The sequence below is a fragment of the Streptomyces sp. enrichment culture genome, assembly GCF_964272895.1.
Classification (GTDB): domain Bacteria; phylum Actinomycetota; class Actinomycetes; order Streptomycetales; family Streptomycetaceae; genus Streptomyces.
Genome location: NZ_OZ186832.1, coordinates 2,551,534 through 2,780,751 on the forward strand (window position 1 = coordinate 2,551,534; position 229,218 = coordinate 2,780,751).

Sequence of the window (229,218 nt, forward strand, 5' to 3'; positions counted from 1 at the left end):
CCGAACGGACATCACAGAGGCCTGAATGAAAGAAGGCTAATTGATCTCGATTATGCCATGCCGTCCTGCCGGTCCAGGACACTGGCCAGCGCCTGCTCGAATCCGGACGCCTTGCCCGCGGCCGCCGTCGGGTCCTGCTGGCGGACGTCGATGACATGCCCGGTGAGCTCGGACAACAGCACGTCGAGGGAGGTGCGGGCGACGACCTCGGAGGAGAGCAGACTCTCCGCGGGCTCCTGCCCGAAAGCCTTGGTGCGCATCGGCGTGGCGGTGCGCTCGGGGTTGATGCAGTTGACGCGGACCCCGTCGGCGGCCCACTCGTCCGCGAGCGCCTGGGTGAGATTCACCATGGCGGCCTTGGTGGAGGAGTACAGGCTGTATTCGGCGCGGCCGCGGGTGTAACTGCTGGAGGTGTAGAGCAGCAGCTGTCCTTTGGTCTCGGCGAGGTACTTGTACGCCGACCGCGCGATCTGCACGGGCGCGAGATAGTTCACCCGCAGGGCCTCCTGAATGGTGGCGTTGTCGGTCTCGGCGAGTTTTCCGATGCGCAGGACACCGGCGGTGTTGACGACGTAGTCGATGCGTCCGGTCTCCGCGTACGCCTTGGACAGCGCGTCGTCGACCTCCTCCGGGTTCTCCACGTGGGTGCCGGTCGTCGAGCGGCCCAGCGCGTACACGTTCGCGCCGTAGGACCCGGCGATCTCGGCGATGTCCTTGCCGATGCCGTAGGACCCGCCGAAGACGACGACGGTCCGGCCGGTCAGCAGCTCGTGGTAGGTCTCCTCGCCCTTCTGCTCGGGCGCGGCGGTGGAGCCGAGCTGGAAGAGCTTGTCGGCGATGAAGACGTCGACCGGCTGGGTGACCTTCATGTTGTACTCGTCACCCGCGACGACGTGGATGGGCACGTCCGGCAGGTACTTCAGTACGACGGAGCAGTCGTCGGTGGCCTGGAAGTGCGGGTCGCCCGCGGCGATCTCGTAGGCGTGGCGGATCGTGGAGAGCTTGAACGCCTGCGGGGTCTGGCCGCGGCGCAGCCGGGAGCGGTCCGGGATCTCGGTGATGAACTCGCCGTCCTCGCCGTGCGTACGGGTGACGATGATGGTGTCCGCGGACGGGATGGCGACGTCGACGGCCTGGTAGCGCTCCAGCGCGGCGACACAGTCGTCGATGACGCGCTGCGACAGCAGCGGGCGCACGGCGTCGTGGAACAGGACGTTGAGGTCCTCGCCCTCGGCCAGCCCCTCGCCCAGGGCCGCGATGGCGCGCTCGGTCGTCTCGTTCCGGGTGGAACCACCCTCGATGATCTTCCGGACCTTCTTGAATCCGGCCTTGGCGACGATCCGCTCGACGTCCGGCACATAGCCGGGCGCCATGAGCACGATGACGTCGTCGATCGAATCGGCCTTCTCGAAGGAGGTCAGGGTGTGCTCGATGACTGCCTTGCCGGCGATCTTCAGCAGCTGCTTGGGGATCGACAGACCCACGCGCTGACCGGTACCGCCGGCCAGGACGACTGCGGTCGTTCGGGGCTTGGCTAGGGGCTGGGACACAGATGACCTACCTCGGGGCGACAGAGACTTCGAAATCGTCCCACTGTCCGTCACCGCGATGCAAGGCGGGTGTCCTTCACCTCATATGCACACGCAACCTGTCATTCACCTTGCACTCCGGGTGATTGACGGGTCATTCCCTAGCAGCGTCCGCGCAATTCCCCGGAGTTGCCCGTCGGCAATGTTCGATTACCTCGTACACCTGTCGCCGCCGCGCTCTGTCGATCTTCACCTCCCGCCGGGGAGAGGTGCGACATTCTTCATATACATCACCGACTCGTTGCGTACATGCCGAGAATGCGGCACGCGTCCGGGGATTGCCGCGGAATTCGACGGCGCGATTCCGCGGCAATGCGTTCCCGCCCGGCGGCTACGGCTCACCCCACCCGCACGCCCGCCGCCACGGCTCACACCACCCGTACGCCCGGCGCCACGGCTCACACCACCCGCACGCCCGCCGCCACGGCTCACCCCACCCGTACGCCCGGCCGTCCCGCCTCCACCCGCAGCCTGGCCAGCGTCGACGCGCTCGCGGTCGGCCGCCGGACGGTGTCGACGATCCGCACCTGGGCGTCGATGCCGTCGCGGCGCACGTCGAACAGGTGGTAGCCGCGATGGGCGTCCAGCAGCTTCCAGTGCGGGTTGTCCGCCCGCCGCGGCTCCCACTCCCGCCGGAAGGCGGTCTGGTCCTGGTCGCCGTTGCTGGAGATGGAGGTGCCGACGAACTCGGCGCCCACGACCGCGGAGCCCGGGTCCGCGAAGTCCTCCTTGAGGTCGCTGACCATCGTCAGATGCCGGTCGCCGGTGAGCACGACCGGGTTGCGCACGGTACGGAACTCCCGCAGGAGGGCATTGCGTTCCGCCTGGTAGCCGTCCCAGGCGTCGTAGTACCACTGCTTGCCCTCGCCGACCAGCAGATCGGTCTCCGCCATCATGATCTGCGAGGCGATCAGGTTCCAGCGCGCCGGTGAGTCGCGCAGCCCGTCCAGCAGCCAGCGCCTCTGCTCCGCGCCGAGCATGGTCAGCGCCGGGTCCTGCGCCCCGGCCTGGCCGGTCGCCTGGTCACTGCGGTACTGCCGGGTGTCGAGCACATTGAGCCGGGCGAGGCGGCCGAAGTCCAGGCGGCGGTGCATCCGGATGTGCGGGCCGTCCGGGATCGCGCTCGCGCGCACCGGCATGTGCTCGTAGTACGCCTGGTACGCCGCGGTCAGCCGGGCCACGAACGCGTCGTGCGGCTGCTTGGCGGGGTCCTGCGGGATCTCGCCGGCGAAGTCGTTGTCCACCTCGTGGTCGTCGAAGGTCACCACGAAGGGGGCGGCCGCGTGCATCGCCGCGAGATCGGGGTCGGTGCGGTACTGCGCGTACCGGTTGCGGTACTGGGTCAGGGTGTACGGCTCCCCCGCGCCCTCGTGCCGCCGCAGCGCCGTCGCCGAGGGCGCCGACTCGTAGATGTAGTCGCCGACGAACAGGACGACGTCCGGGTCCTGGGCCAGCATGTCGGCGTACGGGGTGAAGTACCCGTGCTGCCAGTTCTGGCACGAGGCGAGCGCGAGCCGCAGACCGCCGCCGGCCGCGTACGGAGGCGGCGCGGTACGGGTGCGGCCGGCCGGCGAGAGCTGACCGCCGGCGCGAAAACGGAACCAGTACGTGCGGCCGGGGCGCAGGCCCCGTACGTCCACATGGACGCTGTGCCCGAACTCGGGCCGGGCGTACGCCGTTCCGCGCCGCGTCGGCCGGGCGAACCGTTCCTCCTCGGCGAGCTCCCACTCCACCGGCACGGCACGCTCGGGCATGCCGCCGCCGTTCAGGGGGTCGGGGGCGAGGCGGGTCCACAGCACGATGCCGTCGGGCAAGGGGTCGCCGGAGGCCACGCCGAGGCTGAACACCCCGTCGGGCAAGGGGGTTTCGACGGCTCGCGCGGCACTCTCCGGCAGCCACAGCTGGGCGGAGGCGGCGGCGCCGAGGACGGCGGCACCCGCGGTCAGAAAACGTCGTCGGTCCCGGGACTGCGGTCCGGTCACGTGCGTCATCGGCCAACTTCCCTGTCTCTGCGGTCACATCGACAGTCGGGAAGCTCCCACGGCGGCGTGGACCGACCGCTGAACGCGGAAGGTCACGGGCATGACAAACGGGGCAACACCAACAGGCGGCCCGCGAAGAACGCGGACCGCCTGCGAGGCTCGTCAGGTCCTAGAAGGGCTCGAAGTCGTCGAACTCCTGCTCCGACTCGTCCCGTTCGGCCTGCCGGTCCCGGCGACGCTGCGCGGCCGGGCGCGGGGCCTCGAAGCGGTGGTCCTCACCGCGCCGGCCCAGCATCTCCGCGCCGGCCGTGACCGAGGGCTCCCAGTCGAAGACGACCGCGTTGTCCTCGGGGCCGATGGCGACGCCGTCGCCGCCGCGGGCACCGGCCTTCATCAACTCCTCCTCGACACCGAGGCGGTTGAGGCGGTCGGCGAGGTAGCCCACGGCCTCGTCGTTGTTGAAGTCCGTCTGGCGCACCCAGCGCTCCGGCTTCTCGCCGCGCACCCGGAACAGCGGCTCGCCGCCGACCTCCTCGCGGGTGACGGTGAAACCGGCGTCGTCCACGGCCTTGGGCCGGATGACGATACGGGTCGCCTCCTCCTTGGGCTTGGCGGCACGCGCCTTGGCGACCAGCTCGGCCAGCGCGAACGACAGCTCCTTCAGCCCGATGTGCGCCACCGCGGACACCTCGAAGACGCGGTAGCCGCGCGCCTCCAGATCCGGGCGGACCATCTCGGCGAGGTCCTTGCCGTCCGGGACGTCGATCTTGTTCAGGACGACCATCCGCGGCCGGTTGTCCAGCCCGCCGTACTGCTTCAGCTCCGCCTCGATGACATCCAGGTCGGAGACCGGGTCACGGTCGGACTCCAGCGTGGCGGTGTCCAGCACATGCACCAGCACCGAGCAGCGCTCCACGTGCCGCAGGAACTCCAGGCCCAGGCCCTTGCCCTGGCTGGCGCCCGGGATCAGACCGGGCACGTCGGCGATGGTGTAGACGGTGTTGCCCGCCGTCACCACGCCGAGGTTCGGCACGAGGGTCGTGAAGGGGTAGTCGGCGATCTTCGGCTTGGCGGCCGACAGCACCGAGATCAGCGAGGACTTGCCCGCGCTCGGGTAGCCCACCAGCGCCACGTCGGCGACGGTCTTCAGCTCCAGGACGATGTCCCGCAGGTCGCCGGGCTCACCCAGCAGCGCGAAACCGGGCGCCTTGCGCCGGGCGGAGGCCAGCGCGGCGTTGCCGAGCCCGCCCCGGCCGCCCTGCGCGGCGACATAGGAGGTGCCGTGGCCGACCAGGTCGGCGAGGACATTGCCCTGCTTGTCCAGCACGACGGTGCCGTCCGGCACGGGCAGGATCAGGTCCTGGCCGTCCTTGCCGGAGCGGTTGCCGCCCTCGCCGGGCTTGCCGTTGGTGGCCTTGCGGTGCGGGGAGTGGTGGTACTCCAGCAGCGTCGTCACGGACTGGTCGACGGTCAGGATGACGTCACCGCCGCGCCCGCCGTTGCCGCCGTCCGGGCCGCCGAGCGGCTTGAACTTCTCGCGGTGGACGGAGGCACAGCCGTGACCTCCGTTACCCGCGGCGACGTGCAGTTCGACGCGGTCCACGAAGGTGGTCATGTGGGTGCCTCCAGATGCATGGGGAGATGTACTACTGCTTAACACGCGAAAGGCGGACCCGCCTTCCCGACCGGGAAGTGAGGTCCGCCTCGCGGAACGAAACGTTCGGGTCGAGCCGTGAATCAGGCGATTCAGGCGACCGGGACGATGTTCACGACCTTGCGGCCACGGTGGGTGCCGAACTGCACCGCACCGGCCTGCAGGGCGAACAGCGTGTCGTCGCCGCCACGGCCGACGCCCGCACCCGGGTGGAAGTGGGTGCCGCGCTGACGGATCAGGATCTCACCGGCGTTCACGACCTGACCGCCGAAGCGCTTCACGCCGAGCCGCTGGGCGTTGGAGTCGCGACCGTTCCGGGTGGACGATGCGCCCTTCTTGTGTGCCATTGCTCAGTCCCTCTTTACTTCGCGGCCGTCGGGATGGACGTGACCTTGATCGCCGTGTACTGCTGACGGTGACCCTGGCGACGGCGGTAGCCGGTCTTGTTCTTGTAGCGCAGAATGTCGATCTTCTGGCCCTTGTGGTGGTCCACGACCTCGGCCTGGACCTTGATGCCGGCCAGCACCCACGGGTCGCTGGTCACAGCGTCGCCGTCGACAACGAGCAGGGTCGAGAGCTCGACCGTGTCGCCAACCTTGGCAGTGGAAATCTTGTCAACCTCAACGATGTCGCCGACAGCAACCTTGTGCTGGCGACCACCGCTGCGCACGATGGCGTACACGCGGATCTCTCTTTCGCTCCAGAACGGCACCCCCGCAGGCCAGCCGTCCGGCACCGGGCGCGGACGACCTCTCCCGGCTCACGGAGTGCTCCGGGAGGAAGAGGTTTACGGGGATGTGGCGTGTTAAGTGGACACGCCGACGGTCAAGGTTACGGGGCGGTGGCCGAGGGGGTCAAACCGGGCCGGGCCCCGCGGGAGTGCGGTCGGTCACGCCGGGCGGGCGCCTGTTCCCAGGCACCCGCCCGGCCGCCGTTCGCGGTCAGTCCTCGTCGGTGGAGGCCGAGACGGTGGGCTGCGCCTGCTGCGCCGCCGCCGCGGTCTTCTTCGACGCGGTCTTCTTGGCGGCGGTGGTCTTCGCCGTCTTCTTCGCCGTCGTCTTCTTCGCCGTCGCCTTCTTGGCGGCGGTCTTCTTGGCCGCCGTCTTCTTGGTGGCGGCCTTCTTCGCCGTCTTGCGCGCGGCCGTCTTCTTGGCCGGAGCGGCCTCCTCGACGGCCTCCGGGGCCGCTACGGCGGCCTCGGCGCCGACCGCTTCGGCGCCGGCGGCCTCGGCCGCGGGGGCCTCGGCAGCCGGGGCCTCGGTCGCCGGGGCCTCGCTCGCTGGGACGACCACCACGGCCGCCTCCTCCGGCGCGGTCGGCGCGGTGGCCTTGCGCACGGCCCGGCGCCGCGGACGGGCCGGGGCGGCGGGCTCGGCGGACGCCTCGGCGGCGGGAGCGGACTCGGCGGCCACCGGCGCGGGCTCGGCGGCCACGGGGGCCTCCTGCTGCGGCTCCGGGGTCACCGGCGCCGCGGGCTCGCTGATCGTGACCACGGCGGCCTCGGCACCCGCGGGCGAACCGGCCGGCGCGGTCACCTTGCGGGTGGCGCGGCGGCGGGTACGGCCCTTGGGAGCGGCCTCCTCGGCGGGGGCCGTGTGCAGCACCGGGTCCTCGACGGCCACCGGCTCGGCGGTGACCTCGGCGGCGGGCTCCGGCTGCACCGGACGCGCCTTCTCCTCGTCGACGGTCACCTGCTGGGCGGTGGGCGCGGCGGTCTCCGCCTCCGCGGCCTCCCGCTTGGCGCGCTTGGCCTCGCTCTTCGGCGCACGCGTCTCCGCCCTGGGCGCGCCGGCCGGGGCCGAGGCCCTGCGGCCGGCCCGGCGACGGGTGCGGCCACGGCCGGCGGCGGCCTCCGCCTCGGCGACGCTGCTGTACAGCTCCTCGTCCGGCGCGAAGTCCGGCGCGGGCAGCGCGACCGGCTGGGCCGTCTCGGCGGCGACCTCGGCCGGGCTCTCGGCCTCGGCCTCCGCCTCCTGCTCGGCGGTCACCGCGGGCTCGACGGCGGCCACGGCCTCCTGCTCCGGCTCGGCACCGGCGCGGGCACGCTTGCGGCGCTTGCCGCCGCCCCCGGCCGCGGTCGCCTGGTCCATGTGCACGATGACACCGCGCCCGTTGCAGTGGACGCAGGTCTCCGAGAACGACTCCAGCAGACCCTGGCCGACCCGCTTACGGGTCATCTGCACCAGGCCCAGCGAGGTCACCTCGGCCACCTGGTGCTTCGTACGGTCACGGCCCAGGCACTCCAGCAGGCGGCGCAGCACCAGGTCGCGGTTGGACTCCAGGACCATGTCGATGAAGTCGATGACCACGATGCCGCCGAGGTCGCGCAGCCGCAGCTGGCGCACGATCTCCTCGGCCGCCTCCAGGTTGTTCCTGGTCACGGTCTCTTCGAGGTTGCCGCCCTGACCGGTGAACTTGCCGGTGTTCACATCGATCACGACCATGGCCTCGGTCTTGTCGATCACCAGCGAGCCACCGCTGGGCAGCCAGACCTTGCGGTCCAGCGCCTTGGCGAGCTGCTCGTCGATCCGGTAGGTGGCGAAGACGTCGACCTCGGAGGTCCACTTGGACAGCCGGTCGGCGAGGTCCGGCGCCACGTGCGAGACATAGCCGTGGATCGTCTGCCAGGCGTCGTCACCGCTGACGATGACCTTGGAGAAGTCCTCGTTGAAGATGTCGCGCACGACCCGGACGGTCATGTCCGGCTCGCCGTACAGAAGGGTCGGGGCGTTGCCGCTCTTCGCCTTCTTCTGGATGTCCTCCCACTGCGCCTGCAGCCGCTCGACGTCCCGGCGCAGCTCGTCCTCGCTCGCGCCCTCGGCGGCGGTGCGCACGATGACACCCGCGTCCTCGGGGACGATCTTCTTGAGGATGGTCTTCAGCCGCGCCCGCTCGGTGTCGGGCAGCTTGCGGCTGATGCCGGTCATCGAGCCCTCGGGCACGTACACCAGGTAGCGGCCCGGCAGGGAGACCTGGCTGGTCAGACGGGCGCCCTTGTGCCCGATCGGGTCCTTGGTGACCTGGACGAGCACGGACTGGCCGGACTTCAGGGCGGACTCGATGCGGCGCGGCCCGTTGGCCATGCCCAGCGCCTCGAAGTTGACCTCGCCGGCGTACAGCACGGCGTTGCGGCCCTTGCCGATGTCGATGAAGGCGGCCTCCATCGACGGCAGCACGTTCTGGACCTTGCCCAGGTAGACGTTGCCGACGTACGAGGTCGACTGCTCCTTGTTGACGTAGTGCTCGACGAGCACGTTGTCCTCGAGGACGCCGATCTGGGTGCGGTCGCCGTGCTGGCGGACGACCATCACACGCTCGACGGCCTCGCGGCGGGCGAGGAACTCGGCCTCGGTGATGATCGGCACCCGGCGGCGGCCCTGCTCACGGCCCTCGCGGCGGCGCTGCTTCTTGGCCTCCAGACGGGTCGAGCCCTTGATGGACTGCACCTCGTCGGACGGCTCGGAGGGCTTACGGGGCTCGCGGACCTTGACGACGGTGCGCTCCGGGTCGCCCTCGCCGGGCTCGGCGTCGACGGAGGTGTCACCGGCGCGGCGCCGGCGACGGCGGCGACGGCGGCTGGAGGTGCTGGACCCGCCGGGCTCCTCGCCCTGCTCCTCGGCGTCCTCTTCCTCCTGCTCGGCGGTGTCCTCGGCGTCCTGCTCGGCCTGCTCGGCGGCGAGCTCGTCGGTCTCGGTGTCGCCCTCGCCGGCCTCGGCGTCGGCGGACTCACCGCGACGACGGCGACGGCCTCCACGGCGGCGACGACGGCGCGAGCCGGTCTCCTCCGTCTCGTCCTCGGACTCGGCGGCGTCCTCGACGCCCTCCTCGCCCTCCTCCGGCTCCTCCTCGGCGGCGGGCTGCGGGGTCTCGACGGCGGCCTCGGGCTCCTCGCCGTAACCGGCGCCACGGCGGCGGCGACGGCGGCGCGGGGCGGCCGGCTCCTCGACGAACTCCTCCGGCTCGACGGCCTCGGGCTCCTCCGCGGCCTCGGCGGCGGCCTCGGCGGCGGCGCGCTCGGGCGTCTGGAACTTCGGCTCGGTGAACACGGGCGCCTGGAACACGGCGACGGCGGGCCGCGCGGGGCGACGGCGCTTGGCCGGCTCGGCCTCGGCCTTGGCCGCTTCCGGCGCGGGGGCCGCGGCGGCGGGTGCGGCGGGCGCGGTGGGCGCGGTGGCGGGCGCGGCAGGCTGCGCGGGCTCCGCGAACCCGGTCGCGGCCTTACGGACCACCCGGCGCCGGCGACGCGGCGCGGCGTCCTCCGGTGCCTGCTCGGCGGCGGCCACGGGCGCGGACGGCTCCGGGGTCTCGGCGGCCACGGGGGTCTCGGCTGTGACCGGGACCTCGGTCTTCGCGGGAGCCTCGGGGGTCACAGGGGCCTCGTCGGCCACGGGGGCGTCCGCGGTCGCGGGCGTCTCGGTGGTCTCGGCGGGCGCGGAGACACGGCGCGTGGCACGGCGGCGCGTACGACGCGGGGCGGCTTCGGCGGCCTCGGGCTCGGGGGCGGCCTCGGTCTCGACGGCCGGGGCGGGGGCCTCGGTGGGAGCTTCCGCTGCGTCCGTCTCGGCGGACTCAGCGGTCACGTCTGCCTCCGCGGTCACAGCTGCCTCCGCCGTCACGGCTTCCTCCGCCTTCGGCGCACCGGCCGGCGCGGACGCGCGGCGGGTCGCACGGCGACGCGGACGGGCCGCGGGAGCGGGTTCCTCGACGGGCGCGGACTCCTCCGCCACCGGCTCGGCGGGCTCCGTCACCACGGCCTCCTCGGCCTTCGGCGCACCGGCGGGTGCGGACGCGCGACGCGTGGCACGCCGACGCGGGCGGGCCGCAGCGGCCTCCTCGGCCGCGGGGGCGGGCGCGTCGACACCGGCGGCCAGCTCCTCGACGGCCGGCGCGGCAGCGGCTTCCCCGGCCCCTGCGGGCTCCGCGGCCTGGACGGGCTCGGCGGACCGGGTGGCCTCGTCGGCCTTCGGCGCACCGGCCGGCGCGGACGCGCGGCGGGTGGCACGGCGACGCGGGCGGGCCGGGGCGGCCTCGGACGTCACAGCCGTCTCCGCCGCGGCGGCCTGGGCTTCAGCTTCGGCTTCGGCTTCGGTCTCCGGCTCCGGGTCGGCCGGTATGGCCGGAGCGACGGTCTCCACCGGCGCCTCGGAGGTGCCGGCCGGCGGACCCGCCGGACGCGATGCGGCCCGGCGCCGGCGACGCGGCGGCAGGGTGTCGCTGGGGGTGTTGAGTTCGGAACCCTCGATGGGTTCGGTCGGCTCGAGCATGCGGGCGTATCTCCCGTCGGGCTCCCGGGCGCCGCGCGTGGTCCGGCGGGTATGCCGGTGACGTCCGCGGCTCGCGCGGTGCGCGTGTGCCGCCGTCCGGGGCGCGGGCGCCGCACGGGAGCTTTCTGTGTCCTGTCTCGCCGGTTCCGTATGCCTTGTCGCGTACGGCCTGGCGAAAGTCTTCTGGTCGGTGCGCTGCCCGACCCAGGTGGCTCCCGAGTACGAGGGCGGCGCTTCGACGTCCGTCCTTTCGCGGGACCTTCCTTACGCCGGCTCCTTCGCGGCGGCAGTCGGCGCGGCCGGTTGGGCCGCTGCTGCCTCGCGGTCGGGCGCGAGCGGGTCGGTCACCGTGCCGGTCTCTTCATCGAGCAGCCCCTGCGCCAGCCTGGTCACCGCTGCGGGGACCGGCGGCGCCAGGTCGGCCACGGCGCGGAGACCGGACAGGACGTCGTCGGGTCGCACGGCAGGCGTCACGTGCCGAACAACCAGCCGCAGTATCGCACAGGGCTGGTCGGTCGGCCTATCAGCCGTCGCACGGGGCGTTTCCGTGCCGGCGTCGCCGCTGTCCAGGCTGACGACCGCCGAACGGGCGTCGAAGGTACGCACGCCGTTCTTGGTCATCCGCTGGACCTCGACGGTCTCGGCGCCGTTGAAGGCGGCCACCGCCCGGTCCGCGTCGGCGGGGTCCACGCCGGGCAGGCGCAGCTCCCACACCGAGGCCGTGAGCCGGTCGGCGAGCCCCGATGTACGGGCCTCGACCGCGTCGACGACGTCGAGCCCGTCGGGCAGCGACTCGTCGAGCAGGACGCGCAGCGTCTCGGGGTCACGCGCTTCGGTGAGCGCGATCTCCAGGTACTCCGCCTCACTGCCCGTGCCGGTGGGTGCGGCATTGGCGTAGGACACCTTCGGGTGCGGCGTGAAGCCCGCCGAATAGGCCATGGGGACCTCGGCGCGGCGCAGCGCACGCTCGAAAGCGCGCTGGAAGTCGCGGTGGCTGGTGAACCTCAGGCGGCCGCGCTTGGTGTAACGCAGTCGGATGCGCTGCACCGCGGGTGCCGGCGGCGGGCCTTCGGGCTGTCGCTTGCCCAGTGTCCTAGTCCTTCGTGAGAACGGTCGTACTGCTACCTAGAGTACGTGTCTCCTGGCGTCCGGGTTCCCGCCGGGCCACTTCCTCCACCTTCCGGGGCTCTCCGAACAGCATCCGCCGGAAGTCGGCGCGGGCCTGCCGGGCGGTGTCACGGGCCGCGGCGAGCGCCTGCCGGGTCGCCCGTCCCACACTGCGCGCGGCCTGGGCGGCGGGCCGCCACAGCGCGTCGCGCACGGCGTGTCCGACGGGCGTGAGGACCGTGCGGTAGACCCACCGCACCGGCTCCACGAAGATCCACCGGAAGAGTTTCGCGAGGAACCGGCCGACGGCCCGCGAGAGGTGCCCGGCCACCCGCCAGGCGTGCCCGAGGGCGTCGCCGATCTCCCGTCCGACGACGGCCAGGAACCGGCCCACCGGCGCGAGCACGTACCGCCACAACCCGAGCGCGGGCAGCACAAACAGCACCCGCGTGATCCAGTACAGGGCGACCCCGATCCCGGTGACGATCGCCGCCAGCACCCACCACACGCCCTTGACGCACCAGACGGTCCCCCGCCACAGCCCCGTGGCACACCAGGCGACCGCCCGCCCGACCGGCGCGAGCACCCAGGTGTACAGCCATACGGCCGGTACGACGACCAGGTACCGCGTCAGCCAGGCGATCCCGTGCCCGACCGGCGTGAGCAGCCACGCGTAGACCCAGGCACCCACCGCCCCAATGCCCCGCCCCACCCAGGCGGCACCGGCGCCGATCCCCCGCGCCACCCACACGATCCCGGCCCACAGCCCGCGCAGCACCCAGGAGATCGCGGCGCCGGTCCCCCGTAGCGTCCAGACGATGCCGTGCCCGATCGGCGTCAGCACATGCCGGTACAGCCACACCGCCGGCACGACCAGCAGCACGTTCCCGAGCCAGGCGAGCCCCTTGCCCACCGGCACGAGGACATAGCGCCACAGCCCCACGAACGGCCACACGAACACCGCCCGCCCCAGCCACAGCAGCCCGCGCCCGACCGGCCGGAACACCGTGTCCGTCAGGAACCGCCCCGACACGACCAGGGCGTCCCACACCATCCGCACCGGCACGACCAGCACCAGCACGACGATCCGCACCGGAATGCGAATCGCGGTGACCAGACATCCTTCCGCCTGCCGGACCTCGGGCAGCGCCTTCTGCGGTTCCATACCCGCCAAGACGCCTCGGGCCCCGATCCGGATCCACCCGCGGGATTGCGATGCCGTCACAGTCGCTGCGGCGACCCCGGCCTGCGTGGTGCCGGACACGGACCCGGTGGGTCGCCGCAGCGCCTCACGCGCGCTGTGCTCGGTGTCAGCCGGTCGGAGCCGACTGCTTGACGGTGAGCGGCAGCAGCTTCTTGCCCGTCGGGCCGATCTGGATGTGGGTGTCCATGGCGGGGCAGACGCCGCAGTCGAAGCACGGGGTCCAGCGGCAGTCCTCGACCTCGGTCTCGTCGAGGGCGTCCTGCCAGTCCTCCCAGAGCCAGTCCTTGTCGAGACCGGAGTCGAGGTGGTCCCAGGGCAGGACCTCCTCGTAGGTGCGCTCGCGGGTGGTGTACCAGTCGACGTCGACGCCGTAGGGGGCCAGCGCCTTCTCCGCGCAGTTCATCCAGCGGTCGTAGGAGAAGTGCTCGCGCCAGCCGTCGAAGCGGCCGCCGTCCTCGTAGACCGCGCGGATGACGGCGCCGATGCGGCGGTCGCCGCGGGACAGGAGGCCCTCGACGATGCCGGGCTTGCCGTCGTGGTAGCGGAAGCCGATGGAGCGGCCGTACTTCTTGTCGCCGCGGATCTTGTCGCGGAGCTTTTCGAGACGGGCGTCCGTCTCCTCCGCGCTCAGCTGCGGCGCCCACTGGAACGGCGTGTGCGGCTTGGGCACGAAGCCGCCGATCGACACCGTGCAGCGGATGTCGTTGGACTTGGAGACCTCGCGGCCCTTGGCGATGACCTTGGTCGCCATGTCGGCGATCTGCAGGACGTCCTCGTCGGTCTCCGTCGGCAGACCGCACATGAAGTACAGCTTCACCTGCCGCCAGCCGTTGCCGTACGCCGTGGCGACCGTCCGGATCAGATCCTCTTCGGAGACCATCTTGTTGATGACCTTGCGCATGCGCTCCGAGCCGCCCTCGGGGGCGAAGGTCAGGCCGGAGCGGCGGCCGTTGCGGGTCAGCTCGTTGGCCAGGTCGACGTTGAAGGCGTCCACGCGGGTGGAGGGCAGCGAGAGGCCGATCTTGTCCTCTTCGTAGCGGTCCGCCAGGCCCTTGGCGATGTCGCCGATCTCGGAGTGGTCCGCCGACGACAGGGACAGCAGGCCGACCTCCTCGAAGCCGGTCGCCTTCAGGCCCTTCTCCACCATGTCGCCGATGCCGGTGATCGAGCGCTCGCGCACCGGGCGGGTGATCATGCCGGCCTGGCAGAAGCGGCAGCCGCGGGTGCAGCCGCGGAAGATCTCCACGGACATGCGCTCGTGGACCGTCTCGGCGAGCGGGACCAGCGGCTGCTTGGGGTAGGGCCACTCGTCCAGGTCCATGACCGTGTGCTTGGACACGCGCCACGGCACGCCCGACCGGTTCGGTACGACACGCGCGATACGGCCGTCGGGCAGGTACTCGACGTCGTAGAACCGCGGGATGTACACGGCGCCGGTCTTCGCCAGGCGCAGCAGGACCTCGTCGCGGCCGCCGGGGCGGCCCTCGGCCTTCCACTCGCGGATGATCTTCGTCATGTCGAGCACGGCCTGCTCGCCGTCGCCGATGACCGCCGCGTCGATGAAGTCGGCGATCGGCTCGGGGTTGAAGGCCGCGTGGCCGCCGGCCAGCACGATCGGGTCGTCGACCGTGCGGTCCTTGGACTCCAGCGGGATGCCGGCCAGGTCCAGCGCGGTGAGCATGTTGGTGTAGCCCAGCTCCGTGGAGAAGCTGAGGCCGAGCACGTCGAACGCCTTGACCGGGCGGTGGCTGTCCACCGTGAACTGCGGCACGCCGTGCTCACGCATCAGCGCCTCCAGGTCCGGCCACACGCTGTAGGTGCGCTCGGCGAGGACGCCCTCCTGCTCGTTGAGGACCTCGTAGAGGATCATGACGCCCTGGTTGGGCAGGCCGACCTCGTAGGCGTCCGGGTACATGAGCGCCCAGCGGACGTCGCACTCGTCCCACGCCTTGACCGTGGAGTTGAGCTCGCCGCCGACGTACTGGATCGGCTTCTGCACGTGCGGGAGCAGAGCTTCGAGCTGCGGGAAAACCGACTCGACAGGCATCTCGCGAACCTTCATGAGCTGACTGGGGGCATCCCCCGGCCGGAGGCTGGGGGCGGGTGACCATCAAGCGTAACCCGGCCGGGGGACTCCCCTGTACGGTCAGATGTCCGCCTTGTCCCGCATCTGCGCCCATGCGCCCGGCAACGTCTCCTCCGCCCGCGCCGCCCGCAGCTCCTCCCGCCCGTACAGCACCCCGTAGGTGAACGCGCTCTCCCCCGCCGCCTGCGCCTGTCCGGCCAGCTCGCGCAGGGCCTCGCGGGTCATCACGCTGTCCTGGTGGTCGCCGAGCAGCCCTTGCAGCGACTTCATCGACCGCACCAGCGCGGCGGCCGGGTCCCCGAGCGCCGGGACCGCCGCCTCCGCCGCGTACCGGGTGCGCTTGGCCTTCTTGCGCGCCTCGTGCAGCGCGAGGTCGCGGGCGGGGCCGGCGGGCAGGTCCAGGGCCTCCTCGACCAGGGCCGACAGCATCCCCAGATCCGTGCGGACGGCCTTGGCGATCACCTTCTGCGGTGCCGCGGCCGCCGCCTTGCGCAGCGGCGGGTCGGCGATCAGCGCGTCCAGCGTGCCGAGCAGGTCGAGGTAGCGCCGACCGTCCAGTACGGCGATCAGCCGCCGCCGCGAGCCACCGCGCCGGGCGTGCGTCCAGGTGCGCAGCCGGGTGCGCACCGGGCCGGCGACCAGGGGGCGGGGCAGTTCGTCCAGGGCGGCGGTGATCCGGGCGGTCAGCACTTCCTGGTCCCGGTCGACGCCCAGCTCCCCCGCCAGCCACTTCAGCTCCTCGCCGATCGGGTCGGTGACGGCGCGGTCGAGGACCCGGCCGAAGGAGCGGAAGGCGCTGCGCATCCGCCGGGTGGCGACCCGCATGCCGTGCACCGAGTCGTACACGTCCCGCCGCACCGCCGGGTCCAGCTCCACGATCGCGTCCCGCTGGGCCCGCAGATACGCCAGGACATGGTCACCGGCCGTCTCCGGCGCACCCGGCGTCCCGCGTCCGCCCCTGCACTTGCCCTTCCTGCCCGGTGCCGTCTCGGCGAGCGCCCGGGCCAGCTTCGACGCGGACGACGAGGGCCGCACCCCCGCCCTGCGCAACCGTTTCTCCACCGCGTCCAGGAACGCCGGGTCACCCCCCTCGGCCAGCTCCACCTCGATCTCGGTCCACTGCGCCCGCCCGCCGCCCCCGTCGAGCCGCTCGGCGTGCACGGCGTCCACCCCGACCTCGGCGAGCAGCCTGCCCTCGGCGTCGATGAGCTCCCGCAGGTCCCGGTCCGAGCGCAGCCGGACGACGGGCCGCAGCTCGGCGTCCCGCACCCGTGAGCGCACCAGCCCGGCCAGACCGCGCGGCACCGCGTCGGACAGCGGGGCGCGGATCTCGTCCCGCACCCCCGGCGCGACCGGGAACTTCAGATGCCAGCCGGCGTCGGAGCCGCCCGTGCGCCGCCGCAGCGTGATCGACGCGGCGGCCAGGCTGCCGTCCGCCGTGTCGTAGTAGGTGGCGTCCAGGTGCGCGACACCCTTGTCGATCACGGCCGCCACACCGGCGACGCCGGTCAGGTCGGGCAGCCCGCTGTCGTCGGACTCGTACTTCCGCTCGATCTCGCGCTGTATGTCCGCCATGACCTGAATCTAGTGGGGCCCGCCGCGCCAGGACAGATGCCGAACGGATACCCGCAGCGCCCCGGACTGCGGGGAAACGCGCCGTGACGGCCCCTGCCGGGCCGCCACGGCCCTGCGCTAGGCCGACAGCGGTCTCTGCACCCGGATGGACTGCAACAGCCCCACCGCGACCCACACCGCGAACATCGACGAACCTCCGTACGACACGAACGGCAGGGGCAGACCGGTGACCGGCATGATGCCGAGCGTCATCCCGATGTTCTCGAAGGACTGGAAGGCGAACCAGGCGACGATGCCCGCGGCCACGATCGTGCCGTACAGCTCGGTCGTCTCGCGGGCGATCCGGCAGGCCCGCCACAGCACCACACCGAGCAGCAGGATGATCAGGCCGCCGCCGACGAAGCCCAGTTCCTCGCCGGCGACCGTGAAGACGAAGTCGGTCTGCTGCTCGGGCACGAACTGGCCGGTGGTCTGCGAACCGTGGAAGAGGCCGGAGCCGGTCAGGCCGCCGGAGCCGATGGCGATACGGGCCTGGTTGGTGTTGTAGCCGACGCCCGCCGGGTCGAGCTCGGGATTGGCGAACGCGGCGAACCGGTTGATCTGGTACTCGTCGAGGATCCCCAGCTGCCAGACCGCCAGCGCGCCCAGCGCGCCCGAGCCCAGCAGGCCGAACACCCAGCGGTTGGAGGCGCCCGAGGCCAGCAGCACGCCCAGCACGATGATCACCATGACCATGACCGAGCCGAGGTCGGGCATCAGCAGCACGATCAGCATCGGCACGGTGGCCAGACCCAGCGCCTGGAGCACCGTGCGATGGTCCGGGTAGGGCCTGTCGCCGGCGTCGACTCTCGCGGCCAGCAGCATCGCCATGCCCAGGATGATCGTGACCTTCACGAACTCCGAGGGCTGCAGCGAGAAGCCGCCGGGCAGCTGGATCCACGAGTGGGCGCCGTTGATCGTGGAGCCGAGCGGGGTCAGCACCAGCAGGATCAGGAACACCGAGACGCCGTACAGGATCGGCACCGCGGTGCGCAGGGTGCGATGACCGAGCCAGACCGTGCCGATCATCAGCGCGAGACCGATGCCGGTGTTCAGGATGTGCCGCACCAGGAAGTAGTACGGGTCGCCCTGGTTGATGTCGGTGCGGTTGCGGGTGGCCGAGAAGACCAGCACGGAACCGATCAGCGACAGCGCGAGGGAGGCCAGCAGTATGGGCCAGTCCAGCCGGCGGGCGAGCGAGTCGCGGGCGAACAGGCGGGTCCAGCCGGCCCGCTCGGGGCCGTAGCCGGAGACCTGGAAGCTGTTGACGCCGGTCATGTGCACTTCCTCCGGCCTGCGCGGCGGGGGCGCCGCAGGCGCCGGGTCTGACGGTTGCCGGCCTCCGGGGAGGGCAGGGTCGCCCCGGTCTGCTGGGCGCCGCCCGGGTCGGGGGCGGTGCCGTCGGGGTTCACCGCGGCGTTCTCCACCGGGGTCCCGTCCGGGTTCTCGGCGGGCTTCTGGTACTTCTGCTGGTCCTTCGCCGGGTCCTTGGAGACCTTCGGACCGATGATCGAACCGTCCGGCTGGATCTTCGGCAGGTTCTTCTGCGGCGTGGGCAGCAGGGCGCGCTTCTTGTTGATGACGCCGTCGTCGGAGACGCCGTACAGGGCGTCGTAGATGTTGCGCACGGCCGGACCGGAGGCGCCGGAGCCCGTACCGCCCTGGGAGATGGTCATGACGACCGCGTAGTCCTCGGTGTACGTGGCGAACCAGGAGGTCGTCTGCTTGCCGTAGACCTCCGCGGTACCGGTCTTGGCGTGCATCTCGATCTTGTCCTGGGGCCAGCCGCCGAACCGCCAGGCGGCCGTACCGCGGGTGGCCACACCGGCGAGGGCGTCGTCCATCTGGGCCAGCGTCGCCCGGTCCACCGGCAGCCTGCCGTGCGCCTTGGGCTCGATCTCGGAGACCCGCTTGCCGTCGGCGCTGACGATCGCCTTGCCGACCGTGGGGTCGTACAGGGTGCCGCCGTTGGAGATGGCGGCGTAGATGGTGGCCATCTGGATCGGCGTCACCAGGGTGTCGCCCTGGCCGATGGAGTAGTTGATCTCGTCACCGGCGCGCATCTTGTTGCCTTCGAGGCAGTTCTCGTAGGCGATCTTCTCGACGTAGTCGCCGTCCTTCTTGCCGCTCTTGCACCAGGCGTCCTTGTTGGCCTCCCAGTAGCTCTGCTTCCACTCGCGGTCCGGGACGCGGCCGGGGACCTCGTTGGGCAGGTCGATGCCGGTCTCCTTGCCGAGGCCGAACTGGTGGGCGGCCTTGTAGAACCAGTCCTTCGGCTTGCCCTTGGGGTTGATGCCGCCGTCCTTCTTCCACTCGTTGTGCGCGAGTTGGTAGTAGACGGTGTCGCAGGAGACCTCCAGGGCGCGGCCGAGGTCGATCGCGCCGTGGTTCTGGGACTCGAAGTTCTTGAAGACCTGACCGCCGACGGAGTAGGAGCTGGAGCAGTTGTAGCGGCCGTCGAACGCGTAGCCGGCCTGGACCGCCGCGGCCGTGGAGACCACCTTGAAGATGGAGCCGGGCGCCGCCTGACCCTGTATGGCCCTGTTGAGCAGCGGGTAGTTGGAGTTCTTGCCGGTGAGCTTGGCGTAGTCCTTGGCGGAGATGCCGCCGACCCAGGCGTTGGGGTCGTAGGTCGGGTTGGACGCCATGGCGACGATCCGGCCGGTCTTCGCCTCCATCACGACGACGGCGCCCGCGTCGGCCTTGTACTTCTGCTGGGTGTTGCGGTCCCAGTTCTTGCGGGCTTCCTTCATCGCCGCGTTCAGCTCGTACTCGGCGACGCGCTGCACCCGGGCGTCGATGCTGGTGACCAGGTGGGAGCCGGGCTGGGCGGGGTCCGCCTCGGCCTGGCCGATGACCCGGCCGAGGTTGTCGACCTCGTAGCGGGTGACGCCGGCCTTGCCGCGCAGCTCCTTGTCGTACTGGCGCTCCAGGCCGGAGCGGCCGACCTGGTCGGAGCGCAGGAAGGGCGAGTCGGTGTCCTGGGCCTGCTGGATCTCCTCGTCGGTGACCGGGGAGAGATAGCCGAGGACCTGGGCGGTGTTGGCCTTGCCGGGCGCCGGGTAGCGGCGGACGGCCTGGGGCTCGGCGGTGATGCCGGGGAAGTCCTCCGCGCGCTCGCGGATCTGCAGGGCCTGGCGCGGGGTGGCCTCGTCGGTGATGGGGATCGGCTGGTACGGCGAGCCGTTCCAGCAGGGCTGGGGGGTCTCGGCGTCGCACAGCCGGACCTTCTCCTTGACCTCCTTCGGCGTCATGCCGAGGACGCCCGCGAGCTTGGTCAGGACGGCGTCTCCGTCGTCCTTCATCTTCATCAGCTCGGTGCGGGAGGCCGAGACCACCAGCCGGGTCTCGTTGTCCGCGAGGGGCACTCCGCGCGCGTCCAGGATCGAGCCGCGCACGGCGGGCTGCACGACCTGCTGGACGTGGTTGCCGGATGCCTCCTTGGCGTAGGCATCGCCCTCGCGGATCTGGAGGTACCACAGCCGGCCGCCGAGCGTGGCGAGCAGCGAGAGGACGAGGATCTGGATGACGACGAGCCGGGTCTGGACGCGTGGGGTCCGACCGGTCTCGGGAATGTTGGTCACTGCTGCCTCCCCCTCTCAGCGTGTGTGCGGGGACACGGATGTGCGGACGACCGAGGTCGGTGTGTGGACGAGCGGGACGGGTGTACGGACACCTGATGCCGATGTGCGTACGAGTGAGGAACGACCGGCCCGCGCCGCCCGGTTCCGGCCCCGTTCGCCCGTCCGGGTGAACTCCGCGCGGTTCACAGCCGCTTGACCCCCTTGATGCGCCCGGCCCGTGCCGTCCGCGCCCGGGCCGCCTTCACCTTCAGCCCGCCCAGGCCGCCGCGCTGGCCGCCGATGCGCAGGCCGGTGCCGGAGGCCAGCCAGCCGGAGGAGATGTCGGCCGCGTTCGCCGAGTTCGCCTCGGCGAGCGGGTCGTTGTCGGCGCGCCGGGCCAGCGCCATGATGCCGGGCACCACGAACGGCGCGAGCAGTAGGTCGTACAGGGCGGCCGTGAACAGCAGCCCCGGCAGGCCCACGTGACGGGCCGCCGTGTCGCCGACGAGGGCGCCGACTCCGGCGTAGAGCAGGGTGGAGCCGACGGCGGCGACGGCCACCACGACAAGCGGTCCGCTCGCCGACTTCAGCCGGCCGTTCTCCGGCTTGACCAGGCCGGCCAGATAGCCGATGACACACAGCACCAGCGCGTAGCGGCCGGCCGCGTGGTCGGCGGGCGGGGCGAGGTCGGAGAGCAGTCCGGCGCCGAAGCCGACGAGGGCGCCGCCGACATGGCCGTAGACCAGCGCGAGGCCCAGGACGGTGAGGAGCAGCAGGTCGGGCACGGCGCCCGGCAGGTGCAGCCGGGCCAGGACGCTGACCTGGAGGACCAGGGCGACGACCACCAGCGTGGCGGAGAGCAGGATCCGGTTGAAGCGCATCGAGTGTCAGCTCCCCTACTGCTGCTGCTCTTGCTGGAACTGGCCGTCGGCGGGCGCCTGGGCCGACGGGGTGACGGTGACCGTCACGGTCGGGGTCGGGGTGGGCTTCGGCTTGTCGGGGAGCACGGTGTCGCGCGGATCCTTTGCGGGGGCCTGGACGACGACGCCGACGATGTCCAGCTTGGTGAAGCTGACGTACGGCGTGACGTACAGGGTGCGGGTCAGGCCGCCGCCCGAGGGATCGACCCGCGAGACGACGCCGACGGGGACGCCGGGTACGAAGGGCCGGTCGGCCTGGGAGCCGAAGGTGACCAGACGGTCGCCCTTCTTGATCTGTGCCTTGCCGTTGAGGAGTTCGACGCGCAGCGGGCGGTCGCCCTGGCCGGAGGCGAAGCCGAGCTCGTCGCTGCCCTCCATCCGGGTGCCGACGGTGAAGTCGGGGTCACTGGCGAGCAGCACGGTGGAGGCGTTCGGGCCGACGGTGGTGACGCGGCCGACGAGGCCGTCCCCGTTGAGGACGGTCATGTCGCGCCGGATGCCGTCGTTGGCGCCGACGTCGATGGTGATGGTCCAGGAGAAGCCCTGGGCCGCCCCTATGGCGATGACCTCCGCGCCCTTGATGCCGTACTGGCCCTCGCCGGCCACCTTCAGCATCTTGTTCAGCTGCTTCAGGCGGCTGCGGTTGCGGTCGTCGCTGCCGAGTTCGGCCTTGAGGGCGGCGTTCTCCTTCTCCAGCTGGGCGATGCGGTCGTGCCGTTCGCCGGAGTCCCGGACGGCGGCGATGGCGTTGCCCACCGGGTCCACCGCGGACGCCACGCCGTTCTCGATCGGGCCGAAGACGGAGGCCGCGGCCCGGCGGGCACCGTCGACCGGTGAATCCTCCCCACCGCGGATGTCCACCGTGATCAGTGCGAACGCGATGGCGATCAGCAGCACCAGGAGCAGCCGGCTCTCTCGTGTGTCCCTCACGTGCGGCGGCCGTGCCCTTCCTTGATTGGCAAACACAATCGGAATTCGGGTAGCCCCTGGGGGAACCGAGGGGCTTGTTCGTGGCAGCTTATGCCTCTATATCAACGATCCGCCGTACGAGAGGAGATCGTCTCGTACGGCGGAATCGACGGATTACGTCATCTGCGCGGCTGGGCGTCCAGCACCTGCTGGAGCGCCTCGAACTCCTCGACGCACTTTCCGGAGCCGAGCGCCACGCTGTCCAGCGGGTCCTCGGCGATGTGGATCGGCATGCCGGTCTCCCGGCGCAGCCGCTCGTCGAGGCCGCGCAGCAGGGCGCCGCCGCCGGTGAGGACGATGCCGCGGTCCATGATGTCGCCGGAGAGTTCCGGCGGGCACTTGTCCAGCGTCGTCTTCACGGCGTCGACGATGGCGTTGACGGGCTCCTCGATCGCCTTGCGTACTTCGGCGGCGGAGATGACGACGGTCTTGGGCAGCCCGGAGACGAGGTCCCGGCCGCGGATTTCGGTGTGTTCGTCAGCATCGAGGTCGTACGCCGAACCGATCGTGATCTTGATCTGTTCGGCCGTGCGCTCACCCAGCAGAAGGGAGTACTCCTTCTTGATGTGCTGGATGATCGCGTTGTCCAGCTCGTCGCCCGCGACGCGGATGGACTGGGCGGTGACGATGCCGCCGAGGGAGATGACCGCGACCTCCGTGGTGCCGCCGCCGATGTCCACCACCATGTTGCCCGTGGCCTCGTGGACCGGCAGGCCGGAGCCGATGGCCGCGGCCATGGGCTCCTCGATGATGTGCACCTGGCGGGCGCCGGCCTGGGACGACGCCTCGATGACGGCACGGCGCTCGACGCCCGTGATCCCCGAGGGCACACAGACGACGACCCGCGGCCGGGCCAGATACCGCCGCTTGTGGATCTTCAGAATGAAGTAGCGGAGCATCCGCTCGGTGATCTCGAAGTCGGCGATCACGCCGTCCTTCAGCGGACGTACGGCGACGATGTTGCCCGGCGTGCGCCCGATCATCTTCTTCGCCTCGGCGCCGACCGCGAGAATCCCACCGGTGTTGGTGTTGATCGCGACGACGGACGGCTCGTTGAGTACGATCCCGCGACCCCTGACGTACACCAGCGTGTTGGCGGTCCCGAGGTCGACAGCCATGTCACGGCCGATGAACGACATTGAGTTCCCCATCAGGATTCGTCTGGCCTTCCTGCTCGCTTTTGAGGGCTTTTCAGGTCGGCGTGGTGGGTGCTGTGACGTGAAGGTCTCCATCGTAGACGCGCCTTCACGGACCCTGTGTGAGGGTCTCCGCCATTGTCAGCAGATGAAGTGCGGGTTCGCTTCTGGAGACGGGCGTTCGGGGAGGCTCGTTCCCTCGATCGCCGCTCACATGCCAGGAAAGTCCGGGAGGGGACCCCCGGACTTCCGTGCGGCTTGCGGCGAAGAGTAATCGGTTACGCGCGGCCGGGGAAGAAGATCTTCACCTCGCGTTCGGCGGACTCCTCCGAGTCCGAGGCGTGGATCAGGTTCTCCCGGACGATCACACCGAAGTCGCCCCGGATGGAGCCGGGCGCGGCGGCGATCGGGTCGGTCGGGCCGGCCAGCTGGCGCACGCCCTCGATGACCCGCTCGCCCTCGACGATCATGGCGACGACGGGACCGGAGGACATGAAGGCGACCAGCGGCTCGTAGAACGGCTTGCCCTTGTGCTCGCCGTAGTGCTGCTCCAGCGTGTCCTGGTCCAGCTCGCGCAGCTCCAGCGCGGTGATCGACCAGCCGGCCTTGCGCTCGATACGGCTGATGATCTCGCCGGTCAGGCCGCGACGGACGGCGTCGGGCTTGAGGAGGACGAGGGTGCGCTGGGTCACGGCAGGACTCCTTACCTACAGGTGTGCGGTGGCACGAGGCTACAGGGCGCTCACCGGCGTCCGTTACGCAGCGTCAGCCCGGAGCCCGGTGGCAGCGCTCAGGCGGGGTCGGCCTGGGACTCGTCGTTCATCGCCGCGAAGCGTGCCTTCGCCTCGTCCACCTTCCGGCCGAAGTGGACCGAGGCCCACCACAGGCCGGCGAACATCACGCCGAGGAGGAACATCAGGGGCAGCACGAACCCGGCGGCGATCAGGCCGGCCTGGAGCGCCCAGCCGAGGGCGACACCGCCCGGCCGGGTCACCAGACCGCACAGCAGCAGGCACAGGCCCATGGCGATCCCGCTGACCGTCCACACCGTCCCCATGGACAGGTCCGGTTCCTTCATCGCCACCAGCCCGGCGAAGCCGATGATGAAGAACTCGGCGATCAGGGTCGAGGAGCAGAGCGTACGCATCGTGTGAAGGTCACTTCCCCAGGAGGAGGCGGGCCTCGCCCACCGTGATGACGGAACCGGTGATCAGCACACCACCGCCCGCGAACTCGCCCTCCTCCTCGGCCAGCGTGATCGCTGCCTCGAGGGCGTCCGGCAGGCGCGGCTCGACCTGGACGCGGTCCTCGCCGAAGACCTCCACGGCGATGGCGGCCAGCTCGTCGGCGTCCATGGCGCGATGGCTGGAGTTCTGGGTGACGACGATCTCCGCGAAGACCGGTTCGAACGCCTCCAGCAGCCCGCGTACGTTCTTGTCGCCGCTCGCCCCGACCACGCCGATCAGCCGGCTGAAGTCGAACGCCTCGCCGATCGCCTCGGCGGTCACCCGCGCGCCCGCCGGGTTGTGCGCGGCGTCCAGCACGACGGTCGGCGAGCGCCGTACGACCTCCAGGCGGCCCGGCGAGGACACGGCCGCGAACGCCTTGCGCACGGTGTCGATGTCCAGCGGCTCGGCGCGCTGCGCGCCGACCCCGAAGAACGCCTCGACCGCGGCCAGCGCCACTGCGGCGTTGTGCGCCTGGTGGGCGCCGTGCAGCGGCAGATAGACCTCGGGGTACTCCCCGCCGAGCCCGCGCAGCGTGAGCAGCTGCCCGCCGACGGCCACCTGACGGGCGACGACCCCGAACTCCAGGCCCTCGCGGGCGACCGTGGCGTCCACCTCGACGGCCTTCTTCAGCAGCACCTGCGCCGCGTCCACCGGCTGCTGGGCCATGATCACGGTCGCGCCCTGCTTGATGATCCCGGACTTCTCCCCCGCGATCTCGCCGGGCGTCTCACCGAGGCGGTCGGTGTGGTCCAGGTCGATCGGCGTCACCACGGCCACGTCCGCGTCGATCACGTTCGTCGCGTCCCAGGAGCCGCCCATGCCGACCTCGACGACCGCCACGTCGACCGGCGCGTCCGCGAACGCGGCGTACGCCATGCCGGTGAGCACCTCGAAGAAGGACAGGCGGTACTCCTGCTGGGCGTCGACCATCTCGACGTACGCCTTGACGTCGTCGTACGTCTCGATGAACCGCTCGGCCGAGATCGGGGCGCCGTCCAGGCTGATGCGCTCGGTGATCGACTGCACATGCGGGGAGGTGTAGCGGCCGGTGCGCAGCTCGAAGGCGCCGAGGAGGGCCTCGATCATGCGGGCCGTCGACGTCTTGCCGTTGGTGCCGGTGATGTGGATCGAGGGGTACGTCCGCTGCGGCTCGCCCAGGACGTCCATCAGCGCGGCGATACGGCGGACCGAGGGCTCCAGCTTGGTCTCGCCCCAGCGGGTGGCGAGGTCCGCCTCGACCTCGCGCAGGGCCTTGTCGACCTCGGGGTCCTCGGGGCGCGCGGGGACGTCGGCCTGCGGGGGGCCGCCCTGGGTGCGCAGGGTGCGGCTGCCGGCCTCGATGACGGCGAGATCGGGGTCGCGGTCGGTCTCGGCCGAGATGATCTCGTCGAAGGTGTCGAGAGGGTCGGGCTGGTCGTCGCTGGGGTGGGTCACAGGGCCAGTCTACGGAGCGGGACTGACAGTGCCTAAGCAGGTGGGGCTCATACCGCCCGGCGGGCGCGGGGTCGCACGTGGTTGATCGCGCGGTTCCCCGCGCCCCTTCAGGGCGTCACTGCTGAGGCAGCTTCTCCAGCTGGCTCTGGATGCGGGCGATGTCCTCGTCGGCCTTGGCCAGGCGGGTGCGGATCTTGTCCACCACCTGGTCCGGGGCCTTGGCCAGGAACGCCTCGTTGCCGAGCTTGGCGGTGGCCTGGGCCTTCTCCTTCTCCGCCGCCGCGAGGTCCTTGGCCAGGCGCTTGCGCTCGGCCGCGACGTCGATGGTGCCGGAGAGGTCGAGGGCCACCTCGGCGCCCGCGATGGGCAGGGTCGCCGTCGCCGTGAAGCCGTCGCCCTCGGGCTGGAGGCGCAGCAGCTGGCGGATGGCGGCCTCGTGGGGCGCCAGGGCCGTGCCGTCCAGGGTGAGGCGGGCCGGGACGCGCTGGCCGGGCTGAAGGCCCTGGTCGGCGCGGAAGCGGCGGACCTCGGTGACGACCTGCTGGAGGTTCTCGATCTCGGCCTCGGCGGCGTCGTCGCGGAACCCGCTGTCCTTCGGCCAGTCGGCGATCACGATGGACTCGCGGCCGGTCAGCGTGGTCCACAGCGTCTCGGTGACGAACGGCATCACCGGGTGCAGCAGACGCATCAGCACGTCCAGGACCTCGCCGAGGACCCGGCCGGATGCCTCGGCGCCCTCGCCGCCCGCCATGAACGTGGTCTTGGACAGCTCGACGTACCAGTCGAAGACCTCGTCCCACGCGAAGTGGTACAGCGCCTCGCTGAGCTTGGCGAACTGGAAGTCGTCGTAGTACGCGTCGACCTGGGCGACCGTCTTGTTCAGCCGGGACAGGATCCAGCGGTCCGTCGCCGACAGGCGCTCGGCCGGGGGCAGCTCACCCTCGACCGTGGCGCCGTTCATCAGGGCGAAGCGGGTGGCGTTCCAGATCTTGTTGGCGAAGTTCCGGGACGCCTGGACCCAGTCCTCGCCGATGGGCACGTCGGTGCCCGGGTTGGCGCCCTTGGCGAGGGTGAAGCGGACGGCGTCGGAGCCGTACTTGTCCATCCAGTCCAGCGGGTCGACGACGTTGCCGAAGGACTTCGACATCTTCTTGCCGCGCTCGTCGCGGACCAGGCCGGTCAGGGCGATGGTCTTGAACGGGACCTCGCCGTCCATGGCGTACAGGCCGAACATCATCATCCGGGCGACCCAGAAGAAGATGATGTCGTGGCCGGTGAGCAGGACGTCGGTGGAGTAGAACTTCTCCAGGTCCGGGGTCTTCTCCGGCCAGCCGAGGGTGGAGAACGGCCACAGGCCGGAGGAGAACCAGGTGTCGAGGACGTCGGTGTCCTGGTGCCAGCCCTCGCCGGTGGGCGGCTGCTCGTCCGGGCCGACGCAGACGATCTCGCCGTCCGGGCCGTACCAGATCGGGATGCGGTGGCCCCACCACAGCTGGCGCGAGATGCACCAGTCGTTCATGTTGTCGACCCAGTCGAAGTAGCGCTTCGACATGTCGGCCGGGTGGATGGCCACGCGGCCGTCGCGGACCGCGTCACCGGCGGCCTGGGCGAGCGGGGCGACCTTGACCCACCACTGCATGGACAGGCGCGGCTCGACCGTGGTCTTGCAGCGGGAGCAGTGGCCGACCGAGTGCAGGTACGGGCGCTTCTCGGCGACGATCCTGCCCTGGGCGCGCAGGGCGCCGACGACGGCGGAGCGGGCCTCGAAGCGGTCCTGGCCGAGGAAGGGGCCGTGGACCGTGATGACGCCGTGCTCGTCCATGATCGTCATGGAGGGCAGGTTGTGGCGCTGGCCGATCGCGAAGTCGTTCGGGTCGTGCGCGGGCGTCACCTTGACGGCGCCCGTGCCGAACTCGGGGTCGACGTGGGTGTCGGCGACGACGGGGATCGTACGGTCGGTCAGCGGGAGCTTGATCTGCTTGCCGACGAGGTGCCGGTACCGCTCGTCGTCCGGGTGGACGGCGACCGCGGTGTCACCGAGCATCGTCTCCGCGCGGGTGGTGGCGACGACGAGGGAGTCCTCGCCCTCGCCGTACCGGATCGACACCAGCTCGCCGGCGTCCTCCTGGTACTCCACCTCGATGTCGGAGATGGCGGTGAGGCAGCGCGGGCACCAGTTGATGATGCGCTCGGCGCGGTAGATCAGCTCGTCGTCGTAGAGCTTCTTGAAGATGGTCTGGACGGCGCGGGACAGGCCCTCGTCCATGGTGAACCGCTCGCGCGACCAGTCGACGCCGTCGCCGAGGCGCCTCATCTGGCCGAGGATCTTGCCGCCGTACTCCTCCTTCCACCGCCAGACGCGCTCGACGAACTCCTCGCGGCCCAGGTCGTGGCGGGACTTGCCCTCCTCGGCGAGCTGCTGCTCGACCTTGTTCTGGGTGGCGATACCGGCGTGGTCCATGCCGGGCAGCCACAGCGACTCATAGCCCTGCATGCGCTTGCGGCGCGTGAGGGCGTCCATGAGCGTGTGCTGGAAGGCGTGGCCCAGGTGGAGGCTGCCGGTGACGTTCGGCGGGGGGATGACGATGGTGTACGGGGTCTTGTCGCTGGCCGCGTCGGCGGTGAAGTAACCCTTGTCTACCCAGCGCTCGTACAGCGTCCCCTCTACCTCGGCCGGCGCGTACTGGGTCGGCAGTTCGGTGATGGGCGCGTGTGGCTGCTGCTGAGTGTTCTCGGTCACGGGCTCAGTTTAGAGGTGTCACGGGCCGGTCCCGAAACTCGATTGGTTTGTAACGGTGCGGACCCCGCTGCGCTGTGCTCCCTGTGTCTGGGCCAGGATGTCTGAAACGCATAAGCATCTGGAGGGGAACCCAGTAATGAGCTACAACCAGCCGGGCCCGTACGGCGGGCAGCCCCAGCAGCCGGGCCCGTACGGCGGGCAGCCGCCGCAGCAGCCTGGTCCGTACGGCCAGCAGCCGCAGGCGCCCCAGCCCGGCTACGGCTACCCCCAGCAGCCGGCCGCGCCTCAGCCGGGCTACGGCTACCCCCAGCAGCAGCCGGTGCCCCCGCAGCAGGGCTACGGCCAGCAGCCCCCCTACGGCCAGGCCCCCTACGGCGGCGTCCCCCAGCCCCCGGCCCCGGCCGGCGGCAAGAAGAAGACGGGCCTCATCATCGGCGCGGTCGCGGTGGTCGCGGCGATCGCGGTGGGCGCGTACTTCGTCCTGGCCGGCGGCGGAAGCGGCTCGGACATCGCGGACGACGGTCCGCACAAGCTGACGACGCCGGACGTGGTGCTGACCGAGTACAAGAAGGACGAAGGCGACTCCGGCACCATGACGAAGGACGACGTCAAGGACGCCGAGAAGTGGGGCGTGAAGAACCCCACCGATGTCAGTGCCAACTACATGGCGGGCGACAAGGACAACCCGCTCTCCCAGAGGATGCTCAGTTTCGGTGGCGTCTACGGAGAGATCGAGGACCCCGAGAAGGTCGTCGACGCCTTCCTGGCCTACATGAAGTCTGAAGGCATGAAGGAAGACGACAAGGACATGAAGGTCACCATGATCGGTGAGCCGAAGTCCTACGACAACGCCGAAGGCGCGGTCATGAAGTGCCAGGACGCCAAGATGGAGCCGGAGGAGTCCGGCCAGGGCCCCAGCGAGATGCACATCACCTACTGCGCCTGGGGTGACCACAGCACGCTTGGCCTCGTGGCGCCCATCGACCTGGCCAACCTCGCCTCGGGGAAGAAGTCCGACCCTGCGGCGGCGGCCGACATCACGGCCAAGTTCCGCAAGGAAGTCCGCGTCAAGGCCTGACGCCGACGACACGCCGTGCCCTGAGGGGCAGGGGCTCCTCCCCGCGTGCGACAGCGGGAAGGGAGCCCCTGCCCCTTTCACGTCGGCTCAGGCGCGGCTGCAGGCCGCGCTAGCGTGACTTCCTCGGACGCCGAGCGCGATGAGGCTCGTGTTGCACCAGATCGTGCCCCCCATCGAGCCGTCGGTGTCGCAGGCCGCCCTGACGCGCGGTCCGATCTCGTAGCCCTTGCCCCTCAGGTATTCGACGCAGTCGATCTGGTCCGCCTGGGCAGGGGCCGCCGTCATCAGCGGGACGACTCCCGCGGCCGCGACCACGGTCAGCGCCGTGATGGCACGCCTGATCTTCATCTGTGTTCCTCCCGATTTCATGCTCGATCGCACGGTCACGCGAACTGGCGATCGATTTGGTCGGGAGTTACTCGATCATGAAGTGCGGTCGTCGCAACACAAGTCAGGGTGCGCTTGGCCGATCTGTGCTGGTTAACGGCCGGGCCAGGACACGCAGAAACCCGGCACTCAAGGTGAGTGCCGGGTCTCTGTACCAGCGACTACGCCGACTTCTGTTCGCCCGTCCCCCGGCCCCGGGCCTCCCTCGGGATGAGGGTGGGGTTGACGTTGGAGTGGACGACGTCTGCGGTGATGACGACCCTGGCGACGTCCTTGCGGGAGGGGACCTCGTACATGACCGACATGAGGACCTCCTCCATGATGGCGCGGAGGCCGCGGGCGCCGGTCTGGCGGAGGATGGCCTGGTCGGCGATGGCTTCCAGGGCCTCGCGCTCGAAGTCCAGTTCCACGCCGTCGAGTTCGAAGAGGCGCTGGTACTGCTTGACGAGGGCGTTGCGGGGTTCCACCAGGATCTGGAGGAGGGCTTCCCTGTCCAGGTTGTGGACCGAAGTGATCACCGGGAGACGGCCGATGAACTCCGGGATCATGCCGAACTTGACCAGGTCCTCGGGCATGACGTCCTCGAACTGGTCCTTGGCCTCCAGCTCGCGCTTGGAGCGGATCGTGGCGCCGAAGCCGATGCCCTTGGCGCCCGCCCGGGACTCGATGATCTTCTCCAGGCCCGCGAAGGCACCGCCCACGATGAACAGGACGTTCGTCGTGTCGATCTGGATGAACTCCTGGTGCGGGTGCTTGCGGCCGCCCTGCGGCGGGACCGAGGCCGTGGTGCCCTCGAGGATCTTCAGCAGGGCCTGCTGGACGCCCTCGCCCGACACATCGCGGGTGATGGAAGGGTTTTCACTCTTCCTCGCGACCTTGTCGATCTCGTCGATGTAGATGATCCCGGTCTCGGCCTTCTTGACGTCGTAGTCCGCCGCCTGGATCAGCTTCAGCAGGATGTTCTCGACGTCCTCGCCCACATACCCGGCCTCCGTCAGCGCGGTCGCGTCGGCGATGGCGAACGGGACGTTCAGCATGCGCGCCAGGGTCTGCGCCAGGAGCGTCTTGCCGGAGCCCGTGGGGCCGAGCAGCAGGATGTTGGACTTGGCCAGCTCGATGGCGTCCTCGCGGCTGCTGCCGCCGCCGTTCTCGCCGGCCTGGACGCGCTTGTAGTGGTTGTAGACCGCGACGGAGAGCGCCTTCTTGGCCGCCTCCTGGCCCACCACGTAGCCCTCGAGGAACTCGTAGATCTCCCGCGGCTTCGGGAGCTCCTCCCAGCGCACCTCGCTGGTCTCGGCGAGCTCTTCCTCGATGATCTCGTTGCAGAGATCGATGCACTCGTCGCAGATGTACACACCAGGGCCTGCGATGAGCTTCTTGACCTGCTTCTGGCTCTTGCCGCAGAACGAGCACTTGAGCAGATCGCCGCCGTCACCGATGCGTGCCACGGTGTGCTTCCCCTTCGCCTGGGAGACGCCTGGACGCTTTCGCCTCCAGCGGCTCCTGGTGCTGCCTTAATCCGACGGTACCTTGCCGAGCCCCCCGTTCGGGCCCCCCTTGGCACGGTTCACTTTGACGTGCACCTTGTCGCACACCGGGTGAAACCATGCCAAGGGGCGGCAGACGATACTCCTGTGTCCGCGTCAGCGGACAGCGGCGTTGTTCATCTTCCGGGTGGAGATGATCTGGTCGATCAGGCCGTAGGACAGCGCGTCCTCGGCCGTGAGGATCTTGTCGCGCTCGATGTCCTCGCGGATCTTCTCGATCGGCGTGGTGGAGTGCTTGGCCAGCATCTCCTCCAGCTGGGCACGCATCCGCAGGATCTCGTTCGCGGCGATCTCCAGGTCGGAGACCTGACCGCGGCCCGTCTCGCTGTACGGCTGGTGGATCAGCACACGGGCGTTCGGCAGCGCCATGCGCTTGCCGGGCGTACCGGCGGCGAGCAGGATCGCGGCGGCGGAGGCCGCCTGACCCATGCAGACCGTCTGGATGTCCGGCTTGACGAACTGCATCGTGTCGTAGATCGCCGTCAGCGCGGTGAAGGAACCACCGGGGCTGTTGATGTAGACCGAGATGTCCCGGTCGGGGTCCATCGACTCCAGGCACAGCAGCTGCGCCATGACGTCGTTGGCGGAGGCGTCGTCGATCTGCACGCCGAGGAAGATCACACGCTCCTCGAAGAGCTTCGCGTACGGGTCGTACTCGCGGATGCCCTGCGAGGTGCGCTCGACGAAGCGCGGGATCACGTAGCGGGACTCGGCGGCCGGACCGGTGTACTCGGCGCGCGTGCGGTCGTACAGGCCGCTGCCGGGGAAGTCGTTCACTGTCTGTCTCCTAGGGGCTTCAGGCGGTCGGCTGGGGGCTCTACGGGGTCTCAGGCCCCGGTGCCGCCGCCGCCCGGCATGCCGGCGGCCGTGGCGATGACGTCGTCGATGAGGCCGTACTCCTTGGCCTCGAAGGCGTCGAACCAGCGGTCGCGGTCAGAGTCGCGGGTGATCTGCTCGACCGACTGGCCGGTGTGCTGGGCCGTGAGCTCGGCCATGCGCTTCTTGGTGTGCAGCAGCCGCTCGGCATGGATCTTGATGTCCGAGGCCGAGCCGGCGAGGCCGGCGGAGGGCTGGTGGATCAGGATCTCGGCGTTCGGCAGCGCGAAGCGCTTGCCCGGGGTGCCGGCGCTGAGCAGGAACTGCCCCATGGAGGCGGCGAGGCCCATGGCGATCGTCACCACGTCGTTCTTGATGTACTGCATGGTGTCGTAGATCGCCATGCCGGCCGTGATCGAGCCGCCGGGGCTGTTGATGTACAGGTAGATGTCCTTGTCCGGGTCGGCGGCAAGGAGCAGCAGCTGCGCGGTGATCTTGTTCGCGATGTCGTCGTCGACCGGCTGGCCGAGGAAGATGATCCGCTCGTTGAGCAGTCGGTTGTAGACATGGTCGCCGAGGCCACCGCCGATGGAGGGCTCGCCGGCGGCGGAGGGCATCAGATTCGTCAACGTATCCACCTGCTCGTCTTGCGACGGCGCCGGGCCGTCTCACGTGTACTACGTATTCATGGACCCTAACGCCGTAGCCCGCTTGGGGAATCCCGGTAATGGGAGTGTTCGCCGGGGGCGTAGCCGGGTCCGGACCCAGGTAGCGAACGGACCCCGAGTACCAAACTACTCGGGGTCCGTCCTGGGTGATCAGAGGTGCCGTACGGAGGCTCAGGCCTCCGGCTTCTCCTCGGCCTCGGCCTCGGCGGACTCGGCGGCGGCCTCGTCCTCCTCGTCGTCCAGGTCGATGATCTCGCCGTTGGTGTCCTTGACGGTGGCGGCCTCGACGACGACGGCCAGGGCCTTGCCGCGGGCGACCTCACCGACGAGGAGCGGGACCTGGCCCTGCTCGACGACGGCCTGGGCGAACTGGTCCGGGGACATGCCGGAGGAGGCGGCGCGGCGCATCAGGTGCTCGGTGAGCTCGTCCTGGTTGACGTTGAGCTTCTCCTGCTTGACCAGCTCGTCGAGGACGAACTGGGTCTTGATGCCCTTGACCGCGGCCTCGCGGGTCTCGTTCTCGAACTCCTCGGCGGTCTTGCCCTGGATCTCCAGGTACTTGTCGAGGGTGAGGCCCATCTGGCCGAGCTGGTGGTGCTCGAGGTTGTGCTTGCGGGTGTTGATCTCGTCCTCGAGCAGCTTCTCGGGGACGGGCACCTCGACGAGCTCCAGCAGCTTCTCCAGGACGCGCTCCTGGGCCTGCGTGGCCTGGTCGAACTGCTTCATGTTCTCCAGGCGCTTGCGGCTGTCGGCCCTGAGCTCGTCCAGGGTGTCGAACTCGGACGCCATCTGCGCGAAGTCGTCGTCCAGCTCCGGCAGTTCGCGCGCGGCGACCTGGGTGACCTTGACGGTGACCTCGGCCTCCTTGCCGGCCGCGGAGCCGCCCTTGAGCTCGGAGGTGAAGGTGGCCTCGCCACCGGCCTCCAGGCCCTTCACGGCGTCGTCGATGCCCTCCAGCAGCTCACCGGAGCCGATGGTGTAGGAGACGCCGTTGGCGATGCCGTCGGCGAGGACCTCGCCGTCGACCTTGGCCTCGAGGTCGATCGTGACGACGTCGCCGTCCTCGGCGGCGCGCTCGACCGGGGAGGTGGAGGCGAAGCGCTCGCGCAGCTGCTGCACGGACTTCTCCACGTCCTCGTCGGTGACCTCGACGGCGTCGACCTCGACCTCGATGCCGGAGTAGTCCGGGATCTCGATGGCGGGGCGGATGTCGACCTCCGCGGTGAAGTTCAGCGTCTCGCCGTCCTTCAGCTCGGTGATGTCGACCTCGGGCTGGCCCAGGACGGAGAGCTCGGCCTCGTTGACGGCGGCCGTGTAGAACTTCGGAAGCGCGTCGTTGACGGCCTCCTCCAGCACGGCACCACGGCCGAACCGCTGGTCGATCACCCGGGCGGGGATCTTGCCCTTGCGGAAGCCCTTCACCGTGACCTGCTGGTTGATCTTCTTGTACGCCGCGTCGAGGCTGTCCTTGAGCTCCTCGAAGGGCACCTCGACAGTGAGCCGAACCCGGGTCGGGTTCAGGTTCTCAACGGCGCTCTTCACGGTTCGGTCTCCTTGATGGCTGACTTCTGGGTTCTGCCGGAGCCAGACGGGTCCGGCGGATTCGCCGCCCGGAGAACGTCGTGAGAGACATACGGGCGCGCAGCTTGCATAGTAACCGCAGCCGACGGACGCCCCAAAAGGCGATCACCGAGGTGATCGCGCCGGTGGGTCGTGCGGGTGGTCGGGGTGGCGGGATTTGAACCCACGGCCTTCCGCTCCCAAAGCGGACGCGCTACCAAGCTGCGCCACACCCCGTCTGGTGCGACACGTAGGGTACATGCCCGCAGGCAGCGGGGCCGCCGCATTTCCCCCACGGCTCGCGGGCGAGCGCGTCCAGGGGGAAGGGGTGTGCGGCCAGGGGGTGCGACCCGCTACGATGCCTGCAGTGCCGCGGCCCTCGGACCTGCGGCGCGTCCTGTGCGGGCGTAGCTCAATGGTAGAGCCCTAGTCTTCCAAACTAGCTACGCGGGTTCGATTCCCGTCGCCCGCTCTGTGTGCCGAAGGCCCAGGTGGAGGGTTTCCCTCACCTGGGCCTTCGGTCGTTTTCGGAGGAGGTCGTTCCCGGAGGCGGCCGGTCCGTCGGCCGGGCGGTCACAGGGTGGTGACGTCGACCGTGTAGACGGAGCGGGCGCCGTAGGGAACGTAGAGGGCGTCGCCGATGAGGAGGGGGCGGGCGCCGGGGGTGGTGAGGGAGACCGTGGCCTCGTCGAAGCCGGGGCGGGTGGCCTCGACCTCGCCGGTGCTCCGGTTCATCGCGGAGATGCGGCCGCTGGTGGAGGCGACGTAGACGTGGGTGCTGGAGACGGCCGGGGGGCCGGGGTTCTCCACGGTCGAGTTGTTCTCCCAGAGCCGGCGGCCGGTAAGGGGGGAGAAGGCGCGCAGGGTGCCGCTGCTCCAGGTCAGGTAGAGGGTGCCGTCGACGACGTACGGCGTGTAGCCGTCGGCCGGGGCGGGTGAGAGCCGGGGGCGGGAGATCTCGCGGGTGTCCGGGTCGATCAGGGTGAGGACGGGTCGCCGGGGGTCGTCGTCGGCCAGCACCAGGCGGCCGCCGGCCTCGCCCAGGATCTGCCGGCCGCCCTCGAGGTCGAGGGTCCAGCGGGCCTCGCCGGTGGCCGGATCGAGGCGGACCACGGTGGTGCGGGTGGTGTCCTCGCGGCCCTCGGAGTCATGGAGGACCAGGTAGGGCACCCCGGCCACCGACTCCAGCAGCTGGCTGTCGGTGTCCGGCGTCGGCTGCCGCCAGCGGACGTCGCCGGTGTCGGCGTCGAGCAGCGCGTAGGACTCGGCGTAGTCGCCGTAGAGCGTGATGACACCCTCGCGGACGACGGCGGTGTTCTCGGGGGCGGCGGCGAGCGAGTAGTCGCCCTCGCCGATCACGGTCCGCCAGTTCACCTTGCCGGTGGCGGCGTCCAGGGACTGGACCGTGCAGCGCTTGGGCGGACCGGTCGTGACGTCGGTGGGCTGGTCGACGCCGTAGGCGAAGACGTCGCCCCCATGGATGCCGAGGATCGCTCCCTGGTCGCCGTAGCCGCCGCCGGGGGTGGTGTTGACGTGCCGGGCCCAGGGCCTGCCGCCGTCGGACAGGTTCCAGCCCGCGGCCATCAGGTCGTCTCCGGCGCAGACAAGGTTCTTCCCGGTCGTCTCGCAGTTCCGGAAGGGCATGCCGGCCCCCCGCATCGGTCCCACCGCCGCGGCACGCCAGGGTTTCCAGCCCTCGGGCAGGTCGCTGACGCCCGCCTGGGCGCCGTAGCCGGTGGAGGAGGACGCGGTCCCGGTGCGCAGGCTGAGGATGCCCGCGGCCACGGCGACCAGCGCCACGGCGGCGGCGCCCCAGCCGAGCACCAGCCGACGCCGGCGTCGGCGGTCGCGTGCCGGTGTGAGGGCCTTGGGCGCCGGTGCCGCTCCTGGTGCGCCCGCGGGCCTGGCGGCGTCGGCCTTGCGGACCGTGTCGGCGTCGGGCCACTCCGACAGGGCCGGGGGGGCGTGCCACTGCCCCGGGGCGGACGTCCTCGCCCCGGCGGGGGCGTCCGAGGGTTCCGCCTCGGCGGAGGGTGCGCGTTCCACGCCGGACATCGTCAGCAGTTCATGGGCCGTCGGCCGGGCCTCGGGGCTCTTCTCCAGACAGGCGCGGACGAACGGGAGCAGTTCGGCCGGCACGTCGGCGAGGTCGGGCTCGCCCTCGACCACGCGGATCGCCGTCTCGTAGGGGCTGGGGCTGTCGAAGGGGCCCCGGCCGGTCGCGGCGTAGGTCAGGACCGCGCCGAGGGAGAAGACGTCGGCGGCGGGGCCGACGTCGTGGGGCGCGGAGAACTGCTCGGGGGACATGAAGGGCGGTGTGCCCATGACGCGGCCGGTCTGGGTGAGCGCGTCGGCCGGGGCGAAGTCGGCGGCGCGGGAGATGCCGAAGTCGATGACGCGGGGGCCGTCCTCGGCGAGCATCACGTTGGCGGGCTTGAGGTCGCGGTGGACGACGCCCGCGCGGTGGATGTCGCGCAGGGCCTCGGCGAGGCCGGCGGCCAGTTCGCGCAACCGCCCGAGCGGCAGCGGGCCGTGCGCGCGGACGTGGGAGCCGAGGGTCTCTCCGGGTATGTAGAGCGTGGCCATCCAGGGCCGCGGCGCGTCGGCGTCGGCGTCCACCACGGCGGCGGTGAAGGCGCCGCTGACCCGGCGGGCGGCGGCGAGTTCACGCCGGAAGCGGGTGCGGAACTCCTCGTCGTCGGCGTACTGGTCGTGCACGACCTTGACGGCCAGGCGCCGTCCGGACGCGGAGCGGGCGAGGTACACCACGCCCATTCCGCCCGACCCGAGGCGGTCCTCCACGAGGTAGCCGCCCACCTCCACCGGGTCCGAACCGCGCAGCGCCATCCCTCTGACTTCCCCCGTTCCGCTTCGCCCGGCGGGCGATCCCGGACGAGCGTAACCGGACCCGTCCGTGCGGGCGGGCCGGCGGGGTGGCGGGCGGCCGTACGCACCTCGGGAGTGGCCGTACGCACCTCGGAAGTGGCCCTACGCACCTCGGGAGTTGCCCTACGCACCTCGGAAGTGGCCCTACGCACCTCGGAAGCGGTCTTACGCGCCCCGGACGCGGCCCGACGAGCCTTTAGGGGGCCGTGCCCGCCGCGGAAGCGGCCGTCCCCGCCTCAGAAGCTGATCGCGCTGATCGATTCCGCTATCGAGTCGAGGAAGCGGTTGATCGACGGGGCCATGCCGGTCGAGGCGAGGAAGAAGCCGAAGAGGACCGCGACGACGGCGGGGCCGGCCTTGAGGGAGCCGCCTCGTACGAGCACCACCAGGATGATCGCCAACAGCAGTACCACTGACAGCGAAATGGCCACGACTGATCACACCCCTGGGTCGGTCGACTCTCCCGCCGGAGGCACTGCCCCGTGGGGCCCCGGCTGAACCATCGTGTCACCAAAGGGCCGTGGCGGCGGGGGTGACGGCGCGGCGGCGCGCACCGTCCGCCGCCGGTGATCGGCCTTGTCACGCACGGAAATTCGAGCATCTACCCGCACGGTGAATTCTCACACCTTCCCGCGCCCCTTCATCGGCGCACTGTTTGCATGCTCACATTGCGATATCCGCACATCGAGTTCACAGGTAATGCGAATTCGTCCGGGGGGTTTTACGGAGGCGCGGAAGCATCGCTAGGGTGCCTGGGATGTTCCACGCTGCCACGTCCCCCACAAGTGCAGTACCGAGCCTTCGTCCGTCGAACCCCCCACGGCGCGACGCGTTCTTCGACAACGCCAAATACCTGGCGATCGTGCTGGTGGCCATGGGTCACGCCTGGGAGCCGCTGAAGGACGGCAACCGGGTTCTGGAGGGCGCGTACATGCTGGTCTACGCGTTCCACATGCCCGCGTTCATCGTCGTCTCCGGTTACTTCTCGCGCGGCTTCGACATGAGTCCCGGCCGGGTCCGGCGGCTGGTGACGGGTGTTCTCGTGCCGTATCTCGTCTTCGAGACGGCGTACTCGCTCTTCAAGCGTTTCGCCGGTCACGATCCCGCGCAGCCGGTGTCGCTGCTCGATCCCTGGTATCTCACGTGGTTTCTGGTCGCGTTGTTCGTGTGGCGGCTCACGACCCCGCTGTGGAAACTGGTCCGGTACCCGCTCGCCGTGGCGCTCGTCGTCGCGATGCTGGCGTCCGTCACGCCGGAGATCGGTGACGACCTCGATCTCCAGCGGGTGTTGCAGTTCCTGCCGTTCTTCGTGCTGGGGCTGTGTCTGGAACCCGGGCATTTCCGGTGGGTGCGCCGGCGTTCGGTGCGGATCGCGGCGGTGCCGGTGTTCGCGGCCGCGTTCGCGGTGGCGTGGTGGAGCGTGCCGCGGATGAACTCCGGGTGGTTCTACCACCGCGACTCCGCGCAGGAGTTGGGGGCGCCGTGGTGGTGCGGGCCGGTGATGGTGCTCGCGCTGTTCGGCTGCTCGGTGCTGCTGACGGCCTGCTTCCTCGCCTGGGTGCCGGGGCGCCGGCTGTGGTGCACGGGGCTCGGCGCGGGCACGCTCTACGGCTATCTGCTGCACGGCTTCGTCACCAAGTCCGCCGAGTTCTACGGCTGGTACGACGCCGCCTGGCTGCACGGCCCGCTGGGTGCGGCCCTGGTCACGCTGCTCGCGGGCGCCGGGGTCACACTGCTGTGCACTCCGCCGGTGCGGCGGGTCTTGCGGTGCGTGATGGAGCCGCGGATGGCGTGGGCGTTCCGGCGGGACGCCGTGGAGACGGCCAGGGAGCGGGAACGGACGCGGGAGCCGGAGCGGGTGCGGGAGCCTGTCTGAGAGGCCCGTCACAGGCCGAGCAGAGACCGCATCCGCGCGTACTTCGCGGTCAGCCGCACTCGTGTCGCCTCGTCCAGGACGGCCAGCCGCGCCGGGTCCGCGTTGTGCGCCAGGTCGGCCTGCTTGACCAGCAGCGCCCCCGGCGTGGCGAGGATGCGCCCGGCGTACTCCTCGGGGCTCTCGCCGGCCCGCTTGGTGACGGCGAGCACGATGTCCTTGGTACGGCGGCTCAGGGCCGCCTCCCCGAGCCACCGCTCCGACAGCGCGTCGTCCTCGACGGCGTCGTGCAGCCAGGCCGCCGCGATCTGGTCGGCGTCGCCGCCGCGCTCGCGCACGCCCGCCGCGACGGCGGCCAGGTGCTCGGCGTAGGGCCGCCCGGCCTTGTCGGTCTGCCCCTCGTGGGCGGCGCGGGCCAGGGCCTCGACCTCGGTGAGCGTCAGCACCGTACACACACTCCTCAGGACGACTGGGCCGTCGGGCCCTCGCGGCAGATCAGCAGCAGGGCCCGGTCGTCGTTGACGTCCTTGGCGACGGCCTCGATGAGATGCCAGGCGGCGCCGCGGAAACCGGCGGCGACATAGCGGTCGGCCTCGCCGGTGAGCCGGTCGATGCCCTCGACGATGTCCCGCTCGGACGTCTCCACCAGGCCGTCGGTGAACAGCATCAGCACGTCCCCGGGGCGCAGCACGCCCTTCACGGGGTCGAACTGGGCCCCGTCGTACACCCCCAGCAGCGGGCCCTCCGCCGCCTTCTCCTCCCAGCGGCCGCTGCCCGCGCTGAGCTGGAGGCCCGGCGGGTGCCCGGCGGAGTAGAGCTCGTAGTCGCCGGAGTCGAGGTCCAGGACCAGGTGGATGGAGGTCGCGAAGCCCTCCTCCCAGTCCTGGCGCAGGAGGTAGCCGTTGGCGGCGGGGAGGAAGGCGTGCGGGGGCAGGGAGCCCAGCAGGCCGCCGAAGGCGCCGGACAGCAGCAGGGCGCGCGAGCCGGCGTCCATGCCCTTGCCGGAGACGTCGGTGAGGACGACCTCCAGGGTGCGGCCCCCGTTGGTGCGGGCCGCGACGACGAAGTCGCCGGAGAAGGACTGGCCGCCCGCGGGCCGCAGGGCCATCTCGTGGTGCCAGCCGCGTGGCAGCTTGGGCAGCCTGCTCTGGGTGCGGATGCGCTCGCGCAGGTCGAACAGCATGGTGCCGCCGCGCCGCCAGGGCACGCCGACCCGGCTGCGGAACTGGGCGATGAGCAGCCCGAAGAACCCGCAGGCGGCGACCACCAGGACCACGCCGGGGGTGACCCGCGAGCTGCCCTGGGTGTAGGGCCCGAGCTGGACCGACTCCACGATCAGCGCGGTCGCCGCGGCCGCGTACAGCCCCAGCAGGCTCGCCGGGCGCAGCAGCAGCCCGCCCGCCACGATGGGCAGCACCAGCGCGGCCGGCGAGAACCACACCGGGTTTGCCAGGGTGCCGGCGGCGATCAGCGGGACGGTCAGCAGCAGGCCGGCCAGGGCGACCCAGTCGGAGCCGTCGCCGCGGAAGTAGTCGACGGCGTTTCTGCGCAGGGCGACGCGGACCCGGTGCCACTGCATCCGCAACCGGGCCGGGACCGTCTCGGCGGCGGTGCGCCGCGTTCGTCCTGCTGCCATCAGTCCGGGACCCTATCCACCCGACCGGCCCCATGGCACGGGAGGTCCCACTTGTCCCCCGTCCGAGACCGCGCGCCGCGTCCTCCTCGTCGTGGCTCTCAGTGAACTCCACGGGCGGCGAAACCGTGGCGGGCCCACGGAAATTGGGTGGCTCGTCCCGCATTGCGCTGGTAGGGATGGCCCCATGGCGACTGACAGTGCGGGCACCGGCCCGGTGCCGGAGATGCGGGAACTGCGCGAGGGCGACTGGGATCCGTGGTATGGGAATCTGATCCGCGCCTTCGGCGGGGCCCAGGAACCGGCCGAGGAGCGGGAGCTGTGGAACGCGCTCGCCGCACCGCGCCACCGCTTCCTCGGCCTCTGGGACGGGCCGGACTGCGTGGGCACGGCCGGGGCGTTCGCGTTCCGGGTGACGGTGCCGGGCGGCGCCTCGGTGCCCGCGGCGGGCATCACCACGGTGAGCGTGGCGGCCACCCACCGCAGGCGCGGTCTGCTGACGGCGATGATGCGCCGGCAGCTGGACGACATCCGGTCCTGGGGCGAGCCGCTGGCCGTGCTGACGGCATCGGAACCGGACATCTACGGCCGCTACGGGTACGCCGCGGCCACGTTCCAGCTCGGCGCGGACATCGACACCAGCCGGGTGCGGCTGTCCGTGCCGGACGGTACGGACGACGTACGGCTCAGGTACGCGGCGCCGGGTGAGGTGCTCGACGCGTGCGAGGCGGTGTACGCCCGTCTGGTGCCGGGGCGGCCCGGAATGCTCGCCCGGCAGCCGGGCTGGGAGCGGCTGGGGGTGCTGGACCCCGAGGAGCACCGGGACGGCGGTTCGCCGCTGCAGTGCGTGGTGGCCGAGCGGGACGGCCGGATCACCGGGTACGCCCGGTTCCGCACGAAGATGGACTGGGGTCCGTCCGGGCACAACGGCACGGTCACGCTGTCGGACCTGGCGGGCGAGGACCCGGCGAGCCAGGCGGCGCTGTGGCGGTTCCTGTTCGGGATCGACCTGATGACCCGGCTGGTGGTGCGGGGGCGGCCGGTCGACGAGGCGTGGCAGTACCAGGTGTCCGACATCCGGCGCTGTCTGCTGCAGAAGCGGGACCAGCTGTATGTGCGGCTGGTGGACCTCGGCGCGGCGCTCCAGGCGCGCACGTACCAGGCGCCGGTGGATGTGGTGTTCGCGGTGGAGGACGCGTTCTGCCCCTGGAACGAGGGGCGTTGGCGGCTGTCGGGCGATCCGAAGGGTGCGGCCTGCGAGCGTACGGCGGACGCGGCCGATCTCTCCCTGTCGGTACGGGAGCTGGGGGCGGCCTACCTCGGCGGTGTGAGTCTGTCGGCGCTGGCCGCGGCCGGGCGGGTGCGCGAGCTGCGGGAGGGGGCGCTGGCGGAGGCGTCGGTGGCGTTCGGCTCGCCGGTGGCCCCGTGGCTGCCGCACGGCTTCTGAGCCGTCAGGCGCGCTGGCAGCCGGGGCACCAGAACAGGTTGCGGGCGGCGAGGTCGGCGGTGCGGACGGCCTCGCCGCAGATGTGGCAGGGCAGGTTCGCCCTGCGGTAGACGTACACCTCGCCGCCGTGGTCGTCGACGCGCGGCGGGCGGCCCATCGCCTCGGGGGTGTGCTCGGGGCGGACGGTGTCGATGCGGTTGTGGCGCACGCCCTCGCGCATCAGGGCGGCCAGGTCGGTCCAGATCGCGTCCCATTCGGCGCGGGTGATGTCCTTGCCCGCGCGGTAGGGGTCGATGCCGTGGCGGAAGAGGACCTCGGCGCGGTAGACGTTGCCGACGCCCGCGATGACCTTCTGGTCCATCAGCAGGGCGGCGATCGTGGTGCGGCTGCGGGAGATCCGCCGGTGGGCCGCGTCCGGGTCGGCGTCCTCGCGCAGCGGGTCGGGGCCGAGCCGGTCGTGTATCGCGCGCTTCTCGCCGTCGGTGATCAGGGCGCAGGTGGTGGGGCCGCGCAGATCGACGTAGGAGGTGCTGTTCGCCAGCCGCAGCCGGACCGTGTCCGTGGGCGGGGGCGCGGGCGCGTCACCGAAGGCGACCTTGCCGAACAGGCCCAGGTGGATGTGGACCCAGTCGGTGTCGCGGAAGCCCAGGAAGAGGTGCTTGCCGTGGGCGTCGGTGCGGGTGAGCTCCGAGCCGTCGAGCAGGGCGGCGGCGTCGGAGAACTTGCCCTGGGGGCTGGTGACCCGGGGGGCCGTGCCAAGGAAGCGGGCGGCGTAGTCGTACGCCAGCCGGTGGATCGTGTGCCCCTCTGGCACGGCTCGTGGTTCCTCTCAGCCCCCGAGGGCGTCGTTCCTCGTCGTCAGTCCTGCTGCGGGTGGTGCGCCGGGATGGGGGGCAGGTCGCCCGTGGTCTCGTAGGCGGAGAGCATGTCGATCCGGCGGATGTGGCGCTCGTCGCCCGAGAACGGCGTGTTCAGGAAGGTCTCGACGAACTTCGTCGCCTCCTCCTGGGTGTGCATGCGCGCACCCACCGCGACGACGTTGGCGTTGTTGTGCTGCCGCCCCAGGGCCGCCGTCTCCTCGCTCCAGGCGAGGGCCGCACGCACGCCCTCGACCTTGTTCGCGGCGATCTGCTCGCCGTTGCCGGAGCCGCCGATCACGATGCCGAGGGCGCCCTCGTCCGCGGCGGTGCGCTCCGCGGCACGGAGGCAGAAGGGCGGGTAGTCGTCCTGGGCGTCGTAGATGTGGGGGCCGCAGTCGACGGGCTCATGCCCGGCCGCCTTGAGCCACTCGACGAGGTGGTTCTTGAGTTCGAAGCCCGCATGGTCGGAGCCGAGATACACGCGCATGGGAGGAGTGTGTCATGCGCGTCCGGGGGGCGGGTTCGCAGGTGGGACGGCCGTCAGTGTGACAAAGACTACAGAACCTCAGGAAAACCTCAAATAACGATACGGAATCAAAGGTTCACGAATCTCGTTACCTCGGATTCACTGGACCGACTCGTGCACCGCTCTGTGATTGCGCACGAGAACCCGCTCCCCCGGCGCAAAGGAAATCCATCCAATGACCTCGCAGCCGAACCCGTCCAAGACCGCGAACGGCGACCCCGGTTCCGGACTCCAGGCGGGTCTCAAGAACCGGCATCTGTCGATGATCGCCATCGGCGGTGTGATCGGTGCCGGCCTGTTCGGCGGTTCCGCCGCCGGCATCAAGGCGGCCGGCCCCGGCATCCTCCTGTCCTACGCGCTCGTGGGCGCGATGGTCGTCTTCGTGATGCGCATGCTCGGCGAGATGTCCGTGGCGAACCCGACCTCCGGTTCGTTCTCCGCCCACGCCGACCGGGCGCTGGGCCGCTGGGCCGGCTTCTCGATCGGCTGGCTGTACTGGTTCTTCTGGGTCGTCGTGCTCGCCGTGGAGGCGACCATGGGCGCCGACATCCTCAACGGCTGGATCCCGGCCGTTCCGCAGTGGGCCTGGGCGCTGATCGTGATGGTCGTGCTGACCGCCACCAACCTGGGCTCGGTCGCCTCCTACGGCGAGTTCGAGTTCTGGTTCGCCGGCATCAAGGTCGTCGCCATCGCCGCCTTCATCCTGATCGGCGGGCTCGCGATCTTCGGCGTGCTGCCGGGCGCGGACAGCTCCACGGCCGGGCTGAGCAACCTCACCGAGCACGGCGGGTTCCTGCCCAACGGCTACGGCGCCATCCTCACCGGCATCCTGATGGTCGTCTTCTCCTTCATGGGCAGCGAGATCGTCACCCTCGCCGCCGGTGAGTCGCAGGACCCGCGGCGCGCGATCCGCAAGGCCACCAACAGCGTGATCTGGCGTGTCGGCACCTTCTACCTCGGCTCGATCCTGGTCGTGGTCTCGCTGCTGCCGTGGAACTCCCCCGAGCTCCAGAAGGACGGCTCCTACGTCGCGGCGCTCGACTCGATCGGCATCCCGCACGCCGGTCAGATCATGAACGTCATCATCCTGACCGCGGTGCTGTCCTGCCTCAACTCCGGCGTCTACACCGCCTCCCGCATGGCCTTCTCGCTCGGTGAGCGCGGGGACGCGCCGAAGGCGTTCGCCCGGACCAACGCCAAGGGCGTCCCGCAGGCCGCGATCATCGGCTCCGTGATCTTCGGGTTCGTCGCCGTCTTCTTCAACTACAAGTGGCCCGACACGGTCTTCCTGTTCCTGCTGAACTCCTCGGGTGCGGTCGCGCTCTTCGTCTGGCTGGTCATCTGCTTCTCGCAGCTGCGCATGCGGAAGATCATCCTGCGCGAGGCGCCGGAGAAGCTGCTCGTGAAGATGTGGCTGTTCCCGTACCTGACCTGGGCGACCATCGGCATGATCTCGTTCGTGCTGGTCTACATGCTCTTCGACGAGACCGGGCGTGACCAGGTGCTGCTGTCGCTGCTCGTCGCCGCGCTGGTGGTCACCGTCGCCGTGGTCCGGCAGAAGACGGGCGCCGGACGTCCGGCCGCCGCCGTGGAGGCCGCCGCCGAGCCGGCCGACAAGGTCACGACCGGCTGAGACCGCCTGTGACACGAACAGGCCCCGCGGCAGTGCTGCCGCGGGGCCTGTTCCGTAGGGGCTTGAGGCCGGAGCCGGTGGCTCAGCGCTTGACGAGCCTCCAGGCGGCGGGCAGCAGGCCCATCGCCAGGGCGGCCTTGAGCGCGTCGCCGATCAGGAACGGGGTCAGGCCCAGCTCGACGGCGGTCGCGGCGGGGATGTCGGCGGCCAGCGCCAGGTAGGGCACGCCGACGGCGTAGATGATCGCCTCGCCGAGCAGCATCGCGCCGGCCGTGCGCAGCATCGTGCGGTCGGCGCCGCGGCGGGCCAGGGCGCCGACGACGGTGGCGGCCAGGATCATGCCGAGGACATAGCCGAACGACGGGGCGGCGGCGCCCGAGCCGCCCTCCGCGAACCACGGCACACCGGCGATGCCGGCCAGCGCGTACAGCGCGAGGGAGAGGAAGCCGCGGCCGGCGCCGAGGGAGGTGCCGACGAGCAGCGCGGCGAAGGTCTGGCCGGTCACCGGGACCGGGGAGCCCGGCACGGGCACGGCGATCTGGGCCGCGAGCCCGGTGAGCGCGGCGCCGCCGACGACGAGCGCGATGTCGCGGACGCGGGTGGCGGCACCGCCCGCGCGGAGCGTGGGGGAAGGGAGCAGGTCGGCGAGGACCTGGCCCGGGCGGGCGGGGGCGACGGCAGCGGTGCTCATGGGGACTCCGCGGGGAGATGAGGGCAGTTCGGGACACCGTGACGCTATCCCAGCGCCGCGGAGGCGATCACCGTCAGCGCTCGACAAACGCCGGATCACGGGCTTGGTGGACTCCCGACAAAGGGACGACCCCGGCGTGACACCGGTCACTGAGGCAGCGGGTGTCCGGTCACAGGGCGGGGCTGTAGGGTCCCACCAAAAGGCGGAGGGACGGAGTCCCGGCCGAGCGGTGAGCGGACCCTCACCCTCCGCACCCGCCGCGTCCGGATGGTGGTCGGCGCTCACCGCTCAGCGGAGAGGCTGACCACACTGTGGACGTTTCGCCGTTGTCCCGTCTCACCACCTGGACGAGCCGCTCCCATGTCCCACCCCGCCACCGAGGCCACCACCGAGGCACCGCCGCAGGCGGACGCCTCCTCGCCCCTGTCCCACGGACTGAAGCAGCGCCATCTGTCGATGATCGCCCTCGGCGGTGTCATCGGCGCCGGCCTGTTCGTCGGTTCGGGCGCGGGCATCGCCGCCGCCGGCCCCTCGATCGTCCTCGCCTACACCCTCTCCGGCCTCCTGGTGATGCTGGTGATGCGGATGCTGGGCGAGATGTCGGCCGCCTATCCGTCCTCCGGTTCCTTCTCGGCGCACGCCGAGCGGGCGTTCGGCCCCTGGGCTGGCTTCACCGCCGGCTGGTCGTTCTGGGTGCTGCTGTGCACCGCCGTCGGCCTGGAGGGCATCGGCGCGGCGAAGATCGTCACGGGCTGGCTGCCGGGCACCCCGGAGTGGGCCTGGGTGGCGCTGTTCATGGTGGTCTTCTGCGGGGCGAACCTGGCGGCGGTGAAGAACTTCGGCGAGTTCGAGTTCTGGTTCGCGGCGATGAAGGTCGGCGCGATCAGCCTGTTCCTGGTGCTCGGCGGGCTCGCCATCTTCGGCCTGCTGCCCGGCACCGACTCCCCCGGCACCTCGCACCTCACCGACTTCTTCCCCGGCGGCGGCGAGGGCCTGATCATCGGCCTGCTCGCGTCCATCTTCGCCTACGGCGGACTGGAGACGGTCACCATCGCGGCGGCCGAGTCCGAGGACCCGGTCAAGGGCGTGGCCACGGCGGTCCGCACGGCGATGTGGCGCATCGCGCTGTTCTACGTCGGCTCGATGGCGGTCATCGTGACGCTGGTCCCGCGGGACTCCGCGGCCCTGGTCGAGGAGGGCAAGGGCGCCTACTTCGCCGCCCTCGACACCCTCGGCATCCCCGGCGCCGCCCAGCTGATGAACGTCGTCGTGCTGGTGGCCCTGCTGTCGGCGATGAACGCCAACATCTACGGCTCCTCGCGCATCGCCTACTCCCTGGTGCAGCGCGGGCAGGGTCCGAAGGCACTGGCGAAGGTGTCCGGCGGGGTGCCGCGGATCGCCGTGCTGGCCTCCTGCGTCTTCGGGTTCGTCTGCGTGGCGCTCAACTACTGGCGGCCCGAGGACGTGTTCCCCTGGCTGCTGAACATGATCGGCGGGGTCATCCTGGTCGTCTGGTTCTTCATCGCGGCCTCGCAGCTGAAGCTGCGCCGCCGGCTGGAGCGGGAGGCGCCGGAGAAGCTGGTCGTGCGCATGTGGGCGTTCCCGGTGCTGACCTGGGTGGCGCTGGCCGGCATGGTGGCCGTGTTCGTGCTGATGGCCCGTGAGCCGGACACGCGGGTGCAGCTGTACTACACCGGCGGCATGACGCTGTTCCTGGCGGCCGTCGGCTACGGCTGGCAGAAGACCCGCGCCAGGAGCTGACGCCCTCCGCCGCGGCCCCCGCGACACAAAAGCCCCCGTGTGATCCACACGGGGGCTTTTTGCTGCTAGCTTGTTATTGCGAACTAGTTGCAATAAGAGCGGAGGGGACCCGCCATGCCCGTCTACACGCTGCCTGAACTGCCCTACGACTACTCCGCGCTCGCGCCCGTGATCAGCCCGGAGATCATCGAGCTGCACCACGACAAGCACCACGCGGCCTATGTGAAGGGCGCCAACGACACGCTGGAGCAGCTCGCCGAGGCGCGCGACAAGGAGCAGTGGGCGGCGCTGAACGGGCTGGAGAAGAACCTGGCCTTCCATCTGTCCGGGCACATCCTGCACTCGATCTACTGGCAGAACATGACCGGTGACGGCGGCGGCGAGCCGCTGGCCGTGGACGGCGTGGGCGAGCTGGCCGACGCGATCACCGAGTCCTTCGGCTCCTTCGCCGCGTTCAAGGCCCAGCTGTCCAAGGCGGCCGCGACCACGCAGGGCTCCGGCTGGGGCGTGCTCGCCTACGAGCCGGTCAGCGGGCGGCTGATCGTCGAGCAGGTCTACGACCACCAGGGCAACGTGGGCCAGGGCTCGACCCCGATCCTGGTCTTCGACGCCTGGGAGCACGCCTTCTACCTCCAGTACAGGAACCAGAAGGTCGACTTCATCGAGGCCATGTGGCAGGTCGTCAACTGGCAGGACGTGGCCCGCCGTTACGAGGCCGCGAAGTCCCGCGCGGATGTGCTGCTGCTCGCTCCCTGAGCGACCGGGATGTCCTGCTCGTGATCGTCTTCTCACCGCTGATCGGGCAGGCTGATGAAAAGAGGAAGGGCCCCACGGGGAGGACGTGACTCCCCGTGGGGCCCTTCCGGCTCACCGGTCAGAGGTTGGAGAAGTCCGGGCCCTTGGTCCGGGTCCGCTTGATCTCGTAGAAGCCCGGCACCGAGGCCACCGCCAGGGTGCCGTCCCAGAGGCGGGCGGCCTCCTCGCCCTTGGGGGCCGGGGTGACGACGGGGCCGAAGAAGGCGAGCTGCTCGCCGTCGGGGCCGGGGACGGCGATGACCGGGGTGCCGACGTCCTGGCCGACCTTGTCGATGCCCTCCTTGTGGGAGGCGCGCAGCTCGGCGTCGAACTCGAAGTCCTTCTGCTCGGCGTAGTCGATGAGGTCGGCGGGCAGGCCGACGTCCGCGAGGGCGCCGGCGATGGCCTCCAGGGTCGGGCCCTCGCCGTTGTTGTGGAAGCGGGTGCCGAGGGCGGTGTAGAGCGGGCCGAGGACGGCGTCGCCGTGCTTCTGCCAGGCCGCGGTGACCACGCGCACCGGCTGCCACGCCTTGGTGGCGAGCATCTCGCGGTACTCCTCGGGCAGTTCGTCGAGCTTGTCCTCGTTGAGGACGGCGAGGCTCATGACATGCCAGCGCACCTCGATGTTGCGGACCTTCTCCACTTCCAGCACCCAGCGCGAGGTCATCCAGGCCCACGGGCACAGCGGGTCGAACCAGAAGTCGACGGGGGTCTTGTCCGACATGTCTCTCCTCAGGAGGGTTGCTTCACCGGTCAACGTCCAGAGGAACATCCGTCGTCGCCCCACCCATTCCCTGCTGTTGCGTGTCAGGTGCACATGGCAGGATCGGCCCTGTTCAGCATTCGAGACGCCCTGAGGGAGAACCGCCCGTGCCCGGTGAGAATCTGTCCCGCGACGAGGCCCGGGAGCGGGCCGCGCTGCTGTCCGTCGACGGCTACGACGTCTCGCTCGACCTGCGTTCCGCGGTGGGCGAGCACAGCGGGGACGGGCCGCGCACGTTCCGGTCCGTGACGACGCTCCGGTTCCGCTGCGCCGAGCCCGGCGCGAGCAGCTTCGCGGATCTGATCGCGCCGAGTGTGACGGCCGTCTCCCTCAACGGCCGGGATCTGGACCCGGGTGAGGTGTTCGACGGCTCGCGGATCCTGCTGGAGGACCTGGCCGCGGACAACGAGCTGGTCGTGGACGCCCAGTGCGCCTACTCGCGTACCGGTGAGGGCCTGCACCGCTTCGTCGACCCCGAGGACGGCGAGGTGTACCTCTACACCCAGTACGAGCCGGCCGACTCGCGCCGGGTGTTCGCGAACTTCGAGCAGCCCGACCTCAAGGCCCCCTTCCGCTTCGAGGTGCGCGCGCCCGAGGGCTGGACGGTGTGGAGCAACGGGGAGGGCCGGCAGGCGGACGGCGTGTGGCGGTTCGCGGAGACGAAGCCGATCTCGACGTACATCACCTGTGTGGTGGCGGGCCCGTACCACTACGTCACGGACTCCTACACGCGCACGTTCGAGGACGGTACGACGCTTGAGATCCCGCTGGGCGCGATGTGCCGCAAGGGTCTGGCACCGCACTTCGACGCGGACGACGTGTTCCTGGTCACCAAGCAGGGCCTGGACTTCTTCCACGACCACTTCGACTACCCGTACCCGTTCGGGAAGTACGACCAGGCGTTCGTGCCGGAGTACAACCTCGGCGCGATGGAGAACCCGGGTCTGGTGACCTTCCGCGAGGAGTACATCTTCCGCGGCAAGGTGACGAGGGCGTCCTACGAGGCGCGGGCCAACGTCGTCCTGCACGAGATGGCGCACATGTGGTTCGGCGACCTGGTCACCATGGAGTGGTGGGACGACCTGTGGCTGAAGGAGTCCTTCGCGGACTTCATGGGGTCCTTCTCGCTGGTGGGCGCGACCCGGTTCACCGACGGCTGGATCACCTTCGCCAACCGCCGCAAGGCGTGGGCCTACCGGGCCGACCAGCTGCCCTCCACGCACCCCATCACCGCGGACATCCGTGACCTCCAGGACGCCAAGCTCAACTTCGACGGCATCACGTACGCCAAGGGCGCCTCGGTGCTCAAGCAGCTGGTGGCGTACGTCGGTCAGGACGCGTTCCTGGAGGGTGCGCGGCGCTACTTCAAGCGCAACGCGTACGGCAACACGCGCCTGGGCGACCTGCTGTCGGTGCTGGAGGAGACCAGCGGGCGGGACATGGGCGCGTGGGCGCGGTCCTGGCTGCAGACGGCGGGCGTGAACTCGCTGACGCCGCAGGTGCTGCTGACGGCGGACGGCAGGATCGACGAGCTGGCGGTGGTGCAGGAGGCGCCCGAGTCCCACCCGGAGCTGCGGCCGCACCGGGTGGCGATCGGCCTGTACCGGCGGACCGAGAACGCGGAGGGCTACCCGGCGCTGGAGCGGTACGCGCGGGTGGAGACGGACGTCGACGGGGCGCGGACGGTCGTGGCGGAGCTGGCGGGGGCCGAGGCGCCGGATCTGGTGCTGGTCAACGACGACGACCTGACGTACTGCAAGACGCGGTTCGACGAGACCTCGCTGGCGGCGCTGCGGCGGAGCCTGGGGTACATGACGGACCCGCTGGCGCGGGCGCTGTGCTGGTCGGCGCTGTGGAACATGACGCGGGACGCGCTGCTGCCGGCGCGGGAGTTCATCGCGCTGGTGGTGAAGTTCGCGGGCCAGGAGACGGACATCGGCGTGCTGCAGATGCTGCACGCGTGGGCGGAGTCGGCGGCCGTGCACTACAGCGCGCCGCAGCGGCGGGAGGAGGCCGGGCGGGAGCTCTCCCAGCTGGCCTCGGTCCAGCTGTACGCCGCCGAGCCGGGCAGTGAGCACCAGCTGGCGTGGGCGCGGTTCTTCGCGCGGGTGGCCGATGTGCCGGCCGCGTTCGAGCTGCTGACCTCGCTGCTGGACGGCACGGTGACGCTGCCGGGTCTGGAGGTGGACCAGGAGCTGCGCTGGGCGTTCCTGGAGCCGCTCGCGGCGCACGAGGTGATCGGCGAGAAGGAGCTGGCCGAGGAGCTCGCGCGGGACGACACCGCCTCCGGCAAGCGGCACCAGGTGCGCCTCCTGGCCGCGCGGCCGCAGGCGGCGGTCAAGGCGCAGGCGTGGGCGCGGGTGGTGGAGTCCGACGAGCTGTCCAACGCGCTGGTGGAGGCGACGATCGCCGGGTTCGCGCAGCCGTCCCAGCGTCAGCTGACGGCGCCGTACACGGACCGGTACTTCGCGGCGATCGAGCGGGTGTGGAACGAGCGCTCGATCCAGATCGGCATGGACGTCGTCCGCGGCCTCTTCCCCTCCTACCAGGACTCGCCGGAGACCCTGGCGGCCACGGACGCCTGGCTGGAGTCCCACCCGGACGCCGCCCCGGCCCTGCGCCGCCTGGTCCTGGAGTCCCGCGACGACCTGGCACGCGCGCTGCGCGGCCAGGCGTGCGACGCGGCGGCGGCCGGGGACTGACGAGGGCGATCTCTGGCCATGGATTCGGCCGACGGTGACCGTTACCGAATCCGGGCACGGAAACCCGTAACCCCTGGTCCGCACCCGAATGGACCAGGGGTTTTCCGTGCCTACTCGGCACCCGAACACCCGTCCTTTAGTGCAGGCTTGTCCGCATTTGTCGACGAGCGTGTAACAGCGGTTAAGGGTGGGATCAGGGGCGGGAATCTCCCCGGCATGAACCACAACACCCCGCTCTCCCCCCGCCCCCTGCGCCACCTGTCCCAGGTGCACCGCCGTGTGCTGACCGCCGCGCAGCTCCGCAGCCACGGGGTCACGGCCGCAGAGGTGAGCGAGCAGTGCCGCGCCGGCGGACCCTGGCAGCAGATCCTGCCGGGGGTGTTCCTGCTCCACCCCGGCCCGCCGACCAGCGAGGAGCGGCTGCACGCGGTGCTGTTGTACACGGCGCGCGAGACGCCGAAGGCCGGTGTGCCGACGCAGCCCGGTGCCGACGAGCCGCACCGGCCCGGCTACACCGAGGCGATGATCACCGGCCTGGCGGCGCTGAACCTGCACGGCTTCTCGGCCGCCCCGCCGCTGACCGCCCTGGAGCGGATCGACGTCCTGGTGCCGCGGCTGCGCCGGCTGCGCTCGACGGGCTGCGTCAGCATCGTGCGCACGCCCGCCCTGCCCGTCCCCTGCCAGATCACCGGGCTGCCGGTGGCGCCGGTGCCGCGGGCGCTGGCCGACGCGGTGGCCCGGCTGTCGGACGCGAGCGCGGTGCGGCGGCTGCTGACGGAGGCGGTGCGCGGCGGCCACTGCGAGCCGGCGTCGGTGGTGCGCGAGCTGAACCAGGCCCGGCTGCTGGGCCGCCCGCACGTGGTGGACGCGGTGGACTCGCTGCTCGCCGAGGGCCGGGCCATCGCGGAGGACCGGCTGTACCGGATGGTCCGCGAGTACGGCCTGCCGGACCCGGTGTGGAACGTCGACCTGCGGCTGCCGGGCGGCCCGCACCTGGGCGGGGTGGACGCCTACTGGCCCGAGCAGGCGGTGGCCGTGGAGCTCGACACCCGCGCTCCGCGCCAGGACGAGGACGCCCTGTGGTCGGAGTACGCCCGTAAGCGCGAGCACCTGGAGCGGCTCGGGATCACGGTCGTGCACGTCACGCCCAAGAAGCTGCGGGACGCGATGGAGCAGCAGGCCACCGTGGTGCGTACGGCGCTGATGGCGTCCGGCGACCGCGATCCGGCCGCGTATGTCGTGGTGCTGCCCCGGTAGTGCTGCCGGGGACCGCATCAGGAGGGGAGAGGAGGGGCCGCCGGGTCGTACCGGGCGGCCCCTCCTCATGTCTCCGCGGGGGTCACGAGCCGCCGCAGAACTCCGCCTCGATCACGGCCTGGCTGTCCCCCGCCCAGTCGCCGTTGAAGTTGAAGGCGAGCGAGTGCCGGCCGTCCGCCGTGGTCACCGCCTCCGAGATCGAGCCGTGGATGCCGCCGCCGTGGCCCCAGACGTGGACGCCGCAGCTCAGTTCGCGGTCGACGAGGCCGAGGCCGTAGCGGGCGCCGGGGAACTCGTCGGCCTTCACCGTGGTCTTCATCTCCTTCAGCTGCTCCGGCGGCAGCAGCCGTCCGCCGAGCAGGGCCCGGTAGAAGCGGCCCAGGTCGGCCGAGTCCGAGATCATCTCGCCGGCCGCGTGGGCGAGGGACGGGTTGAGCTCGGTGACGTCGTACGTCGGTCCGGTCGGCTTCTCGGCGAGCTTGCCGTAGGCGCGGCTGCTGGGGGCGGGGAGGGTGACGCGGGTGCCGGGGACCGAGGTGGCCGTCAGGCGGAGGGGTTCGATGATCCGGTCGCGGACCTCGGCGCCGTAGGGGCGTCCGGTGACCTTCTCGACGACCAGGCCGGCCAGGACGTAGTTGGTGTTGGAGTAGCCCCAGTCGGTGCCGGGCGCGAAGTCGGGCCGGTGCCGCATCGCGACGGCGACGAGGCCGGCCGGGGTCTGGGTGTCGTAGCGGTGCTTGAGGAAGCCGTCCCTGAGGAAGTAGGTGCGGCCGAAGTCCTCGTCGGAGGTGTAGTCGTAGATCCCGCTGGTGTGGTTGAGGAGCTGCCGCACGGTGATCCGGGAGCCGTCGTGGCCGTTGCCGCGGACCAGGCCGGGCAGCCACCGCTCCACGGAGTCGTCGAGCGACAGGCGCCGCTCCGCCTCCAGCTGGAGCAGCACGGTGGCGACGAAGGTCTTGGTGATGCTGCCGACGCGGTACTTGTCCGCCGCCGAACGCGGCGCTCCGGTGCGCAGGTCGCCCGTGCCGACGGCCGCCCGCCAGGTGATGCGGCCGTCCCGCGCGGCGGCGGTGACGCCGGGGACGCCGTCGCGCACGGCGGCGCGCATCGCGTCGTACGTCGCCTGCTGGCGCTGGTGCCGTGCGGTGGTGGACGCGGGCGCGTGTGCGGGTGCGGCCAGGGCAGGTGCGGCCAGGGCCATGGACAGGGCGGCGGCGGTCGCCGCGACCAGGGCGATGCGCGTCCGTCGTGCTCGTACGGTCATGTCGTGCTCCCCCTTCTCGCCGGCCCCGCCCGTCGAGGCGGGCCGGAGATCGGCTCGGTCGGGGGGAATAACCCGGGAAGCGGGGTGAAGGTTGCCCTGCCTCGCCCCGGTTGAGCGCCTTTCGGCCGATCGCCGCCGGGCGTCAGCCCCTGCCCCCGGCCGGACGTTCGCGCCACAGCCGCAGGGCGATGTCGACGAGCGCGATGCGCCGCAGGTCCGGCACCGCGCCGAGGTCGTGCCAGGCGGCGAGGTCGGTGGAACCGCCGGTCTCGGGGCGCAGTTCGCCACCGGTCACGCGCCCCTCGTAGACGATCCGCACGCCGTGGTGGTCGACCGGGCGGCGCAGGCGGCGGGGCCGCTCGAGGCGGTGGGAGTGCACGCCGAGGAGGCCGGTGACCTCGATGCGGTAACCGGTCTCCTCGGCGACTTCGCGCCGGACGGTGTCGTAGGGGTCCTCGCCGTGCTCCATGCCGCCGCCGGGCAGCACCCACTCCGGGACACCGTCGTCGTTCGCCGAGCGGGCGAGCAGGAGCCGGCCGTCCCGTACGCACACGGCGTAGGCCGCCACCCTCAATCTCCTTCGCATCCTGGGACGTTAGCGCGCCGGTACGGGGTTGGCGGGCGAGTACAGCGGTGCGGACCAGCGCAGCGGTACGGCCGCGGGTGTCTCGATCACCTCCCTCGGGGTGAAGCGGACCGTGCGGGTGCCGTCCGCGGCGATGTCGGTGCGGGCCTCGCCGGTCAGGCGCAGGGCGGTGCCGTGGGTCCAGTCGAGGAACAGCAGGCCCGCGCGGGGGTCGGCGGCGAGGTTGCCGAGGGTGAGGAACATGGAGTTGCCGGGGTAGTCCCGCCAGGCCAGTTCGCGTGGGGAGACGACCTCGACGAAGCCGGGGTTGCCGCCGCGGTGACTGGCGTCGGCGCCGCCGGAGTGGACGGTGGCCAGGAAGAAGGTGTCGGCCGCCGCGACGAACGCCGCCTGGTCCCCGGTCAGTTCGGTGCCGTGCCGGGCGGGGCCGGGGGCGCGGTCGGGCACGACCTCGTAGGACTCCCGTTTCTGCAGGTACTTCGGGCAGTTGGAGAAGACCCGGTCGGCGTCGATCGCGATGCCGCGCACGGAGGGCCGGATGCGGCCGTTGAGACGCATCCGGCGGCGGGTGCGCGGATCGAGGGTGAGGGTGCCGACGGGGGTGCCGGGGGAGGTGAGGGCCGTGGCGAGCGGGTCGGCCGGGCCGGGGCGGGCCGCTACCGAGACGGTGTGCGGGCCGGTGGCGCGGGCGAAGCCGGGCTCGCCGGTCAGCGGGGAGGCCCAGACGGTGCCGGTGGCCGGGTCGGCCGCTCCGGCGATCAGCAGCGGCTGGCGCTCCAGGAAGGCCGCGGCCACCGGTTTGATGCCGGGTCCGATGGAGCGGCCGACGTGGTCGGCGAGTTCGCGCACGCCGAGCCGGTCCTGCAGGGCGCGCGAGCCCGCGTGGTAGACGGTCATGGCGTCACCGGTCGAGGCTCTAGAAGAAGCCGCAGGTGGGGGCGGACTCGGCGGGCGCGGGGGCGTCCTCGGCGCCGGTCGGCACGGAGATCTCCAGGCGGGTGCCGTCCGGGTCGTGGAAGAAGATGCCGCCGGACGCGGCGCCCTCGCGGTGGGCGACCACGCCGTCGTAGGCGAAGTCGACACCGTAGGACTTCAGGGCCCGCTCGTACTCCCGGACCCGGTCGATGGACTCCGCCTCGAAGGCCAGGTGGTGCAGTCCGGCGCGGCCGGTGTCGAAGGGCTCGCCCGCCTGCTGCCAGAGGGTGAGCAGCAGCCGGCCGTCCTGGCCGAGGAAGGCATGACGGCGGCCCTCCTCCTTGCCCTCGCCGAGCAGGGCGAAGCCGAGGACGTCCCGGTAGAAGGCGAGGGAGCGGTCGAGGTCGGTGACGTTCAGGCCGATGTGTCCGGTGTGCAGGGCGGTGCTGGTCATGGCTGTCCCCTTCGGCTGGCTCAGATGTTCTCTAACCTGTGTTCATGACATTAGTGGTTAGAATCGAGGGGTGTCAACCGGTCACGTACTCTTGAGCGGTTAGCGCGAAGGGAGCCCCACATGCCCGCAGACCCCCGCCCCCTCACCGGCGAGCCGCTCGCCCTGGACCTGCTGAACACCCGGTGGGTGCACGACGGGCAGCTCCAGGACCTGCTGACCGGCACCGACGGGCTCGCGGTGTGGCTGGCGGCGAACGGGCTCGAGGACCGGTTCGCGGCGGACGAGGCGACCCTCGGGCACACCCTGCGGGCGCGGGACGCGCTGAAGGCGGCGGTGGACGGCACGCTCGCCGAGGGCGCCGCCGCGGTGGACGCGGTGCTCGCGCACGGGCGGATCCGGCCGACCCTCGGCGCGGACGGCCCCGGCGAGCGGCCCGAGTTCGCCGACCCCGCCTGGGGGCCGGCCTGGCTGGCCGCCCGCAACTATCTGGAGCTGCTCGCCACCGCACCCGACCGCATCCGCGCCTGCGCCCACGACGCCTGTGTCCTGCACTTCTTCGACACCTCGCGCAACGGCACCCGGCGCTGGTGCTCGATGGCGGTCTGCGGCAACCGCGCGAAGGCGTCCCGGCACTACGCGCGCGGCAAGGACACCTGAGCGCAAACGGACGCCAGCGGACCAATCACCGCACACCGCATAGCGGGTTTTCCCCACACATCCATTTCGGTTCGGTCAACTCTCCCCAAAAAGCAGTCCCTTGCGTAAGGCTGAGCGGTCGTCCGGGAGCGCATTCCGGATGCTCGATCCTTTACGTCCTTTACGTGCAAGGGATGCCGATGACCAACCACCCCCAGCGCGACTCCATATCGGCCACCAGACGCACGGCTCGCATAGCCGTCGCCGCGGGTCTGGTGGCCGCTCTGTGCGCGCCGATCCCCGTCGCCTTCGCCGACGACAACGGCCCCGCCGCCGCCGACCCCGGCGTCAAGTCCGCCCAGGCCAAGCTGGGCACCGACGACGCCGACCTGCTCGCCGAGGCCAAGGCCGACGGCGAGAAGACGGTCACGATGATGGTCGCGACCGCGCCCGGCCAGACCGAGCAGGTCGCCCGGCAGCTGGACTCCGTCGAGGGCGGCCTGGTGGGCCGTACCCACGACGAGCTCGGCTACGTCCGGGCCACCGTCCCCACCGCGAAGGCGGACGCGGCCATCGCCGCCGCCGCCAAGCTCTCCTCCGTGCACGGCATCGACCTGCGCCAGGAGATCGCGCTGGACGACCCGACCCCGGCCGCCGACCGCTCCAAGGGCGCCCCGGCCGCCACGGCGGGCAGCTACCCGGCACCGGGCAAGGACACCCCGGCCGAGAACCCGTACAACCCGTCCTTCGAGACCGGTGCCGTCGAGTTCGTCGAGGACCACCCGAAGGCGGACGGCCGCGGCATCACCATCGGCATCCTGGACTCGGGTGTGGACCTCGGCCACCCCGCGCTGCAGAAGACCACCACCGGCGAGCGCAAGATCGTCGACTGGGTCACCGCGACCGACCCGGTCGCCGACGGCGACGGCACCTGGCGCCGGATGACCACCTCGGTGGCCGGTCCCACCTTCGCCATCACCACCCCGGCGCTGGGCACCGAGACGTTCAAGGCGCCCGAGGGCTCCTACCGGTTCAACTACTTCTCCGAGTCGGCCACCATCGGCGGCGACATGGACGGGGACATGAACCGCGACGGCGACAAGACGGACGTCTGGGGCGTGCTGTACGACGCCGCCGCGGGCACCGTGCGCGTCGACCTGAACGACAACCTCGACTTCACCGACGACGAGGCCATGAAGCCGTACAAGGACGGCTTCCAGGTCGGCTGGTTCGGCACGGACAACCCGGCGACCGCGATCGCCGAGCGCATCCCGTTCGTGGTCGAGATCCGCAAGGACGTCGTCTACAACGCCTCCGGCGCCAAGGCCGACTACGTCAGCATCGGTGTCATCGAGGGCTCGCACGGCACCCACGTGGCCGGCATCACCGCCGCCAACGGCCTGTTCGGCGGCGAGATGAACGGTGCCGCCCCCGGCGCCAAGCTGGTCTCCTCGCGCGCCTGCACCTGGAGCGGCGGCTGCACCAACGTCGCGCTCACCGAGGGCATGATCGACCTCGTCACCAAGCGCGGTGTCGACATCGTCAACATGTCGATCGGCGGCCTGCCGGCGCTGAACGACGGCAACAACGCGCGCGCCGAGCTCTACACCCGTCTCATCGACGAGTACGGCGTCCAGCTGGTGATCTCCGCGGGCAACTCCGGCCCCGGCACCAACACCATCGGCGACCCGAGCCTGGCGAACAAGGTCATCTCCGTCGGCGCCTCCATCTCCAAGGAGACCTGGGCCGCCAACTACGGCTCGGCCGTGGAGAAGCCGTACGCGATGATGCCGTTCTCCTCGCGCGGCCCGCGTGAGGACGGCGGGTTCACGCCGACCCTGGTCGCGCCCGGCGCCGCCATCAACACCACCCAGACCTGGTCGCCCGGCGGCCCGGTCACCGAGGCGGGCTACCAGCTGCCGCCCGGCTACTCCATGCTCCAGGGCACCTCGATGGCCTCCCCGCAGGCCGCCGGCGCCTCCGCGCTGCTGCTGTCCGCCGCCAAGCGCAAGGGCATCGAGCTGACCCCGGCCACCCTGCGCACCGCGCTGACCTCGACCGCCGACCACATCCCCGGTGTGCAGGCATACGAGGAGGGCGCCGGCCTGATCAACATCGAGGACGCCTGGGAGGCGATCCTCGACGGCGCCAAGGCCCACGAGTACACGGTCAAGGCGCCGGTCGACACCGCGATCGACCAGTTCCTGAAGACCCCGGGCCACGGCACCGGCCTCTACGACCGTGAGGGCGGCCTGAAGGCCGGCCAGAAGAAGACGTACGAGATCACGATCACCCGTACGACGGGCGCCGACCGTGCGATCCGGCACGAGCTGCACTTCGAGAACAACGCGGGCCGCACCTTCCGTATCGTCGGCTCCGACGAGGTCAGCCTGCCGCTGAACCAGCCGGTCACCGTCAAGGTCGAGGCCGCGCCGCGCTCCGCCGGTATCAAGAGCGCGATCCTGGAGGTCGACGACCCGCGCACCGAGGGCATCGACAAGCAGGTCCTGTCCACGGTCGTGGTCTCGGCGCCGCTGAACCACACCTGGTCGACGTCCTCCTCGGTCCAGCGCAACAGCCACAAGTCCTACTTCGTGACCGTGCCCGAGGGCGCGAAGTCGCTGGAGGTGGCGATCGGCGGCCTGGCCGACAAGAGCCAGACCCGCTTCATCGCCATCCACCCCTACGGTGTCCCGTCCGACCCGACCGGCACCCCGAACTGCTACAACAACTACAACAACGGCAACGGCTGCCGCCCCGACGTGCGCTCGTACGCCGACCCGCAGCCCGGCGTCTGGGAGATCGAGGTCGAGTCGCGTCGCACCTCGCCGCTGCTGGACAACCCGTTCACGCTGGACGTCGCCGTCCTCGGCGCGGCCTTCGAGCCGGAGACCGTGACCGTGCCCGAGGCCAAGGTCGGCACCCCGGCCGCCGCCTCCTGGAAGGTGACCAACAGCTTCGCCGCGATCGACGGCAAGCTGGTCGGCGGCCCGCTGGGCTCGTCGAAGACCGCCCGCCCGACCATCAAGACCGGCGAGTCCCACACCTCCACGGTCGTGGTGCCCGAGGGCGCGACCTCGCTGGACGTCGCCATCGGAGGCGTCTCGGACGCGGGGGCCGACCTGGACCTCTACGTGTACGACGCCTCCGGCAAGGAGGTCGGCAACGACGCGGACGGCGACTCGGAGGAGTCCGTCTCCCTCGCCAAGCCGGCCGCCGGTACGTACACCGTGAAGGTCGTGGGCTACGCGGTCCCCTCCGGCTCCACCGCCTACGACTACCGTGACGTGTTCTTCTCCGCCGCCCTGGGCTCCGTCTCCGTGGACGGCACCGGCGCGGTCCAGCTGGGCACGGGCGCCTCGGCGACCGTCTCCGGCAGCGTCACGGCGGCCGCCCCGGCGCCCGAGGGCCGGGAGTTCTTCGGCCAGGTGTCGCTGGTCAACGCGCGCGGCACGGTCGCGGGCGTGGGCAGTGTGAAGATCGAGAAGGTCACGCCGTGACGGCCTGACGCTTCCGTGGGGGGCGGGTGTCCGGGAGGGCGCCCGCCCCCTTTCTCGTGGGTCACCGGCAGGTGATCGCGCGGGACTTCGGCAGCGCCTCGGTGATCCAGGCGCGGGTGCGGGCGACGTCCTCGGCGCCGACGCTCCAGATGTCGGGCGCGGCGGAGCGGGCCGGGACGCCGATCAGCGTGTGGTCGCCGACGCGCAGCCGGGGATCCGCGTCCCGTGGCATGACGACGCTGATCACGGACTGGCCCCGGGCCGGCTTGAGGTACCGGGTGACGCGCAGGGTGATGCTGTCGTGCCCGGTGCCGGGGACGGGGTCCACGGCGGTGACGTCGCCCTCGACGATGAGCCGGGCGCAGGCGACGTAGCCGGGGGCGCTGTGCCCGGTGACGTCCTGCCCGCCGCCGGTGTCCGGCAGGGCCTCGCCGCCGCTCTTCTGACCGGCGGCCGAGCTGCCGCCGTCGGCCGCGCCCATCCCGTCCTCCGACCGCACGACGAGCCAGCCCAGCAGGGAGACCATGCCGACGGCGCAGGCGACGCCGACCACGCGGACCCCGAGGACGAAGGGGCGGCGCCGGCGCACGGGGACCGGGACGGGCGCGGGCCGGGGTGCGGGCCGGGGATCAGGACCCGCCAGGGCCTGTCCCAGCAGCCCCAACTGCTCGCGCAGCAGCGCCACATCGGCCTCGGCCGTGCGGTGGGCGGCCAGGAAGGCGGCGTCGGCGCGGGCCTCGTCCGGCAGCGGTTCGCCGGTGATGACGGCCATCAGCGGGTCGGGGCCGCCGCCGTCGAGGCCCTCGCCTCCGTCGAAGCTGTCGTGTTCGACGGTCACGTCACACCACCTCGTCCTCGTGCAGCCGGGCGCGCAGGGCCCGTACCGCCGTGTGCAGCCTGCTCTTGACCGTGCCCTCGGGGATGCCGAGCTCCTCGGCGATCCCGCGGACGGGCAGGTCGGCGTAGAAGCGCAGGACGAGCACCTGCCGCTGGTTGTCGGGCAGCTCGTCCAGGCCCTGCGCGACGGCGAGGGAGAGCAGGCTGGTGTCCTCGCCGGAGGGGTGCTCGTGCTGGCGCAGGGAGGCCAGCCGCTCCCCGAGCCGCTCCTGGCGGCGTTTGGCCCGGTGCCAGTCCATGGCGAGGTTGGAGGCGACCACCGCCGCCCACGCCGAGACGTCCCGCGGGGCCTCGCGGCCGCTCGCGGCCCGCTCCAGCAACCGCAGGCGGACCTGTTGCACCCCGTCCATCAGGTCCGCCTGCGGCACCCCGCCGAGCGCGAGCACCGCCCGCACCCGGCGTTCCTGCGCCGCGTCCAGCGGGTCGTCCACCCCGTGGTCCGCCCCCTGGCCGCGGCGGGCCTTTCTGCGCAGCACAGCCACCCCTCTCCTCGCCGCGTTTCCCCTATGACGCGGACGGGGGCGGAAACGTTCGGACCGATCGCGGAAAAGGGCGCCGGACGGGGAGTCGTACGTCACACCGCAGCCACCGCCGAGGTGAGGTGCCTCTCCCCGAGCGGGGGCGCGCGGCTTCAGGCGCTGGGCGAAAACCTGTCTCCCCCGGCGTGGAGTCGGCGCAACTTCCGGCCCTTACCGCATCTCGGAAGGAATTCTCCACGCCCGCGCGGTCGGCGACCGGACGACCGGGACGCACGGATCACAGGGGTGATCGTCCACCCCTCGGGCAAACGATTGGACACGAACGCCGGGGTCCCCCGCATGATGGAAGGGTCCCGGCCGTCCGGGCACGCACAGGAACGTCACGCAGAGGAGTCCCCGTGAAGGTAGGAATCGTCGGAGCCACCGGCCAGGTCGGCACGGTCATGCGCAGGATCCTCGCCGAGCGGGAGTTCCCGGTCGACGAGCTGCGCCTGTTCGCCTCGGCCCGCTCGGCGGGGACGGTCCTGGACGGCGTGACGGTGGAGGACGCGGCGACGGCCGACTACACCGGCCTGGACATCGTGCTGTTCTCGGCGGGCGGCGCCACCTCCAAGGCACTGGCCGAGAAGGTCGCCTCCCAGGGCGCGGTCGTGATCGACAACTCCTCGGCGTGGCGCAAGGACCCCGAGGTGCCGCTGGTGGTCTCCGAGGTCAACCCGCACGCGATCAAGGACCGCCCCAAGGGGATCATCGCCAACCCGAACTGCACCACGATGGCCGCGATGCCCGTGCTGCGTCCGCTGCACGAGGAGGCCGGCCTCCAGGCGCTGGTCGTCGCCACGTACCAGGCGGTCTCCGGCTCCGGTCTCGCGGGCGTCGCCGAGCTGCACGGCCAGGCGCAGAAGGTGATCGCCGACGCCGACAAGCTGACCCACGACGGCGAGGCCGTGGACTTCCCGGAGCCCGGCGTCTACAAGCGCCCCATCGCCTTCAACGTGCTCCCGCTCGCCGGCAACATCGTCGACGACGGTCTGAACGAGACCGACGAGGAGCAGAAGCTCCGCAACGAGTCCCGCAAGATCCTGGAGATCCCCGGTCTGAAGGTCTCCGGCACCTGTGTGCGCGTGCCCGTCTTCTCCGGCCACTCCCTCCAGGTCAACGCCCGCTTCGAGCGTCCGATCAGCCCCGAGCGGGCGACCGAGCTGCTCGCCGGCGCCCCCGGCGTGGTCCTCACCGACATCCCGACCCCGCTCCAGGCGGCGGGCAAGGACGCCTCCTACGTCGGCCGCATCCGCCAGGACGAGACCGTCGAGCACGGCCTCGCCCTGTTCATCTCCAACGACAACCTCCGCAAGGGCGCCGCGCTGAACGCGGTGCAGATCGCGGAGCTGGTCGCCGAGGAGCTGCGCAGCAACCGCTAGGGCCTGCGCACCTCGTAGTAGAAGCAGCCGTACTCGACGGCCCGGACGTGGACCAGCGCCACGGCCGGGTCGTCGAACGCTCTGCGCAGCCCGTCCTCGAAGCCGTCCTCCACCAGCTCCCCGCCGAGAATGTGCCCGTCGGCGGAGTAGCGCCGCAGCACCCGGTGGGCGTTGGTGAAGGGCAGGGCGCCGCCCTGCGGGCCCGGGCACTCCTGCGCGTGGATGAAGACGGGGCCCTGCTCGTCGTACGCCCCCGGACGCGCGCCCGTGCCGGCGGCCCAGCGGCGCAGCGGGGCGTAGGAGACCAGGGCGATCCGCTCCCCCGCCCGGCTGTGGCGCAGGCAGCAGCGCAGCGGGGCGCCGCCCTCCTCGTCGGTGACGGGGACCGTCTCGCGTCCCAGGTCGTCGGCGGAGCGCAGCTCCTTCAGGACCGTCGGCTCGATCGGCCGTGCGATGTACGTCGTCATGCCCTCAGGCTCGCGCGGGGGTGGGCTGCGTACCGGCGGAATACGGACATGGCGCTCCCCGTGCTTCCCCGGCAGAGGGTTTCCCCTCGGGTCGCCCGCGGCGGGCCCTCGGCCTTCCCGGATCGGACCGTCCGCATGGAAGGATGACCGGACCGACACAGACGAGGTGCACTGAGGAGATGACCGCGTGCCTGGCACAAACCTGACTCGCGAAGAGGCGCAGCAGCGGGCGGAGCTGCTCACCGTCGACTCGTACGAGATCGATCTCGACCTGTCCGGGGCGCAGGAGGGCGGCACCTACCGGTCCGTGACCACGGTGCGCTTCGACGTCGCCCGGGGCGGCGCCGAGACCTTCATCGACCTGGTGGCGCCGGCCGTCCACGAGGTGACGCTCAACGGTGACGCGCTCGACCCGGCGGAGGTCTTCAAGGACTCCCGGATCGCGCTGCCGGACCTGCTCGAGGGCCGCAACGTCCTGCGGGTGGTCGCGGACTGCGCGTACACCAACACCGGTGAGGGCCTGCACCGGTTCGTCGACCCGGTCGACGACCAGGCGTACCTCTACACCCAGTTCGAGGTGCCGGACGCCCGGCGGGTCTTCGCGTCGTTCGAGCAGCCGGACCTGAAGGCCACCTTCCAGTTCACCGTGAAGGCGCCCGAGGGCTGGACCGTCGTCTCCAACTCGCCGACCCCGGAGCCCAAGGACAACGTCTGGGTGTTCGCGCCGACGCCGCGGATCTCGACGTACATCACCGCGCTGATCGTGGGCCCGTACCACTCGGTGCACAGCGTGTACGAGAAGGACGGCCAGTCGGTGCCGCTGGGCATCTACTGCCGCCCCTCGCTCGCCGAGTTCCTGGACTCGGACGCCATCTTCGAGGTGACCCGGCAGGGCTTCGAGTGGTTCCAGGAGAAGTTCGACTACGCCTACCCGTTCGAGAAGTACGACCAGCTCTTCGTGCCGGAGTTCAACGCGGGCGCGATGGAGAACGCGGGCGCGGTGACCATCCGCGACCAGTACGTGTTCCGTTCGAAGGTGACCGACGCGGCGTACGAGGTGCGCGCGGAGACCATCCTGCACGAGCTGGCCCACATGTGGTTCGGCGACCTGGTCACCATGGAGTGGTGGAACGACCTGTGGCTGAACGAGTCGTTCGCCACCTACACGTCGATCGCCTGCCAGGCCGCCCACCCCGAGTCGCGCTGGCCGCACTCGTGGACGACGTTCGCCAACTCGATGAAGACATGGGCGTACCGGCAGGACCAGCTGCCGTCCACGCACCCGATCATGGCGGACATCCGCGACCTGGACGACGTGCTCGTCAACTTCGACGGCATCACGTACGCCAAGGGCGCGAGCGTGCTCAAGCAGCTCGTCGCGTACGTCGGCGAGGACGAGTTCTTCCGGGGCGTGCAGGCGTACTTCAAGCGCCACGCGTTCGGCAACACGCGCCTGTCCGACCTGCTGGGCGCCCTGGAGGAGACCTCCGGCCGCGACCTGAAGACCTGGTCGAAGAAGTGGCTGGAGACGGCCGGCATCAACATCCTGCGACCGGAGGTCTCCGTCGACGCCGACGGCGTCATCACCTCCTTCGCCATCCGCCAGGAGGCCCCGGCGCTCCCGGCCGGTGCCAAGGGCGAGCCGGTGCTGCGCCCGCACCGCATCGCGGTCGGCCTGTACGACCTCGACGAGGTGTCCGGCAAGCTGGTGCGCTCCGACCGCGTCGAGCTGGACGTGGACGGCGAACTGACGGCCGTCGAGCAGCTGGTGGGCCGGCGCCGCCCGGCCGTCGTGCTGCTCAACGACGACGACCTGTCGTACGCCAAGGTCCGCCTGGACGAGGAGTCGCTGGCCTTCGTCACCGAGCACCTCGGCGACTTCGACGCCTCCCTGCCGCGCGCCCTGTGCTGGGCGTCCGCCTGGGACATGACGCGGGACGCGGAGCTCGCCACCCGCGACTACCTGTCCCTGGTGCTGTCCGGCATCGGCAAGGAGTCCGACATCGGCGTGGTGCAGTCGTTGCAGCGGCAGGTGAAGCTCGCCATCGACCTGTACGCCGACCCGACCGCCCGCGAGGCGCTGCTGACCCGCTGGACGGACGCCACGCTCGCCCACCTGCGCGCGGCCGAGCCGGGCGGCGACCACCAGCTGGCGTGGGCGCGCGCCTTCGCGGCGACGGCCCGTACGCCGGAGCAGCTGGACCTGCTGGAGGGCCTGCTGGACGGTTCGCAGTCGATCGAGGGCCTGGTCGTGGACACCGAGCTGCGCTGGGCGTTCGTGCAGCGCCTCGCGGCCGTCGGCCGGTTCGACGAGGCGGAGATCGCGAGCGAGTACGAGCGGGACAGGACGGCGGCCGGTGAGCGTCACGCGGCCACCGCGCGGGCCGCGCGTCCGACGCCGGAGGCCAAGGCGGAGGCGTGGGCGTCGGTCGTGGAGTCCGACAAGCTCCCGAACGCCGTGCAGGAGGCGGTGATCGGCGGCTTCGTGCAGACCGACCAGCGGGAGCTGCTCGCCCCCTACACCGAGAAGTTCTTCGACGCGGTGAAGGGCGTGTGGGAGTCCCGCTCGCACGAGATGGCCCAGCAGATCGCGGTCGGCCTGTACCCGTCGGTGCAGGTCTCCCAGGACACCCTGGACCGCACGGACGCCTGGCTGGCGTCCGCCGAGCCGGGCGCGGCCCTGCGCCGCCTGGTCTCGGAGTCCCGCTCGGGTGTCGAGCGGGCGCTCAGGGCGCAGGCCGCGGACGCGGCGGCGGCGGCGGCGCAGCAGTAGCGGACCGGGGCCGGGGTGCCCGTCCTGTCACGGGCGCCCCTGGGTTCCACCGACTCTCGAACACCCGCTCTTGATACCGGCGTCGACTGCGGCGATGCTTGGCGGGAAGCAGCGCCACGGGGCTCCTGCTCCGTCGGATGCGCTGGTGACCGCTGTGCGAGGAGGGGAGTTCACATGGCCGAGAAGATCGTGATCCGCCCGCTGGACAAGAAGGAGACCACGGGGGACAGCAACTCCCAGGGTGCCTGAGCGGAGCGCCGGCGTGCGGACTTCGTCGTATCCGGCCGTGGCCGAACTGGAGCGGCAGGCCCGCGCGCTGGCCGCCGCCGCGCCCGGCGTGATGAGCCTGCGGGCCGTCGGCGAGAGCCGGGCCGGCCGCCCGCTGTGGCTGCTGACCGCCGGCCACGGGGACAGACACCTGCTGACCGTGGCGGGCGCGCATGCCAACGAACCCGTGGGCGGGGCGTCCGCGCTGCGGCTGGCCCGTGTGCTGGCCGGACGGCCGCAGCTGCTCCGGCGGCTCGGCTGCTCATGGCACTTCCTGCTCTGCCTCGACCCCGACGGGGCCCACCTCGCCCACGGCTGGCAGCCCGAGGAGCCGACGCCCTCCCTGGAGGAGTGCCATCTGCGGCTGTACCGGCCGGCGTTCGCCCGCCAGCCCGAGTCGCTGCCCGCGCCCGGCGAGCACCGGGCGCCGCTGCCCGAGTCCGCGGCTCTGGTCCGGCTCCTCGACGAGCTGCGTCCCGCCGCCCAGTTCACGCTGCACGGCATCGAGTTCGGCGGCGCCTTCGCCATGATGACCCGTGAGCTGCCCGGCGCCGTCGCCGCGTTCCGGCGCACCGCCGCGCTGCTGGACGTCCCGCTCGACGACCACCCCTGCGACGGCCCCGACTGGCGCCCCGAGCGGCCCGGCGTGCTGCTGCTGCCCGCCGACCGGGCCGGCAGCGAGCGCGACCCCAGCGGCTTCGTCGCCGAGAGCACCTGGCTGTACCCGCGCCGGTACGGCACCCTCACCACGCTGATCGAGGCGCCCGCCTGGGGAGTCGCCGCGGTGAGCGACCCCCGGCCGGAGCCGGTGCCGGAGCGGGCGGTCGCCCGGGTCGGCGAGGTGCTCACCGGCCGCACCCGCGAGCTGGCCGCCGTCCTGCCGCAGGCCCACGCGGTCCCGGAGGAACTGGCCCCGCTGCGGGACGCCGCGCTGGAGCTGGTCGCGGTGGCCCCCTCGGTCGCCGCCACCTGGGCCGAGGAGGAACGCGCCGGTTCCCGCGGCCACTTCTCCACCCTCGGCATCGCCGCCCGCCGCATCCCGCTGCGCGCCGCCGCCATGATGCGCCGCGCCCTCCTGCCCACCGACCCGCACACCGCCGACGCCCTGGGCGACCTGGTGCGCGAGTGGAGCCGGGAACTGGAGAAGACGTACGCGCCGCGCTGGGTGCCGCTGTCCGCGCAGACGGGACTGCATGTCCGCACGATGCTGGACATCGGCCGGAGGGTGTGCGGCGCGGAGGAGTGAGGACGGGCGCCGGGGGCGGGGCGGACGCGCTGTGAGGGCGGTCACTTTCCCGCCCCGGCCGGTGAACCCGTTCGCCGCGGATCCCCACGTACGGGTGTACTCAGCCTTTCCGCCCCGCACGCAGAGGTCACACGGCTTCCGCCCCCGACCCCGTCACGCCCGGTCCGTCGCGCGGGCCGGGTCGTCCGACGCCGTGCGCAGGGCCGCCAGCACGCGGGACAGGGCCGGGGCCTCACGGGCGCCGCGCCGCACCGCGGCGACCACGTGCCGCACGGGAGGTTCGCCGGTCAGCCGCCGCATCACCACGCCGTCGCGGCGTACGACGGCCATCCGGGGCACCAGGGCGACCCCCATCCCGGCCTCCACCATGGCCAGGATCGCGGTCCAGCCGGAGGCCGAGTGGGCCTGGGCGGGGCTGAAGCCGGCGGACTCGCAGGCGGTGCGGGTGATGTCGGACCAGGGGCCGCTGCCGCCGAAGATCCAGGGCTCGGCGGAGAGGTCGGCCAGGTGCAGGGGGTCGGCGGCGGCGAGGGGGTGGCCGGGCGGGAGGGCCACGTCGAGGGGGTCGGCGAGCAGGGGGTGCAGCAGGAAGCGGGCGTCGCGTGCGGTGGGCGCCTGGGCCGCCAGCGACAGGGCGAGGTCGACCTCGCCGGCGCCCAGCAGGTCGTACGCCTCGGCGGCCTCCGCCTCCCGGACCCGTACGGTCACGCCGGGGGCCGCCGAGCGCAGCGCCCGTACGGCCGGTACGACCAGGGCGGGTACGGCGGTGGAGAAGGCGCCGATGCGGACCTCGCCGGCCTCGCCGTGCACATAGGCCGCCAACGCCGCGTCGGCGCGCTCCAGTTGCTCGAAGACCGCCTCGGCGTGCCGCAGCACCAGCCGGGCCGCGTCGGTCAGGCGCACCCGGCGCCCCTGGGCCTCCAGCAGGGGGACGCCGAGCTGCTTGGCGAGGCCGGTGAGCTGCTGGGAGACGGCCGACGGGGTCATCCGCAGGACCTGGGCCGTGCCGGTCACCGTGCCCACCTCCCGCAGGGTGCGCAGGATGTGCAGTTTCCGGATGTCCCACTCGGCCATGGCCCGCAACCTACGTCACCGCCGTGCCGCCGCGCCCAGCACCACACCGCCCAGGATCAGCGCCATGCACAGCGCCTGGCGCGGCCCGAGGGACTCCCCGAGCACCGCCCAGGACAGCAGGGCCACGCACACGGGCTGGAGGTAGTACACGACCCCGGCGCGGGTGGGGCCGACCAGGGCGACCGCCCGGTTCCAGGCGAAGAACGCGACGGCGGAGGAGGCGATCCCGACGTACAGCAGGGGCAGCACGGTGCCGTACGACGGCGTGAAGCCGCCCTGTACGGCGAGGCTGGCCGCCTGCGCGGGCAGCAGCATCAGCGTGCCGCACAGGAAGGTGGTGAACAGGAAGGCGGTGCCGCCCAGTCCGGCGGGGCGGCGGCGCAGCAGCGCGCTGTAGGAGCCGAAGGCGAGCATCGCGGCGACCATCCACAGGTCGCCCGCGCCGAACGAGGTCCCCCCGCACAGGATCAGCACCCCCGTGCACGCCGTCAGCAGCCCGGTGACCCGGCGCGCTCCGAGGCGGACGCCGCCCGCGCGCTCGTAGAGGGCCATCAGCACCGGGGAGGCGGCCATGATCATGCCCATGGTGGCGGCGGGGGTGGTGAGCCCGGCCTGGTTGACGAGGGTGTTGTAGAGGGCGACCCCGAGGAAGGACGCCAGGAGCACGAAGCCGAGGTGACGCCGGATCAGGGCCCGCTGCCGCCATGCCTGCCGCGCACCGAAGGGGGCCACCACGGCGAGCGCCACCACCCAGCGCCAGAAGGCGTGCTGCACGGGAGGGACGCTGTCGGCGAGGCCGCGGGAGGTGACGAAGCTGCCGGACCAGACGACGGTGGCGAGCGCGGCGCACGCGAGCCCGAGGACGGGGGCGGCCGTCCTCGGGCTCGTACGGGAGGTGGTGGTGGTCTTCGGGTGGGTGGCTGTGGCCACGGAGGTCCTTTCTGCGGGGTGGGCGGCGGCGCGGTTGCCGCTGCCGGCTCGCGGCTGCCGCCGCCGGCCTTCGGCTGCCGCCGCCGTCTACCGTCGCAGCGCGGGACCTGTCACGTCCATCGAAACTTTTTGAGGCTTCCGTTCAGACTTGCTGAACGATTCTCCGGTCGTCGCGGGCTTCCCGCCGAGCTGTCCGGCGATCGTCGCCCCGAACGCCAGCGCCATGCCCGCGATCTGCACCGGCGTGAGCGCCTGGCCGAGGGCGGCCCAGCCGACCACGGCCGCGGTCAGCGGGGAGAGCGGCCCGAGGAAGGTGACCTGGGTGGCGCTGAGGCTGCCGATGCCGCGGAACCAGAGCCAGTACGACACCGCCGTGTTGCCCAGGGCGAGGTAGAGGTAGCCGCCGACCGCGGGGGCGTCGAGGGCGGGCGGGGCGCCCTCGGCCAGCAGGGCGACGGGGGCGATCAGCAGTCCGCCGGCGGTCAGCTGCCAGGCCGTCAGGGCGAGCGGGCCGACCCCGTCGGGGCGTCCCCATTTCTTGGTCAGCACGGTGCCGGTGGACATCGACGCCGTGGAGGCGACGGCCGCGAGCACGCCGACGAGGTCCAGCGCGCCGGCCGCCTTCAGCACGACCAGGCTCACCCCGAACGCCGCCGCGATCCCGGCGAGCACCGAGCGCACGGTGGCCCGCCGACCGAGCAGCACCGCCGACAGTCCGACCACGAAGAGCGGGCCGGCCGAGCCGACGACCGCGGCCATGCCGCCGGGCAGGCGGTACGCCGACAGGAACAGCAGCGGGAAGAACGCGCCGATGTTCAGGGCGCCGAGCACCGCCGCCTTCCACCACCAGGCGCCGCGCGGCAGCACCCGGGCGAGGGCCAGCAGCACCAGTCCGGCGGGCAGGGCCCGCACCAGGCCGGTGAACAGGGGGCGGTCGGGCGGGAGGAACTCGGTGGTGACCGCGTAGGTGGTGCCCCAGGAGATCGGGGCGAGGGCGGTGAGCAGCACGGTGGCGGACCGCTTCATGACCGGGTCCTTTCGGGCGTACGAGGGGTGAGGGCGAGGAGGGCCGCGGGGAGGCCGTCGGGGAGTACGGGGGTCAGGCGGCGAGGGGCGCGGGCTTCGCGGGCTCGGCGCCGCGGGCGACCGTCACCGGCAGCGGGCGGACCGCCTCGGCCGGGAGCCGGCGTTCGACGCGGATGAGCAGGGCGGCGGCGAGCGCGGAGGTGGCGATGAGCACGGCCCAGGGGGCGCGGCCGTCGAGGGCGAGGAGGAAGGTGAACAGCGAGGGCGCCACCGCCTTCGCCAGGGACCAGGAGATCTGGTAGGCCGCCATGTACCGCCCGCGCAGTTCCTCGGGCGCCGCCGACACGGCGAGCACCTCGGCGGCCGGGCTGTGGATCAGCTCGCCCAGGGTGTAGAGGACGACGACGGCGACGAGGACGGTGCCCAGCACGGTGTCGTTCTGCGGCCGCAGCGAGCCCAGCACGATGTTCGCGGCGAACGCGGCGGCGAACAGTCCCCCGCCCAGTGCCGCGGCCCGGGTGCGCCGGGCGCCCGTCCGCCGGACGCGGGAGCCGACGTAGACCCCGGCGAGGGCGCACAGCACGGTGTTGACGGTGAAGGCGGAGCCGGTGAGGACGGCCGGGCCGTCGAGCCACTGCACGATGAAGAGCGGGAAGAGCACCGACAGGGCGGAGTAGCTGAGGGCGTTGAGGAAGTTGGCGCCGGTGACGACGAGGAAGGGCCGGTCGGCGAGCACGAGGCGGTAACCGGCTCCGGCGCGGGGCGCGGTGGCCGCCCGGTCGGAGCGGACCGGCTTCAGCGGGCGCACCAGCAGCGCGGCGAGGGCGAAGGCCAGGGCGTTGCCCCAGGCGGTGTAGGTGTATCCGGCGGGGCCGGCGAAGGCGATGACGAACGTGGCGAGCAGGGCTCCGGCGCCGTTGCCGCCGTTCTGCAGCGCGCGGGTGGATGCCTGGAGCCGGTCGCGCCCCTCTCCCCTGGCCACCTCGCCGATCAGCGACTGGTTGACGGCCGGGAAGGCCCGGTCGGCGGCGGCGGTGACGAGGGCGACGGCGGCGAAGGCGGCCAGGGACTGGGCGAAGGGGTACAGGGCGAAGCCGGCGACCCGCACACCGTAGAGCGCGTACAGCACCCGCTTGGCGCCGTAGGTGTCGATCGCCGCCCCGGCGACGGGGAGCGCGCCGAGACCGGCGAGACCGGTGACCGTGAGGACCGCGCCGACGACGGCGAAGGACAGCCCCGTGACGTAGTGGAAGAACACCAGGGTGAACGGGATGTACATGCCCATCCCGATCCCGTTGACGGCGGCGGCGAGGGGCAGCGCCCACTCTCCCGCTGTCCGCTGGTCCTTCTGCCGCATGACGCCCCCTGGTGTGCCGGTGCCCGTGCCCGGCGAGACGGCTCACCGGGAAGTGACTTGGTGGAAAGTAGCTTAGCGCTAAGCAACTCATTTGCAAGAGACTTAGCTCTGATCCACTTGTCACTGATCCACTTGCCAGCGAGCCACTTTCTTGCGGCCCACCGAACCGGGACGGATACTCCTGCCATGAACCCGAACCCCGAACCCCAGGACCGCCCTCGGGACGCGGTCGACGCGATCATCGGCCAGTGGGCGGCCGTACGCCCCGACCTCGACACCAAGGCGATGGAGGTCTTCGGCCGCATCTACCGGCTCTCGCGCGCGATGGGCGACCGGATGGAGAAGCGGTACGCCCAGTTCGGGATCTCCCGCGGCGAGTTCGACGTCCTCGCCACGCTGCGCCGCTCCGGCGAGCCGTACACCCTCTCGCCGCGCCAGCTGTCCTCCACGCTGATGCTCACCACCGGCGGCATGACGGGCCGCCTGGACAAGCTGGAGCGCGCGGGCCTGCTGCGCCGCTCCCCCGACCCGCACGACCGCCGCGGCCTCCAGGTCACCCTCACCGAGGAGGGCCTGGACCTCATCGACGAGGCGGTCGGCGCCGGCCTCGCCCTCCAGAGCGACGCCCTGTCCACCCTGGACCCGGACGAGGCGGACCGCCTGGCCGACCTGCTGCGCAAACTGCTCGCCAACACCCAGACCGGCTAGGAGACCACGATGGCGGACTGGGCACTGCGCCCGGCCACGGCGACCGACGTGGAACAGATCGCCGACCTGCGCGCCGAGGTCATGCGCCCCGACCTCGAACGCCTCGGCCGCTACGACGACCACCGCGTCCGCCAGCGGCTGCGCGACGCCTTCGGCCCCACCCACACCTGGATCATCGAGGTCGCGGACACCTTCGCCGGCTGCGTGGCCCTGCGCCCGTCCCCGGACGGCTTCTGGCTGGAGCACTTCTACCTCGACCCGGTGCACCACGGCCGGGGCATCGGCACCTCCGTCCTCCGCCACCTCCTCGGCACCTGCGACCGGTGGGGCATCCGCGTCCGGCTGAACGTCCTGCAGGGCAGCGCGGCCCGCCGGCTGTACGAACGCCACGGCTTCATGACGGAGTCCGAGGACCCGGTGGACGTGTTCATGGCCCGCGAACCGGTCCGTCCCGCGCGCTGACCCGTCCGAGGGGGCCCGAGCGGGCCGGCCCCTGGAAACGCCGAGGGCGCCGCCCCGCCAGGTACGGCGGAAGCGGCGCCCTCGGAAAGAGCGGGGTGATGTCAGGTCAGGCGCGTGCCTTGGCCTTGGCCTTCAGCTTGGGCTTTTCGACCTTGTACGCCGAGCGGTCCAGGACCATCACCAGGCCGGTGATGACCGCGAACAGGGCGAGCGGGGCGATCACGAACAGGCCCAGCGTCTCGATGACGCTCAGGCCCGTGCCGGGGTCGTCACCGTCGTCACGCGTCAGCGCGAGCGCGGGGGACGACATGAGCAGCATCATCAGCGTCGTACCGGCGGCCAGGGCGCCGGCGCGCAGGGCGTTCTTCTTGTCCACGGTGCAAAAGTAGCGAACGCCGGTCGGGGCCGCGCGCCCGGGGGTCCGTATAGGCGCGCGGGGGCCCCCGGCGCCGGGCCCGCACCGCCCCGCTCCCCGCGTCACTCCGCCTCCCGCGCCCCTCCCGGCGCCGGGCCCGCACCGCCCCGCGCCCCGTGCCGTCCCCCGTCCCGCACGCCCTCGCGGCCTGCCGGTCCCACCCCCGCCCGCAGCACCTCCGCCAGCGCCCGCAGCCGCCCCGAGGACGCCACGTCCTCCAGCGTCATCGCCCGCCCCTCCGCGTCGGCGACCGGAAGCCGCCAGTTCGGGTACTGGTCCCACGTACCCGGCAGATTCTGCGGTCGCCGGTCGCCCGTGCCGTCCGGGAGCCAGAGGCCGACGAGGCGGGCCGGGGTGCGCACCAGGAAGCGGTGGACGGCCTGGACCTGGGCCTCCTCGGAGGAGACGTCGCAGCCGCCGCCGGTGCCCTCCAGCAGGCCGAGCCGGGTGAGCACCGCCAGCCACTCGGCGACGTCGGTGGCGGCCTCGGCGCGCTCCTCGGCGAGGGGGCGGGCGAGGAGGCCGAGCCGGTCGCGCAGTTCGACGTGTTCGCCGGTGAGGCGGGCGGCGGTGGGCGGGAGGTCGTGGGTGGTGGCGGTGGCGAGGCAGTCGGAGCGCCAGGACTCGGGGGGCAGCGGCAGCCCGTCGCCGTCCCAGTCGCGCTCGAACCACAGCACGGACGTGCCGAGCACACCGCGCTCGCGCAGCGCCTCGCGCACCCCGGACTCCACGGTCCCCAGGTCCTCGCCGATGACGACGGCTCCCGCCCGCGATGCCTCCAGCACGAGCACGGCGAGCATGGCCTCGGCGTCGTAGCGGACGTAGGCGCCCTGGGTGGGCGGCAGGCCCTGCGGGACCCACCAGAGCCGGAACAGCCCCATGACGTGGTCGATGCGCAGGGCGCCGGCGTAGCCGCACAGGGCGCGCAGCAGCGCCCGGAAGGGGGCGTAGCCGGACTCGGCGAGCCGGTCGGGGCGCCAGGGCGGCAGCCCCCAGTCCTGGCCGCGGGCGTTGAAGGCGTCGGGCGGGGCGCCCACCGACATGCCGGCGGCGAAGAACTCGCCGAGGGCCCAGGCGTCCGCGCCCTCGGGATGCACACCGACCGCGAGGTCGTGCACGATCCCGACGGGCATGCCCGCCTCGCGGGCGACGCGCTGGGCGGCGGCCAGTTGGCTGTCGGTGAGCCAGGCGAGCCAGGTGTGGAAGTCGACGCGGTCCATCAGGTCGCGGCGGGCGCGGGCGGTGGCGGCGGAGCGCGGGTCGCGCAGCGCCTCGGGCCACTGTCCGGTCTCGCCGCCGTACACCTCGGCGAGGGCGTTCCAGGTGGCGTGGTCCTCCAGGGCCTGGCCCTGGGCGGCGAGGAAGTCGCCGTAGGCGGCCCGGCGTCCGGGCCCGAGCGGCACCTCGCGCACCAGTTCCAGGGCCGCGCGCTTGAGTTCCCAGACGGCGTCCCGGTCGATCAGTTCGCCCTTGTCGAGCACCGACTCCCTGAGCCGGGCGGCCCGTTCGAGCAGTTCCGCGACCCGCTCGCGGTCCTGGACGTGGGCGAACTCGGGGACGTCCTCGACGCGCAGATGGACGGGGTCGGGGAAGCGGCGGGAGGAGGGCCGGTAGGGGGAGGGGTCGGTGGGGGCGCCGGGCACGGCCGCGTGCAGCGGGTTGACCTGCACGAACCCGGCACCGAGCGCTCGTCCGGCCCAGGCGGTGAGCTCGCCGAGGTCGCCGAGGTCGCCCATGCCCCAGGAGCGCCGGGACAGCAGCGAGTAGAGCTGCACCAGCAGGCCGTAGGACCGTCCGCGCGGGGTGGGCAGCCGGCGCGGGGCGACGATCAGATGGGCCTGCGCGGTCCGTCCGTCGGGCGCGGCGGCGGCCAGCCGGTGCACGCCGGGCGGGAGGCGTACGAGGGCCCCCTCGCCGTCGTAGGTCTCGCCCTGCTCGGTCTCGACCCGCAGCCGCGTCCCGGCGGGCAGTGCGCCGAGCGCGGCGGGGATGCCGCCCTCCCACAGGACGACCGTGGGCGGCAGCAGCCGCTGGGCCGACTCCCGCTCGCGGGCGGCGAGCGCCGCCCGGACCGCGTCGGGGGTGTCCGCGTCGACGCCGAGGGCGGCGAGGACGCGGACGACGGCGAGGGGGGAGGCGGTGACCGTGCGGTCGGGGGCGGGGCGGTAGGAGGTGGCGACGCCGTGCAGTTCGGCGAGTCGGGCCAGCTCCTCGTCCAGGGGCCGGTCCGGGGTGGGTTCGGTCATCTACGGCCTCGTGGAGTGGGGGTCCGGGGCGGCGAGCGGCGGCTCGCTGGTGAGGGGTTCGGCGTCGGGCAGCGGGGGTTCGCTGGTCAGCGGGGTCTGGGAGCAGGTGCTCTCGGCGGAGAACACGCGTACGGGTGCGCCGGTGGCGGACGCCCGTACGGGCTCGGCGTCGGCGGCGGAGAACACGCGCACCGGCTCGGCGCTCCGGGTGGGGAAGACGCGCACGGGCTCGGCGGTGGGCTCCGCCGGGCGTTTGGAGAGGGCCGAGAGCAGAAGGTGTGCCGAAGCGGCCACGGGGGCCTCCTTGATCTGAAGCTCCGTCCGGGACGGGACGGAGCGAGGACAGGGACTACAGCAGCCCTACCCAGCGGGCACGGCGGCAGACGTAGCTCCTGACGAATACCGCGTGTCGCCACAATCCCCGTCGAGTGCGCGCCCAGCCCCCGCGGATTTTCCCGGCTCCCGCGGAAGTTCTCGCCCGCCCACTATTCACTCAGTACATGTACGCGGTACATAATGATCTCCATGAGCACCCGCCACATCCTGCTCGGGCTGCTCGCCGCAGGTCCCAGCCACGGCTACGACCTCAAGCGACGGCACGACGAACGCTTCCCGCAGGCCCGCCCGCTGGCCTACGGGCAGGTGTACACGACCCTGCAACGGCTGGTCCGCGACGGACTGGCCGAGGTCGACGGCACCGATTCCGACGGGGGCCCGGAGCGCACGCTGTACCGGACCACCGAGGACGGCGCGCGCGAACTGGCCCGGTGGGCGGCCGAGGTCACCCCGCCCGCGCCGTTCGTCGCGAACGAGATCTTCGCCAAGGTCGTCGTCGCGATCCTCGCCGCCGGCGACCCGGAGACCTATCTGCGCGACCAGCGCGCCGCGCACATGGCCCGCATGCGCGAGCTCACGGCGGTCAAGACCGCCCCCGGAGCGGATCTGTCGACGGTCCTGTCGGCCGACTACGCCCTGACCCACCTCGACGCCGACCTGCGCTGGATGACCACCACCGGCGCCCGGCTGGCCTCCCTCACCGCGGAAGTGGACACCGTATGAGCACTAGTACCGCTACGACCCCGCTGCTCGTGGCCCGTGACCTGGTCAAGGCGCACGGGGCGACCAAGGCCCTGCGCGGCGCCCGTCTGGAGCTCGCGGCCGGCGAGATCCTCGCCGTCACCGGCCCCAGCGGCAGCGGCAAGTCCACGCTGCTGCACTGCATGGCGGGCATCGTCCGCCCGGACGCGGGCGAGGTGCGCTACGGCGGGGAACGCCTGGACCGGCTGCCCGAGGCGCGGCTGAGCGAGCTGCGGCGCACCGAGTTCGGGGTGGTGTTCCAGTTCGGGCAGCTGATCCCGGAACTGACCGCGCTGGACAACGTGGCGCTGCCGCTGCTGCTGGCCGGGCGCGGCCGCAGGGAGGCCCGGGCGGCGGGCACGGAGTGGCTGGAGCGGTTCGGGGTGCGCGGGCAGGAGGAGCTGCGGCCCGGCGAGATGAGCGGCGGACAGGCCCAGCGGGTGGCGCTGGCGCGCGCCCTGGTGACCGGCCCGCGGGTGGTCTTCGCCGACGAGCCGACCGGGGCGCTGGACTCGCTGGCCGGGGAGCAGGTGATGACCGCGCTGGCCCATACCGCCCGCGAGGCGGGCACCGCCGTCCTGCTGATCACGCATGACGCGCGGGTGGCGGCGTACGCCGACCGGGAGGTGTCGCTGAGCGACGGCACGGTGGTGGCCGAGGGCGCGGACGCGTCGGCGGTGATCCGGTGAGGGCCGTGAAGGGGCTGAGGTCCGATCTGCGGCTGGCCCGGCTGCTGGTGTCCGGTTCGGACCGGCACGAGTGGTGGCGGATCGCGCTGACCGCCTTCGGGGCGCTGCTGGCGACCGGGTTCGCGCTGGCGGCGGTGGTGCTGGCGTCGCTGGAGGGCCAGTACCGCGTGTCCGTGGGCAACGGCCTGCTCGACCGGCCCGGCGAGCGCTCGGGGGTGATCACCGCGCTGCTCCTGCTGCTGGTGCCGGTGTTCGGGTTCCTCGGGCAGTGCGCGCGCATCGGTGCCGTGCACCGCGACCGGCGGCTGGCGGGGCTGCGTCTGGCGGGGGCCTCGCCCTGGCAGGTGCGCCGGATCGCGGCGGCCGAGACGGGGCTGGCCTGCGCGGTGGGCTCGGCGGTCGCCTCGGTGTTCTCGGCGCTGATGCTGCTCACCCAGTGGCAGAACCCGCCGGCCCTGGCCTGGGCCGGGATCGCCGCGGTGGCGGTCGCGGTGCCCGTGCTGGGCGCGCTGGTGAGCGTGTCGGCGCTGCGCCGGGTGGTGGCCTCGCCGCTGGGCGAGGTGCGCCGGGTGCGCCGGCACGCCCGGCCGGGGCTGTTGTTCCTGCTGGCGGCGCTGGCGTTCGTCGCGGCGGCGGTGGGCTCGCTGGTACGGCTCGCCGGCACACCGCGGCCCGGTCCCGAGGGGCCGCTCGGGGTGCTCGCCGGGGTGGTCGTCGTCGGCATGGGCGCGGTGTGGCTGGCGGGGGCGGTCTCGGGGCTGGTGGGGCGCCGGCTGGCCGCGCGGACCGACAGCCCCGCGGTGCTGATCGCGGCGGAGCGGCTGCGGGACGATCCGTGGGCGGCGGCCCGTACGCATGCTGCGGTGCTGCTGGTGACGGTCGTCGCCACCGGGTTCGCCGGGGTCCGGCAGGTGCTCCTGGCGGTCCTGGACTCCGACAAGCACCTGGCGGAGGACCGTTCCTTCTACGAGACGGGGCTGAATCTGACCGCCGCCGCGATCGGCGTGGCCCTGCTGATCGTGCTGGGCGCGCTCGCCGTCGGCACCGCCGAGTCGCTGGCCGCCCGGCGCCGGGGGCTGGCCGCGCAGACCGCCGCCGGGGTGCCGCAGCGCGTGCTGGGGCGGGCGCTGCTGCTGGAGACCGCGCTGCCGCTGGCGCCCGCGGTGCTGCTGGCGGGGATCGGCGGCATGGTGATCGGCGCGGGGTACGCGTCGCTCAGCGACGACGGCACCTTCTCGACGCCCTGGGAGGGGCTGCTGGTCCCGGTCGCGGTGTACGGCGTCTGCCTGCTGGCCGCGGCGACCTCGCTGCCCCTGCTGCGGCGCACGCTGCGCCCGGCGGAGCTGCGCTACACCTGAGGGGGGCGTGCGCCTGAGGGCCGAGCGCGGCGGGCACACCGACGGCACCGGGGTGGACGGGGGTCTCCCCGGTGCCGCCCCGGTGTCCGTCCGGGTGGCCGTCAGGTCGCCCTCGGCTCACCGCGGGAATGCGAAGGCCCGGATCCTCAGGCGGAGATGCCGTCGATCCGGGCCAGGGCGTCGTCCGCGCCGTACGGCTGCAGGTACGGCAGCCAGCGCGGGTCCCTATGGCCGGTGCCGATGATGCGCCAGGCCAGACCGGTGGGCGGGGCGGGTTTGTGACGCAGGCGCCAGCCGATCTCGCCGAGGTGGCGGTCGGCCTTCACGTGATTGCAGCGGCGGCAGGACGCCACCACGTTGTCCCAGACGTGCTTGCCCCCGCGGCTGCGCGGGATGACGTGGTCGACGCTGGTTGCGACGCCACCGCAGTACATGCACCGGCCCCCGTCGCGCGCGAACAGCGCACGGCGGGTGAGAGGAACGGGCCCCCGATAGGGAACCCGTACGAATCGCTTGAGCCGGACCACGCTGGGTGCGGGGACGGTGACGGTTGCGCTGTGCAGAAAGGCGCCGGACTCCTCAAGGCACACGGCCTTGTTCTCCAGGACGAGGACGAGCGCGCGGCGGAGCGGTACGACGCCGAGCGGCTCGTACGACGCGTTGAGGACCAGGACATGCGGCACGGATGCCTCCTTGTACGCCGGCGGCGCGTGGCTCGCGCCGGGACGATCTGCAGTCAGTCTCCCCTCATGCCTGGTGGACGCGCCACCATGTCCCGGTAACGGGCTGGGAGTGTTTTCGACCACATCTGATTCATCCCCCGGATCGTGAACGGTTCATCCCTCCTGTTCATCCCCGGGTCTGTGCTCTTTCTCCCTCCGGCATCACGACGATCCACACGCGATGCCCCGATAGTGTGGTGACCCTGCCCTCCGGTGACCTTTTCGTGACCTCGACGTACTTGACCTTGAAGTACTCGACCTCGTAGCACCGCACTGCCGGGGGGCGGACCGTTGCACCTGGAGGTACCCGACGTGTCGTCCCTGCCCGCCCTACTGGCCGCCGTGAGCCCGTCCCCGTCACCGTCGCCGTCGCGGACGAACCCGGCGGTCCCCTCGATCCAGGACGCGCAGGAGAGCGCCACCCAGGCCGCGAGCTGGGTCGAGGAGAACTGGTCGACCTGGCTCGCGATCGGCCTGCGCGTGCTGCTGATCCTGGTGATCGCGGCGGTGCTGCGGGTGGTGGTGCGGCGGGCGATCACCAAGCTGATAGAGCGGATGAACCGCACCGCGCAGGCGGTCGACGGCACCGCGATCGGCGGTCTGCTGGTCAATGTGGAGCGCCGCCGGCAGCGTTCGCAGGCGATCGGCTCGGTGCTGCGCTCGGTGGCGAGCTTCCTGATCCTCGGCACGGCCGGCCTGATGATCCTCGGGGTCTTCAGCATCAATCTGGCCCCGCTGCTGGCCTCGGCCGGTGTCGCGGGCGTGGCGATCGGTTTCGGCGCGCGCAACCTGGTGACGGACTTCCTCTCCGGCGTCTTCATGATCCTGGAGGACCAGTACGGCGTCGGTGACCAGATCGACGTGGGCGTCGCCTCCGGCGAGGTCATCGAGGTGGGCCTGCGGGTGACGAAGCTGCGCGGGGACAACGGCGAGATCTGGTACGTGCGCAACGGCGAGGTCAAGCGGGTCGGCAATCTCTCCCAGGGCTGGGCCACGGCCGGCGTCGACGTCACCGTCCGCCCGACCGAGGACCTCGACCGGGTCAAGGCGCTGCTGGCGGAGACCGGCGAGAGGCTGAGCAAGGAAGAGCCCTGGAACGAGATGCTCTGGGGCCCGGTCGAGATCCTCGGCCTGGACAGCGTGCTGCTGGACTCCATGGTCGTGCGCGTCTCCGCCAAGACGATGCCGGGCAAGTCCCTCACCGTGGAGCGCGAGCTGCGCTGGCGCATCAAGCAGGCCCTGGACCGGGCGGGCATCCGCATCGTCGGCGGCCTCCCGGCCCAGCCGGACCTGGAGAAGGACGCCGACCCCACGGCGGGCATGTCCGCCCCGTCGGCCTTCGCCAGCACCACCTCGCCGCAGTCGACGGCGGCATCCCCGCTGAACCCGCCGAAGTAGCGGCACCCCAGCACCGAGGGAGGCGGCGCCCGGACGACACGGGCGCCGCCTCCCTCGCTTCTCGGCCCTTCGCCCACGGGCGCCGCCTCTTTTGCATCCCGGCCTTCGCCACGGGCGCCGCCTCCCTCGCATCCCGGCCCGTCACCCAACGGACGTGCGCCCCCTATTGACGCCCCCTCCCCGCCCCGCATACCGTCCTGCCATTGATAGGAAACCTTCCTAACAGTGATCTACCGCGGCGCGGCGTCCCATGAGAAGCTGGCCCCGAAAGGCAGGTGTCGAGTCCATGGCAGGAACCGCCGGTACGCCGGGTACCCCCCGCGTGCTGCGTGCCATGAACGACCGGGCGGCACTGGACCTGCTCCTGGAGCACGGCCCGCTGAGCCGCACCAGGATCGGCAAGCTGACCGGGCTCTCCAAGCCGACCGCCTCCCAGCTGCTCGCCCGCCTGGAGGCCGCCGGGCTGGTCCGGGTGACCGGCACCAGCGAGGGCCGGCCGGGCCCCAACGCCCAGCTGTACGCCGTGAACCCCGCCGCCGCCCACGCCGCCGGCCTCGACGTCACCCCCGACCGCATCCGCGCCGCCGTCGCCGACATCACCGGCGAGACCGTCGGCGAGTTCGAACTGCCCACCCCCGGCCGCCGCCCGGCCCAGCCCGTCGTCCAGCAGGTCACCACCGCCCTGGACGGCGCGGTGAAGGCCGCGGGACTGACCCGCGACGACGTCCACCGCCTGGTCATCGGCACGCCCGGCGCCTTCGACCCCTCCACCGGCCGCCTGCGCTACGCCTCCCACCTGCCCGGCTGGCACTCCCCCACGCTGCTGGACGAACTCGCCGCCGCGCTGCCGATGCCGCTGGAGTACGAGAACGACGTCAACCTCGTCGCCGTCGCCGAGCAGCGCCGCGGCGCCGCCCGCGGGCACGGCGACTTCGTGCTGCTGTGGAACGAGGAGGGCCTCGGCGCCGCCCTGGTCCTCGGCGGCCGGCTGCACCGCGGCTGGACCGGCGGCGCCGGCGAGGTCGGCTTCCTGCCGGTGCCGGGCGCGCCCCTGGTCCGCCAGGTGACCAAGGCCAACAGCGGCGGCTACCAGGAGCTCGCCGGCTCCCAGGCGGTCCCCGAACTCGCCCGCGAGCTCGGCATCGAGGACATCCCCACCGGGCGGTACGACGAGGTCGCCGCCGCCCTCATCGCCCGCGCCGCCGATCGTCCGAGCGGCCCGTACCGCCGGCTGCTGGAGACCTACGCGACCCGCCTCGCCACCGGTCTCGCCTCGCTCGTCTCCGTCCTCGACCCCGAGCTGGTGGTCCTCAGCGGCGCCTCGCTGACCTCGGGCGGCGAGGTGCTGCGCGGCCTCATCCAGGCGGAGCTGGCCGAACTGGCCGCCGCCCGGCCCCGTCTCGTCGTCGGCGATGTGACCGAACACCCGGTTCTGCGCGGCGCGTTGGAGAGCGCGCTCGCGACCACGCGCGACGAGGTCTTCGACACCTCTCGCTGAACACCACCCCCTCCGCAGGTCCCCGATTCCCCCACCCGTCCCCCTGGGAGCTTCGCCATGCCCGGAATACCCAGAAAAGCGGCGTTCGCCCTCGCCGCCTCCGTCTCCCTCGCCCTCCTCACCGCCGCCTGCACCGGCTCCTCCGGTACGGGCGCCTCCGACGACCCCTCGAAGGGGACGACCCTCACCTTCTGGCACGGCTGGAGCGCCCCCTCCGAGGTCAAGGCCGTCGAGAAGCTGGTCGCGGGCTTCGAGAAGGCGCACCCCCATATCCAGGTGAACGTCGTCGGCAACATGACGGACGACAAGATCAACCAGGCGCTGCGCGCGGGCGGCAGCAAGGCCCCGGACGTGATCTCGTCGTTCACCACCAACAACGTGGGCAAGTTCTGCTCCTCGGGCGCCCTGGTCGACCTCGACCCGTTCTTCGAGAAGTCCGGCATCGACCCGGCGAAGACCTTCCCGAAGGCGATGAACGAGTACACCCGGTTCGACGGCAACCGCTGCGCGGTCCCGCTGCTCGGCGACGCCTACGGCCTCTACTACAACAAGACGGCGTTCGAGAAGGCCGGGATCGAGGCACCGCCGAAGACCTGGTCCGAGTTCGTCCGGGTCGCCAAGAAGCTGACGATCCCGCAGGGCAGCTCCTACAAGCAGCTCGGGTTCATGCCGAACTACCACGGCTGGGAGACCACCACCGAGCACTACCTCGGGCAGTTCTCCCCCACCTACTTCACCCCGGACGGCAAGTCCAACCTCGCCGGGGACCCCGCCTTCGAGACCGGATTCAGGCTCCAGAAGAAGCTCGTCGACGAACTCGGCGGCTTCGAGAAGCTGGAGAAGTACCGGGCCGGGCTCGGCGACGAGTGGGGTCCCCAGCACCCCTTCCACACCGGCCAGGTCGCCATGCAGCTCGACGGCGAGTGGCGGCTCGGCATGGCGCTGGACGCGAAACCGGACTTCGAGATCGGCGTGGCCCCGCTGCCCGTCCCCGACGACCAGGCGGACCAGTACGGCAAGGGCTACATCACCGGCACGATCGCCGGCATCGCGGCCACCAGCGAGAAGCAGAACGCGGCCTGGGAGCTGGTGAAGTACATGACCACCGACACCGACGCGGTGGTGGGCTTCTCCAACGACATCCACAACGTGCCCTCCACCCTGGAGGCCCTGAAGTCCCCGAAGCTGAAGTACGACCCGCGCTTCAAGACCTTCCTGGACATCGCCGCACACCCGCACTCCTCCACCACGCCCGCCTCCGTCAACGGCGGCGCCTACCTGGTGACCGTCCAGCAGCTCGGCTACGACTACGAGAGCGGCCGGCTCACCGACCTCAAGGCGGGTCTGCGCAAGGCCGCCCAGCAGATCGACACGGACATCGCGCAGGCGAAGTAGCCATGAGCACGTACACGTTGCGGACGAAACGCCGCCGCGCGGCGCTGCGCACCGCCGCCTTCATGTCCCCCTGGATCATCGGGTTCTCGGTGTTCTTCGCGTACCCGATGATCTCGACCCTGTACTTCTCCTTCATGCACTACGACGGCTTCCGGCCGCCGGTCTGGAGCGGGACGAAGAACTGGGTCTACGTCTTCGAGCACTACCCGCTGTTCTGGCCCGCCCTGCGCAACACCCTGTGGCTGGTGCTGGTCACGGTGACCCTGCGGGTCGCCTTCGGGCTGGGCGTCGGCCTGCTGATCACCAGGATCAAGACGGGCACGGGCGTCTTCCGCACGCTGTTCTACCTGCCCTACCTCGCCCCGCCGGTCGCGGCCACGATGGCCTTCGCGTTCCTGCTCAACCCGGGCACGGGACCGGTCAACTCCCTCCTGGAGGGCGCCGGGCTCCCCGCGCCCGGCTGGTTCGGCGACCCCGACTGGTCCAAGCCCGCCCTCACCCTGCTCGCGCTGTGGGGCATCGGCGACCTGATGGTGATCTTCATGGCCGCGCTGCTCGACGTGCCGAAGGAGCAGTACGAGGCGGCCGAGCTGGACGGGGCCTCGGCGTGGCAGCGGTTCCGGTTCGTGACGCTGCCGAACATCTCCCCCATCGTGATGTTCGCCGTGGTCACGGGCGTGATCCAGACCATGCAGTACTACACGCAGCCGCTGATCGCCGGGAAGGTCGCCTCCGGGGTCATCCAGGGCTCGGGCACCCAGTTCGAGCCCGGCTTCCCCGACAAGTCCACCCTCACCCTCCCCCAGCTCGTCTACAACCTCGGCTTCCAGCGCTTCGACTACGGCTCGGCCTGTGTGGTCGCGCTGGTGCTGTTCGCGCTGTCGATGGCGTTCACCGCGCTGCTGATGCGCCGCCGGGGCGGGCTGATCCAGGCAGGTGAGCGATGACGCACGCACTCTCCCGCGCGGCGCAGTCGACGCCGGCCGTCGCCCGCCGCAGGGCCGCCCTGCACTGGATCGCCGTCCACTCCCTCGGGATCGCCGCCGCCCTGTTCTTCACCCTGCCCTTCGTGTTCGTGGTGCTGACCTCGCTGATGAGCGACAGCCAGGCGCTCAGCCGCGATCTCGTCCCCGACACCTGGGAGTGGGGCAACTACCGGAAGGTCTTCGACACCCCCGGCTTCCTGACCTGGTGGCGCAACACCCTGCTCTACGCCGGTCTCGGCACCGTCCTCACGGTCGTGTCGTCGGTCCCCGTCGCCTACGCGCTCGCCAAGTTCCGCTTCCGGGGCCGGAATCTGTCGCTGATGCTGGTCGTCGCGATGATGATGCTGCCCCCGCAGGTCGTCGTGATCCCGATGTACCTCTTCTGGGCGAAGCAGCTGGACCTGTCCGGCACGCTGTGGCCGCTGCTGATCCCGATGGCGTTCGGCGACGCGTTCTCCGTGTTCCTGCTGCGCCAGTTCCTGCTGACCATCCCCGACGAGTACCTGGACGCGGCCCGTGTGGACGGCTGCGGCGAACTGCGCGCGCTGCTGCGGGTCGTGCTGCCGATGGCCAGGCCCGGCATCGCGGCCGTGGCGCTGTTCCAGTTCTTCTACGCCTGGAACGACTACTTCGGCCCGCAGATCTATGCCTCCGAGAACCCCGGCGCCTGGACGCTGTCCTACGGCCTGGAGTCCTTCAAGGGCGCGCACCACACCGACTGGAACCTGACCATGGCCGCCACCGTTCTGGTCATGGCCCCCGTGATCCTCGTGTTCTTCTTCGCGCAGAAGGCGTTCGTCGAGGGTGTCACGCTCACCGGAGTGAAGGGTTAGACACACGTGAAACTCACCGTGGTCGGCGGCGGTTCGACCTACACGCCCGAACTGATCGACGGCTTCGCCCGGCTGCGCGACACCCTGCCGGTGGAGGAGCTGGTGCTGGTCGACCCGGCCGCCGAGCGCCTGGAGCTGGTCGGCGGCCTGGCCCGCCGGATCTTCGCCCGGCAGGGGCACCCCGGCCGGATCGTCACCACCGCCGACCTGGACGCGGGTGCCGAGGGCGCCGACGCCGTGCTGCTCCAGCTGCGCGTGGGCGGACAGGCGGCCCGCGAGCAGGACGAGACCTGGCCGCTGGAGTGCGGCTGCGTCGGCCAGGAGACGACCGGCGCGGGCGGCCTCGCCAAGGCGCTGCGCACGGTCCCGGTGGTGCTGGACATCGCCGAGCGGGTCCGCCGTACCAGCCCGGACGCCTGGATCATCGACTTCACCAACCCGGTCGGCATCGTCACCCGCGCCCTGCTCCAGGCCGGGCACAAGGCGGTCGGGCTGTGCAACGTGGCGATCGGGCTGCAACGCAAGTTCGCCGCACTGCTGGACACCGAGCCCGCCCAGGTCCACCTGGACCACATCGGCCTCAACCACCTCACCTGGGAGACCGGCGTCCGCCTCGGCGGCCCCGAGGGCGAGGACGTCCTGCCCAAGCTGCTCGCCGACCACGGCGAGGCCATCGCCGCCGACCTCCATCTGCCCCGCCCGCTCCTGGACCGGCTCGGGGTCGTCCCGTCGTACTACCTGCGCTACTACTACGCCCACGACGAGGTCGTACGGGAACTGCGCACCCGCCCGTCACGCGCCGCCGAAGTGGCGGCGATGGAACGGCAGTTGCTGAAGCTGTACGGCGACCCGGAGCTGGACGAGAAGCCGGAGCTGCTCGCCGGGCGGGGCGGCGCCTTCTACTCGGAGGCGGCCGTCGATCTGGCGGCGGCGCTGCTGGGCGGGGGAGGAAGCCCGTACCAGGTGGTGAACACGCTGAACCGCGGCACGCTGCCGTTCCTCCCCGACGACGCGGTGATCGAGGTGCAGGCGGCGATCGGCGCGCGGGGAGCGGTCCCGCTGCCGGTGGCCGCCGTCGACCCGCTGTACGCGGGTCTGATGGCGAACGTGACGGCGTACGAGGACCTGGCGCTGCAAGCCGCGCTGCACGGGGGCCGGGAGCGGGTGTTCCGGGCGCTGCTGGCGCATCCGCTGATCGGGCAGTACGCGTACGCCGACGCGCTCACGGACACGCTGATCGCGCACAACCGGGAGCACCTCGCGTGGGCGTGACAGCGGCCGTGCTCGCCGTCGACGCGGGCAACAGCAAGACCGATGTGGCGGTCGTGACCTCGGACGGCGAGGTGCTGGCGACCGCGCGCGGGGGCCCGTTCCGGCCGCCGGCGGTGGGGGTGCGGGCGGCCGTGGACCGTGTGGCCGAGGCGGTCGCGCGGGCGTTCGCGGACGCGGGGGTGAGCGGCGTCGAGCATGTGTCGGCGTGTCTGGCCAACGCCGACTTCCCCGTCGAGGAGGAGGAGTTGGCGGCGGCGCTGCACGCGCGCGCGTGGGGCGCGTCCGTCCAGGTGCGCAACGACACCTTCGCGATCCTGCGGGCCGGGGTGGCCGAGCCGCGCGGGGTGGCGGTGGTGTGCGGGGCCGGCATCAACTGCGTCGGCATGCGTCCCGACGGCCGCACCGCCCGTTTCCCGGCGGTCGGGCGGATCTCCGGGGACTGGGGCGGCGGCTGGGGGCTGGCGGAGGAGGCGCTGTTCCACGCCGCGCGCGCGGAGGACGGGCGCGGCGGGCCGACGGCGCTGGCCCGCGCGCTGCCCGCGCACTTCGGGCTGGACTCCATGTACGCGCTCATCGAGGCGCTGCACCTGGAGCACATCGGGCCGGCCCGGCGCCATGAGCTGACGCCGGTGCTGTTCGCCACCGCCGCCGACGGCGACCCGGTCGCCCGCTCGCTGGTCGAACGGCTCGCCGACGAGGTCGTCGGCATGGCCGCGGTCGCCCTGGGCCGGCTGGAGCTGCTGGACGAGGAGACGCCGGTGGTGCTGGGCGGGGGTGTCCTCGCCGCCCGGCACCCCCTGCTCGACGACGGCGTCCGCGAGCGCCTCGCCGCCCGCGCCCCCAAGGCCGTCCCGCAGGTCGTCACCGCCCGCCCGGTCCTCGGCGCGGCCCTGCTGGGGCTGGACCGGACGGGGGCCGGGACCGCCGCCCAGGAGAGGGTGCGCGCACACTTCGCCTGAGCGCCTCCCGCGTACGCCCCGCGCACACCGGGCAGTTCACCCCGCCTCCGGGGGAACCGAACCGGTTCGCGGGGCGTATTCATGGGCAGGCGGTGCTGTCGGAACCGCCTGCGCACCGCCGGGCCGCTCCACGGAACCGCCGTTCGAGCCGACCGGCGCCGGTGCCGCGGAGCCGCCCGCCGCACCGCGATCCGATCAAGATCCAGACAAGGCCGGTGCGAATGTCGGCGCGGGCAGCGATACTTGCGGCGACGGATGACCATGGGGGAGGTCAGCAGTGACACACCCGCCGAAGAGCAGCGCGGCACCACCCGCGCACATCGGCGCGCCCGCCGTGCCCGCGCAGCCGGGACCGGGCGGCCGCCCCGGTGCTCCCGCGCCGCCCGGTCCCGTCGCCGCGCCGCGCCGTACCGCCTTCGCCGAGGGCGTGGACCGGGTCCGCGCGGCCGCGACCACCGAGCCGGGCCGGCTGCGCATCATCGGCGCCGTCCTCGCCGCGCTGGTCGTCGCCTTCGGCGCGGTCACCGCCTGGCAGACCTCCGACCGCGCGGCCGCCGCCGACGCCGTGCTGCACGAGAGCCAGCCGCTGAGCTCCGCCGCGGCCGACATCTACCGCTCGCTCGCCGACGCCGACACCGCCGCCTCCAGCGGCTTCCTGGCCGGCGGCCAGGAGACCAGGGCCTCGCGCGAGCGGTACGAGAAGGACATCCGCCGGGCCGCGGAGGGCCTGGTGGAGGCCGCCGAGAACTCGGACCCGGACTCCCCCGCCGCCGCCACGATCGCCGAACTCAACCGGCTGCTGCCCGAGTACAAGGGCCTGATCGAGCGCGCCCGCGCCAACAATCGGCTCGGCTACCCGCTCGGCGGCGCGTATCTGCGCTACGCCAACGACACGATGCAGACCGAGATGCTCCCGGCGGCGGAGAAGCTGTACGTCTCGCAGAACCAGCGGCTGCGCGACGACTACGCGGACGCCACGCCGTACCCGTGGATCGCGATCGGCGCCGGTGTGCTCGCCCTCGGTGCGCTCGGCTGGGCGCAGCACCGCACCTATCTGCGCACCAACCGGGTCCTCAACCACGGCCTGGTCGCGGGCACGGCCGCCACCACGGTCGTGCTGCTGTGGCTGGTGATCGGCCACAGCGTGGCCCGCGCGGGGCTGAACGACTCCTACGACCACGGTGTGCGCTCGCTGAACGTCCTCAACGACGCCCGCATCGCCTCCCTGAAGGCCCGCGGCAACGAGAACCTGACGCTGGTCAGCCGCGGCGCGGAGACGGTCGAGGTGAAGCCGGGCGAGTTCCAGGACAAGTTCGACGTGGCCTTCCGGGACTCCATGAAGGACCTCGCCGACGGGCTCGCCGCGGCCGAGGACCTCGCCGACGACGCGGCGGGCACGGAGCCGGTGAAGGCGGCCGGCGGCAACATGCGGGAGTGGCAGAGCCGCCACAAGGAGGCCCGCGACGCCGACGACGCGGGCGACTACCAGACCGCGCTGAACCGGATCATCGGGACCAAGGCCGACAGACCGACCGGGGAGTGCTTCGACGCCGTCGACCGCAACCTGGACGTGGCGCTGCGGCACGAGCAGCGCGAGTTCCGGCAGGCCGCGGGAGACGGACGGGACGCGATGACCGGCCTGACGATCGGCGCGGCCGTCCTCGCGGTGCTGGGCGCGGCCGGGGCGCTGCTGGGCATCGGACGCAGGCTGTCGGAGTACCGGTGAGAGGGGGCATGACGATGCGGGCACGACGGTTGCGGGCCGGCCTGAGGGGCTGGGGCGGAGTGGGTGCGATGGCGGTCGTGTGCGCCCTCGCGGCGGTGCTGGCGCTGCTGCTGCCGCTCACCCAGCCGAGCGGCGACGGCAGCACCGGCCTGGGCGGTCCGGGGCGCGCCGAGGGCACCCTCGTACGGGCCGACGACTGCGAGGATCCCCAGGACCGCAGCCTCGCCCCGTCGGGCGCCGAGGGCGCCTCCATCGCGGCGATCAAGAAGCGCGGCTATCTCTCGGTCGGCGTCGACCAGAACAGCTACCGCTGGGGCTACCGCAACCCCAACAGCACGGCCGAGGACGTGCAGTTGGAGGGCTTCGACATCGATCTGGCCCGCCGCATCGCCACCGACCTGCTGGGCTCCCCCGACAAGATCCGCTTCAAGGCGATCCCCACCAACCAGCGCGTCCCGGCGATCCAGAGCGGCCGCGTCGACATGGTGGTGCGCACGATGACCATCACCTGCGCCCGCCTGGAGCAAGTGGCCTTCTCCGCCCCGTACTTCCTCACCGGGCAGCAGGTCCTCGCCCCGGTCGGCTCCCCCGTCGAGGGATACGACGACACGCTCGCCGGACAGCGCGTCTGCTCGGCCGCCGGGTCCACGGCGTACGACACGCTGAAGGCGGACCGCGCGAAGGGCAGGCTGGACGCCTCCACGGACATCTCCACGACCGTCCCCAACCAGCTGGACTGCCTGGTGCGGCTCCAACTCGGCGAGGTGGACGCGGTGGTGACCGACAGCGCCCTGGCCGCCAGCCAGGCCGCGCAGGACCCGACGGTGGAGCTCAAGGGCGAGCGCTTCACGACCGAGTACTACGGCGTGGCGATGAACCGGAAGGCACCCGATCTGGTCCGCCGGGTCAACCGGATACTGGAGCAGTACCGCATCGACCCGCAGGGCTGGCGGGCCTCCTACGACAAGTGGCTGCGGCCCACGCTGGGAGCGGACTCGGAGTCGGCGGTCCCGCCGGTGCCGCGGTACAGGTGAGCTGCGAGCGGCCGGACACGGGGGACGGCGGCGGACGGACCACGGAACACGACAGCGACGAGAGGTGATCGATGGGCGCGGGACCCACCGGGCCGGTGCTGGACCGGGACGAGGTGGACCGTGCGCTGGCGCGGCTCGGCGCGGAGCACGAGGCGATCGAGACCTCGCTCCTCGCCCTCCAGGACCACGCGGGCCGCAGACTCCTCGAAGGAGCCGCGCTCACCGGTGTCACGAAGGAACGCTGGGCGGCCACCGAGGCGTCGATCAGCCTGCTGTGGGCGTACTTCGACGCCTACGCGGCCGCGTTGCGCTCCGCCCGGGAGATCCGCGCCCGGCGCCGCTGGTCCAGCCGTGAGGACCTGGTCGAGCTGACCGAGCTGCTGCGCGGCGAGTCGGTCACCGTGCCCGGCGAGGGCAGGCTGAGCGAGGCGTTCTCGCTGGCGGGCCTCGTGGAGCGGATGAACGAGCTGTACGCGCAGTCGCTGGACATGGTCGTCGCCGCCGACGCGGTCTGGTCCGCGCTGCCCGCGCGCATCGATCTGCTCGCCGCCGAACTCCAGCGCACCCGGCAGCTCGCGCACTCGGTGGGCGTACGCCCCGGCGAGCATCCGGCGGGCGACGACCTGGAGCGCATCACCCGCACGCTCGCCCAGCTGCGCGAGCAGGTGGTGTCCGACCCGCTGGCGTTCTGGATACCCGCCGAGGGCAGTTCGGCACCCGGCGGCGGCCGGCCGGACACCACGGTCTACGACCGTGAGGCGCGCGCCCTGGAGGAGGTGCGCCGGGAGATCGACGCCGTGCTCACCGTGCGCCAGGACGCCGAGCAGCGCCTGATCCGGCTGCGGGACGTCCTCTCGCGCGCGGACCGCACGCTCGCCGAGGCCCGCACCGCGCGCGGCGAGGTCCTGGCGAAGATCGCGGCCACCGAGGTGCCGGTGGTCAGCGGCCCGCCGACCGTGCTCCAGGAGCAGCTCGCCACCGCCGCCGAGTACCGCCGCAACGCCCAGTGGCACCGCCTGTCCCCGCTCCTTGAGTCGCTGGAGCAGAAGGCGGAGGACGAACTGCTGCGCGCCCGCGAGTCGTTGACCGCGGTCACCGCGCCGCTCGCCGTCCGCGCGGAGCTGCGCGGACGGCTCGACGCGTACAAGGCGAAGGTCGCCCGGCACGGGCTCGCGGAGGACCCGCTGCTGATCGAGCGGTACGACGCGGCACGGCGGATGCTGTGGAGCGCGCCGTGCGATCTGCGCGTCGCCGAACAGGCCGTGCTGCGCTATCAGCAGGCGGCCGCCGAACTGCTGGGCGGCCCGCGGGTGCCCGGGCAGGGCGGTCCCGAGGACCGCAGAGGGCAGGGGTAGGGGGAGTCGTCATGAGTCAGGCACAGCAGACCTGCCAGCGGCCGGGCTGCGACGGGCGGTACGAGGACGTCGGCGGCGGCGAGCTGTACTGCGACACCTGCGGTCTCGCGCCGGTGGTGTCGGCGTCCGGGATGGTCGGGTCGGCGCCCACCGGGGTCACCGGGGGCGGCCGGGGCTCGTCGGGCAGCGGCAGCGCGCGCTCCGGCTCGCGCGCCAGCTCCCGTACGTCCTCGCAGTCGTCGAAGTCCCGGCGCTCGGTGTCGGGACGGCTGTCGCGTTCGCTGTCGGGCGCCGCGACCGGCCGTTCGGTGTCGGTGCGCAGCTCCGGCTCCTCCACCGGCTCCTCCGCGCGCGGCCGGCTGGGCGCGGGCCTGGTGCAGGTGCCGCAGATCCCGCGGCCCGACCCGCGCGCGATGGTGCTGGACAACCCCGAGGTGCCCGAGCGCAAGCGGTTCTGCTCCCGCTCGGACTGCGGGGCGCCGGTCGGCCGGGCCCGCGGCGACCGGCCCGGCCGCACCGAGGGCTTCTGCACCAAGTGCGGACACCCGTACTCCTTCGTGCCCAAGCTGAAGGCCGGCGATGTGGTGCACGGACAGTACGAGGTCGCGGGCTGCCTCGCCCACGGCGGCCTCGGCTGGGTGTACCTCGCGGTCGACCGGGCGGTCTCCGACCGCTGGGTGGTCCTCAAGGGCCTCCTCGACACCGGCGACCAGGACGCGATGGCGGCGGCGATCTCCGAGCGGCGCTTCCTCGCCGAGATCGAGCACGCCAACATCGTGCGGATCTACAACTTCGTCGAGCACCTGGACCAGCGCACGGGCTCGCTGGACGGCTACATCGTCATGGAGTACGTCGGCGGCAAGTCCCTCAAGGAGATCGCCAACGCCCGCCGCACCCCCGACGGCCGCCGCGACCCGCTGCCGGTGGAGCAGGCATGCGCGTACGGCATCGAGGCGCTGGAGGCGCTCGGCCATCTGCACAGCCGCAACCTGCTGTACTGCGACTTCAAGGTCGACAACGCCATCCAGACCGAGGACCAGCTCAAGCTGATCGACATGGGCGCGGTGCGCCGCATGGACGACGACGAGTCCGCGATCTACGGCACGGTCGGCTACCAGGCGCCGGAGGTCGCCGAGGTCGGCCCGTCCGTGGCCAGCGACCTCTACACGGTGGGCCGCACCCTCGCCGTCCTCACCTTCGACTTCCAGGGCTACACCGGCGTCTACGCCGACTCGCTGCCCGACCCCGACACGATCGAGGTCTTCCGCCGCTACGAGTCCTTCTACCGGCTCCTGGTCCGGGCCACCGACCCCGACCCGGCCCGCCGGTTCGCCTCCGCGCAGGAGATGGGCGAGCAGCTGACGGGCGTGCTGCGCGAGGTGGTCTCGCTGCAGACGGGGCGGGCACGGCCGGCCCTGTCGACGCTGTTCGGGCCGGAACTGAAGGTGACCGACACGGAGTTGGTGCCGCGGCTGGAGGGGGAGGTGTCGCGGCTGGGGGTGCGGGCGGCGCGCGGCCGCAGAGCGGCACCGGTGGCCGGGGCCGGGGGGCCGGGCGGCGGAGCCGCGGGGGCGGTGGGCGCCGGAGGGGCCGGGGGGCCGGGCGGCGCAGCCGTCCCTGCGCCGGCGGTGCCGCATCTCGTCAAGCCCGTGGACAGTCCCGCCGCCGCGCTCGCCCTGCCCGTGCCGCACGTCGACCCGGCCGATCCCAACGCCGGTTTCCTGGCGGGCCTCATGGCCACCGCGCCCGCGGAACTGCTGGGCGCCCTCGCGGCGGCTCCGGCGCCGTCGATCGAGACGCGGCTGCGGCAGATCCGGGCGTGGCTGGAGAACGGGGACGCGACGGCCGCGCTGGGCGCCCTCGGGGAGCTGGAGACGGAGCGGCCGGACGACTGGCGGGTGGTCTGGTACCGGGGCGTCGCGGCGCTGGTGACCGGCGACCACGAGGGCGCCGCGCTGGCCTTCGACGCGCTCTACGACGCCTTCCCCGGCGAGACCGCGCCGAAGCTGGCGCTCGGCCTGTGCGCCGAGGTGCTGGGCCAGTTGGACAACGCCGCCGAGTACTACCACCTGGTGTGGGCGACCGACCCCGGCGTGGTGAGCGCCGCGTTCGGGCTGGCCCGGGTGCAGCTCGCGACGGGCGACCGGCGTGCGGCCGTGGCCACGCTGGAGTCGGTGCCGGAGTCGTCCATCCACTACACGGCGGCCCGCGTCGCCGCCGTCCGGGCGCGGCTGCGGCTGCGCACGGCGACCGCCGCCGACGTGACCTTCCTGGACGATCTGACCGCCGCCGCGGTGCAGGTGCAGGCGCTCGACGCCTACGGCCTGGACCCGACGCGGCGCGAGGAGTTGTCGACGGAGGTGCTCGGCTGTGCCCTGGACTGGATACTCTCCGGTGGCCAGGGTTCCGCCCCTCCCGCCGCCGGGGGACGGACGCTGCTCGGCAGCGCACTGGACGAGCGGGGCCTCAGATTCGGCCTGGAGCGCTCGTACCGCACGCTGGCCCGGCTGGCGCAGCGCGGCGAGGAGAGGATCGACCTGGTGGAACGTGCCAACCGTTACCGCCCCCGGACGTGGGTGTAGTTGATGTCCCAGATGCCCCAGCAGACCTCGCTGTCGAGGTGCCCGAGCTGTGCGGAACCCCTGGAGTCGGGGGACCGTTTCTGCGGCGCGTGCGGATACGACCTGTCCGCCGTGCCGCAGCGGCCCGAGGCCCCGCCGGCGACGGCCGTGAACGGCTCCGCGCCGGCCACCGCCGCGGGCTGGCCACCGCCCGCCCCGGACTCCTCCGACACCCCGCCCCCGCCGCACCTCCCGACGGACCTCCCGGGCACCGACTCGGGCGGCGGCCCCCTCCCTGCGCAGGAGCCGCTTCCCGGCGGCGCGCCGGGTGTACCGGGCGCGGGAGCCGCCTCGCCCGCCGCCCACGCCCCCGCTCCGGCGTCCGGGCCGGAAGGGCGGTTCGAGCCGGCCGCCGCGCCGCAGCCGCCGTACGGCCACGCGCCGACCGCCCCGGCACCGGCGCAGGCACCGGCACCGGCACCGGCACCGGCACCGCAGCCCGCCGGACAGCCACAGCCCCCCGCACCGGCGGCTCCTGCCACTCCGGCCACCCCTCCGGCGCCCACCGCACCCCCCGCGGCGAGCGCCCCCGCCGCCCCACCGGCACCTCCCGCCCCCGCCCCTGCGGCCGCCCCCGCCGAAGGCGTCCGCTTCGACCACCGGGCCGAGCCCGACGAGTACCCCCTGCAGGCCCCCGACCCGCGGGTGGCCGACCTGGGCGGGGCGCTCGGGGACGAGCCGACGCTGTGCGTGGCCTGCCGGGCGGGCCGCGTGGACGGCGACGGGTACTGCGAGAACTGCGGGCACGCGCAGCCGCGCGAACGCGACCACATGGAGCAGGAGTGCGGCCCGATCGCCGCCGTCAGCGACCGCGGACTGCGCCACCACCGCAACGAGGACGCGTTCGCCGTAGGACACACCGCGCTGCCCGACGGCTCCCCGGCCGTGCTGGCGATCGTCTGTGACGGCGTCTCCTCGGCCACCCGCCCCGACGACGCCTCGCTGGCCGCCTCCCGCGCGGCGAGCGAGTCCCTGCTGGCCGCCCTGCCGCGCGGCACGCACCCGCAGACGGCGATGCACGAGGCGATCGTCGCCGCCTCCCACGCCGTCAACTCCCTCGCCGAGGAGCCCGAGACGGCCCGCGAGCACGCCCCGCACCAGAACGCCCCGGCCTGCACCCTGGTCGGCGCGGTGGTGACGGCCGGCCTGCTGGTGGTCGGCTGGGTCGGCGACAGCCGCGCCTACTGGGTGCCGCTGGACCGCTCCGCGCCCGCCGCCCGGCTCACCGAGGACGACTCCTGGGCCGCGCAGATGGTCGCCGCGGGCCTGATGAGCGAGGCCGAGGCGTACGCCGACGAGCGTGCCCACGCGATCACCGGCTGGCTCGGCGCCGACGCCTACGAACTGGAGCCGCACACCGCGTCGTTCAAACCGGACCGGCCCGGTGTGGTGATCGTCTGCACCGACGGTCTGTGGAACTACGCCGAGGCGGCCGAGGAGATGGCCGAGGCCGTCCCCCTCGACGCCGCCGCCCGTCCGCTGCACAGCGCCCGCGTCCTGGTCGGCCACGCGCTCGACGGCGGTGGCCACGACAACGTAACAGTGGCCGTCGTGCCGTTCCCGGCCCCGCTTCCGGGGGCAGGATCGGCCTGAGAGGCCGAGCGCCCGCGCGGAGCCGTACCGAAGCGCCACACACAACGGGGAAGCAGTGGCGGACCGGAGGGGACCGGTCCGCCCACAGTCATCGGTCCCGCCACCTCGGGGCCGTAGAGGGGGATGTTCCAGGCATGGCCAATTTCCACAAGTCGAACGTGCCGCAGTTCTCGGTGGACGTGTACCAGAACGAGTACCTGCCGGAGGGCGGCCGCGAGGTCAACGCGATCGTCACGGTCACCGCGACCGGCGGCGGCACCATCGGCAGCGCGGTCACCGCGCCCCACGTCTGGTCGCCGGGCCAGGGCCCGTCCGCGGCCGTGGCGATCATGGTCGACTGCTCGGGCTCGATGGACTACCCGCCGACCAAGATGCGCAACGCCCGTGACGCGACGGCCGCCGCGATCGACACCCTGCGCGACGGCGTGCACTTCGCGGTGGTCGGCGGCACCCATGTCGCCAAGGAGGTCTATCCGGGCGGCGGCCGCCTCGCGGTCGCCGACGCCACCACCCGCGCGCAGGCCAAGGAGGCGCTGCGGGGGCTCAGCGCGGGCGGCGGCACCGCCATCGGCACCTGGCTGCGGCTCGCCGACCGCCTGCTGGCCTCGGCCGATGTCGCCATCCGCCACGGCATCCTGCTCACCGACGGCCGCAACGAACACGAGTCACCCGAGGACCTGCGCGCCGCGCTGGACGCCTGCGCCGGCCGTTTCACCTGTGACGCGCGCGGCGTGGGCACCGACTGGGAAGTGAAAGAAGTCACAGGGATCGCCTCCGCCCTGCTCGGCACCGCCGACATCGTCGCCGACCCGGCCGCCCTCACCGCCGACTTCACGCGGATGATGGAGACGGCCATGGGCAAGGAGGTCGCGGACGTCGCGCTGAGACTGTGGACCCCGGTCGGTACGACGATCAAGTACGTGAAGCAAGTCGCGCCCACCGTCGAGGACTTGACCGACCGCCGCACCGAGGCGGGCCCCCGCGCAGGCGACTACCCCCTCGGCTCCTGGGGAGACGAGTCCCGTGACTACCACCTCTGCGTCGAGGTGCCGCCCGCCCACATCGGCCAGGAGATGCTGGCCGCCCGCGTCTCCCTGGTGATCCCCGAACCCGACGGCAGCGTGCGCAACCTGGGCGCCCAGGGTCTCGTACGGGCCGTATGGACCGACGACATGGCCGCCTCCACGTCCATCAACCCCCAGGTCGCCCACTACACCGGCCAGGCCGAACTGGCCCAGGTCATCCAGCAGGGCCTCGATGCGCGCAAAGCGGGCGATATGGACGGAGCAACGGCCAAACTGGGCCGCGCCGTTCAGCTGGCGAGTGCCTCCGGGAATGCCGATACTGCGAAACTGCTTGCGAAGGTGGTGGACGTCGTCGACGCGGCGACAGGTACTGTGCGACTGAAGGCGAAGGTCGCGGAGGCCGACGAGATGACTCTCGAGACACGGTCCACCAAGACGGTTCGCGTGAAGAAGTGACGCAGTACGACCCTTGCAGGACACCGAAGGAGAGGGGGACGCGCCGACATGCCGACCTGCCCGAACGGACACCAGTCGGGTTCCGACGACTGGTGCGAGGTCTGCGGTCACCGCATGGCCGGTGCGGTGCCACCGCCGCCCCCGCCGCCTCCGCCGACCGGCGGCTACGGCTTCCCGCCGCCGCCTCCGGCGCCCGGTGGCGGGCCCGCCCCGCACCCGTCCGCGCCGCCGAACCGCGAGCCGGAGCTGTGCCCGCAGTGCCGTACGCCCCGTGAGGGCGGTGCGCCGTTCTGCGAGGAGTGCCGCTGGAACTTCCTCACCAACACGGCGACCTCGTACACCCCGGCCGCCCCGCGTCCGCCGGCCGGCGGTCCGGGCGCGCCCTTCCAGCGTCCGCCCGCGGGACCGTCGTACGGCGGCACGGACTCCTTCGACTACCAGGGCTCCCGGCCCTCCCAGGTGAACCGTCCCGCCGAGCCCATTCCCCCGAACCAGCCCTTCGGCACCGACCCGTCCCGCCCGGTCCCCCCGCCCCCCGGCCCCACGCCGGGCACGCCGGGTGCACCGGGCATGGGTCCGGGCGGCCCCAGCGGCCCCAACGGACCTGGTGCTCCGGGCGGTCCGGGCGGTCCGAACGGACCGGGTGGTCCGGGCGCGGGTCCGGGCGGTCCCGGCGGTCCCGGCTTCCCGAACGCGGGCCCCGGCGGGCCTGGTGGGCATGGTGGTCCGGGCGGCCCCGGCGGCCCGAACGGTCCCGGTGCTCCGGGCGGACCCGGCGGCCCCGGTGGTCCGGGCGCCGGTCACGGCTTCCCGGGCGCTCCGGGCGCGGGCCCCGGTGGTCCGGGCGGCCCCGGCACACCCCCGAGCTTCCCCGGTGCCCCCGGCTCGGGTCCGGGTGGACCCGGCGGACCCGGCGCTCCGGGCGCCGGACCCGGCTTCCCCGGTTCGGGCCCGGGCGGTCCCGGTGCTCCCGGCTCCGGTCCGGGCGGTCCCGGTGCCCCCGGCGCACGCCCCGGCGCGCCCGGCGGTGGCCCCGCGCAGGCGTTCCAGCCCGGCCCGCCGCCCCCGCCCGCGTTCCCGCAGGGACCCGGCGGCCGTCCGCAGCCCGGCGGCGCCCCGGCCTCCGGCGACGACGACTGGGTGCTCTCCCCGCCGTCCTCCACCGGCCCCGGCGGCCAGGGTGGCCCCGGCGGCCAGGGCGGTGGGCCCAACGGCCCCGGCGGCGGCTACGGCTACCCGCACCCCGGCCCGTCCCAGCAGTCCGCCCCGCCCGCGCCTGCGCGCCCGGCGACCTGGACGGCGACGATCGGTCCGGACCGCGAGTACTTCATGGCGATGATGCAGCGCTCCGGCCCCGAGGCCGCGGGCCTGAACCTGCCCGCGTACTCGCCGGAGCAGCAGCGCACGCTGACCGGCAACCAGATCACCATCGGCCGGCGACGCCACTCCACCGGTGAGACCCCCGACATCGACCTGTCGGTGCCGCCGGAGGACCCGGGTGTCTCGCACCAGCACGCGGTACTGGTCCAGCAGCCGGACGGCGGCTGGGCGATCGTCGACCAGAACTCGACGAACGGCACGACGGTGAACGGCTCCGAGGAGCCGATCCAGCCGTTCGTCCCGGTACCGCTTCAGGACGGCGACCGCGTGCACGTGGGCGCGTGGACGACGATCACCGTCCGGCGCGGCTAGGAGCAGCCCCCTGGGGGCACGGCTACGACTCCGGAAGGGGCCACGCGTAAGGCCCCTCCGGGTCGTCCAGCCACGCCCACGTCCGCGCGTCGCCCACCGTCACGCCGTACCGCGCCCGCCCCGGCCTGCCCTCCCGCTCCCACAGCGCGTACGCCTCCTGCGGGTCCAGCGTTCCCCGGGTGAGCCCGAGCAGGAAGCGGAAGAGGTCGTCCTCCCGCCCCCGCCGTGGCACTCCGGCGAGGGACGCGGGGTCGGGCGCGGACCGGCCCGCCCCCCGCAACGGCACGAAATAGGCAGGCGTGTCCAGAAAACGCCCCTCGGCGTGTGTGGCATCGGTCACGTCCAGCGCGGCGATCCCCGTGGCCAGCGGCGTCAGCACCCGCCCTCCGGTCCGGCACTGCCGCAGCCACGCCCGCGGCACGCCCGGCAGCGCGCACGTGGCGATGATCCGGTCGTAGGGCGCCCGCTCGGGCACCCCGCGCGCCCCGTCCCCGGTGACCACCACCGGGTGGTACCCGGCCGCGTCCAGATGCCGCCGCGCGGACTCGGTGATCTCCGGGTCGAGATCGACCGTCGTGACGAGGGAGTCGTCGCCGAGCCGCCGGGACAGCAGCGCGGCGTTGTACCCCGTACCGGCGCCGATCTCCAGCACCCGGTCGCCGTCCCGCACCCCGAGCGCGGCCAGCATCATCGCCATCAGCGAGGGCTGGCTGCTGGAGGACACCAGTTCCCCGTCGCGCAGCCGGGTGGCCAGCGGCTCGTCGGCGTAGGCCCCGCGCAGCCAGCGCTCGCGCGCCGCCGGGTCGGGGTGCTCGCCCCAGCGCCGCTCGTAGCCGCGCGGTCCGGCGACGTAGTAGTACGGCACGAACAGATGCCGCGGGACGGCGAGGAACACCTCCCGCCACACCGGGTCGGCGGCCCAGGCCCCGCTCGCCTCGATCTCCCGCACCAGCCCCGCCCGCGCGACGGCGGCGAGCTCCTCCGGCTCCCGGCCGGCAGCCTGCGTACCCATGCCTCCACTGTCCTGCGCATCGCGCCCGCGGGCGAGTACCGCCGGTCCTAGGGCTTGAGTCCTCCGCCCACGTGTCTGAGACCATGGGGGCGTGAGAGAGATTCGGCGCGGCACGCTTCAGGAGCAGACCTTCTACGAGCAGGTCGGCGGGGAGGAGACCTTCCGCCGCCTGGTCCGCCGGTTCTACGAGGGGGTCGCCGAGGACCCGCTCCTGCGGCCGATGTATCCCGAGGAGGACCTGGGACCGGCCGAGGAGCGCCTGGCGCTGTTCCTCATGCAGTACTGGGGCGGCCCCACGACGTACAGCGAGAACCGCGGCCACCCCCGGCTGCGGATGCGTCACGCCCCGTTCGTCGTCGACCGCGCCGCCCACGACGCGTGGCTGAAGCACATGCGGGTGGCCGTCGACGAGCTCGGCCTGTCCGAGGAGCACGAGCGCACCCTGTGGAACTACCTGGAGTACGCGGCCGCGTCGATGGTGAACACCGCCGGCTGAGGCACCGGGCCACGCAGCCGCACGCTGGCGCCACCCTCGTGTCTCCGCCCCGCCCGCCCATCCGGCAACGCCAACTCGCTCCGGTGAACCCCGAATTCCGGTCGCCGCGCGCCGATTTCCGGTCACAATCCGGTCAAGCCTGATCTACAAGCGCTTACCCCTGCCGTCCCGTTTCTGACAGCATCGCCCGAAGGTCTGGACACCCGACGGACACCCGACGGGACGTCCGGACGGCGTTCACACGACGGCGGGGGGCCGGGTGACGGGGTTCACGGGGGCCGCGGGTCTCGTGCTGCTGCGCGCACGCGCGCACCGGCTGCTGCTCGCCGCCGCCCTGCTCACGGTCCTGCTGACCACCGCCGTCCTGGCCACCCTCACCGCCTACTCCGGCGCGATCGGCGACGCCGCCCTGCGCCACTCCCTGCGCGACCCGCGCAACGCCGCCGACACCGCCCTGATCGTCAAGGCGGACGTACCGCGCGAGGACCGCGCCGCCGCCGACACCGCCGTACGCGACGCTGCGCGCCGCGCCTTCGACGGCCACCCGGTGACCGTGCGCTCCCTGATCCGCTCCGGCCCCTACGCGCTGCCCGGCAAGGGCGGCACCGGCGAACCCGACCTCACGCACCTCGCGGCGCTGGACCCGAAGGCCGTACGCCTGGTGTCGGGCCGGCTGCCCCGGCCGGCCGGCGACGGCACCGTGGAGGTGGCCGTGCCGCAGCGCGCCGCCGGGCTCCTCGGCCTCGCCGCCGGCGACCGCCTCACCCTCACCGACCGCCTCGACGGCCCGGACGCCCGCGTCCACGTCACCGGCGTCTACCGGCCCGCCCGGACCACCGACCCGTACTGGCACCTCGACGACCTCGGCGGACGCGGCGTCGAACAGGGCGGCTTCACGACCTACGGCCCCCTGCTCGCCGCCCCCGCCACCCTCACCGGCGGCCGGGTCAGCGAGGGCCCCCTCGGCTGGCTGGCGTCGGCCGACTTCTCCGCCCTGACCACCGGCGGCATCGACGCGCTGCGCGAGTCCGCCCGCACCCACAGCGGTGCCCTGCGCGACGAGAGCGCCCTGCGCGGCGCCACCGCCGCCACCACCGAACTGCCCGCCGTCCTGGACCGCGTCGAACGCTCCCTGCTCGTCTCCCGCTCCACCCTGCTCGTCGTCGCCCTCCAGCTGGCGCTGCTCGCCCTGTACGCGCTGCTGCTGGTGGCCCGGCTGCTCAGCACCGAACGCGCGGGCGAGACCCGGGTGCTGCGGGCCCGCGGCGCCTCCCGCGCCCGGCTCGCGGCGCACGCCGCCGTGGAGGCGCTGGGGCTCGCCCTGCCCGCCGTGATCGTCGCGCCCCTGCTCGCCGGGCCGCTGACCCGGCTGCTGGCCGGTCAGGGGGCGCTGGACCGGATCGGGCTGCGCCTGGACCCGCCGGGACCCGGTGACCTCAGTGTCTGGCTGGTGGCGGGCGGCACCGCCCTCGGCTGCGCCCTCGCGGTGACCCTGCCCGCGCTCACCGCGCAGGGCTTCCGGCAGGGCCGGGCCCGCGCCCTGCCCGCCCCGGTGCGCGCGGGCGCCGACGTGGCGCTGCTGGTGGTGGCGGTGGTCGCGTACGGGCAGCTCCGGGGCCAGGAGTCCGGCGCGGTCACCGCGGACACCTCCGGCGCCCTCGGCGTCGACCCGCTGCTGGTGGCCGCGCCCGCCCTCGCGCTGCTCGCCGGAACGGTCCTGACGCTGCGTCTGCTGCCGCCCGCGGCCCGGCTCGCCGAGCGCCGCGCGGCCGGCGGGCGGGGCCTGGGGGCGGCCCTCGCGGGCTGGCAGCTCAGCCGCCGGCCGATGCGCGGGGCGGGCCCGGTGCTGCTGCTCGTCCTCGCCGTCGCGCTCGGCATGCTGGCGCTCGGCCAGGGCGCCTCCTGGGAGCGCTCGCAGGACGACCAGGCCGACTTCCGCGCCGGGGCGCCGGTGCGGGTGCAGGCCGCAGGGGACGCCGCCCTCGGCCGCACCGAGGAGTTCACCGCCGCCCCGCGGGTCACCGGCGTCGCCCCCGCCGTCCGCTCCGCGCAGCCCCTGTCCGGCGACCGCACGGCGACCGTGCTGGCGCTGGACACCACGCACGCCGCCGACGCGCTGCTGCTGCGCCCCGACCTCGCCACCGAGCCCGTACGGCCGCTGCTGAAGGGGCTCGGCCCGAAGGGCGCGACGGCCGGCGCGAAGGTGCCCGCGCACACCGCCCGGCTGCGCCTGACCCTGTCCCTGGCCGCCACCCCGGCCTCCGGCACGACCGCGGACGTGACGCTCACCCTGGAGGACGGCCACGGCACCCCGTACGAACTCCCGGTCGGCAGCCTCCCCTCCGACGGCCGCCCCCGCACCCTCACCGCGGACGTCCCGGCGGTGGCCGCGGAGATGACGCTCACCGACGTGCACCTGGTCATGCCGCAGCCCTTCGCCGTCGGCGAACGCCACCGCCTGTCGCTGCGGGAGCTGACCGCCGAGTCCGCGGACGGCACCCCGCGCCGGCTCGCCCTGCCCACGACCTGGCGGGCGACGGCGTCCACCGACCAGATGGACCCCCTCGACGAGGACGACCCTGGCATCCCGACCGTGCCGGAGTTCACCTCCCAGCGGCCCCCGACCCTCGTGTACGGCACCGGTCACCTCCCGGACGACGGCTACGGCTACCTCGTCCCGGCCGTGCTCACCGTCCGGCTCGGCGTCGCCCAGCCCCCCGCCCCCGACCTCACCGCCGTCGTCACCGACGACTACCTCGCCGCCACCGGCGCCCGCACCGGCGACGGCATCGACATCACCCTCGGCGGCGAGAGCCTGCCCGTGACGATCGCGGCCGCCGTACGCGCCCTGCCGACCACCCCCGAGGACCACCGGGGCGGCGCGATCCTCGTCGACCTGCGCTCGGTCAACCGGGTCCTGGCCGACCGCGGCAGCCGGATCGCCCCCACCGAGTGGTGGATCGCCACGGACGGCCCCCGCGAGACGGCGGCCGCGCTGCGGGCCCGGCCCGACATGGACCCCAGCCAGGTCCTGGTGCGCGACGAACTCGCCGACGAACTGCGGGACGACCCGTTCGGCGCCGGTCCCGGAGCCGCGTTCGCGGCGGCCGCCCTCGTCGCGGCCGCGCTGGCCGCGGTGGGGTTCGCGGTGAGCGCGGCCGGCTCGCTGCGGGAGCGGGACGCCGAGTTCGCGGTGCTGCGCGCGCTCGGCGCCGGCCGCCGCGCGCTGGCCCGCACCATCGCCGCCGAACAGGCCGTACTGGTCGGGCTCGCCCTGCTGGTCGGCGCGGCGCTGGGGGCCGTACTGACCCGCGCGGTGATCCCGCTGATCGTGCTGACCTCGCAGGCCACCCGACCGGTCCCCGACCTGCTCGTCGAGCTCCCGCCCGGCCGGGTGGCACTCCTGCTCGCCGCCGTGGCCCTCACCCCGCTGCTGGTCACCGTCGTCCTGGCCCTGCGCCGAGCGGACCCGGCTACGGCCCTGCGGCAGGGGGGCGAGTGAGCATGCGTCAGGCCGGGGAGCGGGTGCGCGGGGGCGTGCGGCAGGCCGGGGAGCGGGTGCGCGTGCGGCAGGCCGGGACGCGGGTGCGTCTGCGCAAGGACCGAGGGGGCGAGTGAGCATGCGTCGGAACACGGCCGTCCACGCGCCCTGGATCCGCACCCGGCTGCGCACCGCGCCGGGCGCCGCCTGGGCGCTGGCCGTCCTGGTGGCGCTGACCGCCTGCCTGGCCGCGGTGTTCCCGCGCGCCCTGGACCGCCACGAGGACGCCGGGCTGCGCGAGGTCTTCGCCGGCGCCCGCCCCGACCGCACCACCCTCCAGCTGTACGCGACCCGCTTCGGCCTGGGCCTGAGCCCGCAGGAGCAGATCGCGTCCATGCGGCCGGGGCGGCTGTCCACCGAGTACGCCGGCATCCTCGGCACCGTCCGCTCGCCCCTGGTCGTCGACCCCGCCCAGTCGTCCTACGGGGTGCGCACCGACTCCCCGGTCGAAGTCCCCGACCGCTTCCTCGCCCGCCCCAGCGACCTGCCCGCACGCGTCACGCTGGTCGCCCAGAACGGGCTGGCCGGCCACTCCCGGCCGACCGAGGGCCGGCTGCCGCGCGCCGCGGCCGGCTCGGTGACCCCCGGCACCGCCGAGGTGGAGGCCGCGGTGACCGCCCGTACCGCCGAGAGCCTGCGCATCCGGGTCGGTTCGGTCATCCACGTCCCCCGCGTCCAGCAGGACCCGCTCGCCGTCCGGATCACCGGCATCGTCACCCCGCGCCACGCCTCCGGCGCCTACTGGTCGACGCTGCCGATCCTGCACCAGCCCGCCCTGGTCCGCACCCCTGGCGACCCCGACCGCAGCGCCTACTGGCTCGGCGCCCTGCTGCTCGCCCCCGAGGCCGGCCCGGCGCTCCTCGCCACCCCCGGCAACCCGGTCCGCTACTGGCACCTCGCCCCCGACCCGGACGCCCTGCACAGCCACGACCTGGACCGCCTGAAGTCCGCCGTGGCCGCCCTGGAGTCCGGCCCCGCGCTGCGCGAGGTCCGCCGCCTCACCGAGGAGAACACCGAGCCCGCCACCGACCTCGACGAAGTCCTCACCTCCTTCGAGCGGCTGCGCGACGACATCACCCCGCTGACCACCGTGGCCGCGTTCGGCACGGGCACGGTCGCCCTGGTGGTGCTGGTGATGGCGGGCGGCCTCGCCGCGGACCGGCGCCGCGCCGAACTCGCCCTGCTGCGCGCCCGCGGCGCCTCCCTGCGCGGCCTGACCGCCCGGCTGCTCGGCGAGACGGCGACCGTCGCGCTCCCGGCCGCCGCGCTCGGCCTGGCCGCGGCCGTGCTCGCCGTCCCCGACGCCCGTCTCGCCCCCGCGGCCCTCGCCGCCCTCGCGGTCACCGCGGTCGCCTGCCTCGCCCTGCCGCTGCGCGCCGCGGCCGCCCACCGCGCGATCGACGTGCACAGCGTCCGGTCCGACGTGACGTCCCTACGGCCCTCCCGGCGCCGTACGGTCGCCGAACTCACCGTGCTGGTGCTGGCGGCCGGGGCGGTGGAGACCCTGCGCCGCCGCGGCACCTCCGGCGACCTGCTGATGTCGGCCGCCCCGGTGCTGGTGGCGGTCATCGCGGCCCTGCTCCTGGTCCGCCTGCACCCGCTGCCGCTGCGCCTCCTCGCCCGCCCCGCGGCGCGGCTGCGCGGTGTGGTCGGGCATCTGTCGCTGGCCCGCGCGGGCCGCGGCTCGGCCTCCGCCGTGCTGCCGCTGCTGGCCCTGTCGACCGCGCTGACCACGGCCGCGTTCGGCGGTTCGGTCCTGGCCGGCGTCCACGAGGCCCGTGACGACGCCGCCCTGCTCTCCGTCGGTGCCGACGCCCGCGTCGAGGCCGTGGAGGGGCTGCCCGCCGGCCTGCCCGACCTGGTCCGGCGCACTCCGGGTGTGGCCGGGCTGGCCGAGGTCGGCATCGCCTACCAGGCCCGCCCGCACGGACGCCAGCAGACCCTCCCCGTGGTCGGCGTCGACCCCGCCGCCTACGCCGCCCTCGCCGACCGCACCGGCCTCGGCGCCTTCCCGGCACGGGAACTGCGGCGCCCCGCCGGCAAGGACGCCCCGCTCCCGGCGCTGGCCTCGCCGGCCGCCGCCCAGAACCACGGCACCGGGCCCTTCCCGGTCCGCATGCAGGACGGCACCGTCGTCACCGTGCGCATCGCCCTGGTCCGCGACCGCACCCCGGCCCTGTCGAACACCGACTTCCTGGTCGTGGACCGCGCCGGCCTGAGCCGTGCCGCCGCCCGGCCGACCGCGCTCCTGCTGACCGGCGGTGACCTGGACGGGGCCGCGCTCCGACGGCTCGCCGGACCCCGGGCCGATGTCCAGCTGCGCTCCGAGGAGCGGGACCGCCACGCCGACTCACCTCTGCAGTCCGGTGCCGAGCGCGTCTACGCGGGCGCGGTCGCGGCGGGCGCCGGGTACGCCGTCCTCACCCTGCTGCTGTCCCTGCTGCGCACGGCACCCGAACGCCGGGCGCTGCTCGCCCGGTTGCGCACCATGGGCCTCACCCGCGCCCAGGGGCGGCGCCTGCTGATCCTGGAGTCCCTGCCGCAGGCCGCCCTCGCCGCGCTCGGCGGTGTCCTGACCGGCTGGGCCACCGTCCGCCTGCTCGCCCCCGGCGTCGACCTGACCGCCCTCGCCCTGCCCTCGGGCACGGCGGCCCCGGTCCCCGCGGAGCTGCGGACCGACCCGCTCTCCCTCGCCGTACCCGCCGTGGCGGTCCTGCTGGTGACGGTGGGCGCGGCGGCGGCCCAGGCGTGGTGGAGCGGGCGCCGCGGCTCGGTGACGGAACTGCGAGCGGGGGACGCGCGGTGAGACAGCCGTTGGAAAGCGGGGCGAGCGATGAGGCTGCCGATGTCGAGCGGGGCGGGAGCGCGCGACGAGACAGCCCATGCACAGCGGGAGCGCGCCACGAGACAGCCGACGCAGAGCGGGCAGCACGCCATAAGACAACCGGCCCAGAGCGGGCGGCACGCCATGAGACAACCGGCCCAGAGCTGGGGCACGCGATGAGACAACCGGTGGAAGGGGCACGATGACCACGGAACCGACGCTCGCCGACCTGGCCCAGCGGGTCGCGGCCGCCCGCGCCACCCCCGCCTACGGCCACGACGCGCTGATCACCTGCGATCGGCTGGTCCGCGTCTTCACCGCGGACGGCGTCGAGGTGCAGGCCCTCCAGGGTCTCGATCTGCTGGTCCGCGAGGGCGAGTTGATGGCCCTGGTCGGGGCGTCCGGCAGCGGCAAGTCCACGCTGATGAACATCCTCGCCGGTCTGGACACCCCCACCGCGGGCGCCGCCCGGGTCGCCGGACGCGATCTGCTGACCATGTCGGCCGCGGACCGCCTCGCCTACCGCCGCGAGGTCGTCGGGTTCGTCTGGCAGCAGACCTCCCGCAACCTCCTGCCGTACCTCACCGCCGCGCAGAACGTGATGCTGCCCATGCGCCTCGCCGGCACCCGCCGGCGCCGCCGCGCCCAGACCGAGCGCGCCCTGGAGCTCCTGGACCTGCTCCAGATCGCCGACTGCCAGGGCCGCCGCCCCCACCAGATGTCCGGCGGCCAGCAGCAGCGCTGCGCCATCGCGGTGGCCCTCGCCAACAACCCCTCGGTGCTGCTGGCCGACGAGCCCACCGGCGAACTGGACTCCCACACCGCCGAGCAGGTCTTCGCCGCCTTCCGCACGGCCAACGAGCAGCTCGGCACCACCGTCGTCATCGTCACCCACGACCAGGCCGTCGCCACCGAGGTGCGCCGCACCGTCGCCATCCGCGACGGCCGCACCTCCACGGAGGTGCTGCGCCGCAGCCACATCGACGAGACGACCGGCCACGAGACGGTCGTGGCCCGCGAGTACGCCATGCTCGACAGGGCCGGCCGCCTCCAGCTGCCGGCCGACTACACAAAGGCGCTGGGCATGCGTGACAGGGTGGCCCTGGAACTGGAGGAGGACCACATAGGCGTGTGGCCGGACAACGCGGGGGAGTGAAACGCCCTGAAGGGGCGCGGGGAACTGCGCGACAGGCCACGACGAACGGGAAGCCGCCACCCAACGGATCAAGGCACTCGCCGAAGCGCTTTTCAGCGCACGCTGATCCCCAACGCGCCGACACCCGCCCGCCGTACCGCGACCGACCCATAAGCCGTCCGCAACCGCAGCCAAGCCCCGGACGCCAACAACACGGGTTCGTCCCCCCGAAGGAACCCCAGAGCCTGCGCGGCATGAACGACCCGCACCGGCAACCCGGTCTCCCCGACGGTCCGCGACCAGATCTCCCGCCCGATCCGGTCCAGTTCGGCCCGCGTACGCGACTCAGGCGCCAACCCCTCGGTCCGCGCCCGGAATTCGGCGACCCCCGCCGCGACCATGGACCGCAGCGCGTCCACCGCCGGAAGCCCGGCCACCGGCGCCCAGCCACCCCGAGGCGGCAGCACCCCGGCCCAGGGCGGCCCGGTGACCGCGCCCGGCACGGAGACGGTGGCCGCGGACTCCTCGACACCGTCCAGCAGCTCACCCGCCGAGACGGTCACGTCGAGCGTGACGTCCAGCCCGTTCTCGTACGGCTTCGCCAGCCGTACCGCCCGCACCGCGAGCACCTCGAAGGACGGCGGCCGCCCGAAGACGGCCAGCGCGGTACCGGCCGCCTGCAACCGGACCGCGGCCGCACGGTCGTAGTGCAGCAACCGGGAGAGGAAGGCCGCGAGATCCGCGGCCTCCCCCTCGTCGGCGAGATGGAGCACCGTCATGCGGCGACGGCCTCCTCCTCGGCGTCGTCGGTGTACTCCTCCAGGAACTCCCGCTCCTCGGCGGTGATCCGACGGGGCCGCTGCGCCTCGAAGTCGAACGGCACGATCACCGTCGACGCGCGCACATAGACCACGTCGCCGTCCTTCACCTCGTAGGTGAGCGTGAAGGACGCCGCGCGGATCTCCGTGACCCACAGCTCGATGTCCACGGGGGTGTGCCGGTGGACGAGCTGCCGCTTGTAGTCGATCTCGTGGCGCGCCACCACGGACCCCTGCTTGAAGTCCTTCTCCGGGCGGAAGAGGAAGTCGATACGGGCTTCCTCCAGGTAGCGGAGGAACACCACGTTGTTGACGTGGCCGTACGCGTCCATGTCCGCCCAGCGCAGCGGGCAGCGGTAGAGATGCCGCAAGGTCGATCAGCCCCGGGTCAGCTTCTTGTAGGTGGCACGGTGCGGACGCGCCGCGTCCGGGCCGAGCCGCTCGATCTTGTTCTTCTCGTACGACTCGAAGTTGCCCTCGAACCAGAACCACTTGGAGTCACCCTCGTAGGCGAGGATGTGCGTGGCGACGCGGTCCAGGAACCACCGGTCGTGGGAGACGACGACGGCGCAGCCGGGGAAGTCCAGCAGCGCGTTCTCCAGGCTGCTGAGGGTCTCGACGTCGAGGTCGTTGGTCGGCTCGTCGAGGAGCAGCAGGTTGCCGCCCTGCTTGAGGGTGAGCGCGAGGTTCAGGCGGTTGCGCTCACCACCGGAGAGCACACCGGCCGGCTTCTGCTGGTCGGGGCCCTTGAAGCCGAACGCGGAGACATAGGCCCGCGAGGGCATCTCGACCTGACCGACGTTGATGTAGTCGAGCTCGTCGCTGACCACGGCCCACAGGGTCTTCTTGGGGTCGATGTTCTCGCGGCTCTGGTCGACGTAGGAGATCTTGACGGTGTCGCCGACCTTGATCGAACCGGAGTCGGGCTGCTCCAGGCCCTGGATCATCTTGAACAGCGTGGTCTTGCCGGCGCCGTTCGGCCCGATGACGCCGACGATGCCGTTGCGCGGCAGCGTGAAGGAGAGGTCGTCGATGAGGACCTTGTCACCGAACGCCTTGCTGAGGTTGTTGACCTCGACGACGATGTTGCCCAGGCGCGGGCCCGGCGGGATCTGGATCTCCTCGAAGTCCAGCTTCCGCATCTTCTCGGCCTCGGCGGCCATCTCCTCGTAGCGGGCCAGACGCGCCTTGGACTTGGCCTGCCGCCCCTTGGCGTTGGAGCGGACCCACTCGAGCTCTTCCTTCAGGCGCTTGGCGCGCTTGGCGTCCTTCTGTCCCTCGACCTTCAGACGGGTCTGCTTGGTCTCCAGGTACGTGGAGTAGTTGCCCTCGTACGGGTAGGCGCGGCCCCGGTCGAGCTCAAGGATCCACTCGGCGACGTTGTCCAGGAAGTACCGGTCGTGGGTGATCGCGACCACGGTGCCGGCGTACTTGGCCAGGTGCTGCTCCAGCCAGTTCACCGACTCGGCGTCGAGGTGGTTGGTGGGCTCGTCGAGGAGCAGCAGGTCCGGGGCCTCGAGCAGCAGCTTGCACAGCGCCACACGCCGCTTCTCACCACCCGAGAGGTTGGTGACGGGCCAGTCGCCGGGCGGGCAGCCCAGGGCGTCCATGGCCTGCTCCAGCTGGGCGTCGAGGTCCCACGCGTTGGCGTGGTCGAGCTCCTCCTGGAGCTTGCCCATCTCGTCGAGGAGCGCGTCCGAGTAGTCGGTCGCCATCAGCTCGGCGATCTCGTTGAACCGGTCGAGCTTGCCCTTGATCTCGGCGACGCCCTCCTGGACGTTCTCCAGGACCGTCTTCTCCTCGTTCAGCGGCGGCTCCTGCAGCAGGATGCCCACGCTGTACCCGGGCGACAGGAACGCGTCACCGTTCGACGGCTGCTCCAGCCCCGCCATGATCTTCAGAACGGTCGACTTACCGGCACCGTTCGGGCCGACGACGCCGATCTTCGCCCCGGGGAGGAAGTTCAGGGTGACGTCATCGAGGATCACCTTGTCGCCGTGCGCCTTGCGCGCCTTGCGCATGGTGTAAATGAACTCAGCCAAGAGAAACCGTCCGGCAGCTTGAAATCAGGCAGTGGGCAGATACACCCCATCTTGCCGGACGGCTACCCCTGGGGGGAAATACGTATGGTCGGGGGGCTGTGACCTGGGGTTTCACGCCGGTCGCCGGCGTGACGGCTGTCACTGCCGCTCGGGACCGGCCGGCCTCGGGCGCCCTGCACGACCCGGCGGCGGCCCGGGTCGGGGGTGCCGCTTCCCCGCCGCGCGGGGCTACCGTGCCGCCATGACCAGCGCTGGGGGCCGCCCTCTCCTCTTTCTCGACGTCGACGGTCCGCTCATCCCGTTCGGGTCGGTGCCCGGTCACCCATCGGCGGTCGCCGCCCCCGCCTCGCCGCCTGCCGATGGGGAGAACCCACTGCTGAGGCGCCTCGACCCTGGAACCGGAGCCCGCCTCTTGGCCCTGGGCTGCGACCTCATCTGGGCCACGACGTGGATGGACGAGGCGAACGAGGTCATCGCCCTGCGCATCGGACTGCCGAATCTGCCCGTGCTGGACTGGCCGGACGCCGCCGAGCCAGGCCCGCGCGGCCTGCACTGGAAGACCCGCCCCCTTGTCGCACGGGCCGACGGGCGGCCGTTCATCTGGGTCGACGACGAGATCGGCGCCATGGATCGGCAGTGGGTGGCTGCCGGCCACCCCGGCCCGGCGCTGCTGCATCGCGTAGATCCGACCAGGGGCCTCACAGACGCCGACTTCGCCGCGCTCGCCGGTTGGCTCCGTGGCGTCGCACGGAACGGGCCGGAGCGTCCCCCTACGGCCGCCGGCAGGCCGTAGCGTCGGCATCTGGATCCGGCGCGCTTGCGGTTCGCGCCGTCGCCGTCCGGCACTCGGTGGGGCTATCGCTTCTGCGCCCGGTAGCGCTTCATCAGCGCGGTGATCCGAGCCTGGTCCGCCTGACCGTTGAGCTCGGCCAAGAGGTCGTCGGGGCACAACTCGTAGAGATCGCCCCACCATCGACGGCCTCGGTTGTCCCAGATGCGGTAGCCGCCCGGCACCCCTCTGGCCACATAGCGTCTCCTGCTCACCGTCCCCCAGCTCCCCGCACAGCGTGTGCCGTTGTCCAGCCCCGGCCCCGGCGCAGACCATACGGAGGCGGGAGCCGTCCAGCGACGCAATATCCCTACGCGCTGGGATGAAGGCGGCCAGGTCCTTTCTGGCACGGGTGCCGGGGGTCCGGCACCCGTCGTCAGTCGCCGGACGTCGGTCGGCGGTCTCGGAGGAGGAGCAGGGCCGCGCCGCCGGTGACGAGGAGGGCGATGGCGGCGCCGCCGATGAGGGGGGTCGTGGCGGAGCCGCCGGTCTTGGCGAGGTTGACGTCGGCGGGGGTGCCGCCGACGGTGGCGGGGCTGGGCTCGGTCATGAGCTGGGTGTGCTCGTCGGCCATGGTGTCCGCCTGGGTGCGGCAGTCGAGGACGCCGGTGAAGCGCTTCTCGAATCCGCCGGGCCCGTTGATCGTGAAGTCGTATGCCTGGTCCTCCTGGAGCGGCACGGTCACCGTGCGCGAGGTGCCGGCCGGGATGCTGTGCTCAAGGCCCATCAGCTCGAAGGTGAACGGCTCGTCGCCGGGGTTGGCGACGGTGATGTCCACACCGCCCTCGGCGCAGTTCTCCCGCGCCGACAGTGCCGGTATCGCGCCGCTCTGCGCCCAGGTCGCGCTCGCCGTGGCCGACACCGTGGACTCGCTCGACCCGGCCAGGATCTGCGTCTGGCTGCGGCTCTCGGCGGCGAAGGCACGTCCGACCGGCACCGTGGTGGACGCCTGCACGGTCACCTCGGCATGCCCGTCCGCCGTGTCCTCCGGGACGTCGAAGAAGAGCCGGCTGCCGTCCCTCGCGACGGTGAGCTCCTTGCCGTCCTTGCCGACGACCCGCACCCCGTCGGCCACCGTGTCCGCGGGCGGGATCAGCGTCGCGCCCTCCGCGTTGGTCCGCACGGTCACCGGACCGAGCAGTCCGCCGGGCCGCCCGGAGACCGCGGGCGGCTCCAGGGTCAGCGAGGCCCGCGGCTCCGGCAGGACACGGGCGCTCTTCTCCAGATAGTCGGCGAGGCGCTCGGCCTGCGGGTCCACGGCCTCCACGTCCGCGCCGTCGGACCAGCGCCAGATGGCCACCTGGGTGCCGGCCGCCGCGTCCTGCTCGGTCAGCCCCGCCCCGGTACCCGCCCTCCGCGCCAGCTCCGCGAGGTTGTTCACCTGCGGATAGGAGTTCTGCAGGATCCAGCGGATCCGGCCGGCGTTCCTGTTGCCGCCCAGCGAGGTCCCGCTCCAGGACGTCTCGTGGTACTTGGCCTCCCGCTGCGTCGGGTTGTACAGGTCGACGCAGTACGTCTGGAGGGTGCCGCCGCCCTCGACGGACATCTCGAACAGGCCCGCGGGGACCTCCTGGTCGCCGTCCTCGCCGTGGATCACCGCCGTGCCGTACGTCTCCAGACCGCCCATGGTGGCGATCGCCCCGCCCTGTCCCCGCGCGGCCGCGTCGACGGCGGCGGCATGGCCCGCGCCGGCCAGCGCGCCCACGGCGAGGAGCCCGGACACCAGCGTCGCGGCGGCCAGGCGCGCCGCGCCCCGCCTGCGCACGCCCGTGACGGTCGGCACGGAGAGCGAAGACATCAGACAAATCCCCTTCTAGCAGGACCAGTTGAGCGACCCGGCGGACCGGACCCGGGTCCCACCAGCAGCAACAGAAGCCCCAAGAGCTATGTCCGGCATCCTAGGGAGGCGACGGACCGCCCTTCCCCGCCATATCGCCGCAGCGATGATCCGAATCGCAATCGTTATCGCCGGAACCGGCCCACGAGCAGGGCTTATCGACAAATCCACCGGTTCCTTCACCGTTCGTTCGCCGATGATCCACACGTCGGCCGGCCGACCGTCCCGCATCACCCTGACGTCACGTCACCGCAGCTGTCTCGCCCTCCAGTTGACGCTCGGAGGACACCGACCCGTCCTCCTCCGTCTCCCCCGCGGACGCCACCGGTGTCTCCCACTCGGGCTCGGACCGCTGCGCCCCGCCGGCGTCCGCCGCCTCCGCCCTGACACCACCCCGCCGGAAGGCCGAGGTGCCCCGCGCCAGATCGTGGCCGATCGCCACGGCGTCGATGTCGGCCGACGTCCAGCTCTGCCCCTCCCGCACGTCCTGGCGCACCTTCAGCCGCCCCTGGACGACCACGGGATCGCCGACGCTCAGCGACGCGGCGGCGTTGACGGCGAGCTGGCGGTTGGCCCACACGGTGAAGAAGTTGGTGTGCCCGTCCGTCCACACCCCTTTCTCCCGGTCCAGGTAGCGCGCGGTCACCGCCAGCCGGAACCGCGCCGACGGCCCCGCCGCCAGCTCCCGGTACACCGGTTGCGTCGCCACATTGCCCACCGCGCAGATGATCGTCTCGTTCATCGCTAACCCCTCCCGCGCCCGGCCGTCTCCCGCCGGGCGGACCTCGCGTACGGGCCGGTCCCGTACGCCTGCGACGCCAGACTGCCGCCCGCCACCCCCACCCCACCGCGCCTTGTGGACCGCCCCCACATCTGTGGAAAACCCCACCACCCACCCGAGTGAACCGCCGAGCGCCGGCCGTCACCCACAGGGGCCCGACACCCGTGCGGGGCGAGTCCGTTGCAGTCGCGGAGCAGCTTCCGCCCAGGTGAGAGCCACCACGGCGGCAACACACTCGCCACCCAACCAGCCACCCACCGAGCCACCGACCCCACACACACCCTCGACGCCCGGCCCAGCCACGCCGGCCTCGCCCCCCAGCCTCAGCCCCGGACGCTCCCCAGCCCCCGCCCCAGCCATGCCGGCCCCGCCCCCAGTCCCGGACGCTCCCCGGCCCACGCCCGGCCATGCTGGCCCCGCGCCCAGCCTCAGCCCCGGACGCTTCCCGGCCCCCACCCCCGACCTCAGCCCCGGACGCTCCCCAGCCCCCCCCTCAGCCCACCCCGGCCCCGATGACCCTCCCGTACTGCTCCCGAACCTCCCGGTACCGCAGCAGTTCCGCCGCCACCGGATCCAGCACCCGCGCCCGCCCGCACCCCGCGGCCGCCTCCCGCAACCGGCGTTCGGCCTCCTGCCCGTAGCGCCGTGCGGGCCCCCGGGCGGCGATCCGGCAGCCCCACTCGACCAGCGGACCGCCGACGATGCCGAGCACCATGAGCAGCACCGGCACCCCCAGGTTCGGCGCCATGACGCCCACGATCTGGCCCACCAGCCAGAGCCCGCCGACGACCTGGAGGAGCGTCATCGCGGCCTGGGCCAGCACGGCCACCGGCCACCAGCCGGGCCGCGGCGGCCGCCCCGGCGGCAGTCCGGCACGGTTCGCGAGCTCGTCCAGCGCCTCGGGCAGCCCGTGCGCACCACGCGCCGCCGCCTCGCGGACCGCCTGCGCCCACGGCGCGGGCAGCCCGGCCGCCGCCCGGTCGGCCACGAGCCGCACCGCCTGCTCCACCCGCTGGCGCGCGGTGGCCTCCTCGTCGGCCTGGGAGCGCAGCGGCAGCCGCCCGGTCGGGGGTTCGCGCCGGTCGTGGTACCAGCGCCACAGCCGCAGCCACGGCGTCCCGCACGCCCGGTTGGCGTTGCGCAGCCACGCCCGTTCGGCGGCCTCGCCCGCCGCGGCGGCGCCCACGGCGTCCGCGAGCCGGGCGGCGAACTCGTCGCGCGCCTCCTCGCTGAGCCCGGCCCGCCGCCCGGTGGCGTACACCGGCCGCAGGTCGGCCGCCGCCGCGTCCAGGTCGGCGGCGATACGCCGGGCAGCCGCCCCGCGCTCGGCGACGAACCGGCCGAGGGACTCCCGCAGTTCACCGAGCCCGTCCCCGGTGAGGGCGGACAGGGCGAGCACATGGGCGCCCGGTTCGCCGTACTCGCCGAGTGCGACCCCGTCCTCGTCCAGCAGCCGGCGCAGATCGTCCAGGACCTGCTCGGCGGCCTCGCCGGGCAGCCGGTCGATCTGGTTGAGGACGACGAACATGACCTCCGCGTGTCCGGCCAGGGGTCGCAGATAGCGCTCGTGGAGGACCGCGTCGGCGTACTTCTCGGGGTCCACGACCCAGATGATCGCGTCCACCAGGGCCAGCACGCGGTCCGCCTGCTCCCGGTGCTCCACGGCCGCCGAGTCGAGATCGGGCAGGTCGACCAGCACCAGACCGCGCAGCTGGTCCTCCCCCTCCGGACCCTGCACCGGCCGCCGCCGCAGCCGGCCGGGAATACCGAGCCGGTCGATGAGGGGTGCCGCGCCGTCGCTCCAGCTGCACGCGATGGGCGACGAGGTGGTGGGCCTGCGGACTCCGGTCTCCGAGATGGTGACCCCGGCGAGCGCGTTGAACAGCTGCGACTTACCGCTGCCGGTCGCGCCCGCGATGGCGACGACCGTGTGCTGCCCGGAGAGCCTGCGCCGCGCGGCCGCCTCGTCCAGCACCCGGCCCGCCTCGGCGAGCGTGCGGCTGTCGAGCCGGGTGCGGGAGAGTCCGACCAGCTCGCGCAGCGCGTCCAGCCGCGAGCGCAGCGCCCCGTCGTACGCGAGCGGAGCGGCGTCCTGCGGTACGGACACCCGGCTCTCCGCCACGGCCTGTTCCCCCTCGTTCACCCGCCGCGCGATCAGCCCGTCGTCCCACACGATCCCCGCCCCCTCTCCACGCTCACCGCGCCGCCCGTCCCCGCCGTCGCCCCGCCGGGCCTCCCCCCGCACGCGTGCACCGTCCGCACGGCGCCCCGCCCCCTCGTCGCCACGACGAGACACCCCCTCGACCTCACGCCGCGCACCCCCGGACGCACCCTGCCCCGCATCCCCCGACCGCCCTTGCTCGCCACGCCCCGCATCCCCTGGCTCCGCCAGCTCGGTACGCCGCGCAACCCCTGACTCCCCCTGCTCGATACGCCGCGCACTCCCTGTCTCCCCCTGCTCAGTACGCCGGGACAGCTCCGCCGCCCCCACGCGCGCGGACCCCGTGTCCGCCACCGCGCGAGCTCGCCCGGCGCTCGTACGCGGGGAGGCTCCCTCCGTGCCGACGCGCACGGAGCCGGTGTCCGCCACCGCACGGGCCCGCCCGCCGTCCGTACGCGGGGAGGCACCGTCCGCGGGCACGCGCGCGTGCCGCTCCTCGCCGGGCTCCTCGTCCCGCTCCTCCCGCGCGGTGGTCTCCTGCGTGGCGGTCTCCTGCACGGCAGCCTCCTCGGAGACGCTCGGCTCACTTCCCGAGGACACGCTCTGCCCGGCCTCCGCAGACGCGCTCCCCTCGGCCTCCGAAGGAGTCACCGCACCCTCCGCCTCCGCGCTTCCCTCGGACTGCGTGGCATCAACCGCCGTATCCCCGTTGGACACGTGATCCCTGCGACCACTGTCATCGATGCGATCAGCGTGATCGGTGTGATCGCTGTGGTCCTGATCGGCGAGAGCGGTCACCGGTCACCTCTCCTTCTGCAGTACGGACAGCGCGGCGATCAGCTCGGCCTGCGGCTCGGGGTGGACGTCGAGGGCGTCGAGAGGGGCGAGGCGCCGCTCGCGTTCGACGTGGAGCACGCGATCGACGTACTCGGCGAGGAGGCGCCCCGCGCGGTCGCGCAGCCGCAGCGCCCCGTGGGCGCCGAGCCGCTCGGCGAGCCCTTCGCCCGCGGACCGTGCCCGGCGCCCGCCGAGCAGCGCGGTGGCGACCAGCGCGGCGAGCAGTTCGGGGTCGGGGGCCTGGCCGCGTTCCAGGTCGCGGACCTCCTCCTCGGCGTACTCCTCCAGTTCGCGCCGCCAGCGTCGTACGGCCATCCCGATGCGGTGCTCGGCGCTGGTCGGCTCGGGGTCGCGGGCGCGCAGCTCGGGGGCGTCGGCGGCGGGTTCGCGCCGCCAGGCGTCGTCGATGCGCTCGTCGGCGGCGGTGACGGCGCACAGCAGCAGGGCGCCGAGGCTGTCCACGAGGGCGTCGAGGAGTTCCCCGGCGGTGCAGTCGAGGGGGAAGGCCCGCCACCGCTTCAGCGCGCCCCCGGCGAGGACGGCCCCCGACTGGAGCCGTCCGCGCACGCGCGTGTGTTCGCTGTCGTAGGCCGCGTCGACGGCGGCGGTGAGCCGCAGGGCGGCCGCGTACTGCGCGGCGGCGGCACCGGCCAGCTCGGGCATGCGGGACTTGAGCGAGTCGAGGACGCCGTACGCGGTACGGGCCATGGAGTGCTGCCGGGCGCCGGGGTCCTGGGCCTGGTGGACGAGCCAGGCGCGCAGCTGGGCCACGGCGGTGGCGGGCAGCAGTCCGCCGCCCCAGGCCGACTCGGGCAGCTCGGGCACGGTGAAGCGGGGCACGTCGCCGAGGCCGGCCTTGGTGAGCAGGGCGCCGTACTGGCGGGAGACCTCGGAGACGACCTGGTGGGGCACCCGGTCGAGGACGGTGACCAGGGTGGCGTCGTACTCCTTGGCGGTGCGCAGCAGGTGCCAGGGCACGGCGTCGGCGTACCGGGCGGCCGTGGTCACCATGATCCAGATGTCGGCGGCGCAGATCAGCTCGGCGGCCAGGATCCGGTTGTCGGCGACGAGGGAGTCGATGTCGGGTGCGTCCAGGAGGGCGAGGCCGCGCGGGAGGGTGTCGGCGGTCTCGATGCGCAGCACGCGCGCGGGGTGCCGGCCGGGCAGCAGCAGATCGTCCGTCGGCTCCTGCTCGGGCACCCATACGCGCGTGAGGTCGGGCAGCACGCGCATGCCGCTGAACCAGTGATGGTCCTCCGGATGGCAGACCAGCACCGGCGTCCGGGTCGTCGGCCGCAGCACTCCCGCCTCGCTGACCCTGCGGCCCACGAGCGAGTTGACCAGGGTCGACTTGCCGGCCCCGGTGGATCCGCCCACGACGGCGAGCAGCGGTGCTTCGGGGTCTCTCAGTCTGGGCACCAGGTAGTCGTCGAGCTGCGCGAGCAGCTCGTCGCGATTGGCACGCGCGCGTGGGGCCCCCGCCAGGGGCAGCGGGAAGCGTGCGGCGGCGACACGGTCGCGCAGGGCGGAGAGTGCGTCGAGCAGTTGAGGCCGTACGTCCAAGGTCACCACATGCGAAGAATGCCCAATTTTAGGGGAATTCTGAAGCATATAGACATCTCTGCGCGCCGACCGGACACAAGGGGCGGAAGGGGCGACCGGGACACCGGCCGAGGTCAGGCATAACGAGTGCACAACACCCGTGGTTCCAGACGTCAAAAGCGCTGCACGATTCGTAACTGCCTGCGATTATCAGGACCGCTTCACCGAACCTCCACATCGAGCCACGGAGGCGAGGCGACAGGGACATGGATCAGGGAGCCCTATCCTTGTCCCCGGCGACGTCAGGGACCCGCCCACACCCGGGCACCATGACGACAGGCCACCACACCGGCCCCCGTAGCTCAGTGGATAGAGCAGGCGCCTTCTAAGCGCTTGGCCGCAGGTTCGAGTCCTGCCGGGGGCGCAAGCTTCCGCCCTCCCCTTGGGAGGGCATTTTTGCTGGTCAGACCGGGTGAAGCTCGACACACGTCAGCCCCGGGTCCCCTCTCGACGATCAAGAGCAGACTCCGGGGCTGTCCGGCTGTCACCGGGTTTTCGCGGGTGGCCGTGTCGAATACGTGTCGAAGTTCTCAGCCGAGGCCAGGTGCCTCCGGCAGGTCGCCCGCAGCCTCCAGCCGCCGCTTCAGATCCGGCAGCTGCCCGTCGATGCAGCGGGCGTACGTGGCCAGAAGCACGGCCACGCTGTTCCCGGCCCACTCCGCCACCTGGGCGGGCGGAATCCCATCGTTGAGCCACTTCGTCAGGCGCGTGTTCCGGTTGTCGTAGACGCGCCGGCCGGTAGGCGACTCGGCGACGTGCGGGGGAAGCACGGCCTTACGGGCACTGCGCCACGCCCGACGGATGACGGAACCAGCGAGGAAGCCGCCACCCTCCCCCTGGAACAGCAGGTCACCCGGCTGGAGCTGTTCGTCCTCGATGTGCTGCCTCAGGATGCGAGTGAGAGCCGGATGCCCCGGCACGGTCCGCGTCTCCCCCTCCGCACGCCCCTTCAGGTCGCGTCGTTCGTGGATCTCCCCGGTGTCGGTCCACTGCTTCCCGATCTCCGGGGTTGCCGTGTGGATCAGCAGCTCGCACCACTGGTCGTCGGCGTCGGGCGCGGGCAGGGCCACGTCCTCCACCCGCATGGCCACGGCTTCCTCGGGCCGGGGACCGCAGTAGCACAGGGTGGCGAAAAAGGCGTGAAGTCGCTTACCGCCACGCGGCCGGCTCCGTATCCAGCCGAGCATCGCAGCCGCCTGCTCGGGATTCAGCAACGATCGCTTGTCGACAGCGTTCGAGGTCTTCACGGCAGCCGTCGACTCCTTGCCCTTGAGCAGAGGGTTGGCCCGCAGGATGCGCCGCCGGACGGCGTACTTCATGGCGACGTTGAGAATCCGGCGATTGCGCTTCCGCGACCAGGCCGCCGCCTGCTTGCCGTCCAGCCGGGTATCGATGGCGCGGAGAACGTCGTCAACCTTCTCGGGGTCCTCCCAGGCCGAGACGGGCAAGGAGTTCCGCTCGACCCACCGCAGGATGGCCACCACGTCCCGCGGCGCGTCCGGGCGTCGGTTGGTGTTGAACGCCCATTCGCGCAAAGCGGTGCGCACGGCCGCCGGTTCGAACTGGGTCGGCTTGGCCTTCAGCAGGGCGACGGTGGTCGCGGTCAGGGTCTTGGCCATGTTCTTACGGCTGTTGCCACCGAGCTGGGCCCACGGGCGTCCACATACTCGACCGCGAACTTGTACCAGCTCATGGCCGCCGCCTTGGAGCGGTGGGACACCGGAAGCCCCGTGGCGACGACGAAGGCCTCGCCCTTGCCCGTCGCCCTGATGAGTTCGGAGCGGAAGCCTTCCGCGAGCGCGACCGTGTCGAAGGGCTCACGCCAGCGCTTCCCCGCGACGACCCACCGCACGGTGCACGTGTTCTTCCGCGCACCCTTGTAGGTGAGGATCTTGTAGACCTTGACGTCGTACGTCGTCTCCATCAGGCGGCGTCCTCACGGTCGTCGAGCCAGTGTTCGAGGTCGCTCCGCCGGACCCGAAGGTCGCCGTTCGGGAGCTTGATGCAACGCGGAGCACGACGCTTGGCCCGCCAGTCGTAGAAGGTCGATCGAGAGATGGCCAGTTCCTCGCAGACCTCCGCGAGGGTGAGCATGCTGCGTGACCGGACGGCCGTGGTCATTCCTTGCTCCCTTCACTCAGGAGGGCTTCGCGGGCGGTCTCGCGGTTCGTCTGGAGGCCGCGGGCGATGGTCGCGGCAAGGGCAGCCTCACCCGGCGTGTGGCCGTGGCCGGCGTACTGCCAGTCCGTCAGGACGAGGACCGTGTCCGGCTCGGCGTCGTCCAGGCCGAGGGCATCGCGCTCCTGGGCGGCCCGATAGTCGGCGCGTTCCTGGCGGAGAGCGCCGAGGGTGGTGGGGTACGTACGCGACTTGGACGAGAAGTGCCCGCGGAAGCCGAGCATGTGGGCCCAGGCCCAGAGGCGGCGGTCCGGGTAGAGGCTGTCCAGGTCGCGGCGTGGCTGACACCCGACGAGGTCAGCGAGCGCATGGCCGAGGTGTTCGCCATCAGGCTCCTGGACGCGTTGGACGGCAACGGCCCCCATGTACGGAGCCACGACGGCAAGCACCTCATCCCAGCGGGATAAGACTTTCCCTACTTCATCAAGGCCCGCGCACGGCGCGGGCGCGCGCCGCCTCTGCGGCGCGGCCTGCCTCCTGTCTTCGCCCCGGCTGGCCGCGCCCGGCGGCGCGCTCGGCGGCTGCGGGCAGGGCGATGGGGAGAAACCCTATGTGGCTGGGGCGGTCGGCTCCACGGCTTTAGGCAGCCACTTTGGGGCGAGCCTCGAAGATCATGGCCCCAACGTCGTGCTTTACCGGGCAGGTCCACAGACTGCCCGACGCGCCGGAAGCTTACGGGGCCATGATCACTCGCCCCAAAGCAGCTCCCGCCCAAAGCCGCTCCACCGACCTTTCGGAAAGGGCCCCTCCAGCTCTCGCTAGGCGGCTAGTCTTCGCGCATGCCTTGGGACGAGCGATACTCATTCCGCGACTGCCCGTGGTGCGGTCTCACAAACACACGGCTGGCCACCATCAACATCGATCAGGAAGTTATTAATAAATGGGGCGAGCCGAAGTACTGGGCGACGCTCGGATGCCCAGCATGCGGAAATGCCGTCCTGGTGCGTCATGGCGCCCCCAACAGCGACGACACCAAAGCGTACGAGGTAGTACCGACCTCCTCCCACGCCAAAACAGACATCAACCACCTGCCAGATGATGTCGCGCGCTACTACAACGATGCCCTACTCGTGCTGCGTGTTGGCGTGCCAGACGCTGCTGCCGTTCAGCTCAGGCGGACACTGGAAGCCGCGTCAGCTCACTATGAGATCAAAGAAAAAATCCTCATGAAGAGCATCGAGAAGCTGATCGAGGACGGCCACGTCACGCAGTCTTTTGGGCCCCTCCTGCATCACATCAGATCCATCGGCAATGTGGGCGCCCATGCAAGCGATGAACGAGTGGATCACGACACGGCAGAGCGAGCGCTCCGCTTCACTACGCAACTTCTGCGGAACCTTTTCGAGGTGCCGGGCGAACTCGAAGAACTAGCTGAAAACGGCACGGCAGGGGGCAAGTAGACGCGACTCGACGAAGGCATAAGCATGTGCCCCTTTGTGCTTTCTGATGTCGCGCGAACCTTCATCCGTGTCGGCCATCAGCGACTTTCGGTGGTCGCGTCAGAAGAAGCTCTTGCGTTTGTCGCGTCGCTCGTCTTCTCAGCACAGAGCGGTGGCCGGGTTTGTAGCTGGCAAGCGCCGCAATCGATATCCGCTGCGGGGCCGGGCGCGGACCCGTACGTCCGGGGCATGGCTGCGCTGGACCAGGTCTTGGCTCGCGGCGGTGTTGTGGAGAATCCGGCCTAATCCGCGAAGACAAGCCAGACTCCACGAGCCGCACGCGAGTCTTGCGCCCAGAACCACACCTCCTTGACCCGCCGGCCACCTCTCGTCATCCCGCTCGCGAGCGCGTCGGACCGGGATTAGCCGGACCAGCCGTTGCACTCCAGAAGCCCAGCGGTGGTCTTCTTGACCATGTGCGGCCGCCCCCTTGGCCAGATTCGCTTCTAGCTGCCTGAACCACTCTTCACTGAGACCGGAGTGCTTGCCGACCACCCTGCCCTCTACGTCTGTCGCTATCGCTGCAGGGGCGGATGCCGACCCGCACTCCCTCACGCGGCGAACCGCTCCGCAGCCTGGAGCCGAAATCTTTCACTGAACTGCTGGCGCGCAGCGGGAAGTTCGCCCTCCTACATAGACCGCGATAGCCGTTACGACATCACGAGTTCGGCACTCAAGGAAGCAAAGGCCCCACTCGTGCAACCACGACGACCCCCAACATATGAACTATCGCCCAGTACGCGACGCGAATTCGACGAGCTTCTGGCTGACAGCCGCTACAGCCTCAGACATTTCAAGTTCTCGAAGCTGGGGTCGCGAAATACCCAACTTGGCAAACTCTGCGAGGTCGAGCAGGTACATGCTATTTCGGAGCTCCACGCAACCAATTTCTTGCAGAAAGTCCAGCGCAGTGCGTGCTCTCCGGTTCTCGCCAATAATAAGGTTGTCCACGAATGGCTGAAAGAGGGCCGCCTCCCCCTTCTTCGCGTCTTTGAACCGCAGGACGATACGCCGCAGTTCCAGGTATAGGGCTGACGCCTCACGGGCATTTGAGTGCAGCTTGGTGGGGTTCAGCCTTTTCTGATATTGCGTCCACGGATAAGACAGCTCACTACAGAGCACGTGAAGGCGTGCGGATTCGACCCGAATCTTCACGTTCTCACTTATGAGGTTCGCGACGTTCAAGAGGACCGGCGTTTCTGAGTCGTTTCCCCTACCGAACACCTGGATTTCTTTGGCCATGACGAGCAAGTCATGACAGGAAATGTAGACGTTTGGCCCGAACTTGAACGAGTTTCCTTCACCTCCGAGCATCACCTCCGGCACTTCGTAAATCTCCGCGTGGCTCAACTCCCGCGGAAACATTAAGGTCAGATTTCCCTCGTGTGAAGCAAAGCCCAGCGGTGCCATGGTAAGAGACATCTCATCTTGCCGCTTTGACGATACAGCGTAGTACGCGATCAGCCTGCTGCCACTCCTGCCTGCAGTAAAGTGCAGCGTGTCTCCTGCGCCGCACATTGATTTGAAGGATTCGTACAGGGCCCCGAAGAGCTCTGAGTGGCAAGTGCTCACATGTCTCCCCGTAACCCGTGTGAGAGCATGCGTGAAATACGCAAGCATCGGCGAATGCTTCCACTCGGAAGAGAGCAGCCGACTCCGGATTGACGCCCCAGAGTCACCCGCGGTCGTGACGCTTGCTAGCGATCGCGCCGTGACGTAATCACGAAAGATTACATTGAACCACTCGGAACCACGCAAGAACGGATGGTTCACCATCTGTGCAGCAACGGCCACTTCATAAGGTTCCCGCAGATGCTCGGGCAGGTGGGCTGGCAACTCTACCGATGTCGGAATGTTTTCCACATAATCAAGGAGGCGGGTGCACTGCTCCTCGGGGGAATATAGAGCAGGCGACAAACGGAGATTCCCGAAAGACTTAAATTCGGTAGTTTCAACAAACTGAGCTACGAATTTATCCTGTTCTCGAATCAGGAGATGATCAATAACTTGCGCAACTAGATGCCAATGTGCTGTACCCCCTGCCGCATCTGAAGACGAAAAATTTCGATGCAGTGTTGTAAAGTTGTCCACCGCCAAGAATTCCGCAGCAACATCCAAGACCGGTGCATACCCGAGGAAATCTCGAACGGAAGCATTCTCCCAAATGTCGGGCGTTCCGTTGGAAATAACGGAAGCCAGAAGCGAAAACAAGGTGTCCCGAGCTTTTTGATAGGGGGCAAGATAGCGGCGGTGTACGGCCTCTTTGCCCGAGGCTGCGTACACCTCGACCATGCGAGAATCCAGATATGTTTCGGCTTGGGTGCGCCCGAAGGGAAGAATTTCAAAATGGGAGTATTGAAGATTGCGCTCCTTGAATAGATCAGTCAAGGATCGCGCACTTTCAGCCCGAGATAGCATGATCATGGCGGGCTTACCTGACATATCTGATGCAGTCTCGGCGACATCTCGAAGAAACGCCTGGAAGTTCGCCTGACCAGATCTGATCTCCGCCTCGTCAAGGGCATCAATGATCAGTGTTGCTCGTCCGCGCTTCATCTCTTCGACGTAGTTTCCAGCTTTTCCTGGACTCATTGATTTCCACAATGCTCCTTCGAGTGCATTGCTACCTACATGGAGGGTTGAAAGGTCGACAATGGGGGCCTTCAGCGCGTGGCTCAGATAGCGTGCTGCTGTTGTTTTACCCACGGCGGCTGGTGCTGTAATTAGGATGAGTGAAGGAGTCACCGGGTCGCTGGCGTGCGTAATGCGCATCTCCGGAATGACATAGTTTTCCTTTGGTGTGTGTTCCTCGCGCACCCCCTTTGAGTCAGAAATTAGGCCGACCCAAGACTCTTGCACGCCGCAGAGCTTGACCAAATTACTAAGAAGCACGCCTTCTCCCCACCCGCAGGTCACGTGAACTTACATGCATAACATGGCAAGCGGCCCCCTGTCCTCGGATTCGTTCTTTTGTCTACCTACTAGCTATGATCGTGGCGACGTGTGGCCAAAACTGCCCCCGGTGCGGCAGGACTGTGCCGGGAACCCCTGGTAACTGCGCGTACGGGTCACGGGTGCGGCGCAGGCACTAATGCCACTCAACTGCAGGTCGGCGCAGCAACTGCCACCCGAAGGCCCAAGCCTTTAGCTGGGAAGATCGTGCCATCACGGGGGCGCCAGCGCGGCGAGACCGGTGGGAGTGCAGCACATGGCGAACGGGGGAGTCGCCCGGAATCTCGGACCCGGCAACTCCCCCGTTGAAGTGGATCGTGTGTACGCCGTCAGCCGTCGCCGCACGCAACGAGCTTTCAGGGCCGATGCGCGGTTCACTCACCGCCAGGAGGAGACCGCGGCTGGTCGCCACGCGGAGCACGTCAGCGAGAGCCCCGGTCAGTTCCGTCGCCAGCCGGCGCAGGTCTTCCGGGCCCGTGTCCTGGTCGTCGAGGGTCTCCGAGGCATGTTCCAGCAGTTCTGCCGCTGTTCCGAGCTGTACCGCCTCGATGTTGTCCGCCAGGCAGGACATGAAGCCGCCCCTGTCGTCGGTGCTCAGGTAGCAGGGTTTGCCCTCCGGTCCCGACCATGGGAGGAGGCGTAGGTCATTCGGTGGCGTCATGGTTGTGTCTGCCTCTCGTCCGTCACGCGGTGGGTGGTGAAGACCGCATCGACCCGGTCTCCTGGGAACACCAGAAGTGCGGCCTCCACCACTCGCCCGGTGGAGTCGGTCGCCACACGGGTGATCGCGAGGACTGGTGCGGTTGAATGGGTACGGAGGGTCGATACTTCGTCCGGTGTTGGTGGGCGGGCGCATGCCGTCTCCTGGACAGCCGCCGGCGGCGGGCCAAGAAAGGCGAATCTCCTGGCTGCTTCCCGGTGCGATGACTCGTCGTCGAGTACTCCGGCGGGTGCCAGGTCGCGCGGGGTGTAGACGCGGGCCAGGCCGTGCGGGGAGTCTCCCGCGTAGGTGATGCAGCGGAGTTCGGCGAGAGGGCTGCCCGTGGGCACCTTCAGTAGCGTCGTCAGGTGCCCGTGTGCCTGAACCGTGCTGCTGTGGACGGTGACACGTAGAGCCGCTTCAGCGGCCGTCCACGGGTCTAGCGTCCCCCAACCGCCGACATCTTGCGGAGTGGGCGGCGAGCGAAGTTGCCCTTGCCGTGGATCTTCTCGACGAGGCCCTCTCCCTGGAGGACTGCGAGGGCGCGCCGCAGGGTCACTGTGCTGACCTTGTAGCGGTCAGCGAGGGCTGTCTCGGACGGGAGGCGTTCGCCGGGCTTGATGTGGCCGTTCGTGATCTGGTGCCGGAGGTCGTTGGCGATGTCGTCATGGCGAGGAGGCACAGGCCGTCACCGCCTTCTCAGCATGCGCACGGCGTGGAGCCTCGTTCTCGTGTGTATGGTCAGCAGCTCGCCCGATTCGAAGAGGAGTTGCTTGGCCCCCTGAGGGAGCTGGAAGAGATCCCTCACCCGGTGGGCCCTGCCGCCGAGTTGGATGATGTCGCCGCGCTGGACGGTGGCCGCCGTGACCTCGATGTTGGTGGCCAGCGCGCTGTGAGGGGCCCGTTCGATCACCGCTGCACCTCCCTGGGCGTGGGGCAGTCGGACGCTGAGTGGCATTGGCAGTCGCACGCCTCGTAGACCACCGGGAGGTCGGTCGGCGCCGCTGCAGGGGTGGACTCTGAGCAGGCGGGGTGTGTGCCGATCCGGCATGCCGTCGATCTGTAGGGCGCTGTCGAGGCTGCCGCGATGTAGGGCTGTCGGCGGTGAGGCATCAATGTGCTCCCGCAAGGCTCGACCAGGCTTCAGCCGGTAAGTGAGGCGCGACGACCACAGAGCGCACATGCGCGCGCTTCTCACAGGCCAGCATGTACGGGCGGACGAGCGCGACCTCCTCATCTGGGAGCGAGTGCCAGTGACTCCCGCTCACGGGAGCCAGTCCCACGACGGCCGGCACTCCGTCAGCGGTCGGCGGCCCAGAAGGCGTTAAGGAGCGGCGATGCCTACCCCTCGGGAAGTACCGCGCCCTGGTGAGCGAGGCGGCACGGCGGATACGGTTGAGCATGCTGCTCAGCTCCTATCGCTGATGGCTCGGTCCCCCGACATCGCCCGTCGTGGGGGCCGCTTTGTTGACGGCCGCCCAGAGGGTGCGGCCGTTCAGGCTGTTGGCCAGGAGGCCGAAGCGGTCGGCGTCGGCCACCGCCTCCAGGACCTCCCGCCATAACTCGGCGGAAGGTGACTCCGGCAGCTCCACCTCGACCGTCGTGTAGCGGTCGTACTCCTCCAGTCGTGCCGAAAGTCCAACGGCGGACAGCCGGGCAGCGATGGCCGCCGCGCTAACTCCCGAAGCGGGCACAGGGCAGCCTCCGTCAACCGTTGATCACTTTCAGTGAAGCTAGTTAACTAGATTAGAGCTAGTGGACTAGATTTTCCATATGCCTGAGCAGCCGCCCTATCTCCGCATCGCCGACGAACTCCGGCGGCGGATCGCGGAGCACGTATGGGAGCCCGGGGATCGCCTGCCGTCCCGTGCTCAGATCGGTCAGGAGTGCGGGGTGGGCGAGAACGTCGTCCGCCGGGCGCAGGAACTGCTGATCTCGCAGGGCGTGTTGGAGGGGCGTGCCGGGTCGGGCACGTACGTTGCCGAGCCCCGGCGGCGAGTGCGCATGGTGCGGTCGTCTGCGCGCGAGCATCCCGACGGTTCACCGTTCCGTGCGGACATGAAGGCCTTGGGCAAGCAGGGGGACTGGGAGAGCCGGACCGACGCCAAGGTCCCGGCGCCAGCCGACATTGCTGCTCGGCTCGGCATCGCCGAGGGCGACCTGTGCGTCCGCACGACTTACGAGTTCCTCGCCGATGGCAGGCCTCTGCAGCTCTCCACGAGTTGGGAGCCGTACGACCTCACCGCCGGCACACTCGTCGTCCTCCCGGAAGGCGGGCCGCACGCCGGTGTCGGGGTCGTGAACCGTATGGCCGCCATCGGCATCACGGTCAGCCATGCCGTCGAACAGCCTGAACCCCGCCACGCGACCGCCGAGGAGGCCTCACTCCTTGGCATCCAGAAGTCCGCGCTCGTCACGCACATCCGGCGGACGTACTACAGCGACGAAGGGCGTCCGGTCGAGACGGCGGACATCGTCGTGGCCGCCGCTCAGTGCGAGATCGTCTACGAGATCTCGATCAACCGCTAGTTCAGCCTCAAACAAACGTGCCCATTAGGGTCCCTAGGCATGACGCCTTCCCCTGAGCACGTCGACAGCAGAGAAGACCTGGCAGCCTTCGTCCGTTCCCTGTGTCGCAGTCACGCCGAGAACGAAAGCTCATGGGAGAACGCGGACCTTCCGGGCTTCATGGAGGCTCTGGCCGCCTGGATCGACGACGCAGACGGCTGGTACCGCAACACCGCACGGGAGTTGCCGCCAGACGGCGACTGGGCGTTCTTCGCCCGCGCCCTGCAAGCAGCCACCGTGTACGAGTAGCCCGGCCCGTGTCGAATGCGTGTCGAAGCCCAGTCGAGCAGGCATGCGACACCAGTAAAAACGGCAGGTCAGCGCCCACACAGCGCCCCAACCACCTAGTTCCTTCTAAGCGCTTGGCCGCAGGTTCGAGTCCTGCCGGGGGCGCGCACACTCCTTGACCTGCTCAGACGCCCCGTCCGCTCGCCGCGGCCGGGGCTTTTTCGATCACGCGGGCTCGGGGGCTGCTCCTACGGGTGGTCGCCGGGGTTCCGGCGTGGGCGGTGAGCCGCCCCGGTGGGCCTCCCGTGTTCAGAACGAGTGATCTGTACGTTTCTTCCGTGACTCGGTCACACGCCCGGCGTTGAACGGAGAGTGCGGCGGCGAGTCCCGCTGCCGTGCCCATCGAGTCAAGAAGGAGAACGTGATGTCTCGCATCGCGAAGGCGACCGGGGTCGCGCTCGGCACGGGAGCCATGGTCCTCGGCGGGGCCGGCCTGGCCATGGCGGACGCGGGCGCCGCGGGCAAGGCCGTGGGGTCGCCCGGCGTGCTCTCGGGCAACCTCGTCCAGGTCCCCGTCCACGTGCCGGTCAACGTGTGCGGCAACACGGTCACGGTCATCGGCCTGCTCAACCCCGCCTTCGGCAACCAGTGCGCCAACGTCGACGGCGACAGCCGCAACGGCGGTGGCAACGGCGGCGGCTACGGCAACTGACCGTACGGACCACAGTCAAGAGCCCCGGCACTCCGAGCGCCGGGGCTCTCCCCTTTGCGGCCCGCCCCTCCGCGAGGCCCGAGCCTGTCCGGCCCCCCCCGGCGAGGCCGGACCCTGTTCCAGCCCCCGCGAGGCCGGCCCCTGCCCCACCCCACCCCGGCAAGGCCCGCCCCACCCCGGCAAGGTTCGCCCCTCACGCGTACCGGTAGATCGCCCCCACGTCCTCCAGCTGATCCGGCGTCATGTCCCACGGCGGCAGCTTCTCGTGCCGGGCGACGATGCGTCCGCGCTGCCGGTCGCCGGGAGCCGGTGGCCGGGCCGGCAGATAGCGGTGGACGCGGTGCCGTCGCTGCCAGCGCTGCCAGCACAGGTCGATGAAGGCGTGGTGCAGCCAGAACACCGGGTCGTTGACGGACGCGCCACCGACCATCACCCCGCCGACCCAGCGGTGCACCCGGTTGTGGTTGCGCCACGAGGCACTGCCGCTCCCGCTGCCCCAGCCCTCCAGCCGGTTGCGGAACCCCCGGCCGGAGGTGGAGTCCCAGGGCGAGACGTCGTAGACCGGGTCGCTCAGCGCCCACTCCAGCTCGCTCCGGGTGGGCAGCGCGATCGGGTCGCGGGCGCGGCCCAGGTCGCGGGTGAGGAACTCCGCGTCCGTGACGCCCTCCCTGAGCGTCCAGTTGCCCGTGCGGTACGCGAACGGGCCGGTCGTCACCTGCCGGTCCCAGCTGCGGCCGTTGCCGCCGAGGAGGTCGGCGGTCCACGGCACGGACCTGGCCGTGCGGTCGCGCGTCCAGTCCCAGTACGGCAGCGACACCGACGGGTCGACGCGGCGCAGCGACTTCTCCAGCTCGATGAGAAACTTGCGGTGCCAGGGCAGGAAGGACGGCGCCATATGGGCCGTACGCAGTCCGCCCTCGCCGTCGGAGACGTAGTACTCGATGTGCATCCGCACGAACTCGTCGTACTCGCCGCGCCGTTTGATCTCCAGCATCGCGTTGACGAACCGGCGCCGCTCGGCGCTCGTCAGAGTGCTGACGTCCTTACGGACGTACGCCATGGTGGTCCCCCTCGTGGGTGTGGGCGAAGTGGCGGGCCACCTCGCGCAGCCGCTGGGCGGGGCCGAGTTCGTCCACGGCGGCGCGGGCGGCCTCCAGCGGGGTGGCGTAGGAGGCGTAGTGGTCGACCATGGTCAGCCAGGTGCCGTCGGCGCGGCGCATCAGGTGGAGCTTGCGGCCGTCGATGGTGATGTGCCACTCGCCGTCGCCGAAGGTGCGGCCGGGCAGGCTCTTGATGCCGCGGATGTGGTGCCCGCGGTAGATCTCGTCGAACGCCTCCTCGCCGGGCCGGCCGTCGACCGGCTCGTCGGGGCGCAGGGGCCGGGAGGCGGCGACGACCGGGGCGAGCGCCAGGGCACCCGCCGAGGCGAGCAGTCCGCGCATCACCTCCCGGCGGGTCCCGCTCGCGGGCGCCGGTCCGGACGGCCCTGTGGGTCTGGTGGGTCCGTGCTCCGCCCCGACCGCCATTCCGCCGACACCAACGACCATCGCGCTCTCCTCCTCCGGCTGGGTTGCTCAGTCCGTACCGGTAACCGCCCGCCACCCCTCGCGGTCACCGTCGGTACGTCCATATGAGGAACGGCCCGGCGAAAACCGCGGGGCCCGGACGGTGCGATCCGTCCGGGCCCCGCGTGTCCCATGCATCGACCGGCCCGCGGTCCTCCGGCCCTGCCGGCCTCGCCCCCGTCGTGGCAGGGGCCTTGCGCCTCGTCCGGCAGGGGTTCTGCGCCCCGTCCGGCAGGAGTTCCGCCCTCGCCGTCACCCGTCGGAGGCGGTCCCGCGGCCGGCTGGTCCCGCGCGGTCCTACAGCCCCCCGCCGAGGCCCAGGTCGGCGCCGGGGACGGTCTGCAGGACCGGGGCGAGGACGCCCGCCTGCGGGAGCTTGGGGTGGGGCAGGCCGAAGCCGTCGGGGCTGGGCGGGGTGAGCGGCGCGTCCAGGGTCAGGCCGGGGGCCAGAGTGCGCAGGTCGGACGCGGGGGTGCCGAGGGCGACATGGTCGAAGCCGTCGCCGAGGACGTGCGGCAGCGGCGCGCGCAGGTCGGCGCCGGGCAGGCCGCCGCTGACCGGCAGCTGCGGGAGGGCGCGGTCGGGGAGCAGCCGGCCCTCGACGTACCGCGGGCCCCCGGGGTCGCCCGGCATCGGCACCGGCAGTTCGCCGCCGATCTCGGGCAGTTCCATGCCCAGGGCCTGCTCGGCCCCCTCCAGCGGCACGGGGACGGGAACCGTGCCGGCCGCGGCGGCGGGGGTCGCGGTGGCGGCCCCCACGGCGGCCGCGACGCCGGTGAGGACGGCGGCGATGGTTCCTCGGGTGGTCGACTTCATCTCAGGTACGGTCCTTTGCAGGTCGGTGGGCTGGGCGTCCGTACCTCGGTAACGAGCCCGGACGCGCCGACAGCGCGCCAATTCCCCCGGCTGCCGCAGTAGTACGAGTGGTCAGCTTGTCCAGAAGTCCCACCAACGCGTCAGCACCAGCATGCCGATCACCCCCAGGTGCAGCACCGGCAGCACCCAGGTGAACTCGTCGAGGAAGCCTCTCGCCCAGCCGGGCGCGGGCAGCAGGCCGTGGCGGACGGTGAACGAGGCGACGTACCAGAACATGACGATCGTCGCGATCCACGCCAGACAGCACCACAGGCACAGCGCGTTGATCGTGTAGAGCGACTCGTACTGCAGCCAGGAGACGAAGCCGACGCCGAAGAGGCAGCCGGCGAGGAGCGTCAGCCAGTACCAGCGGGCGAAGGCGGCGCCGGCCAGCAGGCTCATGCCGACGCACACGACGACGGCGTAGGCGACCAGGCCCAGCATCGGGTTGGGGAACCCGAACGCCTCGGCCTGGTCGCTCTCCATGACGCTGCCGCAGGACACCACCGGGTTCAGGCTGCACCCCGGTGTGAAGTCGGGGTCCTCCAGCAGCTTGAACTTGTCGAGGGTGATGACCCAGGAGGCGAGCACCCCGGCCGCCCCCGTGATCACCAGCAGCAGGGCGAGGGCGCGGCCGCTGCCGACGGCGCCCTCGGCCCGCCGCCCCGCGGTGCCGGTCACGCCGGTCAGGCGCGCAGGGCGCGGGCGGGCAGGACGACGTGCGCGGCCGCGGTGAGGGTCTCCTCGGCGCCCGCGAACGCGGCCAGTGCCTCGGGCTCGACCGGCTTGCCGGGCTCGGCCTCGGGCCAGGGGCGGGTGGTGAACACCAGGTAGGCGTAGCCGCGTTCGCCGACGGCGGTGAGCCACTCCGGCGGCGCGGGGCACTGGGCGTTCAGCGGCGGCATGGTGAGGACGGCCTGGCCGGCCTCGACGAGCAGGCTGACCGGAAGGCTGGGCTTGGTGCTGCCGTCGACCAGTTCGCCGCCGACGGGCAGTCCGTTGACCTCCAGCATCCGGCCGACGGCGGCGCTGGTCGCCTCGGGGCCGTCGGGGCCGTCGCCCAGGGAGTAGGCGAGCAGATAGGGCATGTCGCTGCCGTCGGGGGCCTCGCCGCTCCAGGTCATCACGACGAGGGTGCCGAGGTCGGCCGGGCGGAAGGGTGCGGTGGGGGTTGTGGTCACCGCGCGACCTTATCGGCGGGGCCGAGCGCCCCCGGGCGCGTTCTCACCCGCCCGGGGGACGCTTTCCGCGGGCTCCACACGAACGAGGGACGGGCGTCGAACACCAACGCCGAGAGCCGATCCCGGACCGGGAATCGGCTCTTTGGAGAGGCTGCGGGGAATGGCCCGCACAGGCCACGGGAAAGGGGCGTCAGCTCTGCAGCGGAAGGCCGCCGAGCAGACCGCCGGACGAGTTCAGGGCGGTGGTCGCGCCCTTGACCGTGTTCAGCACGGAGTCCTTGTTCTCGGTGTTCAGAGCGTCCGACTGGTTCTGCAGCGGCATCACGTCGGACGCCTTGAGGTTGCCGCTGGTGAGGTGGTTCACGGCACCGTTGGCGCTGGTGAGGGTGTTCACGGCGCCGGTGAGGCTGGTGGGCGTGAGGTCGGCGGGGGCGGCGGCGAACGCGGGGGCGGCGGCACCGGCGAGGGCCAGGGAACCTGCGACGACAGCGGCAGCCTTCAGGGACTTCATCGTGTTCCTTTCTTCGGCAACTCATGTCACCGGCGAGAATTCTGACGCCGTGCACAACGACGTGGCGGCGGGCCGGAAACCCCGTGCGCGGAGAAATTTCTGCATCGCCGATCCCTCATACGAAATACGGAACGGCCGTCGCCGCCGGCCCTGGTGGGGGCGGCGGCGACGGCCGTGCGGTGCGGTGTCAGGAGGTGGGCAGCAGTCCGCCCACGGCAGGCGGGGACGCGGGCAGGGAGGGCAGCGCGGGCAGGCCGGCCAGGTTCGGCGCGGGCAGGCCGCCGCTCAGCAGTGTCGCGGCGAGCAGGTTGACCAGGCCGGTGACGACGCCGGTGGCGGCCGCGAGGACCCCGCCGACGTTGCCCGAGGTGGCCTCCTTGAGCAGGGCGTCGACCGCCTTCTGCAGGGCGGCGAGCGCGTCGTCCTTGAGGTCGGCGGCCGGTGCTCTGCCGTCGCTTCTGGTGAGCGCGGGCAGGGCCGGCAGCGCGCTGGTCGGGGCCGAGGCGGCGGGCTGGGTCGTCGTGCCCGGAAGGTTCGCCGTGCTCGGCGTCGCCGGGGTCGCGGGGGTCGCCGGTGCCGCGGCTGTGATCTTGGCGATGGCCTCCTTCACGGCGTCGGCGTGCTCGGTCGCCTCCGCGGCCGGGAGCTGGCCGTTGTCGGCCTGCAGCACGTCCTGCAACAGCTCGGTGACCGGGTCGATGACGCCCCCGAGCCCATCGAGCGACTTGGCCTGGGCGAGGACCGCGTCCGCGCCGGGGACGGGTGCTCGGGACTCCGCCTGGACGCGCTCCTGGGCCGGGCCGCTGTCGGCCGCGGCGGCGGCCGGGCCGGCGACCGCGAGGACGAGGGTGGCGCAGAGGGCGGCGGACGCGAGACGCCGTACGGGCAGACCACGCATGACTGTTCCTTTCGATGGTGCGTCAGACCTTGTGTCCACCGTGCGAGTGACGTTCGCCGTCTGCAACCGAGCGATCACCCACAGTGCCGCACCCCTCCCCCGTCCGGGCCGCCCAGAGCCGCGTCCTGCCTGGTCGGAGGCCCCGTCAAGGGCGACACGCGGGGCCGCGGCCCGCACCCCCATTCGGCGCAAGGGCCGCACGGCCCCGTACGCGCCCGCAACGACGAACCGGCCGCTCTCCCGGTGGGGAGAGCGGCCGGCCGCGCGGGATCCGTCGTGACGTCAGTCGTTGACGCACTCGTTGCCGAACGCCGGGTTCAGCAGGCCGACGAGGTTGACGGTGTTGCCGCAGACGTTGACCGGGACGTGGACCGGGACCTGGACGACGTTGCCCGACAGCACGCCCGGGGACTTGGCCGCGGCGGCGCCCGCGTCGGCGTCGGCGGCGGCGACACCGGCGCCACCGGCTACGGCCGCGACGGCGGCGGAGGTCATGACCAGGCCCTTCGCGATACGCGACATGGAGAGGTGCTCCTTGGGGTTGACGCAAACACCCGGGCGGGGATGCCCGGCGCTGTGAAAACGCGCGGCGCACCGGGGGGTTGCGCCGCCAATGGAGTGATCCCGGCGGGGCCTTGACTTCACCATTCCGACACACTTATCCGCTTTCAACGGATTAATACGGATAGCGACTAGAGTTGCGGACCTCCTGACCCACCCCTATTGCCAGCAAATCGCACGAAAGGGAGCCGCCGGTCATGCACATCCCCCAGCCGAAACCGGCCGTCGGCGGCGCACCGGGGGCGCGCGTACCGGCGTGCGCGCGCCCCGTCGGCCACGACACGGACGTGTTCGAACGGACCGGGGGTTCGCGGTCCGGCGGTGACCAGCCCGGCTCCCGGCTCGTTTCCCCACGGAACGCGGCATGGGCCGACGGGCCCTTCGTCACCGCCGACGGCCGGCAGTGAGCGCGTTCCCGCACCTTCCCAGCGTCACCCGTGAGCGAGGACACCGCGCATGCACCAGTCAGCACACGACCCTCCGCCGCGGGTCCTCCACGTCACGCAGCCCGTGGACGGCGGAGTCGCCCGAGTGGTCGTCCAACTGGTCCGCGCCCAGCTCACCGCCGGTGCGCACCCCGTCGTCGCCTGCCCCGACGGCCCGCTGACCACCACCTTGCGCGAACTGGGCGCCGAGGTGCGGCACTGGCCGGCGACCCGTTCGCCGGGCCCGGTGCTCGCCCGTGAGACCCGCTCCCTCGCCCGTCTGATCGACGACGTACGGCCCGAACTGGTGCACGCCCACAGTGCGAAGGCCGGGCTCGCCGGGCGGCTCGCTGTGCGCGGGCGGATCCCCACCGTGTTCCAGCCGCACGCCTGGTCCTTCGAGGCGGTCGCCGGCACCACCGCCGCGCTCGCCCTCAGCTGGGAGCGGCTGGGATCCCGTTGGGCGCATCGCACGGTGTGCGTCAGCGAGGCCGAACGGGAGCGGGGAGTGCGCGCCGGGATCGCCGGACACTGGGCCGTGGTGCCCAACGGCGTCGACCCCGAGGTCTTCCGGCCGGCAGCCGTGACCACCGTACGGGCCACGCTGCCGCCCGCTGTGCAGGACACGGCGCCACTGGTGGTGTGCGTGGGGCGGCTGTGCCCGCAGAAGGGGCAGGACGTGCTGCTGCGGGCGTGGCCCGAGGTCGTGCGGCGGGTGCCGGGAGCGCGGCTGGCGCTGGTCGGCGACGGCCCCGACCGGGAGGAACTGGCCGCGGGCGCACCGGAGTCGGTGGTGTTCGCCGGTGCCGTGACCGACACCGTGCCCTGGTACCAGGCCGCCGATGTGGTGGTGCTGCCCTCGCGCTGGGAGGGCATGGCGCTGGCGCCGCTGGAGGCGATGGCCTGCGGACGGCCCGTGGTGCTGACCGACGTGGACGGCGCCCGCGAGAGCCTTCCCGCCGAGCTCGCCCCGCGTTGCCTGGTGCCTCCGGGCGACCCCGCGGCGCTCGCCGCATCCCTCAGCGACCTGCTGAGCGACCCGCCGCTGCGGGAGTCGCTCGGCCACCAGGGGCGACGGCACGTCCTCGCCGCGCACGACGTGCGGCACACCGCCGAGGCGGTCGGCGAGGTGTACCGCGAGCTGCTGGGCGACGCATGGCCTGCGGCGCGTGTCGCGCCCACCGAGTACAGGGAGTCCATCCACTCGTGACCGCGGAAAGTACCGTCCCCTCGCCCGGCGCCCAGCCGCGGGACCACGGATTCTCACCTCTGTCGGTGCTGCCGACGCGCGGCGCCGGTTTCCTCTTCCCCGCCCGCAGACCCCCGGCGCGCCCCGCCTCCCCCCTGCCGCTGCTCCTGACCGACGCCTCGGCCGCGGCCGTGGGCGCGCTGGCGCTCGCCGAACGCCGCCCGATCCTGGTGGCGCTGCTGATCGCCGCGGCGATGCTGCTGCACCCGCACCCGTCCCGGCGCGTCGACGGCGTCCTCGACGAACTGCCCGCCGTGTGCGGCCGGATCACGGTGGCCTGGCTCGGACTGGGGGCGCTCGTCGCGGCGTACTCCCCGCAGCACGCGCTGTCCGCCCGCACCCTCGCCCTCGGCATCGCCACCCAGACGACGGCGTCCTGCATCGGCCGCGCCTTCGTGCACTGGGAGCGCCGCGCGGCCCTGCTGCGCCGCCCGCGTGCCGCGCTCGTCGTCGGCCCGGCCGCCACCGCGCAACGGGTGGCCGCCGCGGTGCTGCGCCACCCCCGCAGCGGGGTCCGCCCGGTCGGGGTGGTCGCCGACCGTCCCGACGGCGAGGGCGGGCTCCCGGTGCTCACCACCGGCGCCGAGGTGCAGCGGGCGCTGATCCAGAACGCCGTGCGCGACGTCCTGGTCGTGCACCCCTCGGCGCGGGTGCAGCAGGCGCCGCTGCTGCGGGCGCTCGCCGAGTCGGGGTGCGCGGTGTGGGAGCTGGACGCCGACTCGCCGTCCCACGAGGCGCGCGAACTGCTCGCCGGGTTCTCCTGCCGGCGGCTGCGGCTGGGCTCGGGGCAGCGCGGCAGCGCCGGCAAGCGGGTGCTGGACGTGGTGGTGTCCGGGGCGCTGCTGCTCGGGGTGAGCCCGCTGCTGCTGGTGTGCGCGGTGGTGCTGCGGCTGACCGACGGGCCCGGCGTCGTCTTCCGTCAGGAGCGCATCGGCAAGGACGGGCGCCCCTTCACCCTGCTGAAGTTCCGCACCCACCGCCCCGCCGACGAGCACGAGGCCGCCACCCGCTGGAGCGTGGCCGACCAGCCCGACATGCGCTGGTTCTGCCGCTTCCTGCGCCGCACGTCCCTCGACGAACTGCTCCAGCTGTGGAACGTCTTCCGCGGTGACATGAGCCTGGTCGGCCCGCGTCCCGAACGCCCTTACTTCGTCGGCCAGTTCAGCCAGACCTACCCCGGCTACGCGGCCCGGCACCGGATGCGCACCGGCATCACCGGACTCGCCCAGATCAACGGGCTGCGCGGTGACACCTCCATCGAGGACCGGGCCCGCTTCGACAACGCCTACATCGACAACTGGTCGCTGTGGCAGGACATCTGCATCCTGCTGCGCACCGCGGCCGCGCTCGTGCGTCCGACGGGGAGCTGAGCCGATGACCCTCGCCCTGCCGCTGGCGTCCCGCCGGACACCGTCGCCGGTGTGGCCCGTGGTGGCCGTGGTCGTCCTGCTCGGTCTGCCCCTCGGTCCGGGAGGAGAGGGCGGCGCGGGACCGGCGGACGCCGTGTCGGCCCTCGTCGTCGGGTTCTGCGTGGTCCGGCTGCTGCGGCAGCGGCGGCGCCCGCTCAGCCGCGGTGCCGCGGTGGTGCTCGCGCTGCCGGTGGTGGGCCTGGCGTTCGCCGCGGTCGGCGCGGCCTCGCCGGGGGCCGCGCTGACCGGGCTCGGCCGCTACCTCCAGGTGTTCGTGCTGGTGCCGGCCGCGGTGGTGCTGCTGATCCGGGACCGGGCCGACTTCCGGCTGCTGGCCTGGGCGTTCGTGGCGCTGGCCGGCTGGGAGGGCGCGGTCGGCGTCCACCAGTACGTCACCGGCACCGGCGCCTCCTACCAGGGCCAGCAGATCCGGGCCGTGGGCACCTTCGGCGCGCAGGACGTGATGGGCATGGCGACCGTCGTGTCCTTCGGCCTGGTCTGCGCGGTCGGGCTGGCGCTCGGACGGGCCCCGCTGCGGCAGCGGGGCATCGCCACCGCCTGCGCGCTCGCGCTGCTGGTGCCGCTCGCGCTGTCCTTCAGCCGCGGCGCCTGGATCGCCACCGCCGTGACCGTCGCGGTGCTGCTGTGTCTGGCGGGGCTGCGACGGGCGCTGACGGCGGGCGCGGTCGCCCTCGCGGCGGGCGTGGTCCTGGTCGGCGGGTTCGGGATCGGCACGGCGATGCTCCAGGAGCGCATCGCCAGCATCACCCAGGTCACCGACGCGCCGGACCAGTCCGTCACCGACCGGTACACCATGTGGGCGGCGGCCGGCGACATGTGGCGCGACCGCCCGCTGACCGGCGTCGGCCTCAAGGGCTTCCCCGAGCACCGCGACGCCCACGCCTCCCTCGCGCTGTCCTCCGGCAGCGACACCGAGGGCGCGGGCACGGCCTACCGCAAGCAGCCGCTGCTGTCCCCGCACAACATGTACCTGCTGGTCCTCGCCGAACAGGGTCTCGTCGGGCTCCTCGCCCTCGCCGGGAGCTGGCTGGCCCTGCTGGTGTGCGCCCTGCACGGGCTGTGGCGGGTACGCCGCACGGGCGGCCCGGGCCTGGACTGCGCCCTTGTCTCCTGCGGGCTGCTGATCTGGCAGCTCACCGACTTTTTCTACGCCGACATCGGCGGCCCCTCCACCGTGCTGACCGCCGTCTGCCTGGGCCTTGCGGCGTGGTGGGCGCTGGTCGGCGGGCGGGAAGCCGGGGGCCCGCGGCGGCCGTCGGGCGACACGCCCGAGGCCACCGGCTCGGCGTCCCCGCTGCGCGAGCGGCACGGCCTCGCCGGTCCGGAGGGTGCGGCGCGATGACGGTGACGCCTGTCCCGCCGCCCCGGGCCGAGGACTCGGCGACGGTGCCATCGGCCCGGCCCACGACGTCGGCCGAGGAGGCGACGGCCGAACGCCCCCGTGCCGGCGCGCGGGCGGAGCCCGCCGAGCTCACGGAACCTGAAGCGGTCACCGAGCCCACCGAGCTCACCCACGCCGACCCCTCCACCCACGTCTCCGACGCCGCCCCGGACACCGAGCCCGCCCGCCCCGCTCCCCCCGGCGGCACCCCCGAACTCCCCTCCGCCTCCCGCCGCTTCCTCGCCCGCGCCGCGCTCGTCACCGCCGCCCTCTCGGTGGCCGGGGCGCTGCTCGGGCTGGTGCGGGACCAGGCGCTCGCCCGGTTGTTCGGGGCGGGCAGCGACACGGACGCGTTCCTCGTGGCCTGGACCGTGCCGGAGTTCGCGGCGACCCTGCTGATCGAGGACGGCCTGGCCTTCGCGCTGGTCCCCGCCTTCAGCGTGGCGCTGGCCCGACGGGCCCGCGGCGGCTCCGGCGATCCGGTACGGGCGCTGGTCACGAGCACCCTGCCGGGACTAGCCCTGGCCTTCGTCGCCGTAGGGGCCCTGATCGTGCTGGCCGCCCCCCAGTTGGTCGCCGTCCTCGCCCCCGGCCTGCCCGACCCCGCTCTCGCCGTGGACTGCACCCGCCTCACCGCCACCTGCGTGCTCAGCTTCGGGCTCGCCGGGTACTGCAGCGCGGCCCTGCGCGCCCACCGCCGGTTCCTGGCCCCGGCGGCGATCTACGTGGCGTACAACACCGGCATCATCACCGGGATGTTCCTGCTCGGCGGGCGCTGGGGGGTGCGTTCGGCGGCGATCGGGGTGGCGATCGGCGGGTGTCTGATGCTCGCCGTCCAACTGCCGTCGCTGCTGAGGCTGTTCCGGCGCAAGGAGCCCGCGGTCCTCGCCGAACCCCAGGAGCAGGAGCGGCCCCTCGCCCTCGCGCTGATCGCGACCGTGCTGCTGTTCGCGCTGTGCCGTCAGTCCCAGGTGCTCATCGAACGCTTCCTCGCCTCCCATCTGCCCTCCGGCGCCATCTCGCATCTCAACTACGCCCAGAAGGTGGCGCAGATGCCGATGGTGCTGTCGCTGATGCTGTGCACGGTCACCTTCCCGGTCGTCGCGCGCGCCCTGGCCGACGGTGACACCGAGCGGGCCCGCGACCGGGTGGAGCGGGACATCGCGCTGGCCGCGTGTGTGGTGCTGCTGGGCACGGCCGCGGTGGTCGCCTGCGCCCCGCAGATCGTGGAACTGCTCTTCCAGCGCGGGGCGTTCACCGCGCGGGACACCACGGCCACCGCGAACGTGATGCGGGTGTACGCCCTCGGACTGCTCGGCCAGACCCTGGTCGGCGTCCTGGTGCGCTCCTACTTCTCCGCCGCCCGCGCCAGCTGGTACCCCATCGGCGCGATGGCCCTCGGCATCGTCGCCACCACCTGGATCGGCGTGTGGACCGTCCGCCCCTGGGGCGTGCTCGGCATCGCCGCCGCCAACGCCGCCGGCATCACCCTCACCGCCGCCCTGCTGCTGGCCGGCATGCGCCGCCGGAGCATTCCCATCCGGGTCCGCCCGGTGCTGCGCGAGCTGAGCCGCCCGGTGCGCGCGGCGCTGGTCGCGGGGCTCGCCGGCGCGTTCGTCGCGAGCCGCGTCCCGGAGCCGCTGCCGGGCCTGGCCGCGGGCGGCACCACCGTCACCGTCGTCTTCGTCCTGCTGGGCTGGGCGCTGGGCGCCCAGGGCATCGCATCCGCACTCCGATCCGTACCCGCCGCGACCCGAAGGCTCCCGCATGGCCGTAACCGTTGACACCGACAGACCGACTGCGAGGACTTCGGCCCCCTGGGTGGCGATGTACCACTCGGTGGCCGACTGCACCGACGACCCCTACCGCATCACCGTCACGCCCGAACGCCTCGACGGACAGCTGGCCTGGCTGCGCCGCCGCGGCCTGACCGGCGTCTCCATGACCGATCTGCTCGCCGCCCGCGCGCGCGGCGAGAGCCGTGGCCTGGTGGGCCTGACCTTCGACGACGGCTACGCCGACTTCGTCACCGCCGCCCTGCCCGTGCTGCGCCGCCACCGCTGCAACGCCACCCTGTTCGTGCTGCCCGGCCGGCTCGGCGGCGACAACGCCTGGGACCCGCTGGGCCCGCGCAAACCGCTGCTGACCGCCGACGGCATCCGGCGGGCCGCCGAGGCCGGTGTGGAGATCGGCTCGCACGGGCTGACCCACATCGACCTGACCCGCGCCGACGACCCGCAGCTCACCGCCGAGGTCGGCGAGAGCAGGGCCCGGCTCACCGAGCTGACGGGCGCTCCGATCGCCGGGTTCTGCTACCCGTACGGGCGGGTCGACCGCCGTGCCGTGGCCGCCGTCGCCGACGCCGGGTACAGCTACGCCTGCGCCATCGACCCCGGCCCGCTGACCGGCCCGCTGGCCCTGCCGCGGGTGCACATCGGGCAGCGCGACAGGGCCGTACGCCTGTATCTCAAGCACCGGCTACACCGGCTGCGCCGCCGCCCCGTGGGAGGTCCGCGGTGAGGGCGCTGCATGTGATCACCGGGCTCGGGGTGGGCGGCGCCGAGCAGCAACTGCGGCTGCTGCTGCGGCATCTGCCGGTGGACTGCGACGTGGTGACCCTCACCAACCCGGGCGCGGTCGCCGACGGGCTGATCGCCGACGGGGTGGACGTCACCCACCTCGGGATGGGCGGCAACCGCGACCTGGGCGCACTGCCCCGGCTGACCCGGCTCATCCGCTCCGGCGGCTACGACCTCGTCCACACCCACCTCTACCGGGCGTGTGTGTACGGGCGGCTGGCGGCGCGGCTCGCCGGGGTGCGCGCGATCGTGGCCACCGAGCACTCCCTCGGCGACTCCCAGATGGAGGGCCGCCGGCTCACCCGAGGGGTGCGCGCCCTGTACCTGGCCACCGAGCGCCTGGGCCGCTCCACGGTGGCCGTCTCCCCCACGGTCGCCGAACGCCTCAGGCGCTGGGGTGTGCCCGCCCCGCGGATCGAGGTCGTCCCCAACGGCATCGACCTGGACCGCTTCCGCTTCGACCCGCTCCAGCGCCACCGCACCCGCCAGCGCCTCGGCCTGCCCGACAGCGCCTATGTCGTCGGCGGCATCGGCCGGCTCACCGCCGGCAAGCGCTTCGACGTCCTGGTGCGCGCCCTCGCCGAACTCCCCGACGACCACTGGCTGCTGCTGGTGGGCGGCGGCCCCGAGGAGAACGTGCTGCGCCGCACCGCGCACGAGGCCGGCGTCGCCGACCGGGTGCTGTTCACCGGCGAGCGGCCCTATCTGCCCGACGGCTCCCCCGGCCCCGATCTGCCGTCGCTGGCCTCCGCGATGGATCTGCTGGCCTCGCCGTCGCCCGAGGAGGCGTTCGGTCTTGCCGTCGTGGAGGGGCTCGCGTCCGGGCTGCCGGTGCTCTACGCCTCCTGCCCCGCCATCGAGGACCTGCCCCCGCACGCCGCGCCCGCCGCACGCCGGGTCACCGGCGGCCCCGACGCCTTCGCCCGCGCGATCCGCGAGGTGCGCGGCGCCGGTCCGGCCCCGCGCACCGCCCCCGAGGCGGCCCACCACTACAGCATCACCCGCAGCGCCGCCCGGCTCATGGACGTGTACGCGGCGGCGGTCGCCCCCTCCGCAACCCCCGCGTTTCCATCACCCCAGGGAGTGAGCTCCTCATGACCGACAAGACCACCGCACAGCACCGCGCGGCCCGTCCCCTGGCCCGCGTCAGGGCCCTGCCGCCCTGGACGCTGGCCGCGGCCGGCGTCCTGGCGGGCGGCCTGCTGGGCGGCGCGTACGGGGCGCTGAAGACGCCGACGTACACCGCGACCAGCTATGTCGTGGCCGTCCCCGCGGAGAAGTCGGACCCGGCGGCGGCGCTCGGCTTCGCCCAGGCATACGGCCGGGTCGCCACCCAGATCGCGGTGCTCGGGGACGCGCAGGTGTGGGCGGGCGTGCCGGTGAGGACCCTGAAGTCCAGTGTGCGCACCGCGACCTCGCCGGACGCCCCGATGGTCGCGATCAGCGCCACCTCCTCGCGTCCGGACCTCGCCGCCGACATGGCCAACGCCGTCGCCCGCGCGCTGACCCGGCACGCGGGTGACAGCGCGCAGGCCACCCGCGTCGAGCTGGAGCAGTTCGCCCGCGCCACCAAGCCCACCGAACCGTCCTCGGCGTCCCCGGCGCTGACCGGGCTGGTCGGCGCGAGCGCGGGCGGCCTGCTCGGCGGCATGGCCCTGCTGGTCCGCCCCCGGCGCGCCCCGCGCGCCGAGGAACCGGCCGCCTCCCTGCCCGCCCCGGCCGTCGCCGCCGACACCCGCGGCGCGCTGTGAGGCCGCCGCACCCGACGGAGGCCGCGCCCGCCCCGGACCCGACGAAGGCCGCCCCCGCCCGGACCGTGCCCGCGCCGCACGGCAAGCGGCCCGCGCCCCCGGCGTACACCACCGAACTGGTCACCGACGACGCCGCCTTCGCCGCCCTGGCCGGGGACTGGGACCGGCTCCACCGCCGGTGCGCGACCGCGACCCCGTTCCAGACGCACGCCTGGCTGCACTCGTGGTGGCTGTCGTACGGCCGGCGGGGGCGGCTGCGGCTGCTGCTGGTGCGCCACGCCGGTGACCTCGTCGCGGTCGCGCCCCTGACGGCCGTACGCCGTCCGCTGCCCGCGCTGGTGCCGCTCGGCGGGGAGATCTCGGACTACGGGGACGTGCTGCTGGACGACGAGCACGCCGAGGGCGCGGCCGCCGCGCTCACCGAGCGCCTGGGGGCGGCCGCCCGCACCGCGCTGATCGACTTCACCGAGGTACGGCCGGGCGCCGCCGTCGAACGGATCTACGACCGCTGGGCGGGCCCGCGCCGCCGGGTGAGCGACTCCGTCTGCCTGGAGCTGCCCGCGCTGCCCATGGACCAGCTGGTCGCCCGGCTGCACAGCAAGGCCCAGCAGCGGGTGCGCGCCAAGCTGCGCAAGCTGCACGCGCTCGGCGTCCACCGCCAGGTCGTGGGCCCCGACGAGGTCGACGGCGCGCTGCGGCGCCTGCTGGAGCTGCACCGGCTGCAGTGGCAGGGCCGCAAGGTCACCGGGGAGCATCTGCGGCCCCGCTTCGGGGAGCACCTGGCGCGCGCGGTCGGGCCGATGGTGCGCTCCGGGGACGCCGTGGTCACCGAGTTCCGGCTCGACGGCGACGTGGTCGCGGTCGATCTGACGCTGGTCTCGCCCCGGCTGGCGGGCGGCTATCTCTACGGCGCCCATCCGCGGCTGCGCGAGCTCAAGGCGGACGTGGCGGTAATGCTGCTCGACGCGGGCGCCGAGCGCATCCGCGCGGGCGGCCACGGCACGCTGAGCCTGCTGCGCGGCAACGAGCCGTACAAGCACCACTGGCGGCCCGAACCGGTCGTCAACCAGCGGCTGCTGCTCGCCCGCCGGCGCACCGCCCCGCTGCTCGGCGCCGCCCTGGCCGAGGCCGCGGCCCGGCAGCGGGCCAAGGAACTGCTGCGCCGGGGCGAGCGCGACGGCGGCGGCAGGTCCTGACAGGGCCTGCCGCCGCCGTGGGGGCCGCGGCCGCCGCTCAGCGCAGCCGCGACCACCAGTCGAACTTGATGCACAGCTTCCCGCCGAGCCAGTACTCCACCCAGTCGCCCAGCTCCAGCGGCGCGCACGAGCCCGACGGCGGCACCGGCTGGGTCGGCTTCGGCGGCACACTCGGCACAGTCGGCACCGGGAACGTGGGTGTCGGGACCGTCGGCGTCGGGATCGTGGGCGTCGGAACCGTCGGCGTCGGGACCGGAGTGGTCGGCGTGGGCACCGAGGTGTCCGTACGGCCCGACAGCACCGCCCGGTACACCGCGGACGACCTCGGGTTCTGCGAGCACTGCCACACCCCGTGCGGGCAGTAGTCCGTCACCGTGTTGTACAGCGGCTTGTGCTCGTCCATCCAGGCGAGCATGCGCCGCATGTACTCGGCGTTGTCGCCGTTGCGGAACAGCCCCCACTCGGGGTACGAGATGGCCTTGCCGTGGGCCTTGGCGAACTCCACATGGTCCTGGAGCCCGTACGGCTCCTTGACCTGCTGGTCGAACGTCAGCCCGGCCGGCTGGTCGTAGGAGTCCATGCCGACGATGTCGACGGTGTCGTCACCGGGGTAGCACTGGGTCCAGGGCACGGCGTCCCGCCCGCGGCTCGGGGTGAAGTCGAACCTGAACTTCTGCCCGGGCACGGACCGCATGGTGGTGACGATCCTGTTCCAGTACGTCTTCCAGGACTGCGGGTCCGGGCCGCACCGGTGGGTGTAGGTGGTGCCGTTCATCTCCCAGCCGAGGACCAGGATGGTGTCCGGGACCTCCAGATCCACCAGCCGCTGGGCCAGGGCGCGGAAGTGCCGGTCGAACTCCCCGGCGGCACCGCGCCTCAGCAGCGTGCGCACCTCGGCGTCGGACAGGCCCTCCTCGTTGCGCTCCAGCATGGGGACGTTGAGGACGAGCATCCGGTCGGGCCGCTCGGTGCGCCAGTCGGCCCACACGTCCAGGAATCCGGGCCGGCCCTCGATGTTGCTCCAGCGGTCGCCGGGCAGATAGGTGTGGCCGACGCGCAGCTCTGAGCCGCCCAGCCAGTCGCTGAGCTCCTCGATCCGGGCGACGCCCCGGGCGCCGTAGTCGAGGTACGCGCCGAAGGCGGGGCTCTTCTCCCGGGCGGGCGGCGGGGTGGATCCGGCCGGTGCGCTCGGCACCAGGGGGGTGGGGACCGCGGTCGCCGCGGGGGACTCGGCGGGCTGGGCCGCGGGTGCCGGGGACGTCGGCGTGGGAGCGGGAGGATCGCCGACCGCCACCACTCCCAGTCCCGCGGCGAAACCGGGACCGGACGCCAGGGCGGCCGATGCCGCGACCGCCGCCGCGACCAGCGCCAGTCGCCGGGACCGGGACCGACGTTGCTGTGGGGCCATGCCTGCTCCTCTCTCCACTCTCGCGCTTGCGTTCTGACGGGTTGTCTCTTCTGTCGCCCCCGCCCCGTTTCTCCCCTGCGATTACTGACACTGAGTCATATGAAAGACATATACGCCAGCGCAGGTGCGGCGTCCGGGTGTCCTTTCACCCGGCCGGGTGCACACCAGTGCGCCCCGGACGGCGACTGGCGGGTCGTCGTCCGGGGCGCTGGTGCGGCAGATCACGGGTGCCGCGCCCGCTGGGTCACTGGTGGGAGCCGGAGCGGCGGCCTCGCCGGTGGAGCAGGGCGCCGGCGAGGATCAGCACGGCGCTGACACCCGAGGCGGCGATCATGGCCTCACTGCCGGTGTCGGGCAGGTGCGGCTTCGGGCCGTGCCCCGGAGGCTTGGTGCCGTGCGTGGGCGGGGCCGTCGTGGTCGGCGGGGCCGTGGTGGTCGGCGGCGCGGAGGTGGTCGGCGGGGCCGAGGTCGTGGGCGGAGCCGACGTCGTGGGCGGAGCCGACGTCGTGGGCGGAGCCGACGTCGTGGGCGGAGCCGACGTCGTGGGCGGAGCCGACGTGGTCGGCGGGGCCGTGGTGGTCGGCGGAGCCGAGGTGGTCGGCGGCGCGGAAGTGGTCGGCGGGGCCGACGTCGTGGGCGGCGCGGAAGTGGTCGGCGGAGCCGAGGTGGTCGGCGGAGCCGTCGTGTGCGGGGGCTTGGTGTGCGGCGGCTTGGTGTGCGGGGGCTTCGTGTACGGAGGCTTGGTGTGCGGGGGCTTCGTATAGGGAGGCTTGGTGTGCGGCGGATACGACGGCGTGTCCCCGTAGCCGCCGTCCGAGCCGTCACCATGGCCGTCGTTCTCGTCGTGGTCGTCGTAGCCACCGTGGCCGCCGCCGAACACGCCGTCGCCCCCGCTGATCGCGTCGAGGCCGCCCCCGGCCAGGTGGGACGTTTCCTCGCCGTACCCGGAATCGTCGTCGGAACCCGTGCGGTGGGTGCCCGAGGTCGCGCTGGGCGCGGAGCTGGGGGCCCCGCCGGCCGCGTAGTCGGCGAGGGCGGGGCTGCCGCACAGAGACAGGATGCTCGTCGCGGCGGCCGCCGCGACCATCCCCCTACTCAGGGTCTGTCGCACTCTCGTTGTCTTCCTGCTTGATGAGGATGGGAAAGGCCGGCCCCGGAACGGTGCAGAGAATCGGTCCGAGGCCGGCCGTGGCGCAGCCGCGCGGTTGCGTGCTCGACTCGAGAGGTCAGTCGTTGACGCAGGTGTTGCCGAACGCCGGGTTCAGCAGCGCGATCACGTTGACCGTGTTGCCACAGACGTTGATCGGAACGTGCACGGGAACCTGGACGACGTTGCCCGACAGCACGCCCGGCGACTTGTAGGCGCCACCGACGGCCTCGGCGTCGGCGAAGGCCGGCGCGGCGGCGCCGCCCAGTGCAAGGAGCGCGCCCGCGACGAGGGCAGCGGTCTTCTTCATGAACTTTCCCTTCTCTGCGGTCATGCCCTTATGACGGCCGAAGCCGAGCGAGCTCACTGGGATGGCTCGCACCATGACCGGCAGCTGTAGAACGAGGGATAGACAGCGGAAGAAACTAATGAACGCGAGTCGCGGGGGAATTCACTCGAACGTCCTCACAGAATTGACACCGAGGACACACAGGAGAGGAAACGCTTCGCCTGAGTGGTGGAAATTCAGCTGTTCATACGTTTGGCGAGAGCGACGACAGCACGGAGGCCGCCCGCGGACGGAGCGTCAAGCTCCTTGCCGCGAGCGGCCTCTGATGCTTGATCAGTTACCCGTGCCGTTGCCGGACAGCGCCGAGACGTCGCTGAGGATGTGCGACAGCGGCTCGTCGCCCTTGGCCTGGGTGGAGTTCTCGGCGCACTGCTGGTTCTGCGGCGCGGAGAGGATCGGCACGTCCTGGGCCACACCGACGGCGGCGATGATGCCGACGATGGCCTGGAGGTTCGCCTTGACGGGCACGCCCGCGCACAGCTTGTTGGCGGAGCCCTGCACCAGGGTGGCCTGCGGGCTCATCTTGCCGCCGGTCACCGAGTTGCCGAACGCGGAGTGGGCGCCGTTGCCGCTGGCGGTCTTGGTGCCGTCACCGTTACCGACGGCAAGCGCCTGGGGGGCGGCCGCTGCCGACGCGCCTACGACGGACGCGGCGACCGCCGCCGCGGCCATTGCCTTCTTCAGCATTACGCTTTTCCTTTCCTGACCCGCCCCGTAGGTTTCCTGGCCCACCACGCGGATTCTGCTGACCCTTCAAGCGGGTGCCTGCCCTGGCATCAACCCGGCGGCGCGGGAATGGTTGCGGCCATTCACCCGTAAGGATCGATTGCGCCATCGGGGTGAATCGGGACAACCATGCGGACCGGGAGCAGTTGGTCAGGACGCTCCGGTGGACGGGGTTTCTCCAGAAGGGACTACACCAAGTGATCAAGAAGGTTCTGGCCACCGCCGCGGTCGCCGCTACGGTCACGGGCGCGGCCTCCCCGGCCATGGCGGTCGGAAACGGCGACGGCACCCACACCGCCAGCGGCAACGGCGCCACCCAGTCGTTCGGCAACTCGGCCACGTACGGCCACATGAGCCCGCAGATGGCGCTCATCCAGGGCTCCTTCAACAAGCCCTGCATCGGCCTGCCGGCCAAGGCGAACCTCCAGGGTCTCGTCGGCCTGGTCGCCGTCGGTGTCCTGCAGGACGTGCCGATCCTCTCCGCCCCGCAGAACCAGCAGTGTGTCGAGAACTCCACCCAGGCCAAGGGCGACGAGCCGCTCTCGCACATCCTGGACGACATCTCGCTCCTGTCGGGCAACGGCGAGGGCAACTGACGTCGTACCGCCCCGCACGACGGGCCGCCGGTTCTCCGGCGGCCCGTCGGCATGTCCGGCGGCATCTCCGTCGGCATGTCATGCCGTAAGGCCCGCGGGGGCGTTCGTCCCATGATCCCAATGCGCTGGGCCGTTCGGGGCATTCCCCGCAACCCGCACGCCCCTTCCACCGTTGACGATCATGCAACTCCCCACCGGAGTCCGGTTCTCGAAGGGAAAGATCATGAAGAAGCTGTGGGCAACCGCGGCTATCGCCGCTTCCGTAGTCGGCGCCGCCTCCCCCGCCATGGCGGTCGGTAACGGCGACGGCACCCACTCCGCCAGCGGCAACGGCGCCTCCCAGTCGTTCGGCAACTCGGCCACGTTCGGTGACATGAGCCCGCAGCTCTCGCTGGTCCAGGGTTCGCTGAACAAGCCCTGCATCGGCCTGCCGGCCAAGCTCAACGCCCAGGGTCTCGTCGGCATCGTCGCCGTCGGCGTCCTGCAGGACGTGCCGATCCTCTCCGCGCCGCAGAACCAGCAGTGTGTCGAGAACTCCACCCAGGCCAAGGGCGACGAGCCGCTCTCGCACATCCTGGACGACGTCGCACTTCTGTCGGGCAACGGCGAAGGCAACTGACGTAGTACCGCCCCCGCGACGGCGGGCCGCCGGATCCACCGGTGGCCCGCCGTTCGCATGTCCGCGGCTCAGCGCCGGTAGAGCTCCTCGATCTGCTCGGCGTACGCCCGCAGCACCGCCTGCCGCTTGACCTTCAGGGACGGGGTGAGCATGCCGTTGTCCTCGGTGAACTCGCCCTCCACCAGGGCGAAGGCGCGGATGGACTCGGCGCGCGAGACGGCCCGGTTGGCGTGGTCGACGGCCCGCTGGACGTCGGCGCGCAGCCGCTCGTCGCGCACCAGCTCGGCCATCGGTGTGTCGGCCGGCAGCTTGCGGACGGCGAGCCAGTGGGCGACGGCCTCCGGGTCCAGGGTGATCAGCGCGGCGACGAAGGGGCGGTTGTCGCCGACGACGAGGCACTGGCCGACCGGGGCGCGGCTGCGCAACCGGTCCTCCAGGACGGCCGGGGAGACGTTCTTGCCGCCGGTGGTGATGATGAGGTCCTTCTTGCGGCCGGTGATGGTGAGGTAGCCGTCCTGGTCGAGGGCGCCCAGGTCGCCGGTGGCGAACCAGCCGTCCGTCAGGGCCTCGGCGGTGGCCTCGGGGTTGTTCCAGTAGCCGCCGAAGACGATGCCGCCCTTGATCAGCACCTCCCCGTCGTCGGCGATACAGACCGCGGTGCCGGGCACCGGGCGGCCGACCGTGCCGGGGCGGGGTTCGAGCGGGGGGACGACGGTGGCGGCCGCGGTGGTCTCGGTCAGGCCGTACCCCTCGTAGACGATGATCCCGGCGGCGTAGAAGAACAGGTTGAGCTCGCGTTCCAGCGGGGAGCCGCCGCTGATGGCGTAGCGGGCGCGGCCGCCCAGTTCCTTGCGGATACGGCGGTAGACCAGCAGGTCGTACAGCGCCCAGGCGGCGTACAGGCCGGGGCCCGGGCCCTTGCCGCGGCCGAGGAACCGGTCCAGGTGGGCCTCGCCGAACCGGACGGCGATGCGGTGGGCGCGGTCGAAGGAGGCGGCGCGGCCGAGTTTCTCGGCGGTGGCGCGGCCGGTGTCGTGGATCTTCTCGAAGAGGTAGGGCACGCCCACCAGGAAGGTGGGGCGGAACTCCTTGAGGGCGGGGCGCAGTTCGTCGGGCTTGATGCTCGGGCAGTGGCCGAGCTCGATGCGGGCCAGCTGGCAGGCGATCTGCAGGGTGCGGCCCATGATGTGGGCGAGCGGCAGGAAGAGGAGGGTGGCGGCGGTCTGGCCGGTGACCTCCTTGAAGATCGGGTGCAGCAGCTCGACGGTGTTCGCGGCCTCGGCGTGCAGATGGGCGTGGGTGAGGACGCAGCCCTTGGGGCGGCCGGTGGTGCCGGAGGTGTAGCAGAGGGTGGCGACGGTGTCGGGGGTGAGGCAGGCGCGGCGCTTGGTGATCTCCTCGTCGGTGAGGTGGCGGCCGAGGCCGGTGAGGTCGTCCATGGCGCCCGCGTCCAGCTCCCACAGGCGCGGGGGCTCGGGGTGCGCGGCGGTGCCCTCCCGGACGGTCGCGGTGTTCTCGGCGGTCTCGGTGATCACGAAGCGGGCGCCGGAGTCGCGGACGATCCACTCCACCTGCTCGGCGGAGGAGGTGGCGTAGATCGGCACGACCTGGCCGCCGGCCGCCCAGATCGCGAAGTCCAGGAGCGTCCACTCGTAGCGGGTACGGGACATCACCGCGACCCGGCCGCCCGGTTCCAGGCCCGCCGCCGCGAGGCCCTTGGCGACGGCGGTGACCTCGCGGGCGAACGCGGCGGCGGTGACCGCGGCCCAGGTGCCCCGTTCGCGGCGGCGCAGGACGGTGGCGTCGGGGGCCTCGGCGGCGTTGGTGAAAGGGATGTCGGCGATGCTGCCGGTGGTCAGGGGCGGGGCCAGCGGTGCGGCGCGGGCCTCGCGCACCGCGCCGGTGTCGTCCCTGACCAGTTCGAGCCGGCCTCGGGCCGCCAGGTCGGTACGTCGCCCTGCCCGCTTCAGATCCCTGCGTACGCCCATGACGGCTCCCGGTGCGCGTGTGCCGGTGAACGACCTTGGTGCGACGCCAACTTACTCACGCGTAAGGAAGAGTCAATGGGTGCGGCAGCGGGCGTTCACATCAGCCGGTCGGCCTGCCGGACGGCGTCGGCGAGGTCCTGGACCGCCGGGTCCTCGGTGAGGTCGGCGAGTTCCCCGGTGTCCTCGGCGAGCTGGGCGAGGCTGCCGGGCGCTCCGGGCAGGCCGGTCTCGCCCGCCCCGCGCAGGGCGTCGGCGAAGTAGGCGGCGGCCGCGCTGACCTGGAAGCGGGGGGCGGCCGTGCGCAGGGAGCCGTGCAGGTCGGAGGTCTCCAGCAGGCCGGAGCGCTCGTGCGGGGCCCGGGTGCGCGGGTCGAGCCAGCGGACGGTGGCCGTGGCGAGGTGGCCGGAGGCGCCGGGCGCGGTGCGCACTGCGTACAGCGCGGTCACGGTGTGGCCGGGGCCCACCTCGCCGCCGTCCACCCGGTCGTCGCGGAAGTCCTCGTCGGCGACGGCCCGGTTGTCGTAGCCGACCAGGCGGTACTCCTCGACGGTCGCCGGGTCGAAGACGACCTGGGCCTTGGCGTCGCGGGCGGTGAGGTCGACGTGGCGCGGAAGCTGTTCGCAGAACACCTCGCGGGCCTCCGCCGCGTCCGACACGTACACGGTGTGGCCGTCGCCGCGGTCGGCGAGGCGTTCCATCAGCGCGTCGCCGTAGGAGCTGCCGACGCCGACGCCGAAGAGGGTGATGCCGTGCTCGCGGCGGGTCTCGGCGATCTTCTCCAGGATGGTGTCGGGGTCGGTGTCGCCGGTGTTGGCGAGCGCGTCGGAGACGAGCACGACCCGGTTGACCGCGCCCTCGCGCAGGCCCTCGACGGCGGTGGCGTAGCCGTTCTCGACGCCCGCGCCGAGGTTGGTGGAGCCGCGGACCTCCAGGCTGTCGACGGCCCGGTGGATCTCCTCGCGGTTGCCGCCGAGCCGGGTCATCGGCAGCACGGTCTCGGCCTCGTCGGAGAAGGTGACCAGGGCGACGGAGTCGTCGTCGCGCAGCCGGTCGGTCATCACGCCCAGGGACTCCTTGGCGAGGTCCAGGCGGCCGGGCTCGCTCATGGAGCCGGAGACGTCGACGACGAAGGTGAGCGCGGCCGGCGGGCGTTCGTCCCGGTCCTCGGCCGGGCGGGTGGCGAGGCCGACGCGGACCAGGGACCAGTCCCGCGCACCGGTGCGGGCGCCGTCGACGGTGACCGTGAAGCCGTTGCCGTCGGGGCGTTCGTACTCCTGGCGGAAGCTGTTGACGAACTCCTCGGGCCGCACCTGCGACGGGTCGGGGGCACGGCCCTCGGCGAGGACGCGGCGGGCGTAGCCGTAGGAGGCGGTGTCCACGTCCAGGGCGAAGGTGGACACCAGGTCAGGAGCGCGCTCGGTGTCCCGCGTGTCCTCGCTCAGGTCCTGCTCGTCGGCGGTCGGCCGGGGTGCGGGCGGGGCGGGGAAGCCGGTGGCCTTCGCACCCTCGCTCCGGTCGCCGCTGTGTCCGGTGCCGCCGTCGCCGCAGGCCGTCAGCAGCAGGCCGCCGGCCGCGGCGAGGGCGGTCAGTGCGCCCGCCGTGCGCCGCCCGCGCCGGCGCCCCTGTGTCCCGTAGCGCTCCATCCGCTGTGCCCCCTCGTTCCGTCGACGTCGTGGTCTGTGGTGACTGTGACGGCGCCGGGGCCCGGAACGTGCGTGACGGGGTGTTGCGGAAGGGTCTCGAAGCGGGCACGGCCGGGGCCCGTCGAGACCGGTGGGTGACCCTCCGGTGACCTAGGAGACGATGTCCTTGCGGGCGAAACCGCGGAAGGCCAGCGCGAACAGCACCAGCGCGTACGTGATCGACAGCGCGGTGCCCTGGATCATGCCGGACCACTCGGGGCGGGGCTGGATGGCGTCGGCCCAGGCGAACTGCCAGTGCGCGGGGAGGAAGTCGCGCCAGTCGCCGAGGGCGGTGACCGCGTCGAGGACGTTGCCGACGATGGTCAGGCCGACCGCGCCGCCGACCGCGCCGAGCGGGGCGTCGGTCTTCGTCGACAGCCAGAACGCGAGTGCGGCGGTGACCAGTTGGGACGCGAACACGTAGGCCACGACCACCCCGAGCCGCTGGACCGCCGTGCCGGCGGCGACCTCGCCCCCGGTGGGGATCTCCAGCGGCCCCCAGCCGTAGGCCATGGTGCCGACGATCAGGGCGACGAGCGGCAGCAGGATCATCGCGGCGAGGCTCAGCCCCAGTCCGACGGCCAGCTTGGACCACAGCAGGCGGGCCCGCGGCACGGGCGCGGCCAGCAGATAGCGCAGGGAGGACCAGCCCGCCTCGCTCGCCACGGTGTCCCCGCAGAACAGGGCGACGGGGATGACCAGCAGGAAGCCGGTGGACACGAACAGGTTGACGGCGGCGAAGTTGGCGCCGGACGCGGTGGCCGTGTCCATCAGGTTCACGCGGCCGTCGGAGCCGTCCGGCTCGCCGCCGATGGCGAACGCGGCGACCAGCACGAGGGGCAGGGCGGCGAGGATCGCGCCCATGACCAGGGTGCGGCGGCGCTTGAGCTGGCGGACCAGTTCGACGCGCAGGGGCAGGGTGCGGCCCGCGCGGTAGCCGGAGGCGGCCTCGGTGAGCGTGCTCATGCGGTCCCTCCGATCAGGGTGAGGAAGGCGTCCTCCAGGCGGCGGTGCGGGCCGACGGAGGTGACGGGCACGTCGAGGCGGACCAGTTCGGCGACCAGCCGCTGGGGAGCGCCCTCGGCGTCCAGCCGGACCAGCAGACCCTCGTCGTGGTGCAGCGCCGAAGCCACACCGGGCAGCGCGGCGATCTTCTCGACCACCGCCTCCTCCAGGGGCGCGGCGGTGCCGACCAGCAGCGTGTCGCCGTTGCCGGTGATCTCGCCGACGGGTCCGGCCTGCACCAGGCGGCCGCGGTCCATCACGACCAGGTGGGTGCAGGTCTGCTCCACCTCGGCCAGCAGATGGCTGGAGACGATCACCGTGCGGCCGGCGGCCGCGTAGCGGATCATCACCTCGCGCATCTCGCGGATCTGGGGCGGGTCCAGGCCGTTGGTCGGCTCGTCCAGGATCAGCAGGTCGGGCAGGCCGAGCATGGCCTGGGCGATGGCCAGGCGCTGGCGCATGCCCTGCGAGTAGGTGCGCACCGCGCGGGCGAGGGCGTCGCCGAGGCCGGCGATCTCCAGCGCCTCGTCCAGGTGGGCGTCCTCGGCGGGGCGGCCGGTGGCCCGCCAGTACAGCTCCAGGTTCTCCCGGCCGGACAGGTGCGGCAGGAAGCCCGCGCCCTCCACGAAGGCGCCGACGCGGGAGAGGACGGGGGCGCCGGGGCGGACGGCGTGGCCGAAGACGCGGATCTCGCCGCCGTCGGGCCGGATCAGGCCCATCAGCATGCGCAGGGTGGTGGTCTTGCCGGCGCCGTTGGGTCCGAGCAGACCGAGCACCTGGCCCTTCTCCACGCGGAAGGACAGGTCGCGGACGCTGTAGCGGTCGCCGCCCGCGTACTTCTTGCTCAGGTCGGTGATCTGGAGCGGCACCTCGGCGAGTTCCGGGTCCGGCGCGGGGGCCGCGCCCCGGCGGCGGGCGCCGAGCAGCAGGGCGAGCGCGACGGCGGCGCCGGCGGCGGGCAGCCACCACACCCAGGCGGGCAGGGGCGCGGCCGCGGTCTCCACGCGGGGGGCGGTGGGCACCGACAGGGGGCTCTTCAGGGACACCGTGTAGGTGGCCGGGGCCGCCGGGGAGGCGTAGCCGAGGTCGGTCGCGGACAGCACCAGGCGCAGCCGGTGGCCCTTGTCGATCTCGTGGTCGATCGCCGGGAGGGTGAGGGTGACGTCCTTGCCGCCCCGGGCGTCCTCGACGCGGACGGGGGCCACGAGCTGGGCGGGCAGCACCTGCCGGGCGCCGTCGCCGCCGACGTCGTACACCTTGGCGAACAGGACCGCGTCCGCGCTGCTGGAGTCGAGGTGCACGGTGACCGTCGGGGTGCCGGTGACGCGCAGGTCCTCGGTGAGGGGCGCGGAGTCGAAGCGGGCGTGCTGGCCGGGGAAGTCGAGGGAGACGCCGACGCCGAGGGAGGACAGTTGGGCGAGGCCGCCGCCACCGGTGCCGAGGCCGGGCAGCGCGGAGACGGCGGGCGGGCTGGCTCCGGGCGGGTTGGCGAAGGTCTGCTCGGGGCCGGTCAGCGGGATCTCGCGCGGGGCGGAGCGCAGGCCCGGATAGGTGCCGGAGCTCGCGCCGCGCAACTGGGCGGTGCCGTCGGTGGAGTCGACGCCGCCGACGCGGGTGACCCGGAAGGCGGGGCCGGTGTCGGCGCTCTCGTCGCCCTTGAGGTGGCGGTCGAACCACGCCGTGACGCGCGCGGAGACGCGGTCCGTCTCCGGGTCGCCGCCGTCATGGCCGCCCGCGATCCAGTCGACGTCCACCGGGGCCCCGTTGGCGCGGATCGCGCGGGCGGCGGCGTCGGCGTGGCCGAGGGGGAACAGGGAGTCCGACTGCCCTTGGACGAGCAGGGTGGGCACCTGGATGCGGTCGGCGACCGCGGACGGGGAGCGGGCCTCCAGCAGGGCGCGGGCCTCGGGGTCGGGGGTGCCGGAGGCGGCGACCCGCTCGTACATCGCGCACAGCCGGGGCTCGAACGCCCGGCAGCCGCCGCCGGAGGTGACGAAGACGCCGGCCCACAGCTTCTTGAACACGCCGTCGGGGAACAGGGCGTCGGCGAGGTTCCAGTAGGTGATCGCCGGGGCGATGGCGTCCACCCGGTCGTCGTGCCCGGCGGCCAGCAGGGCGATCGCGCCGCCGTAGGAGGCACCGGCGACGCCCACGCGCGGGTCGCCCGGCCTGTCGAGCCGGACCTCGGGCTGCCGGGCGAGCCAGTCGATGAGCCGGGAGACGTCGGCGACCTCGCCCTTCGGGTCGTTCAGCCCGATCCTGCCGCCCGAGGCGCCGAAGCCGCGGGCGGACCAGGTCAGTACCGCGTACCCGTCGCGGGCGAGGTCCTCGGCCTGTGCGCGGACGTCGGCCTTGCTGCCGCCGAAGCCGTGCGCGAGCAGCACCGCGGGGCGGCGGCCGGCGGCCGGGGACGTGAAGTAGGAGGTGTCCACGCGCACCCCGCCCGCCGCCGTCATCATCCGGTCGGTGCGGCGCACCCGCGGCGCGTCGTCGGAGGCGACGGCCGTCCACGTACCCGCCCCGGCGAGCACCGCGACGGCGGCCACGGCGGCCGCCAGCCGCCGGGGCCCCCGCAGCAGCCGCCCCACTCCGGGCACACGAAGATCCATGCGCCCACGGTACGGGCCGCCACCGACAGCCAGGAACAGCCTCCGGTCGGACGCCCCCGCCCTCCTGCGGGCGTACGGCGCCTCGCCGCGTACCGCGGCCGTGGTACGAAGGGCCATGGAGATTCGCCGCGCCACCACCGTCACCGAACTCATGGCCGCCGGACACCTCTTCGACCGGCCGGTGCGCCCCGAAGCGGCCGAGCGGTTCCTGGCCGCCGCCGGACATCACCTCCTGCTGGCCTATGTCGCCGGTGAACCGGCCGGTTTCGTCAGCGGGGTGGAGACGGTCCACCCCGACAAGGGCACCGAGATGTTCCTGTACGAGCTGGGGGTCGCCGAGGCCCACCGGCGGCGCGGCATCGGGCGGGCCCTGGTGGAGCGGCTGACGGAACTGGCCCGTGAGCGGGGCTGCTACGGCCAGTGGGTGCCGGTGGACACCGGTGACGACGTGGCGGTGGCCACGTATCGCAGCGCGGGCGGCGGCGAGGACGGCAGCTGCACGGTGATGACCTGGGACTTCACCTGAGCGAACCGTGCGAACACCCGACCGTTGCACAAGTGTCGGTGGCGGGCGCTACAGTCGCAGGACAACTGACACACAGCATTTTGGGGTGGGAACTCATGAACGTTCGGCACACCGCTGCCTGGGTGGGGGTGACCGCGGCGGCGCTGCTGGCGACGACCGCGTGCGGTGCGGACAAGGCGGCCGACGCGGCCGACAGCGCCGACATGATCATGGCGGCGCTCACGCGGGCGACGGACCGGACCGAGGAGGTGGGGTCCGCCGAGGTCAGGATGACGACCGACCTCGGGCAGGGCGAGCCGATCGCGATGGAGGGGGTGTACTCGTGGGGTGACGGGTTCGCGTTCGACGTCGAGATGGACACCGAGGCCGCGCAGATGCAGACCCTGACCGACTCCCCCACGGTCCGCACCCTGTTCGTGGACGGCGTCTACTACTACGACATCGACCCGCAGCCCTCCGGTCCGCTCGCCGGCAAGGAGTGGATGAGCATCGACTCCTCGGCGATCTTCGGCGAGGAGGGCGCCCAGGCGTTCAGCGGCGGCGGGGGCACCAGCCCGACGGCGTCCATGAAGGGCCTGAAGTACGCGGACGACGTCGAGAACCTCGGCGAGCAGACCGTCAACGGCAAGGAGACCACGCACTACCGGGCGGTGGTCAGCGAGAAGCAGATGGGCAAGTTCAAGGACGCCTACGCCGACGAGGGCAACCTCTTCAGCTCCATGACCGGCGGCGCCGACTCGGTCACCATGGAGGTGTGGGTCGGCGAGGACGACCTCCCGGTCCGCATGGTCCAGGAGATCGGCGCCACCAAGATATCCATGGACTTCGACAAGTTCGGCGCCACCACCGAGGTGAAGGCCCCGCCGGCCGCGCAGACCGGCGACCTCACCGACGAGATCAAGGCCCAGCAGCCCACCGCCTGACCCGGACACGACGGTGCCCCGCCCGCCGCGTGTCGCGCAGGGGCGGGGCATCGGCCGCCGTGCGGCTCAGTGGTTGCGCGGGAAGCCCAGGTCGACACCGGCCGGGGCCTCGGAGGGGTCGGGCCAGCGGGTGGTGACGACCTTGCCGCGGGTGTAGAAGTGCGTGCCGTCGTTGCCGTAGATGTGGTGGTCGCCGAAGAGGGAGTCCTTCCAGCCGCCGAAGGAGTGGTAGCCGACGGGGACCGGGATCGGGACGTTCACGCCGACCATGCCGGCCTCGATCTCCAGCTGGAAGCGGCGGGCGGCGCCGCCGTCCCGCGTGAAGATCGCGGTGCCGTTGCCGAAGGGGGAGGCGTTGATGAGCGCCACGCCCTCGTCGTAGGTGTCCACGCGCAGCACGCACAGCACCGGGCCGAAGATCTCGTCCTGGTACGCCTTCGCGCTGGTCGGCACCTTGTCGAGCAGCGAGATGCCGATCCAGTGGCCGTCCTCGAAGCCCTCGACGGTGTAGCCGGTGCCGTCCAGGACGACCTCGCAGCCATCCTCGGCGGCGCCGGTCACATACGACGCCACCTTGTCGCGGTGGGCCTTGGTGATCAGCGGGCCCATCTCGGAGGTGGGGTCGTTGCCGGGACCGATCTTGATCTTCTCGGCGCGCTCGCGGATCTTCTCCACCAGCGTGTCGCCGATCGAGCCGACGGCGACGACCGCCGAGATGGCCATGCAGCGCTCGCCCGCCGAACCGTAGGCCGCCGACACCGCCGCGTCCGCGGCCGCGTCCAGGTCGGCGTCGGGCAGGACCAGCATGTGGTTCTTGGCGCCGCCGAGCGCCTGGACGCGCTTGCCGTGGGCGGAGGCGGTGGTGTGGATGTAGCGGGCGATCGGGGTGGAGCCGACGAAGGACACCGCCTTGACGTCCGGGTGCTCCAGCAGGCGGTCGACGGCCACCTTGTCGCCGTGCACGACGTTGAAGACGCCGTCGGGCAGGCCCGCCTCCGCCAGCAGCTCGGCGATCCTGATGGACGCGGACGGGTCCTTCTCGCTCGGCTTCAGCACGAAGGTGTTGCCGCACGCGATGGCCAGCGGGAACATCCACATCGGCACCATGGCCGGGAAGTTGAACGGCGTGATGCCGGCGACGACCCCGAGCGGCTGCCGGATCGCGGCCACGTCGACGCGGTTCGCGACCTGCGTGGACAGCTCGCCCTTGAGCTGGACGTTGATGCCGCAGGCCAGGTCGACGATCTCCAGGCCGCGCGCGACCTCCCCGAGGGCGTCGGAGTGCACCTTGCCGTGCTCGGCGGTGATCAGCTCGGCGATCTCGTCGCGGTGGGCGTCCAGCAGCGCACGGAAGCGGAACAGGATGGTGGTGCGCTGGGCCAGCGAGGACTGGCCCCAGGTCACGAAGGCTTCGCGCGCGGCCCGCACCGCCGCGTCGACCTCCTCGACGGAGGCGAACGCGACCTTCGTGGTGACCGCGCCGGTGGCCGGATCCGTGACCGGGCCGTAATTCCCCGACGCGCCTTCGACGGTCTTGCCGCCGATCCAGTGGTTGACGATCTTCGTCATGCCCGGTAACTCCTTCACAGATGGCGGCGTCGGGTCGCAACGTGCCGGTCGTACTCCTCGCGGGCCTTCACCGCCGACGCGCGGGTCGCGGTCTCGGCCACAGGAACATCCCACCAGGCCGGTGCGGGCGGCGCGCCCGACACTGTGTCTGCCGTTTCGGTCTCCACATAGACACATGTGGGAGTGTCGGCCGCCCGCGCCTCGGCCAGAGCGGACCGCAGGTCGGCCACGGTCCTCGCGCGCAGCACCCGCATCCCGAGGCTGGCGGCGTTCGCGGCCAGGTCCACCGGCAGCGGCGCCCCGTCGTAGCGGCCGTCGTCGGCGCGGAAGCGGTAGGCGGTGCCGAACCGCTCGGCGCCCACCGACTCCGACAGGCCGCCGATCGAGGCGTACCCGTGGTTCTGCACCAGCAGCATCTTGATGGCGACGCCCTCCTGCACGGCCGTGACGATCTCGGTGGGCATCATCAGATACGTGCCGTCGCCGACCAGCGCCCACACCGGGCGCTCGGGCGCGGCCAGCTTCACCCCGATGGCCGCCGGGATCTCGTAGCCCATGCAGGAGTAGCCGTACTCCAGGTGGTACTGGTCGGCCGAGCGCGCCCGCCACAGCTTGTGCAGATCGCCGGGCAGCGAACCGGCCGCGTTGATCACGATGTCCGTCTCGTCCACGACCGCGTCCAGCGCGCCCAGCACCTGCGGCTGGGTGGGCCGCGCGGCGGGGTCGGCGGCGGCGAAGCAGGCGTCCACGCGCCGCTCCCAGTCCGCCTTGTCCCGCGTGTAGGAGGCGGCATACGCCTCGTCGACCCGGTGCCCGTGCAGGGCCAGCGCCTCGGTCAGCTCCTCCAGACCGCTGCGGGCGTCCGCGATCAGCGGGATGCCGGAGAGCTTGTGGCCGTCGAAGGGGGCGATGTTGAGGTTGAGGAAGCGGACGTCCGGCCGCTCGAAGAGGGTCCCGGAGGCGGTGGTGAAGTCCGTGTAGCGCGTGCCCACGCCGATCACCAGGTCGGCCTCGCGGGCGAGGGCGTCGGCGGTCGCGGTGCCGGTGTGGCCGATGCCGCCGACGTCCTGGGGGTGGTCGTGCGGCAGTGAGCCCTTGCCGGCCTGCGTGGAGGCGACCGGGATGCCGGTGGCCTGCGCGAACTCGGCGAGGGCGGCCTCGGCGCGGCTGTGGTGGACGCCGCCGCCCGCGATCAGCAGGGGCCGGCGGGCGCGCCGGATCGCCCGGATCGCCTCCGTCAGCTCGGCGGGGTCGGCACCCGGCCGTCGTACCGCCCAGGTGCGCTCGGCGAAGAACTCCTCCGGCCAGTCGTACGCCTCCGCCTGTACGTCCTGCGGGAGGGCGAGGGTGACCGCGCCGGTCTCGACGGGGTCGGTGAGCACACGCATCGCCTGGAGCGCGGCCGGGATCAGGGCCTCGGGGCGGTGGACGCGGTCGAAGTACCTCGACACCGGGCGCAGGCAGTCGTTGACGCTGAGGTCGCCCGCGTACGGCACCTCCAGCTGCTGGAGCACCGGGTCGGCGGGGCGGGCGGCGAAGATGTCGCCGGGCAGGAGCAGGACGGGGAGGTGGTTGACGGTCGCGAGGGCGGCTCCCGTCACCAGGTTGGTCGCGCCGGGGCCGATGGACGTGGTCACGGCGTGGGTGGACAGGCGGTTCGACTGGCGGGCGTAGCCGACGGCCGCGTGCACCATCGACTGCTCGTTGCGGCCCTGGTGGTACGGCATGACATCGGCGTACTCCACGAGTGCCTGACCGATCCCGGCGACGTTCCCGTGGCCGAAGATGCCCCAGGTGGCGCCGATCAGCCGGTGCCGTTCGCCGTCGCGCTCGGTGTGCTGGGCGGCGAGGAAGCGGACGAGCGCCTGGGCGACGGTCAGCCTGATGGTCATCGCGATACCCCTCCGTTGACGGTCATCGGTAGCCCTCCGTGTGGTCCGGGTGGAAGCAGATCCGCCACTCCCGTGTCCCGCCGGGGCCCGCCATCACGTTCAGGTAGTACATGGCGTGACCGGGCTGGGCGATCGACGGGCCGTGCCAGCCGTCGGGGACGAGGACGGCGTCGCCGGAGCGGACCTCGGCGAGGACGTCCGCGCCGCCCTCGCGGGAGGGGGAGACGCGCTGGTAGCCGAAGCCGTGCGGGCCGTCGATCTCGAAGTAGTAGATCTCCTCCAGCTCCGACTCCTCCCCCGGCCGGTGCTCGTCGTGCTTGTGCGGCGGGTACGAGGACCAGTGGCCGCCCGGCGTGATCACCTCGACGGCGATCAGCTTGTCGCAGGCGAAGGCGTCGGCGGACGCGAAGTTGCGGACCTGGCGGGCGCAGGTGCCGCTGCCGCGCTGTTCGACGGGTACCTCCGGCGCGGGGCCGTAGCGGGCGGGGAGTCGGCGCTCGCACTTCGCTCCTGCCAGGGCGAAGCGGCCTCCCGCACCGGAGGCGATCTGGACCCGGGCGTCTCGGGGCACGTACGCGAAGTCGGTGACCGACGCGAACACGCTTTCCCTGCCCAGGAGTTGGATGACGTCGTCCGCTGTGTGCACGCTACAGCCGCCGTGCAGGGGAAGCACGATCCACTCGCTGTCCCCGGTGTCGAACGTGTGCGTGCCCCCCGCCGCCAGCTCGACGACCCGCAGGCTGCTGTACGTCCAGCCGGCCTGCTCGGGGTCGATGTCGACGGCGTAGTCCCCCTGCGCGCCGGTGCCGCGGGGGATGTGCAGCTCCTTGCTCGTACGGCTCATCGGGGCCCTCACAGCAGTCCTACGGCGGTGTCCACGGCGGCGGCCACATCACCGTCCGCCGGGTACAGCAGCGAGCGGCCCACCACCAGGCCGCGCACGGTGGGCAGCCGCAGCGCGCCGCGCCACTTCTCGTACGCCCGGTCCTGGTCGTCGCCGACATCGCCGCCGAGCAGGACGGCCGGGAGGGTCGTGGTCTCCATGACCCGGGCCATGTCGTCGGGGTCGTCGGTGACCGGCACCTTCAGCCAGGTGTAGGCGGAGGTGCCGCCCAGGCCGGAGGCGATGGCGAGGGAGCGGGTGACGGCGTCGGCGGACAGATCGTTGCGCAGGCGTCCGTCGGGGTCGCGTCGGCTGATGAACGGTTCGACGAACACGGGGAGGCGGCGGGCGGCCATGTCGTCGATCGCGCGGGCGGTGGACTCCAGGGTGGTCAGGGAGCCCGGGTCGTCGTAGTCGATGCGCAGCAGCAGCTTGCCCGCGTCGAAGCCGAGGCGCTGGATGTCCTCGGGGCGGTGGCCGGTGAAGCGGTCGTCGAGTTCGAAGCGGGCCCCTTGCAGTCCGCCGCGGTTCATCGAGCCCATGACGACCTTGTGGTCCAGGGCGCCGAGCAGCAGCAGGTCGTCCAGGATGTCGGCGGTGGCCAGCACGCCGTCCACGCCGGGGCGGGACAGCGCCAGCACCAGCCGGCCCAGCAGATCGGCCCGGTTGGCCATGGCGAGCCTGCGGTCGCCGACGCCGAGCGCGCCGCGGGCCGGGTGGTCGGCGGCGACGATCATCAGACGGCCGCCGTCTCCGAGCAGGGGGCGGCGCAGACGCCGGGCGGCGGCCTCGGCGACGGCCTCGGGGTGGTGGGTGCGCAGGCGCACCAGCTCGGGCACGTCGACGACGGGGATCCGGGGGGCGCCCGCCCCCGCGGGAGCGGCAGCGCCGGACGGGCGCCCGGCCCCCGACGGGGAGGCGTCGGCGACCGTGTTCTTCGGCTTCGGTGCGGGTCCCGGGCCGCCGCCCGCCGAGGGCGGGGTCTGGTCGGTGTCGTGGTGCGCCCCCGTCACCCGGCCGGCCCTCACAGCACCGCTCCCGCGTCCAGCGCCGCCTCGATCTCGGCCGGGGTCGGCATCGCCGAGGAGCACTCCAGGCGGGAGGCGACGATCGCGCCGGCGGCGTTGGCGTGGCGCATGACCCTCTCCAGGTCCCAGCCCTCCAGCAGCCCGTGGCACAGGGAGCCGCCGAAGGCGTCCCCGGCGCCCAGGCCGTTGAGGACGTTCACCGGCAGCGGGGGCACCTCGGCCGACTCCCCGTCGGCGCGGACCGCCAGCACGCCCTTCGGGCCCTGCTTGACGACGGCGAGTTCGACACCCGCCTCCAGCAACGCCCGTGCGGCGGCGTGGGGTTCGCGGACGCCGGTGGCGATCTCCACCTCGTCGAGGTTGCCGACGGCGACGGTGGTGTGGCGCAGGGCCTCGGCGTAGAAGGGGCGGGCGGCGTCGGGGTCCGACCAGAACACGGGGCGCCAGTCCAGGTCGAACACGGTCGTGCCCGCCTTCGCCCGGTGGGCGAGCGCCGCCAGGGTCGCCGTACGGCTCGGCTCCTCGCTCAGGCCGGTGCCGGTGACCCAGAAGACACGGGCCGCGCGTACCGCGTCGAGGTCCAGGTCGTGGGCGTCGATCTCCAGGTCGGGGGCCTTGGGCTGCCGGTAGAAGTACAGCGGGAAGTCGTCGGGCGGGAAGATCTCGCAGAAGGTGATCGGCGTCCTCAGCTCCGGTACCGGGGTCACCCAGCGGTCGTCGACGCCGAACTCCCCGAGCGCCTGGTGGAGATAGGCGCCGAACGGGTCGTCCCCGGTACGGCTGATCAGCGCGGTGCGGCGGCCGAGGCGGGCGGCGGCGACGGCGACGTTGGCCGCGGAGCCGCCGAGGAACTTGCCGAAGGCCGTCACCTGCGCCAGCGGGACCCCCGCCTGCAGCGGATAGAGGTCCACACCGATCCGCCCCATGGTGATCAGGTCGTACGCCATCGCGTTCCCTTCGTGCCGTCGGATCGGCTCACTGCGGCCTGCCCCTCCGGTTTCTAGTCCCGCCGCGGCAGCCCTGTCAATGTTTTGTCCAGACATTCGGACGAGCCCTTGACACCCCTTCCGGTGCCGCGCACCCTGGCGGCCATGACGTCGCTGTCGCCTCAGTCCTCACTGTCCCGCATCCGCATCGGTTCGGCGCCCGACTCCTGGGGCGTGTGGTTCCCCGACGACCCCCGCCAGGTGCCCTGGCAGCGCTTCCTCGACGAGGTCGCCGAGGCCGGCTACGAGTGGATCGAGCTGGGCCCGTACGGGTATCTGCCGACCGATCCCGCGCTCCTCGCCGAGGAGACGGCCAGGCGCGGCCTGAAGGTGTCGGCGGGGACGGTGTTCACCGGCCTGCACCACGGCGAGGCCGTCTGGGAGAAGACCTGGGCGCACGTCGCCGACAACGCGGCGCTCGCCCGGGCGATGGGCGCCCGCCATCTGGTCGTCATCCCGTCCTTCTGGCGGGACGACAAGACCGGCGAGGTGCTGGAGCCGGACACGCTCACAGCCGAGCAGTGGCGCAATCTCACCTCGCTGACCGAGCGGCTGGGACGCGAGGTGCGCGAGCGCTACGGGCTGACGATCGTCGTCCACCCGCACGCCGACACCCATATCGACAGCGAGGAGAACGTCGCCCGCTTCCTCGACGGCACCGACTCCTCCCTGGTCTCGCTGTGCCTGGACACCGGGCACTACGCCTACTGCGGCGGCGACAGCGTCAAGCTGATCGAGACCTACGGCGAGCGCATCGGCTATCTGCACCTCAAGCAGGTGGACCCGGACGTCCTCGCCGAGGTGCGCGCCGAGCGGATCCCGTTCGGGCCCGCGGTGGCCAAGGGCGTGATGTGCGAGCCGCCGGCCGGGGTGCCCGCGCTGGGGCCGGTGCTGGAGGCGGCGCAGCGGCTGGGCGTCGAGCTGTTCGCGATCGTCGAGCAGGACATGTACCCGTGCGAGCCGGACCGGCCGCTGCCGATCGCCCGCCGCACCCGCGCCTTCCTGCGGTCCTGCGGCGCCTGACCGGCGTACGCCCGGGGCCGTACGCCCGCCCTTCGGTCCCGCGTACGCCCATGCATCACTTCTGTCACAAACACCACCCCCTCGTCACACATGTCCCGAGTACGCGGGTTTCGCGTCACACCCGGCACACAGCCGCTTTCCCCCGGTCACGCAGGGTCGTTCAACCGGGCACAGGCCTGGTGATCGCCAGCACTGCGCCCGGCTCCCCCGACGGCCGCCCCCGGCCGCGCCGCGGCGCAACGCAGGGAGGTGCGACTCATGACCGACCGACGGCTGTGGTCCTACAAGGAGATCGCGGCGCACATCCGGGTGCAGCCGGACACCGTGCGCTCCTACCGCAAGCACGGACTGCTGCCGCCGCCCGACCATGTGGAGGGCGGCAAGCCCTACTGGTACGCCGACACCGTCCGCACCTGGGTGGCCTCCCGGCCGGGGAACCGGGGACGCAGATCCGACTGACCCCCGAGAAAAAGCAGCTGTGCCCCACCCGCCGGGTGGGGCACAGTGCCGTTCATGGACTTCTCGATCAAGCCGGTGCTGACCGGCGAACGGGCCGAGCTGCGGCCCTTCACCGAAGCCGACGTCCCGGCGATGGCGGCGATCCTGTCCGACCCGGAGGTGGTGCGGCTCACCGGCAGTCCCGTGGCGGAGTTCGACCTGGACCGCCTGCGCGCCTGGTACGGCAGCCGGGGCGACCAGCCGGACCGGCTCGACCTCGGCATCGTGGACCGGGAGAGCGGCGAACTGGTCGGCGAGGCCGTGCTGAACGAGTGGGACGAGCCCAACCGCAACTGCAACTTCCGCATCCTGATCGGCCCGCGGGGCCGCGGCCGGGGCCTGGGCACGGAGGCCGTCCGGCTCATCGTGGGCCACGCCTTCGAGCAACTGGGGCTGCACCGCGTCTCCTTGCACGTGCTGGCCCACAATCCGCGGGCCCGGCACGTCTACGAGAAGGCGGGCTTCGTCGCCGAGGGCGTGGACCGGCAGGCGGTCCGGCAGGACGGCGAGTGGATCGACGCCGTGCGGATGTCGATCCTCGCCCCGGAGTGGGCCGCGCTCACCGCCACGGCTCGATGACCGTCACGCCGGCTCCGGGCGCGGTGCCCATCTCCGCCAGCGCCCGCGGTACGGCGTCCAGCCCGATGCTCGAGGTCACCAGCAGGTCGGGCCGCAGTACGCCGGCGCGCACCGCCTCCAGCATCGCGGGGTAGGTGTGGGCGGCCATGCCGTGGCTGCCGAGGATCTCCAGCTCCAGGGCGATGGCGCGGGCCATCGGGACGGGGGTGGTGCCGTCGGACGAGGGCAGCAGGCCGACCTGGACATGGCGGCCCCGGCGGCGCAGGCCGTTCACCGAGGCGGCGCAGGTGGCGGGCGAGCCGAGGGCGTCCAGGGAGAGGTGGGCGCCGCCGCCGGTGAGTTCGCGCACGGCCGCGGCCGTGTCCGGCAGCTCGCGGCCGTCGACGCACTCCGCCGCCCCGAAGGTCCGCGCCAGCTCCAGCGCCCGCGGCGAGACGTCGACGGCGACCACCCGCGCGCCCGAGGCCGCCGCGATCATCACCGCGGACAGCCCGACCCCGCCGCAGCCGTGCACGGCCACCCACTCCCCCGGCCCGACCCGGCCCTGCTGCACGACCGCCCGGAAGGCGGTGGCGAACCGGCAGCCGAGGGAGGCGGCGGTGGCGTACGACAGGTCGTCGGGGACGGCGACCAGGTTCACGTCGGCGTGGTCCAGGGCGACGTACTGGGCGAAGGAGCCCCAGTGGGTGAAGCCTGGCTGGGTCTGCCGCTCGCACACCTGGTGGTCGCCGGCCGCGCAGGCGGCGCAGGTGCCGCAGCCGCACACGAAGGGCACGGTGACGCGGTCGCCGGGCCGGAAGCGGGTCACCCGGTCCCCGGCGGCCTCGACGACACCGGCGAGTTCATGGCCGGGCACGTGCGGCAGGGTGATGTCCGGGTCGTGGCCCATCCAGCCGTGCCAGTCGCTGCGGCACAGCCCCGTCGCCTCGACGCGCACCACGACGCCGTGCGGGGCCGGACGCGGATCGGCCACCTCCCGCACCTGAGCCGTCTCGCCGTACCGCTCGAACACCACCGCGCGCATGTGCCGCCCCTCTCTCCGCCCGAACGGTAGCGCGGCACCGGCGCGCCCCTGCTTGGAGAAATACCCCCTAGGGGTATACAGTGAGGAGTGCGGGGCCCACCGTGGACCATGGAGCCCCCGAGACCACCTACGCCTCGACGAGGAGTAACGACATGAGCGCCCAGACCGACACCGTCACCACCGTCTACAAGGTCAGCGGCATGAGCTGCGGCCACTGCGAGGGCGCCGTCTCCGGCGAGATCTCCCAGATCCCGGGCGTCACCTCGGTCAAGGCCGTGGCCGCCGCCGGCGAGGTCACCGTCGTCTCCGCCGCCCCGCTGGACGAGGAGGCCGTCCGCGCCGCGATCGACGAGGCCGGTTACGAGCTCGTCGGCCGCGCCTGAGACGCCCTCCCGCGCCCCTCGTGCCCATGGGCCGTACCGGCCGCCGATACTGGCCCGGTACGGCCCGTCGCCTTGCGCGGGCGCGGACGCCGGGCGTACGGATCTCTGGAGTACGGACATGAGCAGCACCAGCACCCCCCGGGCGGCCCGGACCACGGCCGAGGTCGAGCTGATCGTCGGCGGGATGACCTGCGCCGCCTGCGCGGCCCGCATCGAGAAGAAGCTCAACCGCATGGAAGGCGTGACCGCGACGGTCAACTACGCCACCGAGCGGGCCCGGATCAGCTATCCGGCCGGGACCGAGGTCGCCGACCTGATCGCGACCGTGGAGCGGACGGGGTACACGGCCCAGGAGCCGGCCGCCGCCGAGCCCGAGGAGCCCTCGCGGGACGACCCCGAGATGGCCTCCCTGCGCCACCGGCTGCTCGTCAGCGCCCTGCTCGCCGTGCCCGTCGTGCTGCTCGCCATGGTCCCGGCCCTCCAGTTCGACCACTGGCAGTGGCTCTCCCTGACCCTCGCCGCGCCCGTCGTCGTCTGGGGCGGATGGCCCTTCCACCGGGCCGCGTTCACCAACGTCCGGCACGGCGCGTCCACCATGGACACCCTGGTCTCGCTGGGCACGCTGGCCGCGTTCGGCTGGTCGCTGTGGGCCCTGTTCCTCGGTGACGCCGGCATGCCCGGCATGCGCCACGGCTTCGACCTGACCGTCTCGCGCGCCGACGCCGGCTCCACGATCTATCTGGAGGTGGCCGCCGGAGTCACCGCCTTCCTGCTGCTCGGCCGCTATCTGGAGGCCCGCGCCAAGCGCCACGCCGGAACGGCCCTGCGGGCGCTGCTGGAGCTGGGCGCCAAGGACGTGGCCGTGCTGCGGGACGGCCGCGAGACGCGGGTGCCGGTCGCCGCACTGGCCGTCGGCGACCTGTTCGTCGTACGCCCCGGCGAGAAGATCGCCACCGACGGCGTGGTCACCGAGGGCGTCTCGGCCCTCGACGCCTCCCTGCTCACCGGCGAGTCCGTGCCGGTGGACGTGGCGCCCGGGGACGCGGTGACCGGCGCGACCGTCAACGCCGGGGGCCGGCTCGTCGTCCGGGCCACCCGCGTCGGCGCCGACACGCAGCTGGCGCGGATGGCGAGGCTGGTGGAGGAGGCGCAGAGCGGCAAGGCGCGGGTGCAGCGGCTGGCGGACCGGATCTCGGCGGTGTTCGTGCCCGTGGTCCTGCTGATCGCGGCGGCCGCCTTCGGCGGCTGGCTCGGCGCCACCGGCGACACCACGGCCGCGTTCACCGCCGCCGTCGCCGTACTGATCATCGCCTGCCCCTGCGCGCTGGGCCTGGCCACGCCGACCGCGCTGCTGGTGGGCACCGGCCGCGGCGCGCAGCTCGGCATCCTCATCAAGGGCCCGGAGGTGCTGGAGTCCACCCGCCGCGCCGACACCGTCGTCCTGGACAAGACGGGGACGGTGACGACGGGCCGGATGATCCTGCACGAGGTGTACGCGGCCGAGGGCACCGACGAGAAGGAGCTGCTGCGGCTCGCGGGCGCCCTGGAGCACGCCTCCGAGCACCCCGTGGCGCGGGCGGTCGCCGCGGGTGCGGAGGAGCGCGTCGGTCCGCTCCCGCCCGTCGAGCACTTCGAGAACGTCCCCGGCAGGGGCGTCCGCGGGCGCGTGGAGGGGCGCGAGGTGGCCGTGGGCCGCCGCCTGTTCGACGCCGTCCCGCGGGAGCTGTCCCGCGCCCTGGAGGCCGCCGAGCGCGACGGGCGCACGGCCGTGCCGGTCGGCTGGGACGGGGCGGTACGCGGGGTGCTCGCCGTCGCCGACGCGGTGAAGGACTCCAGCGCCCAGGCGGTGCGCGAGCTGCGGGCGCTGGGGCTGACGCCGGTGCTGCTGACCGGGGACAACCGGACGGTGGCCGAGGCGGTGGCCCGTGAGGTGGGGATCGACCGGGTCATGGCCGAGGTGCTGCCCGAGGACAAGGTGGACGCCGTACGGCGGCTCCAGGCCGAGGGGCATGTCGTCGCCATGGTCGGGGACGGCGTCAACGACGCGGCCGCGCTGGCCGCCGCCGACCTGGGCCTCGCCATGGGCACAGGCACCGACGCGGCGATCGAGGCGGGCGATCTGACGCTCGTGCGCGGGGATCTGCGGGTCGCCGCGGACGCGATCCGGCTCTCCCGCCGCACCCTGGCCACCATCAAGGGCAACCTCGTCTGGGCCTTCGGCTACAACGTGGCCGCCCTGCCGCTGGCCGCCGCGGGCCTGCTCAACCCGATGATCGCGGGGGCGGCGATGGCCTTCTCCTCGGTCTTCGTCGTCACCAACAGCCTCCGGCTGCGGACGTTCCGTGCTGGAGAAAGGGCTTAACACCGGGGGCCCTCTGGAGTCCGGCGCGGGCCTCACATAAGCTCTTCACAAGTCTCGCGCATCTTCCTTACGCCGGGGCATCGTTCGCCGAACGTGCTCTTGCGCATCTAACGGGACATTTGCAAGAGACGCAGATCACAGTGATGTGAACGTAACCATTGAAGGGGTTCGACGGTCTAAGTTGGCGATGTCAGAACGCGTCTTGGGGGGCGCCGACTGACATCTGGGGATGTCTTGGGGGACCTCCTCAGAGATTGCGTTGCCGGGGCACGCACACCGGGAAGCTTTGAGCGGCCCTCCCAGCGTGCGATGTCCCGGCAGACCGCACCCCGACAGAGCAGTACGTGCGTATCCGCCCGTGCTGTTCAACAGCGATTCAGGCGCTGTGTCCTCAAAGCGCCCGGCCGGATCCCGTGGGGGGAATCCGCACCGGGACATGGGAAGGCGCCCTGGACGTCGGCCCGTGGGGGGACCGGCGCACCGGGGCGCCTTCTTCTTCGCCTTCCGGGCCTCTTCACCTTCCGGGCTTCTTCGCCTTCCGGCTTCTTCACCTTCCGGGCTTCTTCGCCCTCCGGGCCCACGACAAGGCCCCGCGCCCGAGGGACCGGGGCGGGGCCTGCGATGCTGCGGCTCAGGGGGTCGAGCGTCAGCGCTCCTCGACGGGGACGAAGTCGCGCTCGACGACGCCCGTGTAGATCTGGCGCGGGCGGCCGATGCGGGAACCCGGCTCCTTGATCATCTCGTGCCACTGGGCGATCCAGCCCGGAAGGCGGCCGAGGGCGAACAGGACCGTGAACATCTCGGTCGGGAAGCCCATGGCCCGGTAGATCAGACCGGTGTAGAAGTCGACGTTCGGGTAGAGGCTGCGCGAGACGAAGTAGTCGTCGGAGAGCGCGTGCTCCTCCAGCTTCAGGGCGATGTCCAGCAGCTCGTCGGACTTGCCGAGGGCGGAGAGGACGTCGTGCGCGGCGGCCTTGATGATCTTGGCGCGCGGGTCGAAGTTCTTGTAGACCCGGTGGCCGAAGCCCATCAGACGGACGCCGTCCTCCTTGTTCTTCACCTTGCGGATGAAGGAGTCGACGTCGCCGCCCGAGTCGCGGATGCCTTCCAGCATCTCCAGCACGGACTGGTTGGCGCCACCGTGCAGCGGGCCCCACAGGGCGTTGATGCCGGCGGAGATCGAGGCGAACATGTTCGCCTGCGAGGAGCCGACCAGGCGGACCGTGGAGGTCGAACAGTTCTGCTCGTGGTCGGCGTGCAGGATGAGCAGCTTGTCCAGGGCGGAGACCACGATCGGGTCGAGCTCGAACTCCTGCGCCGGGACCGAGAAGGTCATCCGCAGGAAGTTCTCCACGTAGCCGAGGTCGTTGCGCGGGTATACGAACGGGTGGCCGACCGACTTCTTGTAGGCGTAGGCCGCGATCGTCGGGAGCTTGGCGAGCAGACGGACCGTGGAGAGGTTGCGCTGCCGCTCGTCGAACGGGTTGTGGCTGTCCTGGTAGAAGGTGGACAGCGCCGAGACCACCGAGGACAGCATCGCCATCGGGTGCGCGTCGCGCGGGAAGCCCCGGTAGAAGTTCTTGACGTCCTCGTGCAGCAGCGTGTGCCGGGTGATCTCGTCCTTGAAGGCGCTGAGCTCGTCGACGGTCGGCAGCTCACCGTTGATCAGCAGGTACGCCACCTCAAGGAAGGTGGAGCGCTCGGCGAGCTGCTCGATCGGGTAGCCGCGGTAGCGGAGGATGCCCGCCTCGCCGTCCAGGTAGGTGATGGCGGATTTATAGGCGGCGGTGTTGCCGTACCCGCTGTCCAGGGTCACGAGACCGGTCTGGGCACGCAGCTTCCCGATGTCGAAGCCCTTGTCCCCGACGGTGCTGTCGATCACCGGGTAGGTGTACTCGCTGCCGTCGTACCGCAGTACTACAGAGTTGTCGCTCACGTCTTCCCTCACCGACGTAGTGCCTCATCTTCGAGGTGCCCTGACTGTCTCTACCATCCCCCATTTGGCTCAGGAGAGTGCACTCGGGGTCGACCATTGGGCTTATCGGCGGCACTCAGTGCCGCCAACTTGCCCATCCTGCCCCCTCCGCCCGGCCACGGGAAGTGTTCTGTGACCTTTGCGACTCGTTTGATCGATCATTTTTCGTCGCATGGCGTACTGGGCAGTAGACCGAGCCGGGTCCGCACGTTTCCGAGCAGCCCGGATCGCTACGTTCCTCAGCCGCCGGCGAGCCGGAAGTCCAGCGCCGTGCAGCGCCGTCCGGCCGACACCGTGCGCACCGCCTGTCCTATCGCTTTACGCGAACCGACGAGGACGACCAGCCGCTTGGCCCGGGTGACCGCCGTGTACAGCAGGTTCCGCTGGAGCATCATCCATGCTCCCGTGGTGACGGGGATCACCACGGCGGGATATTCACTGCCCTGCGAGCGGTGAATGGTCACGGCGTAGGCGTGCGCCAGCTCGTCCAGCTCGTCGAACTCGTACGGAACCTCCTCGTCCTCGTCCGTCAGCACCATGAGCCGCTGGTCGACCGGGTCGAGCGAGGTGACCACGCCCACGGTGCCGTTGAAGACACCGTTCCTCCCCTTCTCGTAATTGTTGCGGACCTGGGTGACCTTGTCCCCCACCCGGAAGACACGGCCGCCGAACCGCTTCTCCGGCACATCCGGCCGGCCCGGTGTGATCGCCTGCTGGAGCAGACCGTTGAGCGTCCCCGCCCCGGCCGGCCCCCGGTGCATCGGGGCCAGCACCTGCACGTCCCGGCGCGGATCGAGCCCGAAGCGGGCCGGGATCCGCCGCGCCGCCACATCGACGGTGAGCCGCCCGGCCTCCTCGGTGTCGTCCTCCACGAACAGGAAGAAGTCCTTCAGCCCGTCCGTGAGGGGATGCTGCCCGGCGTTGATCCGGTGCGCGTTGGTGACCACCCCGGACTGCTGCGCCTGCCGGAACACACGGGTCAGGCGGATGGCCGGGACCGGGCTCCCGTCGGCCAGGAGGTCCCGCAGCACCTCCCCCGCGCCGACACTCGGGAGCTGGTCGACGTCCCCCACGAAGAGCAGGTGCGCACCCGGCGGTACGGCCTTGACGAGCTTGTTGGCCAGCAGCAGGTCCAGCATCGACGCCTCGTCCACCACCACGAGGTCGGCGTCCAGCGGCCGGTCCCGGTCGTAGGCGGCGTCACCGCCGGGCTTGAGCTCCAGGAGCCGGTGGACGGTGGACGCCTCGGCGCCGGTCAGCTCGGCCAGGCGCTTGGCGGCACGGCCGGTCGGAGCGGCCAGCAGCACCTTCGCCCTCTTCGCGCGGGCCAGCTCCACGATCGAGCGCACGGTGAAGGACTTGCCGCAGCCCGGACCGCCGGTGAGCACACCGACCCTGCTGGTCAGCGCCAGCTTGACGGCGGCCTCCTGCTCGGGCGCCAGCTCGGCCCCCGTACGGGACCTCAGCCACCCGAGCGCCTTGTCCCAGTCGACGTCCTGGAACGCCGGCATGCGGTCCGCGTCGGTGCGCAGAAGGCGGAGCAGCTGGGAGGAGAGGGACAGTTCGGCGCGGTGGAACGGGACGAGGTAGACGGCCGTGACGGGTTCCGGGTGGTCGTCGGGTCCGGGGACCTTCTCCCGTACGACGCCCGGGTCGCCGCCCTCCTCGTCCGGCTCGGCCAGCTCCCCCAGGCACTCGATGACCAGCCCGGTGTCCACCTGGAGCAGCTTCACCGCGTCCGCGATCAGCCGCTCCTCGGGGAGGTAGCAGTTGCCCTGGTCGGTGGCCTGCGACAGCGCGTACTGCAGGCCGGCCTTGACCCGTTCCGGGCTGTCGTGCGGGATGCCGACCGACTGGGCGATCCTGTCCGCTGTCAGGAACCCGATGCCCCACACATCGGCGGCGAGCCGGTAGGGCTGCTCCTTGACGACGGAGATGGACGCGTCCCCGTACTTCTTGTAGATGCGCACGGCGATGGACGTGGAGACGTTCACCGTCTGGAGGAACAGCATGACCTCCTTGATCGCCTTCTGCTCCTCCCACGCGTCGGCGATCTTCTTCGTCCGCTTCGGCCCGAGGCCGGGCACCTCGATCAGCCGCTTCGGCTCCTCCTCGATGATCCGGAGGGTGTCCGTCCCGAAGTGCTGGGTGATGCGGTCGGCGAAGACCGGGCCGATCCCCTTGACCAGCCCCGACCCCAGGTAACGCCGGATGCCCTGGACGGTGGCCGGGAGGACGGTCGTGTAGTTCTCCACGGTGAACTGCTTGCCGTACTGGGGGTGGCTCCCCCAGCGGCCCTCCATCCGCAGCGACTCCCCCACCTGGGCGCCGAGCAGTGCCCCGACGACGGTGAGGAGATCGCCGGCACCTCTGCCCGTGTCCACGCGGGCGACCGTGTACCCGTTCTCCTCATTGGCGTACGTGATCCTCTCCAACACGCCTTCGAGCACGGCCAGGCGCCGCTCACCGGTGGTCTTCGCCGAGTCCTGGGACATGCCCCGACGTTAGCGGGAGGGTGTGACAGCCGCGTCCTTGATCGCCTGGAGGAAGGCGGTGAAGGGGGTGGGGGTGGCAGCCGCTGGCGCGGCAGGGCAGGCGCGGCAAGCTGGTGTGGTGCGAGCTGGCCTCCGCCTGACAGGGAGGGATCGGAGGATCCGGGCCACGTGCTGCGGCCCAGCCAGGCCACCGGGTGCCCGCGCGGGGCCCGAATCCTCCAATGACCCCATTCAACGTCCTGCCCCTGCCCGCACGGGTCCCTAGGATGTTGCGTGCTCAAGCAGTCGCCGTGCGGTACGCGTTGGGGGCGTGGCCATGCTGGTGAAGGAGTACCGGACGGACGCCGTGCCGGCCGGGGAGCGGTGGGACCTGTGGCAGGACATCGCGGCGCGGACGCATATGCCCAATCTGCTGCGCAGCGAGCAGGACGCCGACTTCCGGGCGGTGATGCGGGTGCTGACGCTGGGCGAGGTGCAGGTGGCGGAGGTGTCGTTCCCGCATCTGGAGTCGGTGCGGACACCGCGGGCCATCCGGCGCTTCGATCCCGAGGTGTACCAGATCAACTGCCAGTTCACCGGGACCGGAGGCGTCGCGCACAACGGGCGGCACACCGTGTTCGGGCCCGGTGACCTCGTCGTCGTCGACAGCAGCCTGCCCTACGAGGCCCGGCACACCCGGCCCGGCGGCGAGAACTCGGGCTGCGTGGTCGTCACCGTCCCCCGCGCTCTCTTACCCCTGCCGCCCCGGACCCTGCGGAAGGTGCTGGCCGTACCGATCCCCGTGGGCCACGGCATGGGCGGCGCGCTGTACCGCTGGCTGGCCGATGTCGCCGCCCGTGCCGAGGAGTTCGGGGACGGTGACGCGGCGACGCTGGGCGCGGTGACGACCGATCTGCTCACCTCCGTGCTCGGCCACGCCCTGGACGCCGAGGACACGATGAGCCCGGAGTCCCGGCGGCGGGCGCTGCACACCAGGGCGCTGGACTTCATCGACCGCAATCTGGGCGACCCCTCGCTGTCCCCGGCCACCGTGGCCGCCGCGCACGGCATCTCGGTGCGCCATCTGCACCAGCTCTTCGCGGAGGAGGGGGCCACCCCTGCCGCCTGGATACGCCGGCGGCGACTGGAGCACTGCCGCCGTGACCTCGCCGACCCCGGTCTGCGTTCCCGGCCGATCGCGGCCCTCGCCGCGCGCTGGGGGTTCCAGGACGCCGCCGCGTTCAGCCGGCAGTTCCGGCGGGCGTACGGCATGTCCCCCCGTGACTACCGGCATCACACCTGATCCCCCCCCGGAACGGCACAAGAACGTGCAGAAATCGCCAAGATCCGTGCACTCAGGGCCAATGAATTCCGCCGCCCGACCTGGCCATGCTTTTTCTCCGCACCGCTTCCCGCCCGCACCGCCGGGCCGGAAGCAGGGGGAAGCCGGTGTGCGGTGCCCGCGGTCGCAGCCGTGGGCGCCGCACACCACCGTACGGGGTGATGATCATGCGCGTGGGGATCACCGTGGAGAGCCGGACCATGAGCGTCGGCGTCCATGAACTGTGGCGCCGCCTGGCCACCGAACCGGCGCTCCGCGGACGCATCCGCGCGGACACCCGCCCGCAGGTGCTGCTCGCGGTGCTGGAACCCGGTGAGGTCACCGAGGCGTTCGCCGGCAGCCTCGTCGCCTGGCTGGCGGCGCGGCGGGAGTGCAGCGTCTCGCTGACCCGTGCCGACGGCACCCGGATCGTCCTGACCTCGGCGATCGTGCGCCGGTTCACCTTCCTGGAGCGGGCGGCCTTCGTCCGCGACCTGGGCACGGTCCTGGACGCGGCCGCCGCCCGTGAAGCGGAGGCCGCCGCCCGCGAGGCCGGGGCCGGGGCCGGGGCGGAGGCCGACGGCGGTGACCGGGTGCGCTGAGCGGCCCGGCCGTCAGCCGGTCATCCGCTGACAACCGCTCCGCCGTCACCGGTCACGTGCGCGACGAACCTCTCCGCCGTCACCCGGTCACGTGCGCGACGAACCGCTCCGCCGTCTCCCGCAGCACCTCCCGCCCGTCCCGTGCCCACAGGCCGTCGTTGAACAGCTCCACCTCGACCGCGCCGGTGTATCCGGCCGCCTCCACGTACCCCAGCCACTCCCGCATGTCGATCGCGCCGTCGCCGAGCTGTCCGCGCCCGGTGAGCACGCCCTCCGGCAGCGGGGTCGTCCAGTCGGCGAGCTGGAAGGTGTGGATGCGGCCCGACGCCCCGGCGCGGGCGATCTGCGCGGGCGCCTGGTCGTCCCACCAGATGTGGTACGTGTCCACGGTCACGCCGACCTGCTGCGCGGGGAAGCGCTCGGCGAGGTCGAGGGCCTGGGCGAGCGTGGAGACCACGCAGCGGTCGGCCGCGTACATGGGGTGCAGCGGTTCGATGGCCAGCCGCACCCCGCACTCGGCGGCGTACGGGCCGAGTTCGGCCAGGGCGTCCGCGATCCGCTCGCGGGCGCCGTGCAGGTCCTTGGAGCCGGCCGGGAGGCCGCCCGAGACGAGGACCAGGGTGTCGGTGCCCAGGGTCGCGGCCTCGTCGACCGCGCGGCGGTTGTCCGCCAGGGCCCGGGAACGCTCCCCCGGCTCGATCGCCGTGAGGAACCCTCCCCGGCACAGGGTGGTGACGGTCAGACCCGCGTCGCGGACCAGTTTCGCCGCCGCCTCGAGGCCGTACTCCTGGACCGGCTCCCGCCACAGGCCCACCTGAGTCACGCCCAGTTCGCCGCATGCCGCGACCAGTTCGGGCAGCGTCAGCTGCTTCACCGTCATCTGGTTGATGCTGAACCGCTCCAGGCCGCCGCTCATCGGTCCACCCCGTACACCCCGAGCAGGTTCCGCATCCGCTCCTCCGCGAGTTTGGGGTCCGGGAACAGGCCGAGGCCGTCGGCGAGTTCGTAGGCGCGGGCGAGGTGCGGGAGGGAGCGGGCGGACTGGAGGCCGCCGACCATCGTGAAGTGGGACTGGTGGCCCGCCAGCCAGGCCAGGAGGACCACACCGGTCTTGTAGAAGCGGGTGGGGGCCTGGAAGAGGTGGCGGGAGAGGGCCACCGTGGGGTCGAGCAGGGCGCGGAAGCCGTCCACGTCCCCCGTGTCCAGTACCCGTACCGCCTCCGCCGCCAGCGGGCCCAGCGGGTCGAAGATGCCGAGCAGGGCGTGGCTGAAGCCCTGCTCGTCGCCCGCGATCAGCTCGGGGTAGTGGAAGTCGTCGCCGGTGTAGCAGCGGACGCCCCCCGGCAGACGGCGGCGCAGGTCGATCTCGCGCCGGGCGTCGAGCAGCGACACCTTGATGCCGTCGACCTTGTCCGGGTGGGCGGCGATGAGCTCCAGGAACACCTCCGTCGCCGCGTCCAGGTCCGCGGAGCCCCAGTAGCCCTGAAGGGCCGGGTCGAACATGGGGCCCAGCCAGTGCAGGATCACCGGCTCGGCGGCCTGGCGGAGCAGATGGCCGTAGACCTCCAGGTAGTCCTCGGCTCCCGAGGCGGCCGCGGCCAGGGCGCGGGAGGCCATGAGCACGGCCTGGGCGCCGCTCTCCTCGACGACCGCCAGCTGCTCCTCGTAGGCCGCGCGGATCTCGGCGAGGGTGCCGGCGGCGATCTGGTCGGTGCCGACCCCGCAGGCGATACGGCCGCCCACGCTGCGGGCCTCGGCCGCCGACCTGCGGATCAGTTCCGCCGCGCCCGCCCAGTCCAGGCCCATGCCGCGCTGGGCGGTGTCCATGGCCTCGGCGACGCCGAGCCCGTGCGCCCACAGGTGGCGGCGGAAGGCGAGGGTGGCGTCCCAGTCGACGGCGGCGGGCGAGTCGGGGGTGGTGTCCGCCCAGGGGTCGGCGACGACATGGGCCGCGGAGAAGACCGTACGGGAGGTGAGGGGGGAGCCGGGGCGCACGGTCAGGGGTTCGGTGCGGGGTTCATAGGTCCGCAGCCGGCCGTCGGCGCCGGGCAGTCGGATGGTCACAGCGCGATCTCCGGTACGTCGATACGGCGGCCCTCGGCCGAGGACTTCAGGCCGAGCTCGGCCAGCTGGACGCCGCGGGCGCCGGCCAGCAGGTCCCAGTGGTAGGGGGCGTCGGCGTAGACGTGCTTGAGGAACAGCTCCCACTGGGTCTTGAAGCCGTTGTCGAACTCCTGGTTGTCCGGGACCTCCTGCCACTGGTCGCGGAAGACCTCGGTGGCGGGGATGTCCGGGTTCCAGACGGGCTTGGGGGTGGCGCTGCGGTGCTGGACGCGGCAGTTCCGGAGTCCGGCGACCGCGGAGCCCTCGGTGCCGTCGACCTGGAACTCGACGAGTTCGTCGCGGTGGACGCGGACCGCCCAGGAGGAGTTGATCTGGGCGATCGCGCCGCCGTCGAGTTCGAAGATGCCGTAGGCGGCGTCGTCGGCGGTGGCGTCGTAGGGCTTGCCGTCCTCGTCCCAGCGCTGCGGGATGTGGGTGGCGGTGAGGGCCTGCACGGACTTCACGCGGCCGAACAGCTCGTGCAGGACGTACTCCCAGTGCGGGAACATGTCGACGACGATGCCGCCGCCGTCCTCGGCGCGGTAGTTCCAGGAGGGGCGCTGGGCCTCCTGCCAGTCGCCCTCGAAGACCCAGTAGCCGAACTCGCCGCGCACGGAGAGGATGCGGCCGAAGAAGCCGCCGTCGACCAGGCGCTTCAGCTTGAGCAGGCCGGGGAGGAAGAGCTTGTCCTGGACGACGCCGTGCTTGATGCCGGCGGCGTTCGCGAGGCGGGCCAGCTCCAGGGCGCCTTCCAGGCCGGTGGCGGTGGGCTTCTCGGTGTAGATGTGCTTGCCGGCGGCGATCGCCTTTCTGATGGCCTCCTCGCGGGCGGAGGTGACCTGGGCGTCGAAGTAGATCTCGACGCCGTCGTCGGCGAGGACGGCGTCCAGGTCGGTGGAGATGTTCTGCGGGTCCAGGCCGTGGCGTTCGGCGAGCGCGGTCAGCGCGTGCTCGCGGCGGCCGACGAGGACGGGCTCGGGCCACAGCACGGTGCCGTCGCCGAGGTCGAGTCCGCCCTGGTCGCGGATGGCCAGGAGGGAGCGGACCAGGTGCTGGCGGTAGCCCATGCGCCCGGTCACGCCGTTCATGGCGATACGCACCGTCTTGCGTGTCACGTCGTTCCCTTCGTCGTGCAGTTCCTCGTGCGGTAGCAAGCGCTTTCTATGTGGTGAGAAGTTAGCCTCTGATCAGCGGGCCGACAAGGCCGCGGTCGTCTCGACTTGTTCGAGGGGCGAACGCCGGGGGGCGGGAGCCGTAAGGTCGGCGCACACGACAGCTGCCCTTCACGCACATGGACCGCAACCGCTGCCCCTGCACGGCACGTGTACGACGACGTACGACGAATGCGCGACCGGAGGACTACGAGATGACGGTGACCCTGGCGGACGTGGCGGCCCGCGCCCAGGTCTCCCCCGCGACGGTGTCGCGCGTGCTGAACGGGAACTACCCCGTCGCCGCCTCCACCCGCGAGCGGGTGCTCAAGGCGGTGGACGAGCTGGACTACGTCCTCAACGGGCCCGCGAGCGCGCTCGCCGCGGCCACCTCGGACCTGGTCGGCATCCTCGTCAACGACATCGCCGACCCCTTCTTCGGGATCATGGCGAGCGCCATCCAGTCGGAGATCGGCGGGCCGGGGGGCCGGGCGGGGGGTGAGCGCCTGGCGGTGGTGTGCAACACCGGGGGCTCGCCGGAGCGCGAGCTGACGTATCTGACGCTGCTCCAGCGGCAGCGGGCGGCGGCCGTGGTGCTGACCGGCGGTGCCGTGGAGGACGAGCCGCACGCGGCGGCCGTGGCGGCGAAGCTGCGCAAGCTGGCGGACGCCGGGACACGGGTGGTGCTGTGCGGGCGGCCGCCGGCGCCCGACACCCGGGCCGTGGCGCTCGCCTTCGACAACCGCGGGGGCGCCCAGCGGCTCACCGAGCACCTCATCGGCCTCGGCCACCGCCGGCTCGGGTACATCGCGGGCCCGGAGGAGCGCACCACCACCCGGCACCGGCTGGAGGGCCACCGCGCCGCCCTCGCCGCCGCGGGCATCCAGGAGGAGCCCGGCTGGACCGTGCACGGCCGCTACGACCGGCAGTCCGGCTACGACGCGACGCTCGAACTCCTGCGCCGCGACCCCACCCTGACCGCCGTCGTCGCCGCGAACGACTCCGTCGCGCTCGGCGCCTGCGCGGCGCTGCGGGAGTCGGGCCTGCGCATCCCGCAGGACGTGTCGGTCGCCGGGTTCGACGACCTTCCGTTCAGCGTGGACGCGGTGCCTTCCCTGACGACGGTCAGACTGCCCCTCGCGGAGGCGGGGGCACGCGCCGGACGTATCGCCATGGGCCGCGAGGAGGCGCCCCCCGGCGGGATCGCCACGGTCCGCGGGGAGCTGATGGTGCGGGGATCCTCCGGAGTGCCGAAGAGCTGATCGGGTCCGCCGCGATCGTGGTGCGGGGAGCGATGAGTTTCGCGGGCCGGGCGGGTCTGTAGGGGCGTAACCCGACAGCGTGACGAAGAAGACCGTGGAAGAACAGGGAGCACCACCGTGCGGATCGTGATCAGTGAGTTCATCAGCATCGACGGCGTCGTGCAGGCACCGGGTGGTCCCGAGGAGGACACCGACGGCGGGTTCGCGCACGGCGGGTGGACGCACCCCTACTTCGACCCGCAGGTCGTCGGCGGGGCGTTCGACGCGGCGCTGGAGGGGGCGGAGGCGCTGCTGTTCGGGCGGCGCACCTGGCAGAACATGGCGGCGGCGTGGCCCGAGCGGGCGGGCGACCCCTTCGCCGACCGGATGAACGCGATCCGTAAGTACGTGGTGTCCGACAGCCTCGCCGAGTCCGATCTGACCTGGCACAACAGCACCCGTATCGCGGTCGCCGAAGCCGTCGCCGAGCTGCGCAAGCTGCGCGAGAGCGAGGGCGGCGACCTCCTGGTCATGGGCAGCCCGACGCTGGCCCGCACGCTGATCGCCGAAGGGCTCGCCGACGAGCTGCGGCTGATGGTGATGCCGGTGGTGCTGGGCGGCGGCAAGACGATCTTCCCCGACGGGGGCGGCAAGTTCCCCTTCGAGCTGGCCTCCACGCAGAAGGCGGACACGGGGACGCTGGTGAACGTGTACCGGCGGGTGGAGGGGGCGTAGTCCGCGGGGGGGCCGGGCGCCCGGGTGGATGTGGGGCGGTCGCGGGCGGCGGTTCGGGGGCGGCGCCAGTAAGGTCGCGTGCATGAAGCTGGCGTTCTCCACCCTCGGCGTTCCCGGTATGCCCGTCACCGATGTGCTGCGGCTCGCGTCCGCCCACGGCTTCCATGGCGTGGAGCTGCGCGCGCACCCGGAGGAACCGGTCCATCCGGGCCTCGGCCGGTCCGAACGGGTGGAGGTGGCCGAGCTGTTCAGGGCGTCCGGCATCGAGCTGCTGACGGTCGCCGGGTACACGCGGGTCGCCTCGCCCGGACCGGACGAGCCGGTGATCGCCGAGCTGCGCGAGCTGGTGGACCTGGCCCGCGATCTCGGCGCCCCGTACGTGCGGGTCTTCCCCGGCGCCGACGCCGAGCAGCCCGCCGAGGACGCCGACGCGACGGCAGCCCGGCGGCTGGGCACGGCCGCGGAGGACGCCGCCGACGCGGGGGTGCGCATCCTGCTGGAGACGCACGACTCGCATCGCACCGGCGCCGCCGCGCTCCGCGTCCTGGGCCTGGTCGGGCACCGGCACGTGGGCGCCCTGTGGGACGTGATGCACACCTGGCTCGGCGGCGAGCAGCCCTCCGAGTCCTTCGCCGCCCTCGGTCCCTACCTCGGCTACGTCCAGGTCAAGGACATCGCCTCCGCCACCGACACGACGCCCCTCCCGCTCGGCTCCGGCGTCCTGCCCCTCACCGAGTGCGTGGACGTCCTCGCCCGGCAGGGCTGGGACGGCTGGCTGTGCTGGGAGTACGAGAAGCGCTGGTACGAGGCGGCCCGGCCGCTCGCCGCCATCCTCGGGGCGGGGCGCGACCACTTGAGCCGCCTGCTGAACGAGTCGGCGTAGCGCAGGGGGTGCCCGCGGCGGCCCGGCTCAGGTGCGCGAGCGCTCCTCGTCGAGCGCGGGCAAGGTCTCGCGGACGCCGGCCGGGTCGTCGAACGGGATGTCCGGCGCGGGCGGTTCGGGGGCGTGCGGGCCGCGGCGCGCGGGGGCGAGGGAGGTCAGGGCGACGCCGCCGACCAGGAGGGCCGCGGCGAGCCACCGCAGGGGGCTGATCGGTTCGCCGAGGAACAGGGCGGCCGAGGACATGCCGAAGACGGGGACCAGGAGGGAGAAGGGCGCCACCGTGGAGGCCGGGTGGCGGCGCAGCAGCCGGCCCCAGGCGCCGAAGCCGAGGACCGTGGTGATCCAGGCGACGTAGAGGACCGTGCCCGCGCCCTGCCAGTCGAGGGCGCGCAGGGCGGCCGCGTCCCGGCTCCAGCCCTCCGTCAGCAGGGACAGCAGCAGGAGCGGGAGGACCGGGACGGTGCTGACCCAGACCATGAAGTTCAGGGCGTCGGGGGGTGCCGCCCTGCGGGTCAGCACGTTGGAGGCGCCCCAGCAGGCGGCTGCCGCGATGCACAGGGCGAAGGCGCCGAGGGGACCCGAGGTGCCCTCGTCCACCGCGGCCACGGCGATGCCGGCGAGGGCGATCGTCATGCCGAGCGCGCCGGTCCGGGAGGGGCGTTCACCGAGGGCGGCGAAGGCGATCAGGGCCGTGAACACCGCCTGGATCTGCAGGACCAGGGAGGACAGGCCGGCCGGCATGCCGGTGTCCATGGCGATGAACAGCAGGCCGAACTTGGCCACGCCCAGGACCAGGCCGACGGCGAGGATCCATCGCCAGGCCACCTTGGGGCGGCCGACCAGGAAGACGGCCGGGAGGGCCGCCGCCAGGAACCGCAGGGCGGAGAAGAGCAGGGGCGGGAAGTGGTCGAGGCCCACCTCGATGACGGTGAAGTTGACGCCCCAGACGGCGGCGACGAGGACGGCCAGGGCGAGATGTGCGGGACGCATGCCTCGAAGGATCACCTCCGGGGACCGTGCAGTACCAGCGATGATTGCTGCATGCTCCGATGAAGCAACGCTTAAGGGAGGGGTCCCGTGCTCGATCTCCAGCGCCTGCGTGCCCTGCACGCCGTCTCCGTGCACGGCAGTGTGGGGGCCGCCGCGTCCGCCCTCGGCTTCACGCCGTCCGCGGTGTCCCAGCAGATCGCCAAGCTGGAGCGGGAGACGCGGACCGTGCTGCTCGAACGGGAGGGGCGGGGCGTCCGGCTGACGGCTGAGGCGCGGCATCTGGTGGTCGCCGCGCAGGAGTTGCTGGCGATCGTGGAGCGGGCGGAGACGGAGCTGGAGGAGCGGCGCGGGGTGCCGTCGGGGCGGCTGACGATCGCCGCGTTCGCGTCGGCGGCGCGGGGGCTGCTGCCGGGGGTGCTGGCGGATCTGGGGCGGCGGCATCCGGCGCTGGACGCGCGGCTCAGCGAGGTCGATCCGCATCTGTCGATCGGCATGGTGGCCAAGGGCGCGGTCGATCTGGTGGTGGCGCACGACTGGGACATCTCGCCGCTGCCGGTGCCGCCGGGGGTGGAGCAGGCGGTGATCGGGGACGACCGCTGCACGCTGCTGGTGCCCGAGGGGCATCCGTTCGCCGGGCGCACGGCGGTGTGCCGCGAGGAGCTGGGCGGGCAGCGGTGGGTGTGCCAGCCGCCGGGGCGGGTGTGCCACGAGTGGCTGGTGCGGACGCTGCGAGGGGTCGGCCTTGAGCCGGACATCGTGCATCAGGCGGACGAGAATCCGACGCTGGTGGCGCTGGTCGCGGCCGGGCTCGGGATCTGTCTGATCCCCCGGCTGGGGCGGGGGCCGCTGCCGTCCGGGGTGGTGGAGGTGGAGCTCGATCCGGCGCCGCTGCGGCGGCTGTACGCGCTGTGGCGCACGGGGGCGGGCCGCCGCCCGGCGATCGCGGAGACGGTACGGACCCTCCAGGAGCACTGGCCCGAGGTCGCGACGCGAACACCTCGCTGACCGCACGCCCGCCCTGCCCACCTCGGGGCCCGAGGACGCAACGCGAACACCACGCCGACCGCCCGCCCGCCCCGCCGGCCACGGAGCCTGAGGTCGCGGCGCGACACCTCGCTGACCGCACGCCCGCCCCACCGGCAGCAAGGCCCCAGGACGCAGCGCAGGCACCACGCCGACGCCCTCCCACCCCGCCCGCCTCCGGGCCCCAGGACGCAGCGCAGGCACCTCGCCGAACCCCGCCCTGTCCTGCCGGCCGCCGTGGCCGGGGCGGCTCGCCGGGCTCACCCGCCGTTGCTGTGCGGTCCCTTGACTGGCAGAAACTTCCCGGATATTGGTGACTCCTCGGAAGTTTCCTTCAGCGGACCATCGCAGCCCTCCGGAAGGAGCGCACGTGCACGACACCAGCACGGGAAGCACCGCAGGCACCGCGAAACCCTCCAGACGTACCGTCCTCGCGGCCGGCGCGGGCGTCACCGCGGCGCTCGCCGTCGGCGCGGACGCCGAGGCGGGCGAGGACGCCGTCGACGACAAGAAGCTGCGCGCCCTGATCTCGCGGATGACGCTGGAGGAGAAGGTCGGCCAGCTGTTCGTCTCCCGGGTCCACGGCCACTCCGCCACACAGCCCGACCAGGCCGACATCGACGCCAACCTGAGGGACTTCGGCGTGCGCACGGCCGCCGAGCTGATCGCCAAGTACCGCCTGGGCGGCGTCATCTACTTCGTGTGGGCGCACAACACCCGCAACCCGCGCCAGATCGCCGACCTGTCCAACGGCATCCAGAAGGCGTCCCTGGACCTGCCCCGCGGGCTGCCCGTGCTGGTCTCCACCGACCAGGAGCACGGCATCGTCTGCCGCGTCGGCAAGCCCGCCACCCTGTTCCCCGGCGCGATGGCCATCGGCGCGGGCGGCTCCCGCACCGACGCGCGCACCCTCGGCCGGATCTCGGGCCGTGAGCTGCGCGCGATGGGCATCCGGCAGGACTACACGCCGGTCGCCGACGTCAACGTCAACCCGGCCAACCCGGTGATCGGCGTACGCTCCTTCGGCGCCGACCCCGCGGCGGTGGCCGAGCTGGTGGCCGCCGAGGTCGCCGGGTACCAGCACTCCAAGGTCGCGGCGACCGCCAAGCACTTCCCCGGGCACGGCGACACCGAGGTCGACAGCCACTACGGCTTCCCCGTCATCAGGCACACCCGCGAGCAGTGGGAGACGCTGGACGCACCGCCGTTCCGCGCGGCGATCGCGGCGGGCATCGACTCCATCATGACCGCGCACATCCTGGTCCCCGCCCTGGACGACTCGGGCGACCCGGCCACCCTCTCCCGCCCCATCCTCACCGGCATCCTGCGCGAACGGCTCGGCTACGACGGGGTCGTGGTCACCGACGCCCTCGACATGGCGGGCGTACGGCAGAAGTACGGCGACGACCGGGTGCCGGTGCTGGCGCTGAAGGCGGGCGTGGACCAGCTGCTGAACCCGCCGAAGCTGGACGTGGCGTGGAACGCGGTCCTCAAGGCCGTGCAGGACGGGGAGCTGACGGAGGAGCGGCTGGAGGAGTCGATCCTGCGGGTGCTGCGGCTGAAGGCGAAGCTCGGGCTGTTCACCGAGCCGTACGTGGTGCCGGGCGGCGTCGACCGCGCGGTGGGCGGTACGGCGCACCGGGCGGCCGCCGACCGGATCGCCGAGCGCACGACGACACTGCTGGTCAACGAGGGCGGGCTGCTGCCCCTCTCGCCCGCCTCGCACGGCAAGGTCCTGGTGGTCGGCGCCGACCTCGCCTCCCCGTCCGGCACCACCGGCCCGCCCACCGGCGTCCTCGCCGGCGCGCTCACCGAGCTGGGCTTCACGGCCACGGCCATGTCCACCGGCACGGCCCCCTCGACGGCGGTGATCGACCGCGCGGTCGCGGCGGCGCGGGACGCGGACGCGGTGGTGGTGGGGACGTACAACGTCTCGGCGACCAGCAGTCAGCGGACGCTGGTGGAGCGGCTGCTGGCGACCGGCAGGCCGGTCGTGGCGGTGGCCGTCCGCAACCCCTACGACGTGGCCCGGCTGCCCGGCGTCCGCGCCTTCCTGGCGACCTACTCCTGGACGGACGTCGAACTGCGCGCGGCCGCCCGGGTCATCGCCGGGACCGTCTCCCCGCGCGGCACGCTGCCGGTGCCGGTGCAGCGGGCGGACGATCCGACGCGGGTGCTGTACCCGATCGGGCACGGGCTGACGTACTGACGCACGACGGCCGGTCCGGGGACACCGGACCGGCCGTGGCGTACTGCAGAGGATCACGGGCGCAGGGCGCGCTCCGGCATCCGCTTGTCCAGCTTCGCGTCGAACTTGGCGAGCGGCTTGGCCTCGGCCACCGTGGCCGGGGAAAGGCCCGCCCACTGGAGGATCTTCGCCGTGGCGAGCGCCTTCTGGTCCTCGACCAGACCGGCGACGCGCGCACCGTGGTTCGCGCCCGGCGCGGTGAAGACGTAGGAGTCGCGCGCCCCCTTGCCGAGGCGGAACGGCTCGGCGCCCCACGGGTCGTTCTCGCCGTAGACGAACAGCATGTGCCGCGCGTTGTTGCGGACCCAGCTGTCCACGTCCCGCATCGCCCACGGCTGGAAGCTCATGGCGATGTCACGCGGCACGAAGTAGCGCGGGGGCAGGTAGCCGTAGCGCACGTACTGCTTCTCGATGTGCGGGAACTGGATGGTCGGCGCGCCGAGCTGGGTGCCGGCCTGGTAGTAGTACGGCGTGTACGGGGCCAGGCCCTGGTCGGTGTAGAAGGAGAACCCGGCGATGGTGTCGATCGAGTTCCAGATCTCGTCGTCGGTGGCGTTCTCGGCGTCCGCCGGGATGGTGTCGCAGTCGGCGAGCAGGCTGTACTGCCAGAAGCCCCAGACGTAGTCGAGGACGGTCGCCTCGTACGCCTTGTCGAGGCTGCCGACGGTGTGGAAGGTGTAGCCGTTCTCGGCGGCGTACGCCTCGTAGCGCTTCTCCAGCGGCTCGCGGCGGACCAGGGCCTCGCGCTGGACGCCGTTGAGGCGGTCGCGGCACTCCTCGGTGCCGACGGTGGCGAAGAACCGGTCGTAGGCCGAGTCCTCCTTGTTCACCACGTCGTTGGGGGCGACGTAGGCGACCACGCCGTCCATGTCACGGGGGTAGAAGCGCTCGTAGTAGGTGGCGGTCATGCCGCCCTTGGAGCCGCCGGTGGAGATCCACTTCTTGTCGTAGACCGGCTTGAGGGCGGTGAAGATGCGGTGCTGGTCGCTGGCGGCCTGCCAGATGTCCAGCTTGGTCCAGTCGGCCGGGGCGGGCCGGGACGGGGTGAAGTAGCGGTACTCCATGGAGACCTGGTTGCCGTCCACGATCTGGGTCGGCTCGCGGCGGCTGGGGGTCGTGGAGACGTTGTAGCCGCTGGTGTAGAAGACCGTCGGGCGGCTGACGTCCTTGTGCAGGACGGTGATCCGCTGCTGGAACGTGCCCGCGGACGCATTCCGGTGGTCGACCGGCTGGGTGTAGTTGAGGACGAAGAAGCGGTAGCCGGGGTACGGCTTCTCCTCGATCAGGCTCATGCCCGGTATCGCGAGGAGGCGGTCCTTGATGTCGGCCTCCGGCTGCTGGGCGGCGGTGGCCGCCCCCGCCGTGCTCAGCGTGCCTATGAGCACGGTGAGCGCGAGCAGCCATCTGAGCGCCTTGCGCATGCACCCTCCCTGGGAAACAGATGTGCGCCGGAAGCTATCGGAGCAACACCGTTCACACCAGGGGAGGTTGAGCTAACAGTTGCGCAAAAGGATCTGCATCAGGCGAAACGAGTGCGATCGGACGGGGTCAGCACAGGATCCAGCCGGTGCTCACCGAGCCGCTCCCCCGTGAGCCCCTGACCCGCACGCAGCGCTGTCCGGCGTAGGTGTCGACCGGGCCGATGCGGTGCGTGCGCAGACCCTCCTCGCGGGCCGGACGGAAGCCGCGCGCCTGCACGCTGACCGTCATCCAGCGGCGCGGGCCGGGGTGCTTGGCGACGGTGACCGCGCACACCAGGCCGCCGCTCTTGTAGACGTGCACCGCGCCGGTGGAGAACGGCAGGGTGCGCACCTTGCGGCCGGGGCAGTTCTGCCCGGAGGCCGCGTGGGCGGCGCCGGGCGCGCTCAGCGCGAGCAGCCCGGAAGCGGTGAGCACGGCCATGCCGAGCGCCAGCCATCGGCGTATCGCACCCCTGTCCACAGTCGACCCTCCCGACCCACGACCCTCGCCGTACTGAAGTACGGACGCGGTACGTGTGCCGGTTGGTTGCGTCAGCCGCCCGCGGCCACCGGCTCCCCGACGAAGGTCCGCCACAGCTCGGCATACCGTCCGCCGCGGGCGAGCAGTTCGTCGTGGGTGCCGTCCTCCGCGACCCTGCCGTGGTCCATCACCACGACCCGGTCGGCACGCGCGGCCGTGGACAGGCGGTGGGCGACGACCAGGGTGGTGCGGCGGCCGGCGAGGCGGTCGGTGGCCTGGTTGACCTGGGCCTCGGTGGCCAGGTCCAGGGCGGCCGTCGCCTCGTCGAGCAGCAGCACGTCGGGGTCGACCAGCTCGGCGCGGGCCAGCGCGATCAGCTGGCGCTGGCCGGCGGAGAGGTTGCGGCCGCGTTCGGCGACCTCGTGGAGGTAGCCGCCCTCCAGGGTGGCGATCATCTCGTGCGCGCCGACCGCGCGGGCGGCGGCCTCCACCTCGGCGTCGGTGGCGTCGGGGCGGCCGTAGGCGATGGCGTCGCGGATCGTGCCGGGGAAGAGGTACGCCTCCTGCGGGACGACGCCGAGCCGGTGCCGGTAGGAGGTCAGGTCGAGGGTGCGCAGGTCCTGGCCGTCGACGGTGACCCGGCCGCCCGTCGGGTCGTAGAACCGGGCCACCAGCTTCACCAGCGTCGACTTGCCGGCGCCGGTCTCGCCGACGAAGGCGACCGTCTGCCCGGCGGGGATGCGCAGGTCGATGCCGGTGAGGGCCTCCTCCTCGCCGTTGTACGCGAAGTGCACGTCCTCGAAGGCGATCTCGCCGCGCAGCGAGCGGACCTCGCGCGGCTCCTTCGCCGACTCGGTGGACGTCGGCTCCCGCAGCAGCTCCTGGATCCGGCCGAGGGACACGGACGCCTGCTGGTAGCCGTCGAAGACCTGGGACAGCTGCTGCACGGGCGCGAAGAACAGGTCGATGTAGAGCAGATACGCCACCAGCGCGCCCGTGGTCAGCGTGGCCTCCGCGACCCGGCCGGAGCCGGCGATCAGCACGGCGGCCACGGCGGCGGAGGACAGGAACTGCACGAACGGGAAGTACACCGAGATCAGCCACTGGCCGTGGACGCGTGCCGTGCGGTAGCTGTCGCTGTTCTCGGCGAAGTGCCGCGCCCCGTCCCGCTCGCGCCGGAACGCCTGCACGATCCGCAGCCCGGCGACGGTCTCCTGGAGGTCGGCGTTGACCACCGACACCCGTTCACGGGCCAGTTCGTACGCCTTCACGCTCGCCTTGCGGAAGAAGTACGTGGCGACGATCAGCAGCGGCAGGGTGGCGAAGACGACGAGGGCGAGGGCGAGGTCGAGCACCAGCAGGGCGACCATGATGCCGAAGAAGGTGACGACCGAGACGAACGCGGTGACCAGGCCGGTCTGCAGGAACGTCGACAGGGCGTCGACGTCGGTGGTCATCCGGGTCATGATCCGGCCGGTCAGCTCGCGCTCGTAGTAGTCGAGGCCGAGCCGCTGGAGCTGGGCGAAGATCTTCAGCCGCAGCGCGTACAGGATCCGCTCGCCGGTGCGGCCGGTCATCCGCATCTCGCCGGTCTGGGCGGCCCACTGGGCGGCGACCGCGAGCAGCCCCAGCAGGGAGGCCGCCCAGACCGCGCCGAGGGCGGCCTCGTTGACGCCGCTGTCGATGCCGTGCCGGATCAGGACGGGCAGCAGCAGGCCCATGCCGGCGTCGACGGCGACCAGTGCGAGGCTGATCAGGAGCGGGAGGCCGAAGCCCTTCAGCAGGCGGCGCAGGCCGTAGCTGTCCTCGGGGCGCACCGCGCGGGCCTCGTCGACCTCGGGGGTGTCGGTGGCCGGGGGCAGCGCCTCGACCTGGGCGAGCAGTTCGGGGGTGGCGGGGGTGCCGGACAGGGCCGTGTCGCGGGGCTCGCGCTCGCCGGCCCACAGCCGGGGGGTGATGCCGCGCTCGGCGTCGAACTCGGCGTCCAGCTCCTCGCGTACGGAGGTGTCCTCGGCGGGGGCGAGCTGCGGGGTGTGGCCCGGCGAGACACCGCCGAGCTCGTCGGGGTCGGTGAGCAGACGGCGGTAGAGCGGGGAGCGCTCCTGGAGCTCGTCGTGGGTGCCGAGGTCGGCGAGGCGGCCGCCGTCGAGGACGGCGATGCGGTCGGCGAGGTTCAGGGTGGAGCGGCGGTGGGCGATCAGCAGGGTCGTGCGGCCGCGCATGACCTCCTTGAGCGCCTCGTGGATCTCGTGCTCGACGCGGGCGTCGACGGCGGAGGTGGCGTCGTCCAGGACCAGCAGGCGCGGGTCGGTGAGGATGGCGCGGGCGAGCGCGATGCGCTGGCGCTGACCGCCGGAGAGGGTGAGGCCGTGCTCGCCGACCTTGGTGTCGTAGCCCTCGGGCAGCTCGGCGATGAAACGGTCCGCCTGGGCGGCGCGGGCGGCCTTCTCGATCTGCTCGTCGGTGGCGTCGGGTCGGCCGTAGGCGATGTTGTTGCGGACGGTGTCGGAGAAGAGGAAGGAGTCCTCGGGGACCAGTCCGATCGCGGCCCGCAGGGAGTCCTGGGTCAGCTCGCGCACATCGTGGCCGCCGACCAGGACGGCGCCGTGGGTGACGTCGTAGAAGCGCGGCAGGAGCAGGGAGACGGTGGACTTGCCGGAGCCGGAGGAGCCGACGACGGCGAGGGTCTCGCCGGGGCGGATCTCGAAGGAGAGTCCCTGAAGGACGGGGTGGTCGTCGTCGTAGCCGAAGGAGACGTCGTCGAACTCGACGGTCGCGGGGGCGTCGGCGGGCAGTTCCTTGGTGCCGTCCTTCATGGACGGCTCGGTGTCGATCAGCTCCAGCACCCGCTCGGTGCCGGCGCGGGCCTGCTGGGCGACGGTGAGGACCATCGCGAGCATGCGGACCGGGCCGACGAGCTGGGCGAGGTAGGTGGAGAAGGCGACGAAGGTGCCGAGGGTGATGTGGCCGCGCACCGCGAGCCAGCCGCCGAGGGCCAGCATGGCGACCTGGCCGAGGGCGGGGACGGCCTGGAGGGCGGGGGTGTACCTGCTGTTCAGGCGGATGGTCCGCAGGCGACCCGCGAACAGCTTGCGGCCGACCTCGCGGAGCTTGCCGGTCTCCTGCTCCTCCTGCCCGAAGCCCTTGACCACCCGCACACCGCTGACGGCGCCGTCGACCACCCCGGCCACGGCGGCGGCCTGGGCCTGGGCGTACCAGGTGGCGGGGTGCAGCTTGGTGCGGCTGCGCTTGGCGATGAACCAGAGCGCCGGGGCGACGGCGAGGGCGACCAGGGTGAGCGGGATCGACAGCCAGGCCATCACGACCAGGGAGATCAGGAAGAGGGCGAAGTTGCCGATGGTCATCGGCAGCATGAAGAGCAGGCCCTGGATCAGCTGGAGGTCGCTGGTGGCGCGGCCGACGACCTGGCCGGTGGACAGCTCGTCCTGGCGGCGGCCGTCGAGCCGGGTGATCGTCTCGTACATCTCGGTCCGCAGGTCGTGCTGGACGTCGAGGGCGAGGCGGCCGCCGTAGTAGCGGCGGATGTAGGTGAGGGCGTAGACGAGCAGGGCGGCGCCGATGAGGGCGGCCGCCCAGGGGGCCATGTCACGGGTGCGGGCGGTGACGACGTCGTCGATGATCACCTTGGTGATCAGCGGGACGATCGCCATGACCGCCATGCCGAGGAGGGAGGAGGCCAGGGCGAGGACCACGTCCTTCGGATAGCGCCAGGCGTAGGCCGCCAGTCTCCGTGCCCATCCCCGTTTCGCTTCCACGCCGGTGCCCTCCAGTCGTCCTGATCTTCCGGAAGGCACCAACACGGAACGAAGCGGATTTCATCCCTCCGCAACAAATCTCAGAGGCGCACGGTGAGCCGGTACAGGCGGGTGGTCTGCCGGTCGCTCTGGTTGTCGTCGCTGGCCAGGAGCACCCGCAGGCGGCCCTGCGGGTCACGGCCGGTGATCGTCATCGCCTCGATGTTGTCGAGCAGGGGGTTCGGCTGGGGCTGCCGGGCGGTCGCTCCCAGTGACGGGCACTGCACCAGGTCGGCCAGCAGGGTCTTGCCGGCCGGCCGTACGTCGTCCTGGCCGGTCAGCGTCTCGATGCCACGGGTGTCCGTGGCGTGCCGGGGGTCGGCGAGGTAGAGGCGGACCGTGTTGCCGACGCCCGCCGTGAAGCCGCGCTCCAGGACGAGCAGGCGGCCGTCGGGGAGGGCCTGGATCTCGGGGACGCCGAGGCCGGGGTCGGTGCGGTAGGCGTACTGGGCGGAGAGGCGGAAGCCTGTTCTCGCCCGCTGCCAGGTCTGGAGGCGGACGATGCCGTCCGTGTCGCCGGTGAGCGCGCCCTCCATGGACGCGATCAGGGTGCGTCCGCCGGGCAGCAGGGTGAGGCCCTCGAAGGTCTGGTTGGGGCGGGCGCGGCCGGCGGGGGCGACCTTCAGGGCGTCGGGCACGGGGAGGCGGTCGAGGACGGTGCCGTCGCGGCCGTGGCGGCGTACGGCCGGCTCGGTCTCGGAGGAGACGAGATACGTCCCGTCCCGGTCGACGGCGAGGCCCTCGGCGTCCAGGGGGCGCCCCTGCTCGTCGGCGAGCGGGAGGACGGCGTGGGGCTGGAGGGTGTGTGCGCTCAGGCGGAACAGGGCCGAGCGGTCGGAGACGGCGGCGAGGGAGCCGTCCCGGTCCACCGCGAGGGCGGAGAGGTTGCCGACGAAGGTGTTCTCGTACGTCGTCTTGTCGAGGGCGTCGGAGAAGCCCTCGATGCGGACGGACGGCGAACAGGCCCTGTTCTCCGCCGAGTCGGCGGTCCCGGCGGCGGTCAGGCAGGTGACCGCCGCCAGGGCCGCCGTCGTGGTCGCGAGTACGGTTCTCAGGCGCATGGGCGCCACCGTAGGGCGGACCGGTGACGGGCGGGAGACCGCGTCGTGAAGTCCCGAGTGGGTGTCAGCTCGCGTGCAGGTCGCGGTGGACGACCTTGGCGATGGACTGGATGGTGTTGACGCCGTACTGCATCGAGTTGCCGTTGGCGTTCGTGGTGAGCACGGTGATGAAGTAGTCGTGGCCGTTGCCCTTGAACGCGCCGATGCTGTGCACGCGCCAGCGGTAGTCGGTCGTGCGCTGGAGCCAGCCGTTCTTCACGGCCTTGGTGACGGTGGAGGGGGCGCCGTAGGGGGTGCCCCAGAACTGCGTGGAGACGACCTCGCGCATCAGCTTGAGGGCGTAGGCGCGGCGGGCGTCGGTGAGCACGGTGGAGCTGCTCGCGGTGAGCATCTTCAGCAGCTTCTGCTCGTCGGTGACGGTGATCTCGGTGATGCCCCAGGTGCCGCCGGGGCCCAGGACGGTGTGCGTCATGCCGGCGGCGTCGAGGAAGCGCTGGATCTTGGTGCGGCCGAGCCGGTTCCACAGGGTGGACGTGGAGGCGTTGTCCGACTTGGTGATCATGGCGCGGGCGAGGGACATCTCCTCGGAGGTGAGCCCCCGGCCCAGCCGCTGCGTCTCGTACAGCAGGGCGCCCAGGACGGTCACCTTGACGACGCTCGCCGAGTTGTGGCGCACGGTCGGGCGCAGCGTGCAGATGGTCTTGGTGCTGCGGTCGTAGACGCCCACGGCGATCGAGCCGCTGCGCGCGTTGACGGCGGCCTGGATGTCGCGCTGCAGCTTGGTGGCCAGACCGGCCTGCGCGGAGGTGCAGCTGACCGTCGCGGTGGCCGCGTCCGCCGGGCTTGCGGCGAGGGGTATGAGGAGGCCGGCGCCCAGGGTGGCGGCGACGACGCGTGCACGTCTCTGGTGAGTCATGCCCTGCTTGACTCACGAAGTTGACGGATAGTTGCACGCTTTCGATCAGGTTCTCGGATGCCGCTCCCCCGGCTCTGTCATGCAACCGACATCAAACGTTCACCGTGATGAGTGCATGTCCATGCCACTCTCCGGGTGCCGCTCCATCAACCCGCGTAGAACGGACCCCACATGCCGTCCTTCCGTCCCCTCCGCTGGAGGCCGGTGGCCCTGGTCACCGCCGCTCTCCTGACCGGCCTCACCGCCCCCGCGCTCACCGCGACGCCGGCCGCCGCGACCACGACCGCGTACGACTCGACGTACTACAGGAACGCGATCGGCAAGACCGGCACGAGCCTGAAGTCGGCCCTCCACACCATCGTCAGCAGCCAGTCCAAGCTGTCGTACTCGGCGCTCTGGGAGGCCCTGAAGGTCACCGACCAGGACCCGAACAACTCGGGCAACGTGATCCTGCTCTACTCGGGCATATCCCGCAGCAAGTCGCTCAGCGGCGGCAACACGGGCAACTGGAACCGCGAGCACGTCTGGGCCCAGTCCCACGGCGACTTCGGCACCTCGGCCGGTCCCGGCACCGACCTGCACCACATCCGCCCCGAGGACGTCACGGTCAACGCCAAGCGCGGCAACCTGGACTTCGACAACGGCGGCAGCAGCTTCACCAACAGCGGCGGCAGCCTGATCGACGGCGACTCCTTCGAGCCGCGCGACGCCGTCAAGGGCGACGTCGCCCGCATGATCCTCTACATGGCCGTCCGCTACGAGGGCGACGACGGCTGGCCGAACCTCGAACCCAAGGACGCGGTGAACACCGGCGGCACCCCCTACCACGGCCGCCTCTCCGTCCTGAAGGCGTGGAACGCGGAGGACCCGCCGGACGCCTTCGAGGAGCGCCGCAACCAGCTCATCTACACCGACTACCAGGGCAACCGGAACCCGTTCATCGACCACCCGGAGTGGGTGGAGGCGATCTGGTAGACCCGGTTCCGCCTGAGCCGCCCCCGACCGGGGCATCATGTCGGCACCGACGGCCGGACGGGGGCGGCTCATGGGCGAGGTCTCGCGCTTCAGACGGAGGACGGAGCGCTGGAGGTGGTTCTGGACGGACTTCGGCGAAGCGCTCGCCGGAACGTTCACGTCCCGCCTGGGCCTGGTCTTCATCGGTGACGCGGCCCTGTTCCTCACCGCCGTGCTCGGACTCGTCCACTTCTGGTCCCGCGCCATGACCGTCCAGGACTACGCCCTCCTCCAGGCCGTCTGCCTGGCCTGCCAGGCCGTCGCCCTCTACCCGGTCGCCCGGCCGGGACGAGGGGCGACACCCGGCGACATCCGGGAGATCTCGGACACCCACCAGGGCGCCACCGTCGCCCTGGTCTGCGGCACCTGGATCTTCGGCTACCTGCCCGCCGCTCCGATCCTCGTCCACGTCACGGGCGACGCCGACAGCAAGCCGGTGATCGCCACGATGCTCACCGGGACAGCGCTGATGCTGGCCTGCGTGGCCGGGCTGATCACCGCGGTCGCCCTGTCATCGCGGGCCGCCGAACGGGCCGCCGCCGACAGCCCCGGCCCGCCGGGAGTATCGGGGATGCCGGACACGGGGGACGTCGGCGGAGGCGACTTCGGCGACTGACCGGCCGCCGGGCCTCAATCGGCGTCGACGAGTGCGGGCCGGCGGGTGTCCCGGCTCTCCACGATCCGCAGGACGTCCGTCAACGCCTCGCGCATCCGCGCCAGCATGAACCGGAGTTGCGCGCTGGTCGCCCGCTCGTCGGCCATCAGGTCGGCCGCGTGCCCGAGCAGGTCGCCGGCCATCCCCAGCTGCACGGACTCGACGGTGTCGGCCACGCGGGAGAGGTAGCCGGTCCCGTCGGTGATCAGGTAGCAGGGCTTGCCCTCCGCCCCGGTCCAGGGCAGCAGGCGGCCGCCGCTCACCGGGTCACCTCCGTCGCGGGCGGCATGCCGAGCGAGCCGACGCCGATACCGAGCAGCGGTGCGGGCAGTGGGCGCGGTGGCGGTGGCGCCGGGCGCCGAAACAGCGTACGGAGGAGGAAAACGGCGATACGGTGACTCATGTCGTCGGCCCCTAGGCGGAGTTGATGACCACGCCCCCGGACCGGTCGCGCGGTCGCGGGGGTATCGCTTTGTGTAGCGATCCGCTCACAGCCTGAGATGTCACGGGCTAGCCTCGCCAGAGGGTCGAGTGTGACCAGTCATTTGTCACAAAGGGGTGGCCATGGCGAACACGTACGGTGACTGGCTCCGGCAGCAGCGGGAGGCGGCGGGGCTGACGCAGCAGGAGCTGGCCGAGCGGGCGGTGATGACGCGTTCGCACATCGCGCACATCGAGGCGGGCAGGCGGATGCCGTCGCGGGAGGATGCGCGGCGGCTGGACAAGGCCCTGAACACGGGGAATGTGCTGAGCAGCTTCCTGCCGGAGGAGGAAGTTGCGGTCCCCGACTACTTCGAGGCGGCCAGGCAGTTCGAACAACAGGCAGTGATGATCCGGGAGTTCGCACTCTCTTTCGTACCGGGCATCCTGCAGACCGCCGGGTACGCACGTTCGGTTCTGGGTATGTCGTTCCCTCGGGTGAGTGACGAGGAATGTGACAGGCGCCTTGTCACACGCCTTGAGCGGGCGAAGATCCTCGACGATCCAGTGACGCCCGCCGTGTGGGCGCTGCTCGATGAGGCTGTGCTACGGCGTCAGATCGGTGGGCCGGAGATCATGGCGGAGCAGCTCAAGCACCTCGTGCGCCTGGGCGAAAGCGGCCGCATTCAGGTGCACCTGCTGCCATTCACGCTCGGCGTGCATCCGCTTCTGAGCAACATGCTCACTTTGATGTGGTTCGAGGACCAGCCACCCGTCGCCTATGCCGAGGGCCTACGGATGGGCAAGATCCACGATGTCCCTTCCGTGGTCCAAGACCTACAGCATCGATACGATTGGGCCTTGGGTAACGCCTTGCCACTCAAGGAATCACTGGCCCTGCTCAGGGCAACAGCGAGGGACTACGAGCGCCATGACTGACCGAACCATCGCAGTACTGGACGGATGGCGGAAGTCCTCCTATAGCAACGACGAGGGCGGCAGCTGCCTCGAAGTCCTCGACCACCACCCCTCCGGCGTCCCCGTCCGCGACTCCAAGAACCCCCACGGCCCGGCACTGCTCTTCTCCGCGGCCGGCTGGTCGGCCTTCGTCAGGGCGTTGAAGGCAGATGCGTAGGCGCGAACATCCGCAGGACCGCCGGGAGTACGACCACTGACGGGCCCGGCGTGGACAGGGCCTTCGCCAGGTCCGCCTCCAGGGTCTGCGGGGTCGTGCGGACCCCCGGCACGCCGAAGGACTCCGCCAGCGCGACATAGTCCGGGCGGGTCAGTTCCGTGGCCGTGGCCTGGCCGAAGGCGTCGGTCATGTACTCGCGGAGGATGCCGTAGCCGCCGTCGTCGACGATCAGCCAGGTCACCGGGAGGTCGTACTGACGGGCCGTGGCCAGTTCGGCGATGGAGTACAGGGCGCCTCCGTCACCCGACACCGCCAGCACCGGACGGGTCGGGTCCGCCGCCGCCGCGCCGAGCGCCGCCGGGAAGCCGTAGCCGAGGCCGCCCGCGCCCTGGGCGGAGTGCATGTGGTTGGGGCCCTTGGCGTCGAAAGCCGACCAGGCCCAGTAGGCCAGGATCGTCATGTCCCAGAAGGACGGGGAGTCGGCGGGCAGGGCCGCCCGGACCGAGGCCAGCACCTGCTGTTCCAGGGTGAGTTCCTGGGCGTCGATGCGCTCACGCACCCGCGTCAGCAGCTCCCGTACCCGCTCCGGCGCCGCCGGGTCCTCGCGGCGTGACACCGTCTCCAGCAGCGCCTGCAAGGCGAGGCGCGCGTCCGCGTGGATGCCCAGCGCCGGGTGGTTGGACTCCAGCTTGCCGAGGTCGGCCTCGATCTGGATGACCCGGCCTCGCGGCTTGAACGTGTGGTAGTTGGACGACAACTCGCCCAGACCCGAGCCGACCACCAGCAGGACGTCCGCGTCCTCCAGGAAGTCCGTGGTGTGCCGGTCCTCCAGCCAGGACTGGAGCGAGAGGGGGTGGGTCCACGGGAACGCGCCCTTGCCGCCGAACGTCGTCACCACCGGGGCCTGGAGCCGCTCCGCCAGCTGCTTGAGCTTGCCGCTCGCGTCCGCTCGTACGACACCGCCACCCGCGATGATCGCCGGGCGGGCCGCAGAAGACAGCAACTCGGCCGCCACCGCCGTCAGTTCCACCCGCGGCACCAGGTCCTCCGGCGTCGCGTCCACGCCCGTGACCACCGGCAGATGCGTCTCGGCGAGCAGCACGTCCTGCGGGATCTCCACCCAGACCGGGCCGTGCGGGGCCGTCAGCGCCGAGCGCCACGCCTCCGCGATCGCCGAGGGGATCTGGGACTGGGTGCGCACGGTGTGGACGGACTTCACCACGCCCCGGAACGAGGCCGCCTGGTCGGGGAGTTCGTGGAGGTAGCCGTGGCGGCCGCCGCCCAGGCCCGCCGTCGGGATCTGGCTGCTGATCGCCAGGACCGGGGCGCTGGCCGCCGCCGCCTCCTGGAGGGCCGCCAGGGAGGTCAGCGCGCCGGGGCCCGTCGACAGCAGCAGCGGGGCCGCCTCGCCCGTGATCCGGCCGTACGCGTCCGCCGCGAAACCGGCGTTGTTCTCCACGCGCAGGCCCACATAGCGCAGGTCGCTGCGCCGCAGCGCGTCGAACATGCCCAGCGCGTGCTGGCCGGGCAGGCCGAACACCGTCGTCGCGCCGAGCCCGGCCAGCGTCTCCACGACCAGGTCTCCGCCGTTGCGGCCGGGAGGAGGATTCAGCGCGGCCTCCGTCTGGGCCGGCGTCGGGCGGAGAACCAGGTCGTGGTCGTGAGTCACTTCGTGCGAGCCTCGGCAATCTGACGGGACATGATGGTGGTCAGTTCGTACGCGGTGTGGGACGCGGCCACCGACGTGATCTCGGCGTGGTCGTAGGCGGGGGCCACCTCGACGACGTCCGCGGAGACCAGGTTGCAGGATGCCAGGCCGCGCAGGATCTCCAGCAGCTCGCGGGAGGTCATGCCGCCGGCCTCGGGGGTGCCGGTGCCGGGGGCGTGGGCCGGGTCCAGGCAGTCGATGTCGATGGAGATGTACAGCGGGCGGTCGCCGATGCGCTGGCGCAGCTGGTCGGCCACCTCGTCGGCGCCGCGGCGGTAGATGTCCGCAGAGGTGACGATGCCGAAGCCCATCTTCTCGTCGTCGGTGAGGTCCTGCTTGCCGTACAGCGGGCCGCGGGTGCCGACGTGGGACAGCGCCTCGGTGTCGAGGATGCCCTCCTCGACCGCGCGGCGGAACGGGGTGCCGTGGGTGTACTCGGCGCCGAAGTAGGTGTCCCAGGTGTCCAGGTGGGCGTCGAAGTGGAGCAGGGCGACCGGGCCGTGCTTCTTCGCCACCGAGCGCAGCAGCGGCAGCGCGATGGTGTGGTCGCCGCCCAGGGTCATCAGGCGGGCGCCGGTGCCCAGCAGGTCGTCGGCGGCGGCCTCGATGGTCTCGACGGCCTCGTTGATGTTGAACGGGTTCACGGCGATGTCACCGCCGTCCGCGACCTGGGCCAGCGCGAACGGGGACGCGTCCTGCGCGGGGTTGTAGGGGCGCAGCAGCCGGGACGCCTCGCGGATGGCGTTGCCGCCGAAGCGGGCGCCCGGCCGGTACGAGACGCCGGAGTCGAACGGCACGCCCACGACGGCGACATCGGCGCGGCCGACCTCGTCGAGCCGGGGCAGCCGGGCGAAGGTCGCGGGACCGGCGTACCGCGGGATGCGGGACGAGTCGACGGGGCCGCGGGGCGTCTCGGTGCTGCTCATGGTCAATTGCCTTCCTTCTTACGCTTCGTCGCGTATGTACTGCTTGTCATACGACTCTACTGGGGAGTCGGGACCGGGGCGGACTCGGGCTCGGGGGCCCGGCCGGCGAGCCGCTCGCGCCAGGCGGCCAGGACGGCGGCGTCGGTCGCCGGGGTGGCGAGGGAGACGGCGACGTAGGCGGCGAGGGAGGCGAGCAGGCCGTAGTAGACGGGTTCGTCGGCGAGGATGCCCTTCCACGCCATCAGGGCGATCACGGCGACCCCGCCGACACCGACCGAGGCCAGCGCGCCCTGGGCGGTGCCGCGCTTCCACAGCAGGCCGCCGAGGATGGGCACGAGCAGGCCGCCGACCAGGAGGTTGTAGGCGACCGTCAGGGCCTCGACGACGTTGTTCAGCGCGATCGCGGTGAGGATGACGGCCACGCCCATGATCAGGATGAAGGCGCGGTTGCCCTTGACCTCGTCGTGCTCCTCGCCGGAGGGCTTCATCACCCCGCGCAGCCGCGACCAGATGTCGTTGTTGGCGACGGTCGCGCAGGCGATCAGGGCGCCGGAGGAGGTCGACATCACCGCGGCCAGGGCGGCGGCGAGCACGAGGCCGCGCACGCCCATGGGGAGCTCGTCCTTGACGATGGTGGCGAAGGCGTCGTCGGCGGAGGCGAGGTTCGGGTACAGCACCTTGGCCGCCGTGCCGATGACGGCGCCCGCCACGGCGTAGGCCAGGCAGTAGGTGCCGGCGACCGTGCCGCCCCACTTGGCCGTGCGGTCGCTGCGGGCGGTGAACACGCGCTGCCAGATGTCCTGGCCGATGAGCATGCCGAACGTGTAGATCAGCACGTAGGTGAAGATCGTCTCGCCGCCGATGCCCAGCGGGTCGAAGTACTCGGTGGGCAGCTGGGCCTTCATCTCGCTGAAGCCGCCCGCCTTGACGACGGCGATGGGCAGCAGCAGGAGCAGCACGCCGATGGTCTTCACCACGAACTGCACCATGTCGGTGAGGGTGATCGACCACATGCCGCCGAGCGTGGAGTAGGCGACGACGATCGAGCCGCCGAGGACGATCGCGAGGGTGCGGTTGATGTCGAGGAGGACGTCGAAGATCGTGGCGTAGGCGATGGTCGAGGTGACCGCGAGCATCAGGGTGTACGCCCACATGACCACGCCGGAGATGACGCCCGCCCTGCCGCCGTACCTGAGATCCAGCATCTCGGAGACGGTGTAGACCTTCAGGCGGGCGATGCGCGCGGAGAAGAAGACCGACAGGGCGAGGAGGCCGAGCCCGATGGTGATCACCATCCAGGCGCCGGAGAGGCCGTACTGGTAGCCGAGGCCCACGCCGCCGATGGTGGACGCGCCGCCGAGGACGATCGCCGCCATGGTGCCGGAGTACATGGCCGGGCCGAGCCTGCGGCCCGCGACCAGGAACTCGCTCTTGGAGCGCGCGCGGCGCATGCCCCACCAGCCCATGGCCAGCATGCCGGCCAGATAGACGACGATCACGGTGTAGTCGACGGCCATGTGGGGCCCTCCTTCGCGCACTCTCGGTGGCGTGTCGTGCAGGGATGGGGAGTGAGTGCGGCGGCTTCACGCGGGGACATCCGCCCGTACCCGCGGCCGCCTGGTCCCGAACGACAGTAGGTGGCCGGAAAGCGACTGCGAAGTGTACGTTTCATCCATCTTCGCCGAGCGGGATGGAGGAAACGCACACCATGCCGGAACCGGCCTTTCCCCCCACGCCTCCGGTGCCGCTCGCGTCCCTCCTGGCCCGTGAGGATCTGGGGCTGCGCCAGATCGCGGGGCCGTCGGACCCGGGCCTTGTGATCCATGGGGCGCACACCTCGGAGATGGCCGACCCCTACCCGTACCTGCTGGGCGGTGAGCTGCTGCTGACGGCGGGCGTGCACATCCCGGAGGCGGCCGGGTCGGGCACCTACTTCGAGGACTATGTGTCCCGGATCGTCGCCGCGGGCGGCGCGGCCCTCGGCTTCGGGCTCGCGCCCGTGCACGACACCGTCCCGCGCGCCCTGGTCGCCGCCTGTGAGGCGTACGGGCTGCCGCTGCTGGAGGTGCCGCCGCAGACCACGTTCTCCGGCATCGCGCGGGCCGTGTGGCAGCTGATGGCGCAGGCCCGGATGGCCGAGCTGCGGCGGGTGACCGAGGCCCAGCAGGCCCTGGCCACGGCCGCCGCCCGGCCGGACGCCGTCCCCTCGGTGCTGCGGCAGCTGGCCCAGCGGGTGGGCGGCCGGGCGGTGCTGTACGGGCCCGAGGGCGCCGAGATCGCGGGCGCCGGGCGGATGCCCGGAGCGGACGGGGCGCTCGCCGAGCTGACGCGGGCGCTGGTGGTACGGGGGTCCGCGTCCGCCAGTGACACCGTCGCCGGGGTGTACCTCGCCGCCTACGCCCTCGGGGCCGGGCCCGGTTTCGTACTGGCGGTGGCGGCGCCCCGCCGCGACCCCGCCGATCACGCCGTGGCGTCGGTCGCGGCGGTGCTGCTGTCGCTGCTGACCGGCGAGCAGCAGAGCGGTTCCGGCGCGGCCCGGTCCTCGGCGCTGGTGCGGCTGCTGCTGGGCGCGGCGCCCGGCGAGGTGGCGGGGCTGCTCGGGGCGGGGCCCTGGCGGGTGGTGCACGCCCGGCCGGACGGGTCCGCCGTGCCCGACGCGGTGGCGGCGTCGGGGCTCGGGGCGGCGCTGGGCTCGGCGCTGGTGGACGTGGCGGAGGGGGTCGTACGGGTGCTGGTGCCGGGCGGCGCGGAGGTCGGGCCGCAGACCGGGTGGACGCTGGGCGTCAGCGCCGCCGTGGAGCCGTCCGCGTGGCCGGCCGCCGACGCCCAGGCCGCCCGCGCCCTGGCCCGCGCCCGCGCCACCCGCGCGCCCCTGGTCCGGCACGGCGCCCGCGCCTCGCTCGCCGACCTGCTGCCGCCGGACGAGGCCGCGGCGCACGCCCGCTCGCTGCTCGGCCCGCTCCTGGACAGCCCGGCGCTGCGCGAGACCCTGCGCACCTGGCTGTCGCTGCACGGCAGTTGGGACCGCACCGCGGTCGCCCTCGCCGTGCACCGCAACACCGTGCGGCAGCGCGTCGCGCGCTGTGCGGCCCTGCTGGACGCGGACCTGGACGACCCGGACGTGCGCATGGAGCTGTGGTTCGCCCTGCGGCGCGCGGAGTGACGTGACGCACGTCCCAGCGGACGGGACGGCCAGGACCGGCGAGGAGGTCTGCCTCACAATGGGAACCATGCCGATATCCGGGACACCCAGCCGCGCCGAGCTCGTCGAACACCTCGTCAGAACGCGTATCGCGGGCGACGTCGCCACCCCCCGCGAGAACAACCTCTCCCACTACCGCCAGCTCGCCAACGGCAACCGCAACTACTGGCTGGGCCTGGAGCTGGGCGACCGCTGGACCGACGAACAGGACGTGCTCGCGGTGATGGCGGAGCGCTGCGGGGTCAGCGACGACCCGGAGCACCGGTACGGGCAGGACACCATCGACCCGGAGCTGACGGTCGCCGCGCTGGAGCGGCTGGCGGCACGGCTGCGCAAGGCGGCCGACGGCGGGCAGCGGGTGCTGTTCGCCACCGGTCACCCCGGCGGCCTGCTCGACGTGCACCGCGCGACCGCGGCCGCCCTGCGCGCCGCCGGGTGCGAGATCGTCGTCATCCCGGACGGGCTGCAGACCGACGAGGGCTATGTGATGCAGTTCGCGGACGTGGCGGTCCTGGAGCACGGCGCCACCCTCTGGCACACCCACTCGGGCGAGCCGATGCGGGCCATCCTCACCGGCCTGGAGCGCGACGGCCGCCCCTTGCCCGACCTCGTGGTCGCCGACCACGGCTGGGCGGGCTACGCGGGCCAGCACGGCGTCGACTCGGCCGGCTACGCCGACTGCAACGACCCGGCCCTCTTCCTCGCCGAGGCCGAGGGGACCGTCCAGGTGACGGTCCCGCTCGACGACCATGTGGTCAGCCCCCGCTACTACGACCCGCTGACGGCGTATCTGCTGTCGGAGGCGGGGCTGGTCTAGGAGGTGCCGGGGTCACCGGGTCCGGGAGCGGAACTCGGCGCGGTGGGCGGTGGCCCAGTCGCGAAAGGTGCGCGGCGGGGTGCCGGTGATCTTCTCCACGGTCGGGTGGACCTGTGACTCGTCGAGGGTGCCGTCGGCGTAGAAGGAGAAGAACGCCCGGATGTACGGCTCCGGCACCCCCGAGGCCGCCATCGCGGCCCGCCCCTCCTCGTCGGACAGGGCGTGGAAGCGCAGGTCCCGGCCGAGCACCTCGCCGAGCACGGCCAGCCGCTCGGCCGGCAGCAGCGGCTCGGGGCCGCTGAGCGGGTGGATCCGCTCCTCGTGGCCGGGGTCGAGCAGCGCGCGCAGCGCCACGGCCGCGATGTCGTACGGATCGACGGCGGCGACCGGCACCGTGCCGAAGGCGTCCCTGACGGTGTCGCCGGCGCGCAGCTGCGGCAGCCAGCGCAGCGCGTTGGACATGAAGGCGTTCGGCCGCAGGAACGTCCAGGCCAGCCCGGACTCACGGACCGCGGTCTCCGAGCGGATCATGTACTCGGAGACGGCGTTGCGGGTGTCCTTCGCGACGACCGACGTCCCCGACAGCAGGACCACGCGCTCGACGCCCGCCTGCCGGATCCGGGCGAGCAGGCCGGGCATGTCCTGGTAGCCGGGTAACAGGAACACACCGCGTACGCCGTCTAGGGCGGGGCCCATCGACTCCGGGTGGTTCAGGTCGCCGACGACGCGTTCGGCCGGCAGATCGGTGGGGCGGCGCACCAGCGCGCGCACGGGCTGCCCGGCGCGGGCGAGGGCGTGCACGAGTTCGGTGCCGACGTTTCCGGTGGCTCCGGTGACGAGGATCATCGCAGGGTCCTCCCGAAGTGCGCGGCGACGGCGTCCACGGCGACCGTCACCTGGGGTTCTCGGTCGTAGAAGTCGAACTGGGTGCCCTCGGTCCACAGGATCTCCCCCGGCCCGGCCAGCCCGGCGTGGAAGCGGCGGGCGCCCTCGGGGACGGCGGCGTCCTCGCTGTGCACCAGCAGGGCCGGCCGGTCGATGCGCGGGGCCAGGGCGATCGCGTCGTAGGTGAGCCAGCCGGGCCAGGACATCACGGCGAACCGGTTGGGCCAGGCGGGGATGCCGCCGCGCTCCGGATCGAGGTAGAAGTCGATGTCGTACGGCATGGCGGCGCGCTCGTCGCCGCCGGAGACGACCGGCACGTAGTCGACCTCGCCGGTCTCCTCGTAGCGGGCGCGGGCCTCGGCGCCGGCCTTGATCCGGGCGGCCACCCCCTCCTCGCCGCCGTAGACGCCCGCGCAGATCGCGGCGTCGTGCAGCCAGGGTGCGACCAGGGCCAGCGAGCGGATCCGGGGGTCCTGGGCGGTCGCGTCGGACATGTACATCGCCGCGGCGCAGATGCCGAGGGCGCCGAGCCGGTCGCCGTCGACGGCGGGGTGCCCGGCGAGGAAGGCGAGGGCGTGGCGGATGTCGCGGACCTTGAGGGCGGGGTCCTCCACGTCCCTGGGCTCGCCCCCGGACTCGCCGAAGCCGGTGAAGTCGAAGGAGAGAGCCGCGTATCCGTGCGCGGCCAGCCGCTCGGCGTAGCGGTCGGCCATCATCTCCTTGACGCTGGTCCAGGTGCCGGCGACGACGACCGCGGGGGCCGGGCGGGTGCCCTCGGGCAGGAAGAGGTTGCCCTTGAGGGTGACGCCCTCGCCGGCGAAGGCGGTCTTCTCCTTGCGCGTCATGCGTACTCCAGAGTCGCTTAGGTGATCAGTCCGTCGGTGATGTCGCAGTGGTGGCGGGCGCGGAAGCCGTCGCCGGTGCCGCCGGGGCGGAAGGGGACCGGCGGGGTCGTGCCGCCGGGGCGGAAGGGGACCGGGTCGTGCCGCCGGGGCGCGGGGTCTGCTCCAGGACGGTGGGGATCCCGCCGACGACCCCGTCCGCGGCCCACCGGCGGATCGCGCCCCGGCCGCCGATCTCCCGGCCCACGTCGGCGACCAGGCCCTCGGGTGCGAAGGCGGCTGCGGGTCTCCTCATCGCCGGCCGTCGCTCCAGACGGCCGTCATCACCACACTCGTGATGCGCCAGCCGCCGTCGGCGCGTACCAGCTCGAAGCGGTAGGTGCCGCCGAGCGTCCACCGGCCGCCGTCGGGCCTGAGGTGGGTGGCGACGAAGGCCGCGGTGCACACCGCGCGGTCCGCGTCGAGGGTGACCAGCTGGTTGCCGAGCAGGTGGTGGGTGGCGGTGTAGCCGCCGAGGCCGGCCCGCCAGCCCTCGACGATCCGTGCCGGGGTGAGGGTGACGGGCTCACCGCCGTCGAGGCTGGTGTAGTCCAGGGTCACCTTGTCGGCGAACACCCCGGCCAGCGCGTCCCACTCCCGTCGGTCGGTGTGCCAGGCCATGCGGGTGCAGGTGTCGATCACGTCCAGTCGGTCCATGCGGATCATCCTGTCCGGGGCCGTGGACCGGCGGGAGGGGAAGAAGCTGCACGGTGCGGGTGCAGGATGCTGCACAGCCGCCGGGTCTACAGCCAGCCACGCTCCTTGGCCCGCAGGGCGGCCTGGAAGCGGGTGGTGGCGCCGAGCCGGGACATGAGGTCGGCGACATGGGAGCGGAACTTGCGGACGGAGACGTTCACCGACCGCGCCGCGGCCTCGTCGGTGTCGTGGCGGGTCAGGGCGTGCAGCACCTGCTGTTCGATGGGGTTGAGGGGCAGGTCGTCCAGGTCGCGGGCGCGGGACCACATGCTGTCGAAGACGTCGGACAGGATGGCGACCAGGCCGGGCTGGCGGATCTGCAGGGCGCCGGGCTCGGGGCCGCTGGGGTCGGCCTGGACGAAGGCGACGGCACGGTTGACGACGGCCAGGTGGCGGGTCGGCTCGGTGGTGACGCGGTGCAGGTCGCCGCGGCTGTGGCAGCGCCGGGCATAGGCCAGCTGGGCCGGGTCCCGCAGGGCCTGGGCGGAGAACAGGGTGCGGCTGCTCAGGCCGCGGGCCAGCAGATGGGCGAGCGGACCGTCGCCGTCGGAGGAGCGGGGGTCGTGGGCGGCGCGGCTCTTGAGGTAGGCCAGCTCGCCGGGTTCGTCGGTCAGCAGCGCGCGCATCCGGCGGGTGACGGTCTCCCCGTCGGGCAGATGCTCGACCATCTGCACCCGCCGGCCGGTGCGGTGCTCCTCGGACAGCTCGGTCAGGACGTCCCAGGCGACGGCCAGCTCGGTGAACTGCCGCTGCACCTGGGCCAGTCGCCGCCGCACCAGCACATCGACGGCGGCCGCGGGCGCGACCGCGGTCAGGTCGTCGTTGACCAGGCCGAGCGCGCTCAGCCCGGCGAGCAGCGGCCGCACGTCGTCCAGGCCGAGGTCGGCCGCGGCGGTGTCGGCCGCGGTGCGCGGGTTGCGTAAGAGATAGCGGTACAGGCGTTCCTGTGCGGCGGTCAGCCCCAGCCCTGCCAGGCTCATCGTCCCCCCTGGTCGATCGGCCCTCCCCCGGGCGATACGGGAACGGTAGATCGGCTCTGCGGCGGAACCAAGGGTTACGCGTCCCGGTCGCGGGGGACGCGCACCACGCCCTCCTGGATGACCGACACGGCGAGACGGCCGTCCTGGGTGTAGATGCGGGCCTGGCCGAGGCCGCGGCCGCCGTGCGCCGAGGGGGACTCCTGGTCGTAGAGCAGCCATTCGTCGGCGCGGAAGGGCCGGTGGAACCACATGGCGTGGTCCAGGGAGGCGCCGACGACGTCACCGACGGCCCAGCCGCCGCGGCCGTGCGCGAGCAGCACCGAGTCCAGCAGGGTCATGTCGGAGACGTAGGTGGCGAGGACGACGTGCAGCAGGGGGTCGTCGGCGAGTTTGCCGTTGGTGCGGAACCAGACCTGCGAGTGGGGTTCGCGCGGCTCGCCGTACTGCCCGTAGGGCGGCTCGTCGACATAGCGCAGGTCGATGGCCTCGCGGGCGGCGAGGAAGTGCTCGACGACACGCGGGTCGAGGTGCGCGTAGCCGCGCAGCCGGTCGCTGGAGGTGGGCAGCGTCGCCGGGTCGGGCGCGGGCGGCATGGGGGCCTGGTGGTCGAGGCCCTCCTCGTACGTCTGGAAGGACGCGGAGAGGGCGAAGATCGGCCTGCCGTGCTGGACGGCGACCACCCGGCGGGTGGTGAAGGAGCGGCCGTCGCGGATGCGTTCGACGTTGTAGACGATGGGCGCGCCCGGATCGCCGATGCGCAGGAAGTACGCGTGGAGCGAGTGGGCGGGGCGGTCGGCGGGGACCGTGCGCCCGGCGGCGACCAGCGCCTGCGCGGCGACCTGCCCGCCGAAGACCCGGGGGACGACGGCGGAGCGGGACTGGCCGCGGAAGATGTTCTCCTCGATCTGCTCCAGGTCGAGCAGATCGAGGAGATCCTGGAGTGCCTGGCTCACCCGTGTCCTTACAGGCCCATGTCCTTGGCGATGATCGTCTTCATGATCTCGCTGGTGCCGCCGTAGATGCGGTTGACGCGGTTGTCGGCGTACAGGCGGGCGATCGGGTACTCGTTCATGTAGCCGTAGCCGCCGTGCAGCTGGAGGCAGCGGTCGATGACGCGGTGCGCGACCTCGGTGCAGAACAGCTTGGCGGAGGCGGCCTCGGCGGGGGTGAGCTCGCCGGCGTCCAGGGCCTCGGTCGCGCGGTCGGCGACGGCCTCGGCGGCGTCGACCTCGGCCTGGCAGGCGGCCAGCTCGAACTTGGTGTTCTGGAAGTGGGCGACCGGCTTGCCGAAGACGGTGCGCTCCTGCACGTACTGCTTGGCGAACCGGACGGCGGCCTTGGCCTGCGCGTAGGCGCCGAAGGCGATGCCCCAGCGCTCGGAGGCCAGGTTGTGGCCGAGGTAGGAGAAGCCCTTGTTCTCCTCGCCCAGCAGGTCCTCGACGGGCACCTTGACGTCGACGAACGCCAGCTCGGCGGTGTCGGAGGTGCGCAGGCCCAGCTTGTCCAGCTTGCGGCCGATGGAGTAGCCCTCGGACTTGGTGTCGACGGCGAACAGCGAGATGCCGAAGCGGCGGTCGTCCTCGCGCGGGGCGGAGGTGCGGGCGCAGACGATGACCTTGTCGGCGTGGACGCCGCCGGTGATGAAGGTCTTGGCGCCGTTGAGGACGTAGTGCGTGCCGTCCTCGGAGAGCTTGGCGGTGGTCTTCATGCCCGCGAGGTCGGAGCCGGTGCCCGGCTCGGTCATCGCGATGGCCCACATCTCCTCGCCGGTGACGAACTTCGGCAGGTAGCGCTTCTTCTGCTCGTCCGTGGCCAGCATCTTGATGTAGGGCAGGGCGAGCAGCACGTGCACGCCGGAGCCGCCGAACTGGACGCCCGCGCGGGCGGTCTCCTCGTAGAGGACGGCCTCGAACTTGTGGCTCTCCATGCCGGCGCCGCCGTACTCCTCCGGCACGTTGATGCCGAAGACGCCCAGCTCGCCCAGCTTGTAGTAGAACTCGCGCGGCGCCTGGCCGGCGGCGAACCACTCGTCGTAGACGGGCACGACCTCGGCCTCGATGAAGGCGCGAAGGGTCTCCCGGAACGCCTCGTGATCCTCGTTGAACACCGTACGGCGCACGCCGCCACCTCCACGGTCACATGTCTAAGCGCTTGCTCACACCAACGTACCGGCGGGTAGGGAACGGCGTCCAGAGTGGATCGGCCGTAACGCTCGTCACTCGCCGGGCTTGCCGTACCGGCGGAACTCGGACGTCTCGACCGTCCACGGGCCGAACGGCACCCGGTCGCCGTAGATGTAGGCGTCCTTGCGGGTGTAGCGGCCCTTGCACGGCTCGGAATGAACTTCGATCGTGCCGGTGCGGGGGTCGACGATCAGATAGTGGGCGATGCCCATGGCCGGGTAGTCGGCGAGTTTGTCGACGTAGTCGTTGGTGGGATTGGACGGCGACACGATCTCGACGACCGCGAGCACCTGTGTGGCGTCGACAGCGAGGCCCTCCTCGTCGAGGACCGCCTCCGGAATGACGATCGCGTCCGGCAGGCGCATGCGGCCGATTGCGGGATGCTCGATCTCAGGGCCGCTGGCACAGATGTAGCCGGGGTGAGTATGGGCCAGCTGCTCGTCCAGCTGCCTGCAGATACGGCGGACCGTGCCCTCGTGACGCTTCGACGGGCACATCATGGCCAGTATCGGACCCGAGGGGCCGATCTCGACGCTCCAGGCGCCTTCCAGGCTCTCGGCGTAGGCCCCGAGCTCCTCGGCGATCGCGCGCATCTTGGCGTAATCCATGCCCATGGCCCCAGATTACTGAGCCGAAGACCCGCGGACCGGCGCATCGGCGCGGCTTGCGCCTCAGCCGCCCTGAACGCCCCCGGTCACCTCGACCGAGCGCTCCTGCCCGGCCACGGGCGGCCGCGCGCACTCAGGGGTGCGGGGAGCCGCGCGAACAGCCCACGGCCCGCCGCACCGCCCACGGCGAGACCGGCCCGCGGTCGCCGCAGATCTCGCCTCAGCCCTCCTCCGCCGCCCGGAACGCCCCCCGCGCCATCCGGTGCAGCAGTTCCGCGGTCACCCCCCGGCCGGGCAGCGTGCCGCCGCGGCCGAGGTGGGGGGTGGAGTTGAGGAGGCCGAAGACGGAGTGGACGGCCGAGCGGGCGGCGGCCTCGGCGAGGCCCGGATAGACCTCGCGGACGACCTCGACCCAGAGCTCGACGTACTGCCGCTGGAGCTGGCGGACCAGCTTGCGGTCGGTGTCGCGGAGGCGGTCCAGCTCGCGGTCGTGCAGGGTGATCAGAGGCCGGTCGTCGAGGGCGAAGTCGATGTGGCCCTCGATGAGGGAGTCGAGGAGCGCGGTCGCGGGCACCCCGTCCGCCTCGGCGACCCGCCGCTTGGCGCCGGTCAGCAGACGGCCGCTGATGCCGACCAGCAGTTCGGCGAGCATCGCGTCCTTGCCCGGGAAGTGGCGGTAGAGACCGGGGCCGCTGATGCCGACGGCGGCGCCTATCTCGTCCACGCCGACGCCGTGGAAGCCGCGCTCGGCGAAGAGTCGAGCGGCTTCCTTCAGGATCTGCTCGCGGCGGGTGGGGGCGTCGGTTCTGGTGGCCATGGAAGCAATTCTAGACAGGGAGGTTAGCGGTCGTTAACCTGAAGGGAGTGCGTTAACGCTCATTAACAGAGTGAGGGGACTCACAGGATGGATGAGGCACCGGAGCTCCACAGCGCGGTCGATCCCGCGTCGGAAGCCTTTCGGTCCAACGAGGAGGCCCACCGGGCGCTCGTCGAGGAGCTGCGCGGCAAGCTCGCCGCGGCCCGCCTCGGCGGCGGCGAGAAGGCACGGGCGCGCCACACCGCGCGCGGCAAGCTGCTGCCGCGCGACCGGGTGGACACCCTGCTCGACCCGGGCTCGCCCTTCCTCGAACTGGCTCCCCTGGCGGCCGACGGGCTCTACGACGGACAGGCCCCGGCGGCCGGTGTGATCGCCGGGATCGGCCGGGTCAGCGGCCGCGAGTGCGTGATCGTCGCCAACGACGCCACGGTCAAGGGCGGCACGTACTACCCGATGACCGTGAAGAAGCACCTCCGCGCCCAGGAGGTCGCCCTGGAGAACCGGCTCCCCTGTCTGTACCTGGTCGACTCCGGCGGCGCCTTCCTGCCGATGCAGGACGAGGTGTTCCCGGACCGCGAGCACTTCGGGCGGATCTTCTACAACCAGGCCCGGATGTCCGGCGCCGGCATCCCGCAGATCGCGGCGGTGCTGGGCTCGTGCACGGCCGGCGGCGCCTATGTGCCGGCGATGAGCGACGAGGCCGTGATCGTCCGCAACCAGGGCACGATCTTCCTCGGCGGCCCGCCCCTGGTGAAGGCCGCCACCGGCGAGGTCGTCACCGCCGAGGAGCTCGGCGGCGGCGAGGTGCACTCCCGTGTCTCCGGCGTCACCGACCACCTCGCGGAGGACGACGCGCACGCGCTGCGGATCGTGCGCAACATCGTCGCCACGCTCCCCGCGCGCGGGTCCCTGCCCTGGCAGGTGCGCCCCTCGGTGGAGCCGAAGGTCGACCCGTCCGGGCTGTACGGCGCGGTCCCGGTCGACTCCCGCACGCCCTACGACGCCCGCGAGATCATCGCCCGGATCGTCGACGGCTCCCGCTTCCAGGAGTTCAAGGCCGAGTTCGGGCAGACCCTGGTCACCGGCTTCGCCCGCATCCACGGCCACCCGGTCGGCATCGTCGCCAACAACGGCATCCTGTTCGCCGAGTCCGCCCAGAAGGGCGCCCACTTCATCGAGCTGTGCGACCAGCGCGGCATCCCGCTGCTGTTCCTGCAGAACATCTCCGGCTTCATGGTCGGCCGGGACTACGAGGCGGGCGGCATCGCCAAGCACGGCGCCAAGATGGTCACCGCCGTCGCCTGCACGCGCGTGCCGAAGCTGACCGTCGTCGTCGGCGGCTCGTACGGCGCCGGGAACTACTCCATGTGCGGCCGCGCCTACTCCCCCCGCTTCCTGTGGATGTGGCCCAACGCCAAGATCTCCGTCATGGGCGGCGAACAGGCCGCCTCGGTGCTCGCCACCGTCAAGCGGGACCAGATCGAGGCCCGCGGCGAGCAGTGGTCCCCGGAGGAGGAAGAGGCGTTCAAGGCACCGGTGCGTGAGCAGTACGAGCGCCAGGGGAACGCCTACTACGCGACCGCCCGCCTGTGGGACGACGGGGTCATCGACCCGATGGAGACCCGGCAGGTGCTGGGCCTGGCACTGACCGCCTGCGCGAACGCCCCGCTGGGTGACCCCCAGTTCGGCGTGTTCCGGATGTGAGGGGCTTTCTGACGATGTTCGACACCGTGCTCGTGGCCAACCGCGGCGAGATCGCCGTCCGTGTCATCCGCACCCTGCGGACGCTCGGCGTGCGCTCGGTGGCCGTCTTCTCCGACGCCGACGCCGACGCCCGCCATGTCCGCGAGGCCGACACCGCCGTACGCATCGGCCCCGCACCGGCCGCCGAGAGCTATCTGTCGATCGAGCGGCTGCTGGAGGCCGCCGCCCGCACCGGCGCCCAGGCCGTCCACCCCGGCTACGGCTTCCTCGCGGAGAACGCGGGCTTCGCGCGCGCGTGCGCCGAGGCCGGGCTGGTCTTCATCGGGCCGCCCGCCGAGGCCATCTCCCTGATGGGCGACAAGATCCGCGCCAAGGAGACCGTGCAGGCGGCCGGGGTGCCCGTGGTCCCCGGCGGCCGCGACCCCGACCTCGCCGAGGCCGCCCGCGAACTGGGCGCGCCCGTGCTGCTCAAGCCCAGCGCGGGCGGCGGCGGCAAGGGCATGCGCCTGGTGCGGGACCTCACCGTGCTGGAGGACGAGATCGCGGCCGCCCGCCGCGAGGCCCGCGCCTCCTTCGGCGACGACACCCTGCTGGTGGAGCGCTGGATCGACCGGCCCCGGCACATCGAGATCCAGGTCCTCGCCGACGGCCACGGCAAGGTGATCCACCTCGGCGAGCGCGAGTGCTCCCTCCAGCGCCGCCACCAGAAGATCATCGAGGAGGCGCCGAGCGTCCTGCTGGACGAGAAGACCCGCGCGGCCATGGGCGAGGCGGCCGTCCAGGCGGCCCGCTCCTGCGGCTACCGGGGCGCGGGCACGGTGGAGTTCATCGTGCCGGGCGGCGACCCGTCGTCGTACTACTTCATGGAGATGAACACCCGCCTCCAGGTGGAGCACCCGGTCACCGAGCTGATCACGGGCCTGGACCTGGTGGAGTGGCAGCTGCGGGTGGCCGCCGGCGAGCCGCTGGGCTTCACCCAGGAGGACATCCGCCTCACCGGGCACGCGATCGAGGCCCGCATCTGCGCCGAGGACCCCGCGCGCGGGTTCCTGCCCTCCGGCGGCCGGGTGCTGAAGCTGCGCGAACCCCAGGGCGACGGCGTCCGCACCGACTCCGGGCTCAGCGAGGGCACCGAGGTCGGCAGCCTGTACGACCCGATGCTGTCCAAGGTCATCGCCTACGGCCCCGACCGCGCGACGGCCCTGCGCAGGCTGCGGGCGGCGCTCGCGGAGACGGTCACGCTGGGCGTGCAGACCAACGCCGGGTTCCTGCGGCGCCTGCTGGCCCACCCGGACGTGGTCTCCGGCGACCTGGACACCGGCCTGGTGGCACGCGTGGTCGACGACCTGGTCACCACCGACGTACCCCCGGAGGTCTACGAGGCCGCGGCCGCCGTACGCCTGGACGCGCTGCGTCCGCGCGGGGACGGCTGGACGGACCCCTTCTCCCAGCCGACGGGCTGGCGTCTGGGCGGCACGCCCCGGCCGGTCGCCGTACCGCTGCGGGCGACGGGAGCCGAACCCGTCACCCATGAGGTGTCCGGCGCGCACACGGTCACCGCCGACGAGGTCTGCGTGACCCTCGACGGCGTCCGGCACACCTTCCACCGCGCCGCCGACTGGCTCGGCCGCGACGGCGACGCCTGGCAGGTGCGCGACCACGACCCGGTCGCCGCGTCCCTGAGCCGTGCCGCGCACGCGGGCAGCGACTCGCTGACCGCCCCCATGCCCGGCACCGTCACGGTGGTGAAGGTGGCCGTCGGCGACGAGGTGGCGGCCGGTCAGAGCCTGCTGGTGGTCGAGGCGATGAAGATGGAGCACGTCATCTCCGCCCCGCACGCCGGCACCGTCACCGAGCTGGACGTCTCGCCGGGCACCACGGTCGCCATGGACCAGGTGCTGGCCGTGATCGCCCCGCACGAGGAGGAGACGGAATGACCGCCGACGGGCTGCCCATGACCGTCCCGGCACCGGGCCTGCCCGCGCGGGTGCGGATCCACGAGGTGGGCGCGCGCGACGGCCTGCAGAACGAGAAGGCGACCGTACCGACCGAGGTCAAGGCGGAGTTCGTGCGCCGACTGGCCGAGGCGGGGCTGACGACCATCGAGGCCACGAGCTTCGTGCACCCCAAGTGGGTGCCCCAGCTCGCGGACGCCGAGCAGCTCTACCCGCTGGTCCGCGACCTTGAGGGCGTCGAGCTGCCCGTCCTGGTGCCCAACGACCGGGGCCTGGACCGCGCCCTGGCGCTCGGCGCCCGGCGGATCGCCGTGTTCGCCAGCGCCACCGAGTCGTTCGCCCGGGCCAACCTCAACCGCACGGTCGACGAGGCACTGGCCATGTTCGCTCCGGTGGTCAGCCGCGCCAAGGCGGAGGGCGGCCATGTGCGCGGCTATCTGTCCATGTGCTTCGGCGACCCCTGGGAGGGCCCGGTGCCCGCCCCCCAGGTCGTCCGCGCGTGCACGGCCCTGATGGACATGGGCTGCGACGAGCTGAGCCTCGGCGACACCATCGGGGTCGCCACCCCGGGCCAGGTCACCGCGCTGCTGACCGCGCTGAACGAGGCGGGCGTGGCCACGGACCGGATCGGCGTCCACTTCCACGACACCTACGGCCAGGCCCTCGCCAACACCTACGCGGCCCTCCAGCACGGCGTCACCACGGTCGACGCCTCCGCCGGGGGCCTCGGCGGCTGCCCCTACGCCAAGTCAGCCACCGGAAACCTCGCCACCGAAGACCTGGTGTGGATGCTGCAGGGCCTCGGCATCGACACCGGCGTGGACCTCGGCCGCCTCGTCGCCACCAGCGCGTGGATGGCCGACCGGCTGGGCCGGCCCAGCCCCTCCCGCACCGTACGAGCCCTGTCCCACAAGGACCCCCAGGAGCAGTGAATCGACATGGACTACCGTCTGACGCCCGAGCTGGAAGAACTGCGCCGCACGGTCGAGGAGTTCGCCCACGACGTGGTCGCCCCCAAGATCGGTGACTTCTACGAGCGGCACGAGTTCCCCTACGAGATCGTCCGCGAGATGGGCCGGATGGGCCTGTTCGGGCTGCCGTTCCCCGAGGAGTACGGCGGGATGGGCGGCGACTATCTCGCGCTGGGCATCGCCCTGGAGGAGCTGGCCCGGGTCGACTCCTCCGTCGCGATCACGCTGGAGGCGGGTGTCTCGCTGGGCGCGATGCCGATCCATCTGTTCGGCACCGAGGAGCAGAAGCGCGAGTGGCTGCCGCGGCTGTGCGCGGGCGAGATCCTGGGCGCGTTCGGGCTGACCGAGCCGGAGGGCGGCAGCGACGCCGGGGCGACCCGGACGACGGCACGTCTGGACCCGGAGACGAACGAGTGGGTCATCAACGGCTCGAAGTGCTTCATCACCAACTCCGGCACCGACATCACCGGTCTGGTCACGGTCACCGCGGTCACCGGCCGCAAGCCGGACGGCAGACCGCAGATCTCGGCGATCATCGTCCCCTCGGGCACTCCGGGCTTCACGGTCGCCGCGCCCTACTCGAAGGTCGGCTGGAACGCCTCGGACACCCGTGAGCTGTCCTTCGCCGACGTCCGGGTGCCGGCGGCCAACCTGCTGGGCGAGGAGGGCCGCGGCTACGCCCAGTTCCTGCGCATCCTCGACGAGGGCCGTATCGCCATCGCCGCGCTCGCCACGGGTCTGGCGCAGGGCTGTGTGGACGAGTCGGTGAAGTACGCCAAGGAGCGGCACGCCTTCGGCCGTCCCATCGGCGCCAACCAGGCCATCCAGTTCAAGATCGCCGACATGGAGATGAAGGCCCACACCGCCCGCCTCGCCTGGCGCGACGCGGCCGTCCGCCTGGTCTCGGGCGCCCCCTTCAAGAAGGAGGCCGCCCTCGCCAAGCTGTACTCCTCCACCATCGCCGTCGACAACGCCCGTGACGCCACGCAGATCCACGGCGGCTACGGCTTCATGAACGAGTACCCGGTGGCCCGTATGTGGCGCGACTCCAAGATCCTGGAGATCGGGGAGGGCACCAGCGAGGTCCAGCGCATGCTGATCGCCCGCGAGTTGGGGCTGGCCGGCTAAAGGGCGGCGGGGCGAATCGACGCCCCCAAGTCCGCACATTCAGGGACATCGGGAGATGGGTCTCCCGATGTCCCTCCCCCAGGATTTCCCTCAGCAGGAATTCCAATTCCCGCGCCGATCAAGGGTTGTTAGGATCTTCGCGCTCACGCGGCGGGAAATTCCGGACGCCGCTCCGTCATCCCTGTTCTGACAGCACAGGAGATCGCCATGCGTTTGAGCCGAAGGATCGCCGCCCTGGGCGTGACCGCCGCCGCCACCGGGGGCCTGATGTTCGCCACCGCCCCGCAGTCGCACGCCTCCGCCGGGACCTACTGCCCCGACCAGGAGCAGTACTGCATGATCTTCTACTACAACAGCGGCTACTCGGGCTCGAAGACCGTCTTCAGAGGCTTCGACCACTACAGCCTGAACGGCTACACGTTCCTGACCAGTGGCGCCGGCCAGGGGCAGCCCGTGAAGAACAACGCCGCCTCGGCGTCGAACCTGGCGCGGTACAACCTGGTCATCTACTACAACAGCAACCTCTCGGGCGCGTGCGACTCCCTGCCCCCGATCAGCAGCGCGTACCGGCTGGTGAACACGTACAACGAGAACGCCTCGTTCGGCTACGGCCGTTACGACGGCAACTGCTACAAGTTCTGAGCCGCATGCGACGCCTGGCACCTGTCTGCCTGGCCCTGGCCGCCGCCCTGCTCGGCTGTTCCTCCGGGAGCGGATCGGGCGAGGGCGGCGGGCCAGCCGGGGCGGCGAACTCCCCTGCCGCGTCCGTCGGTTCGACGGCGGAGCCGCGGGTCGATTACACCGCCCGGCTGCCCATCGCCCGGTACAGCTACACCGACGCCGAGTCCGCCGCGATCGACGCCGCCCAGCAGATCCTGACGCGGCGCTGCCTGCGCACCTTCGGCATCTCCTACGAGCCGCCGGAGCCGGAGCCCATGACCGACCCGCCCGCCGACCGCCGGTACGGGCTGTCGAGCGAGCGTGAGGCGGCCGCCCTCGGCTACCACCCCGACCTCGGCCCGCCACAGCCCGGCCCCGACCTTCCCGACGACGCCCTGCGGGTGTTCTACGGAAACCGCGGGGCCGATCCGAGCGGCGGCGAGCACATCACGTACCACGGCAAAGCGGTTCCGCCCGACGGCTGTTTCGGCCAGGCGGTCCACCGTCTTTCCCGGAAGTACGACGACCCGGCCGGCGCGGAGACCGCCCGCCGTATCGCCACCGGGAGCCACGAGGATTCCCTCACCCACCCGGCAGTGAAGAACGCATTCCGGAAATGGTCCGCCTGTATGCGGACCGCCGGATTCCCCTATGCCACCCCGCTGGAACCGCTGAACAATCCCGCATTCCGGGGAGAGAAGGTCTCCACGGAGGAAAAACGCACCGCGCTCGCGGATGTGCGCTGCAAGAAGAAGACCGGACTGCTCGACATCTGGTTCCAGGCCGAATCGGCCCTCCAGCGCGCGGAGATACGCAGGAACGCCGAATCCCTGGAGAACCTGCGCACGGCCCACGCCAGGAAGGTGGAGGCGGCCCGCCGCATCGTCAGGGAGGGCTAGAGGGCGCCCTGCGGCGGCAGACCGGTTCGCACAGGATGGCGGTGATCACACCGACCCACCCCTGGACACAGGCTGAGGTTAGGCTAACCTACCTTCGATCTGTCCGGCGGGCCCTCCGCCCTGTTCGAAAGCAGCCAGCCATGTCCCATGCCCGTGCCACCCACCTCACTCGCCGCGGCATCCTCGCCGCCGGCGGCGCCCTCGGCCTCGGTGCCGTTCTCGCGGCCTGCGGCGACGACGACGCGAAAAGCGGTGGTACGGACACCAAGGGCGCGGGCAAGCCGTCGGGCCCCTGGACGTTCAAGGACGACCGCGGCACGACCGTGAAGCTGGACAAGGTCCCGACGAACATCGTCGCCTTCACCGGCGTCGCCGCCGCCCTCCACGACTACGGCATCTCGGTCAAGGGCGTCTTCGGCCCGACCAAGACGCAGGACGGCAAGCCGGACGTCCAGGCCGGCGACATGGACATCACCAAGGTGAAGATCCTCGGCAACGTCTGGGGCCAGTTCAACGTCGAGCAGTACGCGGCCCTCGCCCCCGAGGTCCTCATCACCACCACCTTCGACTCCGCCGGCACCCTCTGGTACGTCCCCGAGGAGTCCGCGGACAAGATCGCCAAGCTCGCCCCGAGCGTGGCCATCTCCGCGTACGACCGCAAGCTGGACGTCTCCCTCGCGCGCATGCTGGAGCTCGCCAAGTCGCTCGGCGCCGATGTGACGGCGGCCAAGGTGACCGACGCGAAGAAGCGGTTCGAGGACGCCTCCGCGCGGCTGCGTGCCGCCGCCAAGGCCAAGCCGAACATCAAGGTGATGGCCGGTTCCGCCAGCCAGGACCTGTTCTACGTCTCCGGCTCCAACCTGTCCCTGGACCTGGAGTACTTCAAGGCCCTCGGCGTGAACTTCGTCGAGCCGTCGGAGAAGGCGAAGGCGGTCGGCGGCGGCTGGTACGAGTCGCTCAGCTGGGAGAACGTCGACAAATACGGCGCGGACATCATCATGATGGACGACCGGTCCTCGACGATTCAGCCCGCCGACATCACCGAGGGCACCTGGAAGAAGCTGCCCGCGGTGAAGGCGGGGCAGGTCATCGCCCGTTCGCCCGAGCCGATCCTGTCGTACGACAAGTGCGTGAAGCTGGTCGAGGACCTGGCCGTGGCGCTGGAGAAGGCGAAGAAGGTCGCCTGAGCCCGAGTCGCTTCCCGTCGCGGGGAACTGCGGGCCGGTTGTGGCCGGTCGCGCAGTTCCCCGCGCCCCTGGGTCAGTCGCCCCGCCCCCTGGCAAAGAGATCTGGAGCCTTCATGGCCACGTCCGACGCCCTCGCCTTCCGCTTCTTCTCCCTTCACGTCGTACGGACGACGCGGCTCGGCCCGTCCCTCGTCCGCGTCACCTTCGCCGGGGACGACCTCGCGCACTTCCACTCCGACGGGCGCGACCAGTCGCTGTCGCTCTTCATCCCGGCCGAGGGGCGGACCGAGCCCGGCGTCCCCGTCGAGGCGGGCGAGAACTGGTACGCGGCCTGGCGTGAACAGCCCGACGAGGAACGGGCGGTGATGCGCTCGTACACCCTGCGGAACCTGCGGCGGGAGCCCGACGAGATCGACATCGACTTCGTGCTGCACGGCGTCGAGCCGGACGCGGCCGTGCCGGCAGGACCCGCCTCGCGGTGGGCCGCGAAGGCGGCGCCCGGTGACAAGGTCCAGCTGATCGGCCCGGCCGTCGCCGACAACCGGGCCATCCGGTTCCGGCCCCCCGCGGGAACCGACCTCGTGCTGATGTGGGGCGACGAGACGGCCCTGCCCGCCCTGCTGGCCAGCCTGGAGACGCTGCCGGCCGGGACGCCGGTGCGCGCGTGGATCGAGGTCTCGGACGCCGGGGACATCCAGGACGTCGAGACCGAGGCCGACGCGGAGGTGACCTGGCTGGTGCACGACCAGACCGGCACCGAGGGGTCCCCCATGGCCCTCGGCGCGATCAGGGAGGCCGGACTGCCGCCCGCCGAGAAGCCGTACGTGTGGCTGGCGGGCGAGTCCGGCGCCATGAAGGAGCTGCGCCGGCACTTCGTGGGCGAGCGCGGCATCGACCGCCGGCAGGTCACGTTCGTGGGCTATTGGCGGCGCGGGCTGACCGAGGAGCAGCTGCGCGAGCAGCCCGAGGACTGAACTGCCCTGTGACGCAAGGCTGCCCGCAACCGGAGTGACAGCCGTCACTTGAGGGGTGGAGTATCGCGGATTCAACTTAGGTTAGGCTAACCTAAGTTCGAAGCCGGGGCTCCGCCCCTCTTCGCTTCCCGCCCCGAATCCCCCAGGGATTCCCTCACGGTCCATCCCCACCCGGAGGCCCCCCGCATGCGCTCGCACCTGCTCAATGACACGACCGCGGAGCACTACCGCCGCTCCGTGACCGAAGGAGTCGAGCGGGTGGCGGCCAAACTCGCCACCACCGACCGTCCGTTCACCGGGGTGACGGTCGACGCCCTCGCCCCCCGCATCGAGCGGATCGACCTGGACAGCCCGCTGCTCGACACCGCGGCCGTCCTGGACGAGCTGGAGGACGTCTACCTCCGGGACGCGATCTACTTCCACCACCCGCGCTACCTCGCCCACCTCAACTGCCCGGTCGTCATCCCGGCCGTGCTCGGCGAGGCCATCCTCTCCGCCGTCAACTCCTCCCTGGACACCTGGGACCAGTCGGCCGGCGGCACCCTCATCGAGCGCAAGCTGATCGACTGGACCGCCGGGCGCATCGGCCTCGGCCCGGCCGCCGACGGCGTCTTCACCTCCGGCGGCTCGCAGTCCAACCTCCAGGCGCTGCTGCTGGCCAGGGAGGAGGCCAAGACCCAGGAACTGGGGAAGCTGCGCATCTTCGCCTCCGAGGTCAGCCACTTCAGCGTGAAGAAGTCCGCCAAACTCCTCGGCCTCGGCCCGGACGCGGTCGTCTCCCTCCCCGTCGACCACGACAAGCGGATGCAGACCGTCGCCCTCGCCCGTGAGCTCCAGCGCTGCGTGGACGCCGGCCTCGTCCCCATGGCCGTCGTCGCCACCGCGGGCACCACCGACTTCGGCTCCATCGACCCGCTGCCCGAGATCGCCGAGCTCTGCGAGCAGTTCGGCACCTGGATGCACGTCGACGCCGCCTACGGCTGCGGTCTGCTGGCCTCCCTCAAGCGCCGCGCCCTGCTGAACGGCATCGAGCGCGCCGACTCGGTCACCGTCGACTACCACAAGTCCTTCTTCCAGCCGGTCAGCTCCTCCGCGCTGCTGGTCCGCGACACCGCCACCCTGCGCCACGCCACCTACCACGCGGACTACCTCAACCCGCGCCGCGCCGCGGCCGAGCGCATCCCCAACCAGGTCGACAAGTCCCTCCAGACCACCCGCCGCTTCGACGCGCTCAAGCTGTGGGTGACCCTGCGTGTGATGGGCGCCGACGGCATCGGGCAGCTCTTCGACGAGGTGTGCGACCTGGCCGAGGAGGGCTGGAAGCTGCTCGCCGCCGACCCGCGCTACGACGTCGTCGTGGAGCCTTCGCTCTCCACCCTGGTCTTCCGCTACATCCCGGCGACCGTCACCGACCCGGCCGAGATCGACCGCGCCAACCTCTACGCCCGCAAGGCCCTGTTCGCCTCCGGCGACGCGATCGTCGCGGGCACCAAGGTCGCCGGCCGCCACTACCTGAAGTTCACCCTGCTCAACCCCGAGACACAGGCGTCCGACATCGCCGCCGTCCTCGACCTGATCGCCGGCCACGCCGAGCAGTACCTGGGAGAATCCCTTGACCGCGCTTCCTGAATCCACGGACACGACCTACGACTTCGTGGGCATCGGACTCGGCCCCTTCAACCTCGGCCTGGCCTGTCTCACCGAACCCATCGCCGAACTCGACGGCGTCTTCCTGGAGTCCAAGCCCGACTTCGAGTGGCACGCCGGCATGTTCCTCGACGGCGCCCACCTCCAGACGCCGTTCATGTCGGACCTGGTCACCCTGGCCGACCCGACCTCGCCGTACTCCTTCCTCAGCTATCTGAAGGAGAAGGGCCGGCTGTACTCGTTCTACATCCGCGAGAACTTCTACCCCCTGCGCGTGGAGTACGACGACTACTGCCGCTGGGCCGCGGGCAAGCTGAGCAGCGTCCGCTTCAGCACGACGGTCACCGAGGTGACGTACGACGAGAGCGACGAGCTGTACGTCGTGACGACCGCCGCGGGTGACATCTACCGCGGCCGTCGCCTGGTCCTCGGCACCGGCACCTCCCCGCACTACCCGAAGGCGGTCGAGGGCCTGGGCGGCGACTTCTTCCACAACTCCCGCTATGTCCAGAACAAGGCGGAGCTCCAGAAGAAGCGGTCGATCACGATCGTCGGCTCCGGCCAGTCCGCCGCCGAGATCTACTACGACCTGCTCGCCGAGATCGACGTCCACGGCTACCAGCTGAACTGGGTCACCCGCTCCCCGCGGTTCTTCCCGCTGGAGTACACCAAGCTCACGCTGGAGATGACCTCGCCGGAGTACATCGACTACTTCCGCGCGCTGCCCGAGGCCACCCGCTACCGCCTCACCCAGCAGCAGAAGGGCCTGTTCAAGGGCATCGACGGCGATCTGATCAACGAGATCTTCGACCTGCTCTACCAGAAGAACCTCGGCGGCCCGGTCCCCACGCGCCTGCTCACCAACTCCTCGCTGAACGCCGCGGAGTACGAGAACGGCACCTACACCCTCTCCTTCCGCCAGGAGGAGCAGGAGAAGGACTACCAGCTGCAGACCGAGGGCCTGGTCCTGGCCACCGGCTACGCCTACGCCGAGCCCGAGTTCCTGGCGCCCGTCCAGGACCGCCTGGTCCGCGACTCCCACGGCAACTTCGACGTGGCCCGCAACTACGCCATCGACATCACCGGCCGCGGCGTCTTCCTCCAGAACGCCGGCGTCCACGCCCACAGCATCACCAGCCCGGACCTGGGCATGGGCGCCTACCGCAACAGCTTCATCATCCGGGAGCTGCTCGGTTACGAGTACTACCCGGTCGAGAAGACCATCGCGTTCCAGGAGTTCGCCGTATGAGCACCACCATGACCTTCACGTTCCGCCCCCTCGACCCGCTCAGGGACGCCGAGCTGCTGCACGCCTGGGTCACCCACCCCAAGGCCGCGTTCTGGATGATGCAGGACGCCAAGCTGGAGGACGTCGAGCGCGCCTACATGGAGATCGCCGCCGACGAGCACCACCACGCCCTGCTGGGGCTGCGGGACGGCGTGCCCGCGTTCCTGATGGAGCACTACGACCCGGCGCACCGCGAGCTGGTCGGCCTGTACGAGCCGCAGCCCGGTGACATCGGCATGCACTTCCTCACCCCGCCGACCGACACCCCCGTGCACGGCTTCACCAAGGCCGTGATCACCGCGGTGATGGCCCGCCTCTTCGAGGACCCGGCCGTCCGGCGGGTCGTCGTCGAGCCGGACGTGCACAACAAGGCGGTGCACGCGCTGAACGCGGCCGTCGGTTTCGTGCCCGAGCGCGAGATCCAGAAGCCGGAGAAGAAGGCCCTGCTGAGCTTCTGCACCCGCGAGCAGTTCGAGAAGGCGGTCGCCGCATGAGCCTCACCGACGCCGTCGCCCATCTCACCCCCGGGCTGTGGGACCTGGCCAACCGCCAGCTGATCCGCAAGGCGCTCGCCGAGTTCGCCCACGAGCGGTTGCTCACGCCCGAGCGGGACGGGGAGGCGTACGTCGTCCGCAGCGACGACGGCCTCACCAGCTACCGCTTCACCGCCGTACGCCGTGCCCTGGACCACTGGCAGGTCGAGGCGGACTCCATCTCCCGCCACCGCGACGGAGCCGAACTCCCGCTCGCCGCGTTGGACTTCTTCATCGAGTTCCAGGACGCCCTCGGTCTGAGCGCCGAGATCCTTCCGGTGTACCTGGAGGAGATCTCCTCCACCCTCTCCGGCACCTGCTACAAGCTCACCAAGCCGCAGCTCACCTCGGCCGAGCTGATCGACGGCGGCTTCCAGGCCATCGAGACGGGGATGACCGAGGGCCACCCCTGCTTCGTCGCCAACAACGGCCGCCTCGGCTTCGGCGTCCACGAGTACCTGTCGTACGCCCCCGAGACCGCGAGCCCGGTCCGCCTGGTGTGGCTGGCCGCCCACCGCTCGCGCGCCGCGTTCACGGCCGGCGCCGGCATCGAGTACGAGTCCTTCGTACGGCAGGAGCTGGGCGAGGCGACCGTCGAGCGGTTCGAGAAGCAGCTGACGGACCAGGGCCTGGACCCGGCCGACTACCTGCTGATTCCCGTGCACCCCTGGCAGTGGTGGAACAAGCTCACCGTCACCTTCGCCGCCGAGGTCGCCCGCAGGCACCTGGTGTGCCTGGGCGAGGGCGAGGACGAGTACCTGGCCCAGCAGTCCATCCGGACCTTCTTCAACACCTCGCAGCCCGAGAAGCACTACGTCAAGACGGCCCTGTCCGTCATCAACATGGGCTTCATGCGCGGCCTTTCGGCCGCCTACATGGAGGCCACCCCGGCGATCAACGACTGGCTGGCCCAGCTGATCGAAGGCGACCCGGTGCTGAAGTCCACGGGCCTGACGATCATCCGCGAGCGCGCGGCCGTCGGCTACCGTCACCTGGAGTACGAGCAGGCCACCGACCGCTACTCGCCGTACCGCAAGATGCTCGCCGCCCTGTGGCGGGAGAGCCCGGTCGGCACCCTCCAGGACGGCGAGTCCCTCGCCACCATGGCCTCGCTGCTGCACGTCGACCACGAGGGCCACGGCTTCGCCGCCGCCCTGATCGAGCGCTCGGGCCTCACCCCGGTGCAGTGGCTGCGCCGCTATCTGCGGGCGTACTACGTGCCGCTGCTGCACAGCTTCTACGCCTACGACCTGGCGTACATGCCGCACGGCGAGAACACGATCCTGGTCCTGAGGGACGGGGCCGTGGAGCGGGCGATCTACAAGGACATCGCCGAGGAGATCGTCGTCATGGACCCGGACGCGGTGCTGCCGCCCGAGGTCACCCGCATCCGTGTCGAGGTCCCCGAGGACCAGAAGCTGCTGTCGGTCTTCACCGACGTCTTCGACTGCTTCTTCCGGTTCCTCGCCGCGAACCTCGCCGCCGAGGGCGTCGTCACCGAGGACGACTTCTGGGGCACGGTCGCCGCGGTCACCCGCGAGTACCAGGAGGCGAACCCCCACCTGGCCGACCGGTTCCGCCAGTACGACATCTTCGCCCCCGAGTTCACCCTCTCCTGCCTCAACCGCCTCCAGCTGCGCAACAACAAGCAGATGGTGGACCTGGCGGACCCGTCGGCCGCCCTCCAGCTGGTCGGCACGCTGAAGAACCCGATCGCCGGGTTCTGACGGCCGAGAACGAGCGGGCGCCCCGGAGTACGGTCCTGCGGGGCGCCCGCCCACTTCTTGCGCCGGTCAGAGCAGTCGAGCACCTACCAAGGCACCTGCGGCGAACGGTGGTAACCGATCCCGAGCGCGTCCCAGCGCGCGGCCTGCGCCGCAAGCCGCACCTTGTAACCGTCCCAGTCATGCGTGGCGGCCGGCGACCACCCCAGCTCGGCGACACCGGGCAGCCGCGGAAACGCCATGTACTCGATGTGCCCGGAGTCCTGGATCGTCTCCGACCACAACGGCGCCTCCACCCCCCGGATCGCGGACGCGGGCGCACCCGGCAGATAGGCGGCCGGATCCCAGTCGTAGGACCGCCTCACCTCGACGTACCCCGCCCAGGACAGCCCCAGCGGCGTGCTCGCGTCGTACTTCATGTCCAGGTACACCCGGTCGGCCGGAGACAGGATCAGCCCGGTCCCCGCCCGCGCGGCCGCGGCCACCTGCTCCTTCTCCGCGGGACTGGTCCGGTCCAGCCCCCAGTACTGGGCGAGCGCGCCCTTCGCCGGCGTGGCCCCGGTCAGCTGGTGCCAGCCGACGACCGTCTTCCCGTACTTCGTCACCACCGGCTGCACCCGCTCCATGAACCGCGCATAGTCCTCATGGCTCGTGGAGTGCGCCTCGTCGCCGCCGATGTGCAGATAGCGCCCCGGCGTGAGCGCGGCGACCTCGCGGATCACGTCGTCCACGAAGTCGTAGGTGATGTCCTTGCCGACGCACAGCGAGCTGAAGCCGACGTCCGTGCCGGTGTACAGCGGGGGCGCGACACCGTCGCAGTTCAGCTCGGCGTACGAGGCGAGGGCCGCGTTGGTGTGGCCGGGCATGTCGATCTCGG

General features: G+C 72.1%; 193 protein-coding genes, 3 tRNA genes and 4 pseudogenes (1 of these 200 only partly in view). 86 read left to right on the forward strand and 114 right to left on the reverse strand.

Annotated elements, in window-relative coordinates:
• Positions 1-50: 50 nt before the first annotated feature.
• The 19 genes from ACSU6M_RS11570 to ACSU6M_RS11660 all read right to left on the reverse strand — a co-directional run bounded on the left by ACSU6M_RS11570 (position 51) and on the right by ACSU6M_RS11660 (position 28,491).
• Positions 51-1,550, reverse strand: coding sequence for an SDR family NAD(P)-dependent oxidoreductase (locus tag ACSU6M_RS11570; protein ID WP_437069311.1), 1,500 nt, complete (start codon positions 1,548-1,550; stop codon positions 51-53).
• Positions 1,551-2,017: 467 nt separating this feature from the next.
• Entirely contained in the window at positions 2,018-3,580 is a 1,563-nt protein-coding gene (locus tag ACSU6M_RS11575) for an alkaline phosphatase D family protein (protein WP_437069312.1), read from the reverse strand.
• A gap of 160 nt (positions 3,581-3,740) precedes the next feature.
• Complete coding sequence (obgE, locus tag ACSU6M_RS11580) at positions 3,741-5,186, reverse strand: GTPase ObgE (RefSeq protein WP_437069314.1); 1,446 nt, start codon at positions 5,184-5,186, stop codon at positions 3,741-3,743.
• A 131-nt stretch (positions 5,187-5,317) separates the two neighbouring features.
• Positions 5,318-5,572 (reverse strand): 50S ribosomal protein L27, encoded by a 255-nt coding sequence (rpmA, locus tag ACSU6M_RS11585; RefSeq protein ID WP_205384449.1) that lies wholly within the window; start codon positions 5,570-5,572, stop codon positions 5,318-5,320.
• 14 nt (positions 5,573-5,586) lie between these two features.
• Positions 5,587-5,907: a 50S ribosomal protein L21 gene (rplU, locus tag ACSU6M_RS11590; protein WP_009188585.1), complete on the reverse strand. Its 321-nt coding sequence runs from the start codon at positions 5,905-5,907 to the stop codon at positions 5,587-5,589.
• A 259-nt stretch (positions 5,908-6,166) separates the two neighbouring features.
• The gene (locus tag ACSU6M_RS11595; protein WP_437069316.1) at positions 6,167-10,489 is read right to left on the reverse strand and encodes an Rne/Rng family ribonuclease; all 4,323 of its coding nucleotides are present in this window, start codon (positions 10,487-10,489) and stop codon (positions 6,167-6,169) included.
• Positions 10,490-10,753: 264 nt separating this feature from the next.
• Positions 10,754-11,536: a TIGR03936 family radical SAM-associated protein gene (locus ACSU6M_RS11600; RefSeq protein ID WP_437069318.1), complete on the reverse strand. Its 783-nt coding sequence runs from the start codon at positions 11,534-11,536 to the stop codon at positions 10,754-10,756.
• Between the two features lie 46 nt (positions 11,537-11,582).
• A complete protein-coding gene (locus ACSU6M_RS11605; protein WP_437069320.1) occupies positions 11,583-12,761 on the reverse strand; it encodes a hypothetical protein in 1,179 nt (392 codons plus the stop codon).
• Positions 12,762-12,906: 145 nt separating this feature from the next.
• Entirely contained in the window at positions 12,907-14,847 is a 1,941-nt protein-coding gene (locus ACSU6M_RS11610) for a TIGR03960 family B12-binding radical SAM protein (RefSeq protein ID WP_437069321.1), read from the reverse strand.
• A 99-nt stretch (positions 14,848-14,946) separates the two neighbouring features.
• On the reverse strand, positions 14,947-16,461 hold the full coding sequence (locus tag ACSU6M_RS11615) for a CHAD domain-containing protein (protein ID WP_437069322.1): 1,515 nt from the start codon (positions 16,459-16,461) through the stop codon (positions 14,947-14,949).
• 117 nt (positions 16,462-16,578) lie between these two features.
• Positions 16,579-17,778: a rod shape-determining protein RodA gene (gene rodA / locus ACSU6M_RS11620; RefSeq protein WP_437069324.1), complete on the reverse strand. Its 1,200-nt coding sequence runs from the start codon at positions 17,776-17,778 to the stop codon at positions 16,579-16,581.
• The gene (gene mrdA, locus ACSU6M_RS11625) at positions 17,775-20,084 is read right to left on the reverse strand and encodes a penicillin-binding protein 2 (protein ID WP_437069325.1); all 2,310 of its coding nucleotides are present in this window, start codon (positions 20,082-20,084) and stop codon (positions 17,775-17,777) included. The genes rodA and mrdA overlap by 4 nt, the downstream gene beginning before the upstream one ends.
• A 182-nt stretch (positions 20,085-20,266) precedes the next feature.
• Positions 20,267-20,944 (reverse strand): rod shape-determining protein MreD, encoded by a 678-nt coding sequence (mreD, locus tag ACSU6M_RS11630; RefSeq protein ID WP_437069327.1) that lies wholly within the window; start codon positions 20,942-20,944, stop codon positions 20,267-20,269.
• A 15-nt stretch (positions 20,945-20,959) separates the two neighbouring features.
• Complete coding sequence (gene mreC / locus ACSU6M_RS11635; protein WP_437069328.1) at positions 20,960-21,913, reverse strand: rod shape-determining protein MreC; 954 nt, start codon at positions 21,911-21,913, stop codon at positions 20,960-20,962.
• Between the two features lie 158 nt (positions 21,914-22,071).
• Positions 22,072-23,091 (reverse strand): rod shape-determining protein, encoded by a 1,020-nt coding sequence (locus tag ACSU6M_RS11640; protein ID WP_004931372.1) that lies wholly within the window; start codon positions 23,089-23,091, stop codon positions 22,072-22,074.
• 275 nt (positions 23,092-23,366) lie between these two features.
• Positions 23,367-23,780, reverse strand: coding sequence for a nucleoside-diphosphate kinase (gene ndk, locus ACSU6M_RS11645; protein ID WP_399641489.1), 414 nt, complete (start codon positions 23,778-23,780; stop codon positions 23,367-23,369).
• Between the two features lie 98 nt (positions 23,781-23,878).
• Entirely contained in the window at positions 23,879-24,235 is a 357-nt protein-coding gene (locus tag ACSU6M_RS11650; protein WP_437069330.1) for a DUF4233 domain-containing protein, read from the reverse strand.
• A gap of 10 nt (positions 24,236-24,245) precedes the next feature.
• The gene (folC, locus tag ACSU6M_RS11655; RefSeq protein WP_437069332.1) at positions 24,246-25,751 is read right to left on the reverse strand and encodes a bifunctional tetrahydrofolate synthase/dihydrofolate synthase; all 1,506 of its coding nucleotides are present in this window, start codon (positions 25,749-25,751) and stop codon (positions 24,246-24,248) included.
• Positions 25,752-25,866: 115 nt separating this feature from the next.
• On the reverse strand, positions 25,867-28,491 hold the full coding sequence (locus ACSU6M_RS11660) for a valine--tRNA ligase (RefSeq protein WP_437069333.1): 2,625 nt from the start codon (positions 28,489-28,491) through the stop codon (positions 25,867-25,869).
• Between the two features lie 136 nt (positions 28,492-28,627).
• Between ACSU6M_RS11660 and ACSU6M_RS11665 the strand changes: the two genes are divergently transcribed.
• Positions 28,628-29,569 carry a hypothetical protein gene (locus tag ACSU6M_RS11665; RefSeq protein ID WP_437069334.1) on the forward strand — a complete coding sequence of 314 codons (942 nt, stop codon included), beginning with the start codon at positions 28,628-28,630 and terminating at the stop codon, positions 29,567-29,569.
• Between the two features lie 87 nt (positions 29,570-29,656).
• On the opposite strand, the gene ACSU6M_RS11670 is transcribed toward ACSU6M_RS11665, so the two are convergent.
• From ACSU6M_RS11670 to ACSU6M_RS11695, 6 genes are all read right to left on the reverse strand, one after another.
• Complete coding sequence (locus ACSU6M_RS11670) at positions 29,657-29,917, reverse strand: hypothetical protein (RefSeq protein WP_437069335.1); 261 nt, start codon at positions 29,915-29,917, stop codon at positions 29,657-29,659.
• A 200-nt stretch (positions 29,918-30,117) separates the two neighbouring features.
• Positions 30,118-31,404, reverse strand: a complete 1,287-nt coding sequence (gene clpX / locus ACSU6M_RS11675) for an ATP-dependent Clp protease ATP-binding subunit ClpX (RefSeq protein WP_437069337.1) — start codon at positions 31,402-31,404, stop codon at positions 30,118-30,120.
• Between the two features lie 195 nt (positions 31,405-31,599).
• On the reverse strand, positions 31,600-32,280 hold the full coding sequence (locus ACSU6M_RS11680; protein ID WP_437069339.1) for an ATP-dependent Clp protease proteolytic subunit: 681 nt from the start codon (positions 32,278-32,280) through the stop codon (positions 31,600-31,602).
• Between the two features lie 50 nt (positions 32,281-32,330).
• Complete coding sequence (locus tag ACSU6M_RS11685) at positions 32,331-32,936, reverse strand: ATP-dependent Clp protease proteolytic subunit (RefSeq protein ID WP_052032545.1); 606 nt, start codon at positions 32,934-32,936, stop codon at positions 32,331-32,333.
• Between the two features lie 222 nt (positions 32,937-33,158).
• Positions 33,159-34,529 (reverse strand): trigger factor, encoded by a 1,371-nt coding sequence (gene tig, locus ACSU6M_RS11690; protein WP_437069341.1) that lies wholly within the window; start codon positions 34,527-34,529, stop codon positions 33,159-33,161.
• A 178-nt stretch (positions 34,530-34,707) separates the two neighbouring features.
• Positions 34,708-34,784, reverse strand: a tRNA-Pro gene (locus ACSU6M_RS11695).
• Between the two features lie 164 nt (positions 34,785-34,948).
• On the opposite strand from ACSU6M_RS11695, the gene ACSU6M_RS11700 reads away from it, so the two are divergent.
• Positions 34,949-35,019: transfer RNA gene (locus ACSU6M_RS11700), tRNA-Gly, on the forward strand.
• A 101-nt stretch (positions 35,020-35,120) separates the two neighbouring features.
• Here ACSU6M_RS11700 and ACSU6M_RS11705 read toward each other — a convergent pair.
• Together ACSU6M_RS11705 and ACSU6M_RS11710 are read right to left on the reverse strand one after the other, a co-directional pair.
• Positions 35,121-37,394, reverse strand: coding sequence for a serine/threonine-protein kinase (locus ACSU6M_RS11705; protein WP_437069342.1), 2,274 nt, complete (start codon positions 37,392-37,394; stop codon positions 35,121-35,123).
• Between the two features lie 275 nt (positions 37,395-37,669).
• Positions 37,670-37,864, reverse strand: coding sequence for a hypothetical protein (locus tag ACSU6M_RS11710; protein ID WP_437069344.1), 195 nt, complete (start codon positions 37,862-37,864; stop codon positions 37,670-37,672).
• Between the two features lie 326 nt (positions 37,865-38,190).
• On the opposite strand from ACSU6M_RS11710, the gene ACSU6M_RS11715 reads away from it, so the two are divergent.
• On the forward strand, positions 38,191-39,309 hold the full coding sequence (locus ACSU6M_RS11715; protein ID WP_437069345.1) for an acyltransferase family protein: 1,119 nt from the start codon (positions 38,191-38,193) through the stop codon (positions 39,307-39,309).
• 8 nt (positions 39,310-39,317) lie between these two features.
• Here the strand turns inward: ACSU6M_RS11715 and ACSU6M_RS11720 are convergent, their stop codons facing one another.
• Entirely contained in the window at positions 39,318-39,761 is a 444-nt protein-coding gene (locus tag ACSU6M_RS11720) for an HD domain-containing protein (protein WP_437069347.1), read from the reverse strand.
• A gap of 5 nt (positions 39,762-39,766) precedes the next feature.
• The gene (locus ACSU6M_RS11725; RefSeq protein WP_437069348.1) at positions 39,767-40,942 is read right to left on the reverse strand and encodes a PP2C family protein-serine/threonine phosphatase; all 1,176 of its coding nucleotides are present in this window, start codon (positions 40,940-40,942) and stop codon (positions 39,767-39,769) included.
• Between the two features lie 184 nt (positions 40,943-41,126).
• On the opposite strand from ACSU6M_RS11725, the gene ACSU6M_RS11730 reads away from it, so the two are divergent.
• Positions 41,127-42,386 (forward strand): GNAT family N-acetyltransferase, encoded by a 1,260-nt coding sequence (locus ACSU6M_RS11730; RefSeq protein WP_437069350.1) that lies wholly within the window; start codon positions 41,127-41,129, stop codon positions 42,384-42,386.
• Positions 42,387-42,390: 4 nt separating this feature from the next.
• Here ACSU6M_RS11730 and ACSU6M_RS11735 read toward each other — a convergent pair whose 3' ends face one another.
• Both ACSU6M_RS11735 and ACSU6M_RS11740 read right to left on the reverse strand, forming a co-directional pair.
• Positions 42,391-43,200 carry an Fpg/Nei family DNA glycosylase gene (locus ACSU6M_RS11735; RefSeq protein ID WP_437069352.1) on the reverse strand — a complete coding sequence of 270 codons (810 nt, stop codon included), beginning with the start codon at positions 43,198-43,200 and terminating at the stop codon, positions 42,391-42,393.
• A gap of 44 nt (positions 43,201-43,244) precedes the next feature.
• Positions 43,245-43,733, reverse strand: coding sequence for a ribose-5-phosphate isomerase (locus ACSU6M_RS11740; protein ID WP_437069354.1), 489 nt, complete (start codon positions 43,731-43,733; stop codon positions 43,245-43,247).
• Between the two features lie 214 nt (positions 43,734-43,947).
• On the opposite strand from ACSU6M_RS11740, the gene ACSU6M_RS11745 reads away from it, so the two are divergent.
• Positions 43,948-45,405 carry an amino acid permease gene (locus ACSU6M_RS11745; RefSeq protein ID WP_437069356.1) on the forward strand — a complete coding sequence of 486 codons (1,458 nt, stop codon included), beginning with the start codon at positions 43,948-43,950 and terminating at the stop codon, positions 45,403-45,405.
• An 82-nt stretch (positions 45,406-45,487) separates the two neighbouring features.
• Here ACSU6M_RS11745 and ACSU6M_RS11750 read toward each other — a convergent pair whose 3' ends face one another.
• Positions 45,488-46,096 carry a biotin transporter BioY gene (locus tag ACSU6M_RS11750; RefSeq protein ID WP_437069358.1) on the reverse strand — a complete coding sequence of 203 codons (609 nt, stop codon included), beginning with the start codon at positions 46,094-46,096 and terminating at the stop codon, positions 45,488-45,490.
• Positions 46,097-46,456: 360 nt separating this feature from the next.
• On the opposite strand from ACSU6M_RS11750, the gene ACSU6M_RS11755 reads away from it, so the two are divergent.
• Positions 46,457-47,857, forward strand: a complete 1,401-nt coding sequence (locus ACSU6M_RS11755) for an amino acid permease (protein WP_437069360.1) — start codon at positions 46,457-46,459, stop codon at positions 47,855-47,857.
• A 114-nt stretch (positions 47,858-47,971) separates the two neighbouring features.
• Positions 47,972-48,613, forward strand: a complete 642-nt coding sequence (locus tag ACSU6M_RS11760) for a superoxide dismutase (protein WP_437069362.1) — start codon at positions 47,972-47,974, stop codon at positions 48,611-48,613.
• A 118-nt stretch (positions 48,614-48,731) separates the two neighbouring features.
• On the opposite strand, the gene ACSU6M_RS11765 is transcribed toward ACSU6M_RS11760, so the two are convergent.
• Positions 48,732-49,376, reverse strand: coding sequence for a mycothiol-dependent nitroreductase Rv2466c family protein (locus tag ACSU6M_RS11765; RefSeq protein ID WP_437069364.1), 645 nt, complete (start codon positions 49,374-49,376; stop codon positions 48,732-48,734).
• A 146-nt stretch (positions 49,377-49,522) separates the two neighbouring features.
• Here ACSU6M_RS11765 and pepN (ACSU6M_RS11770) point away from each other — a divergent pair, with 146 nt between their 5' ends.
• Together pepN (ACSU6M_RS11770) and ACSU6M_RS11775 are read left to right on the forward strand one after the other, a co-directional pair.
• Positions 49,523-52,117 (forward strand): aminopeptidase N, encoded by a 2,595-nt coding sequence (gene pepN / locus ACSU6M_RS11770; RefSeq protein WP_437069366.1) that lies wholly within the window; start codon positions 49,523-49,525, stop codon positions 52,115-52,117.
• A gap of 216 nt (positions 52,118-52,333) precedes the next feature.
• Entirely contained in the window at positions 52,334-53,374 is a 1,041-nt protein-coding gene (locus ACSU6M_RS11775; RefSeq protein ID WP_437069368.1) for a hypothetical protein, read from the forward strand.
• Positions 53,375-53,456: 82 nt separating this feature from the next.
• On the opposite strand, the gene ACSU6M_RS11780 is transcribed toward ACSU6M_RS11775, so the two are convergent.
• The 4 genes from ACSU6M_RS11780 to ACSU6M_RS11795 all read right to left on the reverse strand — a co-directional run bounded on the left by ACSU6M_RS11780 (position 53,457) and on the right by ACSU6M_RS11795 (position 56,593).
• Complete coding sequence (locus ACSU6M_RS11780) at positions 53,457-54,638, reverse strand: serine hydrolase domain-containing protein (RefSeq protein WP_437069370.1); 1,182 nt, start codon at positions 54,636-54,638, stop codon at positions 53,457-53,459.
• A 142-nt stretch (positions 54,639-54,780) separates the two neighbouring features.
• The gene (locus tag ACSU6M_RS11785; protein ID WP_437069372.1) at positions 54,781-55,224 is read right to left on the reverse strand and encodes an NUDIX hydrolase; all 444 of its coding nucleotides are present in this window, start codon (positions 55,222-55,224) and stop codon (positions 54,781-54,783) included.
• Positions 55,225-55,233: 9 nt separating this feature from the next.
• The gene (locus ACSU6M_RS11790; RefSeq protein ID WP_437069374.1) at positions 55,234-56,121 is read right to left on the reverse strand and encodes a pyridoxamine 5'-phosphate oxidase family protein; all 888 of its coding nucleotides are present in this window, start codon (positions 56,119-56,121) and stop codon (positions 55,234-55,236) included.
• A 19-nt stretch (positions 56,122-56,140) separates the two neighbouring features.
• A complete protein-coding gene (locus ACSU6M_RS11795; protein WP_437069376.1) occupies positions 56,141-56,593 on the reverse strand; it encodes a VOC family protein in 453 nt (150 codons plus the stop codon).
• Between the two features lie 120 nt (positions 56,594-56,713).
• On the opposite strand from ACSU6M_RS11795, the gene ACSU6M_RS11800 reads away from it, so the two are divergent.
• Complete coding sequence (locus tag ACSU6M_RS11800) at positions 56,714-57,250, forward strand: CGNR zinc finger domain-containing protein (protein WP_437069378.1); 537 nt, start codon at positions 56,714-56,716, stop codon at positions 57,248-57,250.
• Positions 57,251-57,429: 179 nt separating this feature from the next.
• Entirely contained in the window at positions 57,430-60,729 is a 3,300-nt protein-coding gene (locus ACSU6M_RS11805; protein WP_437069379.1) for a S8 family serine peptidase, read from the forward strand.
• 61 nt (positions 60,730-60,790) lie between these two features.
• On the opposite strand, the gene ACSU6M_RS11810 is transcribed toward ACSU6M_RS11805, so the two are convergent.
• Together ACSU6M_RS11810 and ACSU6M_RS11815 are read right to left on the reverse strand one after the other, a co-directional pair.
• Positions 60,791-61,567: a hypothetical protein gene (locus tag ACSU6M_RS11810; protein WP_437069381.1), complete on the reverse strand. Its 777-nt coding sequence runs from the start codon at positions 61,565-61,567 to the stop codon at positions 60,791-60,793.
• Position 61,568: 1 nt separating this feature from the next.
• Positions 61,569-62,108: an RNA polymerase sigma factor gene (locus tag ACSU6M_RS11815; protein ID WP_437069382.1), complete on the reverse strand. Its 540-nt coding sequence runs from the start codon at positions 62,106-62,108 to the stop codon at positions 61,569-61,571.
• Between the two features lie 395 nt (positions 62,109-62,503).
• On the opposite strand from ACSU6M_RS11815, the gene ACSU6M_RS11820 reads away from it, so the two are divergent.
• Positions 62,504-63,526, forward strand: a complete 1,023-nt coding sequence (locus ACSU6M_RS11820) for an aspartate-semialdehyde dehydrogenase (RefSeq protein ID WP_437069384.1) — start codon at positions 62,504-62,506, stop codon at positions 63,524-63,526.
• On the opposite strand, the gene ACSU6M_RS11825 is transcribed toward ACSU6M_RS11820, so the two are convergent.
• The gene (locus tag ACSU6M_RS11825) at positions 63,523-63,993 is read right to left on the reverse strand and encodes a DUF1203 domain-containing protein (RefSeq protein WP_437069386.1); all 471 of its coding nucleotides are present in this window, start codon (positions 63,991-63,993) and stop codon (positions 63,523-63,525) included. The genes ACSU6M_RS11820 and ACSU6M_RS11825 overlap by 4 nt on opposite strands.
• Before the next feature lie 187 nt (positions 63,994-64,180).
• Between ACSU6M_RS11825 and pepN (ACSU6M_RS11830) the strand changes: the two genes are divergently transcribed.
• Both pepN (ACSU6M_RS11830) and ACSU6M_RS11835 read left to right on the forward strand, forming a co-directional pair.
• On the forward strand, positions 64,181-66,766 hold the full coding sequence (pepN, locus tag ACSU6M_RS11830; protein ID WP_437069387.1) for an aminopeptidase N: 2,586 nt from the start codon (positions 64,181-64,183) through the stop codon (positions 66,764-66,766).
• A 262-nt stretch (positions 66,767-67,028) separates the two neighbouring features.
• A complete protein-coding gene (locus ACSU6M_RS11835) occupies positions 67,029-68,279 on the forward strand; it encodes a M14 family zinc carboxypeptidase (RefSeq protein WP_437069389.1) in 1,251 nt (416 codons plus the stop codon).
• A 153-nt stretch (positions 68,280-68,432) separates the two neighbouring features.
• Here the strand turns inward: ACSU6M_RS11835 and ACSU6M_RS11840 are convergent, their stop codons facing one another.
• The 4 genes from ACSU6M_RS11840 to ACSU6M_RS11855 form a co-directional block, all read right to left on the reverse strand.
• Entirely contained in the window at positions 68,433-69,353 is a 921-nt protein-coding gene (locus tag ACSU6M_RS11840) for a LysR family transcriptional regulator (protein ID WP_437069391.1), read from the reverse strand.
• A 15-nt stretch (positions 69,354-69,368) separates the two neighbouring features.
• Complete coding sequence (locus tag ACSU6M_RS11845; RefSeq protein ID WP_437069392.1) at positions 69,369-70,283, reverse strand: DMT family transporter; 915 nt, start codon at positions 70,281-70,283, stop codon at positions 69,369-69,371.
• Positions 70,284-70,370: 87 nt separating this feature from the next.
• Entirely contained in the window at positions 70,371-71,309 is a 939-nt protein-coding gene (locus ACSU6M_RS11850; RefSeq protein ID WP_437069393.1) for an EamA family transporter, read from the reverse strand.
• Positions 71,310-71,382: 73 nt separating this feature from the next.
• Positions 71,383-72,666 (reverse strand): MFS transporter, encoded by a 1,284-nt coding sequence (locus ACSU6M_RS11855; protein WP_437069394.1) that lies wholly within the window; start codon positions 72,664-72,666, stop codon positions 71,383-71,385.
• A gap of 186 nt (positions 72,667-72,852) precedes the next feature.
• Here ACSU6M_RS11855 and ACSU6M_RS11860 point away from each other — a divergent pair, with 186 nt between their 5' ends.
• Both ACSU6M_RS11860 and ACSU6M_RS11865 read left to right on the forward strand, forming a co-directional pair.
• Positions 72,853-73,374, forward strand: coding sequence for a MarR family winged helix-turn-helix transcriptional regulator (locus ACSU6M_RS11860; protein ID WP_437069396.1), 522 nt, complete (start codon positions 72,853-72,855; stop codon positions 73,372-73,374).
• 9 nt (positions 73,375-73,383) lie between these two features.
• On the forward strand, positions 73,384-73,836 hold the full coding sequence (locus ACSU6M_RS11865) for a GNAT family N-acetyltransferase (RefSeq protein WP_437069398.1): 453 nt from the start codon (positions 73,384-73,386) through the stop codon (positions 73,834-73,836).
• 106 nt (positions 73,837-73,942) lie between these two features.
• Here ACSU6M_RS11865 and ACSU6M_RS11870 read toward each other — a convergent pair whose 3' ends face one another.
• The 3 genes from ACSU6M_RS11870 to ACSU6M_RS11880 form a co-directional block, all read right to left on the reverse strand.
• Positions 73,943-74,212, reverse strand: a complete 270-nt coding sequence (locus ACSU6M_RS11870) for a hypothetical protein (protein ID WP_437069399.1) — start codon at positions 74,210-74,212, stop codon at positions 73,943-73,945.
• A gap of 101 nt (positions 74,213-74,313) precedes the next feature.
• Positions 74,314-76,497 carry a 4-alpha-glucanotransferase gene (gene malQ / locus ACSU6M_RS11875; protein ID WP_437069400.1) on the reverse strand — a complete coding sequence of 728 codons (2,184 nt, stop codon included), beginning with the start codon at positions 76,495-76,497 and terminating at the stop codon, positions 74,314-74,316.
• Positions 76,498-76,791: a hypothetical protein gene (locus tag ACSU6M_RS11880; RefSeq protein WP_437069401.1), complete on the reverse strand. Its 294-nt coding sequence runs from the start codon at positions 76,789-76,791 to the stop codon at positions 76,498-76,500.
• Between the two features lie 231 nt (positions 76,792-77,022).
• On the opposite strand from ACSU6M_RS11880, the gene ACSU6M_RS11885 reads away from it, so the two are divergent.
• Genes ACSU6M_RS11885 through ACSU6M_RS11895 form a run of 3 tightly spaced genes read left to right on the forward strand, consistent with a single transcriptional unit; the run spans position 77,023 to position 79,621 of the window.
• Positions 77,023-77,556: a PadR family transcriptional regulator gene (locus ACSU6M_RS11885; protein ID WP_437069403.1), complete on the forward strand. Its 534-nt coding sequence runs from the start codon at positions 77,023-77,025 to the stop codon at positions 77,554-77,556.
• Positions 77,553-78,263 (forward strand): ABC transporter ATP-binding protein, encoded by a 711-nt coding sequence (locus ACSU6M_RS11890; RefSeq protein ID WP_437069405.1) that lies wholly within the window; start codon positions 77,553-77,555, stop codon positions 78,261-78,263. Before ACSU6M_RS11885 ends, ACSU6M_RS11890 begins: the two co-directional genes overlap by 4 nt.
• Before the next feature lie 5 nt (positions 78,264-78,268).
• On the forward strand, positions 78,269-79,621 hold the full coding sequence (locus ACSU6M_RS11895) for an FtsX-like permease family protein (protein ID WP_437069406.1): 1,353 nt from the start codon (positions 78,269-78,271) through the stop codon (positions 79,619-79,621).
• Between the two features lie 146 nt (positions 79,622-79,767).
• Here ACSU6M_RS11895 and ACSU6M_RS11900 read toward each other — a convergent pair whose 3' ends face one another.
• Entirely contained in the window at positions 79,768-80,304 is a 537-nt protein-coding gene (locus tag ACSU6M_RS11900) for an HNH endonuclease (RefSeq protein ID WP_360213324.1), read from the reverse strand.
• Between the two features lie 351 nt (positions 80,305-80,655).
• Here ACSU6M_RS11900 and ACSU6M_RS11905 point away from each other — a divergent pair, with 351 nt between their 5' ends.
• The 10 genes from ACSU6M_RS11905 to ACSU6M_RS11950 all read left to right on the forward strand — a co-directional run bounded on the left by ACSU6M_RS11905 (position 80,656) and on the right by ACSU6M_RS11950 (position 92,799).
• Positions 80,656-81,741: a mechanosensitive ion channel family protein gene (locus tag ACSU6M_RS11905; RefSeq protein WP_437069408.1), complete on the forward strand. Its 1,086-nt coding sequence runs from the start codon at positions 80,656-80,658 to the stop codon at positions 81,739-81,741.
• A 286-nt stretch (positions 81,742-82,027) separates the two neighbouring features.
• Positions 82,028-83,239, forward strand: a complete 1,212-nt coding sequence (locus ACSU6M_RS11910) for an ROK family transcriptional regulator (RefSeq protein WP_437069410.1) — start codon at positions 82,028-82,030, stop codon at positions 83,237-83,239.
• Positions 83,240-83,296: 57 nt separating this feature from the next.
• Positions 83,297-84,634, forward strand: coding sequence for an ABC transporter substrate-binding protein (locus tag ACSU6M_RS11915; protein ID WP_437069412.1), 1,338 nt, complete (start codon positions 83,297-83,299; stop codon positions 84,632-84,634).
• Positions 84,635-84,636: 2 nt separating this feature from the next.
• A complete protein-coding gene (locus ACSU6M_RS11920; RefSeq protein ID WP_437069413.1) occupies positions 84,637-85,581 on the forward strand; it encodes a carbohydrate ABC transporter permease in 945 nt (314 codons plus the stop codon).
• Positions 85,578-86,453, forward strand: coding sequence for a carbohydrate ABC transporter permease (locus tag ACSU6M_RS11925; protein ID WP_437069415.1), 876 nt, complete (start codon positions 85,578-85,580; stop codon positions 86,451-86,453). The genes ACSU6M_RS11920 and ACSU6M_RS11925 overlap by 4 nt, the downstream gene beginning before the upstream one ends.
• A 6-nt stretch (positions 86,454-86,459) precedes the next feature.
• The gene (locus tag ACSU6M_RS11930; protein ID WP_437069417.1) at positions 86,460-87,725 is read left to right on the forward strand and encodes a 6-phospho-beta-glucosidase; all 1,266 of its coding nucleotides are present in this window, start codon (positions 86,460-86,462) and stop codon (positions 87,723-87,725) included.
• Positions 87,716-88,684, forward strand: coding sequence for an N-acetylglucosamine kinase (locus tag ACSU6M_RS11935; RefSeq protein WP_437069418.1), 969 nt, complete (start codon positions 87,716-87,718; stop codon positions 88,682-88,684). The genes ACSU6M_RS11930 and ACSU6M_RS11935 overlap by 10 nt, the downstream gene beginning before the upstream one ends.
• 277 nt (positions 88,685-88,961) lie before the next feature.
• The gene (locus tag ACSU6M_RS11940) at positions 88,962-90,410 is read left to right on the forward strand and encodes a hypothetical protein (protein WP_437069420.1); all 1,449 of its coding nucleotides are present in this window, start codon (positions 88,962-88,964) and stop codon (positions 90,408-90,410) included.
• A gap of 14 nt (positions 90,411-90,424) precedes the next feature.
• Positions 90,425-91,444, forward strand: a complete 1,020-nt coding sequence (locus ACSU6M_RS11945) for a glutamate ABC transporter substrate-binding protein (RefSeq protein WP_437075106.1) — start codon at positions 90,425-90,427, stop codon at positions 91,442-91,444.
• 71 nt (positions 91,445-91,515) lie between these two features.
• Positions 91,516-92,799 carry a hypothetical protein gene (locus ACSU6M_RS11950; protein ID WP_437069421.1) on the forward strand — a complete coding sequence of 428 codons (1,284 nt, stop codon included), beginning with the start codon at positions 91,516-91,518 and terminating at the stop codon, positions 92,797-92,799.
• Positions 92,800-92,815: 16 nt separating this feature from the next.
• Here ACSU6M_RS11950 and ACSU6M_RS11955 read toward each other — a convergent pair whose 3' ends face one another.
• The gene (locus ACSU6M_RS11955) at positions 92,816-93,136 is read right to left on the reverse strand and encodes a hypothetical protein (protein WP_437069422.1); all 321 of its coding nucleotides are present in this window, start codon (positions 93,134-93,136) and stop codon (positions 92,816-92,818) included.
• Here ACSU6M_RS11955 and ACSU6M_RS11960 point away from each other — a divergent pair.
• The 4 genes from ACSU6M_RS11960 to ACSU6M_RS11975 all read left to right on the forward strand — a co-directional run bounded on the left by ACSU6M_RS11960 (position 93,114) and on the right by ACSU6M_RS11975 (position 100,186).
• Positions 93,114-95,381, forward strand: coding sequence for a tetratricopeptide repeat protein (locus tag ACSU6M_RS11960; protein ID WP_437069424.1), 2,268 nt, complete (start codon positions 93,114-93,116; stop codon positions 95,379-95,381). The genes ACSU6M_RS11955 and ACSU6M_RS11960 overlap by 23 nt on opposite strands.
• A gap of 3 nt (positions 95,382-95,384) precedes the next feature.
• Positions 95,385-97,013 carry a PP2C family serine/threonine-protein phosphatase gene (locus ACSU6M_RS11965; RefSeq protein WP_437069426.1) on the forward strand — a complete coding sequence of 543 codons (1,629 nt, stop codon included), beginning with the start codon at positions 95,385-95,387 and terminating at the stop codon, positions 97,011-97,013.
• Between the two features lie 134 nt (positions 97,014-97,147).
• Positions 97,148-98,494: a vWA domain-containing protein gene (locus ACSU6M_RS11970; protein ID WP_437069427.1), complete on the forward strand. Its 1,347-nt coding sequence runs from the start codon at positions 97,148-97,150 to the stop codon at positions 98,492-98,494.
• Positions 98,495-98,542: 48 nt separating this feature from the next.
• The gene (locus ACSU6M_RS11975; RefSeq protein WP_437069429.1) at positions 98,543-100,186 is read left to right on the forward strand and encodes an FHA domain-containing protein; all 1,644 of its coding nucleotides are present in this window, start codon (positions 98,543-98,545) and stop codon (positions 100,184-100,186) included.
• A 22-nt stretch (positions 100,187-100,208) separates the two neighbouring features.
• On the opposite strand, the gene ACSU6M_RS11980 is transcribed toward ACSU6M_RS11975, so the two are convergent.
• Entirely contained in the window at positions 100,209-101,198 is a 990-nt protein-coding gene (locus ACSU6M_RS11980) for a methyltransferase domain-containing protein (RefSeq protein WP_437069431.1), read from the reverse strand.
• A 91-nt stretch (positions 101,199-101,289) separates the two neighbouring features.
• Here ACSU6M_RS11980 and ACSU6M_RS11985 point away from each other — a divergent pair, with 91 nt between their 5' ends.
• The 4 genes from ACSU6M_RS11985 (at position 101,290) to ACSU6M_RS12000 (ending at position 109,215) form a co-directional block, all read left to right on the forward strand.
• A complete protein-coding gene (locus ACSU6M_RS11985; protein ID WP_437069433.1) occupies positions 101,290-101,694 on the forward strand; it encodes a globin in 405 nt (134 codons plus the stop codon).
• A 259-nt stretch (positions 101,695-101,953) separates the two neighbouring features.
• Positions 101,954-105,196, forward strand: coding sequence for an FtsX-like permease family protein (locus tag ACSU6M_RS11990; protein ID WP_437069435.1), 3,243 nt, complete (start codon positions 101,954-101,956; stop codon positions 105,194-105,196).
• A gap of 118 nt (positions 105,197-105,314) precedes the next feature.
• On the forward strand, positions 105,315-108,041 hold the full coding sequence (locus tag ACSU6M_RS11995) for an FtsX-like permease family protein (protein WP_437069437.1): 2,727 nt from the start codon (positions 105,315-105,317) through the stop codon (positions 108,039-108,041).
• Positions 108,042-108,261: 220 nt separating this feature from the next.
• A complete protein-coding gene (locus tag ACSU6M_RS12000) occupies positions 108,262-109,215 on the forward strand; it encodes an ABC transporter ATP-binding protein (RefSeq protein ID WP_437069439.1) in 954 nt (317 codons plus the stop codon).
• 92 nt (positions 109,216-109,307) lie between these two features.
• On the opposite strand, the gene ACSU6M_RS12005 is transcribed toward ACSU6M_RS12000, so the two are convergent.
• The 3 genes from ACSU6M_RS12005 to ettA are packed head-to-tail and all read right to left on the reverse strand — an operon-like array spanning position 109,308 to position 112,054.
• Positions 109,308-109,973 carry a hypothetical protein gene (locus ACSU6M_RS12005; RefSeq protein ID WP_437069441.1) on the reverse strand — a complete coding sequence of 222 codons (666 nt, stop codon included), beginning with the start codon at positions 109,971-109,973 and terminating at the stop codon, positions 109,308-109,310.
• A complete protein-coding gene (locus ACSU6M_RS12010; RefSeq protein ID WP_437069443.1) occupies positions 109,970-110,383 on the reverse strand; it encodes an acyl-CoA thioesterase in 414 nt (137 codons plus the stop codon). Before ACSU6M_RS12010 ends, ACSU6M_RS12005 begins: the two co-directional genes overlap by 4 nt.
• Positions 110,384-110,389: 6 nt before the next feature.
• Positions 110,390-112,054, reverse strand: coding sequence for an energy-dependent translational throttle protein EttA (ettA, locus tag ACSU6M_RS12015; RefSeq protein ID WP_437069445.1), 1,665 nt, complete (start codon positions 112,052-112,054; stop codon positions 110,390-110,392).
• A gap of 241 nt (positions 112,055-112,295) precedes the next feature.
• On the opposite strand from ettA, the gene ACSU6M_RS12020 reads away from it, so the two are divergent.
• On the forward strand, positions 112,296-112,847 hold the full coding sequence (locus ACSU6M_RS12020; protein WP_437069447.1) for an HAD domain-containing protein: 552 nt from the start codon (positions 112,296-112,298) through the stop codon (positions 112,845-112,847).
• 62 nt (positions 112,848-112,909) lie between these two features.
• Here ACSU6M_RS12020 and ACSU6M_RS12025 read toward each other — a convergent pair whose 3' ends face one another.
• The 5 genes from ACSU6M_RS12025 to ACSU6M_RS12045 form a co-directional block, all read right to left on the reverse strand.
• Complete coding sequence (locus ACSU6M_RS12025) at positions 112,910-113,098, reverse strand: hypothetical protein (RefSeq protein ID WP_224739234.1); 189 nt, start codon at positions 113,096-113,098, stop codon at positions 112,910-112,912.
• Positions 113,099-113,259: 161 nt separating this feature from the next.
• Positions 113,260-114,681 (reverse strand): Cys-Gln thioester bond-forming surface protein, encoded by a 1,422-nt coding sequence (locus ACSU6M_RS12030; protein ID WP_437069449.1) that lies wholly within the window; start codon positions 114,679-114,681, stop codon positions 113,260-113,262.
• 280 nt (positions 114,682-114,961) lie between these two features.
• Positions 114,962-115,462 (reverse strand): single-stranded DNA-binding protein, encoded by a 501-nt coding sequence (locus ACSU6M_RS12035; protein WP_437069451.1) that lies wholly within the window; start codon positions 115,460-115,462, stop codon positions 114,962-114,964.
• A 532-nt stretch (positions 115,463-115,994) separates the two neighbouring features.
• Positions 115,995-117,746 carry a GTPase gene (locus tag ACSU6M_RS12040; protein WP_437069452.1) on the reverse strand — a complete coding sequence of 584 codons (1,752 nt, stop codon included), beginning with the start codon at positions 117,744-117,746 and terminating at the stop codon, positions 115,995-115,997.
• Between the two features lie 717 nt (positions 117,747-118,463).
• Positions 118,464-120,071 carry a dynamin family protein gene (locus ACSU6M_RS12045; RefSeq protein ID WP_437069454.1) on the reverse strand — a complete coding sequence of 536 codons (1,608 nt, stop codon included), beginning with the start codon at positions 120,069-120,071 and terminating at the stop codon, positions 118,464-118,466.
• 321 nt (positions 120,072-120,392) lie between these two features.
• On the opposite strand from ACSU6M_RS12045, the gene ACSU6M_RS12050 reads away from it, so the two are divergent.
• A tRNA-Arg gene (locus ACSU6M_RS12050) sits at positions 120,393-120,465 on the forward strand.
• A gap of 166 nt (positions 120,466-120,631) precedes the next feature.
• On the opposite strand, the gene ACSU6M_RS12055 is transcribed toward ACSU6M_RS12050, so the two are convergent.
• From ACSU6M_RS12055 to ACSU6M_RS12070, 4 genes and pseudogenes are all read right to left on the reverse strand, one after another.
• Positions 120,632-121,720 (reverse strand): tyrosine-type recombinase/integrase, encoded by a 1,089-nt coding sequence (locus ACSU6M_RS12055; protein ID WP_437069456.1) that lies wholly within the window; start codon positions 121,718-121,720, stop codon positions 120,632-120,634.
• Entirely contained in the window at positions 121,705-122,025 is a 321-nt protein-coding gene (locus ACSU6M_RS12060) for a hypothetical protein (protein WP_437069458.1), read from the reverse strand. The genes ACSU6M_RS12055 and ACSU6M_RS12060 overlap by 16 nt, the downstream gene beginning before the upstream one ends.
• A complete protein-coding gene (locus tag ACSU6M_RS12065; protein ID WP_437069459.1) occupies positions 122,025-122,222 on the reverse strand; it encodes a helix-turn-helix transcriptional regulator in 198 nt (65 codons plus the stop codon). The genes ACSU6M_RS12060 and ACSU6M_RS12065 overlap by 1 nt, the downstream gene beginning before the upstream one ends.
• Positions 122,219-122,554, reverse strand: a pseudogene (locus ACSU6M_RS12070) (replication initiator); the annotation flags it as partial. The gene ACSU6M_RS12065 and the pseudogene ACSU6M_RS12070, both read right to left, overlap by 4 nt.
• Here ACSU6M_RS12070 and ACSU6M_RS12075 point away from each other — a divergent pair.
• Both ACSU6M_RS12075 and ACSU6M_RS12080 read left to right on the forward strand, forming a co-directional pair.
• Positions 122,555-122,686, forward strand: a pseudogene (locus ACSU6M_RS12075) (NUDIX hydrolase); the annotation flags it as partial.
• Positions 122,687-123,058: 372 nt separating this feature from the next.
• Positions 123,059-123,679: a DUF4145 domain-containing protein gene (locus ACSU6M_RS12080; protein WP_437069461.1), complete on the forward strand. Its 621-nt coding sequence runs from the start codon at positions 123,059-123,061 to the stop codon at positions 123,677-123,679.
• Positions 123,680-124,444: 765 nt separating this feature from the next.
• Here ACSU6M_RS12080 and ACSU6M_RS12085 read toward each other — a convergent pair.
• The 5 genes and pseudogenes from ACSU6M_RS12085 to ACSU6M_RS12105 form a co-directional block, all read right to left on the reverse strand.
• Positions 124,445-126,610: a hypothetical protein gene (locus tag ACSU6M_RS12085; protein WP_437069462.1), complete on the reverse strand. Its 2,166-nt coding sequence runs from the start codon at positions 126,608-126,610 to the stop codon at positions 124,445-124,447.
• 430 nt (positions 126,611-127,040) lie between these two features.
• Positions 127,041-127,331: pseudogene (locus tag ACSU6M_RS12090) on the reverse strand (hypothetical protein); the annotation flags it as partial.
• Positions 127,328-128,052: pseudogene (locus tag ACSU6M_RS12095) on the reverse strand (GntR family transcriptional regulator). The pseudogenes ACSU6M_RS12095 and ACSU6M_RS12090, both read right to left, overlap by 4 nt.
• Positions 128,053-128,058: 6 nt before the next feature.
• Positions 128,059-128,283, reverse strand: coding sequence for a hypothetical protein (locus ACSU6M_RS12100; RefSeq protein WP_437069464.1), 225 nt, complete (start codon positions 128,281-128,283; stop codon positions 128,059-128,061).
• Between the two features lie 502 nt (positions 128,284-128,785).
• Complete coding sequence (locus ACSU6M_RS12105; RefSeq protein WP_437069466.1) at positions 128,786-129,064, reverse strand: hypothetical protein; 279 nt, start codon at positions 129,062-129,064, stop codon at positions 128,786-128,788.
• Positions 129,065-129,143: 79 nt separating this feature from the next.
• Here ACSU6M_RS12105 and ACSU6M_RS12110 point away from each other — a divergent pair, with 79 nt between their 5' ends.
• The 3 genes from ACSU6M_RS12110 (at position 129,144) to ACSU6M_RS12120 (ending at position 130,878) form a co-directional block, all read left to right on the forward strand.
• Complete coding sequence (locus tag ACSU6M_RS12110) at positions 129,144-129,899, forward strand: GntR family transcriptional regulator (protein ID WP_437069467.1); 756 nt, start codon at positions 129,144-129,146, stop codon at positions 129,897-129,899.
• A gap of 39 nt (positions 129,900-129,938) precedes the next feature.
• Positions 129,939-130,187 carry a DUF7660 family protein gene (locus ACSU6M_RS12115; protein ID WP_437069468.1) on the forward strand — a complete coding sequence of 83 codons (249 nt, stop codon included), beginning with the start codon at positions 129,939-129,941 and terminating at the stop codon, positions 130,185-130,187.
• Between the two features lie 403 nt (positions 130,188-130,590).
• The gene (locus tag ACSU6M_RS12120; RefSeq protein WP_437069469.1) at positions 130,591-130,878 is read left to right on the forward strand and encodes a chaplin; all 288 of its coding nucleotides are present in this window, start codon (positions 130,591-130,593) and stop codon (positions 130,876-130,878) included.
• Between the two features lie 193 nt (positions 130,879-131,071).
• On the opposite strand, the gene ACSU6M_RS12125 is transcribed toward ACSU6M_RS12120, so the two are convergent.
• From ACSU6M_RS12125 to ACSU6M_RS12160, 8 genes are all read right to left on the reverse strand, one after another.
• Positions 131,072-131,938 (reverse strand): tyrosinase family protein, encoded by an 867-nt coding sequence (locus ACSU6M_RS12125; protein ID WP_437069471.1) that lies wholly within the window; start codon positions 131,936-131,938, stop codon positions 131,072-131,074.
• Positions 131,922-132,320, reverse strand: coding sequence for a tyrosinase family oxidase copper chaperone (locus ACSU6M_RS12130; protein WP_437069472.1), 399 nt, complete (start codon positions 132,318-132,320; stop codon positions 131,922-131,924). The genes ACSU6M_RS12125 and ACSU6M_RS12130 overlap by 17 nt, the downstream gene beginning before the upstream one ends.
• Before the next feature lie 420 nt (positions 132,321-132,740).
• Positions 132,741-133,259 carry a hypothetical protein gene (locus ACSU6M_RS12135; protein ID WP_437069473.1) on the reverse strand — a complete coding sequence of 173 codons (519 nt, stop codon included), beginning with the start codon at positions 133,257-133,259 and terminating at the stop codon, positions 132,741-132,743.
• A gap of 111 nt (positions 133,260-133,370) precedes the next feature.
• Positions 133,371-133,979: a vitamin K epoxide reductase family protein gene (locus ACSU6M_RS12140; protein ID WP_437069475.1), complete on the reverse strand. Its 609-nt coding sequence runs from the start codon at positions 133,977-133,979 to the stop codon at positions 133,371-133,373.
• A gap of 5 nt (positions 133,980-133,984) precedes the next feature.
• Positions 133,985-134,422 (reverse strand): DUF5949 family protein, encoded by a 438-nt coding sequence (locus tag ACSU6M_RS12145; RefSeq protein WP_437075108.1) that lies wholly within the window; start codon positions 134,420-134,422, stop codon positions 133,985-133,987.
• A 247-nt stretch (positions 134,423-134,669) separates the two neighbouring features.
• Positions 134,670-134,990 (reverse strand): hypothetical protein, encoded by a 321-nt coding sequence (locus ACSU6M_RS12150; protein ID WP_437069476.1) that lies wholly within the window; start codon positions 134,988-134,990, stop codon positions 134,670-134,672.
• Positions 134,991-135,177: 187 nt separating this feature from the next.
• Complete coding sequence (locus ACSU6M_RS12155) at positions 135,178-135,888, reverse strand: hypothetical protein (protein ID WP_437069478.1); 711 nt, start codon at positions 135,886-135,888, stop codon at positions 135,178-135,180.
• 282 nt (positions 135,889-136,170) lie between these two features.
• Positions 136,171-136,410: a chaplin gene (locus ACSU6M_RS12160; protein WP_437069479.1), complete on the reverse strand. Its 240-nt coding sequence runs from the start codon at positions 136,408-136,410 to the stop codon at positions 136,171-136,173.
• 495 nt (positions 136,411-136,905) lie between these two features.
• On the opposite strand from ACSU6M_RS12160, the gene ACSU6M_RS12165 reads away from it, so the two are divergent.
• The 8 genes from ACSU6M_RS12165 to ACSU6M_RS12200 all read left to right on the forward strand — a co-directional run bounded on the left by ACSU6M_RS12165 (position 136,906) and on the right by ACSU6M_RS12200 (position 146,460).
• Positions 136,906-138,084, forward strand: coding sequence for a glycosyltransferase family 4 protein (locus ACSU6M_RS12165; protein ID WP_437069481.1), 1,179 nt, complete (start codon positions 136,906-136,908; stop codon positions 138,082-138,084).
• The gene (locus ACSU6M_RS12170; RefSeq protein ID WP_437069482.1) at positions 138,081-139,493 is read left to right on the forward strand and encodes an exopolysaccharide biosynthesis polyprenyl glycosylphosphotransferase; all 1,413 of its coding nucleotides are present in this window, start codon (positions 138,081-138,083) and stop codon (positions 139,491-139,493) included. Before ACSU6M_RS12165 ends, ACSU6M_RS12170 begins: the two co-directional genes overlap by 4 nt.
• A gap of 4 nt (positions 139,494-139,497) precedes the next feature.
• Complete coding sequence (locus ACSU6M_RS12175; protein ID WP_437069484.1) at positions 139,498-140,895, forward strand: O-antigen ligase family protein; 1,398 nt, start codon at positions 139,498-139,500, stop codon at positions 140,893-140,895.
• On the forward strand, positions 140,892-142,718 hold the full coding sequence (gene murJ / locus ACSU6M_RS12180) for a murein biosynthesis integral membrane protein MurJ (RefSeq protein WP_437069486.1): 1,827 nt from the start codon (positions 140,892-140,894) through the stop codon (positions 142,716-142,718). Before ACSU6M_RS12175 ends, murJ begins: the two co-directional genes overlap by 4 nt.
• Positions 142,702-143,454, forward strand: a complete 753-nt coding sequence (locus ACSU6M_RS12185; protein WP_437069488.1) for a polysaccharide deacetylase family protein — start codon at positions 142,702-142,704, stop codon at positions 143,452-143,454. The genes murJ and ACSU6M_RS12185 overlap by 17 nt, the downstream gene beginning before the upstream one ends.
• The gene (locus ACSU6M_RS12190; protein ID WP_437069489.1) at positions 143,451-144,611 is read left to right on the forward strand and encodes a glycosyltransferase; all 1,161 of its coding nucleotides are present in this window, start codon (positions 143,451-143,453) and stop codon (positions 144,609-144,611) included. Before ACSU6M_RS12185 ends, ACSU6M_RS12190 begins: the two co-directional genes overlap by 4 nt.
• Positions 144,608-145,264 (forward strand): lipopolysaccharide biosynthesis protein, encoded by a 657-nt coding sequence (locus tag ACSU6M_RS12195; RefSeq protein ID WP_437069490.1) that lies wholly within the window; start codon positions 144,608-144,610, stop codon positions 145,262-145,264. The genes ACSU6M_RS12190 and ACSU6M_RS12195 overlap by 4 nt, the downstream gene beginning before the upstream one ends.
• 65 nt (positions 145,265-145,329) lie before the next feature.
• Positions 145,330-146,460 (forward strand): GNAT family N-acetyltransferase, encoded by a 1,131-nt coding sequence (locus ACSU6M_RS12200; RefSeq protein WP_437075109.1) that lies wholly within the window; start codon positions 145,330-145,332, stop codon positions 146,458-146,460.
• A gap of 37 nt (positions 146,461-146,497) precedes the next feature.
• Here the strand turns inward: ACSU6M_RS12200 and ACSU6M_RS12205 are convergent, their stop codons facing one another.
• From ACSU6M_RS12205 to ACSU6M_RS12220, 4 genes are all read right to left on the reverse strand, one after another.
• Positions 146,498-147,868: a glycoside hydrolase family 26 protein gene (locus ACSU6M_RS12205; protein ID WP_437069492.1), complete on the reverse strand. Its 1,371-nt coding sequence runs from the start codon at positions 147,866-147,868 to the stop codon at positions 146,498-146,500.
• 244 nt (positions 147,869-148,112) lie between these two features.
• A complete protein-coding gene (locus ACSU6M_RS12210; RefSeq protein ID WP_437069494.1) occupies positions 148,113-148,955 on the reverse strand; it encodes an LPXTG cell wall anchor domain-containing protein in 843 nt (280 codons plus the stop codon).
• 139 nt (positions 148,956-149,094) lie between these two features.
• On the reverse strand, positions 149,095-149,349 hold the full coding sequence (locus ACSU6M_RS12215; RefSeq protein ID WP_437069496.1) for a chaplin: 255 nt from the start codon (positions 149,347-149,349) through the stop codon (positions 149,095-149,097).
• 288 nt (positions 149,350-149,637) lie between these two features.
• On the reverse strand, positions 149,638-150,051 hold the full coding sequence (locus tag ACSU6M_RS12220) for a rodlin (RefSeq protein WP_437069498.1): 414 nt from the start codon (positions 150,049-150,051) through the stop codon (positions 149,638-149,640).
• A 236-nt stretch (positions 150,052-150,287) separates the two neighbouring features.
• Between ACSU6M_RS12220 and ACSU6M_RS12225 the strand changes: the two genes are divergently transcribed.
• Together ACSU6M_RS12225 and ACSU6M_RS12230 are read left to right on the forward strand one after the other, a co-directional pair.
• A complete protein-coding gene (locus ACSU6M_RS12225; protein WP_437069500.1) occupies positions 150,288-150,686 on the forward strand; it encodes a rodlin in 399 nt (132 codons plus the stop codon).
• A 223-nt stretch (positions 150,687-150,909) separates the two neighbouring features.
• Complete coding sequence (locus tag ACSU6M_RS12230) at positions 150,910-151,305, forward strand: rodlin (RefSeq protein ID WP_437069502.1); 396 nt, start codon at positions 150,910-150,912, stop codon at positions 151,303-151,305.
• 68 nt (positions 151,306-151,373) lie between these two features.
• Here the strand turns inward: ACSU6M_RS12230 and ACSU6M_RS12235 are convergent, their stop codons facing one another.
• From ACSU6M_RS12235 to ACSU6M_RS12250, 4 genes are all read right to left on the reverse strand, one after another.
• Positions 151,374-153,293: an AMP-dependent synthetase/ligase gene (locus ACSU6M_RS12235; RefSeq protein WP_437069503.1), complete on the reverse strand. Its 1,920-nt coding sequence runs from the start codon at positions 153,291-153,293 to the stop codon at positions 151,374-151,376.
• A gap of 95 nt (positions 153,294-153,388) precedes the next feature.
• Entirely contained in the window at positions 153,389-154,936 is a 1,548-nt protein-coding gene (locus ACSU6M_RS12240) for a YfbK domain-containing protein (RefSeq protein ID WP_437069505.1), read from the reverse strand.
• 150 nt (positions 154,937-155,086) lie between these two features.
• The gene (locus ACSU6M_RS12245) at positions 155,087-155,941 is read right to left on the reverse strand and encodes an ABC transporter permease (protein WP_437069506.1); all 855 of its coding nucleotides are present in this window, start codon (positions 155,939-155,941) and stop codon (positions 155,087-155,089) included.
• Positions 155,938-158,589, reverse strand: a complete 2,652-nt coding sequence (locus ACSU6M_RS12250) for an alpha/beta fold hydrolase (protein WP_437069507.1) — start codon at positions 158,587-158,589, stop codon at positions 155,938-155,940. The genes ACSU6M_RS12245 and ACSU6M_RS12250 overlap by 4 nt, the downstream gene beginning before the upstream one ends.
• A 115-nt stretch (positions 158,590-158,704) precedes the next feature.
• On the opposite strand from ACSU6M_RS12250, the gene ACSU6M_RS12255 reads away from it, so the two are divergent.
• Together ACSU6M_RS12255 and ACSU6M_RS12260 are read left to right on the forward strand one after the other, a co-directional pair.
• Positions 158,705-159,115, forward strand: coding sequence for a GNAT family N-acetyltransferase (locus ACSU6M_RS12255; protein WP_437069509.1), 411 nt, complete (start codon positions 158,705-158,707; stop codon positions 159,113-159,115).
• Between the two features lie 95 nt (positions 159,116-159,210).
• Positions 159,211-160,038, forward strand: coding sequence for a hypothetical protein (locus ACSU6M_RS12260; protein WP_437069511.1), 828 nt, complete (start codon positions 159,211-159,213; stop codon positions 160,036-160,038).
• Positions 160,039-160,104: 66 nt separating this feature from the next.
• On the opposite strand, the gene mmsA is transcribed toward ACSU6M_RS12260, so the two are convergent.
• The 5 genes from mmsA to iolC all read right to left on the reverse strand — a co-directional run bounded on the left by mmsA (position 160,105) and on the right by iolC (position 166,357).
• Positions 160,105-161,607 carry a CoA-acylating methylmalonate-semialdehyde dehydrogenase gene (gene mmsA / locus ACSU6M_RS12265; protein WP_437069513.1) on the reverse strand — a complete coding sequence of 501 codons (1,503 nt, stop codon included), beginning with the start codon at positions 161,605-161,607 and terminating at the stop codon, positions 160,105-160,107.
• Between the two features lie 14 nt (positions 161,608-161,621).
• A complete protein-coding gene (gene iolD / locus ACSU6M_RS12270) occupies positions 161,622-163,499 on the reverse strand; it encodes a 3D-(3,5/4)-trihydroxycyclohexane-1,2-dione acylhydrolase (decyclizing) (protein ID WP_437069514.1) in 1,878 nt (625 codons plus the stop codon).
• A 22-nt stretch (positions 163,500-163,521) separates the two neighbouring features.
• Positions 163,522-164,343, reverse strand: coding sequence for a 5-deoxy-glucuronate isomerase (gene iolB, locus ACSU6M_RS12275; RefSeq protein ID WP_437069516.1), 822 nt, complete (start codon positions 164,341-164,343; stop codon positions 163,522-163,524).
• A gap of 8 nt (positions 164,344-164,351) precedes the next feature.
• The gene (locus ACSU6M_RS12280; protein ID WP_437075110.1) at positions 164,352-165,221 is read right to left on the reverse strand and encodes a Cgl0159 family (beta/alpha)8-fold protein; all 870 of its coding nucleotides are present in this window, start codon (positions 165,219-165,221) and stop codon (positions 164,352-164,354) included.
• A 185-nt stretch (positions 165,222-165,406) separates the two neighbouring features.
• Entirely contained in the window at positions 165,407-166,357 is a 951-nt protein-coding gene (gene iolC / locus ACSU6M_RS12285; RefSeq protein ID WP_437069518.1) for a 5-dehydro-2-deoxygluconokinase, read from the reverse strand.
• Positions 166,358-166,501: 144 nt separating this feature from the next.
• On the opposite strand from iolC, the gene ACSU6M_RS12290 reads away from it, so the two are divergent.
• The 3 genes from ACSU6M_RS12290 to ACSU6M_RS12300 all read left to right on the forward strand — a co-directional run bounded on the left by ACSU6M_RS12290 (position 166,502) and on the right by ACSU6M_RS12300 (position 168,496).
• Positions 166,502-167,419, forward strand: a complete 918-nt coding sequence (locus ACSU6M_RS12290; protein ID WP_437069520.1) for a sugar phosphate isomerase/epimerase family protein — start codon at positions 166,502-166,504, stop codon at positions 167,417-167,419.
• Between the two features lie 258 nt (positions 167,420-167,677).
• Positions 167,678-167,878 (forward strand): helix-turn-helix transcriptional regulator, encoded by a 201-nt coding sequence (locus ACSU6M_RS12295; RefSeq protein WP_437069521.1) that lies wholly within the window; start codon positions 167,678-167,680, stop codon positions 167,876-167,878.
• A gap of 54 nt (positions 167,879-167,932) precedes the next feature.
• Positions 167,933-168,496, forward strand: coding sequence for a GNAT family N-acetyltransferase (locus ACSU6M_RS12300; protein WP_437069523.1), 564 nt, complete (start codon positions 167,933-167,935; stop codon positions 168,494-168,496).
• On the opposite strand, the gene ACSU6M_RS12305 is transcribed toward ACSU6M_RS12300, so the two are convergent.
• Positions 168,477-169,520 carry a zinc-dependent alcohol dehydrogenase family protein gene (locus tag ACSU6M_RS12305; RefSeq protein WP_437069524.1) on the reverse strand — a complete coding sequence of 348 codons (1,044 nt, stop codon included), beginning with the start codon at positions 169,518-169,520 and terminating at the stop codon, positions 168,477-168,479. The genes ACSU6M_RS12300 and ACSU6M_RS12305 overlap by 20 nt on opposite strands.
• A 152-nt stretch (positions 169,521-169,672) precedes the next feature.
• Between ACSU6M_RS12305 and ACSU6M_RS12310 the strand changes: the two genes are divergently transcribed.
• Complete coding sequence (locus ACSU6M_RS12310) at positions 169,673-169,903, forward strand: heavy-metal-associated domain-containing protein (protein ID WP_437069526.1); 231 nt, start codon at positions 169,673-169,675, stop codon at positions 169,901-169,903.
• A 118-nt stretch (positions 169,904-170,021) separates the two neighbouring features.
• Positions 170,022-172,265, forward strand: a complete 2,244-nt coding sequence (locus ACSU6M_RS12315; protein ID WP_437069527.1) for a heavy metal translocating P-type ATPase — start codon at positions 170,022-170,024, stop codon at positions 172,263-172,265.
• Between the two features lie 646 nt (positions 172,266-172,911).
• On the opposite strand, the gene ACSU6M_RS12320 is transcribed toward ACSU6M_RS12315, so the two are convergent.
• Both ACSU6M_RS12320 and recD2 read right to left on the reverse strand, forming a co-directional pair.
• Positions 172,912-174,201, reverse strand: a complete 1,290-nt coding sequence (locus ACSU6M_RS12320) for a citrate synthase (protein WP_437069529.1) — start codon at positions 174,199-174,201, stop codon at positions 172,912-172,914.
• Between the two features lie 278 nt (positions 174,202-174,479).
• Positions 174,480-176,735 (reverse strand): SF1B family DNA helicase RecD2, encoded by a 2,256-nt coding sequence (gene recD2 / locus ACSU6M_RS12325; RefSeq protein WP_437069531.1) that lies wholly within the window; start codon positions 176,733-176,735, stop codon positions 174,480-174,482.
• 316 nt (positions 176,736-177,051) lie between these two features.
• On the opposite strand from recD2, the gene ACSU6M_RS12330 reads away from it, so the two are divergent.
• A complete protein-coding gene (locus ACSU6M_RS12330) occupies positions 177,052-178,017 on the forward strand; it encodes a helix-turn-helix domain-containing protein (protein ID WP_437075111.1) in 966 nt (321 codons plus the stop codon).
• A 206-nt stretch (positions 178,018-178,223) separates the two neighbouring features.
• Positions 178,224-178,637, forward strand: a complete 414-nt coding sequence (locus ACSU6M_RS12335; protein WP_437069533.1) for an effector-associated constant component EACC1 — start codon at positions 178,224-178,226, stop codon at positions 178,635-178,637.
• A gap of 79 nt (positions 178,638-178,716) precedes the next feature.
• On the opposite strand, the gene ACSU6M_RS12340 is transcribed toward ACSU6M_RS12335, so the two are convergent.
• Genes ACSU6M_RS12340 through ACSU6M_RS12350 form a run of 3 tightly spaced genes read right to left on the reverse strand, consistent with a single transcriptional unit; the run spans position 178,717 to position 181,855 of the window.
• Positions 178,717-179,553, reverse strand: coding sequence for a sugar phosphate isomerase/epimerase family protein (locus ACSU6M_RS12340; RefSeq protein WP_437069535.1), 837 nt, complete (start codon positions 179,551-179,553; stop codon positions 178,717-178,719).
• The gene (locus tag ACSU6M_RS12345) at positions 179,550-180,701 is read right to left on the reverse strand and encodes a dihydrodipicolinate synthase family protein (protein ID WP_437069536.1); all 1,152 of its coding nucleotides are present in this window, start codon (positions 180,699-180,701) and stop codon (positions 179,550-179,552) included. Before ACSU6M_RS12345 ends, ACSU6M_RS12340 begins: the two co-directional genes overlap by 4 nt.
• The gene (locus ACSU6M_RS12350) at positions 180,698-181,855 is read right to left on the reverse strand and encodes a Gfo/Idh/MocA family protein (protein WP_437069538.1); all 1,158 of its coding nucleotides are present in this window, start codon (positions 181,853-181,855) and stop codon (positions 180,698-180,700) included. Before ACSU6M_RS12350 ends, ACSU6M_RS12345 begins: the two co-directional genes overlap by 4 nt.
• 251 nt (positions 181,856-182,106) lie before the next feature.
• On the opposite strand from ACSU6M_RS12350, the gene ACSU6M_RS12355 reads away from it, so the two are divergent.
• The 3 genes from ACSU6M_RS12355 (at position 182,107) to ACSU6M_RS12365 (ending at position 184,750) form a co-directional block, all read left to right on the forward strand.
• A complete protein-coding gene (locus ACSU6M_RS12355; protein WP_437069539.1) occupies positions 182,107-183,153 on the forward strand; it encodes a LacI family DNA-binding transcriptional regulator in 1,047 nt (348 codons plus the stop codon).
• 117 nt (positions 183,154-183,270) lie between these two features.
• Complete coding sequence (locus tag ACSU6M_RS12360) at positions 183,271-183,867, forward strand: dihydrofolate reductase family protein (RefSeq protein WP_437069541.1); 597 nt, start codon at positions 183,271-183,273, stop codon at positions 183,865-183,867.
• Between the two features lie 82 nt (positions 183,868-183,949).
• On the forward strand, positions 183,950-184,750 hold the full coding sequence (locus ACSU6M_RS12365) for a sugar phosphate isomerase/epimerase family protein (RefSeq protein WP_437069543.1): 801 nt from the start codon (positions 183,950-183,952) through the stop codon (positions 184,748-184,750).
• Between the two features lie 27 nt (positions 184,751-184,777).
• Here ACSU6M_RS12365 and ACSU6M_RS12370 read toward each other — a convergent pair whose 3' ends face one another.
• The gene (locus ACSU6M_RS12370; protein WP_437069545.1) at positions 184,778-185,740 is read right to left on the reverse strand and encodes an EamA family transporter; all 963 of its coding nucleotides are present in this window, start codon (positions 185,738-185,740) and stop codon (positions 184,778-184,780) included.
• 87 nt (positions 185,741-185,827) lie between these two features.
• Between ACSU6M_RS12370 and ACSU6M_RS12375 the strand changes: the two genes are divergently transcribed.
• Positions 185,828-186,745, forward strand: coding sequence for a LysR family transcriptional regulator (locus ACSU6M_RS12375; RefSeq protein WP_437069546.1), 918 nt, complete (start codon positions 185,828-185,830; stop codon positions 186,743-186,745).
• A 388-nt stretch (positions 186,746-187,133) separates the two neighbouring features.
• A complete protein-coding gene (locus ACSU6M_RS12380) occupies positions 187,134-188,972 on the forward strand; it encodes a glycoside hydrolase family 3 protein (RefSeq protein WP_437069548.1) in 1,839 nt (612 codons plus the stop codon).
• Between the two features lie 53 nt (positions 188,973-189,025).
• Here the strand turns inward: ACSU6M_RS12380 and ACSU6M_RS12385 are convergent, their stop codons facing one another.
• The 5 genes from ACSU6M_RS12385 to ACSU6M_RS12405 all read right to left on the reverse strand — a co-directional run bounded on the left by ACSU6M_RS12385 (position 189,026) and on the right by ACSU6M_RS12405 (position 196,744).
• Entirely contained in the window at positions 189,026-190,432 is a 1,407-nt protein-coding gene (locus ACSU6M_RS12385) for a S28 family serine protease (protein ID WP_437069549.1), read from the reverse strand.
• Positions 190,433-190,559: 127 nt separating this feature from the next.
• A complete protein-coding gene (locus ACSU6M_RS12390) occupies positions 190,560-190,952 on the reverse strand; it encodes a hypothetical protein (protein ID WP_437069550.1) in 393 nt (130 codons plus the stop codon).
• Between the two features lie 71 nt (positions 190,953-191,023).
• Entirely contained in the window at positions 191,024-194,728 is a 3,705-nt protein-coding gene (locus ACSU6M_RS12395; protein ID WP_437069551.1) for an ABC transporter ATP-binding protein, read from the reverse strand.
• Positions 194,729-194,808: 80 nt separating this feature from the next.
• Positions 194,809-195,828: an esterase-like activity of phytase family protein gene (locus ACSU6M_RS12400; protein ID WP_437069553.1), complete on the reverse strand. Its 1,020-nt coding sequence runs from the start codon at positions 195,826-195,828 to the stop codon at positions 194,809-194,811.
• Positions 195,829-195,892: 64 nt separating this feature from the next.
• Positions 195,893-196,744, reverse strand: coding sequence for a serine hydrolase (locus ACSU6M_RS12405; protein WP_437069554.1), 852 nt, complete (start codon positions 196,742-196,744; stop codon positions 195,893-195,895).
• 171 nt (positions 196,745-196,915) lie between these two features.
• On the opposite strand from ACSU6M_RS12405, the gene ACSU6M_RS12410 reads away from it, so the two are divergent.
• Positions 196,916-197,719 carry an endonuclease I family protein gene (locus ACSU6M_RS12410; protein ID WP_437069556.1) on the forward strand — a complete coding sequence of 268 codons (804 nt, stop codon included), beginning with the start codon at positions 196,916-196,918 and terminating at the stop codon, positions 197,717-197,719.
• Positions 197,720-197,756: 37 nt separating this feature from the next.
• Positions 197,757-198,374 (forward strand): hypothetical protein, encoded by a 618-nt coding sequence (locus tag ACSU6M_RS12415; protein WP_437069558.1) that lies wholly within the window; start codon positions 197,757-197,759, stop codon positions 198,372-198,374.
• A gap of 14 nt (positions 198,375-198,388) precedes the next feature.
• On the opposite strand, the gene ACSU6M_RS12420 is transcribed toward ACSU6M_RS12415, so the two are convergent.
• The gene (locus ACSU6M_RS12420; RefSeq protein WP_437069559.1) at positions 198,389-198,676 is read right to left on the reverse strand and encodes a hypothetical protein; all 288 of its coding nucleotides are present in this window, start codon (positions 198,674-198,676) and stop codon (positions 198,389-198,391) included.
• Positions 198,677-198,977: 301 nt separating this feature from the next.
• Here ACSU6M_RS12420 and ACSU6M_RS12425 point away from each other — a divergent pair, with 301 nt between their 5' ends.
• Together ACSU6M_RS12425 and ACSU6M_RS12430 are read left to right on the forward strand one after the other, a co-directional pair.
• On the forward strand, positions 198,978-199,772 hold the full coding sequence (locus ACSU6M_RS12425; protein ID WP_437069561.1) for a helix-turn-helix domain-containing protein: 795 nt from the start codon (positions 198,978-198,980) through the stop codon (positions 199,770-199,772).
• Positions 199,765-199,968 carry a DUF397 domain-containing protein gene (locus ACSU6M_RS12430; protein ID WP_437069563.1) on the forward strand — a complete coding sequence of 68 codons (204 nt, stop codon included), beginning with the start codon at positions 199,765-199,767 and terminating at the stop codon, positions 199,966-199,968. The genes ACSU6M_RS12425 and ACSU6M_RS12430 overlap by 8 nt, the downstream gene beginning before the upstream one ends.
• Here the strand turns inward: ACSU6M_RS12430 and ACSU6M_RS12435 are convergent.
• The 3 genes from ACSU6M_RS12435 to ACSU6M_RS12445 are packed head-to-tail and all read right to left on the reverse strand — an operon-like array spanning position 199,943 to position 204,119.
• Positions 199,943-201,637, reverse strand: a complete 1,695-nt coding sequence (locus tag ACSU6M_RS12435) for a thiamine pyrophosphate-binding protein (RefSeq protein ID WP_437069564.1) — start codon at positions 201,635-201,637, stop codon at positions 199,943-199,945. The genes ACSU6M_RS12430 and ACSU6M_RS12435 overlap by 26 nt on opposite strands.
• Positions 201,634-202,602 (reverse strand): agmatinase, encoded by a 969-nt coding sequence (gene speB / locus ACSU6M_RS12440; RefSeq protein WP_437069566.1) that lies wholly within the window; start codon positions 202,600-202,602, stop codon positions 201,634-201,636. The genes ACSU6M_RS12435 and speB overlap by 4 nt, the downstream gene beginning before the upstream one ends.
• Before the next feature lie 56 nt (positions 202,603-202,658).
• On the reverse strand, positions 202,659-204,119 hold the full coding sequence (locus ACSU6M_RS12445; RefSeq protein ID WP_437069568.1) for a sodium:solute symporter: 1,461 nt from the start codon (positions 204,117-204,119) through the stop codon (positions 202,659-202,661).
• A 191-nt stretch (positions 204,120-204,310) separates the two neighbouring features.
• On the opposite strand from ACSU6M_RS12445, the gene ACSU6M_RS12450 reads away from it, so the two are divergent.
• Positions 204,311-205,765, forward strand: a complete 1,455-nt coding sequence (locus tag ACSU6M_RS12450) for a helix-turn-helix domain-containing protein (RefSeq protein WP_437069570.1) — start codon at positions 204,311-204,313, stop codon at positions 205,763-205,765.
• A gap of 67 nt (positions 205,766-205,832) precedes the next feature.
• A complete protein-coding gene (locus ACSU6M_RS12455) occupies positions 205,833-206,621 on the forward strand; it encodes a phosphatase (RefSeq protein ID WP_437069572.1) in 789 nt (262 codons plus the stop codon).
• Positions 206,622-206,633: 12 nt separating this feature from the next.
• Here ACSU6M_RS12455 and ACSU6M_RS12460 read toward each other — a convergent pair whose 3' ends face one another.
• From ACSU6M_RS12460 to ACSU6M_RS12500, 9 genes are all read right to left on the reverse strand, one after another.
• Positions 206,634-207,467, reverse strand: coding sequence for an NAD(P)H-binding protein (locus ACSU6M_RS12460; protein WP_437069573.1), 834 nt, complete (start codon positions 207,465-207,467; stop codon positions 206,634-206,636).
• Positions 207,464-208,351, reverse strand: coding sequence for an alpha/beta hydrolase (locus ACSU6M_RS12465; protein ID WP_437069575.1), 888 nt, complete (start codon positions 208,349-208,351; stop codon positions 207,464-207,466). Before ACSU6M_RS12465 ends, ACSU6M_RS12460 begins: the two co-directional genes overlap by 4 nt.
• Positions 208,352-208,376: 25 nt before the next feature.
• Complete coding sequence (locus ACSU6M_RS12470; protein ID WP_437069577.1) at positions 208,377-208,643, reverse strand: hypothetical protein; 267 nt, start codon at positions 208,641-208,643, stop codon at positions 208,377-208,379.
• The gene (locus ACSU6M_RS12475) at positions 208,640-209,044 is read right to left on the reverse strand and encodes a nuclear transport factor 2 family protein (protein ID WP_437069579.1); all 405 of its coding nucleotides are present in this window, start codon (positions 209,042-209,044) and stop codon (positions 208,640-208,642) included. Before ACSU6M_RS12475 ends, ACSU6M_RS12470 begins: the two co-directional genes overlap by 4 nt.
• Positions 209,045-209,130: 86 nt before the next feature.
• Positions 209,131-210,063 (reverse strand): hypothetical protein, encoded by a 933-nt coding sequence (locus ACSU6M_RS12480; RefSeq protein ID WP_437069581.1) that lies wholly within the window; start codon positions 210,061-210,063, stop codon positions 209,131-209,133.
• Between the two features lie 74 nt (positions 210,064-210,137).
• The gene (gene tesB, locus ACSU6M_RS12485) at positions 210,138-211,016 is read right to left on the reverse strand and encodes an acyl-CoA thioesterase II (protein WP_437069583.1); all 879 of its coding nucleotides are present in this window, start codon (positions 211,014-211,016) and stop codon (positions 210,138-210,140) included.
• Between the two features lie 8 nt (positions 211,017-211,024).
• The gene (locus ACSU6M_RS12490) at positions 211,025-212,182 is read right to left on the reverse strand and encodes an acyl-CoA dehydrogenase family protein (protein WP_437069585.1); all 1,158 of its coding nucleotides are present in this window, start codon (positions 212,180-212,182) and stop codon (positions 211,025-211,027) included.
• Between the two features lie 96 nt (positions 212,183-212,278).
• Positions 212,279-212,854, reverse strand: a complete 576-nt coding sequence (locus ACSU6M_RS12495; RefSeq protein WP_437075112.1) for a Uma2 family endonuclease — start codon at positions 212,852-212,854, stop codon at positions 212,279-212,281.
• A gap of 220 nt (positions 212,855-213,074) precedes the next feature.
• Positions 213,075-213,671, reverse strand: a complete 597-nt coding sequence (locus tag ACSU6M_RS12500) for an SACE_7040 family transcriptional regulator (protein WP_437069587.1) — start codon at positions 213,669-213,671, stop codon at positions 213,075-213,077.
• Positions 213,672-213,758: 87 nt separating this feature from the next.
• On the opposite strand from ACSU6M_RS12500, the gene ACSU6M_RS12505 reads away from it, so the two are divergent.
• The 12 genes from ACSU6M_RS12505 (at position 213,759) to ACSU6M_RS12560 (ending at position 228,344) form a co-directional block, all read left to right on the forward strand.
• The gene (locus ACSU6M_RS12505; RefSeq protein ID WP_437069588.1) at positions 213,759-215,375 is read left to right on the forward strand and encodes a carboxyl transferase domain-containing protein; all 1,617 of its coding nucleotides are present in this window, start codon (positions 213,759-213,761) and stop codon (positions 215,373-215,375) included.
• Between the two features lie 14 nt (positions 215,376-215,389).
• Entirely contained in the window at positions 215,390-217,312 is a 1,923-nt protein-coding gene (locus tag ACSU6M_RS12510) for a biotin carboxylase N-terminal domain-containing protein (RefSeq protein ID WP_437069590.1), read from the forward strand.
• Positions 217,309-218,262, forward strand: coding sequence for a hydroxymethylglutaryl-CoA lyase (locus tag ACSU6M_RS12515; protein ID WP_437069591.1), 954 nt, complete (start codon positions 217,309-217,311; stop codon positions 218,260-218,262). Before ACSU6M_RS12510 ends, ACSU6M_RS12515 begins: the two co-directional genes overlap by 4 nt.
• 6 nt (positions 218,263-218,268) lie before the next feature.
• The gene (locus ACSU6M_RS12520; protein ID WP_437069593.1) at positions 218,269-219,429 is read left to right on the forward strand and encodes an acyl-CoA dehydrogenase family protein; all 1,161 of its coding nucleotides are present in this window, start codon (positions 218,269-218,271) and stop codon (positions 219,427-219,429) included.
• A gap of 207 nt (positions 219,430-219,636) precedes the next feature.
• Complete coding sequence (locus ACSU6M_RS12525) at positions 219,637-220,071, forward strand: peptidase inhibitor family I36 protein (protein ID WP_437069595.1); 435 nt, start codon at positions 219,637-219,639, stop codon at positions 220,069-220,071.
• 5 nt (positions 220,072-220,076) lie between these two features.
• Positions 220,077-220,988: a hypothetical protein gene (locus ACSU6M_RS12530; RefSeq protein ID WP_437069597.1), complete on the forward strand. Its 912-nt coding sequence runs from the start codon at positions 220,077-220,079 to the stop codon at positions 220,986-220,988.
• Positions 220,989-221,128: 140 nt separating this feature from the next.
• Positions 221,129-222,175 (forward strand): ABC transporter substrate-binding protein, encoded by a 1,047-nt coding sequence (locus ACSU6M_RS12535; protein ID WP_437069599.1) that lies wholly within the window; start codon positions 221,129-221,131, stop codon positions 222,173-222,175.
• A 113-nt stretch (positions 222,176-222,288) separates the two neighbouring features.
• On the forward strand, positions 222,289-223,149 hold the full coding sequence (locus ACSU6M_RS12540) for a siderophore-interacting protein (protein WP_437069601.1): 861 nt from the start codon (positions 222,289-222,291) through the stop codon (positions 223,147-223,149).
• Between the two features lie 186 nt (positions 223,150-223,335).
• The gene (gene desA, locus ACSU6M_RS12545) at positions 223,336-224,778 is read left to right on the forward strand and encodes a lysine decarboxylase DesA (protein ID WP_437069603.1); all 1,443 of its coding nucleotides are present in this window, start codon (positions 223,336-223,338) and stop codon (positions 224,776-224,778) included.
• On the forward strand, positions 224,762-226,045 hold the full coding sequence (locus ACSU6M_RS12550) for a lysine N(6)-hydroxylase/L-ornithine N(5)-oxygenase family protein (protein WP_437069605.1): 1,284 nt from the start codon (positions 224,762-224,764) through the stop codon (positions 226,043-226,045). Before desA ends, ACSU6M_RS12550 begins: the two co-directional genes overlap by 17 nt.
• Entirely contained in the window at positions 226,042-226,578 is a 537-nt protein-coding gene (locus ACSU6M_RS12555) for a GNAT family N-acetyltransferase (RefSeq protein ID WP_437069606.1), read from the forward strand. Before ACSU6M_RS12550 ends, ACSU6M_RS12555 begins: the two co-directional genes overlap by 4 nt.
• Positions 226,575-228,344 (forward strand): IucA/IucC family protein, encoded by a 1,770-nt coding sequence (locus ACSU6M_RS12560; RefSeq protein WP_437069608.1) that lies wholly within the window; start codon positions 226,575-226,577, stop codon positions 228,342-228,344. The genes ACSU6M_RS12555 and ACSU6M_RS12560 overlap by 4 nt, the downstream gene beginning before the upstream one ends.
• An 83-nt stretch (positions 228,345-228,427) precedes the next feature.
• Here the strand turns inward: ACSU6M_RS12560 and ACSU6M_RS12565 are convergent, their stop codons facing one another.
• On the reverse strand, positions 228,428-229,218 hold the 3' portion of the coding sequence (locus ACSU6M_RS12565; RefSeq protein ID WP_437069609.1) for a beta-N-acetylhexosaminidase. Its footprint extends 787 nt past the window's final position; 791 of the gene's 1,578 nt are visible here — the last part of the coding sequence; the start codon falls outside the window, past its right edge; it ends in the stop codon at positions 228,428-228,430.

Excerpts from the sequence above, each read along its gene's own strand:
- ACSU6M_RS12560 (WP_437069608.1), top strand. The coding sequence starts at position 226,575 with ATGAGCCTCACCGACGCCGTCGCCCATCTCACCCCCGGGCTGTGGGAC.
- malQ (WP_437069400.1), bottom strand. The coding sequence starts at position 76,497 with ATGACCGAACCCACCCCGGACCGGCCCCTGGACGAGGAGCTGGCCCGA.
- ACSU6M_RS12430 (WP_437069563.1), top strand. The coding sequence starts at position 199,765 with ATGACTGACCGAACCATCGCAGTACTGGACGGATGGCGGAAGTCCTCC.
- ACSU6M_RS12295 (WP_437069521.1), top strand. The coding sequence starts at position 167,678 with ATGACCGACCGACGGCTGTGGTCCTACAAGGAGATCGCGGCGCACATC.
- ACSU6M_RS12260 (WP_437069511.1), top strand. The coding sequence starts at position 159,211 with ATGAACGTTCGGCACACCGCTGCCTGGGTGGGGGTGACCGCGGCGGCG.
- ACSU6M_RS11825 (WP_437069386.1), bottom strand. The coding sequence starts at position 63,993 with ATGACGACGTACATCGCACGGCCGATCGAGCCGACGGTCCTGAAGGAG.
- ACSU6M_RS11715 (WP_437069345.1), top strand. The coding sequence starts at position 38,191 with ATGTTCCACGCTGCCACGTCCCCCACAAGTGCAGTACCGAGCCTTCGT.
- iolC (WP_437069518.1), bottom strand. The coding sequence starts at position 166,357 with ATGGCGTACGACCTGATCACCATGGGGCGGATCGGTGTGGACCTCTAT.
- ACSU6M_RS12400 (WP_437069553.1), bottom strand. The coding sequence starts at position 195,828 with ATGCGCCTGAGAACCGTACTCGCGACCACGACGGCGGCCCTGGCGGCG.
- ACSU6M_RS11805 (WP_437069379.1), top strand. The coding sequence starts at position 57,430 with ATGACCAACCACCCCCAGCGCGACTCCATATCGGCCACCAGACGCACG.
- ACSU6M_RS12460 (WP_437069573.1), bottom strand. The coding sequence starts at position 207,467 with ATGATCCTCGTCACCGGAGCCACCGGAAACGTCGGCACCGAACTCGTG.
- ACSU6M_RS11575 (WP_437069312.1), bottom strand. The coding sequence starts at position 3,580 with ATGACGCACGTGACCGGACCGCAGTCCCGGGACCGACGACGTTTTCTG.
- ACSU6M_RS12000 (WP_437069439.1), top strand. The coding sequence starts at position 108,262 with ATGACCACGGAACCGACGCTCGCCGACCTGGCCCAGCGGGTCGCGGCC.
- ACSU6M_RS12510 (WP_437069590.1), top strand. The coding sequence starts at position 215,390 with ATGTTCGACACCGTGCTCGTGGCCAACCGCGGCGAGATCGCCGTCCGT.
- ACSU6M_RS12425 (WP_437069561.1), top strand. The coding sequence starts at position 198,978 with ATGGCGAACACGTACGGTGACTGGCTCCGGCAGCAGCGGGAGGCGGCG.
- ACSU6M_RS12405 (WP_437069554.1), bottom strand. The coding sequence starts at position 196,744 with ATGACTCACCAGAGACGTGCACGCGTCGTCGCCGCCACCCTGGGCGCC.
- ACSU6M_RS12160 (WP_437069479.1), bottom strand. The coding sequence starts at position 136,410 with ATGTCGCGTATCGCGAAGGGCCTGGTCATGACCTCCGCCGCCGTCGCG.
- ACSU6M_RS12020 (WP_437069447.1), top strand. The coding sequence starts at position 112,296 with ATGACCAGCGCTGGGGGCCGCCCTCTCCTCTTTCTCGACGTCGACGGT.
- ACSU6M_RS11945 (WP_437075106.1), top strand. The coding sequence starts at position 90,425 with ATGCGGGCACGACGGTTGCGGGCCGGCCTGAGGGGCTGGGGCGGAGTG.
- ACSU6M_RS12145 (WP_437075108.1), bottom strand. The coding sequence starts at position 134,422 with ATGACCTGGAGCGGCGAGGCCCCCGACGGCAGCGACATGCCCTATCTG.
- rodA (WP_437069324.1), bottom strand. The coding sequence starts at position 17,778 with ATGACCGGCGTCAACAGCTTCCAGGTCTCCGGCTACGGCCCCGAGCGG.
- ACSU6M_RS12500 (WP_437069587.1), bottom strand. The coding sequence starts at position 213,671 with ATGGCCACCAGAACCGACGCCCCCACCCGCCGCGAGCAGATCCTGAAG.
- ACSU6M_RS11705 (WP_437069342.1), bottom strand. The coding sequence starts at position 37,394 with ATGGCGCTGCGCGGTTCGGACCCGGTGGAGGTGGGCGGCTACCTCGTG.
- ACSU6M_RS11650 (WP_437069330.1), bottom strand. The coding sequence starts at position 24,235 with ATGCGTACGCTCTGCTCCTCGACCCTGATCGCCGAGTTCTTCATCATC.
- ACSU6M_RS11920 (WP_437069413.1), top strand. The coding sequence starts at position 84,637 with ATGAGCACGTACACGTTGCGGACGAAACGCCGCCGCGCGGCGCTGCGC.
- ACSU6M_RS12240 (WP_437069505.1), bottom strand. The coding sequence starts at position 154,936 with ATGGAGCGCTACGGGACACAGGGGCGCCGGCGCGGGCGGCGCACGGCG.
- ACSU6M_RS11795 (WP_437069376.1), bottom strand. The coding sequence starts at position 56,593 with ATGACCAGCACCGCCCTGCACACCGGACACATCGGCCTGAACGTCACC.
- ACSU6M_RS12115 (WP_437069468.1), top strand. The coding sequence starts at position 129,939 with ATGACGCCTTCCCCTGAGCACGTCGACAGCAGAGAAGACCTGGCAGCC.
- ACSU6M_RS12535 (WP_437069599.1), top strand. The coding sequence starts at position 221,129 with ATGTCCCATGCCCGTGCCACCCACCTCACTCGCCGCGGCATCCTCGCC.
- ACSU6M_RS12150 (WP_437069476.1), bottom strand. The coding sequence starts at position 134,990 with ATGAAGTCCCTGAAGGCTGCCGCTGTCGTCGCAGGTTCCCTGGCCCTC.
- ACSU6M_RS12230 (WP_437069502.1), top strand. The coding sequence starts at position 150,910 with ATGAAGAAGCTGTGGGCAACCGCGGCTATCGCCGCTTCCGTAGTCGGC.
- ACSU6M_RS11775 (WP_437069368.1), top strand. The coding sequence starts at position 52,334 with ATGAACCACAACACCCCGCTCTCCCCCCGCCCCCTGCGCCACCTGTCC.
- iolD (WP_437069514.1), bottom strand. The coding sequence starts at position 163,499 with ATGACCATCAGGCTGACCGTCGCCCAGGCGCTCGTCCGCTTCCTCGCC.
- ACSU6M_RS11965 (WP_437069426.1), top strand. The coding sequence starts at position 95,385 with ATGTCCCAGATGCCCCAGCAGACCTCGCTGTCGAGGTGCCCGAGCTGT.
- ACSU6M_RS11685 (WP_052032545.1), bottom strand. The coding sequence starts at position 32,936 with ATGCCCTCCGCCGCCGGCGAGCCCTCCATCGGCGGTGGCCTCGGCGAC.
- ACSU6M_RS11670 (WP_437069335.1), bottom strand. The coding sequence starts at position 29,917 with ATGAAGATCAGGCGTGCCATCACGGCGCTGACCGTGGTCGCGGCCGCG.
- ACSU6M_RS12475 (WP_437069579.1), bottom strand. The coding sequence starts at position 209,044 with ATGGACCGACTGGACGTGATCGACACCTGCACCCGCATGGCCTGGCAC.
- ACSU6M_RS12480 (WP_437069581.1), bottom strand. The coding sequence starts at position 210,063 with ATGAGCCTGGCAGGGCTGGGGCTGACCGCCGCACAGGAACGCCTGTAC.
- ACSU6M_RS12470 (WP_437069577.1), bottom strand. The coding sequence starts at position 208,643 with ATGAGGAGACCCGCAGCCGCCTTCGCACCCGAGGGCCTGGTCGCCGAC.
- ACSU6M_RS12450 (WP_437069570.1), top strand. The coding sequence starts at position 204,311 with ATGCCGGAACCGGCCTTTCCCCCCACGCCTCCGGTGCCGCTCGCGTCC.
- ACSU6M_RS12245 (WP_437069506.1), bottom strand. The coding sequence starts at position 155,941 with ATGAGCACGCTCACCGAGGCCGCCTCCGGCTACCGCGCGGGCCGCACC.
- ACSU6M_RS12455 (WP_437069572.1), top strand. The coding sequence starts at position 205,833 with ATGCCGATATCCGGGACACCCAGCCGCGCCGAGCTCGTCGAACACCTC.
- ACSU6M_RS11750 (WP_437069358.1), bottom strand. The coding sequence starts at position 46,096 with ATGAGCACCGCTGCCGTCGCCCCCGCCCGCCCGGGCCAGGTCCTCGCC.
- ACSU6M_RS11850 (WP_437069393.1), bottom strand. The coding sequence starts at position 71,309 with ATGAAGCGGTCCGCCACCGTGCTGCTCACCGCCCTCGCCCCGATCTCC.
- ACSU6M_RS12315 (WP_437069527.1), top strand. The coding sequence starts at position 170,022 with ATGAGCAGCACCAGCACCCCCCGGGCGGCCCGGACCACGGCCGAGGTC.
- ACSU6M_RS11865 (WP_437069398.1), top strand. The coding sequence starts at position 73,384 with ATGGCGGACTGGGCACTGCGCCCGGCCACGGCGACCGACGTGGAACAG.
- ACSU6M_RS12195 (WP_437069490.1), top strand. The coding sequence starts at position 144,608 with ATGACCGACAAGACCACCGCACAGCACCGCGCGGCCCGTCCCCTGGCC.
- ACSU6M_RS12110 (WP_437069467.1), top strand. The coding sequence starts at position 129,144 with ATGCCTGAGCAGCCGCCCTATCTCCGCATCGCCGACGAACTCCGGCGG.
- ACSU6M_RS12175 (WP_437069484.1), top strand. The coding sequence starts at position 139,498 with ATGACCCTCGCCCTGCCGCTGGCGTCCCGCCGGACACCGTCGCCGGTG.
- ACSU6M_RS11970 (WP_437069427.1), top strand. The coding sequence starts at position 97,148 with ATGGCCAATTTCCACAAGTCGAACGTGCCGCAGTTCTCGGTGGACGTG.
- ACSU6M_RS12130 (WP_437069472.1), bottom strand. The coding sequence starts at position 132,320 with ATGCGCGGACTGCTCGCCTCGGCGGGTGCCCTGGCGCTCGCCCCGGTC.
- ACSU6M_RS11610 (WP_437069321.1), bottom strand. The coding sequence starts at position 14,847 with ATGCCTGTCGAGTCGGTTTTCCCGCAGCTCGAAGCTCTGCTCCCGCAC.
- recD2 (WP_437069531.1), bottom strand. The coding sequence starts at position 176,735 with ATGTCCCAGGACTCGGCGAAGACCACCGGTGAGCGGCGCCTGGCCGTG.
- ACSU6M_RS12125 (WP_437069471.1), bottom strand. The coding sequence starts at position 131,938 with ATGGCGTACGTCCGTAAGGACGTCAGCACTCTGACGAGCGCCGAGCGG.
- ACSU6M_RS12495 (WP_437075112.1), bottom strand. The coding sequence starts at position 212,854 with ATGGATTACGCCAAGATGCGCGCGATCGCCGAGGAGCTCGGGGCCTAC.
- ACSU6M_RS11730 (WP_437069350.1), top strand. The coding sequence starts at position 41,127 with ATGGCGACTGACAGTGCGGGCACCGGCCCGGTGCCGGAGATGCGGGAA.
- ACSU6M_RS12330 (WP_437075111.1), top strand. The coding sequence starts at position 177,052 with ATGCTGGTGAAGGAGTACCGGACGGACGCCGTGCCGGCCGGGGAGCGG.
- ACSU6M_RS11640 (WP_004931372.1), bottom strand. The coding sequence starts at position 23,091 with ATGTCGTTCATCGGCCGTGACATGGCTGTCGACCTCGGGACCGCCAAC.
- ACSU6M_RS11950 (WP_437069421.1), top strand. The coding sequence starts at position 91,516 with ATGGGCGCGGGACCCACCGGGCCGGTGCTGGACCGGGACGAGGTGGAC.
- ACSU6M_RS11860 (WP_437069396.1), top strand. The coding sequence starts at position 72,853 with ATGAACCCGAACCCCGAACCCCAGGACCGCCCTCGGGACGCGGTCGAC.
- ACSU6M_RS11840 (WP_437069391.1), bottom strand. The coding sequence starts at position 69,353 with ATGGCCGAGTGGGACATCCGGAAACTGCACATCCTGCGCACCCTGCGG.
- desA (WP_437069603.1), top strand. The coding sequence starts at position 223,336 with ATGCGCTCGCACCTGCTCAATGACACGACCGCGGAGCACTACCGCCGC.
- ACSU6M_RS12370 (WP_437069545.1), bottom strand. The coding sequence starts at position 185,740 with ATGCGTCCCGCACATCTCGCCCTGGCCGTCCTCGTCGCCGCCGTCTGG.
- ACSU6M_RS11760 (WP_437069362.1), top strand. The coding sequence starts at position 47,972 with ATGCCCGTCTACACGCTGCCTGAACTGCCCTACGACTACTCCGCGCTC.
- ACSU6M_RS11595 (WP_437069316.1), bottom strand. The coding sequence starts at position 10,489 with ATGCTCGAGCCGACCGAACCCATCGAGGGTTCCGAACTCAACACCCCC.
- ACSU6M_RS11725 (WP_437069348.1), bottom strand. The coding sequence starts at position 40,942 with ATGGCAGCAGGACGAACGCGGCGCACCGCCGCCGAGACGGTCCCGGCC.
- ACSU6M_RS12220 (WP_437069498.1), bottom strand. The coding sequence starts at position 150,051 with ATGCTGAAGAAGGCAATGGCCGCGGCGGCGGTCGCCGCGTCCGTCGTA.
- ACSU6M_RS12335 (WP_437069533.1), top strand. The coding sequence starts at position 178,224 with ATGCGCGTGGGGATCACCGTGGAGAGCCGGACCATGAGCGTCGGCGTC.
- ACSU6M_RS12135 (WP_437069473.1), bottom strand. The coding sequence starts at position 133,259 with ATGAAGTCGACCACCCGAGGAACCATCGCCGCCGTCCTCACCGGCGTC.
- ACSU6M_RS12530 (WP_437069597.1), top strand. The coding sequence starts at position 220,077 with ATGCGACGCCTGGCACCTGTCTGCCTGGCCCTGGCCGCCGCCCTGCTC.
- ACSU6M_RS12205 (WP_437069492.1), bottom strand. The coding sequence starts at position 147,868 with ATGGCCCCACAGCAACGTCGGTCCCGGTCCCGGCGACTGGCGCTGGTC.
- ACSU6M_RS12340 (WP_437069535.1), bottom strand. The coding sequence starts at position 179,553 with ATGAGCGGCGGCCTGGAGCGGTTCAGCATCAACCAGATGACGGTGAAG.
- speB (WP_437069566.1), bottom strand. The coding sequence starts at position 202,602 with ATGAGCAGCACCGAGACGCCCCGCGGCCCCGTCGACTCGTCCCGCATC.
- ACSU6M_RS11910 (WP_437069410.1), top strand. The coding sequence starts at position 82,028 with ATGGCAGGAACCGCCGGTACGCCGGGTACCCCCCGCGTGCTGCGTGCC.
- ACSU6M_RS11665 (WP_437069334.1), top strand. The coding sequence starts at position 28,628 with ATGAGCTACAACCAGCCGGGCCCGTACGGCGGGCAGCCCCAGCAGCCG.
- ACSU6M_RS11740 (WP_437069354.1), bottom strand. The coding sequence starts at position 43,733 with ATGCGCGTGTATCTCGGCTCCGACCATGCGGGCTTCGAACTCAAGAAC.
- ACSU6M_RS12210 (WP_437069494.1), bottom strand. The coding sequence starts at position 148,955 with ATGGTCGCGGCGGCCGCCGCGACGAGCATCCTGTCTCTGTGCGGCAGC.
- ACSU6M_RS11885 (WP_437069403.1), top strand. The coding sequence starts at position 77,023 with ATGAGCACCCGCCACATCCTGCTCGGGCTGCTCGCCGCAGGTCCCAGC.
- ACSU6M_RS11890 (WP_437069405.1), top strand. The coding sequence starts at position 77,553 with ATGAGCACTAGTACCGCTACGACCCCGCTGCTCGTGGCCCGTGACCTG.
- ACSU6M_RS12250 (WP_437069507.1), bottom strand. The coding sequence starts at position 158,589 with ATGGATCTTCGTGTGCCCGGAGTGGGGCGGCTGCTGCGGGGGCCCCGG.
- ACSU6M_RS12030 (WP_437069449.1), bottom strand. The coding sequence starts at position 114,681 with ATGTCTTCGCTCTCCGTGCCGACCGTCACGGGCGTGCGCAGGCGGGGC.
- ACSU6M_RS11765 (WP_437069364.1), bottom strand. The coding sequence starts at position 49,376 with ATGTCGGACAAGACCCCCGTCGACTTCTGGTTCGACCCGCTGTGCCCG.
- ACSU6M_RS12540 (WP_437069601.1), top strand. The coding sequence starts at position 222,289 with ATGGCCACGTCCGACGCCCTCGCCTTCCGCTTCTTCTCCCTTCACGTC.
- ACSU6M_RS11755 (WP_437069360.1), top strand. The coding sequence starts at position 46,457 with ATGTCCCACCCCGCCACCGAGGCCACCACCGAGGCACCGCCGCAGGCG.
- ACSU6M_RS12385 (WP_437069549.1), bottom strand. The coding sequence starts at position 190,432 with ATGCGCAAGGCGCTCAGATGGCTGCTCGCGCTCACCGTGCTCATAGGC.
- ACSU6M_RS12310 (WP_437069526.1), top strand. The coding sequence starts at position 169,673 with ATGAGCGCCCAGACCGACACCGTCACCACCGTCTACAAGGTCAGCGGC.
- ACSU6M_RS12120 (WP_437069469.1), top strand. The coding sequence starts at position 130,591 with ATGTCTCGCATCGCGAAGGCGACCGGGGTCGCGCTCGGCACGGGAGCC.
- ACSU6M_RS12355 (WP_437069539.1), top strand. The coding sequence starts at position 182,107 with ATGACGGTGACCCTGGCGGACGTGGCGGCCCGCGCCCAGGTCTCCCCC.
- ACSU6M_RS12445 (WP_437069568.1), bottom strand. The coding sequence starts at position 204,119 with ATGGCCGTCGACTACACCGTGATCGTCGTCTATCTGGCCGGCATGCTG.
- ACSU6M_RS12525 (WP_437069595.1), top strand. The coding sequence starts at position 219,637 with ATGCGTTTGAGCCGAAGGATCGCCGCCCTGGGCGTGACCGCCGCCGCC.
- ACSU6M_RS12300 (WP_437069523.1), top strand. The coding sequence starts at position 167,933 with ATGGACTTCTCGATCAAGCCGGTGCTGACCGGCGAACGGGCCGAGCTG.
- ACSU6M_RS11745 (WP_437069356.1), top strand. The coding sequence starts at position 43,948 with ATGACCTCGCAGCCGAACCCGTCCAAGACCGCGAACGGCGACCCCGGT.
- ACSU6M_RS12465 (WP_437069575.1), bottom strand. The coding sequence starts at position 208,351 with ATGACGCGCAAGGAGAAGACCGCCTTCGCCGGCGAGGGCGTCACCCTC.
- ACSU6M_RS12055 (WP_437069456.1), bottom strand. The coding sequence starts at position 121,720 with ATGGCCAAGACCCTGACCGCGACCACCGTCGCCCTGCTGAAGGCCAAG.
- ACSU6M_RS11605 (WP_437069320.1), bottom strand. The coding sequence starts at position 12,761 with ATGGAACCGCAGAAGGCGCTGCCCGAGGTCCGGCAGGCGGAAGGATGT.
- ACSU6M_RS11615 (WP_437069322.1), bottom strand. The coding sequence starts at position 16,461 with ATGGCGGACATACAGCGCGAGATCGAGCGGAAGTACGAGTCCGACGAC.
- ACSU6M_RS12255 (WP_437069509.1), top strand. The coding sequence starts at position 158,705 with ATGGAGATTCGCCGCGCCACCACCGTCACCGAACTCATGGCCGCCGGA.
- ACSU6M_RS12515 (WP_437069591.1), top strand. The coding sequence starts at position 217,309 with ATGACCGCCGACGGGCTGCCCATGACCGTCCCGGCACCGGGCCTGCCC.
- ACSU6M_RS11975 (WP_437069429.1), top strand. The coding sequence starts at position 98,543 with ATGCCGACCTGCCCGAACGGACACCAGTCGGGTTCCGACGACTGGTGC.
- ACSU6M_RS11780 (WP_437069370.1), bottom strand. The coding sequence starts at position 54,638 with ATGACCGTACGAGCACGACGGACGCGCATCGCCCTGGTCGCGGCGACC.
- ACSU6M_RS12215 (WP_437069496.1), bottom strand. The coding sequence starts at position 149,349 with ATGACCGCAGAGAAGGGAAAGTTCATGAAGAAGACCGCTGCCCTCGTC.
- obgE (WP_437069314.1), bottom strand. The coding sequence starts at position 5,186 with ATGACCACCTTCGTGGACCGCGTCGAACTGCACGTCGCCGCGGGTAAC.
- ACSU6M_RS12415 (WP_437069558.1), top strand. The coding sequence starts at position 197,757 with ATGTCGGCACCGACGGCCGGACGGGGGCGGCTCATGGGCGAGGTCTCG.
- ACSU6M_RS11800 (WP_437069378.1), top strand. The coding sequence starts at position 56,714 with ATGCCCGCAGACCCCCGCCCCCTCACCGGCGAGCCGCTCGCCCTGGAC.
- ACSU6M_RS11925 (WP_437069415.1), top strand. The coding sequence starts at position 85,578 with ATGACGCACGCACTCTCCCGCGCGGCGCAGTCGACGCCGGCCGTCGCC.
- ACSU6M_RS11995 (WP_437069437.1), top strand. The coding sequence starts at position 105,315 with ATGCGTCGGAACACGGCCGTCCACGCGCCCTGGATCCGCACCCGGCTG.
- ACSU6M_RS12165 (WP_437069481.1), top strand. The coding sequence starts at position 136,906 with ATGCACCAGTCAGCACACGACCCTCCGCCGCGGGTCCTCCACGTCACG.
- ACSU6M_RS12290 (WP_437069520.1), top strand. The coding sequence starts at position 166,502 with ATGACGTCGCTGTCGCCTCAGTCCTCACTGTCCCGCATCCGCATCGGT.
- ACSU6M_RS12305 (WP_437069524.1), bottom strand. The coding sequence starts at position 169,520 with ATGCGCGCGGTGGTGTTCGAGCGGTACGGCGAGACGGCTCAGGTGCGG.
- mmsA (WP_437069513.1), bottom strand. The coding sequence starts at position 161,607 with ATGACGAAGATCGTCAACCACTGGATCGGCGGCAAGACCGTCGAAGGC.
- ACSU6M_RS12060 (WP_437069458.1), bottom strand. The coding sequence starts at position 122,025 with ATGGAGACGACGTACGACGTCAAGGTCTACAAGATCCTCACCTACAAG.
- ACSU6M_RS12065 (WP_437069459.1), bottom strand. The coding sequence starts at position 122,222 with ATGACCACGGCCGTCCGGTCACGCAGCATGCTCACCCTCGCGGAGGTC.
- ACSU6M_RS11855 (WP_437069394.1), bottom strand. The coding sequence starts at position 72,666 with ATGCGGCAGAAGGACCAGCGGACAGCGGGAGAGTGGGCGCTGCCCCTC.
- rpmA (WP_205384449.1), bottom strand. The coding sequence starts at position 5,572 with ATGGCACACAAGAAGGGCGCATCGTCCACCCGGAACGGTCGCGACTCC.
- ACSU6M_RS12520 (WP_437069593.1), top strand. The coding sequence starts at position 218,269 with ATGGACTACCGTCTGACGCCCGAGCTGGAAGAACTGCGCCGCACGGTC.
- ACSU6M_RS11790 (WP_437069374.1), bottom strand. The coding sequence starts at position 56,121 with ATGACCGTCTACCACGCGGGCTCGCGCGCCCTGCAGGACCGGCTCGGC.
- ACSU6M_RS11980 (WP_437069431.1), bottom strand. The coding sequence starts at position 101,198 with ATGGGTACGCAGGCTGCCGGCCGGGAGCCGGAGGAGCTCGCCGCCGTC.
- ACSU6M_RS11785 (WP_437069372.1), bottom strand. The coding sequence starts at position 55,224 with ATGCGAAGGAGATTGAGGGTGGCGGCCTACGCCGTGTGCGTACGGGAC.
- ACSU6M_RS12365 (WP_437069543.1), top strand. The coding sequence starts at position 183,950 with ATGAAGCTGGCGTTCTCCACCCTCGGCGTTCCCGGTATGCCCGTCACC.
- murJ (WP_437069486.1), top strand. The coding sequence starts at position 140,892 with ATGACGGTGACGCCTGTCCCGCCGCCCCGGGCCGAGGACTCGGCGACG.
- mreD (WP_437069327.1), bottom strand. The coding sequence starts at position 20,944 with ATGCGCTTCAACCGGATCCTGCTCTCCGCCACGCTGGTGGTCGTCGCC.
- ACSU6M_RS12410 (WP_437069556.1), top strand. The coding sequence starts at position 196,916 with ATGCCGTCCTTCCGTCCCCTCCGCTGGAGGCCGGTGGCCCTGGTCACC.
- ACSU6M_RS12035 (WP_437069451.1), bottom strand. The coding sequence starts at position 115,462 with ATGAACGAGACGATCATCTGCGCGGTGGGCAATGTGGCGACGCAACCG.
- ACSU6M_RS12505 (WP_437069588.1), top strand. The coding sequence starts at position 213,759 with ATGGATGAGGCACCGGAGCTCCACAGCGCGGTCGATCCCGCGTCGGAA.
- iolB (WP_437069516.1), bottom strand. The coding sequence starts at position 164,343 with ATGAGCCGTACGAGCAAGGAGCTGCACATCCCCCGCGGCACCGGCGCG.
- ACSU6M_RS11915 (WP_437069412.1), top strand. The coding sequence starts at position 83,297 with ATGCCCGGAATACCCAGAAAAGCGGCGTTCGCCCTCGCCGCCTCCGTC.
- ACSU6M_RS12555 (WP_437069606.1), top strand. The coding sequence starts at position 226,042 with ATGAGCACCACCATGACCTTCACGTTCCGCCCCCTCGACCCGCTCAGG.
- ACSU6M_RS12005 (WP_437069441.1), bottom strand. The coding sequence starts at position 109,973 with ATGACGGTGCTCCATCTCGCCGACGAGGGGGAGGCCGCGGATCTCGCG.
- ACSU6M_RS12235 (WP_437069503.1), bottom strand. The coding sequence starts at position 153,293 with ATGGGCGTACGCAGGGATCTGAAGCGGGCAGGGCGACGTACCGACCTG.
- ACSU6M_RS12155 (WP_437069478.1), bottom strand. The coding sequence starts at position 135,888 with ATGCGTGGTCTGCCCGTACGGCGTCTCGCGTCCGCCGCCCTCTGCGCC.
- ACSU6M_RS12080 (WP_437069461.1), top strand. The coding sequence starts at position 123,059 with ATGCCTTGGGACGAGCGATACTCATTCCGCGACTGCCCGTGGTGCGGT.
- ACSU6M_RS12185 (WP_437069488.1), top strand. The coding sequence starts at position 142,702 with ATGGCCGTAACCGTTGACACCGACAGACCGACTGCGAGGACTTCGGCC.